Genomic DNA, 184467 nt, shown 5'->3' on the forward strand with positions numbered 1-184467 from the left:
GAGCGGCTTTGCGGTGGTCATCAACAGAACCTACGCGCGCTCGTGGAGAAGACTCCGGAATTCCGATCTCTTGCGCGAGATGATTGGCTTTGCCGCCGAGCGGCTGATGGAGCTGGAGGTTGGGGCCGCCACCGGCGCCGGCCATGGCGAGAAGAACCCGTTGCGCACGGCCCAGCGCAACGGCTATCGCGAGCGCGACTGGGAGACGCGCGCCGGCACCGTCGAGCTGCGCATCCCCAAGCTCAGGAAGGGCTCCTATTTCCCCGGGTTCTTCTAGAGGTCGCGCCCGACACCAAACTAGCCGCGAAGCCTGAGGAACAAGTCTCGCGCATTGAACAGGTCAGAGCGCACCAGCACGAAGAGAGCCGTACAATAGACAGCGGCTCCAAGGCCAATTGCGCTAATAAGAAGCGTCTCCTGCGCGGCGTGCTCAGGCGCGCTGCTTAGCCACGCGCTGACGGCGCCGAACATCAGGAGGGCGGCGAGAGCCAGTCGTGGGAAGATCTCAAGGGGTCTCAGCACGTCGATACGCGCGATGCGCTGAGCGTAGAAGAGGAAGACTGGTAGGAGGACCAGGCCGCAGGCTACGAGCGCCACCATCGTCATCTCAAGGCTGATCTGCGCAGTGACGGACAACAGCATCGTTGCGACAACAGAGTAGGCAATGTTCAACTTCAGGATCAACCTGGAGTGACCCATTGCAAGGATCGTAAACGCGCAGAGGCTGTCAATCGTGCGTTGCAGGCCCAGCAGCATGAGAATCTGGACAGCGACGACCCCGCTGGCCCATTGCGGGCCGAAGATAAAGGGAACCGCGATCGGTGCGATCGCGGCAAATCCGATGAATGCAGGAAACCCTGCTATCCCGGCGATGCGGACGGTCGTGTTGAAAAAACGGTCGATCTTTTCGGGTTGATCTTGAATCCGTGACACGGTGGGCATAGTGACAGCCATCAGCGGACTGAGGAATACTTGCACCAGAAGGTCGAGCGGACGACGGGCGAGAGCATAGACTCCGACCGCGTGGGGGCCGAGGAACGTGCCGAGTAGGACCTTTGGAATTTCCTCATTCAAAAAACTCCAAAAAGTCTGGACGATAAGCGGGCCGCCAAATCCTAATAGGTCACGAACCTTTGCATAGGAGAAGGTCAGACGGGGCCGCCAAGAACTGCCAACGAGAAGGACAGTGGTTTCCACAGCCGCTTTTGCAAGGTGCATCCAAATCATGCTCCATACGCCGAAACCGGCAATTACCAAGACGATGCCGAGTGTGCCGCCGACGACGGTGCCGGCAAGTGTACGCAACGCGAACAAGCGGAACTCGAGTTGGCGCTTCAACACAGCCGCAGGTACCGACGAGAGGGCCTGAATTACGACGACCACGCTGCTCCAGCGGATGAGATCTTCGAGAATGGGCTGTCCGAACGCTGCAGCAATCAAACCGGCAGACATCCAGATGAGCCCGCTAATCACTGCGCCGCTCGCGGCGAGAAGCCAGAAGGCCGAGTCAAAGTGTAAGGACTCAATTTTAGGGTGCTGAATGAGTGCCTCCGGTATTCCGATCGTGACCGGAACAGCAAGAATGACGGGTACAACCATGGAGAGGGCGGCGAGGCCGAATGCCTCAGGTCCGAGGTGCCTGGCCAATACGACAAAAATGGCAAACATGGCTGCTTGCCGCCCCCATGTTTCGACTGCTGTCCAAGCTGCGCCGCTGACAATCTTCGCGCCGATCGATGTCATCGCATGTCTCTTTGCCCGTTGGAGGACGGAACTGCGACCTTCGATCGCGCAGTCAAGGCTTTCCGTCTTCGTCTCACGGCTGCGCCGTTAGCGATCTGGCCTGGTCTACGTGAATAAAAAGGAGAGCCGTCGATCTCTCTCCGGCCATCGTTTATCGAGCTGGAGTCTCGCGAACGCAGAGTCGTCGCGGGACACAGATGGCGTTTCGCATGTTTGCTCGTCATTCTATTCCACCATCCACAAGCACGCATGGCTGAGGATACTGTGGTTGGCGAGGAAGGGTGGCTGCATCCAGTTCTTATTGGTCATTAGGCAGCTCCTCTGGAAATCCTCTTTGTAGCGCAATCAAATTAGGCGGTGTTGGCTGATATCCTGATGATATCGCTGCTGCCGCGTTGCCGGGATTCGAATTCGTTCGAGTGCATCTTGCAAACCTTACGCCGGAGCGTGGGAACGTAAACGTCCCCAAACGACGTATGTCTTACGCACCCGGGGCAGTTTGGTGCAGTCCGATTACCGATGGACCATCCCGCGTCCCACACGCCCATCCGCGCAGGCGATCAAGAAGCGGGGGCTACCTCTTTCAGCGCTGGCTGATATTCAAGGGCAAACGAGGTGCGCCGCGGCAATCAAAGTGAGAGCGCCTCTCTGCCAGATTGTCGGGCTATAACGAGGCGAGAATGTCCGATGACCCTTGGTGGAATGGCCATGTTGATCTCGACCGGCACGGTCATTGGACTGTATCCCCCACCAATCCCGTTCTGCGCTTTCGTGCCGCCGCGGTTGAATTGAACTTTCATGCAACCGCAATCTCGGGTGTGAAGCCGAGTTCCGCTACGAGACTGGTGATCTCCTCGCGGTAGAGCGGGTTCATGACGATGATTGATTCGACTGGCTGGCCGCGCAACGCCTCCGGAGCAAGGATCGGAGTGCCGGTTCCTGGCGCAAAACGACCTTGCTTGTGCGGATTCACATCGATGATCGCGCGGATCCGATCGGCGCCTGGCACCACGTTGACGAATGTAATGCCCTTCGATCCCCCTCCCCAGACGACGATCTGCTGGGGATTGCGTCTCGCGATGTAACCACCCAATCGCTCGATCTTGTCGCGATAGGCGCGCTCGAAATCGCGGACGAGCATCTCGATTTCGCGGCTGTCAACGGAAGTAGCGTACTTGGGGGCAGCCGGCCGCGCCTCAATGTAAAGATACTGGTCGCCGAAAGACGTCCCTGCATCCAGCACTCGAAAGCCAGCCATCTCGAACGCCGCGTTCAGCGAAGCTGGCGTGAAATAGGAGGCGTGCTCATAAATGAGGTCCCAGATTCCCATATCCCGGAGCGTGTAAAGGACATTCGGGACTTCAAAGAAGAACACCGTCTCCGGTGCGATGCCCGGATGGGCGCGAAGGGCGCGCAGGAATTTCACCGGCTCGGCGATATGTTCGAGAACCTGGCGGCATACCACCAGGTCAGGACGCAGATCCGCGTAGGAATCGCCGAACCAGTCTTTGATAAATCGTACTCCAGGGACCGCGTCCCCCCGGTTGTCCTCGAAGCTCTTGTCGAAACCGATTCCCTGCGCACCGCTGATCAAGCTTAGCCGCTTCAGGAAATCCCCCTTGCCGCATCCAATATCGACGATCGTCTTCCCCGAGAGCGCGTAGGTCCTGCTCAGGCGCTCGGCCAGCGTTTCAACAAACGCCACGAAACGGGGGGAGTAATGAAGCGAATTCTCGTAGCTTTGCGTATAACCGATGCGATTTTCCTCGAATGAGGCGTTGAAGACGTGCGTGCAGCCGAGGCAGAAGGTAGTCGCAAATCTGCCGGTCTGTGCCGCGCGCGCCGATGCCGCGTCCGCACAAAGCGCGTTGCAGAGCAGGGGCAACGCTTCGAATAGCACCGAATTGAGCAGATTTCGCTGACCGCAGACCAAGCAATCGGTTCGAATGGAACCCGTCGACTGCGTCGGTCCATCGGCTTTCAGGCAAGCTATCTGTGCGCGGTCCGCCTGTTTTGTCATATGATTCTCGGCGTTGGGACGGGGAGGATGAATTTTCCGCCGCGTGCACGATACTCGGCCTGTTGATCGAGAATTTCGTCTACGAAATTCCAAGCAAGGAGAAGCACGTAGTCGGGTTGCACCTCGAGAAGCGCTTCAGTCGAGCGGATCGGCAGGCGCTGTCCGGGCATATATTTGTTGTGTTTATAGACGTTGCGATCCACGACGAAGTCCACGAGGTCGCGTCCGATGCCGACGGTGTTAATCAGCGTTGCTCCCTTGGCTGCCGCTCCATAGGCGGCAATCGTGGCGCCCTGCGACTTTAACCGGCGTAAGAGCGTGGAAAGATCGCGCTTCAGCGCGTCGACCTTGGTGGAGAAATCGCGGAAATAGCCGATCGCATCGATCCCGCGCGAGGCTTCATGGGCAAGCTGGTCCTTTACTGTCGCACCCACGTTCTCGCGCGATTCCACATAAAGGCGCAGCGAACCGCCATGGATTGAAAGGTGCTTGACCTCATTGAGGTAAAGCCCGTGGCGGCGAAAGAGCTTATCCAGTGCAGTAACTGAAAAATAGCAAAGATGCTCGTGATAGATCGTGTCGAACTCACAATGTTCGATCAAAGGTTCGACATAGGGTGCCTCGATAACCGCCACACCGTCATCCTTGAGAAGTCGGGCAATTCCTGCCACAAATCCGTTGGTGTCGGCCACGTGGGCGAGCACGTTATTGGCATGGATAATGTCCGCGCGCATGCCTTGCGCGCGCAGCGTTTCAGCGACATCGCGGGTGAAGAATGCACAGCGCGTGGGCACGCCGACCCTCTCGGCAGCGGCGGCAGGTCCGTCGGCCGGATCAATTCCGAGCACCCGAATTCCCGCCTCGACGTAGTTCTTCAGCAGATAACCATCATTGCTCGCCAATTCGATGACAAGGCTCTCCGGGCCAAGACCGCGGCGATTGATCAGATCAAGCGCATTCGCACGCGAATGCTTTAAGAGAGCAGGGGAGAAAGAGGAATAATATGGATAGGAATCGGCAAAAAGAATTATCGGATTCACCGTCTCGGTGATCTGGACGAGGCTGCAGTCTTTGCAGAACGCGACGCGCAGCGGAAAAATGGGCTCCGGTTCGCCGATGTCGCTGCTGGTGAGAAGGCGATCGGCCAGTGGCGTTTTACCGAACTCGAGAAACGTCTCAATGCCAGTTCCACCGCAAGATCGGCAGGCCCGCTCGGTTACCGACTTCGCATCTAGGCACATCATGTCCATATCGTCCCCCTTAGCCCGGCTCAGTCTGCTTTGGCCAGAACGGGAACGCGACCAGGTGCTCGTCCAGTTCGCAATCGCGGATCAGCTTTTTCACGTGGGCGATGCGCTTGAAGCGCTCCCCCTCGAACTCTTCAAGCAAGAGACCAACAGTGCCGAATGCCTCGTAGAGCTGCGCGACGTCGCGTCGGGCCGTCCGTTGCGGCTTGAACGCGTGCAGGCTCTCTGTTTCCTCGGCCAGCCGTGTCCCAAATCCGCCCGCGAGGATACCCACTTTCATAAAGTCTTCCCCACCAACAAACACACGTCTCGAACGTCCGTGAGTTCTGTTACCATGGGCGATCGGCGTTCAACAACGCGAGCGAACGGATGATGGAAGCGCACCAATGTGGACCTTTAGGCGGACCTTCAGCACCATGCTTGATAGTCAATTGCGACTGCGACTTAGGCCGTTTGAAGTAGGCGACTGGTCAGCGTCGGCTGTCATTGTTGCGCCGCATCCGGATGATGAGACGCTGGGTTGCGGTGGCGTTGCGGCCAAAAAGATTGCCTTGGGTGCCTAGGTCCGTTTTGGTTTTTGTCACCGATGGCGCCGCGTCCTCATCGCGACCTTAGGCATCCTGAAACCTTGCGGACGACACGCGAGGCCGGAGCCATAGAAGTGAAGTAGTTCATCGTCTGGGCGCATCATCCGAAAGTGTTACATTCTTACGCCTTCCAGGCGGGGCGGCCAATCATCACGTTCATGCGATAACACATGCGGTCGTGTCGATGCTCAACACATGGCGGCCGCAGAGCGTTTTCGTGAACTATGCAAAGGATCCGACTTCCGATCATGTCGCCGTCAATGCAGCAGTTCGCGCGGCGCTTCGTGCTTATGGTCGCCCTGTTACGGTATTCGAGTATCCAGTCTGGATTGGTACCATTGCGTCGTCCACGCTCAATAGCCTCGCCTGTCTTGGCGATGTTATCGGCGTAATGCGGGAAGCGCTGGCGGCGCATGCGTCGCAGATGCAGCGCCTGGAGAACCAAGATGAATGGCGGACGCTGTCGGACTTGTCGGGGGGAGATTTCGTCGGGCGGTTGCTGGCCGACTAGGAAATGTTCACACGCTACGAAATCAACATTTAGCATGTTCGGCCGCCTGATCGCGGTCCTGATGATCGGCTACACCCTCGCAAGTTGCGAGGCCGCTCAGGGACAGGGACCTCCCGAAGAAATTCTACAGTCGGGTCTTGTTTTTGAACGCAAAGAGATTGCCCCCTATTCAGGAGACGTAAAGCTTGTTGGCGATATAGACGGCGACAGTCGACTGGATTTCGTTCTTGGCGGCTTCCCCGAGGATGCGATGTCTTGGTGGCGGTGGCCCGATCTGGTTCACACCGTAATCGCGAGGCCCCGCGTCGAGTTCACCACCGACGGAGTGCTTTCCGACATCGATGGGGACGGTGATCGCGACATCGTCACGGCCGATGGGCCCGATGCTGTCAATCTCGTCTGGTTCGAGAACCCGCGGCCGAATGGTAACCCGACCCACGGTCCCAGCTGGAAGCGTCGGGAAATCGGTGCAGTCGGCAGCTGGGGCAAAGACATCAAGGCCGCTGATTTCGACGGGGACGACCTCGTTGATATCGTCGTTCGAGCGCCTGGCGAAGTGATGATTTTCTTCCAGGAAAGCCCCAGCTCCTGGGCCCGCGTGGGCTTGTTCTTCAACCTTGGCGAAGAGGGAATGGCAATCGGCGATATTGACGGCGATGCTGATGTCGATCTCGTCCTGCACGGAGTATGGGCGTCGAATCCAGGCGCAGCGGCAGCACGCGATGCAGCACTATGGCGCAGCTACGAGCTTGGTCCGTTCAATCCTGCATTCAAGGCGCTCGTCACCGACCTTGACCAGGACGGCCGCGCCGACATTCTGACTTCAAGTTCCGAGCACACTGACGACGTTGCCTGGTTCCAGCCCCTCGCCGGGCCGACGGGCCGCTGGATCCGCCATGTCATTCAGCCTTCTGTTGCGGGCGCCCATACGCTGCAGGCCGCCGACATGGACGGAGACGGGGACAACGATGTCGTTGTCGGGCAGATGCATACGACCGAGGAGCGCAAGCTCGCGATCCATTACAATGTCGACGGGCGAGGAACGCGCTGGGCCCGTCAAGTGATCGACGATGTGGGTCTCCACAACGGCGTCGTCGCCGATGTCGACAGGGACGGTGATTTTGACATCTATGGGGCGAACTGGGTGGGCAACCCGCCTGTCAGAGTGTGGATCAATCGGCTGGATCCGCCTGCATCGGTCCGCCTCGACCGCTGGACCTATCATCGCATCACGAACGGGCACGTCCGCTCCTTTGGGATCGCTTTTTCCGCCATGGATGGTGATGATCTCACTGACATCATCTCGGGTCCGTTCTGGTACCGTCAACCGTCCGAAGCCTGGAACACAGAATGGGAACGGACCCCGCTTGCCGAGGGTGTGGACGCGGTCGCAGCCCTGGATCTCGATGGTGACGGGCGCGGGGAGGTCATAGCACAGCGCGGCGGAGGCAGGGCGCTGCACCTTGTGTGGCTCCATGCCGAGGACATTGAAGCGCACCGCTTTGAAGAGCACGAGATCGGAGAGGTTCCCGCCGCCAGTCATGAGCTCGGCTCTCAGGGCCATGTGCTAGCCCAGGTTGTAAAAGGTGGGAAGCCGGAGCTGGCGGTCTCGAGTGGCGGTGGGGTTTTCTATTTTAAGATTCCTGATGATCCAACAGTCGAGCCATGGCCGCGCACCCGCATCTGCGCCGAAGCGTCTGATGAAGGGATCGCATTCGCCGATATCGATAGGGACGGTCTACTTGACCTTGTCGCCACGACCGGCGATGCAAAGACGGCCGCATGGTGGCGCAATCCGGGTGACGGCTCGCCAGACTGGGAGCTTCGGCATGTTGGAAAAGTTCCTGAAATGGTCTATCCCGACCGCGTCGCGGCCGCCGATCTTGATGGCGACGGACGTGCGGACATCGTCGTGACCGAGGAAAATGGCAAAGCCGACAGCGCTAAGGCGTATTGGTGGCACAACCCCGGCGACAGCTCCTCCGACTGGGAGCAACACGAAATCACCTCGCGCGGTTCCCTTAATAGCCTTTCAGTGTCCGATATGACTGGCGACGGCAGGCCGGATCTTATCATGGGCGAGCATCGCGGCGCACTTCGTCTCTCGAGCTGGCATAATCTGGGTGGGGGACGGTTCATCGAGCAGCTGGTCGGCGAAGGGATGGAAAGCCATCTGGGAGCAAGGACGGTCGACCTCGACGGTGACGGGGATCGCGACATTGTGTCGATCGCATGGGACGCATTCGAAGCGATCCATGTCTGGCGGAATGACGCGGTCGGCAAGAATGCTGATGGCGACCAAAAGGCCCGCTGACGAGGAGGGGTGAGCACCGGCCGGCGCCGCATGAACCGTAGCGAGCTCGGCCGGCTCCACCTGTTTGCACGGCTGCGCAGGCGCTCATGCCTCGACGCTCAAGTCCGGGAAAATACGATGCGCTGAATGAATTCAACCGCTCGACGTGCTAAACTAAACCATTCGACGTTGTCGCTAGCAGGTTCACCAAGCCAGTACGCAAGTCGGGCCGCTCATGCTTTTACGACGTTGTCGGTGCGTGACTGACTACGCGCACAAGCATTTCGGGTATCGAGCACCAGCTTTGCGTGCTTGGTGATGTTCTGCCAATCGATCGCATCGTGATCTGTCGAGATGACAACGGCATCATACGATGCCAAACTGCTAGCGCAGATATCCACAGAGGGGCGACCTGCCAGGTTGGCGTACTCTCTTGTTCCGGGTATTTCCGGTACGTAGGGGTCGTGGTAATCAACGACCGCCCCGCGTCGCTCCATGATCTCGATCAGCTTCAACGATGGGCTTTCTCGTGTGTCACCCACGTTTTTCTTGTAGGACATCCCGATCACCAAGATCCGCGAACCGCTCAGGCCGCGGCTCGCTCGCCGGTCCAAGGCCTCCACAAGGCGGTCCACCACATAATGCGGCATGTTCGTGTTGATTTCACCGGCAAGCTCAATGAAGCGTGTTGTTACTTCGTACTCTCTTGCCTTCCAGGTCAGGTAGAATGGGTCGATCGGGATGCAGTGCCCGCCGAGGCCGGGGCCTGGATAAAACGCCATATATCCGAACGGCTTGGTCTTGGCGGCTTCGATCACCTCCCAGACGTCGATGCCCATCCTGTCAAAAATCACCTTTAGCTCATTGACCAACGCAATGTTCACAGAGCGGAATATGTTCTCGGTCAACTTCACAGCCTCTGCCGTTGCGGTGGAGGCCACGGGAACGGTTTGCACAATGATCTGATCATACAGCTCCTTGGCAACTTGTAGGGACGATGGGTCGTCGGCGCCTATCACCTTTGCAACTTTGGCGGTGGTGTGTACGTCGTTGCCTGGGTCCACCCGTTCGGGCGAATAGGCGAGAAAAAAGTCCTTTCCTAGAGAAAGATTCGTCGCCTCGAGCAGCGGCTGCACGATCTCTCGCGTCGTTCCTGGCCAGGTCGTCGACTCCAGAACGACAAGTTGACCAGGGCGCAGCCGCTCCGCGATCGCACGTGCGCTGTTTTCGACGAACGAGAGGTTCGGCTCCCGGTTTTTAGTAAGCGGCGTTGGCACCGCTATCAAGATCGCGTCGGGTTCGCCTAGGTCGGCGAAATCGCTGGTGGCGCGAAACCGCTTGCTGTCGACAGCCGCTTTGATGGCAGCACCAGGCAAATGATCTATGCCTGTTTCTCCGCGGTTAAGAAGTGCAACCCGAGACGCGTCAATGTCGAACCCGATGACTTTGAACCCCGCGTCCAGCGAGATCATGGCGAGCGGCAGACCAACGTAGCCGAGGCCCATGATGCCAATGGTGTAGTCCCGCGTTCGGATGCGGTTAACCAGTTCCTGAAGGTCTGGAGCAGTCTGCATGAGATGCTGGCAACTTTCGCTTCAATGTCGACAATAAAGGATCGCCTCAATTACCGCGGGGAAGCAGTTCACAGCAATCAGCAAAATGTATGCGCTTAGCCAACCCCAGAGCTGAAAACAGCACGGATTGCACCATTGGGAGAACAGCCGAAATGCTTACCCCAAGCCACGTTGTCAAATAAACCTGGCGCTGCCACATTTAACTTTCAAGCGACGTCCGAAAGGATCTGGGAGCCACCTTCGCTCGCGAGATCGAAGATGTCGCGTTGGCGAAGGGACGCACCCTGCGTCAGTCGATTAAACTGTTCGGTTGAGGTGGGGAATATGACGCAATCGATCCTGGTTACTGGTGGAGCGGGCAATATCGGCAGCGCCCTCACTCGCGCGTTGGTCAAGCTACCTCAGACCCAGGTGGTCGTAGCTGACAACCTGTCGACCGGAAGTCGAGACAAGGTACAAATAGACGCGGGCAATCTGACCGTAGTAAAGGCGGATGCGAACGATTTCGACGACATCTCGTCGTTGTTCTACCGCTTCCATTTCACCCACGTCTTCCACTTCGCAGCCGTGGTCGGTGTGCAGCGGACTTTGGCAAATCCGTTGCTCGTGCTGCGCGACATCACCGGTATCGAGAACGTGCTGAGGCTATGCAAGAACACCGGCGCCGAGCGTGTCTACTTCGCTTCGTCATCGGAGGTATATGGCGAGCCTTTCGAGATTCCTCAAAACGAGAGCACCACGCCGCTTAACTCTCGTCTGCCGTATGCAGTGGTGAAGAATCTTGGAGAGGTCTATCTGCGCACTTTTCAGCGTGAGTTTGGACTGCCATTTACCATTTTTCGCTTCTTCAACACCTACGGACCACGTCAGAGCGAGGATTTCGTTCTGCCGCGATTTGTGCGTGCCGCCCAGCGCGGCGAGCCCCTGACGATTTACGGGGACGGTTCGCAGACCCGCACCTTCTGCTATGTCGACGACACGGTTGACGCTTGCATCGCGGTTCATCGAACGCGCGCGCACGAGAACGAAGTGATCAACGTGGGCAGCGACGTGGAAATGAGCATTCGACAGCTGGCCGAGTTTGTCATCGAAGTGCTGGGCTCGTCATCGAAGTTGGAATTCCGACCGCCCCTTGCGGAGGGCGACATGACGCGCCGCTGTCCTGACACGAACAAGATGAAAGCTATATTGAACCGTCCCCTGGTGCCGCTCGAAGAGGGCATTCGCCGCCTCGCCGACCACCTCTCCCGACCGGAAGACCGCCCTGCACTTAGAAGAGTCGCCTGAACGAGCTGACGGTGGGGAGTGACATGAAGCTCGTATACGTCGGTCAGCCGTACGATAGACTTTTTCCGCCTGTTCAAAACTCAATCGGTCTGATCGTCTACAATACGGCGCTGCGGCTCGGCGAGGGCCTGCAGATTACGCTCTATGGCAAGCATTATCGAGACGACACGGTGCCCGCGGACCTGCCGTTCGCGGTGCGGCGGGCTGCGGCGCGGCGTGACCGCGCGTTGCAGCGGATCATCCGCCAGTTTCCGCGCCTGGCGCGCTGGCTGCGGCTGGATCGGAAGGCCGATGACCACTCGCAATATCGTAACAAGGTTCGTCGCTACCTCGCCGTCGATCGACCAGATATCGTCCATTTGATGAATTACTGGGCATGGTGCCGGGAACTGAAGGCAGCCAGTTCATCCCATCGGCTCGTGCTTGAGATGCAGTGTGAGTGGCTGTCACAGCGTGACCGCCATCAGGTGGCCCGTCAGCTCAAGGTGGTGGATGCGGTGGTCGCCGTCAGCGACCACATCGCAAGCACCTTTCGTTCTGCATTCCCGGACTATCCTGGCGTCGTTGCCACCGTCGGTAATGGCGTGGACGTTTCTTACTTTCGGCCGAGCGAGCAGCGGGCTTCCGCATCCACCAGAACCCGACGTGCCATCTTGTTCGTTGGGCGGGTATCGCCAGAGAAGGGGCTTCACACACTGATCGAGGCCTTCAGTGAGGTTGCGGCCAGGTTTGCGGACGTCGACCTTCGGATCGCAGGGCCGCAATCGCCGCTTTCCGTAGACTTCCTGACCAGCCTCTCGTCGGATCCGCGGGTTACCGCATTGAACCGTTTCTACGATCACTGGGGCAATTGCAAATATCGGGAACACTTAGAAGAACTCATCGAGAGCCACGGGTTACGTGATCGAGTTCACTTCGTGGGCAACGTGCCCCACAAGGACCTCGTAGCGACGTACCATGAGGCCGACATTGTGGTGAATCCGTCACTCAGCGAAAGCTTCGGAATATCGGTCGTGGAGGGCATGGCCTGCGGGATACCGGTGGTTGGAACGCGCGTGGGCGGGATGTGTGAATCCATTCTAGCTGGCAGCACCGGGATGCTGGTCGAAGTCGATGCTCCTGGCGAGCTCGCCCACGCATTGATCACGATGCTGGAGGATACGGTCCGGGCAAGCGAAATGGGAAGCGAAGGGCGCAAGCGTGCCGTCGAGCTGTATTCGTGGGAGGCGCGCGCAGAACGGCTCAAGTCAGTCTATCAGAAACTGCGCCCAGGCAGGCCGGTCCATGTTCCACAAAGATTGTGAGCCATTGAGCCTTAGCGGTGGGCGGCGCTCGCCAAGTGCCTCGCAGCATGTAGGCCGATGTGATGAGCATGCGGCGACCCTCAGTGTAGCGCTCAACCCGGTATCGGTTTACGGCCAACCCGTGTCGGCTTGAAATGGGCCCGTCGGGCCCGCCGTTCTCTTCCCTAACGGGCGTCAGGGGCACCCAGCCCAAAGGGCGGAGAGAGGCCGAGTGAACCTGTTCTACAATTCGCAACACATTGCTGGTGGCGAGGCGGTGGCCTCGGGATCGTAGCGCGACGCGGCGACCAGATTTTGCGCGACGCATCCAGAAAAGCCGGCGTATGGCTGGTCGGAGTTCGAGACCCTGACGGCGCGCGGGTCGGGAAGAGCCGAGTGCGGGAAAGCCGCACGCCCGGATCTGTGAGGCGAAAGCCGAATGGCTGAGCTACTCGACCTTGAGGGAAAGCCTATCGGCTAGGGGCGTCGTGCCGAGCTTCAGGAAAGTGTCGATGTGACTTCCGCCGCAGGAGCGGCAAACCTGCTCGGTTGCAGAGCCTGCACCAGCAATCATCATGGCCATGGCTCTGGCTGTGTTTGTTCAAACCGCTAGCGCTAACTGCGACGTGCGGCGCAGATCGGTATCCAGTTCGCCATCTTGGATCAGCTTCTGCACATGGGCGATGCGCTTGAACCGCTCGCCCTCGAAATCCCCAAGTGCAAGGCCCGCCGCGCGAAATGTGTGATAGAGCTGTTCGATACCGCGCCGCGCTGTCCATTGCGGCTTAAACCCGTGCAGGCGGCGACCAATATAGGTGCAGTCGACGCGATAGCACCGTTTGTCTGGCCCGGCGTCGGGCGCGAACTTCACCCGGCTGTCGGGAACGATCGTTTGCACCAACTCCGCGATCTCCCGAATCTGATAGTTTTCCGTGGTCAAGCCGACATTGAATGCCTCGTTGTGGACCAGCTCTCGCTCGGCCTCGAGTACCGCGATATAGGCCAGCGCAATGTCTTCCACATGGACGATCGGACGCCATGGCGAACCGTCGCTCTTGAGATAGACCAGGCCGGTCGTGTAGGCCCAGGCGGTCAGGTTGTTGACCACCAGGTCGAAGCGGATGCGAGGCGACAGGCCGTAAGCAGTGGAAGCACGCAGGAATGTCGGGCTGAACGATCGATCCGCCATCGGCGCGACCGCTCGCTCCACATTTGCCTTTGAGGCGCCGTAAGGCGTAACCGGGTTGAAGGGAGCATCTTCAGTTAGAAAGCTGTCGCCGGCCGCGCCGTAATTGCTGCAAGAGGAGGCATACAGGAACCGCTGGACGCCGGCGGCCTTGGCGAGCTGCGCAAGCCTTACCGAAGCGCCGCAGTTGATTTCCTCGGTAAGCAGGGGTCGGTAGTCCCCCAACGGATCGTTTGACAGTCCGGCGAGATGGATGATCGCGTCGAAGCCGGCGACGTCGTCGATGTCGATGTCGCGGATGTCTTTCTCGATCGTCGGCACTTCGGCCAACGTCCCTACGAAAGTGCATGACCGGAAGATGTCGCTGTCTAGGCCGGTGACGTCATGGCCGCGTTCAAGCAGCATCGGAGTCAGGACGGAACCGATGTAGCCGAGGTGGCCTGTAACCAGAACTTTCATCGATCGATTCCCATGTTTTCCAGGGCGCTTGCCCGCTGTCCCACAATTTTTGAAGGAGATGCTTTTCACGGATGGTGTCCATGCATTGCCAGAAGGATTCGTGGCGATATGCCATCAGTTGGCCGTCAGTCGCGAGCCGCTGCATTGGCGCGTGTTCGAACATGACATCGTCGCCGTCGATATAGTCCTTTATGCCCGGCTCGAGCACGAAGAAGGCGCCATTGATCCACCCCTCCGAGGCCTGTGGCTTTTCCGTGAAGTCGACAACGCGATGGCCATCGAATTCGATGTGCCCGTAGCGTGCCGGCGGACGCACCGCCGTCATCGTTGCAAGCTTGCCATGCGATTTGTGGAAGGCGATCAGTCTATCAAGGTTGACGTCCGAAACGCCATCGCCCCAGGTGAGCATGAACGTCTCGTCGCCCATCCAGTCGATCAGGCGTTTTATGCGGCCGCCCGTCAGCGTATTCAGTCCCGTCTCCACAAGATCGACGGACCAGTCAGGCAGCGAGTTCGAGTGGCGCTTGACGCTTCCCGATGCGGCATTGACAGTCAAGCTGCCATCGAATGCGACATAGTCGCTGAACCAGCGTTTGATGTATTCGCCCTTGTATCCCAGCGCGACGGCGAATTCGCGGTGTCCATAGGCATAATAATGCATCATGATATGCCAAAGGATCGGCTTTGCTCCGATTTCGACCATTGGTTTCGGCCGGATCTCGGTTTCTTCCGCCAGCCGTGTTCCCAGTCCGCCAGCAAGAATTCCTACCTTCATTGTTTTCTCACCCCAATCGCCTACAGTGTTTTGCTACCATGCGCAGGTCGGGTTGAACCACACCGAAGAAGGGATGATCGGAACCATCGATGCATGACGTCAGGCATACGATTGGCGCTATGCTCGATAGAGCGATGTGTAACCAGTCTCATCCATTCGACGTAGCAGACTGGCAGGCATCGGCGGTCATCATCGCACCCCATCCCGATGATGAAACGCTGGGATGTGGAGGGGTCGCCAGCAAGAAGCTTAGCTCGGGCGCCGATGTCCAGTTTATTTTCGTCACCGACGGCTCGGCGTCGCATGCACATCGAGTTGAGGGCCAGGCCCTACGGATCATCCGTGAGGGCGAAGCGATCGAGGCGGTTTGCCGGTTGGGCGGATCTGCTGATCGGGTGAGATTTCTGCGAGTTCCCGACGGCATGGCTAAGCATCATGTCGGCAAGATCGCAGACGCGATCGCTGAGTTGCTTTTCGCTTGGCAACCACAGAGCGTGTTCGTCACCCATGCAAAAGAGCCGCCGGCGGACCATGTTGCCACCAATCTTGGCGCGCGAGGCGCGCTGCAACTGTATGGCCGGCGCGTGACCGTGTTCGAATATCCCGTCTGGTACTGGTATCAGTGGCCGTGGGTTCGTCTGCACGATCGAGTGCGTGGATTCAATCGCACCGCATTGCGGCAAACGGTCCGGACCCTTGCCGGCTTGCGCGGCGTTAAGATGTTCAACTCCCACGCTTTTATCGGCGACGTGATAGACGTAAAACGTCACGCGCTGGCAGCTCACCGGTCCCAGATGGAGCGGCCGGCGGGACTCGACGACTGGCCTATCCTGGCGGACGTAGGTGGGGGCGATTTGCTGAATCGGCTGCTGAGCGAGCACGAGATGTTCACGCGATACGAGCTTAATGCGTGAACGTAGGCGGCCTGAAGCGTCTCGGGAGGAAGTCGGCGGGTGGCCATGACCTGTTCGGGTTCGACCCAAAGCTGCGGTGCGGCTTCGATCCCTCTGCGACTTTACTTGCGGCCCGTTTTGGATGCGCCGCCGTTCCATCCAAAGACAGAGCCTCGGGTCCGTTCTGGTATCGCCGGCCGGCCGATCGCTGGCAAGGTGAATGGGAACAGATACGGCTCGGCGAGGGAGTGGATGCGATCGCGGCAATCGATGTTGACGACGGACGCGCGGAAGTGATCGCCAGCGCGGCGCAGGCGAGACGCTGAACCTGGCGTGGCTTCAGGCGCAGCAGGCGTCAGCGCGCGGCTTTGAGGAACGTGCAATCGGCGAGGCCGGCAGCCACGAGCTCGGGCTCAGGGCCATGCACTGGCGCAGATCGTCGAAGGCGGCCGGCCGAGCTTGCGGTCGCAAGCGGTGTCGGGGTCTTCTACTTTGCCATCCCCGACGACGCGGCGGCGGGGCCTTGGCCGCGAACCCGCATTTGCTCCGAGGCCTCCGACGAGGGAATCGCCTTTGCCGATATCGACGCGACGGCCTGCTCGACCTTGCGGCCCGCCAAGGAGATCGAATGGTGGGGCAATCCGGGGATGGCTCTGCCGACTGGCGGCGCCGCGACGTCGCCAATGTCCCCAACATGGTCTATCCGGACCGCGTGGCGGTCGCTGATCTGGACGGCGACGGACGAACCGACATCGTCGTGAGTGAAGAAAACGGGCAGACCGACCACGCAAAGGCCTATTGGTGGCGCAATCCCGGCGACCTCAAGCAAAACTGGGAGCAGCAGGAAATCACCTCGCGCGGCTCGCTCAACAGTCTTTCGGTGGCCGATATGAATGACGACGGCCGGCCGGACCTCGTCATGGCCGAGCACCGCGGCGCACTGCGCCTTTCGCTCTGGCGCAATTTGGGCGGCGGGCGGTTCATCGAGCAGTTGGTCGACGAGGGCGTCGAGAGCCATCTCGGCGCCCGAACGGCGACCTCGACGGCGACGGCGATCGTGAGATCGTTTCGATCGGGTGGGGATGCTCCCCACGCGATCCATGTCTTGCGCAACGATGCCACCGTTCCATCGGACCGGGAGGCCGGGCAGGTACCCCCAAGATGAGATATGGCCCGACAATCGGAGTAGCGATCAGCCGGAGGGAGTAGGAGTCGGCCACCGTTGTCGGGCTCGATCCCGGGCGCGCAATCTGTCACCTTCGCGGCGAGCGGCACGGGCTGGGCCCGTCCCGAGGCGTCGCAGAATGGGGAAGAGCGCGTGACATTGACGGCAAGGTTCCTCAGCGTGTTCGGCGACGCGCGCGTCATAGCCAAGGGTGAGGGCGCCGGCCTCAAGCTCGTGGCGAAGCGCGCCGACCCCAACTTTGTTCGCGGCACCTACGAGCCACCCATCCAACAGGCGATCGCGGCAAACTTGGCGCCTGGGGACGCCTTTTTCGACATCGGCGCGAATATAGGTTTCTTCAGCCTCATCGCCGCGCGCCGCGTCGGGCCGCGCGGCCAAGTCTATGCGTTCGAACCTGTTCCCCGCAACGCCGCCGCTGTCGCAGAAAGTGCACGGCTCAGTGGGTTCGACACGATACGGGTGTTTGCCGAAGCCGCCGGCGCCACATCCGGCCGTGGCCAGCTTCTGCTCGCCCATCACATCGGCGGCGCCGCGCTTGCCTCGGCGGGAGCACCGCCGGACATCAGTGGCCGGCTGGAGGTCAGCATAGTCGCTATCGACGATGCCATCGCCCACCGAGGCCTCAGGCCGCCCTCGCTGGTCAAGATCGACGTGGAAGGCGCCGAAATCGACGTCCTGGGCGGTATGACGGAGACGCTGCGGAGTCACCGTCCGAAGGTGATTTATGAGGTCGACGATGCAACGCGCGAGGGGCTCGACCGCAAGGCCCGAAAGATCGCGGAACTCCTGACTGCTTCCGGCTACGCATTGAAACCGCTGCCAGCCTCCTATGGCAATGGGGAATGGCGGGTCGAACACGTCTTGGCGCAGCCGGTGGGCGCTTAAGAACTGGATTTGCGGCGTCATGGCAGGGATTCCACGCAGGGACAGCAAGCCTGATCAACGGGACAAGCGAGGCAGTGCGCGACTTCTGTCCGGGACTGCGACACGACATCGATGCCTTGAAGAATCTCGTACGACGACGTGAGGAGGGTCTTGTTGTTGCACCGTCATGACTGGGTAGAAACTGCTGAAGAGGCTGGGTCCGGAGTTGCCCGGCCGGAGGTTCTTGTCGCAGACGATTTTCAGGATGAACGCGCCCGCGGTGCGGTAATTGGCACCTTGGCAGTCAAGGGAGGCGTCAGGCGAGGACGCGACATCGAACGCCAGATCGCGATCGATCACGGCGCACTTCGTTTCCAGCCGCTCGTCAGGCCAGGTTGGGGCCGGCAAGGGATCTCCTATGGTCCCTTTCAGCGAGAGGCTGGTCTGGTGCTATTGGTCTCGATCACCAACGGCCACAACACATCGCAGGGATCGCCATTGCCTGATGACCTCGCCAGGCGAGTCTACCGTTGGCTGCGAGGACCCGGCATTGATCCATGGCCCGGCCGTCTGGTTTCCCTGATACATGCGCCGCGAAAGAGGCTCACCCTTCGCCGTTTTTGGTGGTGGACGCTTAGCACCTCCAGAACCTACCGGGGACCGAACATCGACGAGAACCTGGCTGTCGGTTGGTTCCCCAGTGAGGCGCCGATTAATCCCGTGGAAGAGGGCTGCGGCTTTGTCGTTCATGCCGCCGAAGGCGAAAACGGCGAGCTGTGGGCTCGTGTAGGAAAGCAATGCCTGAGTGCGTTTCGGCGCCTAAAGAACGTTCATGTCTATTATGTCGTGGCGTTGCGAGAGCAGGGCGCTGTCTATTATGCGGCCGCCGACCAAAAAGCCCACGGTCTTGCCGCTTTTCCGATGATGCGTCCGATCGCGATCGATCCTTTCAACAAGGACGAAAAGCTGTTTGCGGGTGTTCATCAGTCGGCACTTGGCCAGATCGGGTTTCGGGTCGACACACGCGTCCAAGCGGTTCAAGTCGGGCGGATACCTGAATTTTCGACGCTGTTTGGCACCGCCCACGCTGCCGATGCACTCGTCGAAGGCTGGCCGGGGCAAATCGCTGCAATCGGTGGGCGGTGGCATTTTTCGCAGGACGCTGGCGATAACCTATCCGTCGTCGATCCTGGTCGCCCTTCAGGATTGATCCACGGACTGCTGGCAATTGGCGCCATCTCGGATGTGTGTGGTCTTGTCTGTCGGTTTCGGGACAACGACAATTTCTGGGTGCTGAAACTGTCGACGCTCGGATGGACCTTGGTGCGCAAGCAATCGGGCAAAGAGATTACGATCGCGACCGGTACGGAACACGCTTTGCGCAAGTGTTCTATCCATTCGGTCCAGATTCTTGACTGGAACGGTCAGCTGAGTTGCTTTCTTGACGGGGTTCGCCTCTTCGAATCGTCTGTCAATGCCGATTCAGTTGAAAACGCTACAGGAGTAGGTATATGGAAAAGCTTCGACAGCGAGCCGCGCTGGCATAATTTCGAGGCTCATCCTTGCGAAGTTCCCATCCCCTTGATGGCGCCTCTGGAGGCGCCTTGGAACCAACTCGGAACAAGCCTGTCCTACGCCGACGGCTTTGCCGGTATTGCCGGCGAACTGGATCGCCGCACGTCGGAGTTGGGCGACGGACAATGGGTCAGAACACTGGGCGCCGGGGTCATCGACGTCGACGGGCTGGGCAGCGCCCGTGTGCGCGCGAGCGTGGACAGACCGAACCCGGGTCGAACATTCTATTCGCTGCCATGGGATCTACCGGGATTCGCCGATCTCGAGGTCACAATCGAGCCTCCTGGGGAGCGCCGAGGACAAGATCAGCGCAGCCGGGCAGGACTGGTCTTCTGGCAAGACAGCGACAACTACGTTTGTGTCACGACCTGGCTCGACGATGTCCACCAGGGTGCTTCGATTTCGGTGTTCATCAAGCGGCTCGGCTTTGAGGAACTTTATGACGCGGTTTGGACCAATGTAGCGGACAAGATCGTTTGGGGAAAACGTTTTTGCATGCGCGTTGCATTCGACGGAAATCGGTTTGCGATCCTGATCGACGACGAACTGGTGATGCAGCGAAGCCTCACCGACATCTATCCCGACGATGCTGCCCTTCAAATTTTGCGGGTCGGGCTCGCCGTCAACTGGGAATGGGAAGATGACACGGGCTCGGTGTTCACGTCGTTCAAGGCCCGGCGCTGAGCGAAAGAAGGTTTTCATTTTCCAAGCCGTGAGCGGTGGTGGACGATTGCCTTGTCCCGGGTCGACTGGGCTATTTTTTCCCATGCAGAGATCGGCGACGCGCGGCTCCCCGGCTTCCGACTTCATTGCTTGACTCAGGATCGGCGAGAAGGCGGACGTTGCGTTCGAACCTGCGGCGGGATCATTTTTTTCGTTAATCCGATTCTCCATGCAACTGAGAAATGTTTGCAGAAGGCTGATGTGAGAACGCCGGTGTCGCCCGAAGCCAGACGAGGGCACGGTTTGGCCCATCGAGGGCGCGGCATGTTCGTTTGACATGGATCCACCTTGGCGGAGACTTTCACGTTAACACCGCCGTACCGGCCAAAGCTGGTGCTTTCGTTCGCCTTCGAGGTTGCGCGGACGAGTCCGGCCAAGATGTCAGGGTGTCGAAGCAGCCAACGTCAAGACCGCCAGCGGCCGCCCATTGACGCGACCGGCATGCCGCCCCCGATCAACGGCGTCCGGTTCGAGTCGTTCGATAGGCTCAGCGGACCTTGATCAGCGCAGAGCCATTGCGTCCACCTGCAGCATCAGCTCGAGGTAGATTTCAGCGATGGAGCGCCAGGAATAGCTGAGGGATTTTTTATAGCCTGCCTCGATCAAACGTTGGCGCAAATCCGGATATCGCTGGATGTCGAGTACCGCTCTGGCCCAATGTGCCAGATCATCCGGATCGGCATAGAGCGCTGCGTCCTGGCAGACCTCGGGGAGGCAAGGCGATGTCGAGGCCACGACCGGGCATCCGATCCTCATGGCTTCGACGGCAGGCAACCCGAAACCCTCGATCCTGGACGGAAAAAGAAAGCACAATGCACCCGACAGAGCTTTCCTGAAATCATCATCGCTGATCCGTCCGAGGAGCCGGAGATTGTCTGGCTTCGGCTGCGCAAACCGGGAAATCTGCGCTTCGTCGATTTCGCCCGCCATCCACAGGTCCAAGCCCAACGCGTCAAGCAGCGGAGCAAGCCGGACCAGCAATTCGGCGTTCTTGTATTTTTGATCGCGCCCCAGGCATAGCACATAGGGGCGGTCGGGCCGGATTTGCAGCTTCGATCGATCGGCATCCCATCGTTCCGCATGGTCGCTGCCGTTATATGTGACGGTGATCTTCTCCTGCGGTGCGATGCCATATTTGATGAGATGCTGCCGCGAAAGCTGCGAGACGGTAGTTATATGTGCGGCCCGTCGGCCAAGGAGCGGAAGAATGAAACGGTGGGCCCATCGGAAGCCGCGCCCATAACTCTCCGGCATCAGCCTGGTATGCAGGTCGTGGATGCATGCGATTTGCCGTGTCAGCGCCACCGGCGCCAGATTGCAGAAGCTGAGCAACCCGCCCTCAACGTGGCGTGGCAGTTGCATCTGCACCCAGAATTGCGGAAGGCGCGGTTTGTTGAATTCGGGGACGACCCGAATGCCAATCGCCTGCAGCGGCAATTGCTCCCGACGCGGGACCGCCAGATCAAGTTCAAGTCCCTGCGCCAACGGATGGCCCTCGTCCAGGAGAGCGTCGAGCGCAAGCGTGACCTCGCGCGCATAGCGGGCAACGCCGTTTGGAGGCAGCGCGACGAAATCGCCATTGATGGTCCAGCGCCTGGTGCGGCCACCGCAGGCCCCCCCGTCCTCAGCGGGAACCGCCGGAAATGAGCTCTTGCCATACCTCTCGAATGGAAGCGGGTCGGCGCCGATTGTCCCGGCCGCCCTGGCGGCCACGGCGGCAGATCTTCCGTAATTTCGCTGTCCCATAAAGTGCACCATGTCGCGCGATCCACATTCAACCTAGCATCCGGGAGACAGTGCGAACCTCTGCACCTTCGAAGTATGAGCTTATCCCTTGGCGTTAATCCGAGGTCCGCACTGCCTCGCGCTGCTGACGGAGCAGAGTCATGCCCGCGACATTGAAATGAAATTGGTCGTGCCACCTGTCCGGCCGCGTGAGGCGTCCACCCTGGGAAGATTCGGGCACCAATTGTGGAAGGCCGTGAACCTGCGCGGCCGCTAAGCCCAAAGGAGAGGCATGCGATCCGAAGATGGGGTTGCTACACCTATCGAGGCAGGCGGTAGCGCCGGATTAGCCCCGCAGCCCCCCTTTTTAACAGGCTGTCTGCCCCCATCCCAGGGCTTACCGTCGCAGCGAAATCGCCCTTGTCGCCTCTAGCAGGATTGCGCATGAAGCTCGTCGTGATCATTGCAACCCTTGGCCGCGGCAGCCAACTTTGCCGATTGCTATCGCATCTGCAGCGCCAGACTCAACCACCTGACGAAGTCGTCGTTTCCGCGCCCGATGCCACGCATGTCGAGCTTCCCGAGACAAGTTGCTTTCCGGTTTCCCTTGTCTTCGGGAAGAAAGGGTCATGCGTGCAACGCAACAGCGCGCTCGATCACACAAGCGGACGTTTCGATATCGTCACCTTCTTCGACGACGATTTCGTGCCGGCCGACGACTATCTCGAGCGCGTCACGAGAGCTTTCGAAGAGCATGACGACTGGGCTGTGGTCATGGGCAGAGTGGTCAAGGACGGCGCCGTCAACGCGGGGTTGGATTGGCACGACGCCATGCTGGCTCTCCACCAGTCGGAGCAGGAGCCGCCGCCACAGCCCGAGGTCGTCGATCATCTCGGCGCCTATGGTTGCAACATGTCCATCCGGGCCGCCAGGATTGGCAAGCTGCGCTTCGACGAGCGCCTGGTACTCTACGGCTGGCAGGAGGACATAGATTTCAGCAGCCAGTTGAGGTCATGCGGCCGCGTCGTCGCGGTGAATACGATCCGCGGCATCCATCTTGGTATCAAGACCGGGCGCGTGAGCGGCGAGCGGTTCGGATATTCGCAGATCGTCAATCCGGTTTATCTGATCAAGAAGGGAACCATGCCCGCTACATTCGCTCTGCCGCTCATGGCGCGCAATGTCGCCGCCAACCTTGTGCGCAGCGTGCGGCCAGAGTCTTACATCGACCGCCGCGGAAGGCTGCGCGGCAACATCCTTGCCATGCTTCATGTCCTGACGGGGCGCATCGAACCCGAATATGTTCTTGATATGGGCAGAATCCGCCATCCCGGAGATCCGCACTCATGATCCTCGCAATTGGCGTTGCCCGTTCCGGTAGTCGCGAAAAAGGCGGCCGGGGCACCGCTCGGGCCACCGGACAATTGGCGAACTGCCAGCATCATGTTTCGACCGCTGTCCAGGCCACCCCAACGACAATCTTGCGGCCAGTGATGTTCATTGAACTATTGAGGCTCGTTCGGAAACAGAACCTTGTGTCTGGAGCGGAACTCATGTGAATGGATCAATTCCGCCACGATCCGTTCTCCACTCGCCTCGCCGCTGTCCAGTTTCGACACGTAATCAGAAAGCCCATGGCCGTCTGGCTCCCGTCCCAGCAATGTCCGATAGAGAATGGCGATATATTGCGCATTTCCAAGACCAACTGGCTGATTGTCGGTCCTGAATTCGACCGAAAGCAACAGCTTTGTCAGTATCGGAAATATGGATGGATCCTTCTTCATCGCGACGACCTCGCGCCACTGCTCGGCTGGAGACGGCATGCGATGCAAGATAACGCAGTAAGCATATGCAATCTGGTTGGCCGGGAGGGCAGACTTGTCGAACGCATCAAGCGAACAGGGCTGAAATGGGTCGGTCACGGGATCCGGAGGCACCGACATCTGGCCCGCAGGCGGCGGGCTCTCCCTCGCGACCGTCGACGAACTCGAGCCTGCATTGCCGTTCGCAATGGCCTTCTTTACCGCATCATATGCCGGCTTTCGCCCGCTCGGCGCCCATAGCCCATCGCCGCGCTTCTTCAGGTGCACGAGGCCCATAAAGGCCTCGTAGCTTGGCGCCCAGTACGGCTCGTCGAGCAGTTCGTAGATATGGGCAGCTTCCAATCCATATGGAGATTGATATCTGCGCAGCAGCGTCATCGTCCGGACGAGAGCGTCCGCCTGCTGATTTTCTCCCCCCTGGCTGCCCCCAGGGTAGTTGAATTCGGTCAGCCAGATTGGACGACCGAGAGTGACCAGGAACTTGAATGCTTCCTCGGGGTCGCCCCCGTAATCATGCCAGACCGATATATCCCATCTGATGCCGTCCTGCAGCATGCGGGTGAACGCTCCGCGGTGCCCCCAGCCGGCCGTTCCCATTGCTTTTCTTATGGTCGGATCCACCGCGACGGTTGCATCCGACAGACCGCGCAGCACTGCGCTCACCTTAGACCAGCGCGGGCTGAAGTAATGGGATGTCTCGGTGCCGCCGGCAGGGCCCCAGGAGCAATTGTATTGTATTCCGCCTTCCCGCATCTCGCAGGGCATCAAGATGGCATAATTCTCCATCTCGTTGCCAAGCTCCCAAACGCGGATGTCGTCCTTGAAGCGGGATACCAGTGTCGACGCGAGATGGTAGGCCTGCGCATAGAGGTCATCGACGGTCCCATTGTCCAGGTCGAGGCCGGGCGTGATTACCGGCAGGATCTCGACTCCGCGCTCCTTGCCCGCCTTGACCAGTTCGGCAAGTTTGGTGGCGCTGTCGAGGCTGGAAATGTTGACGCGATACGACTTCATGCCGAGGTCGCGGACATAATCGAGTTGCTGTTCGATCGATATCCCGGGATAGGCGGTAAAGGGATGGCCATTCACCCCCCAGAGCAGATCCGCTGCGCACGAAGCTGTCATGCCCAGCAGGCATGCCAGGGTTGTCCACAAACGTCTGGTCGCGGCGACGGCCCGTCCAACGGAACCTGGTTGCGATGGATTGGTCGGCCGCTGCATCAGCGCGAACTTGCCTGTTTTGCGCCAGACATCATGCGGCATCACTCCACTCGCTGAACTCGCCTGACATCCATCCGAGCACGACGATTGAGATCTGCCGCACTGCCCAACGCAGTCTAGCAAAACCGCGCCACGCAGAACCTCACACATTTGGCGTAAACGCCCATGATTGGCCTCGCCATTCGGATGAGAGCTGCCGGGAAGCCTCTGAAGCAAACGACCGGGTACGTCCCAAAGGCCAGGATGACCCCGCTGTCCTGGTCGTCCAAGTTTGGAACTGAGGCATGGCGCTGGTGATCAAAAACCCTGTGATGACACGACATTGGACAATCAACGGCCGCTTTCTCGCGCAGCCGACCACCGGAGTTCAGCGCTACGCACGCGAGATCGTTTCGGCGCTGGACGCCTTGATCGTGGGCCAGGCTGCCTTGACACGGGATCTGACGGTCGAGTTGCTGGTCCCGCCGGGGGCGCTCGACAATATGCCCCTGGCAGCGATCCGTGTCCGGACTGTCGGCAGCTTTGGCGGGCATTTATGGGAACAGGCTGTGCTCCCGGCCTATCTTCGCGGCGGGCTGCTTAGCCTCTGCAATACGGGCCCTGTGACGGTTCGTCGGCAAGTGCTGTGCATTCACGATGTCAATACACGGGCATGCCCGCAGAGCTATTCAATTCCATTTCGGCTTCTTTACCGCACCTTGGTTCCTGCCTTGGGCCGGGCCGCGCATAAGATTACGACGGTGTCGAAATACTCTGCGGGTGAACTGGCGCGCTATGGCGTGTGCCCGGCGGCAAAGGTCGAAATTGTAGGCAATGGGCATGAACATGCGTTGCGATGGGCTCCTTGCCACTCGGAACAAACGCTGGCAGTCTCCGGCACTGGTACGATCGTCGTGCTTGGCAGTTCTATCCCGCACAAAAATGTCGGCTTGATCATCGGCATGCATGAGCGTCTTGCCGCGGCGGGGCTGCAGATTGCTGTTGTCGGCGCTTCAACGTCCCGCGTTTTCGCCAGCAGCGGCGACCAGAAATCGCAAAACGTCATTTGGCTGGGAAGAAGGTCGGACGCGGAACTCGGCGCGCTTCTGCGCGATTGCCTATGCCTCGCGTTCCCTTCCTTGGTCGAGGGTTTCGGACTGCCGCCCCTCGAAGCTATGGCACTGGGATGTCCGGTGGTCATGTCGGACCGTGCCAGCCTGCCCGAAATCGGCGGCGATGCGGTGTTGTACGCATCACCTTGCGACGAGAATGCGTGGTTCGATTGTTTTATGCGCCTGGTCCACGAAGAAGGCCTCAGAACCAAATTGATCGCACGCGGTCGCGCCAGGGCGGCGCGATTTCAGTGGGCCGCGTCAGCTCAGCGCTATCTGGAGCTGATGGCCAGCGTGGATGGATTTCCAGAAGTGCCGCCACCACCGCCTGGGGAAGTCGAATGCAATCCGAATGAGCGACTTGCGGCGGCGGCCAGTATCAATTGAGGTATCTCGAGTCTAACGGCATCTGCCATTCAGGCGCATCATTCCCGTTCAGCCTGCGATGACAGGCTGGATTCTGGAGGCATGAGGCGATGGCGAAAAGAAGTGCGGGCATCCTGCCTTACCGCAGATCGACCAACGAACTGCAGGTGCTGCTTGTCCATCCGGGCGGGCCGTTCTGGCAAAGCCGCGATCTCGGCGCATGGTCGATTGCAAAGGGCGAGTATGGTGATGACGAACAGCCGGAAGCTGCGGCGCGTCGCGAATTTGTGGAGGAAACCGGCTGGGAGCTTAAGGGAGCGCTGCTTCCGCTGGGAGCGCTGCGCCAGCCCGGCGGCAAGCTTGTTACGGCCTTTGGCGTCGAAGACGATTTCGACGCCGGCACCTTGCGCAGCAACATGTTCGAGATGGAATGGCCGCCGCGCAGCGGTCGCATGCAGACTTTTCCAGAGATCGATCGCGCAGGGTGGTTCGGCCTCGAAATGGCCCGGGAAAAGTTGCTTGTCGGCCTGCGGCCTTTTCTCGACCGGCTTGTGGTGTCTGTCTAAGGGTCGACCCAATGGCCCGACGACGTCCTCAACTGGTCGTGTTGACATGCGCCATAATCAGAAGACGAATTCGACGGATGTCAGCGGCCAGCAGCCGCGGGTCCATTCGATTGGTACGCCGTTGCGGTCCTCGTTGACAGCATTGATGCGGAATACTGGCGTTCCGGGCGTCAGCCGCAGGATTTCCGCTTCATCGGGGGATGCAAAGCCGCCACTGATGCGCGTCTCGGCCCGCCGGTAGTTGTCGATGCCATGCGCGCGGAAAACATCGGTCACCGACTGACGCACATCGTACCTCTGCTCGAAGTCGGGGAAGAGATGCGCCGGAAAGAACTTGGTATTGACGTAAACCGGCTGCTTGTCCGACGTTCTGATCCGGCACAGCCGGATAATGGTGGTGTCAGGTGCGAGACGCAACCGTTCCGCCACGGCCGCTTCGGCCGGTTCCCGGACGATCAGCAGCGTATTGGTGCCGATTTCCTGGCCATGGGCTTCGAAATTGTCGAGAAAGCGCTGTCCGTCGCGAACAGTGAATGTCGAGGGCAGGTTTCGCACGAAGATACCGACGCCCTTGCGGGCGGTGAGGTGGCCCTCATGCTGTAACTGCTGCAGCGCCCGGCGAAGCGTAATGCGGGTGACCGCGAGTTTCTCTGCCAGATGCGTTTCTCCGGGAAGCTGGCTGCCCGGCGCAAGACTGCCGCTCTCGATCAGATCGAAGATGTGATCGTAGATCTGCTGCCAGATCGGCGTATCGCTGCGAGGACGAAAGACCAGCCCGTCAAAGGCCAGAAGGCGATTGCCATTGCGCTCGTGTGGTGTTGAAATTTTCGTGTCCAAGTTCATGAAACCTTATCCACCGGCGACCGCTGTGCAGACCATCGGTCTGTGCGGGAGAGCCCGGAGCTATAGACAATTTGTCCATGGACCATGGTGGCCACCACACGCGGATGCTCTGGATCGCCAGCATCGACCAGGATCAGATCCGCCCGGCGGCCGGCAACAAGCGAGCCGCGATCGTCGAGGTCGGCCACCCGGGCCGGGTTTGCCGAAACCAGATTCCAGATCGAGGGGAAGTCGCCGGCGTCTGGCGAAGACAGTCTGAAGGCCGCATGCAGAGGCGAAGGGTAGTGGTAATCGCTGGTCAGCACCGTGCAAAGTCCGGCCCTGACGGCCTCGGTGGCATTCAGCGCTCCATTATGGCTGCCGCCGCGCACGACGTTGGGCGCGCCGAGGATCACGTCCTCGCCCATTTGCCGCGCGGCCTTGGCTGTTTCGAACGTCAGCGGAAATTCCGAGGCCTTTGCGCCGAGGGCGCGAAAATACATGCGTTCCTCGGGAGACGCTTCGTCATGGGCAAGAAGCACATTGCCATTGGCCCGCGCAGTAGCGGCCAGCTTCCCGATCGCGATCTCAACCTCGGCGCGGCGGGACCAAATCTGGCCGAGCAACGTCATGTATTGCTCGCGGCTCAAGCCAGACCGCTCCGCCATCTGACCGATCTTGCGGGCAATCGTGCCGTTCAGCACCGACCCCGTGGTATGATCGTTGACGGCGATGATCGGCCGTGGCGAAAGCGAGAGCCATCGTACGACCTGCGCCATCTGATCAAGCGCGAAGGTCTCCCAGCGCAGATGCAGACGCGTATCGCAGCCAAGGCTATCGCGGAGATCGCAGACCGCGCCGATCAGCTGTTTGGCAGCGTCGAGCGAGCGAAGTCCAGGCTCCCACGACACCGTGACGCCGTGAAAGGCCGTGGTTACGCCATTGGCGACAAGCTGGCGGTCCGTATCTTTCAGCGCCAGCGCGGTGTCGAAGCGGACACCGGGCCGCGGCATGATCTGGCGCTCGAAGCCGTCGCCGTGAATATCGACGATCCCCGGAAGCACGAGCAGACCATCGGCATCGATCGTGGAGGCATGGGCCGCCCGCAGCTCTGACACGATCCCGCCGGTGACGCTCAGGTCCGCGGTTTCAAGTCCCCGTTCGGTAAGGATGCGACCACCCTGGATGTGCCAGTTCACTGTATCCCTCAAAAAAGCAAAGGCTGCCGGTGGCGCCGGCGAAATGTCACGAGCACGTCATCTGCTGCGTATACGGATTAGCGGGTAACAGTTTCCTGTCTATACAGCAAAGGAAAAAACGATGATCCGCAGCATCGCAACCGCACTCGCCCTGACGCTTGCCTCCGCTCTTCCAGTGTTTGCGGAGCCGGTGAAATTCGCGGTAACCGACATGGAGGGACTGGAGGCTCTTCAGCAGGAATTCGGTGCTTTCCAGACCGCTCTTGAGGAGGCGACCGGCCTGGATGTCGAACTGTTTCCGGTCAGTTCGCGGACCACCGCCGTCGAGGCGATGAATTCCGGGCAGGTCGATCTTGTTCTGACCGGTCCTGCAGAATACGTCGTCATGAAAGAATTAAGCCAGCCGAAGATTGTTGTCGCCTGGCAGCGCCCCGACTATTTCGCTCAGATCGCCGTGCTGGCGAATGGACCGATCCGCTCGGTCGAAGACTTGAAGGGCAAGAAGGTCGCATTCGGCTCGGTCGGCTCGACCTCCCAGCACCTCGGCCCCGCGCAGGCGCTGGCCGATTTCAACCTGAAATATGCCACCGATTACGAACCAGTAATCATATCGCGCAACATCGCGGCTGAGGCTCTCATCCGCGGCGACATCGCCGCTATCGGCTTGAATTTCGGCTATCTGAACTCGGTCCGGGAAGCATTCCCCGGCGTTGCCTTCTCGGTCATCGCACGGGGCCGCGATCTGCCGAACGATATTCTTGTCGCCCGCAAGGACATTTCAGATGACGTGTTCGTCAAGATCCGCGATGCCTTTGCGAAGAATGGCAATGAGCTGATGAAAGCGATCTTGACCGGCGAGGACAACCAGAAATTCAAGGGCGGTTTCTTCCTGACCGATGTCAGGGACTCGGACTACGACTATGTCCGCTCGATGTACCGCACGATCGGAATCGAGACCCTCACCGACTTCGTAAACTGAGGCTTGCTCCTTTTTCATCGACTTGCTCCTTTCAGCGACAAGGCCGGCGGCTAACCGCCGGTCTGTTTCGCAGTTCGGTCTGGGCCAAGAGGTCACTATGACAGCCATCATTCGGGCGCACGATCTTGCGAAGAGCTATGCGAACGGAAAGGTCATTTTCTCCAGTATCGGCCTCACCATAGCATCGCGCGAACGGGTCGCCCTGATTGGCTCGAACGGTGCTGGAAAATCCACCCTGCTCAAATGCCTCATTGGTCTTCTACCGTCGAGCGGTGGCGAGGTCGTCACCCTCGGCGAGAGCTTCCGCTCGGCGCCGTCCGTCGCCCAGCTGCGGCGCATACGCAGGCAGATCGGATTTGTCTTCCAGCACCACGGACTGGTCAGCCGCCAATCGGTTCTTACAAACGTTTTGCAGGGCAAGCTCGGGCTGCCCGGCGGCTGGCGCGGCTGGCACCATTCCATCGCAAAGCAACACTGGCGCGAGGAAGCAATGCAGGCCCTCGCCGAAGTGCGGCTTCTCGGCAAGGCGGGCGCCCGCGCCGACGCGCTTTCTGGAGGGCAGGCGCAGCGGGTGGCGATTGCCCGTGCGTTGATCCGGCGTCCGAAGCTTTTGATAGCAGACGAACCGGCGGCAAGTCTCGACCCGGCGGCTGGACATGATGTTATGCGCGTCTTCTCCGAGCTGACCCAGGAACAGGCGATCACTTTGGTCTACACCACGCACGACATGGAGCATGCTCTCGACTACTCCGACCGCTTGATAGCGCTCAAGGCGGGCAAGGTCTTCTTCGACCGACCGACGGCGCAGGTGACCCGCGCTGACCTGAAAGACGTCTTCGATGCATGACCGCCTTTCGCCGAGCCGGATTCCATCGATCTCGCCCGTCACTTTCAGCTTTGCCGTCGCTTTGGCCGCTCTCGTGATCGTTTCCGCCGGGCAGGTCGCACCTTCGCCGGAACAACTGGCAGGCGGGGTGCCCCGAATGGTCCATCTCGTCGGCCGCATGATACCCCCAAATGTCGAGCCAGGGTTCCTCCTGAGGGTTTTCTGGCGCATGGTCGAAACGTTTCAGATAGCGCTCGTGGGGACAGCAATAGGTGTCGTCCTCAGCTTGCCGTTTGCCTGGCTCTCGGCCAAGGACATAACCCCGATCGGCCCGTTCCGGCATATCTCCAGGATGCTGGTCTCGTTGTTCAGGACTGTTCCAGATTTGGTCTGGGCACTACTTTTCGTGTCAGCCGTTGGTCTCGGGGCGGTTGCCGGCACCATGACCATCGTCGTCGATACGATCGGCTTTTGCGGGCGCTTCTTCGCCGAGGCGATGGAGGATGCCGACGAAAGACCTCAGGAAGCGCTGTTTGCAATCGGCGCCGGACGATTCTCTGTTCTGTGCGGGGCAGTACTGCCTGACACCATGCCGTCCCTGATAAACACCACGCTCTTCGCGCTTGAAAAGGCAGTGCGCTCGTCCGTTGTTCTCGGCCTCGTTGGAGCCGGTGGCATCGGACAGGAGCTGAAGGTCGCGTTCGATCTTTTCCAATACAGGAATGCCTCGACCATCATTCTCGTGATCTTCGCCATCGTGGTGATGATGGAGTTCGTGACGGATCGCCTACGCTCCAAGGTCCAGTAATTGCAGGCTAGGCATGTGCGCCGCAAATCGACAGAACGCAGCGATGGCCGAAGACGGCGGGCGATCACCTACGGCACGAAGATAAGGAACAGATAGGCGACAAACACGACGAGATGAACGAGCCCCGTCAGCATCGTTGTTCGGCCCGTCCCAAAGCTCACGATGCTGATGGCAAGGGCGAGGATGAGAAGCACGGTATCCCCCGGACCCAGGCCAAGAGTCAGGCTTCGTCCGGTGAGCAGGCTCGCCGCACCGATCGCCGGGATTGTCAGGCCGATTGTGGCGCAGGCCGAGCCGAGGGCGACATTCAGCCCTCGCTGAAGTTCATTATTGAGTGCTGCCCGAACCGCCGATACCGCCTCCGGCATAAGCACAAGCGCAGCGACGAAGAAGCCCACCATGGCGTCCGCCTGGGTAATGTGAAGAAACTCGAGCCCATTCTCGATGCTGCCGGCCACCTGCTCGGTCAGAAGAACGATCCCTGCCAGTCCGACAAATAAGAGGAGCACATTGGTGGTCACTCTCCCACCCTCAGATACATGCTTGTCATGTTCCGCGCTGGAGGTCAGGTCTTCGATAAAATCGCCCCGATGGCGCACCATCTGGGCAAAGACGAAGGCACCATAGAGGAGGATTGAAAGAACGCTCACGAAAGCGAGCTGCGAGGCGGAGAACGTACCGGGGCTTGTTGCAAGCGTGTAGTTTGGAAGGATCAGCGTAAGAACTGTCAGCGCCATAATGACGGCAAGCGAGGCGTTGGTGCCCTGTCGTTTGATGTCCTGATATCGATGCTTCAGCCCACCCAGGGTGAGGCAGACCCCGACGACGCCAGCGCAAACGATCATGACCGTCGAAAACACGGATTCGCGTGCCAGCGTCGGGTTGTTCTCGCCGTGCAGCATCATCGAAACGATGACCGATGCTTCGATGGCCGTCACCGAAAATGTCAACAGCAGCGTGCCATATGGTTCACCGAGCCGCAGTGCGACGGCTTCTGCATGATGCAAAACCACAAACACTGTCGCGAAGATGAAGATAGCGACGACGATCAACGCAAGGATCTTGATCGAGAGCGGCGAATGCTCGATCGACGCGGCGCCGAAATGAATGAGTGCGGCCAGGCCCAAGGAGCCGATTGGGAACAGATATTGGCCGATCGGTCGCCGATGAGCAGCCAAGACGGAATTCCCTTCATCGCCATCGACGGTCGCAGATCGGGTGTTGGAGAAATTGACCGAAGCCCACTGTATCAACCTTACTTGCGGCTGCCGGCCCGTTCAATGGCCGCGTGGCTGATCGACCTGGCTTAACCAGCTTGCCGAGCGATGCCGCATATGCGGATCACAATTAAGCCTTGAGTTTTTGCGCTTGGGGCAATAGCTAGGTGCTACCAGGCCGGGCCCCTCTGGCAGTCCTTCAGGACTGCGATGTCGGACTGGAATTCCAATCCGGGTGGCCTGGCTTTGAGTTTTCTTCAGCTGTAGCGGCATTTCTCTTGTCATACGCGGTGTCCGCGTTGCTCTACGGTTATACTCGCAAGCCGCGTCACCCCTAGCTGAACGCAAGGGTGCCGTATGACAGATTTTTTCAGTCCCGAAGCAATGACCGCTCTCATGCAGGTCATCATGATCGACCTGGTGCTGGCCGGCGACAATGCCATCGTTATCGGCCTTGCCGCGGCCGGACTACCCAAAGAGCAGCGCAGAAACGCAATCGTCGTTGGCATAATCGCAGCGGCCGTTCTGCGCATCGGCTTTGCGGCCGCGACAACCCAGCTCCTGCAGATCGTCGGGCTGCTGTTCGCCGGCGGTCTTTTGCTGTTGTGGGTCTGCTGGAAGATGTGGCGCGAACTCCGGCAAAACCATGCGCAGGAAGCACAGGCGATCGAAGCGCTTTCGGAAAGCGACGTCGACTACGATGGCGTCGTAGCTGGCAAGGCTCCGCGCAAGACCCTGGCCCAGGCAACCTGGCAGATCATCATCGCCGACGTCTCCATGTCACTCGACAATGTTCTGGCGGTAGCCGGTGCTGCGCGCGAACATCCGAACGTGCTGATCTTCGGCCTTGTCCTCTCCGTAGCGCTGATGGGCATCGCTGCAAACCTCATTGCCAATCTGCTTCAGAAGCACCGTTGGATTGCCTATGTCGGCCTGGTGGTGATCCTCTACGTCGCTGGCGACATGATCTATCGCGGTGCGCTTGAACTTCTGCCTCATGTCGGGGGCGCTTGAGGCACAGAAAAAAGGGCCGGGACGACCTTCGTTCCGGCCGATTTCTGCTTATCGCTCCGCTACGATTTAGAGCGCACTCACCCGATCCGGCGGTGAAAAGAACACTTGTGCTCAGATCCGTGTGAATCGTGGCTTGGCCCCACGCAAACGACCAAATCGGAAGGCATCCGACACGGCCGAGCGGATCATGAGCATCTCGCCTATGGTTTCGTGTGTCATGAGCCCGACCAGCCGGTCGGAACTGTCGACGACGGCTACAGCAGGCACATCTGCCTGCTGCATCAGCCGCAGGCTTTCCTCGAGACTTTTGCGGTAATGTATTTTCGGGATATCGTGCCGCATTGCGCTCGCGACCGGTGCGGCGGGTCCCTTTTCCTTCAATGTCCGGATCATGTCGTTGCGTGTCACCAATCCTTCAAGATGGCCAGCGGAGTCGACGACAGGGAATTCGTGCTGCGTCGTCGCGAGCAGCATCTCGATTGCCTGGTCGAGCGTCGCCGATCGTTCCAGCCGGACGAACTCGGTGATCATCACATCCGCGACAAGGACGCTTGTGGCTACCTCCCGGATCTGTGCGTTTTGCGCTTCCGCTGCCGCGGCGAGATAGACGAAGATGCCGATGAAGATCAGCAGCGGATTGTAGAACAGCCCAACGAAACCGAAGACGAAGGCCAATCCTTGCCCGATCGTGGCTGCGATCTGGGTCGCGCGCGACCACGACAGGCGGGCGGCGAGTGCGGCGCGCAGGATACGGCCACCATCCATCGGGAAGGCTGGGATCATATTGAAGATGACCAGGAAGACGTTGACCCCGGCAAGCCTGGCGAGAAAACTCATACGCGGATCCTCGATCCCGGCCATCTGTTCGACGCCCGCCGACCCGCCGAGCAGGACGAAGATCAGCGCGGCGATCGCGACATTGACCAGCGGCCCCGCGACCGCGATCACGAACTCCTGCCCCGGCTCTTCGGGCATGCGTTCGAGCCTGGCGACGCCGCCGATCGGGAAAAGCGTAATGTCCGGCGTGTTGATGCCGAAATACCGCGCAGCGGCGATGTGGCCGAACTCATGCAGGATCACGCAGGCAAAAACCGCAATGATGAAGGCAACGCCTTGCCAGGCCGCTGGCGTGCCGCCGATCTGATAGTGCGTCAGCCAGATCCAGACGAGCAGAAGCAGGAAGGTAAAGTGAACGCGCACGGTGGTGCCGGCGATCGTCCCGAGGTTCAGCGACCAACCCAAATCCGTCCACTCCGAGAGGCCCGACCTTCGCAAGAGGCCCCACCTTGGCAACAGGTCCCATCTTCGCAACAGGCTTTGGCAGGAGGACGCTTGCAATCGTTCGAGAACATCAGGTGCTCAAGCTCATCGTCTGCGACTAAGGGCTGCCCGGCCGCGACAATGCCCGCCTCGGTGTCGCGCGGTCCCGTCGCAAGAACAGCTTATCACGACACGACATCCGGGTGAACGTCTCGGCGCGTGATCTGACGCGTCCGCGCCTGCATGATGATTTCGCCCTGTCGCGCTTTTTTCGGCGCTGAAGGACACGGTGCTTCGGATCGTTGTCATGGATGCTCCTGAACCTTTGCCGAAAAACATCGCAAATGCAGAAGGCTCCGGCGGGGCGCCGGCGTTAGCCGACGCACCGCGAAACAAGTGATGTTGACCTTGCGCCGACATGTCGCGGCGTTAGTCAGTGAGCAGTCTGCGAATGCTCGCCGCCCGGCTTCGAGATGTCGCTTAAAGCTTCTCCCGCTTCTGCCGCTTCGCCATTCGTCGCGAGATCGCCAAGCGAGATGATGCCGACGAGCCTCTTGTCGCGGTTCAGAACCGGGAGCCGACGTACCTGCAGGTCGCCCATGTTTTCAAGCACATGCTCGGCGTCTTCGTCATCGAAGCAATATTTGACCTCCGGGCTCATGACATCACGCACCTTCGTGTCAGGTCCCTTGCCCAATGCTACGCCGCGGATCGCGATATCTCGATCGGTGATCATCCCGACCAGCCGGTCGTGGTCGCCCACGGGCATCACTCCGGCGTCAAGCCTGCCCATCATCTCAGCCACTTCGCGGATCGACTGTTCGGGGTTAGCGACCTGTACATTCTTCGTCATGCAGTTGCCGACCTTCATAGCAATCTCCCTTAACTTGCGAAGCCCCGCCGCCGGTTCCGGTGTCAATCTAGGAAACGAACTCTTCGGCGGTAACGTTCCCTTGAATCGGAATGCCCCGCGGGAGGTTTTCATCTGTCGCCGGCCCCCCCGATGTCGCGGCTCCAATGAGCCTCACGCGGTTGGAACCCTGACGGGCGATACGACGTTCCAGGAGATCGGCAGTCAACGGAGAAGTCGAATGGAGCCCTTAGCCGTAAATTCCACCAGCCGTCCCGGCGCGCTGACGATTACCCCGTTCAATGGAACCGTGACGGTCAGGTTCTCCGACGCGATCATTGCCTCGACAGAGCGGGCAAAAGTGCTCCATGAAGAGGGGCAAGATCCGGTCTTCTATATCCCGTTCGAGGATATCTATTTCGACCTTCTGGAGAAGACCAACACCACAACCCACGCCCCGCTGAAGGGCACGGCCAGTTACTGGCGGGTCCACGCGGTCGGCGGAGCGGCCGACGACTTCATGTGGGCCTACGAGACGCCCGACACGCCGGCATTGGCCATCGCCCGCCACGGCGCCTTCGATCCCAGCAAGGCGCGGATCGATGCCGATCCTGCCGAGGACAAGCGACATACGCCTCACATCCCCGAATAGAGCCTCGCATCGCACATCGGCCGATCACGCCACAGGCGACAATCCTTTCGTCATCAGGAGAATTCTTCGTCGAGGATCCGCAGTCCGTCTTCATATTTCGATGTCGACGCGCCAATCTGCTGTGCCTGCCATAAATTGTCGGTAAGATCGGCGCGCTTGACCGGCAGCGCCAATGGGTTGGCTGCTGCTCTGCGCACGAAAGCGAGGTCGTTCTCGTCCGGCCTGCGTGTCATCGCATCGACGGCCGATACGATGGATGTTCCGAAACCTGCCGCCTCGAGCCGCTCGCGATCCCAATCGTCGCTTTTCTCAACAACGTCGTGGAGGTAGGCAACGGCCTTCTGGTCGAGCGTTTCGACGGCATCAACGACCCGGCGGCAATGCTCGATATAGGGCCGTCCGGTCTTGTCCGTCTGCCCCGCATGAGCTTGTTCGGCGATTTTTGCCGCGCGGTAAAGGAAGCTCACTGCCTCGATCCTTGCTGGCCTGTGTGATGCTGCAATCGGCCTTGTTCCGGTCCACAACATGCCTCACCGAACGCGCGACGATTGCCTGAAGTTCCACAGAATGGGCAAGGCTCCGGCGCCGAAACATCTCCAGCGCCGCGAGGGCAGCCTTACAGCTTGCTGCCGCCCTGGTCGCGGGACGCTCCATCGACAATGCCGGAACTGGGCAGAATTCCAAAATCCTGCGACTTGGCACCTTGTGCCGCTGTCAAAAATCCGTCCGCGTGGAGACCGCGCCGCAGCAACTCCCTCACGGCCGCAGACCGGCTTGGCATGCGCCTTTCGAAGCGCCAGTTTTCCAAAGCAGCCAATTCCTCCGACGTTAGCATGATCTGCAGTCGTTCGGGTCTTTCCAGCTCGGCCATTTCTGCCCTCCAGCCGCTCAAAGTTAGTATTTGTCTAAGAAGTAGGAAAAGCCTCGCCGGCCGTCAAGACCGGCTCATTGGCCATCGGCGTGAACGGCTCACAGTTACCGTCAAGCGTCGATCGTGTAGCCTGAGCGGTATGCTAACTTGTTGATTTTGTGTGTTGTTTGATGGATTACGCTTGTCATTCGAGCTGCTATGGCACATGCTGATCTTGAGGGACAAACCGCTCCTGAAAGGAAGGGTTTTCCATGAGAGACGTTTATTCGGCCCATTTGTGTCACGACGTTAACCTGCAAGTTTGGACCGCCGCCCGGTGCAAGGGGATAGTCAATGTCACTGCGGTGGCCGAGGCTGTGCGGCTGCGAAACCTCGCAGAAAACGTTGCGCTTGAAGACGTCGAATGCTTGGTGTTGCAAGCTGCCCAGTTCTACGGGGCGGCCATGGAATTCGACAACCTGACCGTGTTTGAACCAGGTAACGTCGATCGGCACTCGCTTGGCTGCGATGCCCTGCCTGGAAGAGGCGACGTCGATGTTCTGGAGGACAGGGCTGTTTCGCATTATTTTCGCCCGCCGGACCAAACGCAATAGGTCTGGCCGAACACAGTCGGTCGCGGGGAAGGGCTCAGCTTCACGTCACGAGCGCGGCGAAATTCCTTCAATCGGCCGCGATTTCGGCCAGTGATGTCTGGACGAAATGCAGCGGCGCCTCGAGCGTCCAGGTGATGCCTCGGGCGTGGAACTCCAGCCGCCCGCTGCCGCTGAGAGCCTGCGGCGCCACTCGCTCGAGCACGACCAGTCCGAAACCGCGCCCCCTGACAGCGTCCAGGATTGGCCCGTCCAACTCACGCCAGACCAGTCGAAAGGTCTCAGCGCCGTCGCCCGCAGGGACCACGTGCCAATCGATCTCGACGCGTCCGCCGTTGCACGACAGCGCTCCATGTTTTGCCGAATTGGTGGCGAGCTCGTGAAAGGCTATGCCGAGATACTGGACGGCGTTCGGCTGCAGTACCACCATTGGCCCGGCCATCGACACGCGGGACTGCGCTGCGAAGGCCTTGAGCTGTGCCTGGATGAGCTCGCCGACCGTCGCGCCGCGCCATTCGGCATTGACCAGGAGATCATGGGATTCCGAAAGCGATATGATGCGCTCTCGAACTTGCCCGAGGAAAGCCTCAGGTGTGCTCGTCAGCTTGCTTGTCTCGCGGATCATCGAGATGATGACCGAATACTGGTTCTTCACCCGATGGTTGACCTCGCGCATGAGCAGTCGGATGCGCCGTTCGTTCTCCTTGTGGGAACTGATGTCGCGCGCGATCTTGGAGGCGCCGACGACCCGCCCGATCCCGTCGCGGATCGGTGAGACGGTGAGCGAGACCGAAACGAGCGTGCCGTCCTTGCGCAGGCGCATCGTCTCATAGGAGGGGACGCGTTCGCCGGCGCGGATGCGGCTGATGATCGAGACTTCCTCGTCGAGACGGTCAGGCGGAATGAGCATCGTCACCGGCCGGCCGATCGCCTCGGCAGGCGTGTAGCCGAACAGGCGTTCTGCAGCATCGTTCCAGCTGGTGATGATGCCATTCATGTCCTTCGAGACGATGGCGTCCATCGACGACTCGACAATGGCGGCAAGACGCATGCGGGCTTCATCGCCCAGCGTCTGCGTGCGCAGGTCGAGCAGCGTGTTGATGGCACCGACAACATTGCCCGCTTCGTCGCGAAGCAGGCGTGGGTGAGCCCTGAATGGGACCAGTTCGCCATCCGGCCGCTCCGCAATCGCCTGGTCCCAGGAGACATCCCGCCCTTCGCGCAGCGCCACGGCCATCGGACACTCGCCATGCGCCATATCCCGACCGTCCAGATGACGAAGCTTCCACGAGCCGCACCATAGGTCCCGACCGATAACAGGACGGTGGCCCCAGAGCTCAGCTGCGGCTTCGTTGAAGAAGGTGATGTGTCCCTGCCCGTCGACGGTGTAGATGGCGACCGGCAGTGCCTGCATCAGATCGGCAGTGGGAATGCCCGGAACTCCGAGGCCGACGTCGGCTTGTTCAACGAAGTTCACTTATGGCGCCATTCTCGTGGATTTCTGAGCGGCTATAATGCCCTTGAGCGGTTTCGGTTCCGTCCGGACAATCACGTGCGGTCCCCTTTGCCCGCAGTCGCGGCGACATTCCTGGGCAAGGCATCAGGCCGACACAGGATCATCGCCAAATTGTCCGGCTAATCGTGTACTAAATGCGCCCGAGAAGGACCAGGATAATAACGATCAGCAGCACGAGACCGAGGCCACCGCCACCATAATAGCCGGTGCCGTAGAACGGTCCACCACCCAAACCGCTGAACCCGCCAAGCAAGATAAGGATCAAAATGATGATGAGTATGGTTCCGAGGCTCATGGTGGTTCTCCCATTCGTGCGCTGCCGCGCCGTACAAGGGCACGTCCATGCGCCTGTTGATGACGGTATGAACTCCCAGAGGGGGCTTCCTGTTCCACCGGAAGTAGCATCGCTGTCGCTCGTCTCGCGGGAAAAGCCGGTAGGCCGACGAGACAGCCCGCCGGCCGGGAGCCCGCGGGCGACAGCTTTCTCAGCCTCGGACCGCCTGGAGGAACGGCGATCACAGCAAAAATGCCTGACGCAGTCAGAAGTTGCGGCGGTAGGCCAAAGTAGGCCACAGCCACTCTACCGCCCTTTGTTTGCCGGCCGGGTGCCGCCGCCCTTCTTTTCGGGGTCATGAGTATGGTGGCTGTCGCGTTCGCCTCCGCCGCCTGAGATCTTGCTGCGGCTGCGCAGATCGGAATCGGCTGGCGGCTTTTCTATCACCAGCGGCTCCTTGGCGTTTTCGTGCGATGCGCCAGGACCGCCATGGCGAATACTGGCGCGGGTCTTCTTCGACGTGGACATGAAATCACCTAGCGGTCCTGCTGATGGCCTTGATGGGTCGTATTGACCTTCGTGTTGCCCTGCTGGCCCTGTTTGTCAGGATTTGGGGCGGAATGGCTGTGCTGCGTCTGATCGACAGGAACCGACTTCTTGTCGCCCGGACCCTTTGGGCTCTGGTTCTCTGTCGGAACGGGTGGTGGTTTTGTGCTCATGACCGTCTCCTTTCACTAGCCAAAACAGTCAGGCCCCCGGGAAGGTTCCTGATCCGAACCGGGCGAGGGGCAAACTCCTGACATTGCCATTTCCGGCCTTGTCGGCGCGTCGCAGCGCAATAATCTTCTGTTAGGGCGTGGGCACTTCCACCTGTTGAAAGGAGCCGACCATGAAACACCAAACACTCGACCAACTGCAGACAGTTGCGAAAGTTGAGCCCTCGGCGACATACCCGACCATGACTCGGGCGCAGCGGATCGAGCGTTGGGCAGAGCTTCTCGAACAAAATCCACGGCGTTGCCTCGGAGCCCTTTCAGGCACCGAATATCTCAGTCCTGAAGCTCGTGACGTAGCGCGTGGCGCGGGGTCGCCGATCACCGTTGCCTATGAGGATCCGGTGCTGCGCGCCATGGGTCTGAAAGATGATACCTACGGTGAGGCAAAGCGCTTCTTCGAGCTAAGTGACTGGCAGTTGCACAACATCGTCTGTCACTGTCACGTTGGTGCTACGATGCAAGCGCGATGGGCTGCCGCCAGAGTCCGCCGGACGATTACCGGGAACAGACTTCTGGCCTGGCTGAGGGCAAGGTTTGTGCATTGAGGCCAGCCCAGAACGGTGACGACAAGTCTTGATCGTTCTCGTTAGCGGCTGGCCGGCAAAAGGCTGGTGGCATCGCCGGTGCCGCAGTGTTGATCGAGCCGACGCCTTGCATTCAGGGCGGCCGGACGAAGGCTCATGGCCGGGTCCCTTGTCGGAGGCAGGAAGCTCTCGATTCATGTGAACACGGCCCGTGCCCCTGATCCATGACACCACCGATGCATGGTTGGCGGAATCTCGTCCCTGTGACATGCCCGCAATCGCGTCTGGGAACTTTTCTGGAGGCACATGGTTGGAATGTGCGGCTGAAAGAATCCGGGCCTGTGCCAAGGAGGTTCGCCATGAAGCTTCGCGAGTTGATGGACCAAGTGAAGGATTTGCCCCCGGATACCCTGGTCTGTGCCGCCGAGATTGACGAGGCCTTTGCGGCCAACATTGCCGGCATAGAAACAGTAGAAGGTGCCCGGATCGAAAGCCGGAAACCGGACGGCACCGAAGCTGTCGAACTCGCCAACGGGAACGACAGGGTTGTCGTAATCCGCTGGTGAACCGCTGGCTCATGCTGGAGCGGTCGCATGCTTGATCATGAACGCTGGAGGTGTCGCAGGCCATGTTACCGGTATTGAACAAAAGACTTTGCGCCGGCCTGATCGCCGGAACTCTGATGCTCTCGGCCGGCGGCTTTGCTCCGCTCGCAGCTCAGGAAATCCCAAACGACTTCACGGCGATCGTGCGCGAGAAAATTCCGGCCGTGGTCGCAATAACGACCAAACAGATCATCCAGGACCAGGCGACGCTGGGCGACTTTCTTAGTCCTTTCGGCAGTCCCGGCCTCGGACCGGCGCAACCGCAGGTGCGAGAGGCCCTTGGTTCCGGCTTTGTGATCAGCCCCGAGGGGTACATCGTCACCAACAACCATGTCGTTGCCGATGCAAGCGAAATTCATGTCGTATTCTCCGACAAGGAGACGTTGCCTGCGCAGCTCGTCGGCCGCGATCCGGCAACCGACCTCGCGGTGCTGAAGATCGACCCGCGGTCCAATATGACAACGACCGCCTGGGGTGACTCCGATGCAGTACAACCCGGCGCATGGACGATCGCTATCGGCAGTCCGTTCGGGCTCGGCGGGACCGTTACCGTCGGCGTGCTTTCGGCCCGTTCGCGCGACATCAATGCCGGTCCTTACGACGATTTTCTCCAGACCGACGCCTCAATCAATCGCGGCAATTCCGGCGGCCCGCTGTTCAATGCGCGCGGCGAAGTGATCGGGGTCAATACGGCCATCGTATCTCCCACAGGTGGCAGCATAGGGATTGGCTTTGCGGTACCATCCCGCACCGCCCGGAACGTCGTCGACCAGTTGATCCGCACTGGCCGGATCGAGCGCGGTTTCATCGGGGTGCGTCTCCAGGAGATCACCCCGTCGATTGCCGAGGCGCTTGGAATACCCGGCAGCAAGGGAGCGCTGGTCGCCTCGGTCGAACCCGGCAGTCCGGCAGAGCAGGCAGGCATACAGGCGGGAGACGTGATCACACGCTTTAACGGCAAGGACATCCAGAGCGTCCATGATCTGACGCTCGCGGCTGCGAGCCAAAAGCCGGGAACAAAAACGACGCTGACACGGAACCGCGGAGGCAGCCAACAGGAAATAGCTCTGACCATCGGACAACGCAACGATGAGGAGCAACAGACCAGCGCCGTTCCGAAGTCGGAAACGGCCGACACGCGTCTTGGATTGTCGCTCAGCCCAATCCCGGATGAGGCACGCCAGCAGCTCGGACTCCAGCCGGATACTACAGGCGTGTTCGTCCAGGAAGTGGCTCCAAACAGCCTCGCCGCCGAAAACGGCGTTCAGCCTGGCGATGTGATCGTCTCGGCCAACAACCGGGATGTGACACAGCCGTCGGACATCCAAGAGGAGTGGGCGAAATCCCGCCAGCTGAACAAGCCGATGTTGTTCCGCATCAGCAGGCAAGGGCAATCTCTTTTCGTTGCCGTGGCCACGGCCAAATCTTGACGGGCCAAATCTTGACGGGCCAACTCTCGATGGAAACGCGTTAAGCTTGGCGAGCGTAAACTTGGCCGAATAGATCACACGCTTTCGCGAGAGGTGGCCTTTAGGGACGGGAACAACAGCCGACCAAGGCCGTTTCGTCCAAGAGTCATTCAACCTGTTGAAAGGAGGCTTCCGATGAGCGCCACCGGACTCGACGTATTCGACAAGACGCTGCAGACAACAAACATCTGGCTCGACGAGATCATGACCGAGATCGGACCGGATCGGCAGGTCGCATGGCATGTGCTTGGAGCGGTGCTCCACGCCTTGCGAGACCGCATGCAGCCGGATCTTGCCGCCCACCTCGGCTCGCAGCTGCCGATCCTCGTGCGCGGCGCCTATTACGACCAATATCAGCCCTCCACGACTCCCGAGAAGTTGCGGTCGCTCGACGAGTTCCTGGCCAAAATCAAGGCGGAGTTGGAATTCACCCGACCGGTCGATTCCAAGGATGCATTCAGGGTCGTATCCAAGGTGCTCGCTCACCACGTGGGAGAGGGGCAGATGATCAAGGTTTGGGAATCCTTGCCGGCAGAAATCAGGCGCGTCGCGGCAGCTCAGCAAGCGGCGTGAAATAGCGCCAGATACAGTTGGTCTCGTTTCTTGGGGAGATGGAAATGCCACTCACCCTTATCAGTCCTGCGTTCCCGGCGGGCGGGAAAATCCCTGAAAGGCATACCCGCGACGGCCAGAACGTCTCACCACCGCTAAAATGGTCCGGTGTTCCGGACGGTACCAAGAGCCTTGTTCTCGTCGTGCAGGATCCCGACGCGCCGAGCGGGGTTTTCGGGCACTGGGCGGTGTTCAATATCCCGCCTGATGCCGGCGAGCTTGCCGAGGCGCAAGACGGCAAGCCAGGCCCCTCAGCACTCAGGCAAGGCACCAACGATTTCGGCAATGCCTATTACGACGGCCCGCAGCCACCGGTGGGACATGGCGTCCATCATTATCATTTCCGGCTGGCCGCGCTCGACGTGCCGAGCCTCAGTGTGCCGGGACAGGCGGGCGTGCAGCTCGTCTGGAAGGAAGCCCAGAAGCATGCGCTGGAGCAGACCGATTTGGTCGGAACCTACGCACGGTAACACCGGCCCGTGCCGGTGGCCGCCGTTTACAGCGCAGCCGGATCAAGCGGCTTTCGAGCCGGGCCGTGGATGACCGAGCCGTCGGCCGCAAAAATCGAGCCATGGCAGGGACAATCCCAGGTGTTGTCCGCATTGTTCCAGGTCACGGTGCAGCCCTTGTGGGTACATGTCGCCGAAACCGGGTGGAGCACCCCTTCAGGATCTCGCCACGCCGCGATCTTTTCGTCACCCCTGACGATCACACCGCCCATGCCGGGCGCGATGTCGTCGAGGCTTGAGACAATCGATTGGCTGCGGCCATTCTGGTGAAAGTCCTCGGGATAAGACCGCGCCGGGTCGTAGAGCCTTTGCCATGGACTCGGCCGCGCGCAGATCAGATCCGCGATCATCATGCCTGCGGCCGTTCCGTTGGTGATGCCCCAGGCGTTGAATCCCGTGGCGATATGAAAACCGGAGGCTTTGTCCGGATCGGGTTCGCCGGCATACGGAACCCTGTCGGCGGTATCATAGTCCTCATTGCACCAGCGCCACGCAACGTCCCCAACGGGAAGGCTCATTCTTGCCCATTGTTCCAGCTCGACAAACCGTTTCGCCACATCGCCGTCCTGGCCCGTGTCGAACTTGGGGCCGAGTGCGACAAGCAGCGGGTCTTCGGCGTCGCGGCCGGTGCGGATGGAATGCGTCGGATCGTCGATGCCGATGAACATGCCGTCGACAGCAAGACGGTCATCGATCCGAAACGCCATGGCAGTATGGCAGCGCGGCTGGGTGCGGTTCGCCATGCCGACGGGGCTCTTCACTGTCATGTTGGTGGCGACGACCACATGCTCGGCGTGAACGGTGCCGCTGTCGGTAACGACGCGCCAGCGGCTTGCCTCGCCGATAGAGATCGCGCGGCTGTTTTCGAAAATCCGTCCGCCACGGGCCGTCACCGCTTGAGCCAGGCCAACCAGATACATCGCCGGATTGAACTGCGCCTGGTCGGAAAAACGCAGAGCGGCGGCCGTTTCGAAAGGCAGCGGCGCGCGCTCCAAAACATCGGCGTCCAGCCCAACCTGGCGCGCGGCCTCCGCCTCGGCCACGATCTCCGCACGCCGGTTTGCATCGCAGCTGTAGGTATAGGCGTCCTTGGCCTCGAGATCGCAGGCGATGGCATAGTCGTGAACCCATTCCCGGATCTGCACGGCGCCGGCGGAATTTGCTTCGGCATAGGTCTGCGCCAGGTCCCGCCCAAAGGTGTCGATGAGATGGCGATAAATCAGCGCGTGCTGCGTCGTGATCTTGGCCGTCGAGCGGCCGGTCACCTGGCCGCCTGTCCGCAGGCCTTCGACGACGATTACCGACCGACCGGCTTCGCAAAGGCGAAGCGCCGTCGTGAGCCCGACAATCCCGGCGCCCACGACAACGGCATCGGCATGGACCGAGCCCTCGAGCGGAGAATAGTTCGTAGCGGTGGCTGCCGCCACCCAACAGCTTCCCGGTTTTCCCGAAAGAATGGCCATTTCACCGGCGTCCCATGCGCTTCGATGCATCTCCATCGACAACCCGCGCCGGCGCGAAAACGTTCCGGATTTACCATCTTCAGTCGTTGTTTCCGGAAGCGACAAACGCACCGGGAAGGTGCGAGGTGCAAGCCATCACCCAAGTGATCGCCTCGCGATCGTAATCATCGCCGGAGCGCCAATTCTCGAAGAAAGTGTTCAACCTCCCGATGCGCTCGGGCCAGACGCCGGCGGCCTGCAGGCCCAGCGACACGCCGTAATTGGTGAAGGCGAATTTCGTATCGGGCAGCCACGGCGCGCGGCTGAAATAGCCCGGCGGGTCGACCCACATCGTTTCCAAATTCCGCAGCGAACGTTTCGTCTGCGCTTTGGCCCATGGCTCGGCGGGAAAAAAGTGGGCGAGCCACAGCATCATGCCGAGGCCGAGATCCTGTTCGATGTCGAGGGTGCGCCAGTCGCGCTCGATCAGGTCATGCATCTGCGCGATCTCGGGCGCCAGTGCGTCTTCATCGAGCATCCGGTAGGAGACGTAACCATCGTAGGCGTCCATGCTGCCGAGACCGTAGCCGGGATAAGGACCGCTCAAATCCTCCTGCATTTTCCAGATCACGCCGCGGCCGGGGATCACGAAGGCCGGATGGATATCGCGCGCCAGCGCAACGCCGCGCACGCGGTATCGCGGTTTCAGATCGCCGAGCCGCGCCAAGGCGAACAGCCACATCGCCAGGTAGTGGAAATACTGTCCGTCGCGATCTGTCGCTTCGCCGATTCTCAACCCGCGCGGACGACCGAGCACACGCTCGACGTCCGCCACAAGCCGTTCAGCCTCACCCAGCCAACGTTCCTCGCCGAGTTCCTTGTAAAGCGAGACATAGAGCACGACCCCAAAAGCATCGGTCCAGAGATAGCGCAGGCCGTTGGGCCAGATGCCTTCGGCGCGCATCCAGTCGAGTTTCCGCAGGACATAGTCAACGTCGCGCAGCATAACGCTGGTCTAGAGCCCGAACGGATAAGTATCGGGTGCTCCGGCCTTGGCATGCTTCGGCCCAGGCCGACCGGCTGTGGGCGCGTCGCAGTTGCGAGCATGCGGCATGTCGAGCATGTCTGCCTCCGTTCCGACTGGTCTGGGTCAGATCGCAAACGATCTGGTCGGCGGCGGGTTCCTTGGCCATCGCAGTAAGCCCAGCCTGTTCCGCCGGCCCGACCCCGGAACCCTGCGTCTGTTCACGAGTTCCTTGGTCAGTCGCTCACTTGCGCACGAAGGGTTGAGGAGGTTTCGTTGCCGCGCCCGATCGTGCTCTCGCTGGGCAGCATCAATGCCGATCTGCAGTTCGACGTTCAGGGGTCGCTTGGCGATGGCGGCACCGTTAGGGCCAGCGGCTTCGCCCAACGCGCCGGCGGCAAAGCCGCCAATGTCGCGTATTTCACCCATCGCCTCGGCGTTCCGACGAGGCTTATCGGGCGCGTCGGCGGCGACCATTTCGCGGAGATCGCAGTCGGTCCGCTGAAGGCGGCTGAGCTCGACCTCGGGTCCGTCGGCGTTAACAGCGACGTCCCGACTGGCGTTGCCATCGTGGCGGTTCCGAAGGACGGCACGAAAGCCATTCTGTCCGCGTCCAATGCCAACATGTCCTGGAGTGAAGCGGCCGTTGACAACGTCGTGGCAGCCATCAGGAATTCTCCTGATCGATCGATACTCGTTGCTGACTTTGAAATTCCCTTGCCCGTCCTGGATGCCGCTTTCGAGACGGCGCAAGAACGTGGGTTCAGGGTCCTGGTCGACCCGACATTCGCCGATCAAATCGATCGGTCGCAACTCTGTCGCTTCTGCGCGATTACGCCAAATCAGCAGGAGGCTTCGGATCTGCTTGGCCTGCCGATCGCCACCAATGACGATGCGGCCCGAGCGGCGCTCCAACTGAATGCGCTCGGGGTGGAGATAGCATGCGTCAAGCTCGAAGACGGCGGCTGCTTTCTCGCACTGGATCACGACGCAATGCAAATTCTCGCCCCGACGATCGAAGTGATCGACAAGACTGGTGCAGGCGACGCGTTTATCGCGGCAATGGCCGTCGCCTTGCTCGACGGCAAGTCCGCCTACGCCGCCGCTTGCTGGGGCGTCGCGGCTTCGGCGATTGCCGTCCGGAAAAAAGGCGCACAGGAATCCTATCCATCAATGATGGAACTCCGGCAGATGATCGCGTCAGTCGAACGCTGCGACGGACGTGAATTGGTATAGGCTGATGCCATTACTGTTAGGCCGGCGGCCGAAGACTGCGCCGTTGCGGCCCGTGGCGAAGGTCACCTGCGCGCGCCCGGAAAAACCTAAAGAATGGTTCGAGCCACCCGCATCCAGTATTTTGGCGATAAACCAATTCGTGCCTTGTTTTTCCCGCTGCAATTGCGAACCATGGAAATGGATTGATTCGGAGCTTGTCTATGCGTGGACTGCAAGTGGCCCTGGCTGCGGTGATCTTGGGCATTTCAGTCAGTTCTGGACTCGCCGATGACAATTCTCCCTTTATCTATTTTGCGACCCAGGATCCTTTCGCAGACGGTTTGCCGACCAAGAACGATGTCTTTGTCTTTGGTGGCGTCTTTACGCGCGGAGCCTTCGGCGACGCGATCAATGTTTTCGGTGCCGACTACACCGACAACTATATAGTCGGAGCTGCATACGGTCGCGATTTCGTCGATATCGGCGCTGGCTTCGTTCTTGGTGGCGTCGCCGGCGCGGCCATAAGATTTGGCGAAGACGACGATACGACTGGCGAACTTTGGGCCGGAGCGCGACTGCGCCACCACGGCCTCGTCATTGGTGATTTGGCGATTGCGCCCGCACTGACTGCTGGATTCAGTGCCGTTACCGGCCCTACCGAGATCGAGCGCGAACGCGAAATCCGCCACGATGGCGATGCGTCATTCCTCGGCTTCGTCGGCGCGGAGCTTTCGTTCAGAGTGAGGCAAGCCCCCAACGTCGAACTCGTCTACCAACTCCACCATAGATCCGGCGCCGATGGCACGTTTGGAGATATGACAGAGGGTTCCAATGCGAACGCTCTTGGAATCCGTTATCGCTTCTGACGCTCGCTGCTGTAGACCTTTTTACAGGCGCCTACGCACCCACCCAATTGGCTCGCGCTGAGGACGGCGACACTCCCGTGAGGGTCGGCACGATGAACCACTGAAAATCTCAAGGCCGTGTCGCCCTATAGCGCCGGGTCACCCTCAGGCTATATCCTTCAGCGTGTCCAGCGGCCCTTTCAATGCAGACCTGGGCTGGATCAACTCTGGCGCGATCAGGAAGGTCTGCGGTGCCGTCGGCGGTTCATCGATCAGCTCGAATGCCTTCGTGATCATCGCCTCAACATTCTGCCGCACCATGATTACGGGGAAGGGCAGGAAAGAGCCGAAGGGGTCATAGTCGTAGCAACCGACGACGAGTTCGCTGAACATTTCCGCCGGCCGGCCGGCCATGAAACGCAGCAGACCTTCCATATTGATCGACGAATTGATGAACAGCGCGCGCGGCAGCTTGCCACGGCATTGGTAAAACGCCTCGAAGGCACGCAAAGTTATATCAGGCGAATACCCGGAGGACTGCACACCGTCGTCAGGGTCGGCGCCCAGCAGCGCCTTCTTGGTCGCATGGAAAGCGGCGATGCGTTCGCGGCTGGCGTGGTCGTTGCGGCCGCCAAACAGAAACAGCTCGTCCGGCCGCAGAGGATCGTCGTTGCCGAAGCGGCGGATGATTGCTTCCGTCAGCATCCGCGCGCCCTGATAATTGTCGCTGATCACCGAATGCGCCTTCGCTCCCGGCAGGTCGATGTTGATATGCCTCAGCCCCGCCAGTTCGCAGACCTCGTGCACGCCATCGGGATCGGTGGCGCCGACGATGAAGAGCTGGTCGATTGAATAGGAGATCAGCGTCTCCGCGGTCCGCCGTTCCTCTTCGGGGTCGCGGCTGGCGCTAACCACGACCGGGCATTGGCCGCGGCTGCGCACATGCCCCTCAAACGTCTGCGCCATGGAGGAGAAGTAGCGATTGTCGTGGACGGGCAGCATCAGGCCGACCAGGCCTGATCGCGAGCGTCGCAGGCCTCGCGCTTGCAGATTGGTGGTGTATTGGTGGAGTTCGGCGAGGCCGAGAATTGTTTGCGCCGTACTTTCCTTGATGCGGCGCTTGCGCCAAGTGCCGTTCAGGACGGCACTCACGGTCGACGGCGAACTGCCCGACAGCACGGACAGGTCATAGATCGTCGCCTTCTTCTTGACCCGCTGATCCATCTGGCGCCTCCGGCGCGTCTATTTAGAGCAATATCCCGCTTGACGAGAGCTTCTCGATGCACAATAGTTTCTGCACCATCGATTGTGCAAGCGAAAACCGGTGGATGATCGATGGGGAAGTGCCCCGTCTCTTTCGGGGAGGTTTCTAACGGCCGCCGTCGTTCGACGGCTCGAGTGTGTTCCCACTAGGAACGTTATGGGAGGAGTACAGATGAAAAAGCTCTTGATCGCGGCGCTTTCCGCGACCCTTATAATTGGCGGATCATTCGCAGCGATGGCACAGCAGGCCGGCAAGGTCGGCGTCGTCGTCAAGATCGGCGGCATTCCGTGGTTCAACGCAATGGAGGCGGGTATCAAGGAGCGCGGCGAGAAGCTCGGGATCGACGCATTCATGGTCGGCCCGACCAGCGCTGATCCAGCACTGCAAGTTCGCGCCATCGAGGATCTGATCGCGCAGGGCGTCAAGGTCATCGGCGTCGTGCCGAATGATGCGAAAGTGCTTGAACCGGTCCTGCAGAAGGCCAAGGACGCCGGCATCGTCGTCATCACACATGAATCGCCTGGCCAGAAGGGCGCCGACTGGGATTTCGAACTCGCGTCCGCCACCGGCTTCGGCGAGGCTCACGCCAAGCTCCTGGCGGAGAAGATGGGCGGCAAGGGTGAGTATGCAGTGTTCGTCGGCTCGTTGACGGTGCCGCTGCACAATGCCTGGGCCGATGCGGCAATCGAGTATCTGAAGAAGAATAATCCCGACATGAAACTCGTCGGCGAACGTTATGGCGTAGCCGAGGATGTAGACAAGAGCCGCAGCACTGCGCTTGACCTGATTTCCGCAAATCCTGGCCTGAAGGGCTTTCTCGCCTTCGGCAGCCAAGGCCCGATCGGCGCTGGCCGCGCAATCGAAGAGCGCCGGAAGGTGGGCGAAATTTTCGTGCTCGGACCATTCTCGCCGGGCCAGGGCCGGAAGCTCATCAAAAGCGACGCGATCTCCGGCGGCTTCATGTGGAATCCGAAGCAGGCGGGCGAGGTTTTCGTCACGCTGGCCGACCATCTCATGAAGGGCAAAGAGATCAAGGATGGCGATACGATCGAAGGGCTTGGGACAGTTAAGCCCGACTTCGAAAACCGTAACATCATCGTCGATCAACTCGTCCCCATCAACAAGGATACTGTCGACGATCTCGCGGCGATGGGCCTGTAAAGCCTCCCAGGGCTAATGGCAGTCGGGCCCGGCCTCGAACCGGCCCGGCTGCAGGATTGCAAACGCGATTGGATCCAGGTTTCGACTCGATGGCTGATCAGGCACTCGATGGCGCCGCACCACGGCCGCTGCTGTCGCTCCGCAACGTCAACATGACGTTCGGCGGCGTGAAGGCGCTGAAGAATGTCAGCTTTGAGGTGTTGCCGGGCGAGGTGCATTGTCTTGCCGGCGAGAACGGCTCCGGCAAGAGCACGCTGATCAAGGTCATTACAGGCGTGTACAAGCCCGAGGCGGGCGCCGAAATCGATTATGATGGCCAGAGCTACCCCCATATGTCGCCGGTTACGGCGCAGGCCAGCGGAATTCAGGTCATCTGGCAGGATCTCGCCCTGTTTCCCGAGATGACTGTCGCCGAGAATATCGCGTTCCAGACCGTCATCGGCCGCTGGCCGCGGCTGGTGAACTATGCCGAGATGCGTCGGGTCGCGATCAACGCCTTGCAACGTCTTGGTGTTACCTTCGATGTCGATCTGGCACTCCACCACTTTCCCATCGCACAGCGGCAGATCGTAGCAATCGCCCGCGCCCTCGTCGGTGAGGCAAAGCTCGTCTTCATGGACGAGCCGACGGCGTCGCTCACCCAATCCGAAACCGACTATCTGCTGGACGTTGTGCGCAATCTGTCGGCGTCGGGTGTCGCCGTTGTGTTCGTCAGTCATCGCCTGGCGGAGGTTCTTGAAATCTCCAGCCGCGTCACCGTGCTGCGCGACGGCGCCCTGGTTGGCGTCTATCCAACCAAAGGCCTGACCCAGTCGCGCATCACCGAGTTGATGACGGGCAAGACCTTCGACTATTCCGTCCTGCATCGGGATTTGAGCAGGAGCCCGGTCATGCTTGAGGTCAAGGGACTGTCGCGGCCCGGCGAATTCGACGACGTGTCCTTGACAGTCCGGCGTGGCGAGACGCTCGGCATCACCGGGTTGCTCGGGGCAGGGCGCACCGAATTGGCGCTGACATTGTTTGGCATGCGCAAGCCGAAATCGGGCTCTGTCGCCTTGGATGGCAAACCCGTTCGCTTCGGTTCCAACCGTGACGCGATCGCCGCCGGCGTCGCCTATCTTTCGGAAGACCGGCTGTCGCTCGGTCTCATTCAGCCCCAGGCAATCGCCGACAACATCGTCATCGCCTCGCTGGACAAGATCCTTTCAGGCGGTTTCATTTCGAGCGATCGCAAGCGATCTCTGGTCAATCGCTGGATAAGGGACCTCGGCGTCAGGATCGGAAAGCAGGACGACGCGATCTCGACCCTGTCAGGGGGAAATCAGCAACGTGTCGCCATTGCAAAATGGCTGGCGACCGACCCGAAGCTGCTTATCCTCGACGCACCGACCGTCGGCGTCGATGTCGGCGCGCGCGCCGGCATTTTCGACATCGTTTCCAAGCTGGCGGACAGCGGCCTGGCCATTATCCTGATCTCGGACGAGGTGCCTGAAGTCTATTTCAACGCGGACCGTGTGCTGCACATGGCTCAGGGGCGCATTGTCGGCGAATTTACGCCGGGCGCTACGACCCTCCAGGCGATGGAGGAGGCGGTCTATGCGTAGGTTTGTCCGCTCCCACGCAACGGAACTGGCTTTGCTCGCCGTTATCGCAGTCATCTGCGTCTTCCTTTCGTTCGCGACAGACCGGTTCTTCACCCTCGGCAACGCGTTTGACCTTCTGAACACCAGCTCGGTCAACATCATCTTCGCCGTCGGCCTGCTGGTCGTGCTGATCGCCGGCGGCATTGACATTTCCTTCGCGGTTGCTGCCTCCGTTGTGCAATATCTGACCGCGACCGTCCTCGGCTGGATCGGCGGCGGGAATTGGATTGTCGGCTTCATCATCGCTGGCGCATTGGGCGTCGCGTTGGGCTGCATCAACGCCTTCCTGATCCACGGGTTCAGGATCATCTCGATCGTCGCCACGATTTCGACTTTCAACATTTTCTTCGGCTTGCTGATGTTTTTCACAGGCGGCGTGTCGATCTACAACCTGCCGGACTGGCTCACCACCCGCGTCGTGCTGTTCGAGCGAGAGATGGCTGACGGGACCTGGGCGGAGATCACCCTGCCTGTGCTCATTATGGCCATATGCGTGTTCGCTACCTGGGCGTTGATCACGCGCACCACCACTGGCCGCCAACTCTACGCATTTGGCGACAACCCGGAGGGCGCGCGCCGCTTCGGCATCAATATCGGTGCCATGCAATTTATCGCCTTCGGCTGGCTTGGCCTGATGGCGGGTATCGCCGGTCTCGTCCAAGCACACTACGCGCAGGAGGTTGTGCCGAATGCCCTTTATGGGCGCGAACTCGACGTCCTGGCAGCGGTGGTCCTTGGCGGTGCGCGGCTCGGCGGCGGCAAGGGCAGCGTGCTCGGCTGCATTCTGGGCGTTCTGTTGGTCTCGATTACCCAGAACGGACTTAATTTGATGGGCGTGTCGCCTTTCGCGTTCAAGATGATCGTCGGCGCCATCATTCTTGCCGCAATCACGCTTTCGAATACCAGCATCGAACGCCTGCTGCCGTTCCTGAAAAGCCGACGGGTGCCTTCATGACGGTTTTGATTGAACGCGTCCGCAATGCGCTCGGCCCTGAACTTGCAGGTCCGTTTGCCGCGTTCGTAGCTGTCATGATCGTGTTCGGTTTTGCCGCGCCGAACTTTCTTTCCCGCGCTACCTTTGGATCCGTCGCCTTCCAACTGCCGGAACTCGGTCTCCTCACACTCGCCATGCTGCTGCCGATCCTGACCTGCGGCCTGAACCTGGCCATCACCTTCACGGCCAACATGGCCGGCCTGACGCTGGCTTGGGTACTGCAGAGCCAGGGAGGCGTCGACGCGGGCATCGGCGCCTTCCTCCTTGGCTCGGTCCTTGCCATCGCGGTCGGCGCACTGAGCGGGCTGATCATGGGGCTCGTCATCGCCTACACCAAGGCTCACCCGATCCTGGTCTCGCTGTCGATGATGATCTTCCTGCGCGGTCTCGGCGAATTCCTGACGCGCGGCGGCGACGTGTCCGGCATTCCCGGCTTCCTGGCGCCGATCGGCTACGGTTCGATTTTTGGCATCCCGGTGCCGTTGCTCATCTTCATCGCTTGCGTGCTGATCTGGCACGTCTTGCTGACGCGCATGAAGCTAGGCTTCAACACCTACATGATAGGCTCCAATATTGAGGCCACACGCTATTCCGGTATCAATACGCGCAAGGTGCAGGTTCTCGTCTATACATTGTCCGGCGCGATGTGCGCGGTCGCCGGCATCATCATGCTGGCGCGCTTCAATTCGGTGCGTGTCGGCCACGGCGAGTCTTACCTGCTGATCACCGTGCTTGCCTGCTTCCTTGGCGGGGTCAATCCGTTCGGTGGCTTCGGTCGGGTGATCCCGGTCTTCGTTGCGCTCGTCGTGCTCCAGCTTCTGTCCTCGGGACTCAATCTGATGGGCGCAAGCCAGCATCTTGCGACGGCAGTCTGGGGCATCCTGATGATCACGGTGATGATCCTGCGCTGGCTTGCCGGGCGCCTCAAATTCCTGAACACAAACAGAGGGTGAGTCAGATGCATGGTTTTGGGGTCCACACCTCGATGTGGACGATGAATTGGGACCGGGCCGGCGCGGAGAAGGCGATCGCGGCTTCCGTCAAATACGGGATGGACTTTATCGAGATCGCGCTTCTGAACGCGCCGGCGGTCGATGCCGCGCACACACGCGCCTTGCTCGAAAAGCACAATCTTCCTGCCGTTTGCTCGCTTGGCCTGCCGGAGCGCGCCTGGGCCTCGGTGCGGCCGGATGCCGCCATCAAACATCTCGAAGTGGCGATCGACAAGACTGCGGAAATGGGCGCGCTGGCGCTTTCCGGCGTGATTTTTGGCGGTATCGGCGAACGCACCGGCCTGCCACCGACCGAAAAGGAATACGACAATATCGCCCATGTGCTGACCGTCGCCGCCAAGCACGCCAAGAAGCGCGGCATCGAGCTCGGAATCGAGGCGGTGAACCGCTACGAGAACCATTTGATCAATACCGGCGCGCAGGCCGTCTGGATGGTCGAGAAAGTCGGGGCCGACAACATCTTTGTTCATCTCGACACCTACCACATGAACATCGAGGAGAAAGGAGCCGGCAACGGCATTCTGGCCGCCCGCGATCACCTGAAGTACATCCACTTGTCTGAAAGCGATCGCGGCACACCAGGCACCGGCAACTGCCCCTGGGACGAGATTTACGCGACGCTGGCGGCGGTCGGCTTCAAGGGCGGACTGGCCATGGAAAGCTTCATCAACATGCCGCCGGAAGTCTCCTACGGCCTCTCGGTCTGGCGGCCAGTCGCCAAGGACGAGGCCGAAGTGATGGGCAATGGCTTGCCGTTCCTGCGCAACAAGGCTCGCCAATACGGTCTGATCTGAGACGATGGGTGACGGGCAGAAGGCGGACGGCGCAAGGATCGCCGTCTTCGATGTCGGCAAGACCAACATAAAGCTCTCCGCGATGACGCTCGACGGCGTGCTCGTGGAGAGCCTCTCTGTCCACAACGAAGTGCGGCCCGGTCCACCTTGGCGGCAGCACGATCTCAACGGCATTACCGACTGGCTGTTCGGCTCGCTCGCCACTTTGTGCCGACACCATCGGCTGGAAAAGGTGGTCGGCACCGGACATGGCTCCGCAGGGGTCTTGGTGAACGCAGATCCCGACGAGACTTGTGCCCTGCCGATGATTGACTACGAGCAGGATCTGCCGCCTGCAATTCGCGAAGGCTACGCGCCGCTTTCGGGCGATTTCTTCGATCGCGGCAGCGCGATCATGCTGAAGGCTGCCCACCAGGCGCGCCAGCTGTACTGGATGCAGCAGGTTGATCCGGAGCGCGTCGCTCAGGCTCGTTGGTATCTGGGCTTGCCTCAATATTGGGCCTGGCGGCTGTCAGGCGTGCCATCGGCCGAAACGACGGTCCTCTCGGCGCAATCCCATCTGTGGAACAATGTGCGCAAGCAGTGGGCGCCCATTGTGGCGGGGCAGGGATGGCAGCGCCTAATGCCACCATTTCATCCGGCCTGGGAGAGGTTGGGGCCAATCCGGCAGGATCTGGCGCGCCGGCACGGCATACCGGAAGAGCTCTCTGTCCTGACAGGCGGCCACGACAGCAGCCTGAACCTCTACCGCTACCAGGCGGCAGGCATGCGCGACGCCTGCGTGATCTCTACCGGAACCTGGATCGTCGGAATGTGCGCGGCGACACCTCTCGACCAACTCGATGAAAATCGCGGAATGGTGCTGAACAGCGACGTGACAGGACGCCCGGTCGGCGGCGTTTTGACCATGGGCGGACGAGAGTTCAGTCATGTGGCAGGGCAGGGGCAAGAAGGAACTGCAGCCGACGCTGCGCTGGTCAGCTTGCTGATTGAGCGCGGCACTTTCGCATTGCCGTCGTTCGGCGACGATGACGGCCTGTTTCCAGGCAGCGCTGGGCTCGGCCGGTTTGGAGGGCCGCCTGCAGAACCCCCTGCAGAGCGCAAGGCGCTCGCGGTGCTCTACGCCGCGCTGCTGACGGTAGAATGTATCGATGCGCTGAACGAAAACGGGCTGGTTGCATTGGATGGCACCTTCCTGCGAGACCCGCTCTACGCCACACTGGTTGCCGCACTACGGCCAAACGCCGAAACGGTCTACAACCTCGACTCCTATGGCACCGCCTCGGGTGCGGCGCTGCTTGGCGAACACGAAACGCGTGACACGCCGGCTCCGATCGCGCTCAGCCTGCCGACTGGCTTTGCCGGCGATCGTGAGGCGCTCGCAGCCTATGCACAGCGGTGGCGCGAACTGGCGAAGCGAAACAACTTGCAACAGCGCAAGACCAGCAAAAGGAATGATCGATGACTGATGACAGCGCTCTGCGCCGCGAGATGGTGGATGCTTGCCGCCGGATGAACTCAAGCGGCATCAACCAGGGCAATGCCGGCAATTTGTCGGTGCGCTCTAGCGACGGTTTCCTGATCACGCCCTCGTCGCTGCCCTACGAAACGATGACGCCCGAAGACATCGTCGAGATGGGCTTTGACGGCACCTATGTCGGCCGACGGCCCTCCTCGGAGTGGCGCTTCCACCGTGACATTTTGAGGGAGCGGCAGGAGATCGACGTCGTGCTGCATTGCCACTCGCTCTACGCCACGACGCTGGCCTGCCATCACAAGACGATCCCGAGCTTCCATTATATGACAGGGGTGGCGGGCGGCACCACCATCCGCTGCGCGAAATACGCAACCTTTGGCACGCAGGCCTTGTCCGACAATGCCTTGGTTGCACTCAAGGATCGCCTCGCCTGCCTGCTCGGCCAGCACGGCCAGATTTCGCTCGGCAAGACCATGGAGGCGGCGTTGTGGCTGGCGAACGAGGTCGAAACCCTGTCGCGCATGTATGTCCAGGCGCTTAGCCTTGGCGAGCCGCCGGTCCTTTCCGACGAGGAGATGGCGCGGGTGATCGAGCAGATGAGGAAGATGAGCTATGGCCAGGCGCCGGATCCGGAGGGAACGAACGATTTGGCGCGGCCGCGCGACGCTGCGGTCTAGCGCTGCTCCGGCAGATTTTAGTGAAGAGGTCTGTTTTCGCGCTGGGTGGCAGGTGAAGACTGAGATGTCCTCCTACGGCAAACGGTGAATCAAATCGTTCAGCAAAAGCAGCGTCGCGCCGGCGAACACGGCCGCAGCCGCGTCGTCCAGCATGATGCCGAGTCCACCCCTTACCTTGTCATGCACGATGCCGATGGGCCAAGGCTTGGCGACGTCGAAAAACCGGAAAGCAAGGAAACCTGCTGCCCACCAGACCGGGTCTAGCGGCAGCATGGAAAGCGTTGCGGCGGTGCCGAAGGTCTCGTCAATGACGACGATCTGCGGATCCTCCGTCCTGGTATGGGAGACGACATGCGACGACGCCCATACTCCCACGGCGAATAAGCCCATATAGGCGAGCACGATCAGCCAAGGCGATGCAGGTATCAGGACCGCGGCAACGGCCACTCCTACGCCCGCGCCGGCGGTGCCCGGCCATACCGGAGATAATCCCGCGCCGGCAGAGGTCGCGAGCAGGTAAGCAAGCCTGGGCAGTAATTTACACATGGCGTTTCGAACGGCTTCCCGGTGAATTGCGGATATGCGTTGTATCAGTCTTTCCGGTTACTTCCGCTAATGCGGTCGCGCAAAAGCATGCCCTCGGGCGTGAGCCGGTCAGGCCGCGACGCGCTATGGACCGCCAGTCGATTTTTGCGACAGCGGACACAACGGGCATTGCGCTGACCACCTCGATCGGCGCCGACGGGCTGGAACGAACCCTCAATTTGCCGGTTAAACGTCGACATCATCAGAGGAGCCAGTCATCATGATCGCCGGTCTCATGAAACGCCGTATCGACCCGCTATGGGAGCACGCCGCCTCTCCGCTGATCGGGATCGGCATGACCCCGAACCAGGTTACGTCAGGCGGGCTGGTGCTCGTCGCCCTGTCGTGCGCCGCCTATCTGTACCACCAGTCGAGCCTCGCCTTTGGCCTTTGCCTGGCATTTGCCTTCACCTTCGACGCGCTCGATGGGGCGGTTGCCCGTCGCAGACATATGAGCACCAAGGCGGGTGGCTATTTCGACGCCATGGCCGACCGTTATCAGGAACTTGCCGTGTTTGCGGCAATAGGCTGGGTCGCCGACCTGTGGGCGATCGCCATGATCGCGTTCGCCGGCGGACTCCTCACCAGCTACGCCAAGGCGCGGACGGCGATCGAAATCCCCATAGAAAACCACGCGTGGCCGGATTTCTTCGAACGGATGGAACGCCTGGTGTTCATTTGCGTGCTGTTGGTCGCCGACGGCTTGGCGACCGCCATGGGCGCCGCTTCGCCCTGGATTCTGGCGGCCGGGTTCGCGCTGTACGCACTCGTGGCCAACGCGACAGCGCTGCAACGGATCAATCGCGCATTTGCGATGCTCAAACGAGCCGACGCGAAGCAGCCGTGAGACGGCGAAATCCCATAAGGATGAGGCGGCCCGGCGCTCCCTGCGTGCCGGATGTCCGCACCCTTCGTTAGACCGTTTCGAGCCGGCTGAAGCGAACCGGGATGATTTTGCGGGTCTTCAGTTGTCCTGCCGAATCCTTGTCGATGACCGTCAGCAACTGCCCTTGTTCAGGGCCTACAGGCATAACCAGGCGGCCCCCCGGCTTGAGCTGTTCAAGCAAAGCCGGCGGCGCCCGCCCCGCCGCGACGCTGACCAGGATCTTGTCGAATGGGGCGTGCTCGGGCCAGCCGCGAGACCCGTCCCCGACACGAATGCTGACATTGGATAGACCGAGGTCCTGCAGCAGAGCCTCGGCATGGCTTGCGAATTCCTCGATGATTTCGACGCTCCAAACGTGCCCGGCGAGTTCCGCGAGGATTGCGGTCTGGTAGCCCAGGCCGGTGCCGATCTCGAGCACCGCCTCGTGCGGTTGGAGAGCAAGGAGATCGGTCATGAGCGCGACGATGAACGGCTGCGAGACGGTTTTGTCGAAGCCGATCGGCAGTGGCATGTCCTGGTAGGCATAAGGCGCGACCGAGCTTGGCACGAACAGATGGCGCGGCACCTGCTGCATCGCTGCCATCACCCGTTCATCGAGCGCCGCCTTGCCGAGCTCCTCGCTTGCAAGGTCGGTATGGATTGCAATCATCTCGACCATGTGCCTGCGCAGCACTGCGAGGTGCTCTTCGTTCATTGGCTTCATGACCGTCGGGCTTTCTTCAACCAGGCTTGCTGCCAGATACGCTTATATCCTGTTCGTCACAGCAACGCCCGTCATCGTTTCCAGTTGCGGGTGGCCCACGGCGACGGGAGGTAATTTTGGCGTTGCGTCTGGTCGATATCGGCGGCGGTCCTGGAGATCCGATGACATGCCGCCATAACGGTATGTCCTGGATCGCGGTGATTGAAGGATGAACGGCTGAATCGCGTGCTGCGTGGGCAGCCGGCGATCTCGACTGGGGCGGTTCTAAATATCCAGCTAAAGTCCGGAAGCCGCTACTTATCGCTTCCGGGAGTGCTGAGTGGAACTCGCCGGGGCCTCTGCCTTGCCGCTGGGCCGCCGCGGTTGAATCCTCATCAGCTAAAGTAGTGAAATTTGATGGAACTACCGGCCCTGATGTGCCATTTTACCACGTCGTGAGAGAAGACGAAGGCAAATGAGCCAGCACAATGCCACTATGATAGGCGTCGTGGTGCCCATGTTCAATGCCGAGAGAACCATTCTCCCGACGCTGACCAGCATCTGCCAGCAGAGCCACCAGGCGCTGGACATTATCGTAGTGGATGATGGGTCGACGGACCGGTCCGCGTCAATCGTGGCCGCCTATGCCGAGCAAGATCGGCGTATAAGCCTTTTCAGGCAGCCGAACGCAGGTGTTGCGCACGCACGCAACAGCGGCGCCGCTGCCACCGATGCGGAGTTTCTAGCGTTCGTGGACGCGGATGATCTTTGGGCTCCATCCAAAATCGCACTGCAACTGCGCGTCCTGCAGGAAGGAGGCTCGTCAGCTGGCCTGGCATATTGCTGGTTTGCGGAGATCGACGAGCACGGTCGGATATTTTCCTTCAAACAGCCCGATGCTGAGGGTCGCGTGCTGCAACGCATGTGCAGAAACAACTTTGTCGGTAACGGAAGTTCGATGCTTGTACGTCGCTCCGCATTCGAGCGGGCAGGACAGTTTGATCCTTCCCTGAGGGCGAGGAACGCACAAGGCTGCGAAGATTTTCTAATGTGCCTCAGAATAGCGGAGAATTACGAGTTTCGTGTCGTGCCACAACATCTAGTGGGTTACCGGAGGACGATCGGCAACATGTCGAGCGATGTCATGCAGATGTTTCGTTCGTATGAAATTGTCATAGCCGAGTTTCGCGAGAAATATCCGCAATTTGGGAGCGATCTCAATGCCCATCTGCTTGACACGATCAATGGGCTTGCCGTGAGAGCTTTGGTTCACGGGCGGCTTTCCGCAGCCTGGTACCTGTCGAAGAAGCTCTTTGTCCTGGAGCCGCGCACGGCCATTTCACGTCTGCCTCACACGGTCGACGTCTACTGCCGGGGGCTGGTCCCTCGCTGGATCAAGGTTCGAGTGAACCGGATGCGAAACGCCGAGTCTCGGCCTCTTTATGAAAAGATTTATCTGGAGAGGTGAGCGCGTCCCTGTTCGGGCGTACCGAGCCCGAGCTGTTGAAGCTAGATGCTTAATGCCAGGCTTCAGTTGTTTAGTTCGCGACCGCCGCTCCTGGTGGGACCTCCAGCGTAATTGTGACGGTGTCACCCGGAGCAAGCAGAGTATCTTCAGTCGCCTCGGTCGTCGCTGTCTGTCCGTCAGTGGAGCGGGTTACACCGATCGTAATTCGGTCCCCGTCGCCTACAAGGTCGCTGCGCATCTGCATCACGTAGGCGATTTGTTTGGTCAAGGAATCCATCTCAGCGCGCGTTTGCGTCATCGCCGCGCGTTCAGTCTGCAAGTCAGCCAACAGGTCAATTCGACCCTGGTCGATAAACTTATCAAGACTGCGCTGCAAATCCCCTTGGTCGCGTTCAAGTCGGGCGATCTCAGCGTTGGTTTGCAAAGCGCGGGTCGCTGACAAGAGCACTGCGCGTTGAGCATCGTTGACCCTCGTGATCTGGATCAGACCTTTTTCGAAGAGCTTCTTGATGCGATCAAGTTCCGCCGCATCTGCGGCTGCGCCCGCTTGATCCGCCTTCTGCTGCTCCTTCAGGTAGCCCATTCGTTCCGCCGCCTTGGTTGTGGCCAACTTAATCGAAGCACGCTCCTTCTCCTGATCCGCATAGACAGCTTCAAGATGCTTCCCCTCCTGCTGCAAAGCTTCGTCGCGACGAGGTTCGAGGCTCGGGTCACGTTCTGCGTCCGGAAGCTCAATCGCTCTGGCGCCGCTCAGCTGCGCCTCTATGCGAGCAGCTTTGATTTCGCTTTCCTGGTACTTGATGCGCAGAATGTGGAGGCGGCCGCCAAGGTCCGCTGCTGTCATTTCAGGGTTTTCAAGCTCACCGCGACCGAGCTTGTAGCCGCCGCCAGCCGCCACAGCTTGTCGGACAGTCATTCCTGGTCTGAAGGGCTGAATCCCAGGAGAGGCAATGTCCCCGTCAATATAGACGGGTCGGTATTCCTCAATATCAACTACAATCTGATCCGGGTAAAAACCAGTCCAAGTCTCAGTGCCGTCGGCGGATCGTTGCGGAAGGGATTTTGGTTTTAAAACCTCAACTATCTCCTTGCGAACATCCTCTATTGTCTTACCGAGAACGTTTAGGGGGCCGAGGACCGGCAACACAATTAAACCGCTTTGGTCGATCACAGCTCGCTTTTGCATCTCGGGATAGCCTATGACAGCGAAGCCGATCACGTCGCCAGTCTGCAGACGGTACTCGCCGACATTGTACTCCTCTGCTAGGGCAAGGCCATTCGACAGATTCGCGTTTGCGAACAACAGAGACATGCATGCGAGCGCAACGCAGCTGCCTGCCCGCATCCAGCGCACCGATCTATTCAACATTCGCGATCACCCCGCAACGCTCGAGCATGACATCGACGCAGACCTTCTTACAATGCCCTTCTTTTGAGGCGAATTTACGCTCTTAACAACCGCAACAAGGCAGCCGATGTTCCGAGACGCCCCACTCTGATCATCATCCGGCTGGAAGAATACAACTATCCGGCGGCCACCGCGATCGCCGCGATCATGGTTTTGCTATCGTTCGCGATGCTCCTGGTCGTCAATCTGGTGCAGTCGTAGAGCCGCAAACGCTATGGCTGACGTCACCATCGTGTCGCCGATCGGAAGCGACACCGCCGGCCAGCGAGCAGCCGGTCGGCGCGCTACCTGCTGATGGCAGTCGCGTTCGTCTTCCTGGTGGCCTGAGCCGCATTGGCCCGCCTGAGGCGGGGCCGCCATGTCCGCCGCTCCGCTAAACACGGAAGCTGCGCGGCGGACACACCAACGTCACCGCTGAATGCCACGCCTGTTTTGCAGAACTTGACGCACACAACTTTGGTGTTCTCCCTTACATCGAAGGCGCTCCGGTAGGCGTTGCCCCGTTGCCCACTCGACATAGGCCAGCGCGAACGGTTCCCGCTTTGCAGTTAATTCGCTCATGTGGGGAGATTTTCTTTGTTATGATTGTGGTGCTGCCAATTGGGGGACGCAGATGACAAACCTAAAATTTCATCCGCCGAAGCGAAATTGCGCCATTTGCGCGACGTTATGAATAACCTATCCCGTATTTCGCGGTCGGAGGTCGAGCGGATATCAGGCGGGCGGGTCATGCTAATGATTTCGTCAAGACCCTAATGCTACTCTCCTTTCGGAAGGGTGATTTAGGCAGAGCGCGACCAACTTATTATTCTAATATCTTGCTTTGCACCTCATCTCCTTAGGAGGGCAATGTGGACCGCGACTTGGTTTATGACGTCGGTATGCATAATGGCGATGATAACGGTGTTCTATATGAGCCAAGGCTATCGTGTGGTGGCGATTGAGGCAGACCCTGCGCAAGCGGAAGCAGGGCGAAAACGGTTTGCTGCTGAGATCGAGAAGGGCCAAGTTCACGTCGTTGAGGCTGCGATTGGGCCAAGTCACGGACAAGCCTCATTTTGGATCAGTAGCAATCCCGAGCTCAACTCGTTCGATAGGCAAAATGCGGAGGTGTGCAACAACACTTCTCATGAGATCCAGGTCACTTGCCGACCGATGAACGACATCTTGGCCGAGTTTGGAACACCCTATTACCTCAAGGTTGATATCGAGACTGCAGATCATTTCTGCTTGGAGGCACTTGAACCAAACGATCTCCCTCAATTCGTCTCGTTTGAGAAGAGCCGTTTGGAGGATCTGTTCTTTATGCACAATCTCGGCTATTCGCGTTTCAAACTGATTGCGCAGGAGGATTTTCGGCAGCTAAGTTATAGCCCCGATCAGGCCAACAATGGTCACGAAATCTAAGACCATTGCGAAGTCGTGTTCGACGTATGCTGGGTCGCCGTGCACCAGAGAATGTTGCAAAGAAACATTCTGCGTACGGCTCCTCGGGTCCATTCGGTGATGAGACTGATGGCCCGTGGCGGCAAATGAAGGAAGTTGCATTACGTGGCTTGCCTTTGATCTTGGCCACACCGGTGATCCTGACCCTGTCTGGCATGACTGGTTTGATGTGCATTGCGCACGCTAACAAGGATGGCCCCGGAGGGGATCCGTATGAAATAGCCCCCGAATGAACCGGACACGATCTCCATCTTGATAAGGGATAGGAGTAATGTCGTGTCTATGACTGGTAGCATTCCGAAGATTGAGATCCTGAACGGCCGCGAGCGACGGCGGCGGTGGTCGACGGCCGAGAAGCTGTGGATGGTCGAACGGGAGTTGGTCGCCTGGAAGCAAGCGTCCTGGCACAGGGTGGGCCATATTTATTCGCACCTGCTAATATATTGGTCGCCCTGACGCGTTCCGATATGTTATGATGGTTAATGCGCTGAGGCTTGGATAGCCAAGGAGCGCGTCACGCCAGCGGCTGCGAGTGGGACGGCGATGTCCTTTCTGCTTTTTTTGCGAGGCCTTATCGTAGTACTGTTGGCATTCGCAATCAGTACATATTTGCTCACCGACTCCCTCTGGAGCACGTTTGTCCAAACGTTAATTTGTGGGATCTTGATACAGATTGGGTACTTTGTTGCTGTCATGCTGCTAGTGTGGCGCTCGGTCTCCAAAAAATCGGTGACTCCGAAGTCACACATCGCGCGATGAGTTCGAAAGGGAGCAACCGCCGAGCCACTTAGTAAGTGAGGCGGGCCACTCTCCGCCTTTATAGCTGCTAGAGCAGGACGATCAGCAAGATGACACCCCAGACCACGAAACAAAATGTGACTGCAACCTGTCTCATTCGGGCAGCGGAAAGGCTTTCCGCGAGGCGCCAGATGCGCGCAGGACCCTTGCGGTGATCGTTGTCGCGCGTCTGTGATCGACGAGCCATTCCTGTTTCCCGCAGGACAGGCTCAACCGGAGCCCGGAATCTCTTGCTCAGATGTTTTGCCATTTGGCAATACGACTCAATTTCTTCTTTCAATTGGAGCTTACGACATGCAGCGGAATTGCGGCAGTCGGAGATGGGCCGCGTGAGGTTATCGCATCGAGGTTAGGAGTTGCGCCTTTGGCGAATAGCGGGCCGCCCCGAGCGGTGCGCCTGTGCTCCGCGGGCGTCGATACTGAATTTGCAGACATTTAGTCAGATAATGTGGTATGGTGTTTGTCACTGCCAATGCGCTGCCAGTCTCATCCCACGGGTGTGAAGGCTTATGCTCCGCGAAGTTGAAAAGCACCCGGATTCTGCCTTCACATTCGGCGATCCTCAGTGGGGAACGATTGATCTCGAAACACTTGTGGCGGCAGCGCAACGGCAGTTGAGGTTCGTCCTTACATGCGCGCTCGCAGGACTTGTGCTGGGGCTGGCGTATCTTTGGGCCGAGGTGCCCTTGTATGTGTCGACCGCCAGAATCCTGATCGACAAGAACCAGCCATCCGTCGTGACGCAGTTAACAGAGACCGGAAGCTCCGAACAGCTTGACCCGATGATGCTGAGCCAGGTCGAATTGTTGCGTTCCGACCGCATCGGGCTAAAGGTCGTTGACAGCCTCGGTCTTGCTACCGATCGCTCTTTCTTGTCAGCGACATATTCATTGCTCGACAGTCTCACAGGATCGGTCGCTCGGTGGCCATTAATCGGCAGTTCCGAAGCAAGTGGAGCGCCGGTGAAATCGAGTGCCGCGCGCGGATCCGATCCTCGATGGCAGGCATTTGACATTCTGGCTGGGAATATAACGGTAGCTCGTGTAGGGGATTCTTACATTCTGGAAGTCCAATTTCGGTCGCCTAGTGCCGAAATGGCGCAAAAAATAGCCAGTAAGTATGCAGAAATCTATATTTCTGACCAAGTCGGAGCCAAAGACGAGTCGATTATCCGAGCTCGCGGCGCACTGGCGGAAGAGCTCGAGACGGTGCGGAAGCGATCGGTCGATGCCGAGCTCGCAATCCACAGGTTCCGAACAGATAATACGCTGACCAAGGAAACGCTGGTTACCTTGCGCCAGCTCGAACTTGAGGCGTTCTCTCTCAAGTCGCAATATGAACAGGTCCTGCAGCAGTACCAAGCGAGCCTGCAGAACCTTTCCATGGCGTTGACGGAGGCGCGGACTATCTCGGAGGCACCAACCCCCAGCAGACCGAGTTCTCCGAACAGCAGTCTTACGTTGGCGGTCTGCGTCGTGCTCGCCGGCATGGTTGGCGCCGGTGTGGGTGGAATTCGGGAGTACCGGGAGCGCTTTTTCCGCACGACGGCTCAAGTGCGCGATGAGCTCGGACTTCAGACGCTCGGAATGATCCCTTTGCTGGATGGGAAGCCAATTCACCGAAACAAGCACGATCGTGCGGCCGGAGAGCCGTCATTCATCGAGGTGGGGAACAGCGCTTTCAACTGGGTAGAGCAACATCCACGCTCGGAATTCGCTGAAGCGATGCGAACCGTGAAAGTCGCTGTTGACGTCGAGTTACCAAGGAAGAGCACCAAGGCGCTCGGCATCGTTTCTTGCCTCCCGGGAGAAGGGAAGTCTCTGGTCGCTGCTAATTTAGCGATGGTTCTTGCTATGCAGCGTTGTAAGACGTTGTTGATCGATGCCGATATCCATAATCCTGGCTTGTCCCCTATGTTAGCCAACGGCTGGGAACGAGGCCTGGCCAACTTGTTGGCTGGAGAACTCAATCCGAGAGATTTGCTGGCCCATCAGTCATTGCCACTGAGGTTCCTGCCCGGTGTGAACCAGAGCCAACAAAAGCTCGCAAACACCATGCAGCCTATCGAGAAAATGGGCGACTTTCTGCTCAAAGCAGGCCCCATGTTCAATTACGTCGTCGTTGATTTGCCCCCGTTGGCTCCAGTCGCGGACGTGAGGTCCTTTGTCCAGCACCTCGACGGCCTTGTTCTGGTTGTTGAATGGGGTGTGACCGCTCGTGCATTCGTGCGCGAAATCCTCAACAACAACCCGATCCTGGCGGATAAATGCATCGGCGTTCTGCTCAACAAGGTCGATATCAAAAGAATCAAGCGGTACCAAAAGTTCGGCAGCGCCGAATTTTACAGTGAACGCTATAGTCAGTATTACCAGGCCTAGTTGTGGAGCAGGCATTGTTTTGTCTTGAGCAGATAGCCCAAGGAGGGCTTTGACGAACAAACTCCGTCCGGGCCTATCCGCGCGGACGCAGGAGATGGTGTTCGTCGGCAAGGACCGGCGATACATCGTCGCTTCCTCCAGCCGGTGGGCTGCACGCTGGCATCGGACTGGGAGAAGGGCCAGGTCGAGAACCATGTCGGACAGGTGGGATGCCGACCAGTCAGAATTCACGATCGGCCCGGCTATCCTGGTCGCCAGTCCTTTGCCGGTCCTTACATTCCGCCACCCAACACCGCCGTAGCGCGGACACGCAAAGCATCCTGCGAATAGGCCTCCAGCATATCGTGTCGTGCCTGTATTCCGATCTCTTTGCGAAGCCTTTCATCGCCCGCGAGCACTAACACTTGGGTCACCGCCATCTCCGCTGAGGGCACAGTAAGCTTCAGCATATTCTCTCCATGCTTGCCGTAATCCCGGATACCGCCGATATCGGTCGCGATCACCGGAAGGCCGGCAAGCATCGCCTCGGCGACGACGATGCAAAACCCTTCTGTATCGGACAGGTTGATGAACATGTCACGATCACAGGCTAGCTTGAACCAGCGCGCGACATAGCCATGGAAACGCACGCGATCTCCAATGCCGAGCTCATCCGCCTTGCGCGAAAGCGCCTGCCGTTCCGGCCCGTCGCCGTAAAGATCGAGGCTTGCCGAAATGCCCCGGTCTTGGAGCATTCGGATGGCCTCGATCAGGCGGTCAAAATTCTTTCGCGCCATAAGGCGTCCGGCTGCAGCAAGGCGCAAGGGTGTGTGAAGCGCGTAATCGCGCTTGTGGGAGGAAGCTTCATCCGCACGAAACAGAGGCACCACATGCGACCGACGCCTGCGGGGCAGGAAGTATGTTTGTGTCTCCTGCAGCGTATTTTCGCAATCAGCCCAGATTTCGTCGACACGCCAGGACAGCGCCTTGAGCACAGGGCCATAAACGCCTTCGGCACGCCGGGAGCGGTAACGGGCGATGTGCTCGAATGAAACGCAGCGAAGCCGAGGAGCGAACATCGCAGCGAATCGTCCCAGGAGATTGGCCTGCTTGAGCGACAACACAACCATATCCGGCCGCCACTCCCGGATGAGGCGCAACATTACAATGAACGTGCTCGCGAAGGTGCGCAAGGAAGGCTCTTCGCTCTGCGACGTCAGGATAAGATTGTGCTCTCCGATCTTTGCGGCGATTTCATCGGCAAGAGCCCCGCGGCCACGGCAACAGGCTAGAATCTTCAGCTCATGCCCGCTGAAAAATCCTGCTTGCAGCAAGGTGAGCAGCCCGTGCTCGGCACCACCGGGATCGAAGCCGTTGATGAAGTAAAGAATTCGCATGTGATACGGAAGCGTTCCCGATTGCCTTGTGCCTCTAGCGCTGAGCGCCCCGATATTCGTCAATGCCGCTCCCTTTGCGCAGGGCGCGGTAGAACAACAGCTTGGCTGCGCGGCGCACCTGGGGCTCCACGCCCCTCGGCAGGACGCAAAGAAGGATGTAAACATAGACGCGCCATGACAATGGATTGTGCCACATCGCGCGAATGAGCAAGCGCGCTCCGCGTTTCTTTTCGCCTTGAGCCACGCAATCATTGGCCGCCTTGCCGTACAAACGCGCGTTGCGCCGACGCGCGAGGTGCGTAAGTTCCGGCCGTCGCATGACCCATTCTCGCGTGAGGCCTTCGCTTACCGGCAGAAGCGCGTCGAGTCTGCGGGTTATGTTCGAGCCATGGCGCCGTTTATAGACGAGTGCTCCGGCCACATGTTGAAATGTCCAACGCTCGGCTGCGCGCAAACAAAACTCTGTATCCTCTCCAGCCCTGAATGCCTCGTTGAATACCCCGATGTCTTCGACCATCTCCCGCCGCATAACCATACTGGAAGGAATAATCGGCCCATCAAGCAGAAAATATGTCGGCAGCGTATCGCATTGGTCCGCGCGATAGCGGCGCACGGCGACGGGTAGAGCATCTGACAGATCCGGAGCGGAAAAATCGACAATATCGCTATAGACAAGACCTGCCTTGCAGCCATTGCCCAAGACGGCTAATTGACGCTCAAGCTTGTCCTCGGCCCAGAAGTCATCGCCGTCGAGAATTGCAATGAGATCGCCGGCAGCATGTCTGATGGCAAGATTCCTCGCCGATGAAAGCCCGATACCCGCCGTCGTCAGGACATGTACACGCGGCTCCCGATCGGCCAGCGACGCTATCACTTCCGACGAGCCGTCCGTCGAGCCATCATTGACAATGATGATCTCTTTGATGTGGCTCGACGCGGTCTGATTAATCACGCTTTCCACTGCCTGCACTATGAAGCGTTCTTCATTGTGGCATGTCAGGACAACCGAAACACTCATCTCATGCTCCTGGCAAGGGGCTCCCGAGAAATCGAGGATGTCTCATGCTCCTGGGGTGGCTCCTCCGCATCCTGTGCAATGATAGGCAAAGCCCGTGCCGCGTCAATTCAGGCAGGAGCGAGACAAGGGTTAGCGTGATGAAAGCTCGTGTGCCAGAGGCTTCTGTTCCAACGTAAAAGGCGCAGGGTACAAGAAGCACGAGGGGCAGAAGCCGTGCCTGCGTCGCTCCGATCAATCCGTGAGAAAACGCCCAGCTTAAAGTACGGCTTAAGCGCAACCATGCAGCAATCCATATGAGAATATAGAGGCTGAGCCCAATGATGCCGTTCTCGGTGAGGATGCGTTGAAACTCGCCATGTATCCCCAGCCGCAACTCGGCAGGAAGATTGCTGAACTCGGTATTGACAATATTCTTGAATTTGTTCGTCCCCACGCCCACTAATGGACGTTCGGAGATAAGCTTTTTGGATAGAGTGAAGGCAAACGCGCGCTGGACATTGCTCGGCGTGTCACCAGGGGCATATTTCCCCGTCGCGGCCAAATATTCGTGTTGCCCCATGCTCAGCGGATTGACGATGGTCTGCAATTGCTTTTCGACATAGGCGTTGTCTACCATGATCGATAACGTGAAAAGACCCACGAAGCCGGCGGCGATCGCTGGTACCATTGCAGCGATCCGTCCGCGCATCAGAAGCGCAGCGGTCAGAAAGAGATAGATCAAAAACGCCTTGCGTTCCCCGGATAGCAGGAGCAGGGGAAGTATCCCTGCCCATGCAAACCAAAGGGCGCTCCGCTTGCCCCGTTTGGCGAAGAGGAGGAGCCCCGCGAGCGCAATTGGAAGGAAGGTGAATACGAGCTTTGGGTCGACCAAGTGCTTCCAGCCGACCGAGTAGCCATGAGCCACATGCCAAGTGATCGTATAGGCGAGAATCAGCACCATGCCGAAAAGCAAGATGTTGACGGCCTTCTGCGTCTCGAGCCATCTAGCCTCCTGTGCGATGGCGAACGCAAAGGCGCCCACAGTGGACATCTGCAACAACTCGCGCAGGCCGTTCTCTGCGTCCACGCTGAAGGCCGAGACCATGTGCCAGCCCAAGAAGGGCAGGAGCAGTAGAAAACCGGCCGAAAAAGCCAAATTTCGCCAACGGCCCGTCGCCAGGCCAATGATGAGCGCCAGCAATACGATCACCTCGAACGGACGCAGCAATACAAGACCCGTCTCGAGCCTGATTGGCAGGAAGAGGCTCAGTATCGCGAATGTGAGGAGATAACGCATCATAGCCCCCTCGCGGCGCGATATTCTTTTAGCATGTTCTCTTTCCCGGAAACAGAACTTGTTGGATGTATCAATGCCAGCCCGCAGAGAAACACTTCACCCTGCTCCAGCCGACGACCTCATCGTCCGCTCGCTGTGGCAATCGCATATCGAAGAGGTTTCCGCCTGTTGGCAAAGCTCACCCTCCTCGGCTGCGGGGAGGTTTACTGGTGGCAGAACTCATCAGCAGTCCGACGAGAGTGGTGAGCATCCCGACGGCTTGCGGTCGGTGCGGCCTAGCCGACGGTCTCGCTCTCCGGTGTCCAGGCTTCTGGCTGGTCGAGCACAGAGACCGCGCGAAACATGGCAGCGAATCTTATGCCCGGTATCCCGCGAACTGAGCTCATAGCTTGCGCCATTCGTCTACGATCGGAACGCCGTCGCGATACCAGAGGCACTCTATTGCGACGCAATCACGTTCGATACGACAGTCAGCTTTTGGACTGGTGAAGCCTCGCCCGAGAGGACCGTCAATGCGCTGAATTTCGGCGGGACATCAAGGGGATGGGTCCGCGCAAGTGCACGCCATTCAGTCCGCAGAAAGCCTTTGAGAAAAGCAAGGGACATATCCGTGGCGGTGGTTCCAATCTCACCTCAGATTCGATCGCTCGTGCTCATCGCCCGGAAGCACATAAAAGCCTGAGAGTTTAGGGCAGGGCCCAAGCCCGGAAATGGAGAGTATCCGATCGAGATCGGGGCGAAGCTGCAGACGAGTCTCTGTCGAAGCACCCTGTAGTCAAACCCCTTGTGATCGAGATAGGCGCCGGACTTGCTCCGTGGGACCTGTTGCCAGAGAATTGCCGCACGGAATAGCTCCCTGGCGCTGTATCGCCATCGCGACTTGTTTATGAAAACGGCGTTGGGGTACTTGAGCAAGAGAATAGGCCCAACCATGATGGGCACGGAGATGATCAGAACTCCACCAGCCCGAAGAGAGCGCTCACAGAACGAGATGAACTCCTCTAATACGTGGTCGTCGACATGCTCGAGGGTTTCAAAGGCCAGCACCGCGTCTAGTACCTCATCAGGTATCTCTCCCAGGTTCCCTACCGGCGTGAACGATGGGGCTTTTGGCGTCACATAGGGATCATAGCCGTAAAGCGGTCCTGTCCAGCCCCCGCCGGCCAGCGTGTTAAGAAAGTCGCCATTGTTGGATCCGTAGTCGAGGATAGCGCTGCTTGGAGAGAGATGTTGCTTCACAAGTCGGATACCCCTTTCATGCCGGCTTCTCTGCGCAAACCGCGCGGCCGGGTTGGGGCTATTCACCGTCAAGCGATCATAGGCGGACGGACTCATATGTTTCTCCCGGGGCGAAAAGGAACTAAGAGGAGACCCTGCCGCCTGTCCTTTTTGCTCGGGCAGGTGATGCCATAGTCAAGCCGCGAAAGCTCATTTGCACGATTACCTCTCTACGACGTCCGCTTCGGCTGTCCAGGCTTCCGGCTGATCGAGCAAAGAGAGAGCACGCACTTGGCACCGGATCCTGTGCCCAGCATCCCTTGCATTGAGCTTGTATGTTGCAGCAGTTTCGCCGATGATGGGAACTCCGTCACGATACCAAAGGTACTCCAGATGCGACGCTGGCACATTCGGCTGTACGCTCAGCGTGCTTCCGATTGAGGCAGAGCTGGAAAACTCTGGCAATCGCGCGAAGCCTGCAGGCACCTCCGCAAGGTCCGACTCCTTCTGGCGGACCCGAATATAGTCTATGGCCATGTCGTAAGTTTCGGATGGATCCGGCAAGACTCCGCCCCTGCCGGATCGAAAGCCCAAATCGACCATGATGTATTTTTGCGCGGCAAGCTCCGGAGTCGTCGGGCAACGTGCCACTTCATAGCCATCAATCACGAAGTATGTGTAATTATCTTCGATCTGGGCGTACCACGTATGAAACTCGCCATCATATATGTCTATCGCGTTGGGGAAGCCGTTTGATTGGTCGATCGGGTAGCCGGCGATCTTCCTGCGCACGTCAGCGGCGGCGGCGATTTGGGGATCGAGATAGGCAAGCGCCGCCTTATGCACATGCTGGCTGATATTGATCCACGTTCCGTCCTCCGCCCCATATTCCCAAAAGTCAGTTTCCAGACGATTCCGCGTCCGCCAAAACAGGTGCTCCTTGCCATAGGCCCAGAAGGCAGGAAAGAAGCCCGGGCGCGGCGCGGAAAGCTTGGGGAACTTGGCGCGGATCTCGAATATTCCTTTTCCCCACCACCGACCTTGGCCGTTGTTGTTGACCGAAGAAAACGCTCCGGTCCTCCAAACCTTGTTGTGGACGAGACGGAGCGACAGCGTGTGGCTCTCGGCATCGTGAATGTATGAAGACGGCGTACCGGAAATCCTCTGTGCCTTCGCATCCCCGCCGATATTGGTGAGGTGCGTTGGCGCGAACCAGCCGCTGCTCTGTGCGCCTGTCAGATCGTCGACAATGGTGTTGGTCTCGAAATCGTCGAAGAACACCGTCGTATAGCCGCTGATATCAGGCGCCGCCTGACCGCGATGGGCTTGGTTCGTCCTTGTATCAACCGCCGCCCAACTTGCCCAAGCCTGCGAATCGAAGGCATAGCGCGCGGGATTGTCGCTGGCATCCACCGCCGAAGGCGGGCTCTTTCTATAGGGATGATCGTCGGGCAGGTCGGCTTGCCTGCCGGCGCGCCACATGGCCCAACCCACGAGCTTGTCGATCTGCGCATCATTGAGTTCGCTTTGCCCGATGATGACGCAATCGATCGCGACATCGGCCCTCATCGGATTGTTCACATCGCCCATGAAGCTCTGCGATTTCATTAGGTTGGGTTTCAATGCATGAATCGCCTGGCCGGCCGTCTTGACCCCATTCACCACAGCCTGCATCACGAATCCGCGACGGTACCCGACCATGACATTCCAGTCGTCAAAATCGGTCGAGTACTGCCCTTCCTCGCTCTTGAGCTTGCCGTCATGGAGCCGCGAAACGAATGTGCCGGACGAGGGCTTGAAACAGACCTGGGGCTGGCGATGCACCGGGCCACCCTCCGCGCCATTGACGCAAACAACGGAAACGTTATTCGCATCTGCATTGATCGCCGAATTGCACCGGGCGATCACGAGCCACCACCGGTGGAGATAGGGGGAATCCTTATCGACTGGCCAGGTCAACGCCTGTTTCGTGCCCTTCTTGAAGAGGACGCCGCCGTTATTCGGAAGCTTTGTTGGGCAAAGGGAGGGCTCGGCTTGCACCGCAGCCACCGGCTTCACGCCGCCGGATTGCCATGAGGAGATTTCGCCTTCGGCCAGATCCTCCTGAAACCAGGATTTCACAATCATTTCCGGGAACAGACCAGGCTGCCAGGAGTGAGCTTTCGGCTGCGAGCCTTGCGCCGGACCGGCGGCGCGAGCGTCCCGTCCTGGGCGACCGGATGCCGTCAGCACAAGGGCGGCGCATGCGGCCAGCGCCAGATCCCGGCGAGAAATGCGGTGGGTCATTATCTAGTCCCTTACCTATCTCACATCACCTATCTCACATCGCGCCAGTATCCGCTGGTTTCGAGCTAAGGCTGCACCACGACGCCCGTTACCGATTATTGCGCTTCTCCTCGCAAAAACAATTCGCCGCGTTAGTTTGGCTTTTCAATGACGTCCTGCGGCGCCGAAGGGCAACAGAATCCTTCGAAACGGAGTGTCCGCGAGCATTGAGATACTATGGAACGAGCCGTTATCGTAATTCGTTCGGTCGAGGGGGCTCGAACATACGGGTCCACATGATCGCTGCCTCTCTCTCAACGTAAGATGGCCGCAGACAAGTTCTGGCAATTCTGCTACAAGGGGCTTAGTTTGCTCCGAAGATCTATCCGCGCGCCGGAACCCACTCGGTCAGTCTCCCGCGAGTTCAATGTGATGAACTTCGCCCGTCCTAGTACCTCCTTTCAGAAATCGGATTTCCCATGCGTTTCGTGTGGTACGAGTAGCGCTTGCAGTGCTGTCCGGCACGCGGCGATGAAGCGGGCGCGCTCCTGACGATGGTCGACAACCAAAAAACACGCGCGCTACGGGTACAGTGACACGAGCCTTTACGACGCGAGGGTTAGGAAATACTATCGCCCAATACACTCAGACAGGTCAATAGCGCACCGAACCGCAATCCCTGGACCCCAGAATGGATCGAGCCATTGTCATAAATTCCTTCGGCCGCGGCGGGTCGAACATTCTGGCGAATATGATCGGCTCTTCGCCCGGCGTCCTCATGACTTTCGATGAGTTTTGGCAGTTCTACTACAACGGCGGCTGGAATCTTCCTCCAAAGGTCTATCGGCGTCTGGGAGTCCGGGCGGGCAAGCTTGCCTCCAGGTCAGTGTTCTACGCTAAGCGATTTCAGAAGCGTCTGGAAAGAAGCATCCAAGCGTCGATTGCCGCTGACTACCAGCTGCGGAAGGAAAGGGGGCTCGATCTCGCGCTCGCGCGCCACGTCCTCTTTAAGGTGACTGAGTACGACATCTTCCTGAACTCTGAAATCGAGAAGCAGTTCGAAGAGACGATCTTCGTCGGGCTGGTGAGGAACGGCTACGGCCTTTGCGATTCATGGAACCGCCGAGGGGTGCCGGCCATGATGGCGGGTCGAGTCTACAGCCACATTGCCGGCAAGATGCTTGAGGAACAGGCTGCCAGAGACAACTACTTGCTTGTCAGGTTCGAGGATATGGTTGCCCATCCTCTCCGCTTTCTGGATCGCCTGTACGGGCGCCTGGCGCTGCCGCGGCCCCGTGAGGACGCCTATATTCACAAGCCAAAGAGCCATGGGCCCGGTCAGGAGGCCGCCGCGTCTGCACGTCGCACCATGCGCATAGTGGACAAAAGCTACTGGGCGTCACTCCTGGCCGAGAACATAAACGCTGCTGCGATCGAGCGACTGACGAGCGAGGACCTGAAGGACTTCAACAAGTACGGCTCCGGCGTCATGAAGACCCTGTACGAGGTTCGGTGAAGCAGCCCGGGCCCCTGAATTCGCAGGGGGTGGAGCAAGCGAAGGAGGCGAGCGGTGATCAAAATGCGCGCCTTTGGCGACCGGCCCTCGCACACTGTAACTAGCGTAGGGGGAATGCTCGCCGATGCGTCCGAATGAAGCCAAGCACGTTCAGACGCTCTTGGCTTCGCTTCCGAGCGAAGCAATGAATCCTTGCCTGAATATCGGCTCCTCAACCGCCCATTTTCGGACGGTGGAACAGCCCCACGTCGACCTGCACGTGTTTCGGCCGCTTCGTGAGCGCGGGGTACGCATCCTCAATATCGACATGAAGGAAGACGAGGGAGTCGACTTGGTTGGAGATGTGCTGGATCCGGCCTTCCAGGAGCGCCTGAGGGCGCTCCATCCCAGGCTCGTCATGTGCAGCAACCTACTCGAGCATTTGATTGATCCGGGCGCATTTGCCGAAGCCTGCGCCAGTATCGTGGAGCCTGAGGGATTCCTGCTGGTCACCGGCCCGTACAGCTATCCCTATCACCTTGACCCGATCGATACTCTCTACCGGCCAGCCCCCGATGAAATCCGTCGCCTGTTTCCTGATTTCGCTTGCCTGGAAGAGGCCGTCGTTTCGGACAGCACCTATCTGGACGATCTACGGAACCAAAATACATCACGAGAGCTGATCCGGCTTATTACGCGGCATGTTCTCAGTTGTCCGTATCTTCTTCTTGCTGACTTTGAGCGTTTCAAGGCTCGCTATCATAGATACTTCTGGATCTTTCGACCCTATTCGTCGACCGTGGTGCTGCTCCGGCGACAGTTTAAGGTTGATCAGTAGGTGATTGGATCATCCCGAAACGGCGCTGTAATCTTAGAGGACGAAGATCCATGTTCAATAAACAACGCGCTGAACCTGGGATGACCATATCCGCAAAGTACTCTCACGAGAATCCCCTACGGAAGAGCGTTTTTCTCACGCGCGATTCACACTCCTTGCAAATCAGAGCGCAACTCTCTTACATTGCGACAAGACGAATACTGTTTTCACTACAGAACCGACCTGCGTCTCCTCTCGAAACAGACGTACTCATTTCTGTTCGCCATAAGGCAATAGTCGTAACAATCCCCAAATCCGGCAGCGGATCTCTTATGGCAGCATTTCTCGACCGTTGGTCCGACCAGGACGGCGTGTGGTCTGAGACAACTTCACTCCAGGCTCTCTTGCGCAAGGACTTGAGCAGAAGAGAATATCGGGTAGTGGCAGTCGTTCGCAATCCCTGGGACAGGGTCTACAGCTGTTATCGGGATAAGATAGCACGGCTGGACCGGGGACGTCGCCGGGCGCACTTAATCGCACGTTACGAGGGCCTGCGTCCATTCATGCCTTTCGATGCCTTTGTTAGCTGGCTCGGCTCCGATGAGGGGACGGATGATCGCGCCGATCGCCACTGGGCGTCTCAGAGTGCCTTCTTGCGCGCGGAAAAGGAGTACAGATGCGATCACGTCTTCAAGCTTGAGCAGATTTCAGACGAGGTCGATCGACTGCGTGACATCCTCGGGGAACCAGATTTCCAGGTCCCGCGAACGAACATCTTCGGGAACACTCATGCTCGTCACGATGTGTACAATAGCTATACGCGGGCAATAGTCGAGAAAAGATACGAGGAAGACATCGACCGCTTCAGATATGCCTTCTAACTTGGCGTTCTTGTAATACGGGACTGGAAACGACCCGTGCGCAACGCCTTGGATAAAACGCTAGGCAAGTAGACACCAATTACCCCTGCTATCGGGGCCCCCGTGCATGTTATCGGCGAGGAGACCTCTCAGGGGCCCCAATGCGATCCCGACGCAGTACCGGGTGATGAGCCGCGCGCCGTCCCAAATCTTGCCGCACCTGCGAGCAGGCTGGCGGTGGTGCGGGGGCTCGCCGGTAGCCGATTGAAGAGAAGCTGCGGATGGTACCGGAGAGCTGGAGATGGACGTGCTCCGCCTCGCGTTCGGACGAGCTACGGCCTGGGCGGCTGAGAACTCGAGCAAGAAGCTCGCGGCTTGACACGAGGTCCGATCCAACTTCAAGTCGGGGGCGCCATGGGTCAAAGGATGGCTTACTCAGGTCTCCTCGCCGATCACATGCATGGCGCCCGACAACAGGTGAACACGCGCCGAACCTATGCAAGCGCAAACAATGGTGCGTACGCCACTTCTATCCTTCTCAGCTGTTCCGAAATTGCGCTTGTGCCAGCCGACGAAATAAAGGATCGCTGCTCTGATAGACATAGTCCTAGCTTGGCAAGGACCCGATCCGACCAACCAGCCTGCTGCAATCTTTCAGTTTCGAGCGGATAATCCAATTGGCGAAAGATCGCTGATAGTTTGAAGACCGACGGTTCGATGCTAACGACCGGGACACCCTCGCAAAGCGCCAAAATCGAAGCATGCAGGCGGCTGCTGATGACGGCATCGCATTTTCGGTATATGGACCGAAGCTGCTGATATCGAGGCTGGTAGTTGATGACCGTGGATTTATCGATCATTCGACTCAAGTGTCTGGCGAAAGGCAAATCGCGATGGATTGCATTCGACACAAGAACGATGGGACGCCCGGCCCTATTCAGACCTTCTGCCAGACGCGCCCATTCATCCACGCCCTGCATAGCCCCCAAGCCATTAACTGCAAGCCCGATCGCCCCGCGGGGTATGGCGCTTGCAGCCTCCGGCACCGATATCTGTGAGGCCAGAAATACCATATCCGGTGCCTCATGAATAATCGAATTGCGCACGCCAAGATCTATCGCAACTTCAACCGATTTTGCGTCGCGCACGCTCAAATAGCACAGGTTCTTGTATACGTGAGCAATCAAGGCACCGAGAGCATTGTTCCCGATCTCGAGGCTGTGGTTGATTGCGACAGTCTTCTTTCCGCTTAACTGAGCGATTCGAAGCAACAGAAGCAACCGCATCACTTGATGAGGATCGCCGGTTGGACAAATTTCCCCTGCGGGATTCCAAACGACTAAATCGGAAGTACAACAAGCTGTCACAGCGGTTACAGGAACTGATCTCTCGATTAGTCCCATGCCGGCCAATTTCCTACGCAACGCCAGCTTCTGCTTTACTCTTCGGAAGGGACCACGAAGCTCCTTTCCCGTCTCGTCAAGCTTGACCAAATCTAACTCAGCTTTCGCTGGCAAAGGCGCGTCCTCCCTGTAAAAGCGCAATGTCAGCGCGTGAGCTAGTGCGTCAAACTCCTTGATCGAACCTCCACCGATGCCCCTCAGATCAAATTGTTCGAAAAAGCGTGGGTAACGATCAATAGCTCGAACATCCGCAGCAGGAAAACGGGATGTTACGTACCGTATGAACTCCGTAGAGAGTCCCTCATTGCCCGCATTTTGCGTATGAAGACGCGTTATAAGAAGAACACGAGGTCTCATATCAGTCCCGATCACATAGAGTAACGAGCAAACCGGCGAAAAGCAAACCTCGGCAGCGTTCGAACTCCTTCTACACCAAACCACACCAAAGTTTTCTCTGGTAAGAAGTATAGCAGTAGGAGCACTGAGTTCATAACAGCAAGAGTGCCGATTGCGAGAATGACAATGCTCGATTGCCCAACAAGCATAGCCTTTGTACCTACGCCGATGGCAACAACCACCAAGGCGAGAGACATTGGCATAACGTGAGCCCTAAGAATGGCACCGATACTCATTTCCATAACTCTGGAGACGAGTCGGACGGTGATCACAAAAGCAGCGCCGAAAGCCAGTAGCACCACCGTGCAAATGCTGGCGAGGCCATGATCGGAAGTCGTCAGGATGCCGAGTGCGAGTATAGCAACGACAGCGCAGTTATTTTTGATGATGAGGTAAGGCTGCCCCAGCGCCTGAAGGACTGCGTAACTAACCCTGTTACCAAGCCGAAAATATAGGCTGATCGCAAGAAGGGCAAAGGGCAAGACAGCCTCGTCCCATCGTGGACCAAGCATAATGTCGACAAGCTCTTGCGCGAAAACGATAGAAAATGCACTGGTCGGGATGGTGGCCAGAGCCGTTAAAGATAGGCCCTTCAGGAATCCGCTGCGCAGGCGTTCTCGGTCATTCTGAAGCTGAGCCATGGCAGGAAATGCAACAGTTCGGATGATGCCGTTGAAGAGATGCCCTGCATTTTCGCTGAGGAAAGCCGCGCGCGTGAAAAGACCGAGCGCCTCGGCGCCCATGAGCCGTGCGATAAGAAACTTGGGGGTATTGTTCACCAGGTATCCGAAGGGCTGCGTGAGCGAGAACCCAAGGCTCATCGGCCACAATTCGCGAAACGCTCGAGCTGAAAAGCCGGGCAGCACGAGAAGCTTGCGAGCAGCAACTCCGAAGGCAAGCGCACCAACAGACACTTCTGCAATCTGCATGGCAACGAGCGACCAATAGCCGAATCCGGCGAATGCCATGGGAACAGCAACGACGAAGACCGCTACGGAGAAGCTGAAGAGCGGGCGGAGAGAAACCGCCCTTATCCTCATGTTGCGCACAAGGAGCGCCTCGCAGATCAAGTTGAAGGAACCCAGCGGAGTCGTGAATGCGAGCAGTTTCACGACATCGGTTAGAGCTTCGATACGCATCAATGCTGCGACAAACGGCGCTGCGAGCCACAAGGCGGCACCGATCACGCAAGATAGAGTAAGAGAGACACCGAGCGCAGTTGCTATGTGATCTCGCTCGACGACCTTGCGCTGGACGAGCGCCTGGGCCAGGCCCAAACCATAGAGCATCGCCGCAAGCTCCACGGCGATGAGTGCGCCGCCGACCACGCCGTAATCCCGCGGCGAAAGCAGCCGCGCCAATATCGCAACCGAAATGATTTTCAGCCCCAGGCGAACGATCGAGGTTACGCCGGACCAAGCAGCGCCCTTCAGCATGCGCTCTGTCAGTTTGCGCGGTTTAGTTGTCGAGTTGCTGTCCTCCGTGTTTACCATGCACGATGCGCCGTTTGGGTCACCGGTAGCGTCTCCGCCGTCGTTTGCTGATTCAGCCATGAACAGAATCCTGTTGGCGCCATCGATGACCGCGCCATTCCAGCTTGATGAAGGTTGTCGCCAATACATCCCCCTTCCGTACGAAGAGCCTCTGCTTGACTGCATTTCTGCCGGGAGCCGCCTCGACCAGCTCGCCACCGGCAACATTCAAGTGACGCCGCACTAGGACGGAGTAAACCGCCCTTTCTGCTTCCGTCCACTGGCCAAATATGAGCGTCTGTGCATTAGATTCTCGCCTGGCAAAAGCAGCTACCAGACGAATCTCCTCTTTGTACCGAGCATGTATAGCTCCATTTGGAGCAGGGCGACGCTCTCCATGCTGAACCGCGCGGCGATTGTCTGTACTGCGTGCTGCGCCATCTCATAGCGCTCGGCTTCCGACAGGCCGAGCGCGCGACGAAGAAGCCCGGAAAACTCGGCATGCGAGCGGGCCAGAAAACCGCTGCGCTCATGTTCCACAATGTCGGACGCACCGCTGACATCGGTGACGATTGGGACCACGCCGCAGCTCATGGCCTCGAGCAGGGCGTTTGACATGCCTTCCGACGCCGAGGTGGAAAGATAGAAATCAGCCTCCCACAGAAAGGGAAACACATCTTCGACCGCGCCGGCGAAAGTGACCCTGCTGGACAGGCCCAACCGGGCCGCCTGCTCCTCGAGGGTGGCGCGGCACTGGCCATCGCCCAAGATGGTGAGTTGCACCTTTGCGTCGGCGGGAAGTGCCGCGAACGCATCGATCATGTGCCCGAGGCATTTTTCCGGATCGAGACGGCCAAGGCAGATAAAGCGTCGGCTGCCATCGGCGCTCGGCTCGCGGTGCGGCATGCGGGGCAGATCGATCCCATTCGGAATCATATGAATGCGATCCGCGTCGATGCCATGTCTCTTCAGATCACCAGCGATCTGGCGGCTATTTGCGATGAAGGCCGTGACGTGACGTTTAATCAAGGCGGACGCCCAGCGACCGATGATCTTCTTTTCGCGCACAACGTCGAGATCGAAACACCGTCCACCCCGGGCCAATTTTGCGAGAACCGGTTTGCGCAGGAGGGCTCCTGCCAATGCCGCCGGAACAGCGTGAAGTCGGGCATGGATGATATGTACGACATCGAATTCGTCGCGACGGCGCAGCATCCAGATCAAAACCTGGACACACCACGACAGGAACGACAGCATATGCCGCCCGCCCAAATACGGAGCCGCGCGCAAACGAAGGCGATGGATAGGCACCCCGTCGATGGCCGACCGTTTCGGGGTCGAGTGCGACAGTCTGGGTGCCAGAATGGTTGCGGAAACGCCGCTTTCAACCAGCGCCCGAGCAAATCGCCGCGCCTGTTGTTCGCCGCCGCCATATGACTCAGGAAAATAGGTTGGGAGCACGAGCAGAACACGTATGCTGGGAAGAGCTTCGGCTCGCGGGGTCTTCGTCGGATGAGCAGAGGCAACTTCTGTTACATTCATATCAATCCACCGAATTTGCCGCCAACAAATCCGGCAATCTGCCCGATCTCTGTAGGGCACTTCATCGCGGAAGAGCCAGATTTCGAACAGGAGGCCTAGTCGACGCTCCCTTGCTCGCCAGATGCTGGTTGAGAGCCTGGCGGTAAATGGAGTCGATCCGCTTGCCCATGCGATTGGCGTCCCAGTTCGAGAGGTCCGTCGCTGCGGCACCTTGGGCGAGGCAAGCCAGTTTTTCGCGATCCTCCAGGAGGGCGGCCGTGGCGTCGGCCATGGCGCTCAAGTCGTCCGGGGGTGTGATCACGCTATTGGTGCCAGGACGGAGCACTTCGCGAAGACCCGGCAGATCGCAAGCGACGCATGGCTTGCCGCCGGCGAGATATTGCATGAGCACGCGGGGCAATCCCTCCCGCATGGAACAGAGCAGGCAGAGATCCGCGAGTGCGATCAGCCGCTCGGGGTCGTCCCGATAACCGGCAAAGACCACGCGGCGTTGGAGCCCCAGCCGGTTGACTTGCAATTCGGCGATCGAACGAAGCGGCCCATCGCCTGCGAGCACAAGTACCGTGTCGGGTAAGCGCGCGGCGATTTTCTTGAAACCCTCTAGAAATTCCGCGTGTCGCTTGCGTTGCTCGAATGCCGCAATCATCAAGAGCACAGGCGGGTGCGGCGCGTCCGGTGTCAAGCGCAGCAAATCGCGCCAATCGTCGGGCGGACGGGCGTTGCGGAAACGATCAAGGTCGAATCCGGAATGGACGACATAATGTTTGTCTGGATGTCCCACTCCTGCGCTCAAATATAAGTCACGGACGCCCTCGCTCACGCTGATGAACGCACTGGTGACTGGTGCTGCAAGCTTTTCCAATGCGAGATAGACAAACCGCTCGGCGACGCCGACATTGACAAAAGGCACGATATGCACGCCATGAACGATCGCTGGAACGCCCGCCGCCCATGCCGCGAAACGCCCGAGAATGCCTGCCTTGCTGGTGTGCGTATGTACGATGTCGGCATTCAAGGCGCGGAATCTCCGGGTGAGCGCCAACAATGCCCTCATGTCGGAGACAGGCGAAATGGATCGGGTCAAGCCCGGGACGCCAATGAGTTCCACCCGCGGGTCCACTTTAGCTACAATTTCCCGGTCGACGGCCTCGCCATGCAGCAGGACAACATCATGTCCTCCTTGCGCGGCCCAATTGCAGGAATGGACGGTATTCTCATCAGCACCGCCATTGATGAGACGGGTAATGACATGAGCGATACGCAGTCGTCGCCCCAAGTCAATCTTGCCTTCCGCGTCCTGTGCTTTCATATCACCGCACCGATCGCGCTGAATTTATCCGTTGGGTGCGTTCCCACGCCCAGCCGCGCGTTTGGTTCATGTGTCCCGATATCGGTGCTACTGCATTGGAGTAACATGCCACGCCTCGGTGGGTGCATGCCGTATGGAGATGAACCCCGAACCTAAGTGTGCCCCGGCCATGGCACATGCAGTCCGTAAGGAGGGTTATTCCAACGGCTTCCAGTCGATCAGATCTAACTTGTTGGATTTAAACGTCTCGGAGAACTGCCGCTGTTACCCCGGGCACAGCGGAGTGATTATTTTGCGGTATACCTTGTACCAATACTTCTGCCTTATCGCGTTTGCGCGAAAATCGGATCGGAACCGGACTCGTTCAAAAAAGTAGTCGCGCTCCCGTTCGCGGCTCGCCTCGACGAAACAGTGAAGAAAATTCCTGTGCGGATGCATCAGACTCGCAGGTACAGCCGCATCGCACGCGCAACCAACATTCTAGAGGAAATCAAGAGCCGGATGCCATCGAGCGGAAGCTCATAGGACTGCACAATTTCTCGTGTTGAAGGGCGGCTACGCCGCCAAGCAAGCCTGCTTTCCGTTCGCCGCAATGAGCCCGTGGTCCGTCCTGAACCGTTGAAGGGCAAGATCCGACTGACTGCCCCCTGAGGTTCCGTCATGTGTTGCTCCGACCATCTCCCCGCGTCGCGTTGATTTTCGCATTTGTGCTAAATTTAGCCTGCGAGATGCGCAACTGTCCGGCGACTGAACCGGCGCGAACCCGATTGTGAGGCTCGATGTACTCGCTGGCGGCGGGATCGCCCGAGGCATCAGAATCAAAATTATCCGGTCAATCGGTCGGAAGATGGAATACATATATCCATTTAGCTTCCCTGAGGAGATGCTATTACTTCAATAGACATTACGATCCGAAAACATCAGTAGAGCAGTTTTCCAAATTATCTTAATGTCGAGAAGCATGCTCCAGGATTGTATATACCAGAGGTCATGCTCAACGCGTTTTTCCATCCTCCAGAGTTCCTTCGTTTCCCCTCGAAAACCATTGATCTGAGCCCACCCTGTTAGACCGGGTTTTACATGATGGCGATAAGCATAGCTCGCAATAGTCAAAGTATAGCTGTCGTCATGAGCGACGGCGTGAGGTCGGGGCCCAACCAGGGACATCTCCCCACGAAGCACGTTTAATAATTGCGGCAGCTCGTCGATGTTTGACCGGCGCAATATTCGGCCAAGTCGGGTAACCCGCGCATCATTGCGCTGAGCCTGGCGAATTTGTGTACCGTTCTCCTGCACCGTCATCGATCGGAATTTGTAAATATTGAACGGCTTACCACCAAAACCTCGTCGCATCTGCCGGAACACCACAGGGCGACCGTTCTCGAGCGCTATGGCACATGCGACCAAGGCCATCAACGGAGACAGGAACAGCAGTAGCAGGGATGCAACAGCAATGTCGAACAACCGCTTGAGCAGGCGTTCGGCAGGCCTCAACGGCACACGCTGGACTTCGAAGGCTCGCTGCCAGCCGGTGTGCAGCGGCCTTCCAGCCAGAATTCTATCTATGTAGGCGTCGGCGAAAAGATAAATCGGCAGCGGGAGGCGGGACATTTCCTCCAGGATGCGTTCGATCAACTTCCGCTGGTCCCAAGAGCAAAAGAGATAAACTGCCCCATACGAGCCATTACGGAACGCAGTCTGTGCAGCCGCGGCGGCGGCATGCACCGATCGTGCTGCGATCGTGCCATCATGGTTCTCGATGTTCGAAACACCACAAACCGCGATGCCCTGTTGCCCAAGCTTGTTGATTATCCCCTGTTCCTTTCCAGGAACGCCAGAGTAAAACAGATAAACTGTGCGCAACACGAGTTTCTCAGCCGCCAGAAGCCGTCTCAGCCCGCGCGCTAGAACCGCGTGGCCAGGCAGCAGGATTGGGAATCCGACCGCAAACGCCAGCGTCAAGGAGCCGCGCGAGAACGTCGACGTCGTCTTCGTGAGAAAGGCGAGCCAGAGAATTGAAAAGAAAACAAACAGCCAGCCGCTGAACAGTGTTTTGATCCTGCAGTGATCGTCCAGGATGCCACTAACCGTATAGGCGCCCCTGGCGGTCATGAATGCGACCAGCAACAGGCCGGCGGTAACACCTAGGCAGATCGAATCCCAGATTTCTGGCGGCCTCACGCCGAAGGCCCTATGGTAGAGCTCAATCGACGCAAGAAATATTGTCTGTCCAAGGAGGAAATCAGCAGCTGCGAGAAACATGCAGACTGCTCCCACGGGGAGCCGTAGCGGCTCTACGCTCCGCTTCCAGAGCGCACGCGACGCCTCGGTAGGTGCATGCCGCATAAGACGACCCCCCCGAATCCTGTTGCATCCCTTCTCCTCTATGGGTCATGGCACACGCCATCCCATAAGGAAGGAGGGGGTTATCCCAACGGCTTCCAGTCGGTTAGATTTGATTTAAATGTCTCAGAGACATGTCGCTGTTACCCCGGGCACAGACGAGTCGCTATTTTATCGTATTCTAATGTGTTAATATTTTCTGCCTTAACGCGTTTGCGTGAGAACGGGCGGGAGGTCGGACTCGTTCAAAGAGGTGGTCAAGGCAATGCTGTAGGGGGCTGGGGCGCTTACCCTATCAGGGAGAGGGAGCCATGACAGAGAATGGCGCTGAGGTTCGAGTCAAGCAGCTGAACAACATACGCTTATTTCGACAATTTGGACAAGATACTGTTAGTGAAATGGCGAAAGCAGCCATACTACGGAAGGTTCCAAAGAATAAAGTCTTAACTCACCTTGGGGACATACCGCGATATATTTACTACATAATTCGCGGAAAAGTTCGTCTTAGTGTTCCTCTCTCAGACGGCCGAGAATTCATCTATTCTGATCTCGGTCCGGGTGACACTTTCGACTTGACTAGATTGTTCATCTCGCGACACAGTAACATGAACGCTGCGTCAGTCGTGGACAGCGACTTGCTCCAAATCGAAGCAGCTTTCATGGCTAGCGTCTTCGACAAGCACCCAGATCTCGCACTGAAGGTGATCCCGTACTTATGCCAAGCAACGCACGACGCGCAAGAGCGAGTGATCCACAGTGCGTCCAATGCCCTATCCATTCGATTGGCAAACACGCTGTTGCGATTGATTGAGACCCCGCACAGCAAGGCTACCGTGAATGGAGCTCTGAGTATCCACATTTCGCAGACCGACCTCGCGGCAATGATCCCGGCGTCTCGAGCGAAAGTGAATCGTTGCCTGAGAGAATGGGAACGGCGGTATCTGACCCAATACGACCACGGCTCGCTGACAATTCTCAATCGCACCGCATTAGAGGCTGTTGCTCTTGGCTACTCGCGTTTGATCGTTCAATGATGCCTTTCCCGTGTGATCGGGCATCTCCACGCCATCCTCCGGGAAGATAATGAACCGGAAGTGGTGCCGGTCGTGCTTGGATCGCTCTAGAGTCCTTTACGTCGGCGTCGTAGGTCGCCGCACCGGACATGTGCGCCTTCCTAGATACGAGGACACCGCTCACTGCCGTGCAGACTGCGTCGACTGAATCGACCTCTCGATCAGTTCTTCGGTGGCCATTGGAACCGGGCAGACGATTTCATGCGAGCGGTAACGGCGGCCTTCTTCGTCGCCATCTTCGCCGTCGGTGGCATCTGTTTCACTCCCGACCCTCGAGACACCCAGCGAATTGGTCTCCAATGGCACGCACCAGGGCACCGCCTCTTTGCTGTGCGCGGTGCGACTTTGCTGTTGGAGAATCCGGGACTACATTATCATCAGCGTCGCCCAAGTACGTCACGTTGGTGGAAAATGGATCTGCAAGCCTTCAGAGATTCGATTGCGAAATCACAGCCGCCCGCCGGCTTGAGTCCTGCCTTGGAGGCGCTGTGGTGGGATGCAAAGGGCGATTGGGCCAAGGCGCATGAGCGCGCACAGCTGCGCGACGATATGGCAGGCATGCGCGTGCATGCTTACCTGCATCGCAAGGAAGGCGATCAATCCAATGCGGAGTATTGGTATCGTCGCTGCAACGCCGCGCCGTCGACCTCTACGCTTGATGAGGAATGGCAAGAGTTGGCGCGGGAACTTTTGCGGCAAGGCTGACGGCTTCCGCCGAAAAGTCTGGCTTTGGCTGCGATCCGTCGTCGCAATGCAGGTTTTCCCACGATGCTGCCGCCTATCGACGATTTCTGGGCTTGCAGGGCTGGGAGAGGGCAGGGAATACACTAGCTCCTGGCTTTGATCGGCAAGCGACACCGCGAGCTCGCCATCTGCGGCTCGGCCGCAGTGGCGCGAAAAGGAAATTTGGATCGCTCGCTGTGCAAATTGAAACGCGCGATGTGAGGAGTTCGCCATGTTTCGTACGATTGCGTCGGCGCTGTTCGCCGCGCTGCTCTGCTCGGTGGCCGCGCGTGCCGCCGCGGAGGAGGTCCGCTATTATCCCGTTCCGGAGGGCGCCGGCCCGCACGATGTCGCTCCGGCGCCGGATGGCTCCGTATGGTACACCGCCCAGGGACAGGGCGCGCTTGGGCGGCTCGATCCTGATACAGGCGCGGTCAAGCACATCAGCCTTGGCGACGGCTCGGCGCCGCACGGGGTGATCGTTGGTCCCGACGGCGCTGCCTGGGTGACCGACGGCGGCCTCAACGCCATCGTGCGCGTCGATCCCGAAACGGAAGCGGTGAAGGCGTTTCCGCTACCCGAGGGGCACGGCAACGCCAATCTCAACACCGGTTCCTTCGACAAGCACGGGAGGCTCTGGTTCACCGGGCAGGAGGGCATTTACGGCAGGCTCGATCCGGCGAGCGGCAAGGTCGACGTCTGGAGCGCCCCGCGCGGTCGCGGCCCCTACGGGATCACGACCACACCGTCCGGTGAGGTCTACTACGCCTCGCTCGCCGGCAACCACATCGCCCGGATCGATGTTTCGACCGGCGAGGCTTCCCCGATCGACCCGCCGACCGCGGACCAGGGCGCCCGCCGTGTCTGGTCGGATTCCAAAGGCCGCATCTGGGTCAGCGAATGGAACGCCGGCCAGGTTAGCGTCTTCGATCCGGCAGCAAATGATTGGCGCAGCTGGAAGCTGCCCGGAGACGCGCCCCAGGCCTATGCCGTCTATGTCGATGAACGCGACAAGGTCTGGCTCACCGATTTCAGCGCGAACGCCATCGTCCGCTTCGACCCGGAAACGCAGACCTTCGCGAGCTTCCCGTCCGACCGCGAAGACGCCAATGTGCGCCAGCTCAACGGGCGCTCCGGCGAGGTATGGGGTGCGGAGTCCGGTACCGACCGCCTTGTCGTGATCGAGACCGAAACGGGCAATTAAAGCAAAGAGGTCGAGGCAACGACGAGTCAGTTGCGCGAAGAGACCCTCGGCGATTGTCTTTTGACATCACGTAGGGAGATGCGCTCTACACGAAGAGAAAATCGCTATTCGAGATGCTTGCGACGAGGACACCGTTTAGCGAAAGCGTGTCACTGTCGGAGAAGACGACCAGCGTGTCGCTCCCGACCTGCCGGAGTTCGCTATATCTTTGGTGTCCTGAAATCTCCAGGAGATCATCGCCGGAAAGGTCGAAGTCGGTGATGGTGTCGTGGCCATGGCCGGCGGCGAAGACGAAGCTGTCGTTTCCCGTTCCGCCGGTGAGGATATCGGTGCCAAGACCACCGACGAGCCGGTCCGACCCGCCTCGGCCCTCCAGCCGATCTGCGCCGCCGAGGCCTTCGAGCGTGTTCGCTGCGCCGTTGCCCACCATGGTGTTGGCGAGTTCGTTGCCTTTTCCCGCCAGATTGGCAGCCGACCTCAGGAAGAGGTTTTCGACGTTGTCGGCCAGGGTCCAGTTTGTATAAGCATGCGTCTCGTCGAAGCCGCCATTGTTCTCTTCGATCGTTTTGTCACCGGCATTGTCGACATGGAAGACGTCATCACCCGCGCCGCCAACAAGCGTGTCGGCGCCCGCTTTTCCGTTCAAGATATCGCTGCCGCCCATTCCATAAATGACGTCCGCACCGGGACCGCCGGTAAGCGTATTGTTGCCGTCGTCGCCTACGATTGACCCCGGCGGCGGCTCGTCGAGTGGATCGATCCAGACGAAATCCGAACTGCTCAGGGAGGCGCTGGTCACGCCTTTGAGGAGAACAGTGTCGCTGTCGGAGAAGACGACCAGCGTGTCGCTCCCGACCTGCCGGAGTTCGCTATATCTTTGGTAGCCTGAAATCTCCAGGAGATCATCGCCGGAAAGGTCGAAGTCGGTGACGGTGTCGTGGCCATGGCCGGCGGCGAAGACGAAGCTGTCGTTTCCCGTTCCACCGATGAGGATATCGGCGCCAAGACCAGCGACGAGCCGGTCCGACCCGCCCCGGCCCTCCAGCCGATCTGCGCCGCCGAGGCCTTCGAGCGTGTTCGCTGCGCCGTTGCCGATCATGGTGTTGGCGAGTTCGTTGCCTTTTCCCGCCAGATTGGCAGCCGACCTCAGGAAGAGGTTTTCGACGTTGTCGGCCAGGGTCCAGTTTGTATAAGCATGCGTCTCGTCGACGCCGCCATTGGTCGCCTCGATGGTTTTGTCACCGGCATTGTCGACATAGTAGACGTCATTACCCGTGCCGCCGACAAGCGTGTCGGCGCCGACCCCGCCGATGAGTTGGTCGGAGCCGCCGCGGCCCTCCAGCAAATCATCGCCAGCCAGCCCATCCAGCACATTGGCTCCCTCGTTTCCGCCGAGTTGGTCGGCAAAGGAAGAGCCTGTAAGATTTTCGATGCTGGTGAAGGTGTCGCGGTCGCTTCCGATACCGGTCCCGTCCAGGCCGAGATGTTGTTCCAGTGCGGCCATCCAATGTGAGGCGATTTTTGCATAGCCCCCGGCAGTCGGATGCAGCCCGCTGTCAAGCGGCGGCGCGGTGATGTCATCTGGTGTCAGATCACGCATGTCGACAAAGGCGATCTTGTGCCCCTGGGCGGCCAGTTCAGAGATCAGACCGGGCATTGCATCATTATACGCATCGACACGGTCTGCACGCGCTTGCGACTGTTGGCCGACGCGAACGGGAGGCAAGGAACCGACGAAGACGGTCAAGGCGGGATCGCTGGAGGTCAGGCTGAGCAAAAGACTGCGCAAATCCTGCAGCATCGTTGGCACGCTGTCGGTCGAGCTGTCATTTGTTCCGGCAATCAGCAGCACGGCATCGGGTTTCGTAGCGGCCACAACATCGTTGTCGATGCCGTTCAGTTGATTGAGCGTCCAGTTGCGGTGACCCTCGTGATCCCGATCGCCCATGCTGGCGGGTCCGTTGGACGAGGAACCGACGAAGTCGATCTTCACATTGAGTGCCGCCAACTGTTCCAGCATGAACTTCCGATACCCGCCGCTTTCGGTATCGGAAGAACTCGCGATCACTCCATAGGTAATGGAATCGCCCAGCGGCAGTATCGACAGCAATTTGTAGGCATGGCCGGAAGCCAAATCGGCGATGACCCCACGGGACGAAGCGCCGTAAGTGACTGCGTCCGAACCGGCTCCGCCGACGAAAGCGTCCGGATGGCTGCTATCATAGAACACCGTCATAGTATTTTCTCCCCCTGGCAAAGCTGCTCACGGGCATGACCGCCTGGGCCGCAGCAGAAAGGCTCGAAATCGTCATAGCTGGTCGGCCGGTCGAGACCGATGCCGTAGAGGCTTTTCAGCCTGAACTCGTAAGCAAGCAACCGCGGCGTCTGCCCGAACCAGCTGTTGGTGCCGCCGACCAGGCCGATCGTGTAATTCCACGATCTGCCGGCGTCCTCGTCCCGGATATTGCTGTTTGCGCGGCGTTCGAGCTGCCGATCACGCGTGCTGTGGCGCCACAATCCGAAGGGAACACGAGTTTTTCTCCGTCCGACGAACTGGTGCAGGAAAAAGGCTGAATCGAAGCCAGCGCCGATCACGACGATACCATGGTGCTCGTCGGCGACCTGTTTGGCCCGGGTGTCGAGTACCATTTTCCATGGCCTCTTCAGCCACTGACCCTGCACCTGACGCCGATGCGATCGGTTTTCTGCAGGTCAGACAAATTCAATGTTGCATCGCACTCTTAGGCACTGCAACATAATATTTGCCACTACTTTGGGTAGATTGGCAACATTTTTTTGAGCCTGCAAATACCCTGGCTCGACACCGGGCACGGTGACGCGGGCGGCGATCGCTGTTGCTGTTGTTGTACCAAATTGCGACAGGTCGGCAATTTAACGCGGGCATTTATCGGAAATTGGCACAACTTGCGCGCGCGCATTGAGCCAGGGGCATCTTGAACTTTCGTCGTTGCCTGTGCGTTTAGGTTGTAGTACGCATCCTGTTGCAGTGCAGCAATATCCGGCGGCAACGTGCGGCGTGAGGGCTCATCCCGTCCCCCGGAAGGTGAGCACCGAAAACCGAACAGGTGAGGCGAAAAGTCCGGAAGACGGGAGAAGCATGGGATGAGCATCGGAGCGGGCAGCGCCCGGCGTTGGCCGTCAGTCGGCATCGAGCGTTCACCCGCTGAGCGTTATGTCCTTGCAGCCCTTCTTTTTTTCCCGTTCCTGTGCGGGGTCGTTCCGATCCTGTTATACGAGAAGGCGGCGTCCCGCGTGGCGTGGCACGATCCTGCCCTCGCCACGGTCAGCGCCATCGGGTTGGCTCTGCTTTGCTGCCTTTTTGCATTCGTGCGCTATCCCGCCGAGGCGCGGGCTGCGCGCATCATCGTGGTCGGCCTGGCGATAACGCTGGGCCTCTTCAGCTTCGGGCTTGGAGACGAACTCGGCATTGCCGACGCGGTTCGCGCCGACGCGTTGGGCAATGCACTCACATATGGTCGCCTGATCGCGCTTGCGGCGGCGCTTCTTTCGATCCTGCGGCCATCCTTCGCCATTTTCCCGATGGTCTATTTCGGCTTCCACAAGAATGTCACGCGGGCAGTTTCCGATGCTGCGGAACTGGGCCGCAACGACTATGCGCCGTTGATTGAGGTCGGTCTCTTCCTGGCCTGTGGCCTGTTGGGCCTTGGCCTGCTGCAGAGCTTGAGCCGGCTGAAGCCCTTCACCAGGAACCTACCCAGCCTTGACGAACTCGGAACCAGGAATTTCGCGGCCCAGGCTGCCGGCATACTGCTGCTCGCCGGGATCGGCGCCCATTTTGGCAACTACTTCATGTCCGGGATGGCCAAGGTCACGCTTGACGGAGGGCCGTTGAGCTGGATCCTCGAGAACCCGACCAGTTCCATCATGCTGGCCGGGTACGGCTTAGGCGCGGCCCCGTTGGGCTTTTCCGAATCGCTGCTCGCTCATGCCTATGAAGCGGTCAGGGCGGTCCAGGTTCCGATGAATGTCGTTATCCTTGCTGCGCAGCTTCTATGCTTTCTCGCTTTTTTGCGCCGGCGGTGGCTCATCGGACTGACCGCATTATTCGATATCATGCATATCGGGATATTCCTTCTGAGCGGCGCCCTTTTTCTGCACTGGATCATCTTGAACAGTCTGATCGTCGCGGCTCTGACGAGAATGAAGGAAAATTCGTTTTCCGCGACTGCCATCGTAGCCGGGATTGTTGTCACCATATTCGGCGACGCGGTCTTCTATAACGCGCGGCTCGGCTGGTATGATTCAAGGCAAATCCGGCAAGCACATTTCGAGGCGCTGACGAAAGAAGGTGACTGGGTGCGGGTCGCACCCAGCTTTTTCCGCGACGCTTCCTATCTGCTCTATGCCCGTCACTTCGGCTATCAGGAATATCGTCGTGAATCCGGCCACGTTCCGACCTCAGCTTGGGGCCAGATCGGGATCAGGAAGGTGGGGCCGAAGTCGTCGGAAATTGCCTCGTCCAACTATGAGGTCATGAAGCTTACGAACGAGTGCGCCTATCCAGTCGAACAGCCGATCACGCCGCCTGACTACGATGCGGCCCGCCCGGCGCCGTTTATTCTTGGCCAGCACAATCGCGCCGTGAACCTGGCGAGCTCGGCTGTTGCGGTCGGTTACAACTTCTATCCACACCATCATTATTCCATGCCGTTCCTGCACCGCGCTTTTGAGGCGCTGGAGCCTCGCGACATCGTGGCGTATCGATACCTGGTCGATACCGTCTGCCTCGATGTCGCGGATGGCAAGGTCGTGCGGCGGGTCATGACCCAGACATTGGGCCCCAGGATCGATGTCCGCCAGTGAATCCGGCGAGGGCGCAGCGGACGTTCAGCACGCGAGTTGACTATAAGGCAGCACCAGTTTCCACGCTCGCAAATCCCTGCTCCTGACGCTGGTCCAAGATTGCCACGGAAGTCGAATTTCATTCCCCAGGCAGCCCGTCATAATGAGCCCGGCGGCGGCATTACCAGCATGTCTCGAGGAGGAGATAAAAATGCGGCTCAACAGGCCTTTGGTTTTCACGGATAAGGTTTCATCGGAGCTTTCTACCGCCGCAGGGAGGAAGCGGCGTCGACGTCAGATCATCCTGATATGTGCAGCTGCGGCGGCCGGTTCCGCGATTGCAGGTTTTTCGGCACAAGGCGCCGAAAAGGCAGCCTGGATCACCACTTGGGCTGCCACACCTGCTCCGCGCTGGTCGGATGATCTTCCTGCGCCTTTCGGAGTGCCGGAGGTATTGGAGAACCAGACCGTCCGCCAGGTCGCCCGCATCAGCGTTGGCGGCAATAGCGTGCGGGTCGTGCTGTCGAATGCTTTCGGCGAAAAGCCGCTGACCATCGGTGCCGGCAGCGTCGCAATAGCAGGCAAGGGCGGCAAGGTCGATCAGGCGACCTTGAAGCCTCTGACCTGGGGCGGCAATAGTTCTGTGGTCGTTCCGCCGGGAGCTCCGATCCTCAGCGACCCCATCGCTCTCCCGGCAGAAGCGCTTTCCGAAATCTCGGTCAGCATTTTCCTGCCGAAGAAGACTGCGTTGTCGTCGGTACATTGGGATGGCGTGCAAACCGCCTACATCTCCGGCCCGGGCAATTTCACAAACGAGGCTGCGTTCAAGGCTGACAGCACACTCAAATCGCGCCTGTTTCTGAGCGACATATGGGTTGACGCCGTGCCGGAATCCGAGGCGATCGTGTTTTTCGGGGATTCCATCACCGATGGGAATTGCTCGACCCCTGACGCCAATAATCGCTGGCCGGACCATATCGCCAAGCGATTGCAGGAGGCCAACCGCAAGGTCGCGGTGGTCAACGAAGCCTTTTCGGGCAATCGCGTGTTGACCGACGGTATGGGTGTCAATGCCTTGGGACGTTTCGATTCTGATATACTGAGCCATCCCAAAGTCTCGACCGTCGTCCTTATGATGGGCATCAACGACATCGGCTGGCCCGGCGAAAATGCAGTCACGCCGGACGACAAGGAACCGACGGCGCAAGACATCATCACCGGATACAAACAACTCATCGATCGCGCGCACGCCCATGGCATACGCATTGTCGGCGCGACGTTGACCCCCTTCGCCGAAACCTTCAAAGGACTTCCCACCGAGGGTTACTACACGCCCGAGAAAGAAAAGATTCGCGTCGCGGTGAACGAATGGATCCGCACCGGCGGCGGCTTCGATGGCGTGGTCGACTTCGACAAGGTGATGGAAGACCCGGCCAAGCCGGGGTATCTGCGCGACGACTACGACTGCGGCGATAACCTCCATCCCAACGACGCGGGATACAAGGCAATGGCAGACGCGGTCGATCTCGACGTCCTGATGGGTTCAGCCAAGTAGTCGGCTGTCGCTGCTGACCTTGCCGCGCTGCTCAGGCATTGCGGCAAGGTCGGTTCGCGCATGGCTCAAGTGAGCCCGAGCCGGACAAGATGGCGTACGACCGGTGGGAACATCTCCTGGCCGATGTAAGCTCCGGTGTTCGTATTTTCGAAGAGTGGGCCGGCGACGGCCGCATCCTCGATCACCGGAATACCTGCCTGGCGTGCTTGAGCCGTCATCTCGTCAGCCGCTCGGCCCTGGCCCTTGCCGACGACCGTCGGCACCGGCGTTTCACCCCTGACGTAACGCAATGCCACTGAGCGGTCACCAGCCACGAAGACGATGACCGCGTTTTTCACGCCCAGCTTCGCCGGTTGCATCACGGCCTCACGCCGCTGTCGCTGCTGTTCATGTCGAATCAACGGATCGCCTTCGAGGTCCTTGTTTTCGCGCTTGTATTCGGTTGTCGTCATGCGCATGTCGCGCAGGAACAGCCAGCGCTGAATAGGAACATCGATCACGCCGATGACGACAAAGGCCAGGGCGGCGGCAATTCCAAGCGGTGTCAGCACCGCTTTGATAATTGGCTCCAGGCATGACGGAGCGCATCCCGGTGCATCGAAGAGCGGCTGCAGCCACGCGATCAAAAGGAATGCGAACAGGCCGGCCAGCAACACCACCTTGGCCAAGCCTTTGGTGAACTCGACGACGTTGCGCAGCGACAGGATCTTCTGAAGACCCTTCGCCGGGTTTATGTGATCGAATTGCGGCTTGAGCGGCTCAAACGAGAAGACCGGCCCGAACGTTCCCAGCATGCCGAAGACCACGGCGAGAACGACAACGATTCCGACCAGCGGCAAGGTGGCAAGCATCAGCAATGACAACGAATGGCGGATAGCCTGCAGGCTGACTTCAACGAACGAATCGCCGGGGGTGGTCACGGTCTGCACGAGTTCCGAAAGGTGCCCGAACAGCATCGGCCAGGCGAAATAAAGATAGCCAAGCGCTGCGAAAAGCGTGAAGCCGGAGGCCAGGTCGCGGCTCTGCGAAACCTGGCCTTTGCGGCGAGCGTCGCGAAGCTTCTTGTCGGACGCCGGTAGTTTCTTTTCCTCAGCTTCTTCGGCCATGTTGCAATCTTATCGCACTGTTGTGGTTCCAGTCGGCCAGGGCCGTGTGTAAGGTGCGGCGGGCTTGAATACGGAGAGGTGGATATGCGGCTGCACGTCGTGTTCTTGCCCGTCGTCGCCATGCTGGCGGTGACCGGTTGTCAGACGACCAAAACCGACACCGAGCAGGCAAAGGCACAGGGCCCGTCGTCGCAATCGGAGCGTCTGATCAAGCTTGCGGACGATATCCATGCGCAGGGAGACAGTGGCACCGCAATCGCGCTCTACCAGCGCGCGGCAGCGATGCCGGATGCCAAGCCGAGCGCCTTCGTCAAGGCGGGCGAGGCCTATATGCGAGCGGGCTATCCCGCCGAGGCGGCTAGAGCCTATCAGGCCGCGCTGGCAAAAGCGCCCAATGACGGAGGGGCAATGCTCGGGCTTGGCTCGGCGATGATGGAAACGGGCGATATCGATGCCGGCATGCGCGCGCTCGCGCAGGCCGCGCCGCTGGTCAACACCAGCAGCGCCTATATCAGGCTGGGCGTGGCGCAGACATTCGCCGGCCAGACGGCGGAGGCGCAGACCACTTTTGCTCAGGCGTTGAAACTTGCGCCGGGGGATCTCGACGTCGAGAGCAACATGGCGTTGGCCGCGGCGCTCGAAGGCAATTCCGCCACAGCACTCCCGCTGGTCCAGAAGATCTCTGCCGCACCCAATGCGCAGTTGCATCACAAGCGCAACGTCGTGGTGGTCTACGGACTTCTTGGCCAGGCCGATCAGGTCAGGGCCTCGCCGCCGATCGGCCTGGCGACCAAGGAGGTGAATACCTTGCTTGCGCGTGCCAGAACCATCCGCTCGAAGGGCAGCACACAGGCAAGGGCGAAAGCACTCGGCTCTATCCTCGGCTAGAGCAATTCCAGGAAAAGTGTGAAACGGTTTTCCCGGGAAAAGCGCATGGCGCTTTCCCTGCGGAATTGCGCAAAAACAAGGAGATAGAGCGGTTCGGCGTTTCCGTGAAACGATGAACCGCTCTAGCGCATCGGTCCGGAAAGGGTCGAACCCGACGCGCAAACAGCCGGACAAACTAATGCATGTCGCGCAAACGCGACGCGCTTTTGCAAGGCCGCATCGGCTCACTCGACTGGCAGCGTTGTTTGCGGCGTCGGCGGCCCGCTGTTGGCTCCACCGATCGGCGCCTCTTCGCCATTGAGGTAGCGCCGCGCGGCATTTGCCGTCGGCGCGGCCGCCGCCGCCCCCATGCGCCGGCCCTCGACGAGATCCCGCTGGCTTTCGGCCATGCGTTGAAGATTGTAGGCGTTGGCGCAGCCGGGCGGCAGGTGGGAGCCGACGCCGCGGACGATCGTCAGATCGGTCGCAGCCGCAGAACGGTCGTCATCGGCCGGTTCGTTCAGACATGCGTTGGGAGCGAGCACGGAGCCGCCGACGCCCTTCTCGGAACCGCTGGTGTCGGTCGACACATAGCTGTAGCCGGGAGAATAGTCCTGCGGCTGTTGCCGGATGTTGGCGCAGCCGACCACAAGCAGCACCGGAAGAACAGAGCACAATGCGATGCGAAATGTCATGTCCGGTTCCCCGCTACTTGATGATCAGGCCCATCGCCGATGCGTCATTGGCGCGCTTCCTGTGGCGCTTGGCCGCCGGACGATCGAGCGGCGTGGCGAGGCTGTCGCGCACCGGCTCGACCAGATAGGGCGTGATCAGGATCACCAGTTCCGTCTCTTCGCGCTGGAAGCGCTGTGACTGAAAAAGCGGGCCAAGCACTGGCACATCGCCGAGAACCGGAAACTTTTCCAGATTACGCGAGGTCCGCTGCTGGAAAAGACCGGCGATCGCAAAGGTCTGGCCGCTCGCCACTTCGACCGTGGTGTCAGCCCTGCGCACGACGAAACTCGGCATGGCAAAGCCATTGGCGCTGACTGAGCCTGCTTCCGACAAGGAACTGACTTCCGGCTGAACATGGAGCGCAATGCGATCGCGGCCGATCAGCGTAGGGGTGAACCCGAGGGAAACGCCGAACGACTTGTATTGAACGGTGACGACGTCCGTTCCTTGCGGAATCGGAACCGGGATTTCGCCGCCGGCAAGAAAGCTCGCGGTCTGACCGGTCATCGCTGTCAGGTTCGGTTCGGCCAGTATCTTGACGACGCCGTTGCGTTGCAGCGCTTCGATGAGAATGTCGAAGTTGATGCCCTGCGCCTGGTCCATGCTCAAACCAAGATTGCCGGTGCCGGAGGGCACGCCATTGTCCTGGAACATGTTGAATTCAAAACCGCCGCTCCTGTACCCGACAGACCAGTCGACGCCGTACGACTGCAGCTCAGTGCGCGAGACTTCGGCGAAACGGACCCGGATGTTGACTTGCTGCGACCCCTGCACGGTCATGTTGTTCAGCGGCGGCTGTTCCGGCGGCGAGAACGTGCGGGCGATATTGTCGACATCCGTTGCCTCCTCGACGCCTCCTGCCTCGCCGGTCGCGACAATGCGGGTCCCGAAAATCGAGAGATTTGTCGCCGAGTTCGGCTGCATCGCGGCTTTCGCTTCGTTCGCAGGCGCGAGATCGGGGGTGACGCGGAACTGGGCCGTTGCCTCGACCCGTTCATCGGCCGTGATTGCAATGAGGTTGGTCAGGCCGGGCTTCAGGCCGAAGACATAGACCATCCCCGGCGACACGACCTGAAGGTCGGCGATCGTGGTGTCGGCGATCAGGACGGATTCGACGGGTTCATTGAAACGCAGCAGGCGTCCTTGCCCGACCGGCAGGTCGACCGTTGGCCGGCTCGGCAATGGCGACACATCCTGTGCCGTCGCGTCGGCATATGTGAACAAAAACGCCAGCAAGACGCCAACCGTCGCGATAGCGAGCCAGCGCATCCGCCCGACGAAAGTGGCGGATCGAACGCCTGCTGCGGTATCGTGAATTGTCATGCCGTTCCCCTCTTGAGCATGGTGTTCCCCCAATTGTCCCAATCCGCCCGGCTGGCATCATGAGGCTGCCTCTTGTCCGGCTTTCGCCTCAGCCGATGGCAGCGACCGAGAGACGTTGCGTGCCATGCCCGAGCGGCCGGATATCGTGGCCAATGGCTGGACGTTGAATTCCTGTGCGAGTTCCCCGAAGGACAGGACCGGAAGTTCGATGGCATTGTGCGTGAGCAGGCTCCGCATATGACGGCGTACATCCATCGCCGCGAGGACGACCGGTGAGACATCGGTGGCGTTCTGCGACAAGGCTCGTTCGATTTCGGCGATCAATGCCTGTGCATCGTCATCCGAAAGGTTCAGGAACGTGCCGGTCGATGTGCTTTGCACCGCGTTTCGCAGGATATCCTCGGCCGAGCGCTGCAGAACATAGGCTGCGATGATGTTATTGCGGCCAGCGAAGCGGAAGCTGATCTGGCGTTTCAAGGACGTGCGGATATATTCCGTAAGCAGAACGACGTCCTGTTCGCGTTGACCCCATTCGATCAGCGCTTCGAGGATCAGGCGCAGGTTGCGGATCGGCACGTTTTCGCCGACAAGTCGCCGAAGCACCTCGGCGATTTTCTGCAGCGGCACGATTTCCTGCGCCTGTCTGACCAGATCCGCATAGTCCGGCTCCATGTCCGACAGCAGCCTGCGCGTTTCCTGGATCCCGACGAAATGGCCGGCATAGAGCCGAAGTGCATTTCCGGTCCATTTGGCCGCTGTTTGCGCCGGCGTGGAGAAGACGAAGCCGGCTTCCTTCAACGCCGAAAGGTGGCGATCGTCGACCCACATGAATTTGCGCTGACCGGCAATCGGAGAACCCTTTTCGTAAGTCACATCGAGCAGATCGAGATGCGTTGGGTCCGCTTCGACAAGAACGCGGTCGGCGGGGATTTCGGCATCCAGGATGGGTGCGCCCTCCAGATCGATGCGCATGCTTCTCACTGAAAGCTTCTCGTCGACCTGCAGGCCGATAGCCGGAACGTCGACACCGAGATCGCCGAAAAGCTCGCGGCGCACGCCATCAGCGAGCGTGGCGAATTCGGGTTCCGGGACCGAGCGTCCGAGTTCGGTTCCGAAGCGCACGACGATGCGGGATGAAGAAGGCAGTGCTGCCACGGGCGTTGATGAAAGCGACGCCGGTTTTCCAGTCTGTTCGGCCACCGCGGTCTGGCCGATATCCCTAAGTTCGGCTTCCCGCGCGGTGCGGCGGTTGATGGCATAGGCGCCCGCGCCGAAGCAGGCACCAAGGATCAGGAACACAAGGGGCGGAAAGCCCGGCACTACGGCAAGGCCGACCATGATCACCGCGGCGAGTGCGAGCGCACGGGGGTCGCGCAGCAGCTGGCTGGTAATTTGCTTGCCAAGGTCGCTCGTGCCGTCCGCGCTGCCGACGCGCGTCACCATCGTGCCGGCGGCCACAGCGACAAGCAGCGCCGGTATCTGCGCGATCAGCCCGTCACCCACCGTGAGCAGTGAGTAGGTCACGGCGGCGTCGCCCAGCGACATATCGTGCTGCAGCGTTCCGATCGCGAAACCTCCGATCAGGTTGACCAGAATGATGACAATGCCGGCGATGACGTCGCCTTTGACGAATTTCATGGCGCCATCCATCGCGCCGAACAGCTGGCTCTCACGCTCAAGCTGCTGGCGCAGCCGGCGTGCCTCCGCCTGATCGATGTCTCCGTTGCGCAACTCCGCATCGATGCTCATCTGCTTGCCGGGCAGGGCATCGAGCGTGAAGCGCGCGGCAACTTCGGCAACGCGTTCCGCGCCCCGCGCAACCACGATGAACTGCGCAACGGTGATGATCAGAAAGATCACCAGGCCCACGGCAATACTGCCGCCGACGACGAAGCTACCGAAGGCGGAAACGATCTCGCCTGCGTCGGCCTGGAGCAGGATCAGTCGCGTGGTCGTGATCGTGATCGCCAGCCGGAACAAGGTGGCGATGAGGATGACCGATGGCAGCGACGAGAACTGGAGCGGATGAGAAACGTAAAACGAAGCCAGCAGGATAAGCACGCTGACGGCGATATTGGCTGTGATGAGAATGTCGACGAGGAAGGTCGGCAATGGAATGAGCATCATCACCACTGCAACGAGCATCAGGATGGCAATGACCAGATCGCTGCGGCGTGACAGCTTGGCAAGGAAGTGCAGAAGGCGCTCCGACACCGTCATTCGGCGGCTCGATGCGACAGGAAGCTCCGCAAGGCATTGTGCGCCTCGGCCTTGCGGCCGGCCACGAGCAACGCGCGGCTCTTCAGCAAGGCCAGCGTCGGATGGTCCATTCCCTCCAGCGTCTCCAGCCTGGCAATGGTGGCAAGCGCCTTGTCCGCTTCGCCATCGAGTATGAGCAGATGCGCCAGCGTGCGCAGAACGCCGGCATTTCCCGGCGACAGCTGCGTCGCGATAAGCAGATATGCCGCGCCCCGCTTTGCCTGCCCGTGACACCCGTAGAGATAGCCCAGGACATGCAGCAGATGCACCGTGTCATCCGGATCAGTCAGGTTTCGATTCCTTCCTGTATCCGGCCAAGCAGATCGCGATGACGCTCGATTTCATCCTCCATCAGCGTTCTGGCAAGTGTCTTGAGTGGCTCGCCTCCCTCAAGGCCGGCAACCAGATGCGTTACAAAATGCTGGAGAATGGGTACCGAGCGACGCAGGATTGCAGGCTCGGGAATATTCGGCATGACGAAGTTGATGAGCGCCTCGTCGAGCGATTCGCCCGCCGTACCCCGAGAGGACTGGAATTCCGCGGTTCCTGGCTTTTCCGTACCAGCGGCCGATGTCGTCCCCGGGGCCCGGCTTGCGGCCTTGTCGACGCCATTCATCCGCCGACGGTTGATTGCCTGACCGCGCACGCCTTCCGCCTGCCGCACCTCGCGGCCGGTTGTATCCATCCTTGCCGTATCGAATCGCGGGCCTTCAAGCCGGCGGTTCACGGATATTTCAGCGCGACCGTGGCGCCGCCCTTCGTCAGGAGAAGTTCCGTCTCGCCAATGCGCTTGACGGTCCAGCCGTCATTGGTGAATGCGCCTTCATGATAGCGTGCGCCGTCGGTGGCGATGACATAGGGCCGCTCGCCATACCAGATCGCCTGCAGCCTCAGGCGCGGAGCCTGCTCGGCGTTGCCGACCATGACATTGGAGGCGAGGGTGATGTGCGCGCCGAACGCCTGGTCGAACCAGGATTGCGTTTCGGTCCAGGCAGCATTCTTGTCATTGGCGATCATGCCCGAGACCACGAGCCGTCCAGGTGACTGCTGAACGGTCAATGTGCTGATGCCGGATTGCTCGAGGCGCAGCTTGAGTTGGCGTTCCGCGTCTGCGGCGCTGGGTGTCGGCGATGAATCGTCCAGAACACTCTGCCCGGCCTCGCCAGCGAAGGCCACTGTGATCGGTTTATCGACCTGAGCGGATGGCTTTTTGCCAATGTCCGGCTCGGCGAAGGAGAATCCATTGGCGGCGACGGAAACAGCGAAGACAGCAAAGAGAACGCTGCCCGCAACCACGAGGGGGCGATTGGAGACAGACCAGCGATTCGGTGGGCGTTCCGGGTTGACCAGCCGGATATGGGCATCGCCGACGCTTATCGACAGCGGCAGCTTGCAGCGGCGGCCCTGGCCTTCACGGATGATCTCGCCGGTGGCGAGCGTGACATCGCCGCCGACGGCTTCGATTTCAATCTGGCTGCCCTTGCGCCGCAACCTTGCGTGGACCGGCGCGATGCCGGCGTCCCTAAGGACTATTTCGGACTCCGTGGTGGAGCCGACCGTATACAGAGGCTCGACCAGGCTGAGTTGGGCGCCCGCGTGAAATCCGTGCGTTACGCTGAGCGCAACGGAATGACGCGATGCCGGGGTGCGGCCGTTAGCCCAATCTTTGCCGTTAGCCCAATCTTTGCCGTTAGCCCAATCTTTGCCGTTAGAATGAGCGGTCATGCCACTTCATCTCCCGCTGATGACAATTCAGACGCAGCCTGACAACGGCATCGAAACGTTCGTGCCGTGGGCGTGCGCCGCCGGATGCTTGCGGCGGCGCATGGTTCGAGAATCCCGCCTTAGGCCTTTTCAGCCGACTGGCCGAGCGTCTTGGCGGTGCTCATCAGCATGTCATGTTGGGACTTCGCGATCTCTTTTGTGATCTCGAGGCCAAACATGCGCTCCTGATGCTTGATCATCTTGTCCAGGTTCTGTTCCGGTGACCCGGCAGAGCCGGACGTAATGGGAGGGGTAGCAGCCATCAATTGTCTCCTTGAGGGATCATTCAAGTTTCAAACTCCGGAATCACGTCGACGCCGGCAGGTTGCGAAACAAGCTTAAGGCAGCATGATCGAAATTGAAAGTCCACTTGGAATATATGAACCAGTTCGGTTCCAACTGTTGCATTGCCACCATAGGAGGAGTAACCTGCCGTCGGGGGAAATGGGGTATGGCAGAATGGAACAAGGTCCTTTGACGGAGCTGTTGGTCGAGCGCTTCGAGAATATGCCGCCGCAACTGCGGGTGGCGGCGCGTTTCGTGCTGGATCATCCTAAGGATGTCGCACTGATGTCGATGCGCGAGCAGGCGCACCAGGCCGGCGTTTCGCACAGCACGATGATGCGGTTGGCGCGATGGCTTGGCCTTGAAGGCTACGAGGATATGCGCAGCCTTTATGCGCGCGCGCTGCGTGAGACAGGCGCCGGTGAGCCGGCGCGACACGGTGCCGACCAGGGTGGCGTTCCCGGATATTCGACTGCAGGGGTCGTCGCCGACACGCTCGCGGCGCAGGTTTCAAGTCTGGGTGAGTACGGCAATGCCTCGCAATTCATCGGCGCCGCCGACCTCCTTGCACGGTCACGCAATCTGTTTGGTCTCGGCTCGCGCTCCGGTTATCCGGTCGCCAGCCACTTCGTTCACATCATGTCGTTTCTGGCCGGCGGCGACCACAAGGTGACGCTTGTCGGCGAGATCGGCGGACATGGCCTGGATGCCCTGCAGGGGGCGGGGCGCGGCGATGTGCTGCTTGCTGTCGGGATGTCGCCTTATGAACGCACCACGATCGAGGTTGCGCGCCAGTCGGCCAGGCAGGGTGTCGGCGTGGTGGCAATCACTGATAGCAGCGTGTCGCCGCTGGCCCGCATCGCGCGCGAGACCATCATCGTTACGGCAAATTCGCAGTCGTTCTTTCGCAGCATGGCGCCGGCGTTCGCCGCCGTCGAGATTCTGGTGGCGCTTACGGCTGCGCAGTCTGAAGTGAATGCTGCAGAACGAGTAAGACAGTCGGAAGAGCAACTCGCTGCTTTCGGCATCTATTGGAAGCCGCCCCGGTAAGCTTCCGGGGCTTCTACTGTCGGGCGCGGGGGCGTTGACGGCAGGCAGGCTGCCTGAACCAGGACTGGACCGGCTCCGGAGGTTGTTTGATGATCCGCCCGATTAACACCGTCAAGCCGCCGCCGCCGCCCAGGGTCGATCCAAAGGCCCAAGCCGAGCAGACTACGCGGCTGCAGGCGGAAGCCACGAAATTGCAAAACGAAATCCGGCTCGCCAACAGGATGGGCGAGGTCGACGCGGCCGCGGGCGCCCGCCAGCGGCTGACGCAGGTCAATGCGGAGCTGACGACGGCGCAGCCGACTGCCCCGGCGCCGCAGCCGACTCCGCCGGCGCAGCCAGGACCGGAACTGCCTGCCGCGGTCACCATGGCCAACGGCGGCGTCACAGCCGCGCCAGCGCTTTTCGCGATGCAGGATCTCGGCGGCGGCGGCGTCGTTTCGCCGGAAGTCAAGGCGCTGGAAGTCAAGACGCCGGACGTCAAGGCGTCAGAAGTCAAGGCGCCAGAAGTTAAGGCGAACGACATCCTCAAGGCGATCGATGGTGGCAAAAGCATCGACAACATCGCCGCCGAGCAGGGCGTGGCTCCCGAGGATGTGGTGGCGGCTCTGAATGCCGGCGGCATGACGGCGGTAGCGACCGAGCATGCCAACGGCGACACCCGCACGGTGGTGATCACTGCCGGAGACCGCACGATCACCGAAAACCAGGATTATCAGCACGGCGGCTACTACACCCAGGAGACCGGCCCCGGCATGCAGGCGACGTCATCGCCGATCCGTGACGATCTCGGCCGCAAGGAAACCACCAGTGTCGACGCGCAGACCGGCGCGATCACGACGACGCTCGTGGACGATCTCGGCGACGGCGCCGTCACCGAACGCACGACCAATCCCCAGACCCGTGAAACCACAACCACCGAAACCAGTGGTGACGGCGCCGTCACCGTCACCAGCAACCTGCCGAATGGTTCGACCGTGCAGACGGTGACGCCCGCCGGCGGCCCGGCATTGCCGGTAACCACGGTTACGGCTCCGGGCGGCGAGGTGACCACCCTGGCGCAATCGCAGGCGGCGGACGGCTCGGGCGTGGCGGCGATCGAGGAACAGCTTGCCGCCGGCAAAAGCATTGACGAGATCGCCGAGGCGAGCAGTCTCACGCCGGAGCAGGTGATCGCCGAAATGAACGCCGCCGGCCTCGAGGTGACGCAGGGCGGTGACCCTGGCGAGACCCTGCAGATCGTCGTCACGGATCCGAATACCGGCAGGACCGCCACCTACAACAACGACTACCACCACGGTTCGCGCTCGGCGACGGTCACCGAGGGAAGCACCAAGACGACCAACATGGTCGACGGCAACGGCGTGACTACGCAGACCGAGCGCAACACCGAGACCGGCGAGGAGACCACGACCATCGTCGACCCCGGCAAAAACACCGAGACGACGATCGTCGTGGACAAGGATGGCCGACGCACCGAGACCGTCGTCGAGACGCTGAACGACAGCGAGCCGATCGACTACGACGTCAAGCCGGGCGACAATCTGAGCGACATCGCCGAGGCCAACGGCGTGACGCTGGACGATCTCGCCAAAAGCAATCCGGAACTGTTCACCACGCCGCGCGACCCCGACCTTATTCGTCCAGGCGAGACGGTGGTGATCGACGGCGCCACCAGGACCACCGTCAATGTGACGTTTAACGGCTACACGATGACCACGTCGCCGGACGGCAAGATCACGCTGACCAACGCTGCGACCGGCGCCGTCACCGATATCGCCGCCGGCACCGCGCAACAGGCGCTGGCCGAGCTGCTGCTGGACATCAACCCGAACAGCAGTGACCCGCAGCAGGCCAAGGAAGACCAGATAGTCAAGACGGCGCTGGATGGCATGTTCGGCGGGGCGACGCCGGAGCTGACCACAGACGCGCTTGAAAAACAGCAGGCCGTGGTCGCTGCGATGGAAGCCTATGGCAAGCCGGTCCCCGCCACGCCGCAGCTCGAGGGCACGCCGACATCGGTCGGCCCGTTCGGCGAACCGCCGTCAGCAACCGCGCCATCAGGCGGCAACTGGGTGCCGCTGATGGTGGACGGGACCTGGCAGTGGTTCGATCCGGAGGTGGCCAAGGCGATCGCGGCCGAGAATGTCGCTGTGTCGCGCCACGGCGAGGCGCAGGCAAATACCGTGCAAAGCCAGGCGCAGCTCGACGTCTACGCACTCGATCCCGCCTACAAGGGGGCCATGGAAGCCGCCGAAGCGGCGCTCGACGACACATTGGCGCCTTATGGGCTGGAGTTGAAGCCGACCGAACCCAAGGGTACGCTGGCCGAAGCGCAGGAACGGCTGAGCCTCGCCAACAGCGCGCTCGAAGCTGCCGCCACGGCCACGGACGAGTACGCGGCGGGTCAGCAGAGCCTTCTCGACGCCATCGCCAAACAGGTCGACCTGCCGGCGATCAGCGATCCCAACCAGGATTCCGTCAGTAGCCCGGGTAGTCCCAGCGCGGAGGAAGCAAACCAGGACGCCAGGGCCGAGCATGCCGGGGTCGCCCAGCTGCTTGTCGATTCGGCGCTGCACACCGCCAATGGCAACAAGGCCACCGTCGACCAGCTGGTCGCCTCGACCGAGCTCGAGCTGAAGCTGACCGATGCCAAGCCCGGAACCCCCGCATACACGGCCATCGAAGAGCGGCTTGCAGGTCTGCAGACGCTCCAGGAGGGCGCGGCCAAGCAGGTGACCTTGGCCGAGGCATATCAGCAGTATGGGATTGCGCAGAAAGCGGCGGCGGATCTTGCCGTGACCATGGAGCCTCTCAAGCAGCAACTGCTTGCGCAGGCGCGGGAACGAAACCCGCACCATTTCGACTGGAAAGGCTTTACCAATGGCCGCGGCGAGTTTACCGGCAAGATCCTGTCGCAGGACATTGTCGAGGAGAACGGCCAGCTCTTTGTCGTGACCGTCTATGAGAACGCCACGTTCACCGACGAGAACGGCGATGACACCAACGTCCATAAATCCGCCCTGACATACGACCTCAACGACGACGGCATCAGGCAGGATTTCCGCGACGATCCGCTCAACAAGCAGTGGCAGGAGATGCTGGCCTCGACGGACACGTCGTCGGCGCCGGTATGCACACCCAATGCAAACGGATCGCAATCGGCGCTGGACGCGGCTAGGTCGAAGATTGTCGACGTCCAGGTCAACAATTTTGATGCCGCACTGAAAGACGCGAGGACTGCGCTCGTCGACGCGGCGGCGGCGCGCGACCAGGCGATCACCGACCACGGGCCGGGGACCGTCGAGGCGCCCGCTGGCACGCTAAAGCCGGGCGAGACGGCGGTGAAGGTCACGGTGGGCGGCCGCGACATGTGGGTCGCGCCGGAGGTTGCCGCGGCCTACGAAGCGCAGGGGCCGGGCGCTATCGGCGAAAGCGGCAAGTCGGTCCAGATCGAGATGGACGGCCAGAAGCTGTGGGTGTCCCCCGAAGTCGCCGCCGCGGAAATCAATCGCGACCAGGCGGAAACCCAAAAGGACCGATTGGAGGACTGGGAACAAAACGTGCGGCCGGCGATGGTGGCGGGGCGCGACTGGTACGCTTTCTCGGCAAGCCAACCCAAGCTTCTCGAATATGGTTCGGAGGAGCACGAGGCGAAACTCAAAAACCAGTATTTTGAAGAACGCCAGGATCAGGCGATGGCTGGCTATCGGGTGCGGTTCGAGAACCTTTATGAATCCGGACTCACCGGTGAATACAAGCCCTATGCGCCCGGCGAACTCAGCGGTACGGTTGCGCAGACCCTTGGCCTCGATCCATCGAGCGAGGGAGTCGAGAAGGTCGTCGACGAAATCGCCGACCGCGCCGGCGACGACGCCGAGGTCAAGATCGTGCCGATCTTCTCGCTTGATGGCGGGGTGGAATCATCGACTGCCCTGTTCGCGATCAAGAACGGAGGCAACGAGGCCGGCTATGTCGACAGTGCTGGTAAATACTACAGCAGCTTCGACGAATTCCAGCACGAGAATCGCCTGTTCAGCGACAAAGGCAACCTGGTCATGGCCAAGGGCGGCGACATGTCGCTCGGCAAGGATGGCTTTTCGCTCGACGAACTCGAAGTGGCCGACGCACGCAAAGTGGATTTCTGGGACAAGGCCAGCGACATAGGCTTGGGCCTTCTGGCGGGCGCCGCAACCATTGTCTCGTTCGTGCCGGGCGGCCAATGGGCCATTCCCATCGCCGTCGGCGCGGGTTCAATCCTTGGCGGCAAGGCTCTGATCAAAGAGGGTGATCACCTCCTGCAGGGCGGCGACTTCGACAGCCAGTCGGCCTGGAATGTCGCGACCGGCGTAACCGCATTCCTGCCCGTGGGCGCCGGCGCCCTGCGCACGTACGGCCTGGCAAAGACCGGCCTGTCCGGGCGCCAGGCTTTCGCGGGCGGCTTCGGGATGACCCACATGAAGGAGGTCAGCTGGGGCATCGGCAAATTCCAGGTGAAGGTAGACAAGGCCAAGTATGCCGATGAGGTCTCGGCGTTCATGCAAAGCGGCAGCAAGCTGCCCGCCGCAGCATGGGACCTCGATGCCGCCGCCGTGGCTACCGGTGTTCCGCTGCTCGGCAAATCGCTGCAAGATCTGGCGGCGCTGGTGCATGAGGGCGATATGAATGTGCTCGAGCTCGCCAACGCAATCGTGGGCATAGGCGTCGGCACTGTCGGCACAGGCCTGGGCGGCCGCTCGCTGTTGTACAACATGCCAGGAGCAGGCGGAACTCGCGGTGGACCTCATGCGTCGGCCAGTTTTCCTGGCGGACCGGAATCGGGGCAGCAACCGCGGGCCGTCTACGAAATGGGCCCTGACGGTGTCTACACGCCCACCGGCGAGCAGGTCATGCCGGATCCGAACGAGATCATCATAGACGGCGATGTGGCCGGCGAAACATCCGGCCAGCAGGGAGCCGGTTTCGGCGCCCGGGACGGTTTTGACAGCACGCACGGAGCTAACCGGCCAACCGGTCCGCGGGCGCTGCCGGCCGGTGAGTCCGACGGGCCGAACCCGCCGCCACCTGCGGGCGGCAAGGGTGATCCATCAGGCGACGGACAATCGTCGCGGCCGATGGTGGTGCATGAGCAAGGCGCCGACGGCGTCCATCGCCCGACCGACAAGCTGGTCTTCCACGATCCCAGCCATCCCGTTATCGAGGGGACGGTTGTCAACGTCCACGACGAAGCGCCGAGTGCCCCGGGCGAGCGCGGCGATCCCCAAAATCCCGGCGACCGAGACGCCCAGGCAGCGCGTGAGCAGAATGTCCCCGCCGACGGCGATCCGATTGTGGTTCCGCCGGCCCGCGGCGACGCAACGTCGCGCCCGGCCGACACCGGCATGCGGCTCGTCTGGGACCCGGCGACCAAGACGTTCACCAGCACGCCGAGCCCTTCCGGAGCGAAGCCGTCGGAAGGTGGTGCCGAAGGCACCCGGCCGTTGATGCGCTACACTGTCGGCAACCGCCATACCGGCGAGATGCTCGTCGATTTCAACCTGCCGGAAGGGCAGCGGGTTGTCGCCATACCCGAACCCAAGGCGATCACGGCCGCGCCGGAGCCGGTGCCGGCTCTAGTCGAGCTAGACCCTTCCTTGCCGGTGCTTTATCTCGGCGCCGATGGCCGCTGGACAGCCGATCCGAACGCCCGCACCGAGCCACCGGCCGTGACGGACACCGGTCACCCCAGCCCGGTTCGCCCCGACGGCACGCCGGTCATCAACAATCGCTCGTCAAACCCGTACAGCTTCGGCCAGACGTTCAACGCAGTCAAAGCCGGCCTGCGGCGCATCGGCACGCGTTACCTGAATACCGAACCGCGCTATGACTATCCGAAGCTCGGCGAACTGGTCGACAGCATCTATCACCGGCCGGTTGCGCAGGACGGCGTCACCGCCGGACAGGACATCTATGTCGAGGCCGACGGCAAATACCGGCCGGCCAAGGTCGTCGTCGCCGGCCCGCAGGCGAGCATGACCCGCGACATCGTCCCCGAAATCGTCCCATTGGGCGAGCATGCCACGGAGGCCGGCTATTTGGGTTCCGGCAAGACCGTCGAGCGCGCCAAGCGCGGTTCGATAACCACGCCGAACGGCCAGCTCAGGGTCAACACCCCGGCACGGGAAGTCCATACGTTCAAACCTGCCGACAATCCGGAAGTCAGCCGTCGCTCGGCGCTCGGCGAAACCCTGGCCACGACCTTGCCGGCGCTTCCCGACGATGCGGCGACGCCCGCGCCGACATGGACGCCCGAGCAGCTGGAACTCGTCGGCGACTACCTCAATTCCCTCGAACGTTCCAGCGATCCTGTCGTCCGCGATGCGGTGACCATGACCAGGGTGCAGCTCGGCGGCAGGAGCCTGCCTCAGTCCGGCACGGAGATGACGCCGGCTCAGCATCATGCGCTTGGCGAAATGCTCAACGCCGACCGTAACAGCCTGTTCACCGGCTCCAAGCCGGCCGGCCAGCTTTCGAAGAACGGCCTGACGACCCTCCAGGTGTTCAGCGCACAGGGCAAGCTGCCGCATCTGTCGCCGGGAGAAGTGATCGACCAACTCGGCCTGTCGTCCGACGCCAGGCTGACCGGCGGCGAGCAGTTCCTTACCGCCGGGGCGCTGCCGGGAGAAGCCGGCTGGACCGATGCCGGCCGCGGCATCGTCGGCGATTACCTCAAAACTGCGTCACGCTCCACCGACCCGGACCTCGCCGCCGCGGCAAATGCCGCTTCGCCGTTTTTCAAGGGGCGCGCCACTAAGTCCGGCAAGGCGGTGACCGCCGCGCAGCAGGATGCGCTCATGCAGGTCCTGCAAGCCGACAGTGGCAGCACTTGGGTCTACGGTCCGAAGCTCCAGCCGGAGACTTCGTTCAAACTCGCCGGCGACCTTTCGCCGGAAGGCCGCTACAATAAAAAGGTTCTGTCCGGCCACGACACCTGGACGCGATATCTTTGGCGAGAGATGCGCGGTTACGCCGCCAACCAGCAGAAATCCGCGGATCCCGCGGTGCAGTCGCTCGCGAGCGCACTGGAGAACGCGCTGCCCGCAAGCAAGCCCAAGGCCGGGACCGAGATCAACAGCGAGGTGCCCGTCCTGCTGGAACGGTTGCTGGATGCCGACAAGGCGAGTTCTTGGCGCGCCCCGACATTCTTCACCGATGCGCAAGGGGTCTGGCGGTCCGACCGCGCCACTGTTTCCTGGTTCCTGCAGGAACACGAAGCCAATGTCGTGGGCGGCCCCTTGCTGAACGACGTGGCGACCAACGGCGCCCTCCTGGCTGCCGGGGCGATCCTCGGCCCCGACGGCCGCACGATCAGTCTCGGCGGATCGATGCTCGGCGTCGGCCTCAAAGTGCCGCTGCCCAGCCGGCAGGTCTATGGCGAGCTCAGCCTGAAGAACAATGGCCCGGACGGCACCGGTTTCCTGCTCCCGGTCCACCCCAACGACGCGAACGGCCAGAAACTTTTCGTCAATGGATACCGGCCGAATTTCGCTTATGACGAGGCGGCGGCTCCCTCCGCCCAGTGGGTCGCATCGGCGCCGATGCTGTCGAAGAACACGTTCCAGAGCGAAAAAGCCACTGGCGTTTCACTATCCATCGCTGGCTTCTCTGTGAGTGGGACCTACGTCAATCGCACGCTGCGCTATCTCGGCGGCGAAGGCGGCCGGCCGGGATATACCCAGAGGGAGCCTGGCCCGCTCAGCCGACGGGCAGCCTCTTTCTGGGAGGAGGCCGCGAGAGGTGGCGCCAGCCACTATAGCTCCGAAGGCAAGGTGCCTGGTTTCGAGGATCGTCTGCTCTTCCGCAACTACAACCTCATTGCGCCCTTGGGAGGCGGCAAGGAACCCTGGCGCGGCAGCCCCGCCTTCGAGGGCGTTCCGCGCGAGACGGGCGCCGGGCCGCTCAACCGCCTGGACCGCACGGACCACGGCGCCGGTCTCGCCGTGAACTATGGGCCATTGCCGCTAACGACGGTGGAACTCGGCTCGGTGAGGAAGGATGTCGTCCCGCATGCCCGTACCGCCCGCGCCCATCCCGGATCCTCCGAAGGCGCGCAAAAGGTTTTCTCGGCGCTGGAGACTTCGGGGGGGCAACTGACGCCGGACGTTCTGCAGCATCTCGACGCCTATCTCGCCGAGGTTGCGGCATCGCCGCACGGCGATTTGAGGTTCGCTGGTCAGCGCGTGCTGGATGTGTTCCCGGAACTGGGCGCGGCGCCATATCCGGACCAACTCGCCGGCGGACGGCCAGACGGCATGAGCCGGCCAGCATGGAAAGCGTTGCGGCAACAGCTGGACCAGCAGGCCCGCAGTGAACTGACGCCCACGCAGGCGCATTACCTCAACCGGCTGCTCGAGCAGGACGTGAAGCACAATTCGCCGCCCCCGGACATCGCGCCGGCCCCGGCGGGCGACGGCCCGATTGTGCCCAGGAGTCCGGCGCCGCGACGGGAACAGGGCCCGGCGGCTGAAGGGTCGTGGGGACCGTCTACGGCAAAACCGCTGACACAAGCTGAAATTGCGGCCAACCGCCAGGAAGCATCGAGCATGCTGGACGATATGATCCAGCAGGATCTTGGCATGCCCGAGATGACCGCGATGAGGGCCGATCTTGCCGATCAGGTCAGCCGGTCGCCCGAGATGATGGAACTCTTGCGAAATGCCCACGCGAAAGGCGTGCGCATCGTCAATCCGGCGCGGCGCGATCTGCGGATTTTCGATCCGAGCCTGGAACAGGATCTGACTGCAACCGGATCAGGGTTGGACCGATCGCTCGACGTGATTTCCGTGGATGCCGATATGTTCCGCACGCCGGCCACGGGCAAGGACGCGGTCGTTGCCGGATTCGTCGATGCGCTTAGCCATGAACTGTCGCATGTGACCGACGCCCCGATCGACGTGCTGCCCCAGGACTTCGCGAACCGCCAAGCCCATCGGGACGCAAACGTAGACGCCCGCTTGAAGTCGGAGGGCGAAGCGGCGCTGGTTCAATACATCGTAGCCGATGAGCTTGCTGCCAACGGCGGCAAGCCGAATCTCGCGCTGCGAGCCGACCAGGCGCAGGCCGATATCTATGACCGCTTCACCGCCGGCGAGATCGACCGCACCCAGGCTGTCCACGAGATGGCGGCGCTCTACGGGAGTATGGAGCCGAGCATTGCGGACGGCGGCACCTACGCAGACTACTACGGACATTTCGCGGACGCGGCATATCAGGCAGCGAATGTCGCGCCGGGCCACGAAGGCGATGTTGCATCCAACGCATCGCACGTCGTGGGTGAACCGCGCGCTGCCGCACCAGCAAACAAGGGCCAACCCGCTCCGAACAATGGACCGCTCACCCGAGATGGCGTCAGAGCGACCCCGCTTGACCAGGTGCCAGATCTCGTCATGGGCGATTTCCAGCCGACCCAGATTCCATGGCTCAAGCGCGAGCAGGTGGCCGAGCTGACGGAACAGCAGTTCCGCGACATGGATCAGGCCGGCTTGCTGCCCTATCTGACCAAAAGCCAATTGCGCGGTATCCCGAAGGCAAAGATAGGCCAGGTCAATATTGCTGGCCTCGACGGGAAACAGATTCCTTGGCTGACCGAGGGCCACATCCGGAATGTGACGGACCAGCAGTTCCGGGATTTCGGCAAGACCGGTTTGACGCCTCACCTGACGAAACCACAGTTGCAGGCGATAAAAGGAGACATGGTCGAGCTGGTCAACATGTCGAAGTTGGAAGCGCGTCAGGGTCCATGGTTCAAGCCCAGCCAGGTCGCGAAGTTCACGTCACAGCAATTCAAGGATCTGGGCGAGGCCGGATTGCTGAAGACCTTCACCGAGCGCCAGGTTCCGGCGATCTCCGAAACCGTGATCGATTCCGTGGACGTGGCCAAGCTCGATCCCAAGCAGGTGCCGTGGCTGACCGAGAAGCAGATTCCGGTGCTGACCCGCGATCAATGGGGTGCCTTCACGATCCACCACACTGAAGCCATGACCCAGCTGCAGATCGAAGCGGTGACACCAAAACAGTACGGGGAAATGAGTCCCGGCCAGTTCCGCAAGTTCACGCTTGAGCAGTTCGAGTGGATGAGCGTGGATCAGACCAATGCGCTCTCGGTGCTGCAGCTGACGACATTTCGGGCAACCCACAAAAATTCGATGACGCCGGATCAGCGGACACTTGTGGAAGGCGCGCTGGTTTATTCGCGGACCAATGAATATCAGGCTGCGCTGGACACCTTCGGCACCATGGCGGGCACGTCCTACATGCTGTGGAGCTCGCTGCCGCCAACCTGGACCGCCACCGCCGGAGCGGTGGCATTTGGCGTGCGAGGCGTCGTTTTCGGGGCGCAGGCGCTCTTCCCCAACGCAACCGCAAGTCACAAGCCGTTTGGGCGGTTCCTCAACGCGCTCGGCGGAGCCACATTCATTGCCGCAGCGCCAGGCGCCGCGACCGGGATGATCCAGGGTAAGGATCTTGTCGTCAACAGCACGTTCACGGTCGGCAACATCGTCTATGGCACGAAGTCGATGCTGCAGACGTTCACCGGCAGGCCGGTGATCCGAAACCTGGCCGAATATCTGGCTGGACCCGGCTATGTGCTTGGCTGCGCCTTCTATACGGTGCAGTCTTGGCCGGCGCCGATCGCCACTGTCGCCGGCACCATGTTCACGTTCGGCTGCGCGGAATTCTACGCGTCGGCCAGAAGGACGGACCGGATCAATAGCCGTTCAGTGCCTCGAACCGATGCTGATATCGCAGCGGCGGAAAAGTCCGACAAAAAATGGGCTGCATGGGATCGGTGGACTCTCGGCATCACCTTCGGTGTTGGAATGCTTCTCTTCTCGCTGGACGCCCTGCTCGCGGAGCCTTGGGAGGCCGCAAAGCCGGCCCCTCCAGCCGATCCGAAAAAACCGGATGGCGATGCCTCGTCCCAGCAACCCGATGATCCTTCGGATGTGCCAGACGCGCCGCAGATCCCACCGGAAGATTTCCCACAACTTGTCGTGCTGGCCGATGACGGCCTGAACTTGCGGACCCAGCCTGACGAGGAGTCGACTGTGGTGACGGTTCTGCAACCCGGGACATTCGTCGAGCAGACCGCGAAGCCTTCGACCGATCAGTCAGGCGAGGCCTGGATACCGGTCGAAGGTTTCGGGCCGGACGGCGAAATGCATAGCGGCTGGGTTTCCGCCGACCATGTCGAGGCGCATCCCGACGGCAGCAGCAATCCTGCGGGCCGCACCAATCCAACGCTGGAGCAAGACGGCTACCAGTGGGTCGAGGTCAAGAACGGCGACAGCATTCGCCTGATCGCCAGGACCCATTCCGCTGATGTGGCCGAGACGGTGGTGCTCAACATGGATCATATACTGAGCCCGGATGTGATCTTCTCGGGCGACCGCATCTACCTGCCGGCCACCTTGGTCGGCTGAGAAACCGCGGGCCTGAGCTTGTCGGTTCTCGCAGCATAGGCATGCGCAACGCAGCCGGCCAGCTTAGCCGCCCGCTCCGCTATCGGATTGGAGGGTTCGGAAGAGTAGGAGGCGGTAAACTGCAGGTCGGACGGATGCCATTCGCATTCGACGATGCGCAGTTTTCCGCTTGCGAGATAGTCCTGGACGACTCCCTCGGGCAGCGAGGCTATGCCGATCCCGTTGAGTGTCATTGTGATCGAAGCGGCCAGGGAATTGGCCGGAAAGATGCGCGGCGTCTCTTCGAATTCGCCGGTGAGCTTGCGGTAGAGTTCGCTGTAGGGTCGCGTGGTGCGGGCGTAGCTGATGATCGGAAACTGCATCAGGTCGTTCAGCGTCACCTTGCGCCGGTTGGGCAATTCCAATTGCGGCGAGCAGACCCAGACAAGCGGGAAGGACGGCATCTCGATATTCTCGATGCTGTACTCCAGGACAGGGCCCATCAGCACCGCAAGATCGAGCCGGTGTGACATGAGTTCGTTGCGAAGGGTCGTCGTCGCATCGACGACGATGTCGGTATCGACAAGCGGAAAGTTTGCCTTCAGTGCCGTGAGGAAATCCGGCAGCCAGGTGTGCACGATCGTTTCGGCGACCCCAAGCCTCAGCACCCTGGTCGTCTCTGAAGTCTCTGACAGAGAACTGGCCATCAGCTGCAGCCGCTCGGCGACGCGCAGGACCCGTTGGGCAGGCGGCAGCAGCCGTTGTCCCTCGGCGGTCAGCCTGACCGTGCTGCTCTGCCGCTCGAACAGCTTGGCGCCAAGCGCTTCCTCCAGCCCGGCAATTCGGGTGGACACCGCCGGCTGTGTGGTATTCAGGCGTTCAGCCGCCCTGCGAAAGCTTCCGAAGGTCGCCACCAGGAGAAAGGTTTCGAGCTGCTTGATGTTGAAAGGTATCACGACTGGGAATCACTCATTTGCGGCTTTCGGGAACGGCCATCAATGCCGCACAATGATCTGGCTGCCGATCTTCACGCGGTCATAAAGATCGATGACGTCGTCATTGGTCATGCGAATGCAACCGGAGGAGTTGGCCTGTCCGACGGTCCATGGCTGGTTGGTGCCGTGGACGCGATAAAGCGTGTTGCCGATATACAATGCGCGCGCGCCCAACGGATTGTTCGGTCCTCCCTCGACATGGGCAGGCAGGAAGCGGCCATTTGACGCTTCTCTGGATCGCATTTCGGCCGGCGGCCGCCAATCCGGCCAAGTCTTCTTGCTCGAAATCGTGTCGCGGCCGGACCACTCCAAACCCTCCTTTCCAACCCCCACCGCGTATCGCAACGCCCTGCCGTTGCCCAAAATGTAATAAAGCCGCCGCTCCGTGGTGCTGATGACGATCGATCCTTTCGGTTGAGCCTCGCTGAAATGCACGATCTCCCTCGGGATTGCCGACCAGTCGCGCCGGGTTTGTGCATCGGAAGGCTGGTCGGGAGCGGAAGGGGAGACCAGCACATTTCTTGCCGGATCGTAAGTCCAGCGGCGTGGGTCATAACCGCTATTCGATTGGGCCTGCGCCGGCGCGATGGCGGCAATCGATAGGACAGTGATCAGAAATGCACGCAACCTCTGGTTAAGGCGCCGGGTGACCCGGACTTTGCGTCCCGCAACCTTGACGGGAACAGGCAAGTTCGCAAGCAGAATCATGATTGCCGCCAAGCCCGATCTCTCTTCTGCATCCAGGCGTCCAGCTGGCGATCACCTGATTCCAGCGCGCACCATATCGCTTTGCAAGCGGTTCGCAACGTTTGGCACCAAATGCTCGTGCGCATTCCAATTGGACTTCCAATTCAGCAATGTGCACGATAGAGTGAATCGGCGGGTAAACCATTCAACCAGCGACGCGGGCCATCGCTCGTGCGTCCCTTTGCGATAGGACCAATGTTGACGGGACGCGACACCTGCCATGCGGATCGGTTGGGAGCCAGGGCTGCTTTCGCCGCCTGCGGTCTAGCGATGATCCTGGCGTTCGGCCTTGCCTCGTCGCCGGCCAACGCTGCCGAACCGCGCTGGCCTGCCGGCCCGTACAAATACATCACCGTCGATCAGTCGGTGGCCGATGCGCTGGTCGAGCTGGGCCGCAACATGCGCGTGCCGATGCGTGTCAGCAAACTCGTAAAGGGTCGTTTAAGCGCCGGCATGCCGGTTGGGACGGCGCGCGAGTTCCTGCAAGAGATCTGCGATCGTTACGGCTTGGTCTGGCATTTCGATGGCATCGTCATGAACGTCGCGACCGAAGCTGAGGTCCGGACGGAAATGATCGCGCTTGATGCCAACACGGCTGCCGGCGCGGAAGATCGGCTTTCGCGGCTGGGCGTCGTCGACCCGAAGTTTCCGATCAAGGTGTCCAGGCAGGACGATGTTGTCTCGGTATCGGGGCCGCCGTCCTATGTCGAACTTGTCAGGAAAACACTGGGAGTTCCTGCGGCGCCGAGCGCGAAGCAGGATGTTGGCAAAGTTGTTCCGGTCCGCGTTTTCCGCGGCAGGCAGGCGGAGGCGCAGAATGTTCCCTCCGGCAAACCGAACTAAGCAAGCAGGAGGGCAGGTTCATGCAAATCGCGCCGATTGGAGCCCTGGAAGCCACGCTGGCGAACTTGACCACCAGCATGGCTTCGCAGCAGCAGATCACCGCCGGCACGACAGCGCAGCCGGGTAACCGGATGGTGGGTGCCAATCAGGAAAAACATGATGCCGCGAAGGTCAGTATGCCTGAACGCGGTGATGTCGCCGCGCGGGCAGGCCAGCAGGTGGCGCAGTCGTCTTCGGGAGCCAATCCGGCGATGGCCGGACAATCGTCCAAACTGGAAAAGACCGAGCCGATCGCCGAACACAAGCTGTTCGACTATCTGGCCGAGGTGGAGAAGGCTGGGGGCGGGGCGCTCACGGATCCGTCTGCATTGTTCGGTTCTGCGGTTCAGTCGCTGGAAGGGACCATGCAGCAGGTCCAGAAGGCCCTTGGCCAGGCAAACGCCCCCCAGGCAAATGCCACCGTGAGTGCTGAAACGGCCGCCATGCAGGATGGCGCCGCCAAGACCGCCCCGTCAGGCAAGGCCGCGTCAGGCAAGGAAGACGAAAACGCCACCGCAAAAAATGCCGAGCAATTGCTCGAACGATCCATTTCGGTGATGTGGGCAGCCGCCAATCTCGAAGTGGTCACGAGCAGCGTAACGGCCGTTACGTCGTCCACCAGCACTCTGATCAAGCAACAGTAAGCCTACGGAGTGTTCGTGCACACGATATCCTTGCCGCGGCGGTCGACACTATTGAATCGATGCGGCGTCCGGTGCCGCGTCGCGCTCGTCGTGGTGAGCATGCTTGTGCTCCAGGCGTGCTCGGTTGAGCTGTATTCCGACCTCAACCAGCGGCAGGCCAACGAGATCGTGGCCACGCTGATGCGTCATGGCATCCCGGCCCAACGCGAGGCGGGCAAGGACGGCAAAATGACGGTTTCCGTACAGAAGGACCGTTTCGCCGAAGCCATGGCGATTCTCGACGAAAGCGGGTTGCCCAAACAGGAATTCCAGACGCTCGGCGAGGTGTTCAAGCGCGACGGGCTGGTATCCTCGCCGGTCGAAGAGCGTGCGACGATGATTTATGGCCTGAGCCAGGAACTGTCGCAGACGATTTCGGACATCGACGGCGTGCTTTCCGCGCGCGTTCATCTCGTCCTGCCGGAAAACGATCCGCTGAGACAGCGGCTGGTCCCATCGTCCGCCTCCGTTTTCATCCGGCATCGCGCATCCGTTCCGATGAATGAGCTGATCCCTCAGGTCAAGATGTTGGTGGCCAAAGGCATCGCCGGGCTGACTTATGACAATGTATCGGTCACGCTCATTCCGGTGACTGCGGCGGTTCCCGAGCACGCAACCGGCGAGCCAGGTTTCACGACGTTCCTCGGCCTCTGGCTGCATCGCGACAGCGTCGCCGCCGCGATGTGGCTGTTTTACGGCATGATGGCGGCTATAGCAGCGCTGGCTGCCCGCCTGGCTTACGTCCAGTGGTATCGACGACCCAGCGTTTATGCGCTCGACGCTTCGGCCATGCCGGTGAAGAAGACATGATCCAGACCGGCTCGAAGCGAACTGCCAGCAGCCCGGAATGGCAGACATTCATGTCCAATCCCGCATTCTATGCGGATGCGGCCCGGCTGGCGCAATGCTTTGACGGCACGATCGGCGAGGCTGCCTGCGAGCGCATGTTGCGGTCGCAGCGCCTGCATCAGCGATTGTCAGTGCTTCTGCTCGAGCGTTACGGCCTCAGCGGCGCCGTCTCCAACCAACCAGCCGATGAGACAGACCTGGCGATTGCCTTGTCGTCGGGTGAGGAGTTGGAGGAACTTGCGCTTCGCGCCGGCGCGATCTACTGGGCCGGCAGTCTGGCCGCCGTCATTGATGGACGCCAGGCTGCCGCGTTGCAGGCAGCGCTCGGCGCGGAAATCTGCGCTTTCGCAGTCGCCAACCGCGATCTGGCCGGCCCAATGCAGCCGTTGGAGCCCCTGGATGACATTGATCGTCGTGTCCATGCCGACGGCCTGCGTTGCCTTGGCGCCTGGTGTCAGGCGATGCCGGGCGAAACGAGCATGCGGGTCCGCCTCAAGCTGATGCCGCATGCGCTTGTTGACCAGCCGACAGCCGAACCATTTGCCGAAGCTGGTCCGGCGATTGTTCGACGGGCGATGGGTTAGTCGATATGGTCGAACCGGACAAAGTGACCACTGCCGTGCCGAGGCGCCCCGTCGCCCGCATCCTGCGCGCCGCCGAGGCACGCGCCTGGCAGGATGGGCACGCTTTTCTCGACGAAGCCAGGCGTGATGCGCAGCAGTTGCGTGACGCCGCGCGGCGAGCCTATGCGGCCGAATATGCGCAGGGTTATGAAGATGGCAAGGCGCGAGGCGACGCGGATGCCGCGCGTTTGGTGAGCGAGACCGCGGTCAAGGTCGATCGCTATCTCGGTGGGCTGGAAGCCGAAATCATCACTCTGGCTCTCGATGTGGTCAGGCGAGTGCTGGGAGAATTCGACGCGAGCATGCTGGTCGCCAAGGCGGCTGCGCAGGCCGTCACTGACATTCGCCGCGCCAAATATCTAAAAGTCCGACTTCATCCTGCTTCCGTCAACAGGGTTCGCGACGAACTGAACGCGGTCCTGCGCGAGAGCGACCTGGGCATGACGATCGAGATCGACGCCGACGATACGCTGGCGACGGACGCCTGCATCCTCTCGACCGACATTGCCGTCATCGACGCCAGCATCGAGGCACAGCTCAACGCCATTGCCGCTGCGATTTCATCAAAGGCCGAGGCGGCGGCATGACAAGTCCCGCCACCAAGCTCGAGAGCCGCCTCGCATCGATCGTTCCGAACCTGCGTTCCGGCCTGCGTGAAGATGCCAGCCGACCGAGGAAAGGGCGTGTACGGCGGGTCACCGGCACGGTCATTCACGCGACCGTGGAGGAGGTTCGGATCGGCGAGATCTGCGAACTCCTCGATCCCAGGACCGGCACGGCGACCAAGGCGGAAGTCGTCGGGCTCATGGACGAGATGGCGATCCTTGTTCCGCTTGGCGATCTCACCGGCCTTTCAAGCCTCACCGAGGTCATTGCGACCGGAAAGACCCAGACGGTGCCTGTCGGGCCCGGCCTGCTTGGTCGGGTGATCAGCGCGTTCGGCGAGCCATTGGATGGCAAGCCGCTTGCGCCGGATGGCATTACCGGCAGCTATCCGGTCAACGCCTATCCGCCGTCGCCGCTGGAGCGCAGTTTGATTTCCGAGCCTATCCAGCTCGGAATCCGCGCCCTCGATGGGCTTCTCACCTGCGCGCGTGGGCAGCGCGTCGGCATCTTCGGCGAGCCTGGCGTCGGCAAGTCGATCCTGCTTTCGGATATCGTCAGCGGCACCGACGCAGATGTTGCCGTGGTCGCGCTTGTCGGCGAACGCGGACGTGAAGTGCGCGAATTCATCGAGCATCAGCTAGGCCCGGAAGGGCTGGCGCGCGCGGTCATCGTCGTCGCGACCTCCGACCGCCCGGCGATCGAGCGCGTCAAGGCCGCTTATGTGGCAACCAGCATTGCCGAATATTTTCGCGACCAGGGCAAGCATGTGCTGCTGGCAATGGACAACATCACGCGGTTTGCCCGTGCGCAGCGCGAGATTGGCCTCGCTTCAGGCGAGCCGCCGACGCGTCGCGGTTTCCCGTCTTCGCTTTTTGCTGTTCTACCCCGATTGCTCGAGCGCTCAGGGCCTGGCCGCGTCGGCTCCATTACAAGCCTCTACAGCGTTCTTCTGGAGGGCGATGGCACGCTGGACCCGGTTGCCGAAGAAATCCAGGCGCTTCTCGACGGCCACGTCTTTCTGTCGAACGAGCTTGCGCAGCGCAACCATTTCCCGGCCATCGATGTGCTGCGCAGCCGCAGCCGCCTCATGGACACGGTGGTGCCGGCCGAGCATCGGTCGGACGCCGGCCGCTTGCGGGAGCTGCTCGCCCGCTACGCCGACGTCGAATTGCTGCTGCGCGTCGGCGAATACGAAAAGGGCAGCGATGCGGTGGCGGACGAGGCGGTGGCGAAGATCGACGCCATCAACGCCTTCCTGCGACAGCCGTCCGCCACCCACGAGACAATCGAGCAGACACGCGAACGCATGCGGGGGATCGTCAATGAAAGATCGTGACACGATCGCACGATTGCGCGATCTCAGGCGCCACGGTGAACAGCGCGCAAACGAATTGGTCATAAGGCGATACGCCGCTGCGCAGCGGGCCGCCGGGGCGGTTCGGGAGGCGGCCGCCGCGGTCAGCGAACACCTGCAGCACACAGCCGACGCTGAGGATGCAGCATTCGCTTCGCTTGTCGGGCAACCGGTGAAGGCCGCCAGCCTTTACCGACTTCAGGGACAGTTCGAGAACGCCGCCAGGCAAACCGAAAAACTTCGGGAAAACGAGAAAATGGCCGGCGTCACCGAGCAGCGACGCAAAACAGAGCTGTCGGCCGCCCGCAACGATCATCGCGCCAGCATGAAGGCGGTGACGAAGCTGGACGGGCTTTTGGAGTATCTGGCCAAACGCACTGCGCGCCGCAGCCTGGCGCTTGCCGAGCTTTCCGAGGAAGACGAGTGCAGTCCACTGCGCTTGCCCACAGAACGATAGTCCAATCCGTGATCGTGAATATGGAAGTGTGATGCCTCAGGCCTTGGCGTCGGCAAAAAGGAAAGCGCGCGCAGAACCGGTGAGACGCACACGCTCGAGCGTTGGCGAGCCGCTGGCATTGGAATCTGTTGCGGCTGGAGAGGTTGAGGCATTGAACGCCTTCTACCGCCGCCGTGCTGCCGCGCAGATCACGATTGCCGGGAAAACCATGGCGCTCGCCGCCGTCTGGCCGGCGCCGAACCCTGTGGACCAGCCAATATGCACGATTGCGTTCACTCTCGGAGACATGGCGGGCAAGTTGCGCCTGCCGTTATCTGTTGTCGAACGAGGTCTTGCCAAGGCTGACGAGCTGATCGACCTGAAACGACTGGCGCCCGCTCACGCCGCACTGCTGCTGGAGTCCGAATTCGAAAAGGATCTCGAATGGATCGAGAGCAAGCTGGGCGAGACGATCGCTATTACGTCGATCGAACAAGAAGACAGCGTTCTGGACCAAACCGCGTTGGCTTTCGTCCTGACCGGCAAGGACGAAACCATAGGTTGCGCCTTGCACACCGACAGCGTCGGTCTGGCGGTGCGGGCCGGTGGCTTTCTCGACGCGATCGGCAAAGCACGGCCGCCGCTCCCTGCCGAATTCCCGATGCCGGTCTGCCTCTGGCGCCACGCGCTGACCATCAGCCATGGTGATCTTCAAAGCTTGCAACCTGGCGATGTGGTGCTCTTCGATGACGAAGAGGAAGACGCGGCGTTGGTCATTGCCGAGCGGCTTTATGCCCCCGCCGTGCTGACTGCCAGCGGGCCGCAACTGCTTGCCGCGCCGACTGCAATCGCTGGATCGAAATGGGAGTGGACCATGAACCAAGACACGCCGCCGCACGCCGATCAGACATTGGAGGAGGCAACTCTGGACGAGCTGCCGGTTGTGCTTGCCTTCGAACTCGGCCGCACGGCGATGCCTCTCGGCGAGGTAAGGCGGCTTGCGCCCGGTGCCATCGTTCCGCTCGCCAATGTGACGAAGGAGACGGTCGACATCATCGCCAATGGCAAACGCGTCGGCCGTGGCGAGATCGTCCGGATTGGGGAGAGCCTGGGCGTGCGGATCGCCCGCATGTTCGACAATGCTTGACAATTCGCCCAACCTGCTTGGGATCCTGATTGCCGTCGGCTTTGTCGGTCTGCTGCCGCTGGCAGTCGTGACCATGACCGGATTCCTGAAAATCTCGGTCGTGCTGTTCCTCATCCGCAACGCGCTCGGCGTCCAGCAGATGCCGCCCAATCTGGTCCTCTACGGCATAGCGCTCGTGCTCACGGTCTATGTCACGACGCCGTTGCTGAGCGAGATGTCGGGACGGCTTCAGGAAGGGCAGGTTCAGTTCCAGACGACCGACGACCTCGCCAGGGCGGCGCAACTGGTGAGGGAACCATTGCAGCAGCACCTGATCAAGTTCACCCAGCCGGAAGAGCGGCAGTTCTTTCTCGATGGGACGAACCGCCTGTGGCCGGAACAGGCACGACAAGATCTGAAGGACGACGATCTTTCGATACTTGTTCCTGCCTTTGTCGCGTCCGAGCTTACGCGGGCGTTTGAAATCGGCTTTCTGCTTTATCTTCCGTTCCTCATCATCGACATCGTCGTTGCCAACATCCTGATGACGCTCGGCATGATCATGGTCTCGCCGGTCCTCATTTCGGTCCCGCTGAAACTGTTCCTTTTCGTCGCCATAGATGGCTGGTCGCGGCTGATGCACGGCCTGATCCTGAGTTACGTCTGACGCCGCTGGGAGGTTTGTATGAGCAATGACTTCATCCTGGCGAAGGTCCAGGGCGCGCTCCTGACGGTGCTGTTCGCGTCAGGCCCGGCGATCATCGCGGCGCTGGCCGTCGGCATCCTGGTCGGGCTGGCCCAGGCGCTGACGCAAATTCAGGACCAGTCGCTGCCGCAGACGATCAAGCTTGTCGTGATCCTGCTGGTCATCATCGTCTTCGGCCCGCTGCTTGGCCAGCAGATCGCCGAGCAGGCCTCGACGGCGCTGGACGAATTCCCCGTCGTCACGCGTTGAGGCGCGCGGATGCCGGTCGAACCCTTCTTCGCGTCGGTCAAGGAGCTACAGTTGTTTCTTTTGGCGGGAGCTTTCGCGCTCGCCCGCATGACCGGGTTCATGCTGCTGATGCCGCTCTTTTCGCGCGTGCCGCTGTCGGGCCTTCTGCGCAACGGCGTTGCCCTGGCGCTGGCGGTTCCGGTCTTTCCGATGATCGTCGACAAGCTGACAAACACCGACATCGCCACGACGATGATCGTCGCCTACATGCTCAAGGAGGTCGTCGTCGGGGTAACGCTCGGGCTGGCGATGGGCATTCCGTTCTGGGCGGCCGAGGCTGCCGGCGATATCCTGGACCTGCAGCGCGGCTCGACGATGGGCACGCTGATCGATCCGATGATGACCCATGAGACGAGCGCCACCGGCACCTTGCTCGCCGTCATCATGGTCACGGTCTACCTGGCCGCCGGCGGCCTCGAACTTTCCCTGACCAGCCTCTACGACAGCTATGGCCTGTGGCCGATCGACCAGCTTCTCCCGGTGTTCAGCAAGGATGCAGCCGGCATCTTCCTCGATCTCTTGAACCGCATTCTGATGATGGCATTGACCCTGGTTTTCCCGCTCATCATCAGCATGCTGTTATCCGACCTTGTGCTGGCCTTTTTGGCGCGCGCCTCGCCGCACCTCAACGTTTTTGCGCTTTCGCTGATCGTGAAGACGCTGGTGTTTAGCCTCGTCTTTGTCCTCTATTCTGCTTTCCTGCTCTTCTACATGGAGCGGGACCTTGGCTTCCTGCACGAGGCAGGCCGACAGATAGAAGCGATCGGCTGCCGCAGCTGTTAGTGACAACCAAAAAGGTTTGCGCAAGCGTCAGTCGTAAGATGAAGCAATCGTTGGCCGGCCAATAAATACAATTTATCGTTGAGGAAAGATTCTGACAATTTGACAAGCAGCCGAGCCGCCAACGATCTTACGCCCTCCCGACCTGTCTCTGAACCGGAAGCCATGGCTCGCCTGACCACTTCACCGATCTTCGAGGACCTGCGACTGGTCGATGCGGACAGGCTGCGCAGGCTTGTCAGAATCGGCGCCTATGAGGGCCATACAGGGGGGCTGGCGCACGGTAAGCTCCAGGCCAATGTTGTGATCGTGCCGCGCAGCTTTGCCTGCGATTTCCACCAGTACTGCATCCGCAACCCGAAACCCTGTCCATTGGTCGGCGTTAATCGCGCCGGCAGCCCATTGATCCCGGCGCTGGGCGACATCGACATCCGCACCGATGCCCCCCAGTACAACATCTATCATTTCGGCGAGCTGACCCGTCGCAGGACGGACATCATCGACCTGTGGCAGGATGATTTTGCCGCTTTCGCGCTCGGCAGTTCGCTGACCGTCGAAGCTGCACTTGCCGAAAAGAAACTGAGCCGCATCGGCTGCGGCAAGGCCTCGCCCAAGTTTCGAACCAGGATCCAGACGTGTCGCGTCGGACCGTTTGGTGGCGAAATGGTCGTCTCGATGCGTCCGATAAGCCGTTGCGATGTCGACAGGGTTCGCGCTCTCACCGCACGCTTCCCGCATGCCCACGGCTCTCCCATCCATGTCGGAGATCCCACGGTCATCGGAATAGCCGATTTGATGGCTCCCGACTGGGGCGATGCGGTCAAAATCATCGACGGGGAGGTCCCTGTATTCTGGGCCAGCAGCATCACCGCACAGGATGCACTTGCTCGTGTCGAGCTGGCGACCTCGATCACGGTATCGCCGGGGCACATGCTGATCACCGATGTCGATGCACGAGCCGACGCGGGCGCTTTCAAGGTCTTTTAGCAGTTCTTCATCACCGGTCAGCGGTAAATGCTATTCGAGATGCGAAATGCGGTGAGGTCGGTCTCGATCTGCCTCACCACATCTTCGATCATGTTGCAGTTGGCCCAACCTTATGCACTCGAGGCAGTGAAGCTCCCCGGCAAGTGCTCCCACTACGTGATAACCATTTGGTAACCTTCCGAACTCGAATGTGAGAAAGTGCTGGCTCCTTTTTCCCTCGATAGATGTTAGGGCTGCTATCGAGCGAGACAAAGGAGAAAGGACCGGGATGGCCACGGTACTGAACGCCAAAGGCGTTCCACTTCCCTACAGCGGATCCTCCGTAAGGTGGTATTCGGCGACGAGTTCCAGCTCAACACTTTATGGCAGCACATACAACGACTCGATGTATGGCGACGGTAACGTCACCGTCACAATGCGTGGCGGCAAGGGCGACGACATCTATTATCTGTATGCCGCGAAAAACAAGGCGGTCGAGCTGTCCGGCGAAGGGGTGGACACCATCTCGACCTGGATGAGTTACAAGCTCCCGGCCAATTTCGAGAACCTGACGGTCACCGGCGACAAACGCTATGCTTTCGGCAACGAGCTGAACAACATCGTTACTGGCGGCTCCGGCCAACAGACGCTCGACGGCTTGCAGGGCGATGACGTGCTCAAGGGCGGATCCGGGGCGGACATTTTCGTCGTCAACCCCGGCAACGGCAGTGACCTGATCCTGGACCTTGGCGCGACGGATACGGTTCGCGTCGGGAGCTACGGCTTCACCTCTTTCGAAGAGGTGCGCGCCAACATGGTCCAGTCGGGAGCCAACGTCCGCCTAAATCTGTCCGACGGCGAGTTTCTTGTCTTCGCCAACAAGACCATCGGCGATTTCACCGCAAGCCAGTTCAAGCTGGCCGTGGACAGGTCGGCCCTGGAACTGACCTTTTCGGACGAGTTCGATACGTTGGACCTGTGGAACGGCTCGAGCGGCACCTGGGATTCGAATTACTGGTGGGGAGCCGAGAACGGCAGCACGCTCACGAGCAACAATGATCTTCAATGGTACATCGATACCGACTACGCCCCGACACGCTCCGTCAATCCATTCAGCATCGAGGACGGCGTTCTCACCATTACCGCCGCCCGGGCTCCTGAGGCGATCCGTCCCCATATAAATAACTACGAATACACGTCAGGGTTGCTGACGACCTACGAATCCTTCGCGCAGACCTACGGCTATTTTGAAATTCGAGCCGACATGCCCGAAACACAAGGGGCATGGCCGGCCTTCTGGCTTCTCCCGGCGGACGGCTCCTGGCCACCGGAACTGGACGTCATCGAGATGTTCGGTAAAGATCCAAACAAGCTCATCCTGACAGGCCACTCGAACGCGACGGGAACGCATACAACAGTAGGCACGACGGCCTATGCCGCGGATACCGAAGGGTTCCACACATATGGCGTGCTTTGGACAGAAGACGAACTCGTCTGGTATTTCGACGACGTCGAAGTCGCTCGTGCCGCAACGCCTGCCGACATGCATGACCCGATGTATATGCTGGTGAATATGGGGATCGGTGGCCAGGCGGGAGAGCCCGCCGACGAGCTTGCGACGCCTGCCGAAATGCAGATCGACTACATCCATGCCTATGCGTTGCAAGACTGGGTTATCTGACATTTGACAGATGGGCTCGGCACCGACACGTTCGTCATCATTTCGGGCGCGGCCATTGCCGCCTGAGACCGAACTGGAACTGATGTGAAGCCGACGTCGCATCCCATTCCACCCGAGCCGCCGCGAACGACACTCGCGGCGGTTTTGGCCTCCTTCCGGCGAGCGTTGGCCGGAATTGCGTTGATGAGCGGCGTCGTCAATGTCCTGGCGCTGACCGGCTCGTTCTTCATGCTGCAGGTCTATGATCGTGTCATACCCGGCCGCAGCGTGCCGACGCTCGTCGGGCTCGCCGTGTTTGCCGGCACACTTTTCGTTTTTCAGGGCGTTCTCGAACTCATCCGGTCGCGTTTGCTGGTGCGCATCGGGATGGCGCTGGACGCACGCTTGAGCGGACAGGTCTATGCCGCCCTCATGCGTCTGCCGCTGCGAACCAAGCTCGCAGGCGACGGCCTTCAATCGTTGCGCGACCTTGACCAGGTGCGATCCTTCATGTCGAGCGCCGGCCCGACCGCGCTTTTCGACCTGCCGTGGATGCCGCTCTACCTGGCAATCTGCTTCCTGTTCCATTTCTGGATCGGCATGACGGCGCTGGCCGGCGTGGTCATTCTGTTCAGCCTGGCATTGCTTGCCGAAATTCGCACGAGAGAGCCCGCCAGAAAGGCAAACAGTCAAGCGGCAGCGCGCAATACACTTGCCGAAGCGACACGTCGCAATGCCGAGGTTCTGCAGGCCATGGGCTTTGGCTCGCGCATCGCCGAGCGCTGGTCAGGGATCAATGCCGGCTATCTCGACACCAATGCAACGGCCAGCGACCTTGCCGGGACGCTCGCAACGATCGCGAAGATCCTGCGCATGATGCTGCAATCGGGCATTCTGGCGATCGGCGCTTATCTGGTCATCCATCAGGAAGCGACCGGCGGCATCATGATCGCCAGTTCGATCATGATGAGCCGGGCGCTCGCACCGATCGAACTGGCTATCGCCCACTGGAAGGGCTTCGTCACCGCCCGCCAGGCCTGGGCCCGCTTGACCCAGCTTTTGGTCCTGCTTCCCGAAACTGCGACAAGTGTCTCGCTGCCTGCTCCGAGATCTGCTCTTTCGGTCGAAAGTATCAGTGTCGCACCGCCGGGTGAGCGCCGGATGGTCGTGCAGGACGCCACCTTTGCACTGGGACAGGGCGTCGGCCTCGGCATCGTCGGGCCAAGCGCTTCGGGCAAGTCATCGCTCGTGCGCGCAATTGCCGGCATATGGCTGCCAGTTCGCGGCACCGTCAGGCTGGATGGCGCAACGCTCGACCAGTGGTCGCCGGAAGAACTGGGCAAGCATGTCGGCTATCTGCCGCAGGATGTGCAACTGTTCGACGGCACCATTGCCGAGAACATCGCGCGCTTCGAACCGCAAGCGCCCTCGGACAAGATACTGGCGGCTGCGCGCGCGGCCGGCGTTCATGATCTCGTCATCCACCTGCCGGAAGGCTACGAGACGCGTATCGGCGAGGCCGGTTCGGCGCTTTCGGCTGGCCAGAGGCAGCGGGTGGCGCTTGCCCGGGCTCTCTACGGTGACCCGTTTCTGGTTATTCTCGACGAGCCTAACTCCAATCTCGATGCGGAAGGCGAGGCGGCGTTGACGGTGGCGATCCAAGGCGTGCGCGCGCGAGGCGGTATTGCCGTCGTGGTCGCACATCGTCCGAGCGCGCTTGCCAGCCTGGATCAGGTTCTTGTGATGGCGAACGGCCGTATTCAGGCCTTTGGCCCAAAAAATGAGATCTTGAACAAGATAACCCGCCCGGCGGGCGTTCCCTTGAAAGTCGTTTCCGGACTAGAAGAGACGGCATCCTGATGGCGCAACGCATGATATTCGCGGCCGAGCGCACCATTCGACGCTATCTGCTTGGCGGTGTCGCAACCTGCATCCTGCTGGTTGGCGGGGCGGGGAGCTTGGCTGCCGTCACCGAGATTTCCGGAGCCGTCATCGCTTCGGGAAAGCTGGTTGTCGATTCCAGCGTCAAGAAGGTGCAGCATCCGACGGGTGGCGTTGTCGGTCAAATCTTCGTCCGGGAAGGCGATGCCGTGCAATCGGGCAAGGTCTTGATCCGCCTCGATGAAACCATCACCCGGGCCAATTTGGCGATCGTCTCGAAGAGCCTGGACGAATTCGAGGCGCGGCTGGCTCGCCTTGAGGCCGAGCGCGACGGCAAGGCAAGCATCGTCTTTCCAGCTTCGCTTGTGTCGCGCCAGGATGCCCCCGAGATTGGTCGGGCGATGGCCGGCGAGCAATCTCTGTTCGAATTTCGCCGACAGGCACGCGCCGGTCAGAAGGCTCAGTTGCAGGAGCGCATTGCGCAGCTTGCCGAAGAGGTTTCCGGCTTGACCGAGCAAAGAGATGCCAAGAGCCAGGAAATCAAGTTGATCGGCTTTGAGCTCGAAGGCATGCGCAGACTTTGGCAACGCAAGCTGGTTTCGATCGATCGTATTACTGCGCTTGAACGCGATGCTGTGCGGCTTAAAGGCGAGCACGGGCAACTGACTGCGGCCATAGCGCAATCGAAGGGTCGTACCTCCGAAATCCGTTTGCAGATTATCCAGATCGACCAGGATTTGCGCAGCGAAGTGGCAAGCGAACTGCGAGACGTCCAGGCAAAGATCTCCGAGTCCGTCGAGCGCAAGGTTTCGGCCGAAGATCAGCTCAAACGCATCGACATACGCAGTCCGCAGAACGGTGTCGTTCATCAGCTCGGCGTGCACACGGTCGGTGGCGTTATATCTCCAGGCGAACTCATCATGCTGATTGTCCCGGTGACGGACGACCTGACCGTCGAGGCGCGCGTGGCTCCGCAAGACATCGATCAGTTGACGCCAGGGCAAGGCGCGACCCTGCGGCTGTCGGCATTCAATCAGCAAACGACGCCGGAACTGAATGGTGCGGTCAGCAAGATTTCCGCCGACCTCAATGTCGATGAGAAAACAGGCACCGGCTTTTACACTGTGCATGTTGCTTTACCGCGCACAGAGCTTAGCCGGCTCAAGGGCGTGGCCCTGGCGCCAGGCATGCCTGTCGAGGTGTTCTTTTCGACCGGCAACCGCACCATGCTGTCCTATCTCGTGAAACCTTTGGCGGATCAGATCCAGCGCGCTTTCAGGGAGGAGTAGGCTCTCTCGGCGAGTCGACGAGCTGAATTCCGGAACAAGGGCGCGATTTTGCCGTTTTCGCCTGAAACCGGAAGCGATCCCACATGTCCGAATTGACGAATGAAGAGATCGAGGGGCGGCTCAATGCCCAGCGCGAGACTCTGGCGCTGGTCGTCGCGCTGCTTGCCGGCCTCGACAAGACTTCCGAGCGGATATGGGCCGAACTGGAAGCCCGCTTTCAATTCCAGAACAATCAGGAAGACCCCGGCGCGGTGCCAAGCCGTGCATTCGCCATTGAGAGCGCGATGATGCGGGAGTTCAAGCTGATCTTCGAGGAAGCGCGGGCACGCAAGGCGGAATGGAATGCCGAATAGGCAGGCGGAACAGATCCGTCTCTCCGGATGGATAGCAACAATTTTCCCGACCTGACGCGGAAACATTTCCGCCATGCCGGTGTTACTCACTGAGTGGGGCGCGAGGGGCTTCCTACTTTGAGGCAATGATGAGCTTCGACAAGACATTGCGCCACATCCGGCTGAATGGAACTGCGGCTAACCGTGATCCGAACCGGCAGGTTGCCGGGCTGAAGTCCAGACGGCTTGGCGAACAGGCCTGAGCCGTGGCAAATCACGGCACGACCCTTCCGACGGTTCTTGTCACCGGCAGCAGCGGCTTCCTGGGGCAGGCGATCGCGCGAGGCTTGATCGATCGCTATCGCGTCATCGGCCTTGACGTCGCAAAACCGAAGCATGCCCCCGCCGGCATGGAGACGATCGAGATCGATCTCACCTCCGATGAGGGCGTGAGCAGGGCTGTGCAGGCGGCACGGGAGCGCAGCGGCGGCCGCATCGCTTCGGTCGTCCATCTTGCCGCCTATTATGACACGACCGGTGAGGACAACCCCAGATATGACGCCGTCACCGTGCAGGGCACGCGCCGGCTCCTGAAGGCGCTGACGGCGGTCGAGAGCGAACAGTTCGTGTTCTCCAGCACGCTTCTCGTCCATGCGCCAAGCCCGGAGAAGGGCGCGAAAATCAATGAGGACTCGCCGCTTGACCCGGCCTGGGCCTACCCAAGATCGAAAGCCGAAACCGAGGCGCTGATTTCGCGGGAGCGCGGCCAGATCAAGACGGTGATCCTGCGGCTCGCCGGCGTCTATGACGAAGACTGCCGGGCGGCCTTTGTTGCCCAGCAGATCGCCCGCATCTTCGAGCGCTTGCCGACCGCTTATCTGTTCGCCGGCGATATCACCGCCGGCCAGCCCTATCTTCACAAGGACGATCTCGTCGATGCGGTGGTGCGCACCGTCGACCGGCGCGCCGAACTTCCGGCCGAGACCGTGCTTCTGATCGGCGAAGAAGACACACCGTCATACGAGGAGATGCAGAAGCGCATCGGCCGGCTCATCCATGGCGAGGACTGGCGTACCCTGGCGCTGCCGAAGCAGCTGACGAAGCTGGGCGCCTGGGTGCAGACGGAGGTGCTCGACCAGGACACCGACATCAAACCGTGGATGATCGAGAACTCGGACGATCATTACGAGATCGACATTTCGCGGGCCAAAACCGTGCTGGGCTGGGCGCCCAGACACAATCTGCTGGACACTCTGCCGGAGATGATCCGCCGGCTGAAGCAGGACCCCACGGACTGGTATGCGGCCAACAAGCTCGACCCGCCGGTTGTCGCGGCTTCGGACCCCGAGATCGAGCAGGCCGAAAGGCGCCTCAAGGGACCGCTCGAGCGAAGCAAGGAAGAGGTCGAAGCGGCGATAAAACGGCATCGGTCGAGGACGCTCTGGGCGCCGATGACCAACGCTGCGCTTGGGCTGTGGCTGGTCACCTCGCCAATGACAACTGGCCTGTTCGATCCCGTCACAGCCGCAATGCCGCCCGCTCTGGGGCACGCTGTCGCGGAGCCGCAATTGCGCAACGCAGGCCTCGGCGTCAGCGAGATCGTTTCCGGCCTGCTGGTGACGGTCTTTGCGTTGATGGGCATGTCCCGACGCTGGCGCTGGGTGCAGTGGATCACGGCGTCGCTAGGAGTTTGGGTGATGCTGGCGCCGTTGCTGTTCTGGACGACCAGCGCCGCCGCCTATGCCATCGACACGCTCGTCGGCATGCTGATCGTCGCCTTTGCGGTGATGATCCCGCCGACGCCTGGCATCAGCCGCCGCGCGCTGGCGGCCGACGACGACATTCCGCTGGGCTGGACCTATTCGCCATCGACCTTCACGCAGCGGATACCGATCGTGGCGCTGGCCTTCGTCGGCCTGTTCGTCTCGCGCTATCTCGCCGCCTTCCAGATGGGCCACGCGGATGGGCTGTGGGATCCGTTCTTCGGCCCGGGCGGCGCGCCGGTGCGCAACGGCAGCGAGGCGGTGGTGACGTCATGGGTCTCGAAGGGTTTCCCGATCGCCGATGCCGGGCTCGGCGCCTTCGCCTATTGCCTCGATATCCTCGCCGGCGCGATCGGCGACCGCCGGCGCTGGCGCACCATGCCGTGGATGGTGCTCCTCTTCGGCCTGCTGATCATTCCGCTTGGCGTGGTCAGCGTGTCCTTCATCATCATCCAGCCACCGCTGATTGGCGCGCTGTGCACGCTCTGCATTCTCCAGGCCGCCGTCACGGTGGTGCTGATCCCTTACTCCGTCGATGAGGTGCTGGCGACGATCCAGTATCTCTGGGGCGCGACGAGGGCGGGCGAGCCGTTCTGGCGTACCTTCTGGATGGGCGGACCGGCGCTGTCGGAGAACCAGACGCCTGGGGCCGACCTCGACCGTCCGGTTTTCGAGGTGCTGAAGGAATTTGTCACCGGCGGCGTCAATTTCCCGTGGACGCTGGCAGCAAGCACGCTGCTCGGCGCCTTGCTGATGACCACGCCATTGCTCTTCGGCACGCAGCCACCGCTTTACTTCAGCGATCACGTCGTCGGCTGTCTCATTATCATGGTCGCAGTCACGGCCATGGCCGAAGTGGTCCGGCCGCTGCGCTTCCTCAATGTCGTGCTTGGCGCATGGGTCGCGGTGTCCCCCTTCGTGCTTGCCGGCGGTGAAACCCTGGCGATGGTGGCGGACGTTGCGATCGGTCTGGCGCTGATCGTGCTCAGCCTGCCGCGCGGCACGCGCAGTGACCAGCACTATGGCGGTTGGGATCGAGCGATTGTCTGAGGCAACTCGCGGCGGCTCCGGATAGTACTGATACGCAGTGATCCTTCGCGCCTCGCTCTGCCGTCAAACGTTCTGCATCGTCGTGACGCTCTGAGGTAACGGAAGGGTTCGCAGGGTCTTGACGAATCAGATTTGTTCGCCGAGCAGGATCCTCGCGTCCTTGGCCGCGACGATGAACGCCTGGCGTGCGACCCTTGGCGGCTTTTCGCCGCGGATAACAGCAAGGCAGGCTGCGATTGCAGCCAGTCGCGTCTTGGACGCTGGCGTCGGCCAGTCCTTCAGCAGAACTTCAGCCGCATCGGAGACAGACAAAACAACCCTGTCACGATCGATCCGACCGGGTTGAACGACAATTGGCTTTCTGAAACGTCTCGTGCGCACGACACTCTCCAAAGCGAGGAGTATGTTAGCCGCGTCTGATCTTGTTGGCCACCTCAAATGTTAATTGCGGGAAGGCGAGGTTCGGACAACGTCCGCAAAGGCTGTGAACGACCATGATCTATTTCACGGCCGACACACATTTCAGCGATCCCCGCATTCTGCGCATCGATCGCCGCCCATTCGGCTCGCTGGCCGAACACGATCGAGCGCTGATTTCGCTCTGGAACGAAACGGTCAGCCCGGATGACCAGATCTGGCATCTCGGCGACTTTGCCAAGGGATCGGCCGAATTCGTTGCATCGCTGCTGTCGTCTCTTCATGGCGAGAAGCATCTGATCATCGGCAACAACGATGGCGCGGCGACCATAGAGGCTGCGGGTTGGGCCAGCACACAGCATTACAAGGAACTGACGATAGACGGCAGGTTGCTGATCCTTTGCCACTATCCTTTCCGCACCTGGAATCAGATCGGCAAGAAATCGATCAATCTGCATGGCCATTCCCACGGCAGGCTGAGCCCGGCTACGCGCCAGTTCGACGCCGGCGTCGACAGCTGGGATTTCCGCCCGGTCACCCTTTCCGCCATCCTTGCAAGCCGACGGCGGCGAACGGTCAGCCGGGATATTCAACGCAGGTGATGGAAAACGCGGATCATCCGGCTGTTGCTGACCTATCGGTGAGTTCGCCACTTCGCGCCTCGACACAGTACTTTTTGACAGGTCGAACCGATCGGCAACGAACGTCGACAGTTCCGTTCAGCAGCGAATCTCAGTGGCAATTGCAGCCTCTAGGATTAGCTGAGACACCCCTCCACTTCGTCATCCTAGGGTCTGCGCCGCGTCGCTTCGCTCCTTGCTTGCCCTAGGATGACGAAGTCATTGCGGCTTACGCCAACTACCAACCTCGCAAAAAGGACGCCGTCCGCGAAGCTGCCAATCTCCCCCCTCGTGGGGGAGATGTCCGGCAGGACAGATGGGGCGCTGTCCCTGGCGATCAAAGGTTCTGCACCGCAGCAGCGCTCCAAGGTACGGCATGGATCCCACGTTCGAAAAAGACGCAGCAGGCGGCGAGCCTGCCAATCCGGGCTGAACGTTCTGCCATCTGCTGCGTTCTCCCGGGGCAGGGCGCGTAGGACCGCAACATCGGCGCCCAATGGCCATAACGAGGAAGCACCGGAAGGAGCGAGATGACCGAGTACAGAGGCACTCAGCCGAGCCAGCCAAAAGGCACCGTGATCGCATTCTCCGCGCCGGGCTGCGAGCCTCTCTACGCTCACGAGCGGGAAGCCATAGCTGCCGTCGCCCGCACCATTGCCGCGCTCAAGGGGTTTGCCTTCCGGCAGGGTCTAGGCAACAGCAGCGGCAATGGCGGGCGCTTGTACTTCGTGCCGGACGACAGTTTGCTTGCCAGCGATGCGGCACGGCTGGGTATCAACGGGCCGCAAGACCTCTTCGGCGGCGTGGTGCCTTGGCGATTCGCGACCACCAAGGCGATAACCCACGAACTGGTCGACGACCTGGCCGAGCGACCGAAGGAATGGTCAACCGGCTTCGGCAGAACTGTCGCCGCCGCAGTATTGCCTGGCTACACCGTGTTTTCGCGGCACGATGCGCTGCGAGCAGCGCAACGCCTGCTGAGGCATGGGCTGGCCCGGCTCAAGCCACCGCTTGCCTCGCGAGGCCAGGACCAGCACATCGTTCGCACGGTCGCTGACGTCGAGAGACTGCTCGAGCGATACCGCTCCCCCGACTTGGACGAGTACGGTCTGGTGCTCGAAGCCGACCTTCGTGACGTCGTCACTTTGAGTGTTGGCAGAACCGAGATCGACGAAATCATGGTCGCCTACTACGGCACTCAAATGACGACGACCGACAATGCGGGACAATCCGTTTATGGCGGGTCGGACCTCATTGTCGTGCGCGGCGGATGGGAAGCTCTCGAAGACCTTCAGCTTCCCCGCGCACTGGCTTCGGCAATTGCGCAGGCGAGAGCCTATGACGCGGCGATGGCCGAGTATCCTGGATTTTTCGCCTCGCGGCGCAACTACGATATCGGCCAGGGTGTCGATTCGTCGGGTATCTGGCGATCCGGTGTGCTCGAGGCCAGCTGGCGCATTGGCGGCAGCAGCACGGCCGAGCTTGCGGCAATAAAGATCATGAAGCAGGACCCGGACATCCAACTGGTGCGTGCGTCCGCGGTCAAGACGTTCGGCAATACCAGCCGGTTGCCTGACAACGCCGACGTTCACTTTCAGGGAGAAGACCCCGATGAGGGTCCGATCACGCGCTATACCGTCGTCACGAATGCGACCCGCGAGCCGCCAAGGAAAGCGGTGGGTTAGTGTCTAAAAACGCTTAGGACCAAGGAACATCCGTCGGCGGCTTGAGTTGTTCGGCATGATCCCGAAAAACCAATCCGAAGGAGGAAAAAGTGATCGAGGTTATTTCTGCTCCTGAGAATGTCGCCGCATTTCGCGTTGCCGGTACCGTGACCGCGGAGGACTACGACAAGATCATCCCGACCATCGAAGAGAAACTGAGCGAACATGAAGAGATCGGCATCCTGGCCGACCTTACCGATCTGGAGGACATGACGGGCGACGCGTTGCGCCGCGATCTGCAGTACGGCTTGAGCAAACTTGGCGAACTCCACCGCTTCCAGCGTGCCGCAGTGGTGTCCGAAAAACAGTGGATCAAGGCAGCTACCGAAATGACGGGCGCACTGTTCCCGCAGATCGAGGCGCGGGTGTTCCCGGCGGACGAAAAGACCCAGGCTCTGGAGTGGGTAGCACGCGTTCAATAGCGGTATCGAGGGGAGCGGCCATGCCAACCATCTACAACAAACGACAGAATTCGGACGGCCTGTGGGAAGTCTATGACGACGAGAGCGAGGAAGCCGTCGTGATTGACGGCATGCCGCTTTCCGGCCTCGATGAACTCGAAGCCAATGAGGCCATTCGAAAACTCAAGCGGGGTGAGGTGACTTCCGACAACATTCCGCCGACTGCCCAGTCTGGCCGGCCTCCGACCAAAGACGGCATATAATCAATGCAAGCGTCCTGCCCCGGCGCGAGCAGGTTGCAGGGGCCACGTTTCCAGTGCATTCTTGCTGTCGTCGATGACCACACAGTATCTTAACCACCAGTTGGAATGCCCTTATTGCTTGACGATAAGGCTGAGGATTCCGGCCGACGCCGGTCCTGACGACCGGATCTTTTGCGACGACTGTGGCGAATTCCTCGGGACCTGGGACGATCTGCTTACCGATTTTGAGAGGCAGGGCGGCCAGGATGGAGTGTTCCGTCTCGACAAGGGCCGTATCAAGCGGATCGATTGAGCCGATTGCTGGCGAAGCCATTTGCTCGCACCGCCGTCTCGCCAGCGTAAGCCTTGCAGCACCTGCGCGGCCTGAGGCGAAAAATTTCCAGCGGCTCGAATCATCAGGGAACTTGTTGCCGGCCGGTGGGGTTATCGGTCGCCTTCCCAGTTAGGGAGGCTAGCTCCAAACCTCAGCGGGAGACGACCATGGCAACTGCGAAAAAAGCTGCGAAAGCGACAACCAAGGGCCTTGAGGACCTGTTCCTCGACGGGCTGAAAGATCTCTACTACGCCGAAAAGAAAATACTGAGGGCGCTGCCGAAAATGGCCAAAAGCGCGGAGTCGGAAAAAGTGACTGCTGCCTTCGAAAAACATCGCATGGAGACGGAAGTTCACGTCGACCGGCTCGAGGAGGTGTTCGAGAAACTTGGCAAGGCGGCACGCGGCAAGACCTGCCCGGCGATCGACGGCATCATTGAAGAAGGCTCCGAGATCCTCGAAGACTATGACGGTGCTCCTGCGCTCGATGCCGGACTGGTCGCAGCGGCGCAAGCCGTCGAACATTACGAGATCGCCCGGTACGGCACTCTTGTCGCCTGGGCGGAACAGATGGGAAAGGCCGATGTCGCCGCCCTTCTCAAGGCAACGCTCAAGGAAGAGGTCGCGACAGACGAAGCGCTGACCGGGTTGGGCGAGGGTGGTGTCAACCAACGTGCCCTCCAAGCCGCCGCCTGATTCCTGGTTGTAACCGGCTTGCGGAGCCCAGGCGAAGATCGCCAGGCTCCGCTCGCAAGATGCAGCTAGTGCCTTGCCGTCCGGGATTCTTGAACCGGCGTGGCCGACTGGCCATTGCGAGGCTTGAATTAGCTTGAACCGGAATCTACAAGAAGACCAATGGGTTCAAAGACATTGCGCAGATGTCAGGTGAGAGAGCCCGCTATCGTTGGCGTTGGCGTTCGGCATGGCGTTGAGTGGCGGAGCGACCCGTTTAGCGAGCCCGGTCGCGGGTGATTGGAACATCTGCCGACCAACGCCGTTGATATGCTCGGCAGGCGAAAGGGGCTGCATATGTCAAAACTTCAGGCGGTGACTCCAGAGCATCTGCAGCGGCTCAAGCTCGAGGCGTCTGCTTATTTTGGTCCGAAAGTGCTCCACGAAGCATTGTTGCGTCTTTGCCAGGCTTGCGGACGCGATAGCCTTGACCGGTTCGAGAAGACCATGGTCGATCAGATCGAGGCAATGCGCGGTGAGAGGGCCGATTTCGAGACAATGAAGGAATTTGCCATCGAACAGCTTTACGCCTGCGTTCGCGAGGTCAGTAGTTCGCCTGACATGAAACAGCCGCTGGAGGGAGCAGAAGCCCGAAGGACGCCTGGTCGGTCGGAAGAGCCGAAGACCCTGGAAGACCAGTTGCAGGCCGGGCTTGAGGATTCTTTTCCCGCGAGCGACCCGCCGGCGGTGGTGTCCACAGCGATATCCGGCGGGGCGAAAAAGCTGGTCGGGACTGACGAAGTCCTGAAAAAGCAGCGGGAAGAGGCGGCCAAGAACAACGACCGGTCATAGGCGGCCGCCCGCCCAATCCGCGATTTTCCAGCACCTTGTTTCGATGTCCGGAACGATCCAAACCTTCATGCATTTAGCTAGGTCTGCGTTCATCAACTCTTTCTTGCTGGGAGCTGGACCATTGTCCTCCAGGGGCTACCCCTTGGCCAACCAGGAAACGGATGACGTTTCCATCGTTGACCTGATACCTGCCTTGCGCGCCTTCGCCCGCACCTTCTGCCGGGTTCCCGACGATGCGGACGACCTGGTCCAGGAGACATTGACCAAAGGGCTCGCCAACATCGACAAGTTCGAGCCCGGAACGCGTATGAAGTCATGGCTCTTCACCATCATGCGCAATAGCTATTATACGCGCATCAAGGCCGCCGACAGGGAAAAGCCGGGCCTGCTTGACTGCGCCTCCGCAATCCCGATTACGGAAGCGACGCAGGAGTGGTCCGTTCAGAGCAAGGAAGTCGCCAACGCGGTCCAGAGGTTGCCGGAGCATCAGCGCGAGGTCCTGATGCTGATCGGGGTCCTTGGCGTCAGCTATGAAGAAACTGCCGAAATATGCGGTTGCGCGGTGGGAACGGTAAAAAGCCGCCTTAACCGAGCGCGTGCCAGCGTGCTGGAATACCTCGGCGAAAGTTCCTTGCAGACATTGGTGGAACGACGCAATCACCTGTCAGCAGCACAGGGAAACTTCGCAGTCGACAGGCGCCGATAGCTAGTCCTGTTTCTTTGCTTTGCATCGACGCTTCTCGACAAGCGCATTCTGTAATTGAACCGCAAGGTCGGTCAGCTGGTCGGGGACCTTTTCCTGCTCGATAGCAGTCAGCAGAGATGCAATCTTCCGGTCTATTGCCAGCCGGAGTTTCGGGCTGATGCTATCGTCGCTCGAGCGAGACATAGTGTTCTCTTAACGAATCAGTCCCTTCACCAGTGTGGTGACGGCAATCAGAGTTTGCAAGGATTCGCGCGGCCTCACAGTCAGCGCCGTCCCTTGCACAGCCCGTCCCTTGCACAGCATTGTGTATCGAAGCTGCCGGTCTCGTCGGGGAAGCCTATGCTTTCACCTCGGGTCCTCCCGGCGCTGTTGCCGGGTGCGCTCGACATTTCGACTCTCGTGACCTCGACTGGCCACTGGTCATGATTGGCGTTTGCGGTTGCAGCAGTCAGTCTTGGGAGAGACGATCTGCGGCGTGATACTGATCGGAGTTGATCCGATTGCCATCGAGCCGGCGTTGCTCGGTGTGCTGCTTCCCAGGCTCTGCTGGACAAAGCAAAGCCGCGTTTCCTTGACCTTGTCCTTGGCCAATCGGTCATCGCGCCGGCCGCCGGAGCCTTTATCTTGACGGCAGAGGTGATGTCTATCTTGCCGCCGGATGCCTTCTAGTCCTCCTTCGGATTGTCGGCACTCACAGGTGCCCTGTCTGTTTGGTGCGCCTGTCTCTTTGACGCCATCGTCTCTTTGACGCCCGAACAATCATTGCGCCGTAATGTTCCCTCGGATGCCACAAGAAGAAAGGCATTGCCGTCCCACAGCCGGAACGGCTTCGCGCCGTCAGCCACGACCTGCATGCCATGGGCTTCGGCGAGGCGGTGAACATCGGCACGATCCAGCGCCGTCGATCCGCGATAGGAGTAATTCAGAAGTGCTGCCACGCCTGACGGTTTCAGAACACGCGCAATTTCCTCGAAATACCGCTCCGCCAGGCCAGCCAGCACCAGGTAGGGGAAGCTGTCGACAGCCAGCACGCAATCGAAGCTTGCGTTGGTAAAATCGGCGAGATCGAGACCAAAGGTCGGCCGCAGATCCACATTGCGCAGCCCGGCACATCGCCCACGAGCGACCGAAATCATCTCCAGGGATATGTCGATGCCGACGATCCGGTGCGCGGCATCCGAGAGCGCGCTTTCGAAGCGGCCGATGCCACAACCAATGTCCAGTATGTCCTGGTCGCGGCCGGTGAAGCCTTGCCGCTGCAACCATGCGACGATCTCGTCGGTGGCGGCGGTGAGTTTCTCCTCGTCTCCCAGCGAAGACAGTTGAACGCTCGCCGCCTGGGAAATCGTCGCCGCGGCATCAAAGCCGGCGGCCAGCCGCCTGACGACCGCGGCGTCAGTTTCCCATTCATCGCGTTCGTGGCGGACGGCGGCACCTGTTTGGCGCAGCGTGGTGAAGATGTCAGGCCTGTGACGAAGCAGATCGGCGATCCGCTCCAGTCTGTCGCGTTTTCGCAGGTCGGCTGAACGCATCTCCAGCGCTACATCGGCCAATTCTGCGGCATCGACCCCGGTCTCGAAGCGCAGCGCCAGTCTGGCAATGATGGCGTCGACGCAGGCGCCGTCGGCCATGCACTCCTCGATCAGCATTTTTGCGGTCGATGCCGCCTGGGGCGATGGCTTTCGTCCGGTGGCGCTCATCGAGCCATGCTCCGCGTCCAGACCTTTCGCATTGTCCATTGGTCCACGGCCCCCCAGCCATACTTGTAGCTCTCCTGGCCGCGCAGAAAATCGAACTCCCGCGCCCCTTCACGAGCCGCTTCGGCAATCGCGTGACCGATCAGAATTGCGCCGGGACTTTCCTCGGCATAGGCCGGATCAAAACCGCCAAGGTAGGCGTAGGCGCGGTGGCGATGATGAAATCCGTAATAGGCGCCGACGACCGCATCGTTGATGGCAGCAAGCCAGCATCGGACAAGACCCTGTGCGGCAAGCATGGGAAGCGCCTGCCGATGGAATTCTTCTGCAGCCGGATCGGCCAGGACGCCGTCGCCGCGCCCGGCCCAACGCGCGCCGTGAAGGCGGATCAGGTGATCGAAAAACGCTTTGAGATCGGCCTGTGCCGGTATGATGGAGACGCAGCCGCGCCGGCGTGCGGCATTGTGCGCGCGGCGCAACTGGCGTCTTCGCCGCGCCGGAATGCAGACCGCGAGCGCATCGTCGCCAGCGATCGGCAGCACGGGACAAGCGGCGTGGTCGACGGGTTGATCCGCCTCCAGCGCAGGGTGCGCGATAGTGAGACCGGCAGCACCGGCCGGCAGGTCCGGTAAGATCCATTGCGACCAATTGATCGCCAGAACCCGGTCGGCGATGACGGCGGCGACAGCCGCTTCGATGCCGGGGCAACACAGGACATCCAGGTAGTCGCTCAACGAAATCCCAACCGGAAGCAGTCTCGACCCGCAAGTTGCGTGTTCCAGGTAAAGCGGTGCCAATCCCACCAGATCGTCGCCTCGCCAGACGGCGATCGTCGCCAGCTCTCCGGGCTCGAATGCGCGCCACCACGGCACCAGCCAGGCGGGGCTTTGGAACGGCGTCGCTGTCCGGCTGTGCGCCCACAGCTCCCGCCAGCGCGGCGCCAGCGCCTCAAAGGCGGCCGGATCGTCGATGATCTCGGAGCGGAGCATGAAAGCCGCTCACTGCACCGCCGCCAGGCGCCTGCGGCCGGCACCAAGCCCTGCCAGCGCCTGGTAGGCGTCCATGTAAGACGAAATCATTTGGTCGAGGGAAAAGCGCCGCCGCGCCTCGGCCCGGCATGTCTCGGCATCCAGGCCGGAGGCTGCGACGATGGCCTCCGCCATCTCATGGATGTCGTTGACCAGAAAGCCCGTCTTGCCGTGTTCGACCACATCCGGCAGCGCACCGTTTGGAAAGGCGACGACCGGCGTGCCGCAGGCGAGAGCCTCCATCGCGACAAGCGAGCTGGTTTCCGCGGCAAGGCTGGGAATGACCAGGCAGCGGGCGGCGTTGAGAAAGTGCCGCTTCGCGACGAAGCCGAGCGGACCGAGGAAGCGGCGGCGCTGGTCGAGGCGCGGCTGGACTTCGTCACGAAAGTACAGCGTGTGCGTTTCGTAAGGGTAGACCTTGCCGCCGATGATCAGCCGCACGCCAGCCTGTTTGGCCGCGTCCAGTGCCAGGTGGATGCCCTTTTCCGGGCAAATGCGGCTGAGCACCAGCGCGAAGTTGCGCTTGAACTGCCGACCGCTCAGCGCATCGATATCCACGCCGTTTGGAATGGGTGCCAGCAGCCTGGCACCCGGCGGCGCGGTCCTCTGTTGGGCCATCGAGACGGCGTGAAGCCATAGATCGTCGCGGACCGTGCGCAAGGCATCGGTGGGATACCAGTCGAGCGGCAGGTGCAGGCTTACCAGGGTCGGGCCATCATCAGGTAGATAGGCATCAAAATCGATGCCGTGCAGATGAACCACGTCGATCGGCCAACGGGCGCGTGCGACTTCTATCGCGGTGCGGTGAGAGCGCTGTGCCCGTTTCTTCGCCGCATCGTCGAGCACACCTGGTTCAGCAGGCGTCTCGATGAGCACGCCCGCCGCTTTCGAGCCCTGGCAACCGATCACGATGGAAGCGTGTCCCGCGCGCACGAGTGCCTGGTCGAGCATCGACAGCACCTGCTCGGCACCGCCAACCGCATCCGGGCCGACTGGCGCGAGAGGGTAGGCGACGTTCAGGACGGTGAGGGTCATGGCCGGTCGAGCCCAAGCTCCTCATGCGCAGCGGCCGCGGCGTGAAGCCAAACCGCCGGCTCGAAGCCGAGCGGCAGCGCCTCGTAATAAAGCCTGCCGCTGTTCGGCAGCGCCAGGAAATCATAGGCAGGCGCCACCCGGAAACGTTCGATGCGCGCCGTGAACGGCGCCAGCGTCCGTTGCTGTGTCCGGTGGCAGGCCAGCATGCACTGCTTCCGTTCGAAAGCCGCTTCCGTAAGGTGCAATTCGATGCGCTCGCTGCCGGAATGACTGTTGAAATCCTGAAGGACCGCACCCTCAATCCCGGCCGAATAGAACGCCATTTCGACGATGGCCGGTGCCTGGCGTCCGTCGCGGCGCAGCAAATGGCAGGCCGCATGGACGGCAAAGGCGGTCGCGTCATGATCGGGGTGACCACCTTCATAAGGATGCGTGCAGACGAAGCTGACATCGCGCTCGGCCAAAAGGCCGGTCAGTTCCCGTGCGAGCGAGCCAAGATTTCCGGCGGCCTGCTTGTCGGGATAACCGAGGCTGATCAGGGCCGTCGACGGCAATCCCGCTGCCGCCAGCACCGCCTCCAACTCCCGATGGCGGGCCTCGGCATAGTCCTGCCACGTCTCGAAGCCGTATGCTCGCGCGTCTTCAAGGTCTCGCGGCGCGCCATCGGTGACATGAACGATGCGAGATCCGCGCAAGCCGGCAAGATGCCCGCCGATGCCGATGGTTTCGTCGTCCGGATGCGCGACAACGATCATGATCTCAGCACCGTCTGAGCGGTGCGGAGCAGCACCTAGCAACAAGGCCGCGAATTCGGCAAGCGGTCCGGATCTGTCAGCTGCGTGTTGCATGACACACTCATGCTGCCGAAGCCCGCACCGCTCTGACCGGCGAGGCAGCCATGGCGGGAGCGTACCGGCGGGTCATCGTCGCGCAAAACTCCGCAAATTCCTCCGGTACCAGCGGCGGACTGGTGTGATGCGGCATCACTCCGCGGTGCTCTGGCGTGAAGCAGAAGGTGATGGTCACGTCGAAATCGGCAAGTGCTTCCATCTGCCGGTCGTACCAATCCAGCGCATTCGGCCTGAAACTGTCGGCCCACGAAAGCCCAGTGCGCAGATTGGTGACGCCCAGCCGTTTCATCCAGGCGACGGCGTCGTCCAGCCGGGGATCTTCAAAGTGGAACCATTGCACCAGCCCCATCCCGGGTGCGTAACGCAGGAATTCTTCGAGCGCGGGTTTCGGCGTGCCATCTTCGCGGAGCAAGCCCATGTAGAAGTGGCGATAGTAGGAGGAGCCTTCGGCCTCGCGATGACGCGTCGTTGCCCCCCATTCGCGCGGAAGATCGTAGAGGCTGTACCATTGCACGCGCGAGGCATTGCCGAGCAGCAGTTCGGCGCTCCGACGCAAACCCCAGAGCTGCACCTCCTCCGCCCCGAAGCTCGACACGCCAACTTCGCTGACCCATACGGGAAGATCGGTAACGGTCGAAATCTCGCCGATCTTCTGCGGCCATTCCTGAATCTGCCAGAGATTCCAGTCGAGTGGGAAACCATGCACACCGACGGCATCGACATGATCGAGCACCCCGTATTGCTTCATGAGCGCCATGAAATCGGCATCGATCGGCGAAATGCCGCCCAGTATCCTGGTCACGGCCGGGTTTGCCGATGCGATCGCATCGGCGGCCAGTATTGCCATGTTGGCGAAGCGGCTCCAGTCGGGGTCGAGTTCGGGATCCCAATGGGATTTGTTGTTCGGCTCGTTCCAGATCATCGCGGCTTCAATCATGAAGTTGTCCTTTCGACGGGTAGACGGCGCCGCCGCCGGCCGGCTCACCGGCGGCGCGGCAGAAATAAACCTCTTGCTCCGGGTGCAGCACGATCTCGAAGCCGGCGCTGCGCAGTATCGCTTCGGTGCAGGCGCGATTGGGAATCCACCAGTTGGTGGGGTCGTCGGCATAGCGATGCTCGACGAAATGCAGCTTCGGAAACTCCGGCCGGTCGAACAGATCGTGGGTCCAGAAAGGATAATTCTCATCGAGCGCAGGCAGTTCGATGCTGCCGCGCTGCATGGACTGGAAGATCATCAAGTCGCCGGCAACGTGCTCCCGGATCAGATCGAGAGCGAGCAGCGGGTGGCGCAGGTGATACAGCACGCCCATGAACAGGACGATGTCGAATTTCTCCCGCAAGGCGCCAACGTCGTAGACCGACAGCAGCTGGAATTCGATGTCGCAGTCCGCGATTTCGGCGGCGAAGCGCGCCTGCGCCAGATAGGCTTCATCGAAATCGATGCCGAGGACGCGGCCGGCGCCGCGTCGCTTCATCTCGATCGAGTAGAAGCCGGCGTTGCAGCCTATGTCGAGCACGGCCTTGCCGGACAGATCGGCAGGAATGGCGTCGGCGAACTTGCGCCATTTGATCAGCGGGTAGTTGCCGAGGAAATGGTCGGGGGCGGTTTCGACGCCCGCCAGTTCCATGTTGTGGAACCACGGGCCAAGGGCATCGATGCGGCGGCGGATTTCGGCGTTCGAATGCAGCATGGCTAGCCTCCTTCGCCTGGATGGCTTGGTATCTGCGCTTGCCCCGGCAGCACGAACATGAGGTTTTTTGTGTCCTCCAACCTAGTGTCGTTGTTCTCGAGCAGCCGAAGTGCGGTGCGGTAGCCGTTGAACGTGCCGACGTCGACATAGGCGGTGCCTGCCTTGACGCCGCAAGCCTCACCGCCTGCCGCCAGATAGGCGTTGATCAGGGTACCGACATATTCGTCGCTTTGATCCCGCTCGCGCCAAAGCGCGGCAAGCTGGTGAAGTATGCAGCCCGGCATCTTGAACGCCCCCCAGATCCAGTTCGATGCGGCGCCTTGTTGCTTGACCTGGATCTCCTTCACCCGGTCATCCCCGTCGAGAACGACGGCATCGAAGAGTTCCGGGTGATCCACTGGGAAGAGCAAAAACGACAGCCGGTCGTCCGGCAGGCGGCAAAAGCCATCTTCCGGAAACCAGATCGTGTCCGGCAGGCCGATCAGAACCGTCTCGTCCGCCGCGACCAGCGGCGCGGCGCGGAAGATCGCGTCGCAAAGACCGACGGGGTTGGGCTGCACGACAAACAATGCGGCGGCGTCGCCGTAGCCGGCGGCGTAGTATTCGAGAATGTCCGATTTTCCCGATCCGATGACGAAGCAGATCTTGTCGACGCCGTTGCGCACCATGCGACGCACCAGATACTCGCTCACCGCGCAAGGACGCTCGGTCTGGCCGTCGATCCGGCTGCCGACCGGCAGGAGCTCCTTTGAGAAGCCGAGCGGTTGAATGCGGCTGCCGCGGCCGGCGGCGGGCACGATGCCCAACATCAGATTGCTTCCTTCAACGGCTCGCCCGCCGTCAAGCCCTGCCCCAAGCCCGGCAATGAATCGGACAGGAGGCGGTCCAGTTCCCTGGCGCGCTGCGCAGAGGTGTGTTCGTCCAACACCCGCTCGCGCGCCCGGCGCCGGATGGCGTCGACTTCGCTGTCAGGCAAGCCGACTGCCGCGACCACGTCGTCGGTGCTGTCCGCCAGGATGATCTCGCTGCCGGGCTGGAAAAAGCTGCTCAGCCCGGGCCAGGTGTCGCTCACGATCGCCGCGCCGCAGGCTGCCGCCTCGAACAGCCTGCCCGAAGGACACCAGCCCCTCTTGGCCATCGCCTCGCGCGTCACGTTCAGCGTCAGGCGCGATGAGCAGAAGAAGGCCGGATGATCCGCAGGCGGAAGGTGCCTGACAAAGAAGATGTTTTCGCCCCACGGAAATTCATGCGGATATTGGGCGCCGCCGATGACGAAACGGCGGTCCGGCAGGCGCGCTGCCGTGCGGACCAGCAGCTTTTCGACGCCGGCCTGGCGATCGGCCGCATACGTTCCGAGATAGGACAAATCCCCGGCGAATTCAGCCCGGGGCTGGGCCGGCCGGTGTCGGTCGGGATCGACATGGCCGTAGAGAGGCAAGACTCGGCGGGCGCCCAGCAGCGTTTTCAGCGCATCGATTGCGGTTCCCCCCGTATAACTGAGGGCGAGGTCGAAATCGTGAAGGCCCTCGGGCCCGTAATAGGCCGGTCGTAGACCTTGTTCTATCCGGGCGAGCGTGACGGGGGTGTCGAGATCGTAGAAAACCTTCAGCCCGCGACAGGCCTGCTGCGCCAGGCGCGATGCCTCCACGGCGTCGGGGCAATAGGACGTGACGATGACGACGTCGGATTCCCCGATAGCCTGTTCCGCGACATGGCGAATGTCCTCCCACTCCGGATAGAGAACGACATTGCCGCCATCGAGATGGTCAAGATCGCGTGCGCCGGCATAGTACGGGGTATTGCGTTCGAAAAAGCTGACCGACCAGCCCAGGCGACCGAGAGCACGGATCAGCCCGCGCCACAGCGTCGCGTGTCCGTTTCCCCACGAGGAGGTGACGGTGAGACCGAAAATGACCATACGCATCCGGCAGTCCTCGTCAGGCGGCTTCGTTCAGTCGGATCAGCTTGGAGCCCCAGTCACCGGACACGACCGTGGTGATCGAAGCGGGGTCGATATCGAAGCGAAAACAGTCTCCCAGCGGCAAGCCGAGCACCTTGCAGACGGCGGCTTTGATCACGTCGGCATGGCTGACCAGTGCCACGGACTGGTTCTGGTAGCGTTTGCGAAGCTGCTGCATCAGCGAGACGACACGTTGCTGGACGTCCAGCATTGTCTCGCCGCCGGGCGTCCTCGCCTGCTGGCGTTGACTGTTCCACGTCAGCCAGTCGGCGTCCTGGCTCAACTCTTCGAAGGTCTTGCCCGACCAGGCGCCGAAGTCGATCTCATCGAGTTCCTGGCGGATTGTAATCTTCTCGCGATTGCAGGCGATTGCGATCGGTTTTGCGGTTTCCAGTGTTCGTTCGCGCGGGCTGCAACTGATGGCCGCCAGCGGCCGCGCCGCCATGTGGCTGGCCAGGCGCGAGGCTTGTGCCCTGCCGGTTTCGCCAAGACAAACTCCAGCCATGCGTCCGGCAAGATAGTCGCCGACATTGTCGTGCGCCGCATGGCGGATCAAGAAGAACGTGGTCGTCATTCCGCGGCATCAAGCATCGGCTCGTCCCTCCCGGCGATGAAAGACAGCGTGCGCAGGCGTGCCTCGGCATCGGTGAACTGCTCGGGCGGCGACTTCATGAAATAGCTGCAAGGGCCGGTCAGCGCCCCCGCGATGCCGCGGTCAAGCGCCAGTTTGGCGCAACGGACAGCGTCGATAACGACCCCGGCCGAGTTGGGCGAATCCCATACTTCCAATTTGAGTTCTGCATTCAGCGGCACGCCGCCGAACGTCGTGCCTTCCACGCGGATGTAGGCCCATTTTCGATCGGTAAGCCAAGGCACATGGTCGCTGGGGCCGACATGGATGTTGCCGGCCTCCAGGGGAACGTCGAACTGGCTGGCCACGGATTGCGTCTTGGAGATTTTCTTCGATTCCAGCCGCTCGCGCTCCAGCATGTTGAGGAAATCGGTGTTGCCGCCGAAATTCAGCTGATAGGTGCGGTCGATGCGGACGCCGCGCTCGCGGAACAGATTGGCGAGCAAGCGGTGGACGATCGTCGCGCCGACCTGGCTTTTGATATCGTCGCCGACCAGCGGCAGACCGCGCTGTTCAAAGCGCCGGCGCCATTCCGGCCGCGAGGCGATAAAGACCGGTATGCAGTTGACGAAGGCGCAGCCGGCCTCGAGCGCGCACTCTGCATAAAAACGCGTGGCTTCTTCGGAGCCGACCGGCAGATATGAGACCAGTACGTCGGCGCCGCTTTCCCGAAGCAGCGCGCTGACATTCGCGACCGGCTCTTCTGCCTCCTCGATCTCATCGCGCAGATATTTGCCGATGCCGTCAAATGTCGGTCCGCGCTCGACGCGAACGCCGGTTGCCGCAACATCGGCAAAGCGGAAGGTATTGTTGGGCGCATTGTATATGGCTTCCGCCACATCACGCCCAACTTTGCCCTTGGCGACGTCGAAAGCACAAACCACCTCGATATCGGCGACATGATAGCCGCCAAGATCAGCATGCATCAGGCCCGGTATCGGCTCATTGCCGCTGGCGTCCCGATAATATGAGAGGCCCTGGACAAGGGAAGACGCGCAATTGCCGACGCCGGCTATTCCAATCCGTACCTTTTTTGATCCCACGAAACTGCCGCCATCGCTGTTGAAGGTAAGTTCCTCGCGCCGAACTGTCAGCTGCCAGGAATGTTCCTTGCGACCTGGAAAAATCACCAACCTCTATTCGGATCAAAGCTGCGCCCTGTATTTTGCGTTGCCTGGGCCGATCGAAGCCTGAGCGATGCGAGCCTCAATCGAGCGTTCGCAGCATATCCGCTTCTTTTTCCAGGATGGAGGCCACTTCCTCGCGCTCAAGATGCGTCATCATCAGGCTCACACAGCATTCGAGGTAGGTGATCGAGGCACGTCTCAGAAAGGCAGCCGCTTCCCGTTCTGCCATTTGCTCGATGTCCCTGGCGGATCGTTTTCGATGCACGGGTCCGTTCTCCCTGCCGATATTCGCCCAACGGCGAGCTAGACCGGATGTTCCCACAACGAGAAAAAGTGAAGACGCCTGTCGGGAGTCTCACCATGCCCGAGGGCATAGCTCTCCCCGACTTCAGGCCGGCAGGTTTTGCAGTCGGCCTGAAACGGACCTCACGCTTGTCGCCATTGGGGAGATTCGATCTTCGTTACGGCTGGCCTCGAGCTCCATGAAATAGCTGATCGTCTGCATCAGGCCTTGCTTGAGTGGCACCTTTGGCGACCAGTCGAGAAGGGCTTTTGCACGGGAAATGTCCGGTTGCCTCCGGCGAGGATCGTCTTGCGGCAGTGGCAGGAATTTGAAGGCCGAGTTGCTGTGGGTCATATCCCTCACCAATCCGGCCAGTTGAAGAACGGTGAATTCCCCGGGATTGCCCAAATTGACCGGTTGGCTCGGATTGGGATCGACATCCATGAGGCGGACCAGACCCTCGACCAGATCGGAGACGTAGCAGAACGACCTGGTCTGCAGCCCGTCGCCGAAAATCGTCAGCGGTCTCTTCTCGAGCGCCTGCATCACCAGGTTCGAGACGATCCGGCCGTCGGCAGGATCCATCCGCGGACCATAGGTGTTGAAGATGCGCGCGACCCGGATGTCGGCCGTTTCGGTTCTCAAATAGTCGAAGCACAAGGTTTCGGCGGTTCGCTTGCCCTCGTCATAGCAGGCACGAGGGCCGGTGCAGTTCACGTGACCTACATAGTCTTCCGTTTGCGGGTGCTGTTCCGGATCGCCATACACTTCGCTTGTCGATGCCTGCAGGAGGCGCGCATTGTTTCGGGCGGCAAGCTCAAGTAGATTGAGGGTTCCGATCACGCAGGTCCGCGTGGTGTGAATCGGGTCAGCCTGGTAGCGCGGCGGCGATGCGGCGCACGCCAGGTTGAAAATGCGGTCGACCGGCTCAGCAAGGTCTAATGGTCGGCAAATATCCTGCTCGATCAGCCGGAAACGAGGACTGTCCAGCATCGAGACGATGTTTTCCATCCGACCGGTAAGAAAATTGTCGACACAGATCACACGGCACCCGGCCTGAAGCAGTGTCTCGCAAAGATGCGAACCGAGGAAACCCGCGCCGCCGGCGACAAGCGCCGTTCTGGTCCGTTGTGTCCTTCTTGATTGCCGCATCTCTATTTTCTCCTGTCTGCCAGTCATGCTGCACTTTCGATGTTCAGATCGAGCGCTGGACGTGCCGATCTTGGCCGCGCCAGCAGCGAAACGAATTCGCGGGCTCTCGCGGCGCTTGTATGTGCCGCCAGGATCGTTGCACGCGCTCGCTTGGCCAAAGCAAGCCTGACGCGGTCGGATTGGCTGGACAGGATATCGATCACGTCTTCGGCTTGGCCCGCCGTGTTGATCGTGGCTGTCGGAAAGAAGCTGTCCAGACCGGTCCAGCGATCGCTGATGATCGCTGTGCCACAGGCAGCCGCCTCGAAGAGGCGTACGCTGGGAGACCACCCAGCCGCTATCATGGAGCTGCGCGTGACGTTCAACGTATAGCGCTGGCGGCTGTAGAACGAGGCGTGGTCCGCCGGCGGCAGGTGCTCGATGCGATCGACGTTGCTTGGCCAGACGGTCTCGGACGGGAATTGCGAGCCGGCCACGACGAAGCGACGGTCCGGCATGCGTCTTGCCGGTTCGAGCAGGAGAGCATCCAGCGTCGCCTGCCGGTCCGAGCTGTAAGTGCCGAGATAGCCAAGGTCCCAGCAGATCGGATCGGCCGTTCGGCGATGCCGCTCCGGGTCGACGGAGCAGTAGAGCGGCTCGGCGCACCGTGCACCGAAGTCCGCCGCCAATCGGGCGAGTGTTGGCCCGCCGGTGAACGAGAAATAGACGTCGAAATACGGGATCTGCCGCCGGCATAGGTAGTCGCAATCATCCGCGGCGAACTTGGCCAGCGTGACCGGCGTGTCGATGTCGTAGAAGCAGAACTGGCCCGTGCACAGGGACGCGACGATGTCGATGACGGCTCGCCCCTCCGGAACGAACGACCCGACCACTACGACATCGGCCTGTTGCAGACAGCCGGCATAGGTCCGACGAAGATCGTTCGTCGTTTCGTAGTAGCGCAACATGCAGAAATCCGGGTCGCGCAGATCGCGATGGTTCGCATACCACGGCACGTCGCGCTCCAGGAAGGTGACGCGATGGCCGAGCTCGTGCAGGCCCTTCAGCAACCCCCTAAAGGTCGTGGCATGGCCGTTTCCCCATGAAGAGGACAACGACAGGCCAAGAAAGACGATGTCGAGCCGCTGGGTCATTCCGCTGCCTCCACGGTGGGGCGCTCGAAATGACGCCTGAAGACAGCGTCGGCGACAGCGGCCCTTAAAGCATAGGTATGCTCGGCGAGAACACGCCGAAGCGCGGATGCGCCGATCGCCCTTGCCCGCTGGGGGGTGAGGGTGCGCAAGATCTCAGTGACATCATTGCCATCGCGCGCCACCAGGATCTCTTCCCCGGGGGCCAGGAACAATTCGACGCCGAGCCAGGCATCGGTGATGAGGCATGCGCCGGCACCGGCAGCCTCGAAGACGCGCGTGGCAGGCGAAAAGCCGTTGGCGGCCATGCTGTCGCGGCTGATGTTCAGCACCGCCTTGGGGGTGACGTTGAACGCATTGTGGTCCCGCGTCCCGACGTGGCCGAGCCATGCGACATTTGCCGGCAGCTGCTTGTCACCCCAACCAGATCCGCCGAGCAGGAAACGCTGATCGCCCGAACGGTTGGCCGGATCGAGGAAGAAGGCTTCGACGCGTGCTTCACGGTCCGGCAGGCGGTTGCCGAGAAAGGCGAGGTCGCAGGCGAAACGCTTGTCCTTCGCGACCGGATGGTGCGTTTCGGGATCGAGCGCGTTGTAGATCGGCACGCATTCGGCAGCCCCCAGCGCACGATAGGCCCAGACGACCGGATCGCCGCCGCCATAGGTGAGGACAAGGTCGATCTCCCGCAACGCGCGGTGCAGGGGGTGATCCGGCTCGTCGCGCAATTGGCCCAGAGTGGCCGGTGCGTCGACATCCCAGAACACTGTCAGCGCATCCGTCCGGGCATGGTCGAGTACGGCGCGCAGCAGCGCCTCGTCTTCGAAGCCGACTCCGCTTGCCTTGACGACGATATCAGCTTCGCCTGCGCTTGCTGCCACCTGCATCAGCGCATGCGGGGTCGCCTCGTAGATGACGACGTTGCACCAGTCCGGTGCCTCGATATCGCGGTTCTTCTGCCGGTCGTAGACGTCCGGTTCATAGAAGGTGATCTCGTAGCCGAGCTGAGAAAGAGCCTTCAGCAATCCGCGGTAATAAGTCGCCGCGCCGTTCCAATAGGACGACAGCAGGCTCGATCCATAAAATGCAATCTTCATGCGACTGTCTCCTCTATGGCGATGCGATCGATGGCCTGGCGGTTGCCGCATTCGGCGAGCACGTCGAACAACTCGTCCGCCCGGTGGCGGCAAGTGTGTCGCCTCCCGATGGTTTCGAGGCCCGATTTCACCAGAGAGGCGGCCAGGTCGGCATCGTCCAGCACGTCGCGAAGATGACGGCACATCTCGGAACCGTCGCGCGCGAAAAGAAAGTCGATGCCTGGCCTGAAGAGTTGTTCGACATCGGCCCAAGGCGCCGACACGAGCGGGATGCCACAGGCGAGCGCCTCGAACATGCGGATCGTCGGGATGCCGGGCAGGTTCTCCCTATACGGGCGCCGCGGGATGTGGACGGTAACGCGGTGGGCCGCGAATGCCTTGGGCACGTCGGCATTGGCAATCCAGCCTTCGTATTCCAGGCCGGCGGCGGCAAGATCGGCGAGCGCTTCGCGTGGATAGCGCACGCCATGAACAGTGCCACGCAGGCGAAGTTCTTCCACCGGATCGATCAGGAATTCCTTGATTTCGGCACTGCGCTCGTCATCGCCCCAGTTGCCGATCCAGATCAGATCGGCAGTCGGGTCGATCTCCGGGTGATGCTTGAACAGGCGCTCATCCGCCGCCTCATGCCAGGTGAAGGCACGTTTGCCCCAGCCGGCGCGAAGATAGCTTTCGCGCAACGCCTCGCCGAAGGCGAGCACGCCGTCATAATGCTCCAGCCGCAGGGCCGAGATCGCCTGCGTCGCCGACACGGCGCGATGGTGGGTGTCATGGAACAGAAGCGTGAAACCGCCTCCATTCGCCTTGGCCCCGCCGATGCGCTCGACAAGTTTCGGGTCAGTCCATTCGTGGACGATCACCACATCGGCGTCGGCAATCCAGCTTTCATGGTCGAAGGACGCGTCGTAGGTCACCGGCATCAGCTCCGGAAAATCTTTTCTGAAGCGCTCGACCGCGTAAGGCCCTTTCTCTGCCAGCAGGTTCGAACGGCTCCAGCCGTCTGCTGGCTCCAGCGCGATCGCCTGGTGCCCGCGTGCAACAAGCTCCCGCATGATGCCGCGCAGGAAATGTGCGTTGCCGTGGTTCCAGTCGGAAACGACCGAATGAGTATAGAACAGGAACCGCATTGTCAGCGTTCCGCAACGGCCAGGGCGGCCCGATCGTAGATGTCGTGCATGGCCGCCGCCTGCCTTGCTGGTGAAAACTTGCGCGCTCGGCGTGCGGCGGCTTCGCCGAGCCGGCGCCTGTGTTGGGCATCGTCAGAGAGACAATCGACGCACCTGGCGAGATCGCCTGGATGGTGGACGTCGTAGAACAAAGCCGCGCCATTCCACAATTCGCGATAGTTCGGGATGTCGGCAAGCACCAAAGGTGTCGCCGACGTCGCTGCCTCCAGTGCGGCAAGGCCAAATGGTTCATAAATGGAGGGCGATACGAAGATGCCGGCCCGCGCCATCAAGCGACGCACCTCGTCGTGGCAGACCGAGCCCAGAGCAACGGCATTGCTGAAATTGACATGTTGGCCATCGCCGCCCTCGATCGGCCCGGCAGCGAAGACTTTCCATTTCGTCAGCGCTGCTGCCTGGTCCAGCGTAGCTGCGTTCTTTCCTTCGTCCCACCAGCGCGCGGCGGCGAGAACCACCGGTTCGCGTCGCTCTGCCTCTGGACCCGGCCGTGTGCCGTTGCTGACAACGCTCAGGCGGGCGATCGGCCCGTAGCAGGCCTCGAGCATGTCGGCATGGCTGCGGCTGGGTGCGACTACCGCATTGGCCCAATCGAAGCCGCGTCTGTTGCGGTCCTTCTGCCAGGCCCATTCGCCGTCCGCAGCCCGCCCCCTGACGGCGTGGAGCCAGGTCACGACGCATGAGTGCGAGACCGCCACGACCGGGCAGGGCAGATCAAGTCCCACCGCCTGCGTCGGCGCGTTGAGATGGACGAGGTCGATCGCGTAATCGCCAACGAGCGCGCGCAGTTCCTGCGGCAACATTTCCAGATCGTCCTCATTGCGGGTCATCCAGTCCGGCGGTGTCTTGAGCCACGCCAGGCCGGCGAAAGCCTGTGCCTCCTTCGCCTGCTCCTCCGACGGTTCCGGGCCCAGCCCGGCGAGCACGATGCTGTCGCCGCCATGAGCCAACTCCCGCGCCAGATCAAGCGCGTAGCGCCAGACGCCGCCGACGGCATCGACGGTCATCAGGATTCGCCGCGGGCGGCGGATCAGTGACTGCAACATGTCGCCTCCAACTCGGCCAGCGCGCGGGGGCGCTTCTCCTGGATATCGCTGAACGTCCGGAACGAGGCCAGATAATGCTCGTGGGCGCGCTCCCAGGCGAGATCGTCGGGCTCGCCCCAAAGCTCGCGATAGCTGGGCGAACTGGGATAGGGATAGAGCGGGACCGGCTCGTTGGCCCACACGCCGCGGTCAATGAGGTGCTTGCGCCAGTGGTCGACCAGAGCCGGATCGTCCTCGACGACGCCGATCAGATTGGCTTGGACGAACGGAACGTGACGTCGTGCATCGACCAGCAAAGCGGCCAGTTCCTCGGTGCCCAGCCGGCAACGCTTTGCCAGCATGGCCCGGCCTTCCACCGTCAGGCTTTCAAGGCCGGCTTCGATCGAAACGCAGCCGGCCGCACCAAGCAATTCCAGGAGCTCCGGCTTCCAAAGATCGATGCGGGTCTGCACGCCGAACTTGACGTCGCGATCGACCAGTGCCTCCAGCAGCGCCTTCTGCGGCAGGAATATCTCGTCGATAAAATAGATGTAGCCGACGCCTTGCCAGATCAGCCGATCGATTTCAGCGATGATCGCATCGTGGCTCCTGCGGCGGTAGGCGTCGCGGAAATCCATCTTGGCGCAGAAGCTGCAATTGTAGGGGCAGCCGCGAGATGCCTCGACCTCCGCGCCGAAACCCAGCTGATTGTCATCGAATCGGTGGTGATGGTGCGAATGCGCGGCTATCCAATCGGACGGCCAGCTGAGCGGCGGATGATCGACAAACGAACTGGTGTGGACGCCGCCATTGCCGACAAGTTTTCCCTCGTCGAGGTGGGCGGTGTGGGGCACGGCGCTCCAATCGTGACGGCGGGCGAGTTCTGCGACGACCTCTTCGCATTCGCCGCGCACGACGACATCGACGCCCAGCTTGCGCAGCGTCGGCGCCGGCGTCGCCGAGCCGTGCGGCCCGACAGCCACTGTGCGGCCGCCGTGCCCGGCGAGGCGGTTGAGGAAGTCGGCTGGTACACGCAGCTCGGGCGGCGCGCAGCGCCAAAACAAATAGGTCGGCGCCGTGCTGACGACGGTCATGGCCGGTGCGAAAGCGGCGACGCGATCGGCAAGTGCCGCGTTGTCGAGCTTCTGGATTTGCCCGTCCAGCATCAGCACCTGATGGCCGTCGGCCTCCAGCGAGGCTTTCGAGTAGCCCAATTCCAGCGGCAGATGTGGCTGGCGGCAGCCGAAATAGATGCTGTCCTCGTAGGTCCAGAACGGATTGACCAGGGCGACTTTCATGCCACGTACCTCGCTGGTTCAGGCTCGAGGCGATGACGCCGGAGCCAGTCGGCGAGATCGCGGACGCCGTCGCGCCAGGAGACATGCGCTTTCCAGTCGAGCGTCGCTTCTAACTTGCGGGTATCGGCGACAAAGAAAGGTTGGTCGCCGGTGCGTTCCCGGTCGTAGCGGATCGCGAGGTTCCGCCCGGTCAGCTCGCCGATCTCCTCGATCAGCATACGCAGGCTGATGGCGTTACCCGGTCCGCCACCGAGATTGAATGCCTGGCCCTTGATGTCGTCGATCCGGGCAAGTACCCCGCGATAGGCCGCAACGGCGTCGCTGACATGAAGGATATCGCGCACCTGCTTGCCGTTGCCGTAGATCGTGATCGGCCGGCCGGAAAGCGCGCTGAGCAGAAAATGGGCGACCCAGCCCTGGTCCTCCGTGCCGAACTGGCGCGGCCCGTAGATGCAGCTCATGCGCAGGACCGCGGTCGGCAGATTGTACGACTTGGCATAATCGAGCACATATTGGTCGGCCGCGCCTTTGGAGCAGCCATAGGGGGTGCAGAAATCCAGGCCGCAGGCCTCGTCTATGCCGTTGGCGCGGATGCCGGCATCGCAGGGCACGCACCGATCGTCCTCTTCGCGCACTGTGACGTCGGGCAGGCCGCCATAGACCTTGTTGGTGCTGGCGAAGATCACGGGAATGCGTCTGCCGCTAAGGCGAGCCGCTTCCAGGACGTTGAAGGTTCCGCGCAGATTGATGTCGAAATCTTCGCTTGGCTGGGCCAGGCTCGTGGTGACGGCGGTCTGCGCGGCGAGATGAAATATCGCCCTGGCATGCACCAAAAGCGGCGCGAGCACGTCTTCGTCCCGGACATCGGCGGTTTCCACGGCAAGTTGATTGCCGTGCTTCTGCGCCAGCCAGGCCAGGTTCTGATCGACGCCCGGGCGGCTGAGATTGTCGATGACCAGCACCGGCACCCCATCCGACAACAGGCTGTCGGCGAGGTTCGAGCCGATGAAGCCGCTGCCGCCGAGGATAGCCACCGGCGCTTCACGAAAACCGTCCGGCCTCATGACACCAGTCCTCGCTCTTCGAGTTCCCGTTTCATGTCGGCGCCGCGGTCGATGGCGGCCGTGTTGCGCACCCATGCGACGAACTCGTCGAGTGAATCCTCCAGCCGGTGCTGCGGCTCGAAACCGAGCAGTTCGCGCGCCTTCGAGATGTCGGCGAAGCAATTGCGGATATCGCCGGCGCGCGCCTTGCCGAGAATTTCAGGCCGATGGTCCGGCACACCCATGGCGTCGGCGAGCAGCCGGGCGACCTCGCTGATCGCATAGGCCCGTCCGCTGCCGATGTTGATGACGTGGCCGCGCGCCTGGCGTTGTTCCAGCGCCAGGCGGAACGCGTGGGCGACGTCGCGCACATGCACGAAATCGCGTTTCTGCTCGCCATCTTCGAAAATCATCGGCCGCTGGCCGTTGGCGAGGCGGGAAGCGAAATTCGCCAGAACGCCGGTGTAAGGGTTTGACAGCGCCTGTCCGGCGCCGAACACGTTGAACAGGCGCAGCGCCACCGCGTCGACGCCATAGGCATCGCCGAAGATCAGCACGGCGCGCTCCTGGGCATATTTCGTCAGCGCATAGATCGAGGCGAGGTCGACCGGCTTTTCCTCGTCTGTCGGCAGCGGCGACAGGCTTTCATCCGCCGCCGACAGCGGATTCCATTGGCCGCTCTTGACGTCGCTGGCCTGCCGCCGTGCATTGTCGACGCGCCGGCCGCCTGGCGTGGCATAGAGACCCTCGCCGTAGACGCTCATCGACGAAGCGACGACGATCCTCTCGACCGGATGCTTGATCAGTGCCTCGAGCAGGGTGGCGGTGCCGAGGTCGTTGGCGCCGACATAGCGGGCGATCTCGTACATGGACTGGCCGACGCCGACCTCGGCGGCGAGATGAACGGTGGCGTCGACGCCCTGCAGCGCCTCGGCGACGGCGGCGCCATCGCGAACGTCGCCTTTGATCAGTTCGGCTCCCGCCGGCAGGCTGATCGCCTCGCTGCCGTGCACCTGTTCCAGCAGCGCATCGAGAATGCAGACAGAGTAACCATGTTCAATGAGTTCCTGGACGACGTGGCGGCCGATGAAACCGCACCCTCCTGTAACCAGTATGCGTTTCACGACAACTCCTTACGCAGTTGGCCTTGGCGCCCCGAACTGTTTGGCAAAAGGTTTGTTCCCTCTGCTTCAACAAAGATGGTTTTGGCGAGGCTGCAACCTGAGGTGAACGCATGGCGAACGAGCCTTGGGCGATGCGCTGGAACATTGCAGCTTCTTTGGTGTTAGGGGCGGTCATCCGGTCCGTGGGCGGCCCGTGGGCGCAAGCCAGGAGGCCACACGCATGCAAGGTCTGGATCAAAGGAGGTTCCAATGTCTGACTCGAAGACAACCACCAATCATGACGAGATCCGCCAATGGGCCGAAGATCGTGGTGGCCGACCGGCGGTTGTACGAACCAGGGGCGAGGGCGGCATCTTGCGGATCGATTTTGGCGAGCCCGAGGAGAAGCTCGAACCCATCGAATGGGATGAGTTCTTCCGGATTTTCGACGAGAACGATCTGACTTTCCTTTACCAGGACGAAACCGGCTCCGGAAAAAACAGCCGGTTCAACAAATTCATCGACCGCAAGAACGGCTGAGGAAGCTGCTACTCAGCGCTGTCGGGTAGCTCTTAGGCGCGCCTCGCGTTCTGATAGAGGACTTAACTATAGATGGCTGTTTTCGCCTACTTTTCAGACTGTCAGAAAACCAAGCTCAGTGCAGCAGGCTGGTTCCGCCCGATCCGGCAATGTTTCGCATGATGCCGTTCAGCCAGTCTTCGGTCGATACACCGGGCCGCCTGTCGATCTCACCGATGGCGCGCTCGAGTGTCCGCTCGACCAGCCGATCGGAAGCACCGACGTCGCCCAGAAGCAGCCGCGCCGCGAGCCTGAGCTTCGGCAGAAGTGAAAACACGTTGTCCGACAAGTTCACGGCAGGGCGACCGGCAAGGGCGGATTTTTCCGGAGGGAACAAGGCGTCGAAGACGGCGTAGCTATCCGACGATTTTCGAAGATTGCTGGCGTGGCGGAGACGTTCGGGAATGACGATGTCCTCGTCACCGCTGAAAAAGACGAAGGGAACCCCGCGGCGCATCAGTTCATCGGCGATCGGAAATACCCGCCGGCCGTTGAGATTGACGTCGAGGATCGCGGCCTCAGCCACCTCGGTATGCATGGAGGCGTGTTCGACCGTCGCCGCAGGGCCAAGGACGACCGCGCCCATATTGCCGAAATATCTTGCAAGATCGCCGGCCAATACCCAATCGTCTTCGACAATCAGGATGCGCACTCCTCGGAGATCGCGCACCTCATCGCCCTTTCTTCGAGCGGGATTTGCAAGTGTCCGCACGGGCCTGTTCGGAATGTTCCTGCAAGGCTGCCTGCAATCGCTTCGCCAAAACAAGCATGCGCGGCGGAATGGATTCGTTTCCCGGCAAACTCAGCAGATCCTCGAAGCGCAACGACGCTCGTCTCGTCAGCTTCAGCTCAGGTGTGCGCTTTGACATTGGAGTTCCACAATAATCCCGACTTTAACGCCCTCTGCACGGACTTGTTCCGGCCCTCGCGCACGTTATATGCTGGGCGTTGCGTTCAGCCCGGTCGTGGGCTTTGGGTCGATTTGGCGGCCTTGTCGTCTAGGCTGTTCAACCGAGGGCTTGCGGTGACATCTCAGGTGAAGAGATTTCCAATTGTGGGCGTCGGCGCGTCGGCCGGCGGCATTCCTGCAATGGAGGGCCTGTTCAAAGGCATCACCGGCCAGCCCGGCATGGCGTTCGTCATCGTCACCCATCTCAGCCCCGAGCGCGAAAGCCTGCTTCATGAGGTCGTCGGACGTTACACGCAACTCCCGGTTGTTGTCGTCGAGGACGCCACCACTGTCCTGTCCGACCACGTCTATGTGATGCCGCAAAACGTCGTTCTCACGATCGAGCGGGGAGTGCTGCACCTGCGGCCATCCAACGTGCTCAGCCGCGAGCGCAAGCCGATCGATATCTTTTTTAGCGCGTTGGCGGAGGATCAGGGCGAATATGCGGTTGGGGTCATTTTGTCGGGCGGCGATTCCGACGGCACGCTTGGCGCGAAGGCGATCAAGGAGCGTGGCGGACTGACGGTCGCCCAGGCTCCCGACGGCTACGGTCCGCGCAACCCGGACATGCCGAAAAGTGCGATCTCCAGCGGGCTGATCGACATTGCGGCGCCGGCGGAAGAGATCGGCGCGAAGCTCGAGGGGTTCGCCCGCAGCTTCGACATGCTGAACGGGGTTGCCGGAGACGGCGAGCACGAGACGGCAGAACTGGGTCGGCTCCGCGACGAGATCTACGGCATTCTGCAGGGCCAATCCGGCCACGATTTCTCAGGCTATAAGACCAAGACATTCCTGCGGCGCATCAAGCGGCGCATGCAAATCGGACAGCTTGATTCCATTGAAGAGTATGTTGAATGGCTGAAGAAGGACCCTCGCGAGGTGGCGAACCTATTTCGTGACCTTTTGATCAACGTCACCGATTTTTTCCGTGATCCCGACGCGTTCAAGCTGCTCGAGGAGAAGGTCGTACCGCAGCTGTTCGAGGGCAAGACCGCCAGCGACGCCGTCAGAATCTGGGTGCCTGGCTGCGCCACCGGCGAGGAGGTGTTCTCCATCGGGATGCTGTTGCGCGAGCACATGGAGACGCTTTCGGTTGTGCCGCGCGTCCAGATATTTGCGACTGACATTGATGAGCCCGCACTTGCGGTGGCGCGCGCTGCGCGTTACCCGGCGGCATTGCTGCAGGGGGTTTCGCCCGAGCGCAGGCAGCGCTTTTTCAGCAGCGACGGCGAGAGTTACGTGCTTGCCAACGAGGTTCGGGAGCTGTGCGTCTTTTCCCCTCACAGTATCGTCCGCGACCCGCCTTTTTCACGCATGGACATGGTTTCATGCCGCAACCTGCTGATCTATTTCGGCTCGGACATCCAGAGCCGGGTCATCCCGATCTTCCACTACGCGTTGAGGCCGGGCGGTTATCTTTTCCTCGGCACGTCCGAAAGCGTCGGCCAGCACGACGACCTCTTCGCCACCGTCGACAAGAAGCAGCGCATTTTTCAGGCGCGCGAGCATGCCTCGCCACACATTAGGCTGCCGATGCTGATCGGCGATGGCCGTTCAGGCGCCTTGCTGCCTGAAGGAACGGGGCCGAACAAGCGAACCGCCAGCTATCCGCTTCGACAGGCGGTCGAGGCACAAGTGCTGGAGCGTTTCGCGCCGCCGCATGTCGTGGTGAACGGCGACGGTGACGTCGTCTACTATTCGGCGCGGACCGGCAGCTATCTCGAGGCGCCGCAAGGCATTCCGAGCCGGCAGGTGCTGAGTCTGGCCCGCGCCGGCCTAAGGCTCGACCTGCGCGCAGCGTTGCGGGAAGCCGCCACGACGCGCCGCACTGTCGTGCGGGAAAATGTCGTCGTCGACGAGGACGGCGAACAGGCCCAGTCGATCAAACTCACTGTCGAGCCCCTGGCGGAACGCGGCAAGGGCGAACGGCTTTATCTCGTCCTGTTCGAACCGACGGGGCCGGTGCAGCCGCGGTCGGATATGCGGGGCGAAAACCGTGATGGCGAAGGCGCTGCTGATCTCGAGCGGGAGCTGCGCGAAACGCGGGAGCGACTGCAGTCGACGATCGAGGAGTACGAAACGGCGCTGGAAGAGCTGAAATCGTCGAACGAGGAACTCCTCTCCGTCAACGAGGAGGCGCAGTCGACCAATGAGGAGCTTGAGGCCTCGAAGGAGGAGATGCAGTCGCTCAACGAGGAGCTCAACACCATCAATTCGGAGCTGACCAGCAAGATAGAAGAGCTCGACCACGCCAACAGCGATTTGCGGAATCTGTTCGAAAGCACGCAGATCGCAACCATTTTCCTCGACCGCAATCTGGTGGTGCGGACCTTTACTCCGGCGGCCTCGTCCTTCTTCAGCCTGCGTCCCTCCGACGTCGGCCGGCCGCTGACCGAGCTTTCGAGCCAGCTCGACTATCCCGAGCTGAAACCGCATATCGATGCCGTCTTCGAAACCGGAGAGACCCTGAACCATCATCTGGCGCGCGACAACCGGGGCCGGTTTTATATGGTTCGCATCAATCCGTATCGCGACAAGGACGACAGGATCCAGGGCGTCGTGGTCACGCTGGTCGATGTCACCACATTGGCCGAGACGGAAGAGCAAAACCGGGTGCTCATTTCGGAGCTGAACCACCGCGTCAAGAACATGCTGGCGGTGGTCGCCAGCATCGCCAACCGCACCCGTGAAAGTTCGGAATCGAAGGAAGAGTTCGCCGAAGCGCTGATCGGTCGCCTGCACGCCATGTCGCGGGCTTACGGTCTGCTGTCGAAGGAGCGCTGGAAAGAAGCTTCTATCAACGAACTGCTGCATCAGGAGCTCGAACCTTTCAGCCTTGACCGGTTCGAACTTGACGGCGCTGACGTGAAGCTTAGCCCGCAACAGGGCCTTTCCCTTAGCATGGTCATTCATGAACTGGCGACCAACGCCGCCAAATATGGCGCGCTGTCGAAGCCCGAGGGCAGGGTCGTTCTGAAATGGTCTGGCGAGGGCGACGTTTTCACGCTCGCCTGGCGCGAGAGACGCGGGCCGCCGGTCAGAAAACCTGAAGTCAGCGGCTTCGGACTTTCCCTGCTGCAGGGTGAGATCGGCTACCGGCTTGGCGGAAACGTCGAGACCACCTTCAACGATGACGGTCTTGAGGTCCAGATCACATTCCCGATGCCGCGCAAGGAGACGCCGTGACCGACCCGCTGCGCGTTCTGGTGGTCGAGGATGAATGGCTCATCGCCGAGGACATCGCTGCTTGTCTGCGCGATTCGGGACATCAGGTGATCGGCCCGGCCCCTTCGGTGGCGGCAGCCCTTCGTCTTATCGGCGAAAATCCTGTCGACGTGGCGCTGCTGGATGTTCAACTGCATGGCGAAACGAGCCTGGCGATCGCAGAAGAACTAAAAACCCGCCATATTCCGTTCGCGTGCCTGACCGGCTTTGGGCCGCGCGATGTTCCATCCGCGTTCGCCAACGCTAGATTTGTTCGCAAGCCGGCAGATCAGGCGGCCATTCTCAGAGCCTTGGCTGAATTGGTCCCGACGTCCTAGTTCGTTTGCCCTTTAGTCCAGCGGCTTTTCGGTCGGCCGCGGCGTGGCGCCTTGCTGGCGCGGCCGGCCGGCATTGCGGTTGGCCACCGGATTGTCCAGCGGAGCGGTCGAGGGCTTCGAGGCTCCCGCGCTTTTCGGCGTCGGTGGCCTGGCTCCGGCATCCGTATCGTCAGCATCCCGCCTTGGACGTCGCAAGCCAGCGGCATTTGCCTGCCGGATTGCCGGTTTCGATGTGGTTTTCTTGTTGGCCATGGTGTCTCCTTCCTGCTGCGACGGAAACAACGGAGGCTTCGTTCACCGCTCGCAGCCCTGCGTGTCAACCGCCGGCACGGTGCGAAGTTCCACGACCTGCCGCTGGATGGGAACCATTTTCGAAACTGGCTGTTCGGCTCGCAGGAAGGAGCCGGACATGGAGCGACGTAACGCAATACTTTCGCTGGTCATAGCAGCGATCATCATCGTCGGCTTTCTCATCGGCTTTTTGTATGCCGATATGGGCTGGCGCACCTCGCCACTCACAAGAGCCCCTGAGCAAAACCAGGGTGGGAACGCCCCGGCCGACACCTCGCCTGCCGCGGGCATCGAAAAGAACCCCCAAGAGAATACCGAGATGCCGGATCAGCAATAACCGCGATCTTTCCGGCAGGAACCGGGCAAGCTGGATGGTCTTGCCCAGAACCAATGGCTGTATCGCTGGTGATATCGGACTTACTGTGGCTGCTGGTACCCGGCTGCCAACGCAGCGGCCTCTTCCTCCGTCGTTGAACTCCCTCCTACTGGTGTAAGCGATTTCTGGCATTTGCGTATCGGAAGCACGGCGTGCTCAGTCTCCGGAGACGAGAGCCGGCCGATCCTGCTGCTTCTTGCCAACGCATCTTGATTGGCCCTTGCCGCGAGCCACTCCGCCCGCTCCCGCGGCAAGCCGATAAGGCAAATACCAGCGAAGTACGCCGGCACATCCACGGTCGTATCGAACACGGCCCATGTGTTGGTCGGTTCCTGAACGGGCAAAAACCTCATAACAGCTCCTGCTAATATATAGCACGAACTTACGGACGGAGCACTGTTCCGGCATCAACCAAACGAAGGAGAATTTTTCGTTTTGCCACGCTGCGGCGCGCTGAGCCTCGCGACTTGATCCACAGCTTCTGCATCGCGGCTGCGACGTGCCCGAAATAGGTGGCAGATCTCGATGAGCGAACGCATCCAGGAGCCCGCCAAGCGGCGGCGCTTTTGCGTGCCGGCTATCCGCCTTCAGTGCCCCATCTCGCGGGAGCGCTGCTCGGAACCAGGAATCCACTTTTTAGCAACTCCAGGGCGTCGAGTGCCTCCTCATCCTGCAAATTTGTCAGAGCCACCCCGTCTGCGAAGACAACCCTATTGTCGTCTATGTCATAGACCTCCCAAAGCCCTTCCTTGATCCGTCGAATGGCGTGCCGGTGCTCCATAAGCAGACGCTAATTGAGTCGCGGAAATGGTGGCTAGTAAAAATCAGGGGCAGGCCGACATTAGCAGTGGAAAACCTCAGGCGCCCTGACGCGTGATGCGTTCGCAAGTCAAGGGTATGCCGGCCGCGCCTGGTCCGAGGGGGGCCAAATCGACCACGGGCAAATAGTTGAGAAACCTTTTGACGATCATTGCGGACACTCGGGCTCTGATGTAATTTAGGGATCGATCAAGTGAGGAATATACCGCTGTCGCGACGGCTTTTCTCTCTTTTCTGTCTCGGCAGATAGCATGCTCTCTAACGGACCTTGGCACTGCAAGCTGTGTTCTTGTGGTCGCCAGGTAACGACGGTTAAGGGATTTGCCATGCTCCGACGTTGCGGATTCGTTGCGGCCCTGATGCTCGCAAGCGTCGCGACTTTCGACGCTTCTGCAGTCGAACGAAGGGTCGCCTTTGTAATCGGCAACTCCGATTACCAGGAAATCTCGGCCCTCAAGAACCCGGCCAAGGATGTGGTGGACGTGTCCAACACGTTTCGAGCGGCTGGTTTTGATGTTTTCGTTGCAAGCAATCTTACAAAGCTGCAATTTGAAGATCAGTTCCGCAACTATCTTGCCGCCGTGGACGGCGCGGATGTGGCTGTCGTCTACTATTCCGGCCACGGCTTTCAGATCGGCGGCGAAAATTTCCTGATCCCTGTCGATGCCTCGTTGAAAGATGCGGCGGACGTCGAGGTCCAGGCAATCAAGCTGAACGATGTGCTGCAGCAGATGCGTTCGAAATCGAAGATCCAGGTGATCATCCTCGATGCCTGCCGCAACAATCCATTCCCTCGCAAGGACTATTGGCTCAGGGACCAGCTTCTTACCGCCAGCGGCACCGGCCTTGCGCAAGTAAGAAGCTCACTGAATACACTGATCGCTTTCGCCACCGAACCCGGCGCGGTCGCCTATGACGGCGCCGGCGACCTCAGTCCTTTTTCATCGGCGTTTTCTCGTCGCGCGCTCGCCCCGAACCAGGAGATCCGCACGGTCATGTCGGCCGTCCGCCGGGATGTGGTTGAGGCTACCAAGGGCCTGCAGGTTCCCTGGGAGAACTCTTCGCTGATCGACGAAGTCGTTCTGATGCGTCGCATCAGCCGCCCATCGCTGCCGCCGGTGTTGGAGAAGGTCGTGCTGTCCGGGGCAGGCCCCATCGATCTGAACCTTCCCGAACCGGTCCAGGTCGATGGCGGGACAATAACCGTCAGCATCGAAAGACCACCCGCCCTGGGACGCCTGATGCTGGACGGCAAGGTCATCGAGGCGGGAGACCTGATCCAGGGCAAGGATCTGCCGCGTTTGCAGTTGGATGTCCCCAAGGGAACTGGCGAGCCGGAAGAGATGGATATGCTGGCCTACGCCGCACGCGACAGTTGGGGCGGCGAAGCCAAGGGCATGCTGGTGTTCCGGGTCAAGAGCGGCGAAGGAGCCGAGGGCGAACAGGTGATGGCCTCGCTCGAAGCCGAGCAGAAGCAGCAGGTGCTGCAGCGCGGCATTCATGTCACCGGTGCGGCCGAGGCGATCGAGAACCGGGACGTCGACGTTCCGGTCGGCGTCGGCGCCGTTGCCCTGAACCTCGACGTCCCGACAGACGATGCGGCCGTCAGCCTGAAAGTCACAAACTATCCGGCAACGGGGACGCTCTCCCTGCCGGATCGGACCCTGTCGCCCGAATCGAGCTTGACGGTCGGCGAAGTCGAGGGGCTGCGCTATGAACCCCAGATCGGAGCCAGCGCACCGGTCGAGATCGCCTTCGAAATTCGGGCGGACAGCGGAGCAGCCAAACCCGCCAAGATGAAACTGTCGCCGAGCGTCGATCCGTGCGACCTGGCTGCCGGCGAGCCTCTCGACCTTCAGGGCGTCGTTCCCGGCCTGCTGCCAAATGAAATCGGCGCCGACGCGGTGAAGCTGTGCGAAGCTGCGGTGAAGGCGTATCCCGATGTCGCCCGCTTCCGTTATGAACTGGGACGCGCGCTGCTTGCAGCCGGCAAGGTGGACCAGGCCAGGAAAGCCATCCAGCAGGCCGCCGACAGGGGGCACGTGCGCGCGGTGTTCGAGCTCGGCTACCTCTACGCGACGGGAACGGGCCTGGCTGCCGACCGCAAGCAGGCCAACACCTTCTACGCCGCTGCGGCCGACAAGGGCGATCCCTACGGGATGACGTCGTGGGGCCGTGCCTTGTTCCATGGCTACGGTGTCGAGCGCGACACCGGCAAGGGGCTGGACCTGCTGCTCAAGGCGGCGGCGATGGGGCACACCTATGCCATGAACGATCTCGGCGCGATCTTCACCGAAGGCCGCAACGGCGTGCCCGCCGACCAGGCCCGTGCCGTTGCCTTCCTCAAGGCCGGCGTCCAGCGCCAGGACATGTATTCGATGAACTTGCTCGGTCGCAATTACCTCAGCGGCCGGGGCGTCGAGAAGGATCCGAAGGCTGCGCTGGCGCTTTTTCAGAAGGCCATCGACCTCGGCCAACCCTATGCGCCGGGCAGTCTTGCGCGCATGTACCGTGATGGCGTTGGCGTGGAGCAGAACCTTGATGAAGCCCAACGTCTGTTTGAACTGGCAACATCGCGCGGTGACCAGTCCGGCGCTTATGATCGCGCGGCCCTCGAGATGCAAAAGGGCGACAAGGCCGACCAGGCCGTCGCCGTGCGTTTCCTGGCATTCACAGTTGCGCTCGATCTTCGCAATGAACTGCCCGACGCCCGGGCGACGTTGGCGCAATTCGGGACCAAGCCGAAAGCGGCGGCGTTGAAGCAACTGCGTGGGGAACTCAAGTCGAAGATTCCGTTGAGCGGTTCTGTCGACAAGCAACTGGTCAAAGTGGCGAGGGCGGTCTGGGAACAAGCCAATCCGCGTCGGGATTTGTTCTGATCAACAAGGAGGCAATGGTGGGCAGAAATCGGAAGCAGGCAACAATCGGGATAACTCTGTCCATCGCCTTGGCGGGGATCATGGGCTGCACATCCTGGCCACCCCTTCAACCGACGCCGCTGATGGCGACGCCCGCGCCGGCGCCGAAGGTCGTTCGCAGAGCCCCGGCGCCGCGGAAGGTCGTCAACCCGGCTCCCAAACCGGTGGCCGCCAGGAAAGTGGTCAAACCGGTCGCGGACGAGCCTGCTGCCCCACCTCCCGTAATCATTCCTTCTTCGGGACGAGGCGGGGGTGGCGGAAGTGGCGGGAGCGGCGGGAGCGGCGGCGGAGGAGGCGGCGGCTGGGGATAACGGTGAATGGCGGCTGCAGGTTAGCCAGGCAACTAATTCAGAGCGTTCTGCAGCCAAGTGGAACCGCTTGGCGTCGCAGGAATGCGGCTTAATCAAAGAGATAGAGCCGGATTCTCAGTTCAATTTGAACGTATCCCGCTTGCGGGTCCGGGCTACGGTTTAACTCGCATCCGCTGATTGGCGCAGCGCCTCTGTCTCTGCCAACTGGATGCCCATTTCGACAAACGCGCAAAGAACTGAAAAGCGGTCCTCCAACGCAACACGTGCCAGTCCGGCCAGAACCCCCGCACTCACCGCGCGGGCGGCTGGCGGCAAGGCCGATAGCGCTGGCGCCCCCATAACTGAACCGTTGCCATGCCGTCCTGCAGCCAGGGCAATCCAGGCGGCCGGCGTTGTTGGCGGCATTGCCGCAGCCTCGCTCACTTCCGGGCTATGGTGAGGGCTCTCCGGTTCGCTGACCCAGTCACGAACAACCGCGAGCAATTCCTGATCCCTGCTGTCGAGCAGAACGGTGAGGTGGCTCAGGCATTCATGGGCCCACCACACCGCAGCCCGCGCGGGAAGCAGATAGGCACAGAACGTAATCGCCTCCTCTGGCACCCGCCCGGCCAGCAGGGCGCGGCAAAATTCGATTGAAGGCTGTTCGGTCGGAAGTGCCACCATGTCCCTGGAAACAGCGGGGCAGGCCATGAAAAGGTCCCGTGCCGTTTTGAATCGAAGCTCATTGGCCATGGCGCCACGCTTTCCCCAGCGAACAATCGACACTGAAGCCATGGACAGGGCGGGTCAAGTCTCCAATCCCCAGCAAGATGCAACTGCACTCCACCACTCGTATGCTTGACGTTTATTGACAGACAACCGCTTCGCAATTTGGTATTGTCCGCAGTCGATGAAATCGATGCTCAAGACAGGAGTAACCGTTATGCGGTTGGGCAGTTTAGCCTTCGTGTTTACGGTCGCGTTTTATTCGACCCACGCTTTTGCTGATCCACTTCAGAAATCAGAAGACATCGTGAAGTTTTTTGACGCGGCGAGCGAGCTCGGCCCGCCGCGTGGAATTTGCGTCGGCACCGAAGAAGAGTGCAACAGCAAGAACAAGGCAGCGCCTGCCGAAAAAACCAGCCTCGACATGCTGATCAATTTCGGCCTTGATTCTGCGGAACTCGATGCGACTGCGCGTGCTGAACTGGACGAGTTCGCCAAGGCACTGAAGGACAGCCGACTGAGCACTTTGAACTTCGTTGTCGAGGGTCACACAGATGCAACCGGCTCGGAGCGCTACAATGAGGGGCTGTCGGAACGCAGAGCCAGATCGGTAACAACCTTCCTCACCTCCAACGGCATCGATCCTGCCCGCATCAAAGCGACCGGCCTGGGCGAAGCCAATCCGCGCAACCCCAATCCATTCGATCCGGTAAACCGCCGGGTGGAAATGCGGATAAGGACCGAGTAGCTGGCGCGGGTGCGCTGGACCATTTTGCAGCCAAGTGTAATCACTTGCGACAGCACTCCGGCCAACACCCCTCAACCGTCTTGGCGCTGCGCGCCAATCCACCTTCTCCCACAAGGGGAGAAGGCAAGAGCGCGCTATTACCGCCACGCGTAGCAGAAATGCGGCTAGAACAAATAGATAGAGCGGGATGCTGGCTCACAGCGCATTCTGAACGGAACTCACCATAGCCGTGATCGCCTGCTTGTATTTTTCGAACTCGGGCGATGTCTGCCGGACTTCCGTCGTTGTCGTTGTCTGTTGGCTCACTTCAACCATCGCCGGGCTCAGCTTCCGCCCCATTTTCCTTTCGGCCCAGCTCACGACATAGCTGGCGGACTTGCCGGTGAGAAACGGGTTGGCCTGAATGACGGCCGATCCGAGCACGGCGCTCAATTGCGCCGAGCCCGGCGACGACAACACTTGATGGGCGCCTTCCATCCCCAGGAAATGGCAGAGATAAAGCCGGCCGGCTGTGATCTGGTGGCCGCGTGCCCGAAGATAGGCTTCGCCTTCGCGCGCCAGATTGCTGACCATCTCGCGCGAGATGGTGGCGTCAAAACGCAGAGCGAGCAGGTCGGCGGTTGACAGTGTCCGCGCCAGCTCGGGGCGGTAGGTGTTCATCATTCGGATCCACGTCCTGGTTATGAACTGACCGGCGCCGGTTGCCGAAGAAAGCGGGTTCTTGGCGCGGGCTTTGCCGCCACTTTCGACTTGAACGATACGCTCGGTCAGCGTTTCGACAGCGGAAGCGTCCGTCGCGATTGCCGTAACCGTGCCCAGCGGATCGATCGCCTGCCCATTGCGATAGAGTTCGAAATGCAGGTGCGGCCCGGTCGAAAGACCGGTGGTGCCGATGTAGCCAATGATATCGCCTGCCTTCACCTTCGCGCCGACACCGGCCTTATCCGCGAATTTCTGCATATGCGCATAGCGCGTCTCGCTGCCGTTTCCGTGCGAGATCTTCACCAAATTGCCGTAACCACTTCCATCGCCCTGAAAGACGATTTCGCCGTCGAAGGCGGCGGCTATCGGCGTGCCCAGAGGCGCCGCCCAATCGACGCCCTTGTGGATGCGAACGGTTCCGAGGATTGGGTGCTTGCGTGGGCCGAAAGTCGAGGTCATGACCCCGTTGACCGGGGTGACCATGCCATTGGCGACTGTCAGCGAGCGAACCTGATCGTCGCCGCTGACGCATGCAAACTGGCCGTCGGTCTGCTGGAACACGAAACAGTCAAGGCTTTTTTCGCTACCCCGGACGCCAACATACAGCACCCGTCCGGCCGTCTCTTCCTTGCCACGCGGTTTTTGCGAATAGATCAGGACCAGACGCTGGTCTTCGCTGGCGAAGGCATCCAGATCCTGTCCTCGCGACAGATACATGATCGCTTCTCCGATCACGCCGGTTGGAACCTTGTTGCGCGCTGCTGTCGAGTAGATCGCGTCGAGCAGCCGGTATTGCCTTTTGTGCGTACCTTGCGCCTGTGCGCCCGAGTAGTTGAATAGGTCTTCGCGAACCCAGGGGTCGACACCAGACACAAACACACCGGCGGCATTGCGCGTCAGCGTGCCGACAAATACGTTCCTGGCGTAGATCGAAACCTGCATGAGGGACATGGTTGTCGTCTCGCGCGTCGGCCTGAAACCGCGCATGGCGACGACATGACCTGGCTCAAGGCTCTCCCGATTGAAAAGCGCCTTCAGGGCCTCGCCTGCCAGCCTGGCATCCTCGGCGGAGAAATGCGCATCCAGCGCAACGCTGTCCAGGCTGCGGTCGTTGAGGATCTTTACGAAAATGTCCTCGGTAGCCTCGTAGCGTTGATGTTCACTGATGACATTTGCAACGCTGGTGTTGTTTTCGATCTGGGTTTTCTGGAACGCGGGAAGGGCTGCCTCGCCTGAATCGATTGTTTCGCCCCAACCTGCTTCGGCATCATCGGTATCCCCCTGCGGGTCCGAAGCAACCGGAGCCTCGTTTGGAACGGGCGGTGGCTGAACATCGTTTTGCAGCTCGTTGGATGGCGCCGGCGCGGTCTGTCGCTGCGCCTGGAAGAAGGCGAAATCTTCTTGCGTCGACGGTATCGTCGTCATGAACTTTTCGCTGGCGCTAAGCATCACGTCGGACAGAATTTCGATCTGCGGAGAAACGCCGGCCTGATCGAGTTCTGCCGGCCGCGGGATCACTTGGCTTTTTGTTGCGCCGCCGGTGTCGGGCGCAAGGGTGATCCACATCGGGTCGCCTGCGAGATCGATGATGGCAGGCACATAGACAGATGCGTCGGCTGGCACATCGTCGGTTCCCTCGACGGCGTGCAACTCCTCATCTTCGTCGCCAAACGACCAATAATCCGCGGTGAGATAGAAGCCGGCAGCGATCGACAACAGGACAGCCACAGCAAGACCGGCAAGAAGCCTGCGCCAGAGCCTGCGTCTGCGCAGGGCGGCGCGCGCCTGCTTTTTCAGCCTGAAGCTTGTGTCGATACTGTGCGTCACGGATTGCTTCCGGTCAGAAAAAAGGTCCACCGCACCTGTTCAAGCGTATCGACTTCGAGAAATCGTGCGGCGATATGGCCGCGCTGCCAGCATTCATCGATGCCGCGTATCGAGAAACGCCGCCGGTCGATGCACATTTCGGTCGACCCGGTCAGGGTCGCGTGGCCAAAAACGTCCGTCGCATAGATGTAGATGTAGCGGTTGGTGAGTTCCTCGCGGATGACGTTCACGCACTGATTTGCGCCGATGGTCCACCAGCCATCGGTCTGGTCCGCATTGTCGACCTTTTGGCCGACAGCGAGATTGACGACGTCGAGCGTCTGATTGCAGACGGTGAATTCGGCGCGCGCTTCGTGGGACGACAGGAGAGCCAGCAATGTCGCGCCCAACATGGCCACAAGTCTGATACGGCCTGTCAGGGCAAGCAGGCCGCGAAGCCGGTCACGCTGATTGTTGGGCGGCACAGCGGGCAGGAAGGAAAAGCGCGAGCGGCGGTGGGCCATCGGCGTCCATGCTACCCGCCGAGCCGAAAATACTTTGCCGTTGCGGAGTACTCAGCTCGGTTGGCGTCGATCTCGTCGAGAATTTTGGGCAACAGCAGCGCGGCTGGTGTCGGCGCAGAGAACGCCGCAGCCTGAATATCCTGTGGGCCCGTGATCACCATTATGATCTGCGGCACGACCTTGCCGGCCGCCTTGTCGGCTGCGCCGAGATCGATCGGGATGTTGAAGGTCGCCTTGCCGGCTTGCGCCAGCATAAGATCGTCGAGGCTGAATGCCATGCCCCTGTGGTCGATCAGCAGCACGCTGGAAATCAGGCCGCCCTGCGTCACCAGCGTGCCGCCGATCGGCGAGCCGCTCGGCACCGTCGTTCGATCGAGAACAAGCTGCGGCTTGTCAGCCGGCATCTGGTCCAGAAAGCGCAGAAAGTTGGTGACTTCGCATTGAGCCGGCTCAATGAGGCGGACGCTGATGTCCGGTTCGACACGGAATTTTGCCTGGAAATCGGACAGCATTCGTTCGAACGGCTGGATCTCTGTGCCCAATCCTTCGATGGCGACGGCGGCCTCGGTTACCGACGTCAACGTCGCATAGAAACAGTCGCCGCCGTTGAAGTCCCGCACCCAGGAGACCCGTTGCGCAGCGGGGTCGAGGCCATTTTTCGGCGGCAATTCCAGTTCCGGTTTCGGCACGTTCAAGGCAACAGTGGCTTCGCCCGGCTGTTTGCCTGGCGCCGGCTCGTACTGCTGCCGTTTTGCGTTCGCATCATCCGTCTGGTTTTCGGCCCGCGCGTGCTGGCTGGCCGGCTGATCGGGCTTCCGGCTCTCCATCATTTCGGGCTGGACCGCTGCGGGCGGCGAGGCCTTGTCGGCCGGTGGCATTGGCGCGACCTGGATGCGCGGCGGGATCGGCTCCGGGGTTTCCTCGGTTGGCGAAAGGACTTCGGCGGGCCGTGTCGGCTCCAAGCTTTGATCCGCCGCGGCATCTGCCCGATTTTCAGCTGGCGATGGCGACTCGGCTGCCGCCGGCTCCGAAGTGTCCTCGGCTGCCGCCCGCTCCGGGGTTTCCTCCGTCGGCGAGAGGACTTCGGCGGGCCGCGTCGGCTGCAAGCTTTGATCCGCCCCGGCATCTGCCGGACTTTCAACTGGCGGCTGCGCCTCGGCTGCCGCCGGCTCCGATCTTTCCGCGGCTGCCGCCGGCTCCGAGGTTTCCTCGGATGGTGAGAGGACTTCGGCGGGCCGTGCCGGCTCCAACTTTTGATTCGCCGCCGCACCTGCCTGACTTTCGGCTGGCGGCGCAGTGGCTTCTGTTTGTGACTGATCGGGTGGAACTGCCTTTGCCGGCTCATCGCCCGGCGAATTTGCAGCGCTGTCCGTCGGGACCGGTTTGGATGCTTTTGGCCACAAAAACGAGGTGTCGCCGACGGTCGGCGTGGAAGGCGTCATCACGCCGCCCAGGTAAACGCCTGCACCCGACGCGACAGCCAATATCGCCATCGCAGCGATTGCGATCGATCGGGTCTTGGCCGACTTTGCCGGGACCTTTGGCGAGACAGCCCGAGCAGGACCGGCAGCTGGCGAAGGCCTTGGCTCGGACAGAAGTGCGGGCCGGACATGCGGAACGAAGCGCTGCTCACCGGCAGCCGCCGGAGGCTGACTTGCCAGCTTGGGACCGGCCATCTTGGGACCGGCCAGCCTGGGGCCGGGAAGCTTGGGGCCAGGCGCGGCGGTTCCCCCGGTTCGCGGCGTCCGCTCGCGCGGTGTGATCGACGTTGGCGGCCTTGTCTCCTCGTCCGTGTCGTCACGTGTCGCCCTGGCGATATCGGCCATGCTGATCGGCCGGTCTTGTGGATCCGGCTGCAGCATGGCCTCGACAATTCCACGAAAATCGGCGTCGATGTCGGAGAGGTCCGGAACGGTTCGGCGTTTTTCCACGATCTCGAACTGGGAGCCGCTCATGTCGATCGGTTTCCCGCGCAGAGCAGCGGCCAGCACCAGGCCCAGGCTGTAGATGTCGGATTGCTCACTGACATCGCCGCTGTACAGCCCGAGTTGCTCGGGAGAAACATAGTTGTACTTTCCCGCGAACTTTCCGCCGATCAGCGTCTCGCCGCCGACGGTCGCCGATCGCGCGATGCCAAAATCGATGATCTTTGCGCGATCGACCCGGCCTCCCGGCAGGATGATGTTATCCGGGGAGAGGTCACGGTGTATTGCTCCCGCCTGGTGCACGGCGTTCAAGCCGGAAGCCAGACGATGGCAGAGCTTGCGCACGTCTTCCGTCGGCATCGGGCCATTTCGCATGATATCGAACAGCGATTGGCCGTCGACGAATTCCATGGCAAGGTAGGGGCGGCCGATACCGGGGTCGATCGTGAAGACGTGATATCGCACGACCGCGTCGTGCGACAAATGATTGAGGATCGTCGCTTCCTTGCGGAACAGCGACAGGATCGTCTGGTCACGGGCGAACTCGGGCAATACGATCTTGATGGCGACATGGTCGCCGGTCTGGATGTTGTGGCCACGGTAGACTTCGCCCATGCCACCGAATGCGATCCGCTCGTCCAGTTCATAGATGCCGCTGAGTTGCGTGCCGACCGCTGTGCTGGCCACGTCAGGCGATATCCGCGTCTTGTCGTCGGCGCTCATCAGCCTCAGCCTTCCGCTCTGGAAGGACCGGGATAGGCCCCATTGCGCCCGTCTCCGATCTTGACGAGCACGATCGTGACATTGTCCGTTCCCCCGCGCGCCAGCACTATCTGCAGCAGGTTTTCGCATGCCGCCTGAGGCGTCGCCGACACCGCCGCCGCCTCGATCTCGGCGTCTGTGACATGCGCTGTCAGCCCGTCGGTGCTCAGCACGAATATGTCGCCCGGCATGATTTCGCCTTGCTGGAAATCGATCACGACCTCGTCGCTGACGCCGACCGCATGCGTGATGACGTTGCGGCGCGGCCAGGCGAGCGCTTCGGCTGCGCTGATCATGCCCTTGTCGAGAAGTTCCTGGACTTCGGTATGGTCCTTCGAAATCTGCGAGATCGAGCCGTTGCGGATCAGGTAGACGCGACTGTCGCCTGCCCACAGGCAGGCAAACCGCCCATCCATCGCCAGCAGGGCGGCGACAGTGGAGCCAATGGTTACGCCACGGGATTGTGATATCCTGCGGATTTCGGCATTGGCCCGGCTCAGCCGGTCCTCGAAGCGGGCGCGCAGATCCGGTGCAGAGCTTGCAATGCCGATCGTTGCCAGGTGATCGACGATGCTGGCCGAAGCGACTTCCCCGGCATCGTGTCCACCCATGCCATCGGCCACCACCCACAGGCCGGTGTCCGGCTCGACCAGATAGCTGTCTTCGTTGAGCTCACGGACACAGCCTTTGTGGCTGACGCCGAAACTTTCAAAGGGGAGGGCGACATTGTTCACTTTGCCACCAAGCGCTTCTCGAGCGTCCTCTGCGGCGCGCCGTCAGGCGCTCGCTCGCGCCAGTTTGCCACAGGCTCGAACGTTAGAGTATCGAAATAAACGTCCGCCCATCTGTTGCCGATGGACGGCCGCACCGTATTGGAAAATCTAGAGCTCATCTCAAAACGCCTTTGGACAGCTGAACCCGGAAAGCGCAGGAAGCAAGAGAGGGATTTGGTCCGAACTGGCCTGGACCGTATAGGCGACATCGCGTCCGCCGATCACGAAGCGGGCTTGCGTGTTGCCGCCGGTGCCGGTGATATCGGCCTTGTCCAGCAGGCGCTTCAGTGCCCACGGACCGTCGAACTTGATCGCGGATTCACGGCCCGGCATCTCCGGAATGAGGCTCAGGCTCGCCGACGCGGAGGCCATGCCGCTCGGCCAGGTCACCGTGGTTGGCGCGTTGCCGGCCTGGTTGCTTTGGACGATCTGGCCATCGACGTCGAGTATCGCCGTATCGGCATCGCCATGCAGTGAAAACGGCGTAAAGGTGACACTGACCGACGGCACCGAACCACCTGAAGGAAAAAAGGCGTTGCGGATTTCCGCCGCCAGCTGGAAGCTTTTCAAGGTCGACTTCGACAGGTCGCGCCCGAAACGCGCATCCTGCTTCCAGTTCCAGTCCTGGCCGGTCATGTCGATCAGCGATGCGAGATTCTGTGCGAAGAACCGGTCCATCAGGCCGCCTGGAGCGAACAGTTTCGCGAAATCCGCCATCGCAATATCCTCCGGGCCATCGCTGGCGAAGGGATAACGGCCCTCGACCATTTCCTCGCAGGCGCGCGTCACCGTCTGGTCGAGCAGCTGGTTCAAATTGGTCTGCGAGGTTTCTGCGACGTTGCCGTCAAGCTCGTCGGCGGTCGCAGTAACCATTCGGGCGAGTTGCTTGGGCAGCCGCGAGACATTGGCGCGAAGCGTGGAAATCTGCAGCTGCAGATTCATGTTGGCGCGTTCCGTTTGCGAAGGGACATCGGCCGCCAATTGCAGACTTTGATGGATGTCGCGGAAATTCTGGGTCAGTGCATCGATGGGGCGGCGCCCAGTGGGACCGTTCACCAAAGCCTGAAATGATCTGAATTGCGCTTCGATGTTCGCCCCGGGGTTCTGGTTTTGCGCGCGAGCGGACCCCGTGCCGGCCCGGCTTTGCGATTTGCCGCTGGCGATTTGAATGCCGATGCGGGCCAATCCGCTGGCGACATCTGCAGCGTTTTGCGGCTGGGTTTGAAGCATGCCGGCTTCGGCCTCGGAGCCTGACTCTTCGCTGGAACCAGCTTCTCGCGTCAGCGCTGTTTCGTCGGCTATTGCCGTAAAAAGCTGGTCGATTGGCGAGCTTGGTGACGCGGCGGCGGAGAGCGCGATATAGTTGTCCTCCAGCATTGCCTTGAACTTCAGTCTGTCGAGAACGCCGTTCCACGCCGCGGCGAACTCCCTGCCATAGCGCTCGACAAGTTCGGGACCGAGTTTTGTCAATTCCTGGTCGATGCCGCCTTGCTCGGCGCCGCCGCCGAGAACCCACTGGTCATCGACAAGCATCTGCGCAATGCGCGAGAGTTGCCCAAGATAGAAGTCGTTGAAGCCGCCATAGGTATAGATACCGGGAACGCGAAGGCCTGACAGATCGCCGCCATCGACACGTTCGAACAACAGCTGCGCTTCCGGGCCGCCTTTGACGGAGACGGAAAAATCGTCCAGCGCCGCGGCGTATACCGCCGACTTGACCAAGGCAGAGGCACGATCGGCAAGGCTCATGCGTCCGAGCGAGCGTTGGGCGGCTTCGACAAGCGGCTGGTTGAGTTCGAAAACCGGATCATAGGCGTCGTCCAGTGCAAGCATGGCCCGCAGATGCTTTTCGAGTTGCGCCCGTCCCTCGCGGTTGTTCTCACCCGGATACCGGTTCTGCTCCCAGTCCTGCTTCATCCAGGACACGATCAACTCGTCGTCGACCTTGGGCGCCTTGCCGCCAAGCATCATGTAGATCTTCAGCGGTTCGTAGAGCGCGGTGGGATCGGCCATCCTGGCCTGGATCGTCCGTTCGGCCTGAAGCAGCAGGCGCGAGCGGAACATGCGCTCCAGCGCCTGCCGGTAAGCTGTCTTTGATGCCGAAAGCAGTCTTTGCCGCTGACTGAGGCCGAACGTCTCCTGGATCGGGGTCGGCACGTCACCGGTGTCGAACCCGGCCGGCAGTTCGCGCAACTGGTCGAGCGGGCCGATGACGTTTTCGAGGTCGACATCGGCGACTTCAGTGCTTTTGAGGAGCGGGTCCGCCGTCTCGCGATACTGGCCTGCAGCTTGCGTGGTGGAAGCGATCAGCGACCTGTTGGCTGAAAAGCTCAGGGCCAGGGTGCCGAGAGCCGCAGCAGCCATCAATGCTATTACGCCAAGGCCGCCATACCTGGCGATCGCTGCACGCCTTTCAGCCGATTTGTCGTATGAAACCCAGCCGGATTCCGCGAAAATGACGCCGGTCAGCAGATCATGCAGGAAGAAGCTTTTGCCGGTGCCGGAAAGATGGGCGCGAGAAGCGCTGCCGAAACTGCGACCGATTGCGCCCAGCACCTGGTCGATCGGCGTGCCCTCCTGCGTGCCTGACGAAAAATAGAAACCACGCAGGCTGACATTCACCTGGCTGCGGGCCGGATCGAAGATGCTGGCGACGAAACCGGCAATACGGCTTTTCAGCGCGTCGAATTGAGCTGGAAAGCCAAAGATGGCTATGCGCGCGACCGGATCGGCCTCTTCCTGCAGGCGGTCGGCCATCTCCTCTGCCAGGCGCTTTGCCAATGCGTCGAATTCGGCCGGTGCCTCACCGGCCATGTTCTTGCTGCGATCGGCGGTCTGGAATGTCGCGCCCCACACTTTGCGGCGGCGCTGCTCGTCGAAACCGCCAAAATAATCCATGAAACCGGAGACAAGGTCGGCCTTGGTGAAGAGCAGGTACACCGGGAACTGGATTTTCAGTGTTTCGTGGATTTCGCGCAGACGGCTGCGTATTTCGACGACATGGGCGTCAAGCTGCCGATCATCGAGGCTGATGAGATCGGCAAGGCTGATGGCCAGGATAACCCCGTTTATCGGTTGCCTTGTGCGGTATCCCTTGAGCAGCGACAAGAAGGCGAGCCAGCTCTTCTTGTCGCTCTGCGCATTGGAATCCTGCGTGGTGTAGCGTCCGGCGGTGTCGATCAGCACCGCCTGATCGGTGAACCACCAGTCGCAGGATCGTGTGCCGCCAACGCCGGCCACTGGCTGTGCGTCGCCCGAACCGGCAAGCGGAAAATTCAGGCCGGAATTGACCAGCGCCGTTGTCTTGCCGGCACCAGGCGGGCCGATGACGACGTACCAGGGAACCTCGTAGAGGAAATTGCGCTTGCCGCTCGACCGCTTGAGCGCAGCGATGGCTTCATTCATACGAGTCTCGAGCACCTGCGAGTCGTCGTCCCTGTCGTCGTTGCGGGCGACTATCGTCTCGAGCGCCTTTTGCGCCTTTCGCTTTTGCCAGAAACGCACTCCATAAAACAGCGTCGCGATCGCAACGATCATGCCGATGATCGTCACGCGCAGCCAGACGGGCGCCAGCGGACGCGTATCGGCAAAGCGGATCAACGGTCCGGCAAACCAGACGGCTGCCGCGAAACCGGCCAACGCGATCGCGCTGAATATCCGCAGCAGCCAGCGCGTCATGGGCGCTTCCAGATGGCCGTGCTCACAGGGTTTCCTCCTTGGGGATCATCAAGTCGACACGGCGATTCTGGGCGCGGCCTTCCGGCGTCGCATTGTCGGCGATCGGTTCGTCTTCACCCTTGCCGTCGACGGTGACCCGGGAAGGCTTGCTGAACCGTGGCGCCATGACAGCTGCGACGGCCTTCGCCCGGGCGATGGAAAGGTCGAAGTTGGATTTGAACTCGCTCGATTTCCGCGGCTTCACATTGTCTGTGTGGCCGACGATCATGATCGGCCCGGGCTCCGGTTCCAGCGCGGCGGCGATGTCCGCGGCGATTGGTCCAAACTCCGGTTTTATCTCGGCCCTGCCGGACGGGAACAGCAGGACATTGTTGATCTCCACGATGATGAACCTGCCCTGCGTGCCGACGCTCAGCCCGCCGCGCGCGATAGTCTTGGCCAGTGCCGCATGGATGCGATCGATCTGGGAACGGGTAGGGGCGACAGGCGGAGCGACTTTCACCGGCGCAGCCGACGGCACCACGCTGGCGCGTTCGATGGCGATCGGCGTCGACGGATCGAGCGCCAGCAACCTGCCGGCAAGGGCATCGCCCTCGTTGGTGATGAAGACCCGCAATGCGAAGAATGCCGCCGTCAGCAGCGCCGACGCAGCCGCCGCAATCACCCAGAGCGGCAACCGGGCCGACGATTTTGGGCTGGAGACCGCCAGGCTTTGCCAGTGGGGCGAGATGTCGTCGTCGGCGCGCGCCCTGAAGTAACGAAGCGTCTCGTAGACGTCGCGTCGAACGCGTTCGAGATTGTTGTCCTCGCGCGCAAGGCCTCGATACTGGCCCTCGAACCCCAGCGACAGGCAGGCATGCATGAGTTCAAGCAAATCGTAGTGTGCCTCCGGCGCGGCCAGTATAGTGTTCAGCGCTTGGTAGAAGCCCGAGCCGGTGGGCACGACGCGGAAGAACTGTGACAGCATGCTGTGCTGCGCCCAGGCGTCTGTCCTGGGCCAAGGCAAGTTGCCGATGAGGTCGTCAGCGGTTTCGCAGAGAGCAAATTTAGCGATCCGTGCATCTTCTTCGGGAACACCGGCTTTCTCCATTGTCCTGTCGAATTTTTCGATCGTCTCGGCGACATGTTCCGCCAGTTGCTCCGCCTGTCTTTCGACAGCCATAAGCCTGAGCTGGCCAAACAGCATCAGCAAGGGAGCGGCCGCGGCGAGGATCTGATTGGCTGCGGAATATCTGACGCTGTCCGTGGCCTGCAGTAGGATGTCCTGCTGAATGCCCGCCGCCGCCGCAACGGAGCCGGCTGTCGCCGCTGCGCCGGGGTCTGCACCCTGATAAATCACGGTTCCGGAGGTCCAGCCCGGCGGTGCATGACGACCGACACCGGGATCGAAAACCGTTGAATCCTTGACCGGCGAGGGACCGGGGCGCCCGCCGTCGGGAACGGCCCCCTGGGGATCGGGCGCTGATTTCTCAGCCCGGCGCGGTGCGCGAATAACGGTCTTGCCCGCTGGGCCGAAAGGATCGTCCTTCGAGCTCATCGCCAAACGTCCGTCCACGCGGGGGTGCCGTGTGTGCGCCACATCAGGGCAAGACGGTCCCCGGCCGGGCGCAGGGACTGCAGGCGCTGCTGACGAGGGCAGTGTCTGGAGGAAGATCGACTATATCTTTCTAACCCGCCGTAACATGACATGTGCCGCAGACCCCCAGGTCAATCAGCCTTACCCGCTGGCGAACTGTCGAAAATGATCGTAAGCTTAGAAACGGTCGATTGGAACCAGATGCAGCGCTGCGAAAGGATTTTTCTTCGCCAACGACAGCGCCGTATCTTTGGGCTCGCCAAGGACGCCCTAGTTCCTCTGCACAGAGGACTTGGTTGAGAGCGAGCCTGAAAGGGATTGTCGACGGTCCAACTGCACAATCTCCAACGTCTGCGATTAGCCGTAGGCCACCACACCTTCGTCATCCCAAGGCGGAGCAGGAGCGAAGCGACGTCGCGGAGACCCTGGGATCCATGCCGTTACCTCGGAGCGCTGCCGCGGTGCAGAACCTTTGATCGCGGAGCGAGGCGCCCCCTCTGTCCTGCCCCCTTCGCAAAAATTGGCATCTCCCCCACTTGGGGGGAGATTGGCAGCTTCGCTGACGGCGCCTGTTCATCAACGTTGGACATTGGCGAAAGCC

The 184467-nt window shown here is 60.6% G+C and carries 160 protein-coding genes and 2 pseudogenes; 82 read left to right on the top strand and 80 right to left on the bottom strand.

Translation table 11 applies throughout. From position 1 onward, the window contains the following. Positions 1-42: 42 nt before the first annotated feature. Positions 43-271 (top strand): annotated as a pseudogene (locus AC0L2A_RS01325) (transposase); the annotation flags it as partial. 26 nt (positions 272-297) lie between these two features. Here the strand turns inward: AC0L2A_RS01325 and AC0L2A_RS01330 are convergent. The 4 genes from AC0L2A_RS01330 to AC0L2A_RS01345 form a co-directional block, all read right to left on the bottom strand. After that, complete coding sequence (locus AC0L2A_RS01330; protein WP_473607202.1) at positions 298-1743, bottom strand: lipopolysaccharide biosynthesis protein; 1446 nt, start codon at positions 1741-1743, stop codon at positions 298-300. Between the two features lie 796 nt (positions 1744-2539). Next, positions 2540-3763 (bottom strand): class I SAM-dependent methyltransferase, encoded by a 1224-nt coding sequence (locus tag AC0L2A_RS01335; protein ID WP_473509543.1) that lies wholly within the window; start codon positions 3761-3763, stop codon positions 2540-2542. Then, positions 3760-5013: a class I SAM-dependent methyltransferase gene (locus AC0L2A_RS01340; RefSeq protein ID WP_473607203.1), complete on the bottom strand. Its 1254-nt coding sequence runs from the start codon at positions 5011-5013 to the stop codon at positions 3760-3762. Before AC0L2A_RS01340 ends, AC0L2A_RS01335 begins: the two co-directional genes overlap by 4 nt. 10 nt (positions 5014-5023) lie before the next feature. Further along, complete coding sequence (locus AC0L2A_RS01345) at positions 5024-5290, bottom strand: hypothetical protein (protein ID WP_236388171.1); 267 nt, start codon at positions 5288-5290, stop codon at positions 5024-5026. A 398-nt stretch (positions 5291-5688) separates the two neighbouring features. Here AC0L2A_RS01345 and AC0L2A_RS01350 point away from each other — a divergent pair, with 398 nt between their 5' ends. Together AC0L2A_RS01350 and AC0L2A_RS01355 are read left to right on the top strand one after the other, a co-directional pair. Further along, positions 5689-6108 (top strand): PIG-L deacetylase family protein, encoded by a 420-nt coding sequence (locus tag AC0L2A_RS01350; RefSeq protein WP_329608778.1) that lies wholly within the window; start codon positions 5689-5691, stop codon positions 6106-6108. Positions 6109-6142: 34 nt separating this feature from the next. Beyond that, positions 6143-8422, top strand: a complete 2280-nt coding sequence (locus AC0L2A_RS01355; RefSeq protein ID WP_473607204.1) for an FG-GAP repeat domain-containing protein — start codon at positions 6143-6145, stop codon at positions 8420-8422. A gap of 212 nt (positions 8423-8634) precedes the next feature. On the opposite strand, the gene AC0L2A_RS01360 is transcribed toward AC0L2A_RS01355, so the two are convergent. Continuing rightward, positions 8635-9975: a nucleotide sugar dehydrogenase gene (locus AC0L2A_RS01360; protein WP_473516143.1), complete on the bottom strand. Its 1341-nt coding sequence runs from the start codon at positions 9973-9975 to the stop codon at positions 8635-8637. 324 nt (positions 9976-10299) lie between these two features. On the opposite strand from AC0L2A_RS01360, the gene AC0L2A_RS01365 reads away from it, so the two are divergent. Together AC0L2A_RS01365 and AC0L2A_RS01370 are read left to right on the top strand one after the other, a co-directional pair. Then, a complete protein-coding gene (locus AC0L2A_RS01365) occupies positions 10300-11262 on the top strand; it encodes an NAD-dependent epimerase/dehydratase family protein (RefSeq protein WP_027153593.1) in 963 nt (320 codons plus the stop codon). Between the two features lie 23 nt (positions 11263-11285). Continuing rightward, a complete protein-coding gene (locus tag AC0L2A_RS01370) occupies positions 11286-12566 on the top strand; it encodes a glycosyltransferase family 4 protein (RefSeq protein ID WP_473607205.1) in 1281 nt (426 codons plus the stop codon). 580 nt (positions 12567-13146) lie between these two features. Here the strand turns inward: AC0L2A_RS01370 and AC0L2A_RS01375 are convergent. Together AC0L2A_RS01375 and rfbF are read right to left on the bottom strand one after the other, a co-directional pair. Further along, entirely contained in the window at positions 13147-14190 is a 1044-nt protein-coding gene (locus tag AC0L2A_RS01375) for an NAD-dependent epimerase/dehydratase family protein (protein WP_473607206.1), read from the bottom strand. After that, positions 14126-14965 carry a glucose-1-phosphate cytidylyltransferase gene (rfbF, locus tag AC0L2A_RS01380; protein ID WP_036262410.1) on the bottom strand — a complete coding sequence of 280 codons (840 nt, stop codon included), beginning with the start codon at positions 14963-14965 and terminating at the stop codon, positions 14126-14128. The genes AC0L2A_RS01375 and rfbF overlap by 65 nt, the downstream gene beginning before the upstream one ends. Positions 14966-15054: 89 nt before the next feature. Between rfbF and AC0L2A_RS01385 the strand changes: the two genes are divergently transcribed. From AC0L2A_RS01385 to AC0L2A_RS01405, 5 genes are all read left to right on the top strand, one after another. Further along, positions 15055-15879 (top strand): PIG-L deacetylase family protein, encoded by an 825-nt coding sequence (locus AC0L2A_RS01385; RefSeq protein ID WP_473509553.1) that lies wholly within the window; start codon positions 15055-15057, stop codon positions 15877-15879. Further along, positions 15876-16184 (top strand): hypothetical protein, encoded by a 309-nt coding sequence (locus AC0L2A_RS01390; protein ID WP_473607207.1) that lies wholly within the window; start codon positions 15876-15878, stop codon positions 16182-16184. The genes AC0L2A_RS01385 and AC0L2A_RS01390 overlap by 4 nt, the downstream gene beginning before the upstream one ends. A gap of 302 nt (positions 16185-16486) precedes the next feature. Further along, on the top strand, positions 16487-17023 hold the full coding sequence (locus tag AC0L2A_RS01395; protein WP_473516140.1) for an FG-GAP repeat domain-containing protein: 537 nt from the start codon (positions 16487-16489) through the stop codon (positions 17021-17023). Between the two features lie 57 nt (positions 17024-17080). Further along, the gene (locus tag AC0L2A_RS01400; RefSeq protein ID WP_473607208.1) at positions 17081-17929 is read left to right on the top strand and encodes an FkbM family methyltransferase; all 849 of its coding nucleotides are present in this window, start codon (positions 17081-17083) and stop codon (positions 17927-17929) included. Positions 17930-18082: 153 nt separating this feature from the next. Continuing rightward, the gene (locus AC0L2A_RS01405) at positions 18083-20167 is read left to right on the top strand and encodes an oxidoreductase (RefSeq protein ID WP_473607209.1); all 2085 of its coding nucleotides are present in this window, start codon (positions 18083-18085) and stop codon (positions 20165-20167) included. Between the two features lie 540 nt (positions 20168-20707). Here the strand turns inward: AC0L2A_RS01405 and AC0L2A_RS01410 are convergent. Continuing rightward, positions 20708-21919, bottom strand: coding sequence for a glycosyltransferase family 4 protein (locus AC0L2A_RS01410; protein ID WP_473607210.1), 1212 nt, complete (start codon positions 21917-21919; stop codon positions 20708-20710). Positions 21920-22375: 456 nt separating this feature from the next. Between AC0L2A_RS01410 and AC0L2A_RS01415 the strand changes: the two genes are divergently transcribed. Next, the gene (locus tag AC0L2A_RS01415; RefSeq protein ID WP_473607211.1) at positions 22376-23281 is read left to right on the top strand and encodes a glycosyltransferase family 2 protein; all 906 of its coding nucleotides are present in this window, start codon (positions 22376-22378) and stop codon (positions 23279-23281) included. Between the two features lie 155 nt (positions 23282-23436). Here the strand turns inward: AC0L2A_RS01415 and AC0L2A_RS01420 are convergent, their stop codons facing one another. Continuing rightward, entirely contained in the window at positions 23437-25017 is a 1581-nt protein-coding gene (locus AC0L2A_RS01420; RefSeq protein WP_473607212.1) for a DUF4214 domain-containing protein, read from the bottom strand. A 269-nt stretch (positions 25018-25286) separates the two neighbouring features. Between AC0L2A_RS01420 and AC0L2A_RS01425 the strand changes: the two genes are divergently transcribed. Both AC0L2A_RS01425 and AC0L2A_RS01430 read left to right on the top strand, forming a co-directional pair. Continuing rightward, positions 25287-26453, top strand: a complete 1167-nt coding sequence (locus tag AC0L2A_RS01425) for a glycosyltransferase family 4 protein (protein ID WP_473607319.1) — start codon at positions 25287-25289, stop codon at positions 26451-26453. Between the two features lie 89 nt (positions 26454-26542). Further along, positions 26543-26998 carry an NUDIX hydrolase gene (locus AC0L2A_RS01430; RefSeq protein WP_473607213.1) on the top strand — a complete coding sequence of 152 codons (456 nt, stop codon included), beginning with the start codon at positions 26543-26545 and terminating at the stop codon, positions 26996-26998. Positions 26999-27055: 57 nt separating this feature from the next. Here the strand turns inward: AC0L2A_RS01430 and phnF are convergent, their stop codons facing one another. Both phnF and AC0L2A_RS01440 read right to left on the bottom strand, forming a co-directional pair. Next, positions 27056-27841, bottom strand: a complete 786-nt coding sequence (gene phnF / locus AC0L2A_RS01435; RefSeq protein ID WP_236378600.1) for a phosphonate metabolism transcriptional regulator PhnF — start codon at positions 27839-27841, stop codon at positions 27056-27058. Then, on the bottom strand, positions 27838-29019 hold the full coding sequence (locus tag AC0L2A_RS01440; protein WP_473607214.1) for an alpha-D-ribose 1-methylphosphonate 5-triphosphate diphosphatase: 1182 nt from the start codon (positions 29017-29019) through the stop codon (positions 27838-27840). Before AC0L2A_RS01440 ends, phnF begins: the two co-directional genes overlap by 4 nt. Before the next feature lie 121 nt (positions 29020-29140). On the opposite strand from AC0L2A_RS01440, the gene AC0L2A_RS01445 reads away from it, so the two are divergent. The 3 genes from AC0L2A_RS01445 (at position 29141) to phnE (ending at position 31632) form a co-directional block, all read left to right on the top strand. After that, positions 29141-29998, top strand: a complete 858-nt coding sequence (locus tag AC0L2A_RS01445) for a PhnD/SsuA/transferrin family substrate-binding protein (protein ID WP_091590049.1) — start codon at positions 29141-29143, stop codon at positions 29996-29998. A 97-nt stretch (positions 29999-30095) separates the two neighbouring features. After that, positions 30096-30845 (top strand): phosphonate ABC transporter ATP-binding protein, encoded by a 750-nt coding sequence (locus AC0L2A_RS01450; RefSeq protein ID WP_023799564.1) that lies wholly within the window; start codon positions 30096-30098, stop codon positions 30843-30845. Beyond that, positions 30838-31632, top strand: a complete 795-nt coding sequence (gene phnE / locus AC0L2A_RS01455; protein WP_473607215.1) for a phosphonate ABC transporter, permease protein PhnE — start codon at positions 30838-30840, stop codon at positions 31630-31632. Before AC0L2A_RS01450 ends, phnE begins: the two co-directional genes overlap by 8 nt. A gap of 68 nt (positions 31633-31700) precedes the next feature. Here the strand turns inward: phnE and AC0L2A_RS01460 are convergent, their stop codons facing one another. Next, positions 31701-32810: a calcium:cation antiporter gene (locus tag AC0L2A_RS01460; protein ID WP_473607216.1), complete on the bottom strand. Its 1110-nt coding sequence runs from the start codon at positions 32808-32810 to the stop codon at positions 31701-31703. Between the two features lie 396 nt (positions 32811-33206). On the opposite strand from AC0L2A_RS01460, the gene AC0L2A_RS01465 reads away from it, so the two are divergent. Next, complete coding sequence (locus tag AC0L2A_RS01465; protein WP_023799561.1) at positions 33207-33863, top strand: TerC family protein; 657 nt, start codon at positions 33207-33209, stop codon at positions 33861-33863. A gap of 111 nt (positions 33864-33974) precedes the next feature. Here the strand turns inward: AC0L2A_RS01465 and AC0L2A_RS01470 are convergent, their stop codons facing one another. Further along, complete coding sequence (locus AC0L2A_RS01470) at positions 33975-35105, bottom strand: site-2 protease family protein (protein ID WP_473607217.1); 1131 nt, start codon at positions 35103-35105, stop codon at positions 33975-33977. Positions 35106-35556: 451 nt separating this feature from the next. Continuing rightward, positions 35557-35994: a CBS domain-containing protein gene (locus AC0L2A_RS01475; protein WP_473607218.1), complete on the bottom strand. Its 438-nt coding sequence runs from the start codon at positions 35992-35994 to the stop codon at positions 35557-35559. 220 nt (positions 35995-36214) lie between these two features. On the opposite strand from AC0L2A_RS01475, the gene AC0L2A_RS01480 reads away from it, so the two are divergent. Next, the gene (locus tag AC0L2A_RS01480; protein ID WP_473607219.1) at positions 36215-36625 is read left to right on the top strand and encodes a DUF427 domain-containing protein; all 411 of its coding nucleotides are present in this window, start codon (positions 36215-36217) and stop codon (positions 36623-36625) included. A 53-nt stretch (positions 36626-36678) separates the two neighbouring features. On the opposite strand, the gene AC0L2A_RS01485 is transcribed toward AC0L2A_RS01480, so the two are convergent. Next, positions 36679-37092, bottom strand: a complete 414-nt coding sequence (locus tag AC0L2A_RS01485; RefSeq protein WP_473607220.1) for an HD domain-containing protein — start codon at positions 37090-37092, stop codon at positions 36679-36681. A gap of 149 nt (positions 37093-37241) precedes the next feature. Further along, the gene (locus AC0L2A_RS01490) at positions 37242-37496 is read right to left on the bottom strand and encodes a hypothetical protein (protein WP_023799556.1); all 255 of its coding nucleotides are present in this window, start codon (positions 37494-37496) and stop codon (positions 37242-37244) included. A gap of 251 nt (positions 37497-37747) precedes the next feature. Here AC0L2A_RS01490 and AC0L2A_RS01495 point away from each other — a divergent pair, with 251 nt between their 5' ends. Next, on the top strand, positions 37748-38089 hold the full coding sequence (locus tag AC0L2A_RS01495) for a hypothetical protein (protein ID WP_473607221.1): 342 nt from the start codon (positions 37748-37750) through the stop codon (positions 38087-38089). 67 nt (positions 38090-38156) lie between these two features. Here AC0L2A_RS01495 and AC0L2A_RS01500 read toward each other — a convergent pair whose 3' ends face one another. The 4 genes from AC0L2A_RS01500 to AC0L2A_RS01515 all read right to left on the bottom strand — a co-directional run bounded on the left by AC0L2A_RS01500 (position 38157) and on the right by AC0L2A_RS01515 (position 40595). Next, entirely contained in the window at positions 38157-39563 is a 1407-nt protein-coding gene (locus AC0L2A_RS01500; protein ID WP_473607222.1) for a PAS domain S-box protein, read from the bottom strand. 169 nt (positions 39564-39732) lie between these two features. Beyond that, positions 39733-39897, bottom strand: a complete 165-nt coding sequence (locus AC0L2A_RS01505; protein WP_023799553.1) for a DUF3309 family protein — start codon at positions 39895-39897, stop codon at positions 39733-39735. Between the two features lie 285 nt (positions 39898-40182). Continuing rightward, complete coding sequence (locus tag AC0L2A_RS01510) at positions 40183-40404, bottom strand: hypothetical protein (protein WP_023799552.1); 222 nt, start codon at positions 40402-40404, stop codon at positions 40183-40185. A gap of 8 nt (positions 40405-40412) precedes the next feature. Next, complete coding sequence (locus AC0L2A_RS01515; RefSeq protein WP_091590065.1) at positions 40413-40595, bottom strand: hypothetical protein; 183 nt, start codon at positions 40593-40595, stop codon at positions 40413-40415. A 170-nt stretch (positions 40596-40765) separates the two neighbouring features. Here AC0L2A_RS01515 and AC0L2A_RS01520 point away from each other — a divergent pair, with 170 nt between their 5' ends. From AC0L2A_RS01520 to AC0L2A_RS01540, 5 genes are all read left to right on the top strand, one after another. Beyond that, the gene (locus AC0L2A_RS01520) at positions 40766-41197 is read left to right on the top strand and encodes a hypothetical protein (RefSeq protein ID WP_023799551.1); all 432 of its coding nucleotides are present in this window, start codon (positions 40766-40768) and stop codon (positions 41195-41197) included. A gap of 338 nt (positions 41198-41535) precedes the next feature. Beyond that, on the top strand, positions 41536-41742 hold the full coding sequence (locus tag AC0L2A_RS01525; RefSeq protein ID WP_023799550.1) for a hypothetical protein: 207 nt from the start codon (positions 41536-41538) through the stop codon (positions 41740-41742). Between the two features lie 116 nt (positions 41743-41858). Continuing rightward, positions 41859-43211 (top strand): Do family serine endopeptidase, encoded by a 1353-nt coding sequence (locus AC0L2A_RS01530; RefSeq protein ID WP_473509615.1) that lies wholly within the window; start codon positions 41859-41861, stop codon positions 43209-43211. Positions 43212-43385: 174 nt separating this feature from the next. Then, the gene (locus tag AC0L2A_RS01535) at positions 43386-43823 is read left to right on the top strand and encodes a DUF2267 domain-containing protein (RefSeq protein ID WP_091590070.1); all 438 of its coding nucleotides are present in this window, start codon (positions 43386-43388) and stop codon (positions 43821-43823) included. Between the two features lie 44 nt (positions 43824-43867). Beyond that, on the top strand, positions 43868-44332 hold the full coding sequence (locus AC0L2A_RS01540; protein WP_473607223.1) for a YbhB/YbcL family Raf kinase inhibitor-like protein: 465 nt from the start codon (positions 43868-43870) through the stop codon (positions 44330-44332). A 26-nt stretch (positions 44333-44358) separates the two neighbouring features. Here AC0L2A_RS01540 and AC0L2A_RS01545 read toward each other — a convergent pair whose 3' ends face one another. Both AC0L2A_RS01545 and AC0L2A_RS01550 read right to left on the bottom strand, forming a co-directional pair. After that, positions 44359-45834 carry an FAD-dependent oxidoreductase gene (locus AC0L2A_RS01545; RefSeq protein ID WP_473607224.1) on the bottom strand — a complete coding sequence of 492 codons (1476 nt, stop codon included), beginning with the start codon at positions 45832-45834 and terminating at the stop codon, positions 44359-44361. Between the two features lie 79 nt (positions 45835-45913). Further along, positions 45914-46819 carry a hypothetical protein gene (locus tag AC0L2A_RS01550; RefSeq protein ID WP_473607225.1) on the bottom strand — a complete coding sequence of 302 codons (906 nt, stop codon included), beginning with the start codon at positions 46817-46819 and terminating at the stop codon, positions 45914-45916. 294 nt (positions 46820-47113) lie between these two features. Here AC0L2A_RS01550 and AC0L2A_RS01555 point away from each other — a divergent pair, with 294 nt between their 5' ends. Both AC0L2A_RS01555 and AC0L2A_RS01560 read left to right on the top strand, forming a co-directional pair. Then, a complete protein-coding gene (locus AC0L2A_RS01555; RefSeq protein WP_473607226.1) occupies positions 47114-48073 on the top strand; it encodes a PfkB family carbohydrate kinase in 960 nt (319 codons plus the stop codon). Between the two features lie 200 nt (positions 48074-48273). Next, a complete protein-coding gene (locus tag AC0L2A_RS01560; RefSeq protein WP_473607227.1) occupies positions 48274-48918 on the top strand; it encodes a hypothetical protein in 645 nt (214 codons plus the stop codon). Between the two features lie 144 nt (positions 48919-49062). Here the strand turns inward: AC0L2A_RS01560 and AC0L2A_RS01565 are convergent, their stop codons facing one another. Then, positions 49063-50121, bottom strand: a complete 1059-nt coding sequence (locus AC0L2A_RS01565) for a LacI family DNA-binding transcriptional regulator (RefSeq protein WP_473607228.1) — start codon at positions 50119-50121, stop codon at positions 49063-49065. A gap of 211 nt (positions 50122-50332) precedes the next feature. On the opposite strand from AC0L2A_RS01565, the gene AC0L2A_RS01570 reads away from it, so the two are divergent. From AC0L2A_RS01570 to AC0L2A_RS01600, 7 genes are all read left to right on the top strand, one after another. Next, a complete protein-coding gene (locus AC0L2A_RS01570) occupies positions 50333-51322 on the top strand; it encodes a substrate-binding domain-containing protein (RefSeq protein ID WP_473607229.1) in 990 nt (329 codons plus the stop codon). Between the two features lie 89 nt (positions 51323-51411). Beyond that, the gene (locus tag AC0L2A_RS01575) at positions 51412-52926 is read left to right on the top strand and encodes a sugar ABC transporter ATP-binding protein (protein WP_473607230.1); all 1515 of its coding nucleotides are present in this window, start codon (positions 51412-51414) and stop codon (positions 52924-52926) included. Continuing rightward, positions 52919-53920, top strand: a complete 1002-nt coding sequence (locus AC0L2A_RS01580) for an ABC transporter permease (RefSeq protein ID WP_023799539.1) — start codon at positions 52919-52921, stop codon at positions 53918-53920. Before AC0L2A_RS01575 ends, AC0L2A_RS01580 begins: the two co-directional genes overlap by 8 nt. After that, positions 53917-54912: an ABC transporter permease gene (locus AC0L2A_RS01585; RefSeq protein WP_473607231.1), complete on the top strand. Its 996-nt coding sequence runs from the start codon at positions 53917-53919 to the stop codon at positions 54910-54912. Before AC0L2A_RS01580 ends, AC0L2A_RS01585 begins: the two co-directional genes overlap by 4 nt. Positions 54913-54917: 5 nt before the next feature. Continuing rightward, entirely contained in the window at positions 54918-55766 is an 849-nt protein-coding gene (locus AC0L2A_RS01590) for a sugar phosphate isomerase/epimerase family protein (protein ID WP_473607232.1), read from the top strand. A 4-nt stretch (positions 55767-55770) separates the two neighbouring features. Continuing rightward, positions 55771-57231, top strand: a complete 1461-nt coding sequence (locus AC0L2A_RS01595) for an FGGY family carbohydrate kinase (protein ID WP_473607233.1) — start codon at positions 55771-55773, stop codon at positions 57229-57231. Further along, positions 57228-57920 carry a class II aldolase/adducin family protein gene (locus AC0L2A_RS01600; RefSeq protein WP_473607234.1) on the top strand — a complete coding sequence of 231 codons (693 nt, stop codon included), beginning with the start codon at positions 57228-57230 and terminating at the stop codon, positions 57918-57920. Before AC0L2A_RS01595 ends, AC0L2A_RS01600 begins: the two co-directional genes overlap by 4 nt. A gap of 72 nt (positions 57921-57992) precedes the next feature. Here the strand turns inward: AC0L2A_RS01600 and AC0L2A_RS01605 are convergent, their stop codons facing one another. After that, complete coding sequence (locus AC0L2A_RS01605) at positions 57993-58466, bottom strand: phosphatidylglycerophosphatase A family protein (RefSeq protein ID WP_473607235.1); 474 nt, start codon at positions 58464-58466, stop codon at positions 57993-57995. Positions 58467-58725: 259 nt separating this feature from the next. Between AC0L2A_RS01605 and AC0L2A_RS01610 the strand changes: the two genes are divergently transcribed. Then, on the top strand, positions 58726-59352 hold the full coding sequence (locus AC0L2A_RS01610) for a CDP-alcohol phosphatidyltransferase family protein (protein WP_473607236.1): 627 nt from the start codon (positions 58726-58728) through the stop codon (positions 59350-59352). 67 nt (positions 59353-59419) lie between these two features. Here AC0L2A_RS01610 and AC0L2A_RS01615 read toward each other — a convergent pair whose 3' ends face one another. After that, entirely contained in the window at positions 59420-60094 is a 675-nt protein-coding gene (locus AC0L2A_RS01615; protein WP_473509634.1) for a protein-L-isoaspartate(D-aspartate) O-methyltransferase, read from the bottom strand. Positions 60095-60548: 454 nt separating this feature from the next. Here AC0L2A_RS01615 and AC0L2A_RS01620 point away from each other — a divergent pair, with 454 nt between their 5' ends. After that, a complete protein-coding gene (locus AC0L2A_RS01620; RefSeq protein ID WP_473607237.1) occupies positions 60549-61541 on the top strand; it encodes a glycosyltransferase family 2 protein in 993 nt (330 codons plus the stop codon). Between the two features lie 70 nt (positions 61542-61611). On the opposite strand, the gene AC0L2A_RS01625 is transcribed toward AC0L2A_RS01620, so the two are convergent. Next, the gene (locus AC0L2A_RS01625) at positions 61612-62853 is read right to left on the bottom strand and encodes a polysaccharide biosynthesis/export family protein (protein WP_473607238.1); all 1242 of its coding nucleotides are present in this window, start codon (positions 62851-62853) and stop codon (positions 61612-61614) included. A 177-nt stretch (positions 62854-63030) separates the two neighbouring features. On the opposite strand from AC0L2A_RS01625, the pseudogene AC0L2A_RS01630 reads away from it, so the two are divergent. The 4 genes and pseudogenes from AC0L2A_RS01630 to AC0L2A_RS01645 form a co-directional block, all read left to right on the top strand. Next, a pseudogene (locus AC0L2A_RS01630) lies at positions 63031-63150 on the top strand (molybdate ABC transporter permease subunit); the annotation flags it as partial. 687 nt (positions 63151-63837) lie between these two features. After that, complete coding sequence (locus AC0L2A_RS01635) at positions 63838-64356, top strand: FkbM family methyltransferase (RefSeq protein WP_473607239.1); 519 nt, start codon at positions 63838-63840, stop codon at positions 64354-64356. 582 nt (positions 64357-64938) lie between these two features. Further along, entirely contained in the window at positions 64939-65154 is a 216-nt protein-coding gene (locus AC0L2A_RS01640) for an exopolysaccharide production repressor protein (RefSeq protein ID WP_473607240.1), read from the top strand. A 548-nt stretch (positions 65155-65702) separates the two neighbouring features. Continuing rightward, complete coding sequence (locus AC0L2A_RS01645) at positions 65703-67571, top strand: Wzz/FepE/Etk N-terminal domain-containing protein (RefSeq protein WP_473607241.1); 1869 nt, start codon at positions 65703-65705, stop codon at positions 67569-67571. 272 nt (positions 67572-67843) lie between these two features. Here AC0L2A_RS01645 and AC0L2A_RS01650 read toward each other — a convergent pair whose 3' ends face one another. From AC0L2A_RS01650 to AC0L2A_RS01670, 5 genes are all read right to left on the bottom strand, one after another. Continuing rightward, on the bottom strand, positions 67844-68947 hold the full coding sequence (locus AC0L2A_RS01650; protein ID WP_473607242.1) for a glycosyltransferase: 1104 nt from the start codon (positions 68945-68947) through the stop codon (positions 67844-67846). A gap of 34 nt (positions 68948-68981) precedes the next feature. Continuing rightward, entirely contained in the window at positions 68982-69965 is a 984-nt protein-coding gene (locus tag AC0L2A_RS01655; RefSeq protein WP_473607243.1) for a glycosyltransferase family 2 protein, read from the bottom strand. A gap of 1 nt (position 69966) precedes the next feature. Next, positions 69967-71241: an O-antigen ligase family protein gene (locus AC0L2A_RS01660; RefSeq protein WP_473607244.1), complete on the bottom strand. Its 1275-nt coding sequence runs from the start codon at positions 71239-71241 to the stop codon at positions 69967-69969. A 633-nt stretch (positions 71242-71874) separates the two neighbouring features. Beyond that, entirely contained in the window at positions 71875-72576 is a 702-nt protein-coding gene (locus tag AC0L2A_RS01665) for a class I SAM-dependent methyltransferase (protein ID WP_473607245.1), read from the bottom strand. Positions 72577-72681: 105 nt separating this feature from the next. Further along, on the bottom strand, positions 72682-74745 hold the full coding sequence (locus tag AC0L2A_RS01670) for a hypothetical protein (RefSeq protein WP_473607246.1): 2064 nt from the start codon (positions 74743-74745) through the stop codon (positions 72682-72684). Between the two features lie 670 nt (positions 74746-75415). On the opposite strand from AC0L2A_RS01670, the gene AC0L2A_RS01675 reads away from it, so the two are divergent. The 3 genes from AC0L2A_RS01675 to AC0L2A_RS01685 all read left to right on the top strand — a co-directional run bounded on the left by AC0L2A_RS01675 (position 75416) and on the right by AC0L2A_RS01685 (position 77917). Next, positions 75416-76240: a hypothetical protein gene (locus tag AC0L2A_RS01675; protein WP_473607247.1), complete on the top strand. Its 825-nt coding sequence runs from the start codon at positions 75416-75418 to the stop codon at positions 76238-76240. 124 nt (positions 76241-76364) lie between these two features. Beyond that, on the top strand, positions 76365-77057 hold the full coding sequence (locus tag AC0L2A_RS01680; protein WP_473607248.1) for a methyltransferase domain-containing protein: 693 nt from the start codon (positions 76365-76367) through the stop codon (positions 77055-77057). A gap of 80 nt (positions 77058-77137) precedes the next feature. Beyond that, positions 77138-77917: a sulfotransferase family 2 domain-containing protein gene (locus tag AC0L2A_RS01685; protein ID WP_473607320.1), complete on the top strand. Its 780-nt coding sequence runs from the start codon at positions 77138-77140 to the stop codon at positions 77915-77917. A gap of 473 nt (positions 77918-78390) precedes the next feature. Here AC0L2A_RS01685 and AC0L2A_RS01690 read toward each other — a convergent pair whose 3' ends face one another. Together AC0L2A_RS01690 and AC0L2A_RS01695 are read right to left on the bottom strand one after the other, a co-directional pair. Beyond that, complete coding sequence (locus AC0L2A_RS01690) at positions 78391-79656, bottom strand: polysaccharide pyruvyl transferase family protein (RefSeq protein WP_473607249.1); 1266 nt, start codon at positions 79654-79656, stop codon at positions 78391-78393. A gap of 11 nt (positions 79657-79667) precedes the next feature. Continuing rightward, entirely contained in the window at positions 79668-81248 is a 1581-nt protein-coding gene (locus AC0L2A_RS01695) for a lipopolysaccharide biosynthesis protein (protein WP_473607250.1), read from the bottom strand. Here AC0L2A_RS01695 and AC0L2A_RS01700 point away from each other — a divergent pair. Then, positions 81247-81414, top strand: coding sequence for a hypothetical protein (locus AC0L2A_RS01700; protein ID WP_473607251.1), 168 nt, complete (start codon positions 81247-81249; stop codon positions 81412-81414). The two genes, AC0L2A_RS01695 and AC0L2A_RS01700, sit on opposite strands and share 2 nt — an antisense overlap. 83 nt (positions 81415-81497) lie before the next feature. Here AC0L2A_RS01700 and AC0L2A_RS01705 read toward each other — a convergent pair whose 3' ends face one another. The 3 genes from AC0L2A_RS01705 to AC0L2A_RS01715 form a co-directional block, all read right to left on the bottom strand. Further along, entirely contained in the window at positions 81498-82709 is a 1212-nt protein-coding gene (locus AC0L2A_RS01705; RefSeq protein WP_473607252.1) for a glycosyltransferase, read from the bottom strand. Between the two features lie 61 nt (positions 82710-82770). Then, on the bottom strand, positions 82771-84018 hold the full coding sequence (locus AC0L2A_RS01710) for a glycosyltransferase family 4 protein (protein WP_473607253.1): 1248 nt from the start codon (positions 84016-84018) through the stop codon (positions 82771-82773). A gap of 894 nt (positions 84019-84912) precedes the next feature. After that, positions 84913-86280, bottom strand: a complete 1368-nt coding sequence (locus tag AC0L2A_RS01715) for an exopolysaccharide biosynthesis polyprenyl glycosylphosphotransferase (protein ID WP_473607254.1) — start codon at positions 86278-86280, stop codon at positions 84913-84915. A 479-nt stretch (positions 86281-86759) separates the two neighbouring features. Here AC0L2A_RS01715 and AC0L2A_RS01720 point away from each other — a divergent pair, with 479 nt between their 5' ends. The 3 genes from AC0L2A_RS01720 (at position 86760) to AC0L2A_RS01730 (ending at position 89361) form a co-directional block, all read left to right on the top strand. Then, positions 86760-87395: a Crp/Fnr family transcriptional regulator gene (locus AC0L2A_RS01720; RefSeq protein ID WP_473607321.1), complete on the top strand. Its 636-nt coding sequence runs from the start codon at positions 86760-86762 to the stop codon at positions 87393-87395. Positions 87396-87845: 450 nt separating this feature from the next. Then, positions 87846-88139 (top strand): hypothetical protein, encoded by a 294-nt coding sequence (locus AC0L2A_RS01725; protein WP_473607323.1) that lies wholly within the window; start codon positions 87846-87848, stop codon positions 88137-88139. Positions 88140-88389: 250 nt separating this feature from the next. Further along, the gene (locus AC0L2A_RS01730) at positions 88390-89361 is read left to right on the top strand and encodes a Vgb family protein (RefSeq protein WP_473607255.1); all 972 of its coding nucleotides are present in this window, start codon (positions 88390-88392) and stop codon (positions 89359-89361) included. 85 nt (positions 89362-89446) lie between these two features. Here the strand turns inward: AC0L2A_RS01730 and AC0L2A_RS01735 are convergent, their stop codons facing one another. Both AC0L2A_RS01735 and AC0L2A_RS01740 read right to left on the bottom strand, forming a co-directional pair. Beyond that, positions 89447-91597, bottom strand: coding sequence for a GDSL-type esterase/lipase family protein (locus AC0L2A_RS01735; RefSeq protein WP_473607256.1), 2151 nt, complete (start codon positions 91595-91597; stop codon positions 89447-89449). Beyond that, positions 91594-92010, bottom strand: a complete 417-nt coding sequence (locus AC0L2A_RS01740) for a hypothetical protein (RefSeq protein ID WP_473607257.1) — start codon at positions 92008-92010, stop codon at positions 91594-91596. The genes AC0L2A_RS01735 and AC0L2A_RS01740 overlap by 4 nt, the downstream gene beginning before the upstream one ends. Before the next feature lie 474 nt (positions 92011-92484). Between AC0L2A_RS01740 and AC0L2A_RS01745 the strand changes: the two genes are divergently transcribed. Together AC0L2A_RS01745 and AC0L2A_RS01750 are read left to right on the top strand one after the other, a co-directional pair. Further along, positions 92485-94206: a hypothetical protein gene (locus AC0L2A_RS01745; protein WP_473607258.1), complete on the top strand. Its 1722-nt coding sequence runs from the start codon at positions 92485-92487 to the stop codon at positions 94204-94206. 190 nt (positions 94207-94396) lie between these two features. Further along, positions 94397-95740 carry an SGNH/GDSL hydrolase family protein gene (locus AC0L2A_RS01750; RefSeq protein ID WP_473607259.1) on the top strand — a complete coding sequence of 448 codons (1344 nt, stop codon included), beginning with the start codon at positions 94397-94399 and terminating at the stop codon, positions 95738-95740. Between the two features lie 65 nt (positions 95741-95805). On the opposite strand, the gene AC0L2A_RS01755 is transcribed toward AC0L2A_RS01750, so the two are convergent. After that, complete coding sequence (locus AC0L2A_RS01755; RefSeq protein ID WP_473607260.1) at positions 95806-96846, bottom strand: EscU/YscU/HrcU family type III secretion system export apparatus switch protein; 1041 nt, start codon at positions 96844-96846, stop codon at positions 95806-95808. An 84-nt stretch (positions 96847-96930) separates the two neighbouring features. On the opposite strand from AC0L2A_RS01755, the gene AC0L2A_RS01760 reads away from it, so the two are divergent. Next, positions 96931-97734 carry a tetratricopeptide repeat protein gene (locus AC0L2A_RS01760; protein ID WP_091590139.1) on the top strand — a complete coding sequence of 268 codons (804 nt, stop codon included), beginning with the start codon at positions 96931-96933 and terminating at the stop codon, positions 97732-97734. 224 nt (positions 97735-97958) lie between these two features. Here the strand turns inward: AC0L2A_RS01760 and AC0L2A_RS01765 are convergent, their stop codons facing one another. The 7 genes from AC0L2A_RS01765 to AC0L2A_RS01795 form a co-directional block, all read right to left on the bottom strand. Beyond that, positions 97959-98408 (bottom strand): hypothetical protein, encoded by a 450-nt coding sequence (locus AC0L2A_RS01765; RefSeq protein ID WP_473607261.1) that lies wholly within the window; start codon positions 98406-98408, stop codon positions 97959-97961. 13 nt (positions 98409-98421) lie between these two features. Beyond that, positions 98422-99771 (bottom strand): type II and III secretion system protein family protein, encoded by a 1350-nt coding sequence (locus AC0L2A_RS01770; protein ID WP_473607262.1) that lies wholly within the window; start codon positions 99769-99771, stop codon positions 98422-98424. 57 nt (positions 99772-99828) lie between these two features. After that, entirely contained in the window at positions 99829-101991 is a 2163-nt protein-coding gene (gene sctV / locus AC0L2A_RS01775) for a type III secretion system export apparatus subunit SctV (RefSeq protein ID WP_473607263.1), read from the bottom strand. Then, complete coding sequence (locus tag AC0L2A_RS01780; RefSeq protein ID WP_473516983.1) at positions 101988-102299, bottom strand: tetratricopeptide repeat protein; 312 nt, start codon at positions 102297-102299, stop codon at positions 101988-101990. Before AC0L2A_RS01780 ends, sctV begins: the two co-directional genes overlap by 4 nt. Before the next feature lie 17 nt (positions 102300-102316). After that, positions 102317-102757, bottom strand: a complete 441-nt coding sequence (locus AC0L2A_RS01785; RefSeq protein ID WP_473516982.1) for a hypothetical protein — start codon at positions 102755-102757, stop codon at positions 102317-102319. Then, positions 102754-103755 (bottom strand): SctD/MshK family protein, encoded by a 1002-nt coding sequence (locus AC0L2A_RS01790; protein WP_473516981.1) that lies wholly within the window; start codon positions 103753-103755, stop codon positions 102754-102756. The genes AC0L2A_RS01785 and AC0L2A_RS01790 overlap by 4 nt, the downstream gene beginning before the upstream one ends. 119 nt (positions 103756-103874) lie before the next feature. Next, complete coding sequence (locus tag AC0L2A_RS01795; protein ID WP_135901656.1) at positions 103875-104057, bottom strand: hypothetical protein; 183 nt, start codon at positions 104055-104057, stop codon at positions 103875-103877. A gap of 211 nt (positions 104058-104268) precedes the next feature. Here AC0L2A_RS01795 and AC0L2A_RS01800 point away from each other — a divergent pair, with 211 nt between their 5' ends. Both AC0L2A_RS01800 and AC0L2A_RS01805 read left to right on the top strand, forming a co-directional pair. Continuing rightward, positions 104269-105129 carry a MurR/RpiR family transcriptional regulator gene (locus AC0L2A_RS01800; RefSeq protein WP_473607264.1) on the top strand — a complete coding sequence of 287 codons (861 nt, stop codon included), beginning with the start codon at positions 104269-104271 and terminating at the stop codon, positions 105127-105129. Positions 105130-105218: 89 nt separating this feature from the next. Then, complete coding sequence (locus AC0L2A_RS01805; protein WP_473607265.1) at positions 105219-116588, top strand: LysM peptidoglycan-binding domain-containing protein; 11370 nt, start codon at positions 105219-105221, stop codon at positions 116586-116588. Here AC0L2A_RS01805 and AC0L2A_RS01810 read toward each other — a convergent pair. After that, positions 116561-117523 (bottom strand): LysR family transcriptional regulator, encoded by a 963-nt coding sequence (locus AC0L2A_RS01810; protein ID WP_091590151.1) that lies wholly within the window; start codon positions 117521-117523, stop codon positions 116561-116563. The genes AC0L2A_RS01805 and AC0L2A_RS01810 overlap by 28 nt on opposite strands. Positions 117524-117562: 39 nt before the next feature. Continuing rightward, positions 117563-118270 (bottom strand): L,D-transpeptidase, encoded by a 708-nt coding sequence (locus AC0L2A_RS01815; RefSeq protein WP_473607266.1) that lies wholly within the window; start codon positions 118268-118270, stop codon positions 117563-117565. Positions 118271-118504: 234 nt separating this feature from the next. On the opposite strand from AC0L2A_RS01815, the gene AC0L2A_RS01820 reads away from it, so the two are divergent. From AC0L2A_RS01820 to AC0L2A_RS01900, 17 genes are all read left to right on the top strand, one after another. Then, positions 118505-119152: a type III secretion protein gene (locus AC0L2A_RS01820; protein WP_473607267.1), complete on the top strand. Its 648-nt coding sequence runs from the start codon at positions 118505-118507 to the stop codon at positions 119150-119152. Positions 119153-119172: 20 nt separating this feature from the next. Further along, the gene (locus AC0L2A_RS01825) at positions 119173-119835 is read left to right on the top strand and encodes a hypothetical protein (protein WP_473607268.1); all 663 of its coding nucleotides are present in this window, start codon (positions 119173-119175) and stop codon (positions 119833-119835) included. Between the two features lie 15 nt (positions 119836-119850). Beyond that, complete coding sequence (gene sctJ, locus AC0L2A_RS01830; RefSeq protein ID WP_473607269.1) at positions 119851-120684, top strand: type III secretion system inner membrane ring lipoprotein SctJ; 834 nt, start codon at positions 119851-119853, stop codon at positions 120682-120684. A 50-nt stretch (positions 120685-120734) separates the two neighbouring features. Continuing rightward, the gene (locus AC0L2A_RS01835; protein WP_473607270.1) at positions 120735-121307 is read left to right on the top strand and encodes a SctK family type III secretion system sorting platform protein; all 573 of its coding nucleotides are present in this window, start codon (positions 120735-120737) and stop codon (positions 121305-121307) included. Positions 121308-121312: 5 nt separating this feature from the next. Next, a complete protein-coding gene (gene sctL, locus AC0L2A_RS01840; protein WP_473607271.1) occupies positions 121313-121933 on the top strand; it encodes a type III secretion system stator protein SctL in 621 nt (206 codons plus the stop codon). After that, the gene (locus AC0L2A_RS01845; RefSeq protein ID WP_287327450.1) at positions 121930-123288 is read left to right on the top strand and encodes a FliI/YscN family ATPase; all 1359 of its coding nucleotides are present in this window, start codon (positions 121930-121932) and stop codon (positions 123286-123288) included. The genes sctL and AC0L2A_RS01845 overlap by 4 nt, the downstream gene beginning before the upstream one ends. Continuing rightward, positions 123275-123763 carry a hypothetical protein gene (locus AC0L2A_RS01850; protein WP_473607272.1) on the top strand — a complete coding sequence of 163 codons (489 nt, stop codon included), beginning with the start codon at positions 123275-123277 and terminating at the stop codon, positions 123761-123763. The genes AC0L2A_RS01845 and AC0L2A_RS01850 overlap by 14 nt, the downstream gene beginning before the upstream one ends. 151 nt (positions 123764-123914) lie before the next feature. Beyond that, positions 123915-124889, top strand: coding sequence for a type III secretion system cytoplasmic ring protein SctQ (gene sctQ, locus AC0L2A_RS01855; RefSeq protein ID WP_473607273.1), 975 nt, complete (start codon positions 123915-123917; stop codon positions 124887-124889). After that, positions 124882-125535: a type III secretion system export apparatus subunit SctR gene (gene sctR, locus AC0L2A_RS01860; protein WP_202363682.1), complete on the top strand. Its 654-nt coding sequence runs from the start codon at positions 124882-124884 to the stop codon at positions 125533-125535. Before sctQ ends, sctR begins: the two co-directional genes overlap by 8 nt. 18 nt (positions 125536-125553) lie before the next feature. Then, positions 125554-125823 (top strand): EscS/YscS/HrcS family type III secretion system export apparatus protein, encoded by a 270-nt coding sequence (locus tag AC0L2A_RS01865; protein ID WP_287205261.1) that lies wholly within the window; start codon positions 125554-125556, stop codon positions 125821-125823. A 9-nt stretch (positions 125824-125832) separates the two neighbouring features. Next, the gene (gene sctT / locus AC0L2A_RS01870; RefSeq protein ID WP_287294520.1) at positions 125833-126645 is read left to right on the top strand and encodes a type III secretion system export apparatus subunit SctT; all 813 of its coding nucleotides are present in this window, start codon (positions 125833-125835) and stop codon (positions 126643-126645) included. A 162-nt stretch (positions 126646-126807) separates the two neighbouring features. After that, positions 126808-127629, top strand: a complete 822-nt coding sequence (locus tag AC0L2A_RS01875) for a D-glutamate cyclase family protein (protein ID WP_473607274.1) — start codon at positions 126808-126810, stop codon at positions 127627-127629. A 268-nt stretch (positions 127630-127897) separates the two neighbouring features. After that, positions 127898-129289, top strand: coding sequence for an endo-1,3-1,4-beta-glycanase EglC (gene eglC / locus AC0L2A_RS01880; RefSeq protein WP_473607275.1), 1392 nt, complete (start codon positions 127898-127900; stop codon positions 129287-129289). A gap of 84 nt (positions 129290-129373) precedes the next feature. Continuing rightward, positions 129374-131128 carry a type I secretion system permease/ATPase gene (locus AC0L2A_RS01885; protein ID WP_473607276.1) on the top strand — a complete coding sequence of 585 codons (1755 nt, stop codon included), beginning with the start codon at positions 129374-129376 and terminating at the stop codon, positions 131126-131128. Next, positions 131128-132438: an HlyD family type I secretion periplasmic adaptor subunit gene (locus tag AC0L2A_RS01890; protein WP_473607277.1), complete on the top strand. Its 1311-nt coding sequence runs from the start codon at positions 131128-131130 to the stop codon at positions 132436-132438. Before AC0L2A_RS01885 ends, AC0L2A_RS01890 begins: the two co-directional genes overlap by 1 nt. A gap of 83 nt (positions 132439-132521) precedes the next feature. Then, positions 132522-132791 carry a hypothetical protein gene (locus tag AC0L2A_RS01895; RefSeq protein WP_236388238.1) on the top strand — a complete coding sequence of 90 codons (270 nt, stop codon included), beginning with the start codon at positions 132522-132524 and terminating at the stop codon, positions 132789-132791. A gap of 245 nt (positions 132792-133036) precedes the next feature. Further along, a complete protein-coding gene (locus tag AC0L2A_RS01900) occupies positions 133037-135583 on the top strand; it encodes an NAD-dependent epimerase/dehydratase family protein (RefSeq protein WP_473607278.1) in 2547 nt (848 codons plus the stop codon). Between the two features lie 126 nt (positions 135584-135709). Here the strand turns inward: AC0L2A_RS01900 and AC0L2A_RS01905 are convergent, their stop codons facing one another. Beyond that, positions 135710-135964: a DUF982 domain-containing protein gene (locus AC0L2A_RS01905; RefSeq protein WP_091590175.1), complete on the bottom strand. Its 255-nt coding sequence runs from the start codon at positions 135962-135964 to the stop codon at positions 135710-135712. Between the two features lie 113 nt (positions 135965-136077). Between AC0L2A_RS01905 and AC0L2A_RS01910 the strand changes: the two genes are divergently transcribed. From AC0L2A_RS01910 to AC0L2A_RS01945, 8 genes are all read left to right on the top strand, one after another. Then, positions 136078-136602, top strand: coding sequence for a metallophosphoesterase family protein (locus AC0L2A_RS01910; RefSeq protein ID WP_473607279.1), 525 nt, complete (start codon positions 136078-136080; stop codon positions 136600-136602). 548 nt (positions 136603-137150) lie between these two features. Next, positions 137151-138305 (top strand): DUF3182 family protein, encoded by a 1155-nt coding sequence (locus AC0L2A_RS01915; RefSeq protein WP_473607280.1) that lies wholly within the window; start codon positions 137151-137153, stop codon positions 138303-138305. Positions 138306-138394: 89 nt separating this feature from the next. Beyond that, positions 138395-138766: a SpoIIAA family protein gene (locus AC0L2A_RS01920; RefSeq protein WP_128172215.1), complete on the top strand. Its 372-nt coding sequence runs from the start codon at positions 138395-138397 to the stop codon at positions 138764-138766. Between the two features lie 20 nt (positions 138767-138786). Further along, on the top strand, positions 138787-139008 hold the full coding sequence (locus AC0L2A_RS01925; protein ID WP_473607281.1) for a hypothetical protein: 222 nt from the start codon (positions 138787-138789) through the stop codon (positions 139006-139008). Positions 139009-139126: 118 nt separating this feature from the next. Continuing rightward, a complete protein-coding gene (locus tag AC0L2A_RS01930; protein WP_245268652.1) occupies positions 139127-139300 on the top strand; it encodes a hypothetical protein in 174 nt (57 codons plus the stop codon). A 188-nt stretch (positions 139301-139488) separates the two neighbouring features. Beyond that, positions 139489-140016: a YciE/YciF ferroxidase family protein gene (locus AC0L2A_RS01935; protein ID WP_091590185.1), complete on the top strand. Its 528-nt coding sequence runs from the start codon at positions 139489-139491 to the stop codon at positions 140014-140016. Positions 140017-140292: 276 nt separating this feature from the next. After that, on the top strand, positions 140293-140844 hold the full coding sequence (locus tag AC0L2A_RS01940; protein ID WP_473607282.1) for a hypothetical protein: 552 nt from the start codon (positions 140293-140295) through the stop codon (positions 140842-140844). A gap of 142 nt (positions 140845-140986) precedes the next feature. After that, the gene (locus AC0L2A_RS01945) at positions 140987-141550 is read left to right on the top strand and encodes a sigma-70 family RNA polymerase sigma factor (RefSeq protein ID WP_128245339.1); all 564 of its coding nucleotides are present in this window, start codon (positions 140987-140989) and stop codon (positions 141548-141550) included. Here AC0L2A_RS01945 and AC0L2A_RS01950 read toward each other — a convergent pair whose 3' ends face one another. From AC0L2A_RS01950 to AC0L2A_RS02050, 21 genes are all read right to left on the bottom strand, one after another. Beyond that, positions 141551-141733, bottom strand: a complete 183-nt coding sequence (locus AC0L2A_RS01950) for a hypothetical protein (RefSeq protein WP_023801247.1) — start codon at positions 141731-141733, stop codon at positions 141551-141553. A gap of 237 nt (positions 141734-141970) precedes the next feature. Then, positions 141971-142141 carry a hypothetical protein gene (locus tag AC0L2A_RS01955; protein ID WP_473607283.1) on the bottom strand — a complete coding sequence of 57 codons (171 nt, stop codon included), beginning with the start codon at positions 142139-142141 and terminating at the stop codon, positions 141971-141973. A gap of 74 nt (positions 142142-142215) precedes the next feature. Further along, entirely contained in the window at positions 142216-143289 is a 1074-nt protein-coding gene (locus tag AC0L2A_RS01960) for a class I SAM-dependent DNA methyltransferase (RefSeq protein WP_473607284.1), read from the bottom strand. Beyond that, complete coding sequence (locus tag AC0L2A_RS01965) at positions 143247-144236, bottom strand: GNAT family N-acetyltransferase (protein ID WP_473607285.1); 990 nt, start codon at positions 144234-144236, stop codon at positions 143247-143249. The genes AC0L2A_RS01960 and AC0L2A_RS01965 overlap by 43 nt, the downstream gene beginning before the upstream one ends. Positions 144237-144245: 9 nt before the next feature. Beyond that, complete coding sequence (locus tag AC0L2A_RS01970) at positions 144246-145226, bottom strand: glycosyltransferase (RefSeq protein WP_473607324.1); 981 nt, start codon at positions 145224-145226, stop codon at positions 144246-144248. 80 nt (positions 145227-145306) lie between these two features. Further along, on the bottom strand, positions 145307-146158 hold the full coding sequence (locus tag AC0L2A_RS01975) for a PIG-L deacetylase family protein (protein ID WP_473607286.1): 852 nt from the start codon (positions 146156-146158) through the stop codon (positions 145307-145309). Between the two features lie 7 nt (positions 146159-146165). Next, on the bottom strand, positions 146166-147098 hold the full coding sequence (locus tag AC0L2A_RS01980; protein ID WP_287217076.1) for a glycoside hydrolase 5 family protein: 933 nt from the start codon (positions 147096-147098) through the stop codon (positions 146166-146168). Next, positions 147091-147852 carry a TIGR04290 family methyltransferase gene (locus AC0L2A_RS01985; protein WP_287217073.1) on the bottom strand — a complete coding sequence of 254 codons (762 nt, stop codon included), beginning with the start codon at positions 147850-147852 and terminating at the stop codon, positions 147091-147093. Before AC0L2A_RS01985 ends, AC0L2A_RS01980 begins: the two co-directional genes overlap by 8 nt. A 2-nt stretch (positions 147853-147854) precedes the next feature. Then, entirely contained in the window at positions 147855-148661 is an 807-nt protein-coding gene (locus AC0L2A_RS01990; RefSeq protein ID WP_473607287.1) for a sugar phosphate nucleotidyltransferase, read from the bottom strand. Beyond that, positions 148661-149776 (bottom strand): CgeB family protein, encoded by a 1116-nt coding sequence (locus tag AC0L2A_RS01995; protein ID WP_473607288.1) that lies wholly within the window; start codon positions 149774-149776, stop codon positions 148661-148663. The genes AC0L2A_RS01990 and AC0L2A_RS01995 overlap by 1 nt, the downstream gene beginning before the upstream one ends. A gap of 13 nt (positions 149777-149789) precedes the next feature. Continuing rightward, the gene (locus tag AC0L2A_RS02000; RefSeq protein ID WP_473513127.1) at positions 149790-150386 is read right to left on the bottom strand and encodes a histidine phosphatase family protein; all 597 of its coding nucleotides are present in this window, start codon (positions 150384-150386) and stop codon (positions 149790-149792) included. Then, positions 150383-151486, bottom strand: coding sequence for an inositol-3-phosphate synthase (locus AC0L2A_RS02005; RefSeq protein WP_473607289.1), 1104 nt, complete (start codon positions 151484-151486; stop codon positions 150383-150385). Before AC0L2A_RS02005 ends, AC0L2A_RS02000 begins: the two co-directional genes overlap by 4 nt. A 163-nt stretch (positions 151487-151649) precedes the next feature. Then, positions 151650-151799, bottom strand: a complete 150-nt coding sequence (locus AC0L2A_RS02010; RefSeq protein WP_202363653.1) for a hypothetical protein — start codon at positions 151797-151799, stop codon at positions 151650-151652. Between the two features lie 159 nt (positions 151800-151958). Next, positions 151959-153005 carry a UDP-glucuronic acid decarboxylase family protein gene (locus tag AC0L2A_RS02015; protein ID WP_023801260.1) on the bottom strand — a complete coding sequence of 349 codons (1047 nt, stop codon included), beginning with the start codon at positions 153003-153005 and terminating at the stop codon, positions 151959-151961. A gap of 23 nt (positions 153006-153028) precedes the next feature. Further along, positions 153029-154138 carry a CgeB family protein gene (locus AC0L2A_RS02020; protein WP_473607290.1) on the bottom strand — a complete coding sequence of 370 codons (1110 nt, stop codon included), beginning with the start codon at positions 154136-154138 and terminating at the stop codon, positions 153029-153031. Continuing rightward, entirely contained in the window at positions 154135-155229 is a 1095-nt protein-coding gene (locus tag AC0L2A_RS02025; protein ID WP_236378475.1) for a CgeB family protein, read from the bottom strand. The genes AC0L2A_RS02020 and AC0L2A_RS02025 overlap by 4 nt, the downstream gene beginning before the upstream one ends. After that, the gene (locus AC0L2A_RS02030; protein WP_473607291.1) at positions 155226-156356 is read right to left on the bottom strand and encodes a CgeB family protein; all 1131 of its coding nucleotides are present in this window, start codon (positions 156354-156356) and stop codon (positions 155226-155228) included. Before AC0L2A_RS02030 ends, AC0L2A_RS02025 begins: the two co-directional genes overlap by 4 nt. 2 nt (positions 156357-156358) lie before the next feature. After that, on the bottom strand, positions 156359-157459 hold the full coding sequence (locus AC0L2A_RS02035) for a glycosyltransferase family 4 protein (protein ID WP_473607292.1): 1101 nt from the start codon (positions 157457-157459) through the stop codon (positions 156359-156361). Further along, complete coding sequence (locus AC0L2A_RS02040) at positions 157444-158736, bottom strand: TIGR04295 family B12-binding domain-containing radical SAM protein (protein WP_473607293.1); 1293 nt, start codon at positions 158734-158736, stop codon at positions 157444-157446. Before AC0L2A_RS02040 ends, AC0L2A_RS02035 begins: the two co-directional genes overlap by 16 nt. Further along, positions 158733-159800: an NAD-dependent epimerase/dehydratase family protein gene (locus tag AC0L2A_RS02045; protein WP_473607294.1), complete on the bottom strand. Its 1068-nt coding sequence runs from the start codon at positions 159798-159800 to the stop codon at positions 158733-158735. Before AC0L2A_RS02045 ends, AC0L2A_RS02040 begins: the two co-directional genes overlap by 4 nt. Then, a complete protein-coding gene (locus AC0L2A_RS02050) occupies positions 159797-160903 on the bottom strand; it encodes an NAD-dependent epimerase/dehydratase family protein (RefSeq protein WP_473607295.1) in 1107 nt (368 codons plus the stop codon). The genes AC0L2A_RS02045 and AC0L2A_RS02050 overlap by 4 nt, the downstream gene beginning before the upstream one ends. A 249-nt stretch (positions 160904-161152) precedes the next feature. Between AC0L2A_RS02050 and AC0L2A_RS02055 the strand changes: the two genes are divergently transcribed. Continuing rightward, positions 161153-161422 (top strand): hypothetical protein, encoded by a 270-nt coding sequence (locus AC0L2A_RS02055; RefSeq protein WP_473607296.1) that lies wholly within the window; start codon positions 161153-161155, stop codon positions 161420-161422. Between the two features lie 115 nt (positions 161423-161537). On the opposite strand, the gene AC0L2A_RS02060 is transcribed toward AC0L2A_RS02055, so the two are convergent. Together AC0L2A_RS02060 and AC0L2A_RS02065 are read right to left on the bottom strand one after the other, a co-directional pair. Continuing rightward, entirely contained in the window at positions 161538-162131 is a 594-nt protein-coding gene (locus AC0L2A_RS02060) for a response regulator (RefSeq protein WP_036270045.1), read from the bottom strand. 1 nt (position 162132) lies between these two features. Further along, a complete protein-coding gene (locus tag AC0L2A_RS02065) occupies positions 162133-162330 on the bottom strand; it encodes a hypothetical protein (protein WP_023801270.1) in 198 nt (65 codons plus the stop codon). A gap of 167 nt (positions 162331-162497) precedes the next feature. On the opposite strand from AC0L2A_RS02065, the gene AC0L2A_RS02070 reads away from it, so the two are divergent. Beyond that, positions 162498-165596 carry a CheR family methyltransferase gene (locus AC0L2A_RS02070; RefSeq protein ID WP_473607297.1) on the top strand — a complete coding sequence of 1033 codons (3099 nt, stop codon included), beginning with the start codon at positions 162498-162500 and terminating at the stop codon, positions 165594-165596. Continuing rightward, a complete protein-coding gene (locus AC0L2A_RS02075; RefSeq protein ID WP_023801272.1) occupies positions 165593-165952 on the top strand; it encodes a response regulator in 360 nt (119 codons plus the stop codon). The genes AC0L2A_RS02070 and AC0L2A_RS02075 overlap by 4 nt, the downstream gene beginning before the upstream one ends. Positions 165953-165964: 12 nt before the next feature. Here the strand turns inward: AC0L2A_RS02075 and AC0L2A_RS02080 are convergent, their stop codons facing one another. Continuing rightward, positions 165965-166204: a hypothetical protein gene (locus tag AC0L2A_RS02080; protein WP_023801273.1), complete on the bottom strand. Its 240-nt coding sequence runs from the start codon at positions 166202-166204 to the stop codon at positions 165965-165967. Between the two features lie 157 nt (positions 166205-166361). On the opposite strand from AC0L2A_RS02080, the gene AC0L2A_RS02085 reads away from it, so the two are divergent. Both AC0L2A_RS02085 and AC0L2A_RS02090 read left to right on the top strand, forming a co-directional pair. Next, a complete protein-coding gene (locus AC0L2A_RS02085) occupies positions 166362-166580 on the top strand; it encodes a hypothetical protein (protein ID WP_128172239.1) in 219 nt (72 codons plus the stop codon). A gap of 1217 nt (positions 166581-167797) precedes the next feature. Beyond that, the gene (locus tag AC0L2A_RS02090) at positions 167798-170317 is read left to right on the top strand and encodes a caspase family protein (RefSeq protein ID WP_473607298.1); all 2520 of its coding nucleotides are present in this window, start codon (positions 167798-167800) and stop codon (positions 170315-170317) included. Between the two features lie 509 nt (positions 170318-170826). Here the strand turns inward: AC0L2A_RS02090 and AC0L2A_RS02095 are convergent. After that, positions 170827-171399, bottom strand: coding sequence for a DUF6931 family protein (locus AC0L2A_RS02095; RefSeq protein ID WP_473607299.1), 573 nt, complete (start codon positions 171397-171399; stop codon positions 170827-170829). 190 nt (positions 171400-171589) lie between these two features. On the opposite strand from AC0L2A_RS02095, the gene AC0L2A_RS02100 reads away from it, so the two are divergent. Further along, on the top strand, positions 171590-172120 hold the full coding sequence (locus tag AC0L2A_RS02100; RefSeq protein WP_473517012.1) for an OmpA family protein: 531 nt from the start codon (positions 171590-171592) through the stop codon (positions 172118-172120). 195 nt (positions 172121-172315) lie between these two features. Here the strand turns inward: AC0L2A_RS02100 and AC0L2A_RS02105 are convergent, their stop codons facing one another. The 6 genes from AC0L2A_RS02105 to tssL form a co-directional block, all read right to left on the bottom strand. Beyond that, entirely contained in the window at positions 172316-174649 is a 2334-nt protein-coding gene (locus AC0L2A_RS02105; protein ID WP_473607300.1) for a M23 family metallopeptidase, read from the bottom strand. Continuing rightward, a complete protein-coding gene (locus AC0L2A_RS02110) occupies positions 174646-175152 on the bottom strand; it encodes a DUF1036 domain-containing protein (RefSeq protein WP_473607301.1) in 507 nt (168 codons plus the stop codon). The genes AC0L2A_RS02105 and AC0L2A_RS02110 overlap by 4 nt, the downstream gene beginning before the upstream one ends. A gap of 11 nt (positions 175153-175163) precedes the next feature. Next, the gene (locus tag AC0L2A_RS02115) at positions 175164-177800 is read right to left on the bottom strand and encodes a serine/threonine-protein kinase (protein ID WP_473607302.1); all 2637 of its coding nucleotides are present in this window, start codon (positions 177798-177800) and stop codon (positions 175164-175166) included. Positions 177801-177805: 5 nt separating this feature from the next. Beyond that, on the bottom strand, positions 177806-178573 hold the full coding sequence (locus AC0L2A_RS02120) for a PP2C family protein-serine/threonine phosphatase (RefSeq protein WP_473607303.1): 768 nt from the start codon (positions 178571-178573) through the stop codon (positions 177806-177808). Positions 178574-178732: 159 nt separating this feature from the next. Next, a complete protein-coding gene (gene tssM, locus AC0L2A_RS02125) occupies positions 178733-182290 on the bottom strand; it encodes a type VI secretion system membrane subunit TssM (RefSeq protein WP_473607304.1) in 3558 nt (1185 codons plus the stop codon). Between the two features lie 22 nt (positions 182291-182312). Beyond that, complete coding sequence (gene tssL, locus AC0L2A_RS02130; protein ID WP_473607305.1) at positions 182313-183827, bottom strand: type VI secretion system protein TssL, long form; 1515 nt, start codon at positions 183825-183827, stop codon at positions 182313-182315. Between the last annotated feature and the right edge of the window lie 640 nt (positions 183828-184467).

It is taken from the genome of Mesorhizobium sp. WSM4844, assembly GCF_055811775.1.

Coding starts and splice junctions, on each gene's coding strand:
- AC0L2A_RS01330 (WP_473607202.1), bottom strand. CDS start 1,743: ATGACATCGATCGGCGCGAAGATTGTCAGCGGCGCAGCTTGGACAGCA.
- AC0L2A_RS01335 (WP_473509543.1), bottom strand. CDS start 3,763: ATGACAAAACAGGCGGACCGCGCACAGATAGCTTGCCTGAAAGCCGAT.
- AC0L2A_RS01340 (WP_473607203.1), bottom strand. CDS start 5,013: ATGGACATGATGTGCCTAGATGCGAAGTCGGTAACCGAGCGGGCCTGC.
- AC0L2A_RS01345 (WP_236388171.1), bottom strand. CDS start 5,290: ATGAAAGTGGGTATCCTCGCGGGCGGATTTGGGACACGGCTGGCCGAG.
- AC0L2A_RS01355 (WP_473607204.1), top strand. CDS start 6,143: ATGTTCGGCCGCCTGATCGCGGTCCTGATGATCGGCTACACCCTCGCA.
- AC0L2A_RS01360 (WP_473516143.1), bottom strand. CDS start 9,975: ATGCAGACTGCTCCAGACCTTCAGGAACTGGTTAACCGCATCCGAACG.
- AC0L2A_RS01365 (WP_027153593.1), top strand. CDS start 10,300: ATGACGCAATCGATCCTGGTTACTGGTGGAGCGGGCAATATCGGCAGC.
- AC0L2A_RS01370 (WP_473607205.1), top strand. CDS start 11,286: ATGAAGCTCGTATACGTCGGTCAGCCGTACGATAGACTTTTTCCGCCT.
- AC0L2A_RS01375 (WP_473607206.1), bottom strand. CDS start 14,190: ATGAAAGTTCTGGTTACAGGCCACCTCGGCTACATCGGTTCCGTCCTG.
- rfbF (WP_036262410.1), bottom strand. CDS start 14,965: ATGAAGGTAGGAATTCTTGCTGGCGGACTGGGAACACGGCTGGCGGAA.
- AC0L2A_RS01385 (WP_473509553.1), top strand. CDS start 15,055: ATGCATGACGTCAGGCATACGATTGGCGCTATGCTCGATAGAGCGATG.
- AC0L2A_RS01395 (WP_473516140.1), top strand. CDS start 16,487: ATGGTGGGGCAATCCGGGGATGGCTCTGCCGACTGGCGGCGCCGCGAC.
- AC0L2A_RS01415 (WP_473607211.1), top strand. CDS start 22,376: ATGAAGCTCGTCGTGATCATTGCAACCCTTGGCCGCGGCAGCCAACTT.
- AC0L2A_RS01420 (WP_473607212.1), bottom strand. CDS start 25,017: ATGCCGCATGATGTCTGGCGCAAAACAGGCAAGTTCGCGCTGATGCAG.
- AC0L2A_RS01425 (WP_473607319.1), top strand. CDS start 25,287: ATGACACGACATTGGACAATCAACGGCCGCTTTCTCGCGCAGCCGACC.
- AC0L2A_RS01430 (WP_473607213.1), top strand. CDS start 26,543: ATGGCGAAAAGAAGTGCGGGCATCCTGCCTTACCGCAGATCGACCAAC.
- phnF (WP_236378600.1), bottom strand. CDS start 27,841: ATGAACTTGGACACGAAAATTTCAACACCACACGAGCGCAATGGCAAT.
- AC0L2A_RS01445 (WP_091590049.1), top strand. CDS start 29,141: ATGATCCGCAGCATCGCAACCGCACTCGCCCTGACGCTTGCCTCCGCT.
- AC0L2A_RS01450 (WP_023799564.1), top strand. CDS start 30,096: ATGACAGCCATCATTCGGGCGCACGATCTTGCGAAGAGCTATGCGAAC.
- phnE (WP_473607215.1), top strand. CDS start 30,838: ATGCATGACCGCCTTTCGCCGAGCCGGATTCCATCGATCTCGCCCGTC.
- AC0L2A_RS01465 (WP_023799561.1), top strand. CDS start 33,207: ATGACAGATTTTTTCAGTCCCGAAGCAATGACCGCTCTCATGCAGGTC.
- AC0L2A_RS01475 (WP_473607218.1), bottom strand. CDS start 35,994: ATGAAGGTCGGCAACTGCATGACGAAGAATGTACAGGTCGCTAACCCC.
- AC0L2A_RS01480 (WP_473607219.1), top strand. CDS start 36,215: ATGGAGCCCTTAGCCGTAAATTCCACCAGCCGTCCCGGCGCGCTGACG.
- AC0L2A_RS01490 (WP_023799556.1), bottom strand. CDS start 37,496: ATGGCCGAGCTGGAAAGACCCGAACGACTGCAGATCATGCTAACGTCG.
- AC0L2A_RS01495 (WP_473607221.1), top strand. CDS start 37,748: ATGAGAGACGTTTATTCGGCCCATTTGTGTCACGACGTTAACCTGCAA.
- AC0L2A_RS01505 (WP_023799553.1), bottom strand. CDS start 39,897: ATGAGCCTCGGAACCATACTCATCATCATTTTGATCCTTATCTTGCTT.
- AC0L2A_RS01510 (WP_023799552.1), bottom strand. CDS start 40,404: ATGTCCACGTCGAAGAAGACCCGCGCCAGTATTCGCCATGGCGGTCCT.
- AC0L2A_RS01515 (WP_091590065.1), bottom strand. CDS start 40,595: ATGAGCACAAAACCACCACCCGTTCCGACAGAGAACCAGAGCCCAAAG.
- AC0L2A_RS01520 (WP_023799551.1), top strand. CDS start 40,766: ATGAAACACCAAACACTCGACCAACTGCAGACAGTTGCGAAAGTTGAG.
- AC0L2A_RS01525 (WP_023799550.1), top strand. CDS start 41,536: ATGAAGCTTCGCGAGTTGATGGACCAAGTGAAGGATTTGCCCCCGGAT.
- AC0L2A_RS01530 (WP_473509615.1), top strand. CDS start 41,859: ATGCTCTCGGCCGGCGGCTTTGCTCCGCTCGCAGCTCAGGAAATCCCA.
- AC0L2A_RS01535 (WP_091590070.1), top strand. CDS start 43,386: ATGAGCGCCACCGGACTCGACGTATTCGACAAGACGCTGCAGACAACA.
- AC0L2A_RS01540 (WP_473607223.1), top strand. CDS start 43,868: ATGCCACTCACCCTTATCAGTCCTGCGTTCCCGGCGGGCGGGAAAATC.
- AC0L2A_RS01545 (WP_473607224.1), bottom strand. CDS start 45,834: ATGGCCATTCTTTCGGGAAAACCGGGAAGCTGTTGGGTGGCGGCAGCC.
- AC0L2A_RS01550 (WP_473607225.1), bottom strand. CDS start 46,819: ATGCTGCGCGACGTTGACTATGTCCTGCGGAAACTCGACTGGATGCGC.
- AC0L2A_RS01560 (WP_473607227.1), top strand. CDS start 48,274: ATGCGTGGACTGCAAGTGGCCCTGGCTGCGGTGATCTTGGGCATTTCA.
- AC0L2A_RS01565 (WP_473607228.1), bottom strand. CDS start 50,121: ATGGATCAGCGGGTCAAGAAGAAGGCGACGATCTATGACCTGTCCGTG.
- AC0L2A_RS01570 (WP_473607229.1), top strand. CDS start 50,333: ATGAAAAAGCTCTTGATCGCGGCGCTTTCCGCGACCCTTATAATTGGC.
- AC0L2A_RS01575 (WP_473607230.1), top strand. CDS start 51,412: ATGGCTGATCAGGCACTCGATGGCGCCGCACCACGGCCGCTGCTGTCG.
- AC0L2A_RS01580 (WP_023799539.1), top strand. CDS start 52,919: ATGCGTAGGTTTGTCCGCTCCCACGCAACGGAACTGGCTTTGCTCGCC.
- AC0L2A_RS01585 (WP_473607231.1), top strand. CDS start 53,917: ATGACGGTTTTGATTGAACGCGTCCGCAATGCGCTCGGCCCTGAACTT.
- AC0L2A_RS01590 (WP_473607232.1), top strand. CDS start 54,918: ATGCATGGTTTTGGGGTCCACACCTCGATGTGGACGATGAATTGGGAC.
- AC0L2A_RS01595 (WP_473607233.1), top strand. CDS start 55,771: ATGGGTGACGGGCAGAAGGCGGACGGCGCAAGGATCGCCGTCTTCGAT.
- AC0L2A_RS01600 (WP_473607234.1), top strand. CDS start 57,228: ATGACTGATGACAGCGCTCTGCGCCGCGAGATGGTGGATGCTTGCCGC.
- AC0L2A_RS01605 (WP_473607235.1), bottom strand. CDS start 58,466: ATGTGTAAATTACTGCCCAGGCTTGCTTACCTGCTCGCGACCTCTGCC.
- AC0L2A_RS01610 (WP_473607236.1), top strand. CDS start 58,726: ATGATCGCCGGTCTCATGAAACGCCGTATCGACCCGCTATGGGAGCAC.
- AC0L2A_RS01615 (WP_473509634.1), bottom strand. CDS start 60,094: ATGAAGCCAATGAACGAAGAGCACCTCGCAGTGCTGCGCAGGCACATG.
- AC0L2A_RS01620 (WP_473607237.1), top strand. CDS start 60,549: ATGAGCCAGCACAATGCCACTATGATAGGCGTCGTGGTGCCCATGTTC.
- AC0L2A_RS01625 (WP_473607238.1), bottom strand. CDS start 62,853: ATGTCTCTGTTGTTCGCAAACGCGAATCTGTCGAATGGCCTTGCCCTA.
- AC0L2A_RS01635 (WP_473607239.1), top strand. CDS start 63,838: ATGGCGATGATAACGGTGTTCTATATGAGCCAAGGCTATCGTGTGGTG.
- AC0L2A_RS01640 (WP_473607240.1), top strand. CDS start 64,939: ATGTCCTTTCTGCTTTTTTTGCGAGGCCTTATCGTAGTACTGTTGGCA.
- AC0L2A_RS01645 (WP_473607241.1), top strand. CDS start 65,703: ATGCTCCGCGAAGTTGAAAAGCACCCGGATTCTGCCTTCACATTCGGC.
- AC0L2A_RS01650 (WP_473607242.1), bottom strand. CDS start 68,947: ATGCGAATTCTTTACTTCATCAACGGCTTCGATCCCGGTGGTGCCGAG.
- AC0L2A_RS01655 (WP_473607243.1), bottom strand. CDS start 69,965: ATGAGTGTTTCGGTTGTCCTGACATGCCACAATGAAGAACGCTTCATA.
- AC0L2A_RS01660 (WP_473607244.1), bottom strand. CDS start 71,241: ATGCGTTATCTCCTCACATTCGCGATACTGAGCCTCTTCCTGCCAATC.
- AC0L2A_RS01665 (WP_473607245.1), bottom strand. CDS start 72,576: ATGAGTCCGTCCGCCTATGATCGCTTGACGGTGAATAGCCCCAACCCG.
- AC0L2A_RS01670 (WP_473607246.1), bottom strand. CDS start 74,745: ATGACCCACCGCATTTCTCGCCGGGATCTGGCGCTGGCCGCATGCGCC.
- AC0L2A_RS01675 (WP_473607247.1), top strand. CDS start 75,416: ATGGATCGAGCCATTGTCATAAATTCCTTCGGCCGCGGCGGGTCGAAC.
- AC0L2A_RS01680 (WP_473607248.1), top strand. CDS start 76,365: ATGCGTCCGAATGAAGCCAAGCACGTTCAGACGCTCTTGGCTTCGCTT.
- AC0L2A_RS01685 (WP_473607320.1), top strand. CDS start 77,138: ATGACCATATCCGCAAAGTACTCTCACGAGAATCCCCTACGGAAGAGC.
- AC0L2A_RS01690 (WP_473607249.1), bottom strand. CDS start 79,656: ATGAGACCTCGTGTTCTTCTTATAACGCGTCTTCATACGCAAAATGCG.
- AC0L2A_RS01700 (WP_473607251.1), top strand. CDS start 81,247: ATGAACAGAATCCTGTTGGCGCCATCGATGACCGCGCCATTCCAGCTT.
- AC0L2A_RS01695 (WP_473607250.1), bottom strand. CDS start 81,248: ATGGCTGAATCAGCAAACGACGGCGGAGACGCTACCGGTGACCCAAAC.
- AC0L2A_RS01705 (WP_473607252.1), bottom strand. CDS start 82,709: ATGAATGTAACAGAAGTTGCCTCTGCTCATCCGACGAAGACCCCGCGA.
- AC0L2A_RS01710 (WP_473607253.1), bottom strand. CDS start 84,018: ATGAAAGCACAGGACGCGGAAGGCAAGATTGACTTGGGGCGACGACTG.
- AC0L2A_RS01715 (WP_473607254.1), bottom strand. CDS start 86,280: ATGTTTCTCGCAGCTGCTGATTTCCTCCTTGGACAGACAATATTTCTT.
- AC0L2A_RS01720 (WP_473607321.1), top strand. CDS start 86,760: ATGGCGAAAGCAGCCATACTACGGAAGGTTCCAAAGAATAAAGTCTTA.
- AC0L2A_RS01725 (WP_473607323.1), top strand. CDS start 87,846: ATGGATCTGCAAGCCTTCAGAGATTCGATTGCGAAATCACAGCCGCCC.
- AC0L2A_RS01730 (WP_473607255.1), top strand. CDS start 88,390: ATGTTTCGTACGATTGCGTCGGCGCTGTTCGCCGCGCTGCTCTGCTCG.
- AC0L2A_RS01735 (WP_473607256.1), bottom strand. CDS start 91,597: ATGACGGTGTTCTATGATAGCAGCCATCCGGACGCTTTCGTCGGCGGA.
- AC0L2A_RS01740 (WP_473607257.1), bottom strand. CDS start 92,010: ATGGTACTCGACACCCGGGCCAAACAGGTCGCCGACGAGCACCATGGT.
- AC0L2A_RS01745 (WP_473607258.1), top strand. CDS start 92,485: ATGAGCATCGGAGCGGGCAGCGCCCGGCGTTGGCCGTCAGTCGGCATC.
- AC0L2A_RS01750 (WP_473607259.1), top strand. CDS start 94,397: ATGCGGCTCAACAGGCCTTTGGTTTTCACGGATAAGGTTTCATCGGAG.
- AC0L2A_RS01755 (WP_473607260.1), bottom strand. CDS start 96,846: ATGGCCGAAGAAGCTGAGGAAAAGAAACTACCGGCGTCCGACAAGAAG.
- AC0L2A_RS01760 (WP_091590139.1), top strand. CDS start 96,931: ATGCGGCTGCACGTCGTGTTCTTGCCCGTCGTCGCCATGCTGGCGGTG.
- AC0L2A_RS01765 (WP_473607261.1), bottom strand. CDS start 98,408: ATGACATTTCGCATCGCATTGTGCTCTGTTCTTCCGGTGCTGCTTGTG.
- AC0L2A_RS01770 (WP_473607262.1), bottom strand. CDS start 99,771: ATGACAATTCACGATACCGCAGCAGGCGTTCGATCCGCCACTTTCGTC.
- sctV (WP_473607263.1), bottom strand. CDS start 101,991: ATGACGGTGTCGGAGCGCCTTCTGCACTTCCTTGCCAAGCTGTCACGC.
- AC0L2A_RS01790 (WP_473516981.1), bottom strand. CDS start 103,755: ATGACCGCTCATTCTAACGGCAAAGATTGGGCTAACGGCAAAGATTGG.
- AC0L2A_RS01795 (WP_135901656.1), bottom strand. CDS start 104,057: ATGGCTGCTACCCCTCCCATTACGTCCGGCTCTGCCGGGTCACCGGAA.
- AC0L2A_RS01805 (WP_473607265.1), top strand. CDS start 105,219: ATGATCCGCCCGATTAACACCGTCAAGCCGCCGCCGCCGCCCAGGGTC.
- AC0L2A_RS01815 (WP_473607266.1), bottom strand. CDS start 118,270: ATGATTCTGCTTGCGAACTTGCCTGTTCCCGTCAAGGTTGCGGGACGC.
- AC0L2A_RS01820 (WP_473607267.1), top strand. CDS start 118,505: ATGTTGACGGGACGCGACACCTGCCATGCGGATCGGTTGGGAGCCAGG.
- AC0L2A_RS01825 (WP_473607268.1), top strand. CDS start 119,173: ATGCAAATCGCGCCGATTGGAGCCCTGGAAGCCACGCTGGCGAACTTG.
- AC0L2A_RS01835 (WP_473607270.1), top strand. CDS start 120,735: ATGTCCAATCCCGCATTCTATGCGGATGCGGCCCGGCTGGCGCAATGC.
- sctL (WP_473607271.1), top strand. CDS start 121,313: ATGGTCGAACCGGACAAAGTGACCACTGCCGTGCCGAGGCGCCCCGTC.
- AC0L2A_RS01845 (WP_287327450.1), top strand. CDS start 121,930: ATGACAAGTCCCGCCACCAAGCTCGAGAGCCGCCTCGCATCGATCGTT.
- AC0L2A_RS01850 (WP_473607272.1), top strand. CDS start 123,275: ATGAAAGATCGTGACACGATCGCACGATTGCGCGATCTCAGGCGCCAC.
- sctR (WP_202363682.1), top strand. CDS start 124,882: ATGCTTGACAATTCGCCCAACCTGCTTGGGATCCTGATTGCCGTCGGC.
- AC0L2A_RS01865 (WP_287205261.1), top strand. CDS start 125,554: ATGAGCAATGACTTCATCCTGGCGAAGGTCCAGGGCGCGCTCCTGACG.
- sctT (WP_287294520.1), top strand. CDS start 125,833: ATGCCGGTCGAACCCTTCTTCGCGTCGGTCAAGGAGCTACAGTTGTTT.
- AC0L2A_RS01875 (WP_473607274.1), top strand. CDS start 126,808: ATGGCTCGCCTGACCACTTCACCGATCTTCGAGGACCTGCGACTGGTC.
- eglC (WP_473607275.1), top strand. CDS start 127,898: ATGGCCACGGTACTGAACGCCAAAGGCGTTCCACTTCCCTACAGCGGA.
- AC0L2A_RS01890 (WP_473607277.1), top strand. CDS start 131,128: ATGGCGCAACGCATGATATTCGCGGCCGAGCGCACCATTCGACGCTAT.
- AC0L2A_RS01895 (WP_236388238.1), top strand. CDS start 132,522: ATGTCCGAATTGACGAATGAAGAGATCGAGGGGCGGCTCAATGCCCAG.
- AC0L2A_RS01910 (WP_473607279.1), top strand. CDS start 136,078: ATGATCTATTTCACGGCCGACACACATTTCAGCGATCCCCGCATTCTG.
- AC0L2A_RS01915 (WP_473607280.1), top strand. CDS start 137,151: ATGACCGAGTACAGAGGCACTCAGCCGAGCCAGCCAAAAGGCACCGTG.
- AC0L2A_RS01925 (WP_473607281.1), top strand. CDS start 138,787: ATGCCAACCATCTACAACAAACGACAGAATTCGGACGGCCTGTGGGAA.
- AC0L2A_RS01935 (WP_091590185.1), top strand. CDS start 139,489: ATGGCAACTGCGAAAAAAGCTGCGAAAGCGACAACCAAGGGCCTTGAG.
- AC0L2A_RS01950 (WP_023801247.1), bottom strand. CDS start 141,733: ATGTCTCGCTCGAGCGACGATAGCATCAGCCCGAAACTCCGGCTGGCA.
- AC0L2A_RS01960 (WP_473607284.1), bottom strand. CDS start 143,289: ATGGACAATGCGAAAGGTCTGGACGCGGAGCATGGCTCGATGAGCGCC.
- AC0L2A_RS01965 (WP_473607285.1), bottom strand. CDS start 144,236: ATGCTCCGCTCCGAGATCATCGACGATCCGGCCGCCTTTGAGGCGCTG.
- AC0L2A_RS01970 (WP_473607324.1), bottom strand. CDS start 145,226: ATGCTCGACCAGGCACTCGTGCGCGCGGGACACGCTTCCATCGTGATC.
- AC0L2A_RS01975 (WP_473607286.1), bottom strand. CDS start 146,158: ATGCAACACGCAGCTGACAGATCCGGACCGCTTGCCGAATTCGCGGCC.
- AC0L2A_RS01980 (WP_287217076.1), bottom strand. CDS start 147,098: ATGATTGAAGCCGCGATGATCTGGAACGAGCCGAACAACAAATCCCAT.
- AC0L2A_RS01985 (WP_287217073.1), bottom strand. CDS start 147,852: ATGCTGCATTCGAACGCCGAAATCCGCCGCCGCATCGATGCCCTTGGC.
- AC0L2A_RS01990 (WP_473607287.1), bottom strand. CDS start 148,661: ATGTTGGGCATCGTGCCCGCCGCCGGCCGCGGCAGCCGCATTCAACCG.
- AC0L2A_RS01995 (WP_473607288.1), bottom strand. CDS start 149,776: ATGCGTATGGTCATTTTCGGTCTCACCGTCACCTCCTCGTGGGGAAAC.
- AC0L2A_RS02000 (WP_473513127.1), bottom strand. CDS start 150,386: ATGACGACCACGTTCTTCTTGATCCGCCATGCGGCGCACGACAATGTC.
- AC0L2A_RS02010 (WP_202363653.1), bottom strand. CDS start 151,799: ATGGCAGAACGGGAAGCGGCTGCCTTTCTGAGACGTGCCTCGATCACC.
- AC0L2A_RS02015 (WP_023801260.1), bottom strand. CDS start 153,005: ATGCGGCAATCAAGAAGGACACAACGGACCAGAACGGCGCTTGTCGCC.
- AC0L2A_RS02020 (WP_473607290.1), bottom strand. CDS start 154,138: ATGACCCAGCGGCTCGACATCGTCTTTCTTGGCCTGTCGTTGTCCTCT.
- AC0L2A_RS02025 (WP_236378475.1), bottom strand. CDS start 155,229: ATGAAGATTGCATTTTATGGATCGAGCCTGCTGTCGTCCTATTGGAAC.
- AC0L2A_RS02030 (WP_473607291.1), bottom strand. CDS start 156,356: ATGCGGTTCCTGTTCTATACTCATTCGGTCGTTTCCGACTGGAACCAC.
- AC0L2A_RS02035 (WP_473607292.1), bottom strand. CDS start 157,459: ATGTTGCAGTCACTGATCCGCCGCCCGCGGCGAATCCTGATGACCGTC.
- AC0L2A_RS02040 (WP_473607293.1), bottom strand. CDS start 158,736: ATGAAAGTCGCCCTGGTCAATCCGTTCTGGACCTACGAGGACAGCATC.
- AC0L2A_RS02045 (WP_473607294.1), bottom strand. CDS start 159,800: ATGAGGCCGGACGGTTTTCGTGAAGCGCCGGTGGCTATCCTCGGCGGC.
- AC0L2A_RS02055 (WP_473607296.1), top strand. CDS start 161,153: ATGTCTGACTCGAAGACAACCACCAATCATGACGAGATCCGCCAATGG.
- AC0L2A_RS02065 (WP_023801270.1), bottom strand. CDS start 162,330: ATGTCAAAGCGCACACCTGAGCTGAAGCTGACGAGACGAGCGTCGTTG.
- AC0L2A_RS02080 (WP_023801273.1), bottom strand. CDS start 166,204: ATGGCCAACAAGAAAACCACATCGAAACCGGCAATCCGGCAGGCAAAT.
- AC0L2A_RS02085 (WP_128172239.1), top strand. CDS start 166,362: ATGGAGCGACGTAACGCAATACTTTCGCTGGTCATAGCAGCGATCATC.
- AC0L2A_RS02090 (WP_473607298.1), top strand. CDS start 167,798: ATGCTCGCAAGCGTCGCGACTTTCGACGCTTCTGCAGTCGAACGAAGG.
- AC0L2A_RS02095 (WP_473607299.1), bottom strand. CDS start 171,399: ATGGCCAATGAGCTTCGATTCAAAACGGCACGGGACCTTTTCATGGCC.
- AC0L2A_RS02100 (WP_473517012.1), top strand. CDS start 171,590: ATGCGGTTGGGCAGTTTAGCCTTCGTGTTTACGGTCGCGTTTTATTCG.
- AC0L2A_RS02110 (WP_473607301.1), bottom strand. CDS start 175,152: ATGGCCCACCGCCGCTCGCGCTTTTCCTTCCTGCCCGCTGTGCCGCCC.
- AC0L2A_RS02115 (WP_473607302.1), bottom strand. CDS start 177,800: ATGAGCGCCGACGACAAGACGCGGATATCGCCTGACGTGGCCAGCACA.
- tssM (WP_473607304.1), bottom strand. CDS start 182,290: ATGACGCGCTGGCTGCTGCGGATATTCAGCGCGATCGCGTTGGCCGGT.
- tssL (WP_473607305.1), bottom strand. CDS start 183,827: ATGAGCTCGAAGGACGATCCTTTCGGCCCAGCGGGCAAGACCGTTATT.